The sequence below is a fragment of the Nocardia sp. JCM 38205 genome (assembly GCF_058222935.1).
Genome location: NZ_JBYHFL010000001.1, coordinates 1 through 227956, shown reverse-complemented (window position 1 = coordinate 227956; position 227956 = coordinate 1). Strand labels below are relative to the sequence as shown.

General features: G+C 66.9%; 215 protein-coding genes and 8 pseudogenes (1 of these 223 cut by a window edge). 127 read left to right on the top strand and 96 right to left on the bottom strand.

Annotation, left to right across the window (positions count from 1 at the left end; genetic code table 11):
• Together AC4HOU_RS01115 and AC4HOU_RS01110 are read right to left on the bottom strand one after the other, a co-directional pair.
• Nucleotides 1-826: the 5' portion of an APC family permease gene (locus AC4HOU_RS01115; RefSeq protein WP_195019384.1), read on the bottom strand. The gene continues 599 nt to the left of window position 1, outside the view; 826 of the gene's 1425 nt are visible here — the first part of the coding sequence; the start codon lies at nt 824-826; its stop codon lies beyond the left edge, outside the window.
• 37 nt (nt 827-863) lie between these two features.
• Nucleotides 864-1961, bottom strand: a complete 1098-nt coding sequence (locus AC4HOU_RS01110) for a zinc-binding dehydrogenase (protein WP_195019383.1) — start codon at nt 1959-1961, stop codon at nt 864-866.
• A gap of 333 nt (nt 1962-2294) precedes the next feature.
• On the opposite strand from AC4HOU_RS01110, the gene AC4HOU_RS01105 reads away from it, so the two are divergent.
• The 5 genes from AC4HOU_RS01105 to AC4HOU_RS01085 all read left to right on the top strand — a co-directional run bounded on the left by AC4HOU_RS01105 (nt 2295) and on the right by AC4HOU_RS01085 (nt 7835).
• Complete coding sequence (locus AC4HOU_RS01105; RefSeq protein ID WP_195019382.1) at nt 2295-3827, top strand: flavin-containing monooxygenase; 1533 nt, start codon at nt 2295-2297, stop codon at nt 3825-3827.
• Entirely contained in the window at nt 3824-4897 is a 1074-nt protein-coding gene (locus AC4HOU_RS01100) for an alpha/beta hydrolase fold domain-containing protein (protein ID WP_490723998.1), read from the top strand. Before AC4HOU_RS01105 ends, AC4HOU_RS01100 begins: the two co-directional genes overlap by 4 nt.
• A complete protein-coding gene (locus AC4HOU_RS01095) occupies nt 4897-5604 on the top strand; it encodes a hypothetical protein (RefSeq protein ID WP_194992580.1) in 708 nt (235 codons plus the stop codon). Before AC4HOU_RS01100 ends, AC4HOU_RS01095 begins: the two co-directional genes overlap by 1 nt.
• A gap of 56 nt (nt 5605-5660) precedes the next feature.
• On the top strand, nt 5661-6950 hold the full coding sequence (locus AC4HOU_RS01090; protein WP_195007121.1) for an aspartate aminotransferase family protein: 1290 nt from the start codon (nt 5661-5663) through the stop codon (nt 6948-6950).
• 501 nt (nt 6951-7451) lie between these two features.
• Nucleotides 7452-7835: a hypothetical protein gene (locus AC4HOU_RS01085; protein WP_195019380.1), complete on the top strand. Its 384-nt coding sequence runs from the start codon at nt 7452-7454 to the stop codon at nt 7833-7835.
• Nucleotides 7836-8300: 465 nt separating this feature from the next.
• On the opposite strand, the gene AC4HOU_RS01080 is transcribed toward AC4HOU_RS01085, so the two are convergent.
• Nucleotides 8301-8603: a DUF2510 domain-containing protein gene (locus AC4HOU_RS01080; RefSeq protein ID WP_228815080.1), complete on the bottom strand. Its 303-nt coding sequence runs from the start codon at nt 8601-8603 to the stop codon at nt 8301-8303.
• A 435-nt stretch (nt 8604-9038) separates the two neighbouring features.
• Between AC4HOU_RS01080 and AC4HOU_RS01075 the strand changes: the two genes are divergently transcribed.
• Nucleotides 9039-10067 carry a hypothetical protein gene (locus AC4HOU_RS01075; protein WP_194992310.1) on the top strand — a complete coding sequence of 343 codons (1029 nt, stop codon included), beginning with the start codon at nt 9039-9041 and terminating at the stop codon, nt 10065-10067.
• Nucleotides 10068-10233: 166 nt separating this feature from the next.
• On the opposite strand, the gene AC4HOU_RS01070 is transcribed toward AC4HOU_RS01075, so the two are convergent.
• From AC4HOU_RS01070 to AC4HOU_RS01060, 3 genes are all read right to left on the bottom strand, one after another.
• Nucleotides 10234-10896 carry a hypothetical protein gene (locus AC4HOU_RS01070; protein ID WP_194992311.1) on the bottom strand — a complete coding sequence of 221 codons (663 nt, stop codon included), beginning with the start codon at nt 10894-10896 and terminating at the stop codon, nt 10234-10236.
• Nucleotides 10872-11438 carry a hypothetical protein gene (locus AC4HOU_RS01065; RefSeq protein WP_194992312.1) on the bottom strand — a complete coding sequence of 189 codons (567 nt, stop codon included), beginning with the start codon at nt 11436-11438 and terminating at the stop codon, nt 10872-10874. Before AC4HOU_RS01065 ends, AC4HOU_RS01070 begins: the two co-directional genes overlap by 25 nt.
• Nucleotides 11439-11854: 416 nt before the next feature.
• Nucleotides 11855-12343: a DUF4190 domain-containing protein gene (locus AC4HOU_RS01060; protein ID WP_228807005.1), complete on the bottom strand. Its 489-nt coding sequence runs from the start codon at nt 12341-12343 to the stop codon at nt 11855-11857.
• Between the two features lie 399 nt (nt 12344-12742).
• Here AC4HOU_RS01060 and AC4HOU_RS01055 point away from each other — a divergent pair, with 399 nt between their 5' ends.
• Entirely contained in the window at nt 12743-14956 is a 2214-nt protein-coding gene (locus AC4HOU_RS01055) for a sensor histidine kinase (RefSeq protein ID WP_195007122.1), read from the top strand.
• A 10-nt stretch (nt 14957-14966) separates the two neighbouring features.
• Here the strand turns inward: AC4HOU_RS01055 and AC4HOU_RS01050 are convergent, their stop codons facing one another.
• A complete protein-coding gene (locus AC4HOU_RS01050; RefSeq protein ID WP_194991180.1) occupies nt 14967-15401 on the bottom strand; it encodes a hypothetical protein in 435 nt (144 codons plus the stop codon).
• A 209-nt stretch (nt 15402-15610) separates the two neighbouring features.
• Between AC4HOU_RS01050 and AC4HOU_RS01045 the strand changes: the two genes are divergently transcribed.
• Together AC4HOU_RS01045 and AC4HOU_RS01040 are read left to right on the top strand one after the other, a co-directional pair.
• A complete protein-coding gene (locus AC4HOU_RS01045) occupies nt 15611-16267 on the top strand; it encodes a response regulator transcription factor (RefSeq protein ID WP_194991179.1) in 657 nt (218 codons plus the stop codon).
• Nucleotides 16268-16537: 270 nt separating this feature from the next.
• Nucleotides 16538-16891 carry a histone-like nucleoid-structuring protein Lsr2 gene (locus tag AC4HOU_RS01040; RefSeq protein WP_194991178.1) on the top strand — a complete coding sequence of 118 codons (354 nt, stop codon included), beginning with the start codon at nt 16538-16540 and terminating at the stop codon, nt 16889-16891.
• A gap of 72 nt (nt 16892-16963) precedes the next feature.
• On the opposite strand, the gene AC4HOU_RS01035 is transcribed toward AC4HOU_RS01040, so the two are convergent.
• The 4 genes from AC4HOU_RS01035 to AC4HOU_RS01020 form a co-directional block, all read right to left on the bottom strand.
• Nucleotides 16964-17458, bottom strand: a complete 495-nt coding sequence (locus tag AC4HOU_RS01035; RefSeq protein WP_194991177.1) for a hypothetical protein — start codon at nt 17456-17458, stop codon at nt 16964-16966.
• Between the two features lie 909 nt (nt 17459-18367).
• On the bottom strand, nt 18368-19552 hold the full coding sequence (locus AC4HOU_RS01030; protein WP_228815079.1) for a WD40 repeat domain-containing protein: 1185 nt from the start codon (nt 19550-19552) through the stop codon (nt 18368-18370).
• A gap of 54 nt (nt 19553-19606) precedes the next feature.
• On the bottom strand, nt 19607-20263 hold the full coding sequence (locus AC4HOU_RS01025) for a hypothetical protein (RefSeq protein ID WP_195019377.1): 657 nt from the start codon (nt 20261-20263) through the stop codon (nt 19607-19609).
• On the bottom strand, nt 20247-21731 hold the full coding sequence (locus tag AC4HOU_RS01020; RefSeq protein ID WP_195019376.1) for an SDR family oxidoreductase: 1485 nt from the start codon (nt 21729-21731) through the stop codon (nt 20247-20249). The genes AC4HOU_RS01025 and AC4HOU_RS01020 overlap by 17 nt, the downstream gene beginning before the upstream one ends.
• Nucleotides 21732-22121: 390 nt before the next feature.
• Between AC4HOU_RS01020 and AC4HOU_RS01015 the strand changes: the two genes are divergently transcribed.
• The 7 genes and pseudogenes from AC4HOU_RS01015 to AC4HOU_RS00985 all read left to right on the top strand — a co-directional run bounded on the left by AC4HOU_RS01015 (nt 22122) and on the right by AC4HOU_RS00985 (nt 30374).
• Complete coding sequence (locus AC4HOU_RS01015; RefSeq protein WP_194992381.1) at nt 22122-22619, top strand: DUF6764 family protein; 498 nt, start codon at nt 22122-22124, stop codon at nt 22617-22619.
• Nucleotides 22620-22995: 376 nt separating this feature from the next.
• The gene (locus tag AC4HOU_RS01010) at nt 22996-24015 is read left to right on the top strand and encodes a polyprenyl synthetase family protein (protein ID WP_228807025.1); all 1020 of its coding nucleotides are present in this window, start codon (nt 22996-22998) and stop codon (nt 24013-24015) included.
• A gap of 46 nt (nt 24016-24061) precedes the next feature.
• Nucleotides 24062-25588, top strand: coding sequence for a phytoene desaturase family protein (gene crtI / locus AC4HOU_RS01005; protein ID WP_195019375.1), 1527 nt, complete (start codon nt 24062-24064; stop codon nt 25586-25588).
• The gene (locus AC4HOU_RS01000; RefSeq protein WP_194992379.1) at nt 25585-26541 is read left to right on the top strand and encodes a phytoene/squalene synthase family protein; all 957 of its coding nucleotides are present in this window, start codon (nt 25585-25587) and stop codon (nt 26539-26541) included. Before crtI ends, AC4HOU_RS01000 begins: the two co-directional genes overlap by 4 nt.
• Nucleotides 26542-26763: 222 nt before the next feature.
• The gene (locus tag AC4HOU_RS00995) at nt 26764-28266 is read left to right on the top strand and encodes an alpha/beta hydrolase (RefSeq protein ID WP_195007128.1); all 1503 of its coding nucleotides are present in this window, start codon (nt 26764-26766) and stop codon (nt 28264-28266) included.
• A gap of 43 nt (nt 28267-28309) precedes the next feature.
• Nucleotides 28310-29022, top strand: a pseudogene (locus AC4HOU_RS00990) (response regulator transcription factor).
• Nucleotides 29022-30374 carry a HAMP domain-containing sensor histidine kinase gene (locus AC4HOU_RS00985; protein ID WP_194992022.1) on the top strand — a complete coding sequence of 451 codons (1353 nt, stop codon included), beginning with the start codon at nt 29022-29024 and terminating at the stop codon, nt 30372-30374. Before AC4HOU_RS00990 ends, AC4HOU_RS00985 begins: the two are co-directional and overlap by 1 nt.
• A 329-nt stretch (nt 30375-30703) precedes the next feature.
• On the opposite strand, the gene AC4HOU_RS00980 is transcribed toward AC4HOU_RS00985, so the two are convergent.
• Both AC4HOU_RS00980 and AC4HOU_RS00975 read right to left on the bottom strand, forming a co-directional pair.
• Nucleotides 30704-31366: a fasciclin domain-containing protein gene (locus tag AC4HOU_RS00980; protein WP_194992023.1), complete on the bottom strand. Its 663-nt coding sequence runs from the start codon at nt 31364-31366 to the stop codon at nt 30704-30706.
• A gap of 55 nt (nt 31367-31421) precedes the next feature.
• The gene (locus tag AC4HOU_RS00975; RefSeq protein ID WP_280499306.1) at nt 31422-31907 is read right to left on the bottom strand and encodes an FAD-binding domain-containing protein; all 486 of its coding nucleotides are present in this window, start codon (nt 31905-31907) and stop codon (nt 31422-31424) included.
• Between AC4HOU_RS00975 and AC4HOU_RS00970 the strand changes: the two genes are divergently transcribed.
• Nucleotides 31821-32060: a hypothetical protein gene (locus AC4HOU_RS00970; RefSeq protein WP_228816006.1), complete on the top strand. Its 240-nt coding sequence runs from the start codon at nt 31821-31823 to the stop codon at nt 32058-32060. The two genes, AC4HOU_RS00975 and AC4HOU_RS00970, sit on opposite strands and share 87 nt — an antisense overlap.
• A 159-nt stretch (nt 32061-32219) precedes the next feature.
• Nucleotides 32220-33083 carry a MerR family transcriptional regulator gene (locus tag AC4HOU_RS00965; RefSeq protein WP_195007129.1) on the top strand — a complete coding sequence of 288 codons (864 nt, stop codon included), beginning with the start codon at nt 32220-32222 and terminating at the stop codon, nt 33081-33083.
• A 236-nt stretch (nt 33084-33319) separates the two neighbouring features.
• Here the strand turns inward: AC4HOU_RS00965 and AC4HOU_RS00960 are convergent, their stop codons facing one another.
• Both AC4HOU_RS00960 and AC4HOU_RS00955 read right to left on the bottom strand, forming a co-directional pair.
• The gene (locus AC4HOU_RS00960; RefSeq protein WP_194992502.1) at nt 33320-34759 is read right to left on the bottom strand and encodes a DUF1254 domain-containing protein; all 1440 of its coding nucleotides are present in this window, start codon (nt 34757-34759) and stop codon (nt 33320-33322) included.
• Between the two features lie 225 nt (nt 34760-34984).
• Nucleotides 34985-35398 (bottom strand): hypothetical protein, encoded by a 414-nt coding sequence (locus AC4HOU_RS00955; protein ID WP_194992503.1) that lies wholly within the window; start codon nt 35396-35398, stop codon nt 34985-34987.
• 348 nt (nt 35399-35746) lie between these two features.
• Here AC4HOU_RS00955 and AC4HOU_RS00950 point away from each other — a divergent pair, with 348 nt between their 5' ends.
• From AC4HOU_RS00950 to AC4HOU_RS00935, 4 genes are all read left to right on the top strand, one after another.
• A complete protein-coding gene (locus AC4HOU_RS00950) occupies nt 35747-37537 on the top strand; it encodes a sensor histidine kinase (RefSeq protein ID WP_324196712.1) in 1791 nt (596 codons plus the stop codon).
• 81 nt (nt 37538-37618) lie between these two features.
• A complete protein-coding gene (locus AC4HOU_RS00945) occupies nt 37619-39217 on the top strand; it encodes a protein kinase domain-containing protein (RefSeq protein WP_228815376.1) in 1599 nt (532 codons plus the stop codon).
• Between the two features lie 192 nt (nt 39218-39409).
• Entirely contained in the window at nt 39410-39820 is a 411-nt protein-coding gene (locus AC4HOU_RS00940; RefSeq protein WP_195007131.1) for a hypothetical protein, read from the top strand.
• Nucleotides 39727-40158 carry an aromatic-ring hydroxylase C-terminal domain-containing protein gene (locus AC4HOU_RS00935; RefSeq protein WP_416383059.1) on the top strand — a complete coding sequence of 144 codons (432 nt, stop codon included), beginning with the start codon at nt 39727-39729 and terminating at the stop codon, nt 40156-40158. The genes AC4HOU_RS00940 and AC4HOU_RS00935 overlap by 94 nt, the downstream gene beginning before the upstream one ends.
• Before the next feature lie 177 nt (nt 40159-40335).
• Here AC4HOU_RS00935 and AC4HOU_RS00930 read toward each other — a convergent pair whose 3' ends face one another.
• The 4 genes and pseudogenes from AC4HOU_RS00930 to AC4HOU_RS00915 all read right to left on the bottom strand — a co-directional run.
• Nucleotides 40336-41133: a VOC family protein gene (locus AC4HOU_RS00930; protein ID WP_194989612.1), complete on the bottom strand. Its 798-nt coding sequence runs from the start codon at nt 41131-41133 to the stop codon at nt 40336-40338.
• Nucleotides 41037-41270 carry a VOC family protein gene (locus tag AC4HOU_RS00925; RefSeq protein WP_194989613.1) on the bottom strand — a complete coding sequence of 78 codons (234 nt, stop codon included), beginning with the start codon at nt 41268-41270 and terminating at the stop codon, nt 41037-41039. Before AC4HOU_RS00925 ends, AC4HOU_RS00930 begins: the two co-directional genes overlap by 97 nt.
• Nucleotides 41271-41311: 41 nt before the next feature.
• Nucleotides 41312-41662: a WYL domain-containing protein gene (locus tag AC4HOU_RS00920; protein WP_490723997.1), complete on the bottom strand. Its 351-nt coding sequence runs from the start codon at nt 41660-41662 to the stop codon at nt 41312-41314.
• A 9-nt stretch (nt 41663-41671) separates the two neighbouring features.
• Nucleotides 41672-41815, bottom strand: a pseudogene (locus AC4HOU_RS00915) (WYL domain-containing protein); the annotation flags it as partial.
• Nucleotides 41816-42016: 201 nt separating this feature from the next.
• Here AC4HOU_RS00915 and AC4HOU_RS00910 point away from each other — a divergent pair.
• Complete coding sequence (locus AC4HOU_RS00910; protein WP_195007132.1) at nt 42017-42472, top strand: helix-turn-helix transcriptional regulator; 456 nt, start codon at nt 42017-42019, stop codon at nt 42470-42472.
• Between the two features lie 426 nt (nt 42473-42898).
• Complete coding sequence (locus AC4HOU_RS00905) at nt 42899-43063, top strand: hypothetical protein (protein WP_194989615.1); 165 nt, start codon at nt 42899-42901, stop codon at nt 43061-43063.
• Between the two features lie 18 nt (nt 43064-43081).
• Here the strand turns inward: AC4HOU_RS00905 and AC4HOU_RS00900 are convergent, their stop codons facing one another.
• Complete coding sequence (locus tag AC4HOU_RS00900) at nt 43082-43555, bottom strand: MarR family winged helix-turn-helix transcriptional regulator (protein WP_194989616.1); 474 nt, start codon at nt 43553-43555, stop codon at nt 43082-43084.
• Between the two features lie 112 nt (nt 43556-43667).
• Between AC4HOU_RS00900 and AC4HOU_RS00895 the strand changes: the two genes are divergently transcribed.
• The 4 genes from AC4HOU_RS00895 to AC4HOU_RS00880 all read left to right on the top strand — a co-directional run bounded on the left by AC4HOU_RS00895 (nt 43668) and on the right by AC4HOU_RS00880 (nt 47089).
• Entirely contained in the window at nt 43668-44801 is a 1134-nt protein-coding gene (locus AC4HOU_RS00895; RefSeq protein WP_194989617.1) for a GDSL-type esterase/lipase family protein, read from the top strand.
• On the top strand, nt 44734-45963 hold the full coding sequence (locus tag AC4HOU_RS00890) for an SDR family NAD(P)-dependent oxidoreductase (RefSeq protein ID WP_324197298.1): 1230 nt from the start codon (nt 44734-44736) through the stop codon (nt 45961-45963). Before AC4HOU_RS00895 ends, AC4HOU_RS00890 begins: the two co-directional genes overlap by 68 nt.
• A 19-nt stretch (nt 45964-45982) precedes the next feature.
• The gene (locus tag AC4HOU_RS00885) at nt 45983-46456 is read left to right on the top strand and encodes a MerR family transcriptional regulator (protein WP_490723996.1); all 474 of its coding nucleotides are present in this window, start codon (nt 45983-45985) and stop codon (nt 46454-46456) included.
• A gap of 201 nt (nt 46457-46657) precedes the next feature.
• Nucleotides 46658-47089 (top strand): hypothetical protein, encoded by a 432-nt coding sequence (locus tag AC4HOU_RS00880; protein WP_228789061.1) that lies wholly within the window; start codon nt 46658-46660, stop codon nt 47087-47089.
• A 253-nt stretch (nt 47090-47342) separates the two neighbouring features.
• Here the strand turns inward: AC4HOU_RS00880 and AC4HOU_RS00875 are convergent, their stop codons facing one another.
• Together AC4HOU_RS00875 and AC4HOU_RS00870 are read right to left on the bottom strand one after the other, a co-directional pair.
• Complete coding sequence (locus AC4HOU_RS00875; protein WP_228789063.1) at nt 47343-47453, bottom strand: creatininase family protein; 111 nt, start codon at nt 47451-47453, stop codon at nt 47343-47345.
• Between the two features lie 435 nt (nt 47454-47888).
• Nucleotides 47889-48587 carry a hypothetical protein gene (locus AC4HOU_RS00870; RefSeq protein ID WP_195026028.1) on the bottom strand — a complete coding sequence of 233 codons (699 nt, stop codon included), beginning with the start codon at nt 48585-48587 and terminating at the stop codon, nt 47889-47891.
• 805 nt (nt 48588-49392) lie between these two features.
• Here AC4HOU_RS00870 and AC4HOU_RS00865 point away from each other — a divergent pair.
• Complete coding sequence (locus AC4HOU_RS00865; protein ID WP_194982283.1) at nt 49393-50406, top strand: Acg family FMN-binding oxidoreductase; 1014 nt, start codon at nt 49393-49395, stop codon at nt 50404-50406.
• Nucleotides 50407-50483: 77 nt separating this feature from the next.
• Here the strand turns inward: AC4HOU_RS00865 and AC4HOU_RS00860 are convergent, their stop codons facing one another.
• Entirely contained in the window at nt 50484-51518 is a 1035-nt protein-coding gene (locus AC4HOU_RS00860; protein ID WP_490723995.1) for a hypothetical protein, read from the bottom strand.
• Nucleotides 51519-51816: 298 nt separating this feature from the next.
• Here AC4HOU_RS00860 and AC4HOU_RS00855 point away from each other — a divergent pair, with 298 nt between their 5' ends.
• Complete coding sequence (locus tag AC4HOU_RS00855) at nt 51817-52083, top strand: SHOCT domain-containing protein (protein ID WP_194982190.1); 267 nt, start codon at nt 51817-51819, stop codon at nt 52081-52083.
• A 68-nt stretch (nt 52084-52151) separates the two neighbouring features.
• On the opposite strand, the gene AC4HOU_RS00850 is transcribed toward AC4HOU_RS00855, so the two are convergent.
• From AC4HOU_RS00850 to AC4HOU_RS00835, 4 genes are all read right to left on the bottom strand, one after another.
• On the bottom strand, nt 52152-53591 hold the full coding sequence (locus AC4HOU_RS00850) for a bifunctional aminoglycoside phosphotransferase/ATP-binding protein (protein WP_490724240.1): 1440 nt from the start codon (nt 53589-53591) through the stop codon (nt 52152-52154).
• Nucleotides 53592-53644: 53 nt separating this feature from the next.
• Nucleotides 53645-54403 (bottom strand): SDR family NAD(P)-dependent oxidoreductase, encoded by a 759-nt coding sequence (locus AC4HOU_RS00845; RefSeq protein ID WP_195026031.1) that lies wholly within the window; start codon nt 54401-54403, stop codon nt 53645-53647.
• Nucleotides 54404-54586: 183 nt separating this feature from the next.
• A complete protein-coding gene (locus AC4HOU_RS00840) occupies nt 54587-55480 on the bottom strand; it encodes a DUF302 domain-containing protein (RefSeq protein WP_195026032.1) in 894 nt (297 codons plus the stop codon).
• A gap of 16 nt (nt 55481-55496) precedes the next feature.
• Entirely contained in the window at nt 55497-56024 is a 528-nt protein-coding gene (locus AC4HOU_RS00835; protein WP_194982193.1) for a flavodoxin family protein, read from the bottom strand.
• A 300-nt stretch (nt 56025-56324) separates the two neighbouring features.
• Here AC4HOU_RS00835 and AC4HOU_RS00830 point away from each other — a divergent pair, with 300 nt between their 5' ends.
• From AC4HOU_RS00830 to narI, 5 genes are read left to right on the top strand one after another with little or no spacing between them, the layout of a single operon-like run.
• Nucleotides 56325-57539, top strand: coding sequence for a nitrate/nitrite transporter (locus AC4HOU_RS00830; protein WP_195026033.1), 1215 nt, complete (start codon nt 56325-56327; stop codon nt 57537-57539).
• A 24-nt stretch (nt 57540-57563) separates the two neighbouring features.
• Nucleotides 57564-61256 carry a nitrate reductase subunit alpha gene (locus AC4HOU_RS00825; protein ID WP_195026034.1) on the top strand — a complete coding sequence of 1231 codons (3693 nt, stop codon included), beginning with the start codon at nt 57564-57566 and terminating at the stop codon, nt 61254-61256.
• A 52-nt stretch (nt 61257-61308) separates the two neighbouring features.
• Nucleotides 61309-62982, top strand: coding sequence for a nitrate reductase subunit beta (narH, locus tag AC4HOU_RS00820; protein WP_490723994.1), 1674 nt, complete (start codon nt 61309-61311; stop codon nt 62980-62982).
• On the top strand, nt 62979-63683 hold the full coding sequence (gene narJ, locus AC4HOU_RS00815; protein ID WP_195026036.1) for a nitrate reductase molybdenum cofactor assembly chaperone: 705 nt from the start codon (nt 62979-62981) through the stop codon (nt 63681-63683). The genes narH and narJ overlap by 4 nt, the downstream gene beginning before the upstream one ends.
• Nucleotides 63670-64401, top strand: coding sequence for a respiratory nitrate reductase subunit gamma (gene narI / locus AC4HOU_RS00810; RefSeq protein ID WP_195026037.1), 732 nt, complete (start codon nt 63670-63672; stop codon nt 64399-64401). The genes narJ and narI overlap by 14 nt, the downstream gene beginning before the upstream one ends.
• Here the strand turns inward: narI and AC4HOU_RS00805 are convergent.
• The 8 genes from AC4HOU_RS00805 to AC4HOU_RS00770 all read right to left on the bottom strand — a co-directional run bounded on the left by AC4HOU_RS00805 (nt 64292) and on the right by AC4HOU_RS00770 (nt 71385).
• Entirely contained in the window at nt 64292-64546 is a 255-nt protein-coding gene (locus AC4HOU_RS00805) for a DUF8730 family Cys-rich protein (RefSeq protein ID WP_490723993.1), read from the bottom strand. The two genes, narI and AC4HOU_RS00805, sit on opposite strands and share 110 nt — an antisense overlap.
• Complete coding sequence (locus AC4HOU_RS00800; RefSeq protein WP_195015122.1) at nt 64546-65157, bottom strand: mycothiol-dependent nitroreductase Rv2466c family protein; 612 nt, start codon at nt 65155-65157, stop codon at nt 64546-64548. The genes AC4HOU_RS00805 and AC4HOU_RS00800 overlap by 1 nt, the downstream gene beginning before the upstream one ends.
• A gap of 259 nt (nt 65158-65416) precedes the next feature.
• Nucleotides 65417-65833 (bottom strand): DUF302 domain-containing protein, encoded by a 417-nt coding sequence (locus AC4HOU_RS00795; RefSeq protein ID WP_195026038.1) that lies wholly within the window; start codon nt 65831-65833, stop codon nt 65417-65419.
• 44 nt (nt 65834-65877) lie between these two features.
• On the bottom strand, nt 65878-66123 hold the full coding sequence (locus AC4HOU_RS00790; RefSeq protein WP_195026039.1) for a YgaP family membrane protein: 246 nt from the start codon (nt 66121-66123) through the stop codon (nt 65878-65880).
• 38 nt (nt 66124-66161) lie between these two features.
• Nucleotides 66162-66431 carry a metal-sensitive transcriptional regulator gene (locus AC4HOU_RS00785; protein ID WP_036542548.1) on the bottom strand — a complete coding sequence of 90 codons (270 nt, stop codon included), beginning with the start codon at nt 66429-66431 and terminating at the stop codon, nt 66162-66164.
• Nucleotides 66432-66503: 72 nt separating this feature from the next.
• Nucleotides 66504-68663, bottom strand: coding sequence for an MMPL family transporter (locus AC4HOU_RS00780; protein WP_195026040.1), 2160 nt, complete (start codon nt 68661-68663; stop codon nt 66504-66506).
• A 230-nt stretch (nt 68664-68893) separates the two neighbouring features.
• A complete protein-coding gene (locus tag AC4HOU_RS00775) occupies nt 68894-70573 on the bottom strand; it encodes a GAF domain-containing sensor histidine kinase (RefSeq protein WP_490723992.1) in 1680 nt (559 codons plus the stop codon).
• Nucleotides 70574-70734: 161 nt separating this feature from the next.
• Nucleotides 70735-71385, bottom strand: a complete 651-nt coding sequence (locus AC4HOU_RS00770; protein WP_195026042.1) for a response regulator — start codon at nt 71383-71385, stop codon at nt 70735-70737.
• A gap of 176 nt (nt 71386-71561) precedes the next feature.
• Between AC4HOU_RS00770 and AC4HOU_RS00765 the strand changes: the two genes are divergently transcribed.
• A complete protein-coding gene (locus AC4HOU_RS00765) occupies nt 71562-74195 on the top strand; it encodes a cation-translocating P-type ATPase (RefSeq protein ID WP_324195552.1) in 2634 nt (877 codons plus the stop codon).
• A gap of 101 nt (nt 74196-74296) precedes the next feature.
• Here the strand turns inward: AC4HOU_RS00765 and AC4HOU_RS00760 are convergent, their stop codons facing one another.
• Entirely contained in the window at nt 74297-75292 is a 996-nt protein-coding gene (locus tag AC4HOU_RS00760) for a zinc-binding alcohol dehydrogenase family protein (protein ID WP_195026092.1), read from the bottom strand.
• Between the two features lie 302 nt (nt 75293-75594).
• Entirely contained in the window at nt 75595-75759 is a 165-nt protein-coding gene (locus AC4HOU_RS00755) for a hypothetical protein (RefSeq protein ID WP_194982204.1), read from the bottom strand.
• Between the two features lie 620 nt (nt 75760-76379).
• Between AC4HOU_RS00755 and AC4HOU_RS00750 the strand changes: the two genes are divergently transcribed.
• Nucleotides 76380-76679 carry a DUF1540 domain-containing protein gene (locus AC4HOU_RS00750; RefSeq protein ID WP_194987261.1) on the top strand — a complete coding sequence of 100 codons (300 nt, stop codon included), beginning with the start codon at nt 76380-76382 and terminating at the stop codon, nt 76677-76679.
• Between the two features lie 15 nt (nt 76680-76694).
• Here AC4HOU_RS00750 and AC4HOU_RS00745 read toward each other — a convergent pair.
• The 4 genes and pseudogenes from AC4HOU_RS00745 to AC4HOU_RS00730 all read right to left on the bottom strand — a co-directional run bounded on the left by AC4HOU_RS00745 (nt 76695) and on the right by AC4HOU_RS00730 (nt 81934).
• A pseudogene (locus AC4HOU_RS00745) lies at nt 76695-77637 on the bottom strand (1-phosphofructokinase family hexose kinase).
• 59 nt (nt 77638-77696) lie between these two features.
• Nucleotides 77697-79982, bottom strand: a complete 2286-nt coding sequence (gene ppsA / locus AC4HOU_RS00740; protein WP_195026045.1) for a phosphoenolpyruvate synthase — start codon at nt 79980-79982, stop codon at nt 77697-77699.
• Nucleotides 79983-80141: 159 nt separating this feature from the next.
• Entirely contained in the window at nt 80142-80798 is a 657-nt protein-coding gene (locus tag AC4HOU_RS00735) for a response regulator (protein WP_194986988.1), read from the bottom strand.
• Nucleotides 80795-81934 (bottom strand): sensor histidine kinase, encoded by a 1140-nt coding sequence (locus tag AC4HOU_RS00730; protein WP_195026046.1) that lies wholly within the window; start codon nt 81932-81934, stop codon nt 80795-80797. Before AC4HOU_RS00730 ends, AC4HOU_RS00735 begins: the two co-directional genes overlap by 4 nt.
• Nucleotides 81935-82057: 123 nt before the next feature.
• Here AC4HOU_RS00730 and AC4HOU_RS00725 point away from each other — a divergent pair, with 123 nt between their 5' ends.
• The gene (locus AC4HOU_RS00725; RefSeq protein ID WP_280469068.1) at nt 82058-82600 is read left to right on the top strand and encodes a DUF6326 family protein; all 543 of its coding nucleotides are present in this window, start codon (nt 82058-82060) and stop codon (nt 82598-82600) included.
• 193 nt (nt 82601-82793) lie between these two features.
• Here the strand turns inward: AC4HOU_RS00725 and AC4HOU_RS00720 are convergent, their stop codons facing one another.
• Entirely contained in the window at nt 82794-84143 is a 1350-nt protein-coding gene (locus AC4HOU_RS00720) for a TIGR01777 family oxidoreductase (protein ID WP_490723991.1), read from the bottom strand.
• Nucleotides 84144-84319: 176 nt separating this feature from the next.
• Between AC4HOU_RS00720 and AC4HOU_RS00715 the strand changes: the two genes are divergently transcribed.
• The 7 genes from AC4HOU_RS00715 (at nt 84320) to AC4HOU_RS00685 (ending at nt 91248) form a co-directional block, all read left to right on the top strand.
• Nucleotides 84320-85630, top strand: a complete 1311-nt coding sequence (locus AC4HOU_RS00715; RefSeq protein WP_490723990.1) for an NAD(P)/FAD-dependent oxidoreductase — start codon at nt 84320-84322, stop codon at nt 85628-85630.
• Nucleotides 85630-86379: a DUF1365 domain-containing protein gene (locus AC4HOU_RS00710; RefSeq protein ID WP_490723989.1), complete on the top strand. Its 750-nt coding sequence runs from the start codon at nt 85630-85632 to the stop codon at nt 86377-86379. Before AC4HOU_RS00715 ends, AC4HOU_RS00710 begins: the two co-directional genes overlap by 1 nt.
• Complete coding sequence (locus AC4HOU_RS00705) at nt 86376-87653, top strand: class I SAM-dependent methyltransferase (RefSeq protein ID WP_490723988.1); 1278 nt, start codon at nt 86376-86378, stop codon at nt 87651-87653. Before AC4HOU_RS00710 ends, AC4HOU_RS00705 begins: the two co-directional genes overlap by 4 nt.
• Nucleotides 87650-88933, top strand: coding sequence for a class I SAM-dependent methyltransferase (locus tag AC4HOU_RS00700; protein ID WP_490723987.1), 1284 nt, complete (start codon nt 87650-87652; stop codon nt 88931-88933). The genes AC4HOU_RS00705 and AC4HOU_RS00700 overlap by 4 nt, the downstream gene beginning before the upstream one ends.
• Entirely contained in the window at nt 88930-89745 is an 816-nt protein-coding gene (locus AC4HOU_RS00695) for a DUF1295 domain-containing protein (protein WP_490723986.1), read from the top strand. The genes AC4HOU_RS00700 and AC4HOU_RS00695 overlap by 4 nt, the downstream gene beginning before the upstream one ends.
• A gap of 194 nt (nt 89746-89939) precedes the next feature.
• Nucleotides 89940-90524 (top strand): ECF RNA polymerase sigma factor SigK, encoded by a 585-nt coding sequence (gene sigK / locus AC4HOU_RS00690; RefSeq protein WP_308646153.1) that lies wholly within the window; start codon nt 89940-89942, stop codon nt 90522-90524.
• The gene (locus AC4HOU_RS00685; protein WP_194993588.1) at nt 90472-91248 is read left to right on the top strand and encodes an anti-sigma factor; all 777 of its coding nucleotides are present in this window, start codon (nt 90472-90474) and stop codon (nt 91246-91248) included. Before sigK ends, AC4HOU_RS00685 begins: the two co-directional genes overlap by 53 nt.
• 62 nt (nt 91249-91310) lie before the next feature.
• Here the strand turns inward: AC4HOU_RS00685 and AC4HOU_RS00680 are convergent, their stop codons facing one another.
• On the bottom strand, nt 91311-91808 hold the full coding sequence (locus tag AC4HOU_RS00680) for a DUF6764 family protein (protein WP_490723985.1): 498 nt from the start codon (nt 91806-91808) through the stop codon (nt 91311-91313).
• Between the two features lie 238 nt (nt 91809-92046).
• Here AC4HOU_RS00680 and AC4HOU_RS00675 point away from each other — a divergent pair, with 238 nt between their 5' ends.
• The gene (locus AC4HOU_RS00675) at nt 92047-92961 is read left to right on the top strand and encodes an ABC transporter ATP-binding protein (protein ID WP_194982217.1); all 915 of its coding nucleotides are present in this window, start codon (nt 92047-92049) and stop codon (nt 92959-92961) included.
• A complete protein-coding gene (locus tag AC4HOU_RS00670) occupies nt 92958-94568 on the top strand; it encodes an ABC transporter permease (RefSeq protein ID WP_490723984.1) in 1611 nt (536 codons plus the stop codon). Before AC4HOU_RS00675 ends, AC4HOU_RS00670 begins: the two co-directional genes overlap by 4 nt.
• Nucleotides 94569-94961: 393 nt before the next feature.
• Here AC4HOU_RS00670 and AC4HOU_RS00665 read toward each other — a convergent pair whose 3' ends face one another.
• Nucleotides 94962-95414 carry a hypothetical protein gene (locus AC4HOU_RS00665; RefSeq protein WP_130916803.1) on the bottom strand — a complete coding sequence of 151 codons (453 nt, stop codon included), beginning with the start codon at nt 95412-95414 and terminating at the stop codon, nt 94962-94964.
• A 75-nt stretch (nt 95415-95489) separates the two neighbouring features.
• Entirely contained in the window at nt 95490-98699 is a 3210-nt protein-coding gene (locus tag AC4HOU_RS00660; protein ID WP_490724239.1) for a beta-phosphoglucomutase family hydrolase, read from the bottom strand.
• A 162-nt stretch (nt 98700-98861) separates the two neighbouring features.
• On the opposite strand from AC4HOU_RS00660, the pseudogene AC4HOU_RS00655 reads away from it, so the two are divergent.
• Nucleotides 98862-100541 (top strand): annotated as a pseudogene (locus tag AC4HOU_RS00655) (SulP family inorganic anion transporter); the annotation flags it as partial.
• Nucleotides 100542-101003: 462 nt separating this feature from the next.
• Here the strand turns inward: AC4HOU_RS00655 and AC4HOU_RS00650 are convergent.
• Nucleotides 101004-101873, bottom strand: coding sequence for a universal stress protein (locus tag AC4HOU_RS00650; RefSeq protein ID WP_194987000.1), 870 nt, complete (start codon nt 101871-101873; stop codon nt 101004-101006).
• A gap of 250 nt (nt 101874-102123) precedes the next feature.
• Between AC4HOU_RS00650 and AC4HOU_RS00645 the strand changes: the two genes are divergently transcribed.
• Nucleotides 102124-103104, top strand: a complete 981-nt coding sequence (locus tag AC4HOU_RS00645; RefSeq protein WP_194982222.1) for an Acg family FMN-binding oxidoreductase — start codon at nt 102124-102126, stop codon at nt 103102-103104.
• A 55-nt stretch (nt 103105-103159) separates the two neighbouring features.
• On the top strand, nt 103160-104137 hold the full coding sequence (locus AC4HOU_RS00640) for a magnesium transporter (protein ID WP_490723983.1): 978 nt from the start codon (nt 103160-103162) through the stop codon (nt 104135-104137).
• 21 nt (nt 104138-104158) lie between these two features.
• On the opposite strand, the gene AC4HOU_RS00635 is transcribed toward AC4HOU_RS00640, so the two are convergent.
• Entirely contained in the window at nt 104159-105061 is a 903-nt protein-coding gene (locus tag AC4HOU_RS00635) for a universal stress protein (protein ID WP_490723982.1), read from the bottom strand.
• Nucleotides 105062-105284: 223 nt separating this feature from the next.
• On the opposite strand from AC4HOU_RS00635, the gene AC4HOU_RS00630 reads away from it, so the two are divergent.
• Nucleotides 105285-105878 carry an Rv1733c family protein gene (locus AC4HOU_RS00630; protein ID WP_195048297.1) on the top strand — a complete coding sequence of 198 codons (594 nt, stop codon included), beginning with the start codon at nt 105285-105287 and terminating at the stop codon, nt 105876-105878.
• A gap of 42 nt (nt 105879-105920) precedes the next feature.
• Nucleotides 105921-106823, top strand: a complete 903-nt coding sequence (locus AC4HOU_RS00625; protein ID WP_195026050.1) for a universal stress protein — start codon at nt 105921-105923, stop codon at nt 106821-106823.
• 188 nt (nt 106824-107011) lie between these two features.
• Here AC4HOU_RS00625 and AC4HOU_RS00620 read toward each other — a convergent pair whose 3' ends face one another.
• From AC4HOU_RS00620 to AC4HOU_RS00610, 3 genes are all read right to left on the bottom strand, one after another.
• Nucleotides 107012-107608 carry a DUF2267 domain-containing protein gene (locus tag AC4HOU_RS00620; RefSeq protein ID WP_267468676.1) on the bottom strand — a complete coding sequence of 199 codons (597 nt, stop codon included), beginning with the start codon at nt 107606-107608 and terminating at the stop codon, nt 107012-107014.
• Nucleotides 107562-108116: a flavodoxin domain-containing protein gene (locus AC4HOU_RS00615; RefSeq protein WP_130916796.1), complete on the bottom strand. Its 555-nt coding sequence runs from the start codon at nt 108114-108116 to the stop codon at nt 107562-107564. The genes AC4HOU_RS00620 and AC4HOU_RS00615 overlap by 47 nt, the downstream gene beginning before the upstream one ends.
• Before the next feature lie 147 nt (nt 108117-108263).
• Nucleotides 108264-108707, bottom strand: a complete 444-nt coding sequence (locus tag AC4HOU_RS00610; RefSeq protein ID WP_195026052.1) for a CBS domain-containing protein — start codon at nt 108705-108707, stop codon at nt 108264-108266.
• 269 nt (nt 108708-108976) lie between these two features.
• Here AC4HOU_RS00610 and AC4HOU_RS00605 point away from each other — a divergent pair, with 269 nt between their 5' ends.
• Entirely contained in the window at nt 108977-109945 is a 969-nt protein-coding gene (locus AC4HOU_RS00605) for an Acg family FMN-binding oxidoreductase (protein ID WP_195026053.1), read from the top strand.
• A 24-nt stretch (nt 109946-109969) separates the two neighbouring features.
• Here the strand turns inward: AC4HOU_RS00605 and AC4HOU_RS00600 are convergent, their stop codons facing one another.
• Entirely contained in the window at nt 109970-110872 is a 903-nt protein-coding gene (locus tag AC4HOU_RS00600; protein ID WP_195026054.1) for a universal stress protein, read from the bottom strand.
• A gap of 337 nt (nt 110873-111209) precedes the next feature.
• Here AC4HOU_RS00600 and AC4HOU_RS00595 point away from each other — a divergent pair, with 337 nt between their 5' ends.
• Both AC4HOU_RS00595 and AC4HOU_RS00590 read left to right on the top strand, forming a co-directional pair.
• Complete coding sequence (locus tag AC4HOU_RS00595; protein WP_195008977.1) at nt 111210-111710, top strand: pyridoxamine 5'-phosphate oxidase family protein; 501 nt, start codon at nt 111210-111212, stop codon at nt 111708-111710.
• A 37-nt stretch (nt 111711-111747) separates the two neighbouring features.
• Nucleotides 111748-112668, top strand: a complete 921-nt coding sequence (locus tag AC4HOU_RS00590; protein ID WP_195026055.1) for a universal stress protein — start codon at nt 111748-111750, stop codon at nt 112666-112668.
• Between the two features lie 17 nt (nt 112669-112685).
• Here AC4HOU_RS00590 and AC4HOU_RS00585 read toward each other — a convergent pair whose 3' ends face one another.
• A complete protein-coding gene (locus AC4HOU_RS00585) occupies nt 112686-112910 on the bottom strand; it encodes a hypothetical protein (protein ID WP_195008978.1) in 225 nt (74 codons plus the stop codon).
• Nucleotides 112911-113117: 207 nt separating this feature from the next.
• Between AC4HOU_RS00585 and AC4HOU_RS00580 the strand changes: the two genes are divergently transcribed.
• Together AC4HOU_RS00580 and AC4HOU_RS00575 are read left to right on the top strand one after the other, a co-directional pair.
• Nucleotides 113118-114131, top strand: a complete 1014-nt coding sequence (locus AC4HOU_RS00580) for a ribose-phosphate diphosphokinase (RefSeq protein ID WP_490723981.1) — start codon at nt 113118-113120, stop codon at nt 114129-114131.
• Nucleotides 114132-114215: 84 nt separating this feature from the next.
• Nucleotides 114216-114680: a pyridoxamine 5'-phosphate oxidase family protein gene (locus tag AC4HOU_RS00575; RefSeq protein ID WP_195015136.1), complete on the top strand. Its 465-nt coding sequence runs from the start codon at nt 114216-114218 to the stop codon at nt 114678-114680.
• A gap of 37 nt (nt 114681-114717) precedes the next feature.
• On the opposite strand, the gene AC4HOU_RS00570 is transcribed toward AC4HOU_RS00575, so the two are convergent.
• Nucleotides 114718-116085, bottom strand: a complete 1368-nt coding sequence (locus tag AC4HOU_RS00570) for a wax ester/triacylglycerol synthase domain-containing protein (RefSeq protein WP_195026058.1) — start codon at nt 116083-116085, stop codon at nt 114718-114720.
• A gap of 334 nt (nt 116086-116419) precedes the next feature.
• Here AC4HOU_RS00570 and AC4HOU_RS00565 point away from each other — a divergent pair, with 334 nt between their 5' ends.
• A complete protein-coding gene (locus AC4HOU_RS00565; protein WP_195026059.1) occupies nt 116420-117763 on the top strand; it encodes a wax ester/triacylglycerol synthase family O-acyltransferase in 1344 nt (447 codons plus the stop codon).
• Nucleotides 117764-118167: 404 nt separating this feature from the next.
• Here AC4HOU_RS00565 and AC4HOU_RS00560 read toward each other — a convergent pair whose 3' ends face one another.
• The 3 genes from AC4HOU_RS00560 to AC4HOU_RS00550 are packed head-to-tail and all read right to left on the bottom strand — an operon-like array spanning nt 118168 to nt 119273.
• Entirely contained in the window at nt 118168-118689 is a 522-nt protein-coding gene (locus tag AC4HOU_RS00560) for a hypothetical protein (protein ID WP_195026060.1), read from the bottom strand.
• Nucleotides 118686-119135, bottom strand: coding sequence for a CBS domain-containing protein (locus AC4HOU_RS00555; RefSeq protein ID WP_324195555.1), 450 nt, complete (start codon nt 119133-119135; stop codon nt 118686-118688). Before AC4HOU_RS00555 ends, AC4HOU_RS00560 begins: the two co-directional genes overlap by 4 nt.
• 12 nt (nt 119136-119147) lie before the next feature.
• Complete coding sequence (locus AC4HOU_RS00550) at nt 119148-119273, bottom strand: CBS domain-containing protein (protein ID WP_228789065.1); 126 nt, start codon at nt 119271-119273, stop codon at nt 119148-119150.
• 195 nt (nt 119274-119468) lie between these two features.
• Between AC4HOU_RS00550 and AC4HOU_RS00545 the strand changes: the two genes are divergently transcribed.
• From AC4HOU_RS00545 to AC4HOU_RS00535, 3 genes are all read left to right on the top strand, one after another.
• On the top strand, nt 119469-120329 hold the full coding sequence (locus AC4HOU_RS00545) for a universal stress protein (RefSeq protein ID WP_195026061.1): 861 nt from the start codon (nt 119469-119471) through the stop codon (nt 120327-120329).
• Nucleotides 120330-120431: 102 nt separating this feature from the next.
• Nucleotides 120432-121472: a TerC family protein gene (locus AC4HOU_RS00540; protein WP_324195557.1), complete on the top strand. Its 1041-nt coding sequence runs from the start codon at nt 120432-120434 to the stop codon at nt 121470-121472.
• 127 nt (nt 121473-121599) lie between these two features.
• A complete protein-coding gene (locus tag AC4HOU_RS00535; protein ID WP_228789067.1) occupies nt 121600-121920 on the top strand; it encodes a helix-turn-helix transcriptional regulator in 321 nt (106 codons plus the stop codon).
• A 430-nt stretch (nt 121921-122350) separates the two neighbouring features.
• On the opposite strand, the gene AC4HOU_RS00530 is transcribed toward AC4HOU_RS00535, so the two are convergent.
• Entirely contained in the window at nt 122351-123139 is a 789-nt protein-coding gene (locus tag AC4HOU_RS00530; protein WP_228791074.1) for an ABC transporter ATP-binding protein, read from the bottom strand.
• Between the two features lie 17 nt (nt 123140-123156).
• The gene (locus AC4HOU_RS00525) at nt 123157-124212 is read right to left on the bottom strand and encodes an FtsX-like permease family protein (RefSeq protein ID WP_490723980.1); all 1056 of its coding nucleotides are present in this window, start codon (nt 124210-124212) and stop codon (nt 123157-123159) included.
• A gap of 131 nt (nt 124213-124343) precedes the next feature.
• Between AC4HOU_RS00525 and AC4HOU_RS00520 the strand changes: the two genes are divergently transcribed.
• Entirely contained in the window at nt 124344-125543 is a 1200-nt protein-coding gene (locus tag AC4HOU_RS00520) for a sensor histidine kinase (protein ID WP_195026799.1), read from the top strand.
• A complete protein-coding gene (locus AC4HOU_RS00515; protein ID WP_195026798.1) occupies nt 125540-126157 on the top strand; it encodes a LuxR C-terminal-related transcriptional regulator in 618 nt (205 codons plus the stop codon). The genes AC4HOU_RS00520 and AC4HOU_RS00515 overlap by 4 nt, the downstream gene beginning before the upstream one ends.
• A 219-nt stretch (nt 126158-126376) precedes the next feature.
• Here the strand turns inward: AC4HOU_RS00515 and AC4HOU_RS00510 are convergent, their stop codons facing one another.
• The gene (locus tag AC4HOU_RS00510) at nt 126377-126937 is read right to left on the bottom strand and encodes a DUF6968 family protein (RefSeq protein WP_195026797.1); all 561 of its coding nucleotides are present in this window, start codon (nt 126935-126937) and stop codon (nt 126377-126379) included.
• Between the two features lie 367 nt (nt 126938-127304).
• Complete coding sequence (locus AC4HOU_RS00505) at nt 127305-127709, bottom strand: ATP-binding protein (protein WP_195026796.1); 405 nt, start codon at nt 127707-127709, stop codon at nt 127305-127307.
• Between the two features lie 228 nt (nt 127710-127937).
• On the opposite strand from AC4HOU_RS00505, the gene AC4HOU_RS00500 reads away from it, so the two are divergent.
• The gene (locus tag AC4HOU_RS00500) at nt 127938-128261 is read left to right on the top strand and encodes an STAS domain-containing protein (protein ID WP_490723979.1); all 324 of its coding nucleotides are present in this window, start codon (nt 127938-127940) and stop codon (nt 128259-128261) included.
• Between the two features lie 46 nt (nt 128262-128307).
• Here AC4HOU_RS00500 and AC4HOU_RS00495 read toward each other — a convergent pair.
• Nucleotides 128308-128418: pseudogene (locus AC4HOU_RS00495) on the bottom strand (sigma factor-like helix-turn-helix DNA-binding protein); the annotation flags it as partial.
• A gap of 68 nt (nt 128419-128486) precedes the next feature.
• Between AC4HOU_RS00495 and AC4HOU_RS00490 the strand changes: the two are divergent.
• The 5 genes from AC4HOU_RS00490 to AC4HOU_RS00470 all read left to right on the top strand — a co-directional run bounded on the left by AC4HOU_RS00490 (nt 128487) and on the right by AC4HOU_RS00470 (nt 132218).
• Entirely contained in the window at nt 128487-128765 is a 279-nt protein-coding gene (locus AC4HOU_RS00490) for an anti-sigma factor (protein WP_195026794.1), read from the top strand.
• The gene (locus AC4HOU_RS00485) at nt 128755-129144 is read left to right on the top strand and encodes a sigma-70 family RNA polymerase sigma factor (protein ID WP_195026793.1); all 390 of its coding nucleotides are present in this window, start codon (nt 128755-128757) and stop codon (nt 129142-129144) included. Before AC4HOU_RS00490 ends, AC4HOU_RS00485 begins: the two co-directional genes overlap by 11 nt.
• 78 nt (nt 129145-129222) lie before the next feature.
• Entirely contained in the window at nt 129223-129525 is a 303-nt protein-coding gene (locus AC4HOU_RS00480; RefSeq protein ID WP_195026792.1) for a hypothetical protein, read from the top strand.
• Nucleotides 129526-130291: 766 nt separating this feature from the next.
• Entirely contained in the window at nt 130292-131809 is a 1518-nt protein-coding gene (locus tag AC4HOU_RS00475) for a SulP family inorganic anion transporter (protein ID WP_195026791.1), read from the top strand.
• A gap of 1 nt (nt 131810) precedes the next feature.
• The gene (locus AC4HOU_RS00470) at nt 131811-132218 is read left to right on the top strand and encodes a MerR family transcriptional regulator (RefSeq protein ID WP_195026790.1); all 408 of its coding nucleotides are present in this window, start codon (nt 131811-131813) and stop codon (nt 132216-132218) included.
• A 116-nt stretch (nt 132219-132334) separates the two neighbouring features.
• On the opposite strand, the gene AC4HOU_RS00465 is transcribed toward AC4HOU_RS00470, so the two are convergent.
• Nucleotides 132335-133729, bottom strand: coding sequence for an MFS transporter (locus AC4HOU_RS00465; RefSeq protein ID WP_324195829.1), 1395 nt, complete (start codon nt 133727-133729; stop codon nt 132335-132337).
• Nucleotides 133730-133800: 71 nt separating this feature from the next.
• Between AC4HOU_RS00465 and AC4HOU_RS00460 the strand changes: the two genes are divergently transcribed.
• On the top strand, nt 133801-134433 hold the full coding sequence (locus tag AC4HOU_RS00460; RefSeq protein ID WP_195026789.1) for a TetR/AcrR family transcriptional regulator: 633 nt from the start codon (nt 133801-133803) through the stop codon (nt 134431-134433).
• A gap of 344 nt (nt 134434-134777) precedes the next feature.
• Here the strand turns inward: AC4HOU_RS00460 and AC4HOU_RS00455 are convergent, their stop codons facing one another.
• Complete coding sequence (locus AC4HOU_RS00455; protein WP_194996905.1) at nt 134778-135641, bottom strand: sigma-70 family RNA polymerase sigma factor; 864 nt, start codon at nt 135639-135641, stop codon at nt 134778-134780.
• Nucleotides 135642-135718: 77 nt separating this feature from the next.
• On the opposite strand from AC4HOU_RS00455, the gene AC4HOU_RS00450 reads away from it, so the two are divergent.
• Nucleotides 135719-136099, top strand: a complete 381-nt coding sequence (locus AC4HOU_RS00450) for a DoxX family protein (protein WP_194996906.1) — start codon at nt 135719-135721, stop codon at nt 136097-136099.
• A gap of 67 nt (nt 136100-136166) precedes the next feature.
• On the opposite strand, the gene AC4HOU_RS00445 is transcribed toward AC4HOU_RS00450, so the two are convergent.
• On the bottom strand, nt 136167-136853 hold the full coding sequence (locus AC4HOU_RS00445) for an SgcJ/EcaC family oxidoreductase (protein WP_194996907.1): 687 nt from the start codon (nt 136851-136853) through the stop codon (nt 136167-136169).
• 19 nt (nt 136854-136872) lie between these two features.
• On the opposite strand from AC4HOU_RS00445, the gene AC4HOU_RS00440 reads away from it, so the two are divergent.
• Entirely contained in the window at nt 136873-137337 is a 465-nt protein-coding gene (locus AC4HOU_RS00440) for a MarR family winged helix-turn-helix transcriptional regulator (RefSeq protein WP_194996908.1), read from the top strand.
• A 53-nt stretch (nt 137338-137390) separates the two neighbouring features.
• Here the strand turns inward: AC4HOU_RS00440 and AC4HOU_RS00435 are convergent, their stop codons facing one another.
• From AC4HOU_RS00435 to AC4HOU_RS00425, 3 genes are all read right to left on the bottom strand, one after another.
• A complete protein-coding gene (locus tag AC4HOU_RS00435; protein WP_195026788.1) occupies nt 137391-137717 on the bottom strand; it encodes a VOC family protein in 327 nt (108 codons plus the stop codon).
• Nucleotides 137718-137904: 187 nt separating this feature from the next.
• The gene (locus AC4HOU_RS00430) at nt 137905-138939 is read right to left on the bottom strand and encodes a hypothetical protein (RefSeq protein ID WP_228791068.1); all 1035 of its coding nucleotides are present in this window, start codon (nt 138937-138939) and stop codon (nt 137905-137907) included.
• 67 nt (nt 138940-139006) lie between these two features.
• Nucleotides 139007-140197 carry an NAD(P)/FAD-dependent oxidoreductase gene (locus tag AC4HOU_RS00425; protein ID WP_194996910.1) on the bottom strand — a complete coding sequence of 397 codons (1191 nt, stop codon included), beginning with the start codon at nt 140195-140197 and terminating at the stop codon, nt 139007-139009.
• 278 nt (nt 140198-140475) lie between these two features.
• On the opposite strand from AC4HOU_RS00425, the gene qcrB reads away from it, so the two are divergent.
• Both qcrB and AC4HOU_RS00415 read left to right on the top strand, forming a co-directional pair.
• Nucleotides 140476-142092 (top strand): cytochrome bc1 complex cytochrome b subunit, encoded by a 1617-nt coding sequence (qcrB, locus tag AC4HOU_RS00420; protein WP_194996911.1) that lies wholly within the window; start codon nt 140476-140478, stop codon nt 142090-142092.
• A complete protein-coding gene (locus tag AC4HOU_RS00415) occupies nt 142089-142337 on the top strand; it encodes a hypothetical protein (protein ID WP_194996912.1) in 249 nt (82 codons plus the stop codon). The genes qcrB and AC4HOU_RS00415 overlap by 4 nt, the downstream gene beginning before the upstream one ends.
• A gap of 148 nt (nt 142338-142485) precedes the next feature.
• Here AC4HOU_RS00415 and AC4HOU_RS00410 read toward each other — a convergent pair whose 3' ends face one another.
• The 4 genes from AC4HOU_RS00410 to AC4HOU_RS00395 form a co-directional block, all read right to left on the bottom strand.
• Nucleotides 142486-143445: an RNA polymerase sigma-70 factor gene (locus AC4HOU_RS00410; RefSeq protein ID WP_194996913.1), complete on the bottom strand. Its 960-nt coding sequence runs from the start codon at nt 143443-143445 to the stop codon at nt 142486-142488.
• A gap of 249 nt (nt 143446-143694) precedes the next feature.
• A complete protein-coding gene (locus tag AC4HOU_RS00405; RefSeq protein ID WP_194996914.1) occupies nt 143695-144078 on the bottom strand; it encodes a DoxX family protein in 384 nt (127 codons plus the stop codon).
• A gap of 168 nt (nt 144079-144246) precedes the next feature.
• On the bottom strand, nt 144247-145548 hold the full coding sequence (gene nhaA / locus AC4HOU_RS00400; protein WP_195026787.1) for a Na+/H+ antiporter NhaA: 1302 nt from the start codon (nt 145546-145548) through the stop codon (nt 144247-144249).
• A gap of 454 nt (nt 145549-146002) precedes the next feature.
• On the bottom strand, nt 146003-147442 hold the full coding sequence (locus AC4HOU_RS00395; RefSeq protein ID WP_130915974.1) for a sodium/glutamate symporter: 1440 nt from the start codon (nt 147440-147442) through the stop codon (nt 146003-146005).
• Between the two features lie 224 nt (nt 147443-147666).
• On the opposite strand from AC4HOU_RS00395, the gene AC4HOU_RS00390 reads away from it, so the two are divergent.
• Nucleotides 147667-148014, top strand: coding sequence for a hypothetical protein (locus AC4HOU_RS00390; protein ID WP_195026786.1), 348 nt, complete (start codon nt 147667-147669; stop codon nt 148012-148014).
• Between the two features lie 22 nt (nt 148015-148036).
• On the opposite strand, the gene AC4HOU_RS00385 is transcribed toward AC4HOU_RS00390, so the two are convergent.
• Nucleotides 148037-148531, bottom strand: coding sequence for a GbsR/MarR family transcriptional regulator (locus tag AC4HOU_RS00385; RefSeq protein WP_195026785.1), 495 nt, complete (start codon nt 148529-148531; stop codon nt 148037-148039).
• Nucleotides 148528-149043: a GbsR/MarR family transcriptional regulator gene (locus AC4HOU_RS00380; protein WP_195026784.1), complete on the bottom strand. Its 516-nt coding sequence runs from the start codon at nt 149041-149043 to the stop codon at nt 148528-148530. Before AC4HOU_RS00380 ends, AC4HOU_RS00385 begins: the two co-directional genes overlap by 4 nt.
• Nucleotides 149044-149136: 93 nt before the next feature.
• On the opposite strand from AC4HOU_RS00380, the gene AC4HOU_RS00375 reads away from it, so the two are divergent.
• The 4 genes from AC4HOU_RS00375 (at nt 149137) to AC4HOU_RS00360 (ending at nt 153980) form a co-directional block, all read left to right on the top strand.
• Entirely contained in the window at nt 149137-150054 is a 918-nt protein-coding gene (locus AC4HOU_RS00375) for an ABC transporter ATP-binding protein (protein ID WP_195026783.1), read from the top strand.
• Complete coding sequence (locus AC4HOU_RS00370) at nt 150051-151715, top strand: ABC transporter permease (protein ID WP_228791065.1); 1665 nt, start codon at nt 150051-150053, stop codon at nt 151713-151715. Before AC4HOU_RS00375 ends, AC4HOU_RS00370 begins: the two co-directional genes overlap by 4 nt.
• Nucleotides 151716-151918: 203 nt before the next feature.
• The gene (locus tag AC4HOU_RS00365; protein ID WP_195026782.1) at nt 151919-153301 is read left to right on the top strand and encodes a TrkH family potassium uptake protein; all 1383 of its coding nucleotides are present in this window, start codon (nt 151919-151921) and stop codon (nt 153299-153301) included.
• Nucleotides 153294-153980, top strand: a complete 687-nt coding sequence (locus AC4HOU_RS00360; RefSeq protein WP_228791062.1) for a potassium channel family protein — start codon at nt 153294-153296, stop codon at nt 153978-153980. The genes AC4HOU_RS00365 and AC4HOU_RS00360 overlap by 8 nt, the downstream gene beginning before the upstream one ends.
• A 19-nt stretch (nt 153981-153999) precedes the next feature.
• Here AC4HOU_RS00360 and AC4HOU_RS00355 read toward each other — a convergent pair whose 3' ends face one another.
• Nucleotides 154000-154707 carry an NAD-binding protein gene (locus tag AC4HOU_RS00355; RefSeq protein ID WP_195026781.1) on the bottom strand — a complete coding sequence of 236 codons (708 nt, stop codon included), beginning with the start codon at nt 154705-154707 and terminating at the stop codon, nt 154000-154002.
• 103 nt (nt 154708-154810) lie between these two features.
• Complete coding sequence (locus tag AC4HOU_RS00350; RefSeq protein ID WP_228780985.1) at nt 154811-155359, bottom strand: TerD family protein; 549 nt, start codon at nt 155357-155359, stop codon at nt 154811-154813.
• Nucleotides 155360-155685: 326 nt separating this feature from the next.
• Here AC4HOU_RS00350 and AC4HOU_RS00345 point away from each other — a divergent pair, with 326 nt between their 5' ends.
• From AC4HOU_RS00345 to AC4HOU_RS00330, 4 genes are all read left to right on the top strand, one after another.
• Nucleotides 155686-156750, top strand: a complete 1065-nt coding sequence (locus AC4HOU_RS00345) for a potassium channel family protein (protein ID WP_195026780.1) — start codon at nt 155686-155688, stop codon at nt 156748-156750.
• A 135-nt stretch (nt 156751-156885) separates the two neighbouring features.
• Entirely contained in the window at nt 156886-157095 is a 210-nt protein-coding gene (locus tag AC4HOU_RS00340) for a hypothetical protein (RefSeq protein ID WP_324195827.1), read from the top strand.
• Nucleotides 157070-158440 carry a sodium-dependent transporter gene (locus tag AC4HOU_RS00335; protein ID WP_324195826.1) on the top strand — a complete coding sequence of 457 codons (1371 nt, stop codon included), beginning with the start codon at nt 157070-157072 and terminating at the stop codon, nt 158438-158440. Before AC4HOU_RS00340 ends, AC4HOU_RS00335 begins: the two co-directional genes overlap by 26 nt.
• Nucleotides 158440-158556: a methionine/alanine import family NSS transporter small subunit gene (locus AC4HOU_RS00330; protein ID WP_195026779.1), complete on the top strand. Its 117-nt coding sequence runs from the start codon at nt 158440-158442 to the stop codon at nt 158554-158556. Before AC4HOU_RS00335 ends, AC4HOU_RS00330 begins: the two co-directional genes overlap by 1 nt.
• Nucleotides 158557-158588: 32 nt before the next feature.
• On the opposite strand, the gene AC4HOU_RS00325 is transcribed toward AC4HOU_RS00330, so the two are convergent.
• The gene (locus tag AC4HOU_RS00325; protein WP_195026778.1) at nt 158589-158852 is read right to left on the bottom strand and encodes a hypothetical protein; all 264 of its coding nucleotides are present in this window, start codon (nt 158850-158852) and stop codon (nt 158589-158591) included.
• A gap of 55 nt (nt 158853-158907) precedes the next feature.
• Here AC4HOU_RS00325 and AC4HOU_RS00320 point away from each other — a divergent pair, with 55 nt between their 5' ends.
• From AC4HOU_RS00320 to AC4HOU_RS00305, 4 genes are all read left to right on the top strand, one after another.
• A complete protein-coding gene (locus AC4HOU_RS00320; protein WP_195026777.1) occupies nt 158908-159234 on the top strand; it encodes a type VII secretion target in 327 nt (108 codons plus the stop codon).
• Entirely contained in the window at nt 159231-159965 is a 735-nt protein-coding gene (locus AC4HOU_RS00315; RefSeq protein ID WP_490723978.1) for a hypothetical protein, read from the top strand. The genes AC4HOU_RS00320 and AC4HOU_RS00315 overlap by 4 nt, the downstream gene beginning before the upstream one ends.
• Nucleotides 159962-160477, top strand: a complete 516-nt coding sequence (locus tag AC4HOU_RS00310; RefSeq protein WP_195026775.1) for a hypothetical protein — start codon at nt 159962-159964, stop codon at nt 160475-160477. The genes AC4HOU_RS00315 and AC4HOU_RS00310 overlap by 4 nt, the downstream gene beginning before the upstream one ends.
• A 332-nt stretch (nt 160478-160809) precedes the next feature.
• Nucleotides 160810-161043 carry a hypothetical protein gene (locus tag AC4HOU_RS00305; protein WP_195026774.1) on the top strand — a complete coding sequence of 78 codons (234 nt, stop codon included), beginning with the start codon at nt 160810-160812 and terminating at the stop codon, nt 161041-161043.
• Between the two features lie 252 nt (nt 161044-161295).
• On the opposite strand, the gene AC4HOU_RS00300 is transcribed toward AC4HOU_RS00305, so the two are convergent.
• Nucleotides 161296-162291: an AraC family transcriptional regulator gene (locus AC4HOU_RS00300; RefSeq protein ID WP_195026773.1), complete on the bottom strand. Its 996-nt coding sequence runs from the start codon at nt 162289-162291 to the stop codon at nt 161296-161298.
• Nucleotides 162292-162650: 359 nt separating this feature from the next.
• Between AC4HOU_RS00300 and AC4HOU_RS00295 the strand changes: the two genes are divergently transcribed.
• Nucleotides 162651-163499 carry an SDR family NAD(P)-dependent oxidoreductase gene (locus AC4HOU_RS00295; protein WP_195026772.1) on the top strand — a complete coding sequence of 283 codons (849 nt, stop codon included), beginning with the start codon at nt 162651-162653 and terminating at the stop codon, nt 163497-163499.
• A gap of 61 nt (nt 163500-163560) precedes the next feature.
• Here the strand turns inward: AC4HOU_RS00295 and AC4HOU_RS00290 are convergent, their stop codons facing one another.
• The 4 genes from AC4HOU_RS00290 to AC4HOU_RS00275 form a co-directional block, all read right to left on the bottom strand.
• Nucleotides 163561-164427, bottom strand: coding sequence for an alpha/beta fold hydrolase (locus tag AC4HOU_RS00290; protein WP_195026771.1), 867 nt, complete (start codon nt 164425-164427; stop codon nt 163561-163563).
• Between the two features lie 112 nt (nt 164428-164539).
• Entirely contained in the window at nt 164540-165685 is a 1146-nt protein-coding gene (locus tag AC4HOU_RS00285) for an MFS transporter (RefSeq protein ID WP_195026770.1), read from the bottom strand.
• Nucleotides 165686-165763: 78 nt separating this feature from the next.
• Complete coding sequence (locus AC4HOU_RS00280) at nt 165764-166387, bottom strand: pyridoxamine 5'-phosphate oxidase family protein (RefSeq protein ID WP_195026769.1); 624 nt, start codon at nt 166385-166387, stop codon at nt 165764-165766.
• Nucleotides 166388-166661: 274 nt separating this feature from the next.
• On the bottom strand, nt 166662-167207 hold the full coding sequence (locus AC4HOU_RS00275) for a carboxymuconolactone decarboxylase family protein (RefSeq protein WP_195026768.1): 546 nt from the start codon (nt 167205-167207) through the stop codon (nt 166662-166664).
• Nucleotides 167208-167794: 587 nt separating this feature from the next.
• Here AC4HOU_RS00275 and AC4HOU_RS00270 point away from each other — a divergent pair.
• The 3 genes from AC4HOU_RS00270 to AC4HOU_RS00260 all read left to right on the top strand — a co-directional run bounded on the left by AC4HOU_RS00270 (nt 167795) and on the right by AC4HOU_RS00260 (nt 169149).
• The gene (locus AC4HOU_RS00270; protein WP_195026767.1) at nt 167795-168106 is read left to right on the top strand and encodes a hypothetical protein; all 312 of its coding nucleotides are present in this window, start codon (nt 167795-167797) and stop codon (nt 168104-168106) included.
• Between the two features lie 225 nt (nt 168107-168331).
• On the top strand, nt 168332-168703 hold the full coding sequence (locus AC4HOU_RS00265; RefSeq protein ID WP_228783944.1) for a hypothetical protein: 372 nt from the start codon (nt 168332-168334) through the stop codon (nt 168701-168703).
• On the top strand, nt 168700-169149 hold the full coding sequence (locus AC4HOU_RS00260) for a MerR family transcriptional regulator (protein ID WP_195026766.1): 450 nt from the start codon (nt 168700-168702) through the stop codon (nt 169147-169149). The genes AC4HOU_RS00265 and AC4HOU_RS00260 overlap by 4 nt, the downstream gene beginning before the upstream one ends.
• A gap of 72 nt (nt 169150-169221) precedes the next feature.
• On the opposite strand, the pseudogene AC4HOU_RS00255 reads toward AC4HOU_RS00260, so the two are convergent.
• Together AC4HOU_RS00255 and AC4HOU_RS00250 are read right to left on the bottom strand one after the other, a co-directional pair.
• Nucleotides 169222-169488 (bottom strand): annotated as a pseudogene (locus AC4HOU_RS00255) (arsenic resistance protein); the annotation flags it as partial.
• Between the two features lie 177 nt (nt 169489-169665).
• Nucleotides 169666-170139: a MarR family winged helix-turn-helix transcriptional regulator gene (locus tag AC4HOU_RS00250; RefSeq protein ID WP_324195825.1), complete on the bottom strand. Its 474-nt coding sequence runs from the start codon at nt 170137-170139 to the stop codon at nt 169666-169668.
• Nucleotides 170140-170208: 69 nt separating this feature from the next.
• On the opposite strand from AC4HOU_RS00250, the gene AC4HOU_RS00245 reads away from it, so the two are divergent.
• Nucleotides 170209-170868, top strand: coding sequence for a methyltransferase domain-containing protein (locus AC4HOU_RS00245; protein WP_195026765.1), 660 nt, complete (start codon nt 170209-170211; stop codon nt 170866-170868).
• Nucleotides 170868-171296, top strand: a complete 429-nt coding sequence (locus tag AC4HOU_RS00240) for a spore germination protein GerW family protein (protein WP_228780988.1) — start codon at nt 170868-170870, stop codon at nt 171294-171296. Before AC4HOU_RS00245 ends, AC4HOU_RS00240 begins: the two co-directional genes overlap by 1 nt.
• A 5-nt stretch (nt 171297-171301) precedes the next feature.
• On the opposite strand, the gene AC4HOU_RS00235 is transcribed toward AC4HOU_RS00240, so the two are convergent.
• Both AC4HOU_RS00235 and AC4HOU_RS00230 read right to left on the bottom strand, forming a co-directional pair.
• Entirely contained in the window at nt 171302-172567 is a 1266-nt protein-coding gene (locus AC4HOU_RS00235) for an MFS transporter (protein WP_194996928.1), read from the bottom strand.
• Nucleotides 172568-172639: 72 nt separating this feature from the next.
• Complete coding sequence (locus tag AC4HOU_RS00230) at nt 172640-173317, bottom strand: ArsR/SmtB family transcription factor (protein WP_374760460.1); 678 nt, start codon at nt 173315-173317, stop codon at nt 172640-172642.
• A 160-nt stretch (nt 173318-173477) separates the two neighbouring features.
• On the opposite strand from AC4HOU_RS00230, the gene AC4HOU_RS00225 reads away from it, so the two are divergent.
• From AC4HOU_RS00225 to AC4HOU_RS00215, 3 genes are all read left to right on the top strand, one after another.
• Nucleotides 173478-174848, top strand: a complete 1371-nt coding sequence (locus AC4HOU_RS00225; protein ID WP_195026764.1) for an MBL fold metallo-hydrolase — start codon at nt 173478-173480, stop codon at nt 174846-174848.
• Nucleotides 174845-176167 carry an MFS transporter gene (locus AC4HOU_RS00220; RefSeq protein ID WP_195026763.1) on the top strand — a complete coding sequence of 441 codons (1323 nt, stop codon included), beginning with the start codon at nt 174845-174847 and terminating at the stop codon, nt 176165-176167. Before AC4HOU_RS00225 ends, AC4HOU_RS00220 begins: the two co-directional genes overlap by 4 nt.
• Before the next feature lie 808 nt (nt 176168-176975).
• A complete protein-coding gene (locus AC4HOU_RS00215) occupies nt 176976-177197 on the top strand; it encodes a hypothetical protein (protein WP_195026762.1) in 222 nt (73 codons plus the stop codon).
• A 324-nt stretch (nt 177198-177521) separates the two neighbouring features.
• Here AC4HOU_RS00215 and AC4HOU_RS00210 read toward each other — a convergent pair whose 3' ends face one another.
• Nucleotides 177522-178514 (bottom strand): AraC family transcriptional regulator, encoded by a 993-nt coding sequence (locus AC4HOU_RS00210; RefSeq protein WP_490723977.1) that lies wholly within the window; start codon nt 178512-178514, stop codon nt 177522-177524.
• 492 nt (nt 178515-179006) lie between these two features.
• On the bottom strand, nt 179007-179849 hold the full coding sequence (locus tag AC4HOU_RS00205) for an MmyB family transcriptional regulator (RefSeq protein ID WP_195026760.1): 843 nt from the start codon (nt 179847-179849) through the stop codon (nt 179007-179009).
• A 1057-nt stretch (nt 179850-180906) separates the two neighbouring features.
• Between AC4HOU_RS00205 and AC4HOU_RS00200 the strand changes: the two genes are divergently transcribed.
• The 28 genes from AC4HOU_RS00200 to AC4HOU_RS00065 all read left to right on the top strand — a co-directional run bounded on the left by AC4HOU_RS00200 (nt 180907) and on the right by AC4HOU_RS00065 (nt 208540).
• Nucleotides 180907-181413: a hypothetical protein gene (locus AC4HOU_RS00200; protein ID WP_490723976.1), complete on the top strand. Its 507-nt coding sequence runs from the start codon at nt 180907-180909 to the stop codon at nt 181411-181413.
• Nucleotides 181410-182651, top strand: a complete 1242-nt coding sequence (locus AC4HOU_RS00195) for a cutinase family protein (protein WP_324195824.1) — start codon at nt 181410-181412, stop codon at nt 182649-182651. The genes AC4HOU_RS00200 and AC4HOU_RS00195 overlap by 4 nt, the downstream gene beginning before the upstream one ends.
• Entirely contained in the window at nt 182648-183793 is a 1146-nt protein-coding gene (locus tag AC4HOU_RS00190; RefSeq protein WP_195026758.1) for a lipase family protein, read from the top strand. The genes AC4HOU_RS00195 and AC4HOU_RS00190 overlap by 4 nt, the downstream gene beginning before the upstream one ends.
• Before the next feature lie 155 nt (nt 183794-183948).
• The gene (locus AC4HOU_RS00185; RefSeq protein ID WP_195026757.1) at nt 183949-185391 is read left to right on the top strand and encodes a cutinase family protein; all 1443 of its coding nucleotides are present in this window, start codon (nt 183949-183951) and stop codon (nt 185389-185391) included.
• Nucleotides 185392-185524: 133 nt separating this feature from the next.
• A complete protein-coding gene (locus AC4HOU_RS00180; protein ID WP_195026756.1) occupies nt 185525-186238 on the top strand; it encodes a DUF8176 domain-containing protein in 714 nt (237 codons plus the stop codon).
• 3 nt (nt 186239-186241) lie between these two features.
• Complete coding sequence (locus AC4HOU_RS00175) at nt 186242-186898, top strand: hypothetical protein (protein ID WP_228791054.1); 657 nt, start codon at nt 186242-186244, stop codon at nt 186896-186898.
• A complete protein-coding gene (locus tag AC4HOU_RS00170) occupies nt 186895-187194 on the top strand; it encodes a hypothetical protein (RefSeq protein WP_195026755.1) in 300 nt (99 codons plus the stop codon). Before AC4HOU_RS00175 ends, AC4HOU_RS00170 begins: the two co-directional genes overlap by 4 nt.
• A complete protein-coding gene (locus tag AC4HOU_RS00165; protein WP_138457040.1) occupies nt 187191-187412 on the top strand; it encodes a hypothetical protein in 222 nt (73 codons plus the stop codon). The genes AC4HOU_RS00170 and AC4HOU_RS00165 overlap by 4 nt, the downstream gene beginning before the upstream one ends.
• A gap of 25 nt (nt 187413-187437) precedes the next feature.
• On the top strand, nt 187438-188079 hold the full coding sequence (locus AC4HOU_RS00160; protein WP_490723975.1) for a DUF8175 domain-containg protein: 642 nt from the start codon (nt 187438-187440) through the stop codon (nt 188077-188079).
• Nucleotides 188080-188097: 18 nt separating this feature from the next.
• Nucleotides 188098-188904 (top strand): DUF8175 domain-containg protein, encoded by an 807-nt coding sequence (locus tag AC4HOU_RS00155; protein WP_195026753.1) that lies wholly within the window; start codon nt 188098-188100, stop codon nt 188902-188904.
• On the top strand, nt 188901-190376 hold the full coding sequence (locus AC4HOU_RS00150) for a hypothetical protein (RefSeq protein ID WP_195026752.1): 1476 nt from the start codon (nt 188901-188903) through the stop codon (nt 190374-190376). Before AC4HOU_RS00155 ends, AC4HOU_RS00150 begins: the two co-directional genes overlap by 4 nt.
• Nucleotides 190373-191845, top strand: coding sequence for an SCO6880 family protein (locus AC4HOU_RS00145; RefSeq protein ID WP_195026751.1), 1473 nt, complete (start codon nt 190373-190375; stop codon nt 191843-191845). Before AC4HOU_RS00150 ends, AC4HOU_RS00145 begins: the two co-directional genes overlap by 4 nt.
• Complete coding sequence (locus AC4HOU_RS00140; RefSeq protein ID WP_195026750.1) at nt 191842-193599, top strand: hypothetical protein; 1758 nt, start codon at nt 191842-191844, stop codon at nt 193597-193599. The genes AC4HOU_RS00145 and AC4HOU_RS00140 overlap by 4 nt, the downstream gene beginning before the upstream one ends.
• Nucleotides 193600-193646: 47 nt before the next feature.
• On the top strand, nt 193647-194288 hold the full coding sequence (locus AC4HOU_RS00135; protein ID WP_195026749.1) for a hypothetical protein: 642 nt from the start codon (nt 193647-193649) through the stop codon (nt 194286-194288).
• A gap of 189 nt (nt 194289-194477) precedes the next feature.
• On the top strand, nt 194478-195551 hold the full coding sequence (locus AC4HOU_RS00130; protein WP_490723974.1) for a C40 family peptidase: 1074 nt from the start codon (nt 194478-194480) through the stop codon (nt 195549-195551).
• 38 nt (nt 195552-195589) lie between these two features.
• Nucleotides 195590-196249, top strand: coding sequence for a hypothetical protein (locus tag AC4HOU_RS00125; RefSeq protein ID WP_195026747.1), 660 nt, complete (start codon nt 195590-195592; stop codon nt 196247-196249).
• Nucleotides 196246-196785 carry a hypothetical protein gene (locus AC4HOU_RS00120; protein ID WP_195026746.1) on the top strand — a complete coding sequence of 180 codons (540 nt, stop codon included), beginning with the start codon at nt 196246-196248 and terminating at the stop codon, nt 196783-196785. Before AC4HOU_RS00125 ends, AC4HOU_RS00120 begins: the two co-directional genes overlap by 4 nt.
• The gene (locus AC4HOU_RS00115; RefSeq protein ID WP_195026745.1) at nt 196782-197747 is read left to right on the top strand and encodes a hypothetical protein; all 966 of its coding nucleotides are present in this window, start codon (nt 196782-196784) and stop codon (nt 197745-197747) included. Before AC4HOU_RS00120 ends, AC4HOU_RS00115 begins: the two co-directional genes overlap by 4 nt.
• 55 nt (nt 197748-197802) lie before the next feature.
• Nucleotides 197803-198708 carry a hypothetical protein gene (locus tag AC4HOU_RS00110; RefSeq protein ID WP_195026744.1) on the top strand — a complete coding sequence of 302 codons (906 nt, stop codon included), beginning with the start codon at nt 197803-197805 and terminating at the stop codon, nt 198706-198708.
• Nucleotides 198709-198753: 45 nt separating this feature from the next.
• The gene (locus AC4HOU_RS00105) at nt 198754-199668 is read left to right on the top strand and encodes a hypothetical protein (protein WP_195026743.1); all 915 of its coding nucleotides are present in this window, start codon (nt 198754-198756) and stop codon (nt 199666-199668) included.
• 107 nt (nt 199669-199775) lie between these two features.
• Nucleotides 199776-200639 carry a hypothetical protein gene (locus AC4HOU_RS00100; RefSeq protein ID WP_490723973.1) on the top strand — a complete coding sequence of 288 codons (864 nt, stop codon included), beginning with the start codon at nt 199776-199778 and terminating at the stop codon, nt 200637-200639.
• A gap of 7 nt (nt 200640-200646) precedes the next feature.
• On the top strand, nt 200647-201567 hold the full coding sequence (locus tag AC4HOU_RS00095) for a hypothetical protein (RefSeq protein ID WP_195026741.1): 921 nt from the start codon (nt 200647-200649) through the stop codon (nt 201565-201567).
• Nucleotides 201568-201747: 180 nt separating this feature from the next.
• Nucleotides 201748-202806: a hypothetical protein gene (locus tag AC4HOU_RS00090; RefSeq protein WP_195026740.1), complete on the top strand. Its 1059-nt coding sequence runs from the start codon at nt 201748-201750 to the stop codon at nt 202804-202806.
• A gap of 49 nt (nt 202807-202855) precedes the next feature.
• A complete protein-coding gene (locus tag AC4HOU_RS00085; RefSeq protein WP_195026739.1) occupies nt 202856-204730 on the top strand; it encodes a type IV secretory system conjugative DNA transfer family protein in 1875 nt (624 codons plus the stop codon).
• Entirely contained in the window at nt 204727-205626 is a 900-nt protein-coding gene (locus tag AC4HOU_RS00080; protein ID WP_490723972.1) for a DUF4913 domain-containing protein, read from the top strand. The genes AC4HOU_RS00085 and AC4HOU_RS00080 overlap by 4 nt, the downstream gene beginning before the upstream one ends.
• Complete coding sequence (locus tag AC4HOU_RS00075) at nt 205623-206669, top strand: hypothetical protein (RefSeq protein WP_490723971.1); 1047 nt, start codon at nt 205623-205625, stop codon at nt 206667-206669. Before AC4HOU_RS00080 ends, AC4HOU_RS00075 begins: the two co-directional genes overlap by 4 nt.
• Nucleotides 206666-207571, top strand: coding sequence for a hypothetical protein (locus AC4HOU_RS00070; protein WP_195026172.1), 906 nt, complete (start codon nt 206666-206668; stop codon nt 207569-207571). Before AC4HOU_RS00075 ends, AC4HOU_RS00070 begins: the two co-directional genes overlap by 4 nt.
• 30 nt (nt 207572-207601) lie before the next feature.
• Nucleotides 207602-208540: an MBL fold metallo-hydrolase gene (locus AC4HOU_RS00065; RefSeq protein ID WP_490723970.1), complete on the top strand. Its 939-nt coding sequence runs from the start codon at nt 207602-207604 to the stop codon at nt 208538-208540.
• Here AC4HOU_RS00065 and AC4HOU_RS00060 read toward each other — a convergent pair.
• Nucleotides 208476-209183, bottom strand: a pseudogene (locus tag AC4HOU_RS00060) (IS256 family transposase); the annotation flags it as partial. The gene AC4HOU_RS00065 and the pseudogene AC4HOU_RS00060 overlap by 65 nt on opposite strands.
• Between AC4HOU_RS00060 and AC4HOU_RS00055 the strand changes: the two are divergent.
• Nucleotides 209128-209586, top strand: a pseudogene (locus tag AC4HOU_RS00055) (transposase); the annotation flags it as partial. The pseudogenes AC4HOU_RS00060 and AC4HOU_RS00055 sit on opposite strands and share 56 nt — an antisense overlap.
• A 1568-nt stretch (nt 209587-211154) precedes the next feature.
• On the opposite strand, the gene AC4HOU_RS00050 reads toward AC4HOU_RS00055, so the two are convergent.
• Genes AC4HOU_RS00050 through AC4HOU_RS00035 form a run of 4 tightly spaced genes read right to left on the bottom strand, consistent with a single transcriptional unit; the run spans nt 211155 to nt 220621 of the window.
• On the bottom strand, nt 211155-214103 hold the full coding sequence (locus tag AC4HOU_RS00050; RefSeq protein ID WP_195026174.1) for a pPIWI_RE module domain-containing protein: 2949 nt from the start codon (nt 214101-214103) through the stop codon (nt 211155-211157).
• Between the two features lie 14 nt (nt 214104-214117).
• Nucleotides 214118-217783: a pPIWI_RE_Z domain-containing protein gene (locus tag AC4HOU_RS00045; protein ID WP_195026175.1), complete on the bottom strand. Its 3666-nt coding sequence runs from the start codon at nt 217781-217783 to the stop codon at nt 214118-214120.
• The gene (locus AC4HOU_RS00040) at nt 217776-218951 is read right to left on the bottom strand and encodes a pPIWI_RE_Y domain-containing protein (protein ID WP_195026241.1); all 1176 of its coding nucleotides are present in this window, start codon (nt 218949-218951) and stop codon (nt 217776-217778) included. The genes AC4HOU_RS00045 and AC4HOU_RS00040 overlap by 8 nt, the downstream gene beginning before the upstream one ends.
• A complete protein-coding gene (locus tag AC4HOU_RS00035) occupies nt 218948-220621 on the bottom strand; it encodes a PD-(D/E)XK nuclease family protein (RefSeq protein ID WP_195026176.1) in 1674 nt (557 codons plus the stop codon). The genes AC4HOU_RS00040 and AC4HOU_RS00035 overlap by 4 nt, the downstream gene beginning before the upstream one ends.
• A 266-nt stretch (nt 220622-220887) precedes the next feature.
• Here AC4HOU_RS00035 and AC4HOU_RS00030 point away from each other — a divergent pair, with 266 nt between their 5' ends.
• Complete coding sequence (locus AC4HOU_RS00030; RefSeq protein ID WP_195026177.1) at nt 220888-222378, top strand: serine/threonine-protein kinase; 1491 nt, start codon at nt 220888-220890, stop codon at nt 222376-222378.
• Here AC4HOU_RS00030 and AC4HOU_RS00025 read toward each other — a convergent pair.
• The 4 genes from AC4HOU_RS00025 to AC4HOU_RS00010 all read right to left on the bottom strand — a co-directional run bounded on the left by AC4HOU_RS00025 (nt 222372) and on the right by AC4HOU_RS00010 (nt 227335).
• Nucleotides 222372-224384 carry an N-6 DNA methylase gene (locus tag AC4HOU_RS00025; protein ID WP_324195748.1) on the bottom strand — a complete coding sequence of 671 codons (2013 nt, stop codon included), beginning with the start codon at nt 224382-224384 and terminating at the stop codon, nt 222372-222374. The two genes, AC4HOU_RS00030 and AC4HOU_RS00025, sit on opposite strands and share 7 nt — an antisense overlap.
• A 200-nt stretch (nt 224385-224584) precedes the next feature.
• A complete protein-coding gene (locus AC4HOU_RS00020) occupies nt 224585-224764 on the bottom strand; it encodes a hypothetical protein (RefSeq protein ID WP_195026179.1) in 180 nt (59 codons plus the stop codon).
• Between the two features lie 601 nt (nt 224765-225365).
• The gene (locus AC4HOU_RS00015) at nt 225366-226076 is read right to left on the bottom strand and encodes a creatininase family protein (protein WP_490723969.1); all 711 of its coding nucleotides are present in this window, start codon (nt 226074-226076) and stop codon (nt 225366-225368) included.
• Nucleotides 226077-226096: 20 nt separating this feature from the next.
• Nucleotides 226097-227335, bottom strand: a complete 1239-nt coding sequence (locus AC4HOU_RS00010) for a helix-turn-helix domain-containing protein (protein ID WP_490724238.1) — start codon at nt 227333-227335, stop codon at nt 226097-226099.
• A gap of 407 nt (nt 227336-227742) precedes the next feature.
• Here AC4HOU_RS00010 and AC4HOU_RS00005 point away from each other — a divergent pair.
• A partial coding sequence (locus AC4HOU_RS00005; RefSeq protein ID WP_490723968.1) for an SAM-dependent methyltransferase occupies nt 227743-227956 on the top strand: 214 nt, incomplete at its 3' end.

Genomic DNA, 227956 nt, shown 5'->3' with positions numbered 1-227956 from the left:
TGGCGGCCGCGACGACCTGACTGTCCCCGATTCCGCTGATCACCGCCCACGAGGTGACCGCGTAGAAAAGGCCGACGACGGTCACGGAGACGACGGTCGCCCGGCGCACGGTGCGCACGGGGTCCTTCGCCTCGTCGCGGAACACGGCGGCGGCCTCGATGCCGATGAAGCTGAGGACGGCGAAGATCAGGGCCACGCCGGGCGCGCCGCTGAAGGCGTCCGAGAGGGAGACGACGCCGTCGGACAGTCCCTCCGGGCCGCCGCCGCGCAGGAGGATCGCGGCGTTCAGCACGACGACGAGGCCGACCTCCGCGGCCAGCAGGACGCCGAGCACCTTCCCCGACACCTCGACGTTGCGGTGCCCGAGGAAGGCGATGATCGCCAGCCCGGCCGCGGCCCACACCCACCACGGCATCGAGGGTCCGCCGTACGTGGTCACCATGGCGTCGGTGCCGATCCCGAGCAGCACGTACAGGCCGATGTAGATGCACGTGTAGGACAGCATGGCCAGGTAGCCGGTGCCGATCCCGGCCATCCGGCCGAGCCCCGCGTGCACGTAGGAGTAGAAGGCTCCCGCGGATCGGACGAAGGGCGTCATGGTGGTGAATCCGATGACGAAGAGCAGGAGCACGGCGAGCGTCGCGAGGTACGCGGTCGGCAGGCCTGCACCGTTGCCCAGCGCGAGCCCGAGCGCCATCGGCCCGCCGACGACGCAGAGCGGGGCCGCGCCCGCGATGATGATGAGCGAGATCGAGACAACGCCGAGCTTGCCGTGCAGGCGGGCCGGATGCTCGGACACAGCGCTCTCGTTGGTGCTGATGGTCATGTCTTCCTTCATGCGATGATTCGCCGCGCTGCCGGGGTCAGGGGATCAGCAGCTGGCGCAGCTGGGCACCGCTGGCGAGATCCGCCAGCGCCTGCGCCGCCTCGTCGAGCGGCCTGCGGGCGGTGATCAGCTCGTCGAGGAGCAGTTCGCCGGTCATGTACAGGTCGACGAGCTTCGGGATGTCGAACTGCGGCCGGATGCTGCCGTAGTTGGAACCGAGGATCCGCGCGTCCATCTCGGCGAGCGCGAGCGGTTCGAAGGAGGCCGTGGCGCCCGCGGCCGGCAGTCCGACGACGACGGCGGCACCGCCGAGGGCGAGTGCGCGGATGGCGGCCTCGGTGGTGGTCACATGCCCGATCGCGTCGAAGGCGAAGTCCACCCCGTCGGGCATCAGGTCGCGCAACGCGTCGACCGCGTCCGCACCGTCGAGGCCGATCGCGTCGGTGGCGCCGAAGGTCTTCGCGAGCGCGGCTCGTTCGGGGGAGCGATCGACGGCGATGATCCGCTCCGCACCCTGCAGGCGGGCGCCCTGAACGATGTTGAGTCCGACTCCGCCGCAGCCGATCACCGCGACGGTGGATCCGGCCGTCACCTTGGCCGTGTTGACGACAGCGCCGACGCCGGTGGCGGCGGCGCACCCCACCAGCGCGATGGATTCCAGCGGTGCGTCGTCGCGGACCTTGATCGCGCCGGTCGCGGGGACGACGACCTCCTCGGCCCACGAAGACACTCCGAGGTAATGGTTGACGCGCTGCCCACCGCGGCTGAGCCGGCTGGTGCCGTCGAGCAGGCTGCCGGTGGTGTTGATGACCGTCGCGACCTGATGGCACCGGGTCTCCCGCCCGGCGCGGCATTCGCGACATTCACCGCAGTACGGGTTCCACGACAGCACGACGTGGTCGCCCACTGCCAGATGCGTGACATCTGGGCCGACCTCGGTGATCACACCCGAGCCCTCGTGACCCGGCACCAGGGGCGCGGGGACCGGCCACTCACCTCGGACGAGGTGCAGTTCCGAGTGACACACGCCCGCCGCCGCGATCTCGACGCGGACCTCGTTGCGCAAGGGCGCTGCGAGGTCGATGTCGGTGATCTCGACGGGGGTGTCCTCGTCGGTGAACAATGCGGCGCGCATGACTCGACTCCTTTTGCGGGGCACGGTGATTGGTTGGAACGCGCACAATCCGTTCCGTCATGGGCCGGCGGCTCAACTGCTGAAGCGGTGTGGCGTGGATCTCACTGTGACGGCTCGGTACGCGGATCGGCCACAGCATGTCTCAACCACTTGTGCGGCGATGCGGTGCGAATTGCACTCCTCGCACCAGTCCTCGTCCGCCGCGGGCCGGGAGGGGTGAGATTTCCACCACCGGGCCCCACAAGACGCTGAGATTCGTTGTGGTGTGCGCCACACGGAGACCGGCAATCTGAATACCTCACGACGCGCTCGGCACAGGAAGGTAGCGAGGGGATGAGCAATACAGCACCCGGCCCGGAGTACTTCGACGTCGTCATCATCGGCGGAGGAATCTCGGGTATCGGCGCCGCGACGTACATCACTCGGGAGTTCCCGAACAAGAAGGTGGTGCTCCTCGAGGGGCGAGATTCCATCGGCGGCACGTGGGATCTGTTCAAGTACCCCGGCATTCGCTCCGATTCGGACCTGCACACCTTCGCGTACGAGTTCAAGAGCTGGAAGGACGAGAACGCGATAGCCGACGCCCCGCTGATCCTCGACTACCTCGCGGAAACCGTCGACGAGTACGGCCTCGCCGATCGCATCCGCTACCGGCACAAGGTGGTCTCGGCCGCATGGTCGAGCGATGACGCCGAGTGGCTGCTCAACGTCGACGTGACAGAGACCGACGGCACCGTGCGCCGGGATGTCGTCAAGGCTGGCTGGGTGTTCGGCGCCACCGGCTACTACGACTACGAGAAGGGCTTCACCCCGGAGTTCCCTGGCCGTGAAGACTTCACCGGCGACATCATCCACCCGCAGCACTGGCCCGAGGGCTACGACTACTCCGGTAAGAAGGTCGTGGTGATCGGCAGCGGCGCCACCGCGATCACGCTGATCCCGTCCATGCTCAAGGGCGACGGCGCGGCCGCGCACGTCACGATGCTGCAGCGCACGCCGACCTACATCCTGACGCTGCCGCGGGTGGACTCCCTGAGTCTGAAGCTCACCCGCCTGCTCGGCGAGCGCGGCGGCTACCTGGCGACCCGGTGGAAGAACATCCTCACCGACTGGACCGTTGTCCAGCTGCTGACTCGGTTCCCGAACGCCTCCCGCCGCTTCATCCGCAGCGTCAACGTCAAGGAGCTGCCCGCAGGCTTCGACGTCGACAAGCACTTCAACCCGCCGTACAACCCGTGGGAGCAGCGCCTCTGTCTCGCGCCCGACGGCGACTTCTTCCAGGCCATCCGCGACGGCGGCGCCTCGGTGGTGACCGACCGCATTCGCCGATTCACCGCCAACGGTATCGAACTCGAGTCCGGCGAGCACTTGGACGCCGACGTCATCATCACCGCGACCGGGCTGAACCTGCGCCTCTTCGGCGGCATCGACCTCACCGTGGACGGGCGCCCCGTCGACCTGCCCAACACCGTGGTGTACCGCGGCATGATGCTCTCCGGCGTGCCGAACTGGATGAACGCGATCGGCTACACCAAGTCGTCCTGGACGCTCAAGATCGGACTGCTCGGCAAGAGCATCATCGAGTTGCTGCGCCACATGGACACCCACGGCTACGACACCGCCGTCCCGCACGCACCCGCAGGCGTCGGCACCCGCTCCATGCTCGATCTCAACTCGGGCTACATGCAGCGCGCCAAGAACGATCTGCCGCGCCAGGGCGACGCCATGCCCTGGAAGACGGAGAACGTCTTTCTCGATGACCGGAAGATGTATCGCGGCTCCGTGATCGATCAGAACCTCCGGTTCAGCTCCCGCCTCGAGCGCGAGCTCAGCGGCCGAACCGTCGTGGAAGCAGCACGGTCATGACCGTGACCGCGCAGGCTGCCGCGCCCGCACAGGCGCCCGCCGCGCTGAGCGTCGCCGAGCGGCTGCAGCGCACCGCGTTCACCGCGCTCGGCAGCATCCCCGGCGGTCTGCTCCGCCGGATCGCGCCGCGGGTGGTCAACGCCGACGGCGACGTGATGGCGCCCGAGATCGCGCTACTGCTGAAGGCCACCGCAAGCGCACCGGACTTCAGCGACGGCACTCCGGAACAGGCGCGAGCGATGGTCGCGAACGACTCGCGGGTGTTCGCCGACAAGGCACCAGCGGGCGTGCGGGTCGAGCCCGAGATCGTGCTGCCGACCGGCCTGCGCGCGACCATGTATCGGCCGGCGGCGCCCTCGAATGCCCTGGTCCTGTTCCTGCACGGCGGAGGTTTCGTCCTGAGCAGCAGGCAGGACTACGACGTGCCCGTCCGCTTGATCGCCGACGGTGCGGGCGTCAACGTGCTCTCGGTCGAGTACGGCTTGGCGCCGGAATCGCCGTTCCCCGGGCCCGTCGACGACGCGGTCACCGCCTGGCGGTTCGCCGTCGAGCACTGCGCCCAGTGGGGGGTCAACCCCGCGCGGATCGTGCTGCTCGGCGACAGCGCAGGCGGCAACCTGTGCGCCGTGTTGGCCAACATCGTGGCGGGCGAACAGGTCCGGCCCTTCCTGCAGGTGCTCATGTACCCGGTCGTGGACGCGGTGGGAAACTACGCCTCGCGCAAGGAGTTCGCCGACAACGCGGCACTGTCGGCCAAGCAGATCGACTGGCTGACGGACCTGTACCTGCCGGACCGGACATACGCACTCGACCCGCGGGTTTCACCGATCCTCGCCGACGACCTGTCCGGCACGCCGCCGACGCTGATCACCGTGGCCGGTTTCGATCCCCTCCGGGACGAGGCGCTCGCCTACGCCGCGCGACTCGAGGAGGCAGGCATCCCGGTTCGTGTCTTCCGGGAGAGCGGCCTGGTGCACGGCTATGTCTCGATGACGCGCATCAGCCCCACGGCCCGCGCTGCGCTCGATCGGGTCACCGACGCTGTCCGTACCGCACTCGAGGAGTCCTGATGAGCACCACCCGCATGATTCTCGTCCTGCTCGCCGACCTCGCGATGGTCGGGGCCGGGTTCTACTACGGCATCAGGTTGCTCCGCGGCTTCCGCAACTTCCTCCTCGGTCTCGAATGGGTCGTGATGGCGGTGTCCGGCGTGAACGTGCTGTACCTCGCCGCGATCAACGTGGATCACGAGAGCCTCAGCTACCACGCCATGGTCTTCTTCGACGCCTTCTCCCGCTCGTTCGGTATGACGGTGATCCTCGTCGTCGGCCTGATGGCGGTGACGCACCGATACCGCCCGAGCTGGGTGGTGGAGGCCCTCGCCATCGTGGCCGGTATCGCGGTGGGCCTCAACCGTGCCCTCGAGCCCCGGCCGGTGGAACCGAGCTGGGCGATCTTCTACCTCGTGATGAACCTCGCCGCCGCGCTGTTCGTGTTCGTCTACCTGGTGCCGAAGCTGTGGCGCGGGGGCGATCGCGGTAACGCGACCTGGGTGGCGGTGGGCGCCGCGCTCGGCGCCTACGTGGCCATCATCTACGACTACTTCCCGATCCCCGGCGACGACGCGGAGCACACGCTGTTCTACATCATCTCACTGACGATCTGGGCACTGATGATCGTGACCTTCTCGCGCGGCTACCTCGCCCTCGAACGGCTCAACGCGCACGCGGACGCGCGCACGTCGGCTCTGGAAGCGGCATCGCCCTCCGCTCGGTGATCAAGAACTGAAATCCTCGAGCCTGCCCGGCTTTTGAAGAAAGGCGCTGGTCGTCCATGGCCCTGGAATCGTCACGGACCGCATTCGAACGAGCCCGCCGCAGCGTCGGCGGCGGCGTGGGGTCCGGCCTGCGCGCCGCGATGCGTCCCCATCCGCTCTTCGTGCGAGAAGCACGGGGCGCGCACCTGTGGGACCTGGACGGCGACCGCTACGTCGACTACGTGATGGCCTGGGGCCCGCTCGTGCTCGGACACAGCGATCCGCGCATCCTGTCCGCGGTGTCCGAGGCCGCGACGAAGATGCAGGTCGTCGGCACGGGTCACGCCCTCGAATATCTCGCCGCGGAAGCGGTTCTCGATGCCGTACCGCATGGCGAGCGGCTGCTGTGGAGCAATACCGGAACCGAAGCGGTGCAGGTCGCGCTGCGGCTCGCCCGAGCCGCGACCGGGCGGCGTCGCGTCCTCAAGTTCGCCAAGAGCTACCACGGCTGGCACGACACCGTCTACGCCGGGATGTCCGAGGACGACAGCGACCGACCCGCGCGCCCGGGCAGCAAAGGCCAATCGCCCAGCGTTCTGGACGATCTGGTCGTGGCGCGCTTCAACGACGTCCACCTGGCCGAGCGTCTCCTGCGCGAGTCCAGCGAACGGGACATCGCGGCGGTGCTCATCGACCCGGTGATGAGCAACGCCGGTGTCGAGGCGCCCGCGCCGGAGTTCCTGTCCACGCTGCGAGATCTCTGTGACCGCCACGGCGTCGTCCTCGTTTTCGACGAGGTGATCGCCGGGTTCCGGATCGCACGTGGCGGCGCCGCCGAGAAATACGGTGTGCTCCCCGACCTGTCGGTCTTCGGAAAGGCGATGGCCGGCGGATTCACCCAGAGCGCCGTCGTCGGCCGAGCGGACCTGGTCGACCAGGTGACCAACGGCGTCACCCACGCCGGCACCTTCAACGCCAACCCCATCGCACTCGCAGCCGTCGAGGCGACGATGCGCGTACTGGCCGACCCCGATGTCTACGAGGAACTCGAGACGATCTCCGCCGAGTTCCACTCCGTCGTCGGCACTGTTCTCGGTTCGGTTCCCGGCAGCGGCAGCTTCAACCGCGTCGGCTCGCTCCTCCAATACGTGCCCGCGGGCGGGACCACCGGACTCCACGGCACCGGCGGGCTCTGGACAACGATCATGGAAGGGATGCTGCGGCAGGGTTTCCTGTTCATGCCTTCCGGCAAAATATTCCTCAGCACAGCGCACACCACCGCCGACGTCGAGGCAACGGCCGCGGCACTCCTCCAAGTCATTTCGCCTTCTTCCAGCCGAGACGGAACCGACCTCACCGTCGACTGAAAGCGCTGATTCGGCTGCGGAGCAGCGAGGGTCGGCTCAGACGATTCGCCTCGCGTTGGAGTTCCAATATCCTTGTTGGATATGCGACCCGAATCCTGTTGTCGTAGTTGGTCGTGAAACGTCGGGGCAGAGCAGCTTTCGGTATTTCCGTTCCCGGTGTCGATCTCGACCGGCCGGTGCCCCCGTGGGGTGTGTCCGTGCTGGGTTACGCGGCGCACGGGTCGCCTCGATCTGCTAAGAGGCGTATGTTCTCGCAACCGCGGGTTTGGTGACTGGCTGTCCGGCGACGACATGCTGGGCTCTCGCCGACCACTTGGACGCCGAGTATCCGGCTGTCCGGGGGCGGATTGCCCACTCGTCGATCGACCTCAGGGGGAGTGCACGGCTGACGTCGACAACGGCGGGGTCGTACACGACAGGCGGCGGGGGGTATCCGGCGACGATGAGCGAGGACAGCAGGTTTTCGGAAGCACGTTGCTGATCTGCCGGTAAGGATCGTCGGTGACTTCGACACCGAGGAGAACGATGCGACGACATTGCTGGGGCCGGCTCCTGCTGGTGTGTGCCGCGGTTGTGAACCAATCGCCGGCCACGGCTGTCTTCTCGATCGATCGTGCATGCGCTATGGACGAGCGCGGACCCGTCGATGATGATGTCAGGCTCCTCCTGCGCCACCGCGGACTGCTGTTCGCGATCCTGAGTTATGAAAACCGGGCAGTCTACGGCGGTTTCGGACTGGCGATGGCGATGGCCCTGATCTGGTCGGCCGTCGGCGACGGGGCGATGCACGGCGGTGCGACATTGACAGTGGGTACGGTGCTGGCCGGAATGGCGATCGGCGCGTCCGTCGTGTGCACGGCGGCGGAAGCAGGGCCGCGATCGTGACCACCACAGCAGGCGATGCCATCACACCGACGACCGCGACGGCGCGGCGCCGCGTGGTGTGGCTGTGGCCGGGCCAGGCTGCCTACTTCGGCCCGTCCTTCCACCTCGACACACATTCCGCCGCTGTCCATACTCTGGCATTCGGGATCGATGCCGCCTTCACCATCACAACGAGCCGGAGGCCGGCTCGGCGGCTTCGCAGCGTGTTGATACCAGCGCGGATGCCGCACCGGATCGAAGGCAGCGGGCGAATGCTGTTCTTCTACCTGGATGCGGACAGCGGCTGCATCGAGTTAGGCCCGGTTCTGGCGGTACGGGGCCGTGTGGGAACCCTGGGCCGAACGAGCTCTGCTGCGGGTGATTCGGGGAAGGCCCGTGTTGGTGGGGCGGTGGGATCGGCTGCATCGGTTCCATCCGTCGGCTGGGTATGGGGAATGGGTGCGCGCAGCAGACGGCTTGGGCGCTTCAGGTCTCGCTCGGTCGCGGGGGCTGCGTGATATCTGTCCAGCGTTGGCCGTCGAACCACCGCGTGGAACCGGCGGCGTCGACATACCAGCCCGGCGGCGGCGCGGTGGGCGAGACAGGCGCAGGGGGCATGACGACGACGGTGGGCTCACGCTTTTCTCCCAGGCGAAACAAGGCACGCAACACCAAGAAGACGAACAGTAGTCCCACGCCGATCATCAGGACGATGAGAGTGCCGACGGTGTTCCAGTCATTCTGTGCGCCGTACCAGACGACGAACACGATCAAGAACAGCGCCGACAAGCCTTCGGCTTGTCCCTTGCTCCACTTCGGTTTGCTGCCAGGCAGCGGGGGAGTGCCAGCAGGTTCATATGCCGGTGGGCCTGGGAGCGGCGCGCTGGCCGGCGGTGGCGGCGAATTCATTGAATGTCCCTGTTCGGGTGAAGGTTTAACGACTGAGATTACCGCGTGAAGGGCGTTGCTGGAAGCCTTGCGCTGAGTTTGCCGTTCCGGCGCCGACAGGGCCGCAGCCGATCCGCTCAGCGGTTGGCTCGTGCCGTGCCGGAGCCGACTGGGACCGCGTTTACCGCATCATCGCTGAGACGCCATCTTGCCGGGGCCCTTCCGCCAACACTGAACAGGTGGTTGCTCGTGCCGGGGGAACGACCATTGGTGGCAGGGCGCGTGTCCGTCATTCACCGGACAGACGGGGCGATTTCACCGGCGGATACTTCCGGCATGTTCATCCGTGCATATACCGCGTCGCTGGTGGCGGTCGTCGCCGCGCTGCTTGTTTCGTGTTCTGGCCTCGACTCGATTCGCGATGGGCTGGGCATCGGCGGACCTGGATGCGTCGACGCCGCGGGCGATAATTCGTCGGTCGAGGACCTGGCGGACGCGTTGATGCGCGCTTCCTTCACCGATCCCCGGACCGGGGAGCGGACCAGCCTCGAGGAGCAGGCGCGCGAGATGGTCGCTGACGGCGGTGGCGTGCTTGGGTTGTCATTGCCGATCGACACGTCGCCGGGAGGTATCCGCGCGAAGGTCATCGACAGTTTGTATACCGCGGTTCCGGACGGAGGTGATGCGCGATTCGCGGCCGCGGTGTGCGGCTATGACGCTTCGGTGCTCCGGAATCTGGGGTTGATGTGGGAAGACGCCGAGCTCGTCGCCGGCACACCGCATCTCCTGCGGGCCAGCGGGCGAATGGTGTGCGGCTCGATCGAGGGAGTGACCGCTGACGATTACCTCGCGGAAACTGATGAGCAGGCTGATGCGGCTCGGGCAGATCCACAGAAGTTTGTCGATGGGGAGGTCCGAAAGATCGAGACCGCGCTGGCAGGGATGAACGACGACGCGACCCTGTCGGAGGCAGCGCGCCAGCTTCGTTCCGACTTCGAGAACTCGATCCGCATGCTGCGAGAGCAGGATCCCCAGGCGATCGCCGACGGACTGCATATGTATCGGGAGTTTCAATGGCTCGCCGTGGAGCATGTGTGCCCGCGGACGAGCGTGCTCGGCTTCGGCCAGGCGTGCGGGACGGTTCCTTCGCCGCTGGGACATGCTCCGTTGACGGTCAGGACTCATTCCGGCCCGGTGACCTGCACCGAAGCGCTCGATGTCGTGCGCCGGCAAAATGCCGGGGGATACGCGGCCACCGCACCGTGGACCTGCGAATACAACTCCGACGAAGACACCAGCGATCAGGTGATGATGCACTGCTTCAACGGGCACGCCCGCATCGTGGTACCCCGCCGACCGGCCTGACACCGGGGTCGGCCGAAGGCCCCAGTACAACCGACGGTCACGCCGTTGCCGGTCGCGGACCGGCCGCGCATCACCGAGACGAGTGTTATGTCGGCGCGGTCATGGCGCGAAAGGCGGGCCCGACCGATGTTTCGGTGGATCCGCCGGTTCAGCCGAGGACATGCGGTCAGTAACGCGGTCCGGGGAAAGACCCGTCGATGTCAGGTATCACCACGAATTCCGGGCACGTCGACAACCCGTAAACGTTGGGTTTGCCGGGATGGTGTGCGGTGCCGTCGAGTATCAGGGTGTCGAGCACGCAGTTGCTGGAGCCGACGGCGCTCGGAGCCTTGGCCACGACTGTTGCGTTGCCGATCCGCCCGACGGGCAGTACCTGCCAGCCTTTGCTGACCACGGCGCTGTCGGACACCCTGATCACCGGCGAGTCCGAGGAGTTGCGAACGTAGAGGTGTCCGTCGTAGAGGGCCACGCTGTCGGTGCGCAACCCGGACGTGCGCTCGGCATCGATCACGAGCTTCTCTTGCCAGGTTGTGCGATCGAGCACCTTGAACATGGGTTTCCCGGCTACCGAATACTTCACCACTATCAACGTGGACATGGGGTCCGGGAGCAGGCCGCGCGCGTCGTGTAGCGCGGCCGGGGCGGCATCGGGAACTGTGCCGGTGACCTCGTCGAACCACAGCATTCCCTCCGGGCGTTCGAACCCGTATCCGGAGTCGGTGACGGTCGCAAGCGTGGTGCCGACGGGGTTTCCGGTCGGCGGCGGTTGGTACCGGAGTGCACCGTCGGCCGTGGTGACGACAGCTAATTCGCCGGGCAGAGGGCGCAATTGCCCGCGCGTGTGACCAGATAGGTCGTGTTCGTCGATGCCGCGACGGTGCCGGGCATCGACAAGGCATCGTGTAGATCGGTGCCTTGATATGCCCGGATCTCAGGAGATTTCCGACCTCGGAGGTCGAAGGAGACCGCGACGCCGGCTGCCGTTCCGTGCAGGCTGATATCGACCGGGCGCTCCCGCCCCGACCACACGGTCACCCTTGCTTCGGGTTCGTCCTCACCGAGGCGGTAGGAGATCAGTGTGAGCTGGTGCGCCTCGGGTTCGAGTCCTGACGACGGTTTGAGCGATGCCACGGCGAACGCGACTCGAACATTTTGGCCGTCGCCGAAAGTCGCGCAGATACCGCTGTTTCCGGGCTCTACCTTGTCGCCAGACAAGGTGGGTAGGGCGAATTCATGCGCGCGGCTTGCATCCTGTGGCAGTCGGACGACTGCGGCAGCAGGGGAGGACGCGGAGGTGGTGAACTGGTGGTCGCAATGCCACGCCATCACGCCACGCCGCATCGTCACGGGCACGAAGTCCGGATTCCCCACAGTCACAGTTGTGGCAGTCGCACGCGTTGGTGTCGCTGTGGATGAATGAGCGGCCACGGTTGGCGTGACCCCAGACGTCCCGGGCGACTCGCCGGTGCATGCCGCGACCGTGAGCAGAGCGATTGCTGTCGAGCCGATTCGGAGGCGGGCCGAGCTTCGCATGCTGTCCTCATATTGTTGGTTCCAGTTCTTGCCGGCTGGACGGTGCGTGGCCGCTGCCTTCGCGGAACGATGGATCCCCCCAACCGCGGGTCTGTCTGCCGTTCGACCGACATCGTTGCGTGGCAGGGTCGCCGGGGGACCGCGTGCTGAGTGATTACAGATAGGCCTGCGCCGTCAGCGGTGGCCTGGGTGGCGGGGGTCTAATGAGCGCGGTCCGGCCGGTGGCTCAACGCAGGGCGGCCGGATGGGTCTTGCTATCCGCTGTTCGCTAGCGCGATCAGCGTGATGATCATCGCGACGAAAAGCAGCCACAGGTAGCCGAGTACGAGGCCGGTCAATGCCAGACCTGCGCCTTGTTCGCCGCTGGTGCGGATTTGGGCGCGTGCAATATGGCCGATCGGTATGGCCGCGAAGGGGAATACGAAACCCAAAACGAGCGCGACGATGGCGAGCGAGTTCGTGCGAGGGTCATACGGTCGGGCAGCAGTAGTAGTGGTGGGTCGCGCGCTGGTCGATCGAGTGATGACGACACCGATTGCTCCGACGATGATCAGGAGTAGCGCGATCAGAAAGTTCCACGCGCCCAAGTCGTCGGGGCTGTACCCGAACACGACTATTCCGGAGCCGAAGTAGGACGTAGCCATCCATGCTGTTCCGAGCACGAGCGGAATCAAGAAGCAGAGCCATGCCGGGCTCGTGCGGTGATCATCTTGTCTGTATTCCGCTGGCGTGGGTGCGTTCATAGGTTGTGCTCTTTCCTCGGGAAATCGTCGTTCATCGACACACCCGGCACTCGACGCGGCGGACGAGACATCCGGATCACGACATGACCTTCGCGCAGTCGACATATAGCCATGGTCGGCGGCCGATCACCTCGGCGGTATCGGCCGAGTGGCCGACACCGACGGCCTATCGGTGCCGGCCGGAAGTGCCGTCGAATTGACGACGGCAAACGGTCTCGGGTGTGTTCGTTGCGTGCTGCCGCGAGTGTCTGTCTGTGCGGGGTCAGCAATGACGGAGTTCGCGGATTCGCTGGACACCCGGCGGCTGGTCTTCGACGATGAGGCGTGAGTCAAAGCAGGCCGCTCGACGCGCGGACAAAGGCCGCGACCGGGACGTGGCCGGCCCCGACGTATGCCGAGGTGACGCGCCAGGCTGCGATGGCGGGGTTGTTGCTGCGGCATGGGGTGTTCGTTGTCGTTGCGGTGCTGTATTGGGTGGCTCCGGGTTCGCCGCCGCCGGGGCTGGCGCTGACATCGCTGCTGGGGGGTTGGTCGGTGTTTCGGCTGGTCGCGCGGGGGTCCGGGTCGGGGTGGTCGGTGTTGGATCTGGTTGTGGTGTCGGCCTATTTGGTGTCGACGCCGTGGTTGGTGGTGGATTCGTCGTTCGTCTCCGATACCAGTGCGATGCTGGCGGTGGCCGGCACCGCGGTCATCTCCTTTACTGTCGCGGTGCCGCCGCGGTGGTCGGCGGTGGCGACGGTGGTGGTCGTGGCGGCGTGGGTGGTGGGGTGCGGGCTGGCGGGGATCGCGAATCCGTTCACGATCTTCAGCCTGGACTTTCTGGTCGTGGAGTGGGCGATGGCGGCGGCGTTGCGGTGGTCGCTGATGCGGTCGGCCCGGTTGGTCGACACCGCGCTGGCGGCGGTGTCGCAGGTGCGGGTGGGGCGGGAGGTCACCGAGGCGCGCCGGCGGGCCGAGCGAGCGCAGTGGGCGTCGATGCACGACACGGCGGCGTCGACGTTGTTGATGGTCGGGCAGGGGGCGGTCGGGGACCCGGAAACGTTGCGGGGCCAGACGCGGCGGGATATGGACGCGATCGGGGCTCTCGCAGTGCCGCGGGAGGCAGGGGTGGTTGATGTGGCCGCCGCGGTGCGAGCTGTCGGCGCGGGGTTGTCGACCGATTGTGTTGTCACCGGGTGTGATTCGCTGGACCTTGCCGGTGAGCTCGGTGTGGCTGTGGTGGCGGCGGTGGGGGAGTCGTTGGTCAACGTGGACCGGCATGCGCGAGCCCAGGGCGTCGTGGTCACGCTGTCAGCGGGGTGTATCGAGATCGTCGATGACGGGGTGGGATTCGACCCCGATGCACCTCGGGTGCGGCGACGTCACGGGGTGCGGAACTCGATTCAGCGGCGGCTCGCCGATGTCGGGGCGAGTGTCGAGATCGACACCGCGCCGGGCGCGGGCACGCGGATCGTGATGCGCTGGGACGAGGCGCCGGTCGAAGCCGATCCGGTTGCGCTGGAGCCGTCGAGCTCGGTCGCCGGGGTGCTGCAGCTGGCCCGGGGCTACGGCTACGGGTTGTTGGTGATCGCCGCGGTTGTTGTCCTCATGCAGTCGCCTCGGGCGGTGTTCGGGCCGGGGAGTGTCGTGCCGGAGCACGCCGCGGTGGTTGCGGTGATGGTGGCGATGTGCGCGGTGGCCGGGGTCGGATTGCGCAGGAGGATGTCGAACCGGGCGCGGCAGCTCGCTGCGCTGGTGGTGGTCGCGGCGGTGCCGGTGCAGGGCCTGCTGTTGCCGCAGGCACAGGTGTTCACCGCCGCGTACTGGGCGCTGGGTGCCGCGGGTTGGCCGGTCGCGGCGTTGACGGCGCGACTGCCGCTGCGGCAGTCGTTGTGCTGGTTGGCGGCGGTGTGGGTCGTGGGGTCGGCGGTGGTGCTGGCGAGTTCGCCGAGCCGCACCGACCTCGTCGAGCTCGGCTACAACCTGGCCTGTATGGCCATGGTGCAGGCGACCGCGCTGGGGTTCACCGCGCCGATGCGGCGCAGTGTCCGCGCCGCCGAGCGATTGCAGACCGAGCATGGCCGGCTGCTGGCCGCCGACGAGATCAGCCGTGCCCTGCAGTCCGATTTCCGGCACCGCTACCAACGCCTCGCCGAGACGGTCGTGCCACTGCTGCAGCGCCTGCAGGCCAACCCCGACACCGCCCGTGACCCCGCCATCCGAGCAGCGTGCCTGGTCGAATCAGCAAGGCTGCGCAGGCTTTTCGCGCAGGTCGATGTTCACGAGCACCCGCTGATGGCCGAGCTGACACCCGCGATCGAACTCGCCGAGAAGCGTGGTGTCACCGTCACCGCCGACTTCGCACCAGAGCTACCCGCGCTCTCGGATGAGGTCGCCGCCGCCCTGCTCGACCTACCCGCGCGCATGCTGGCGACCGCTCGCACCAAGGCCCGTATCGTCATCTCCACCGACGAGACGGGCCTGGCGGTCAGCATCATCAGCGATTGCGTTCATCCCGGATCCCCACCCCGCGAGGGGATCGGCGTCCACACGATCACCGTGCTCGGTGACATCACCTGGCTTCAGATCGACTACCCGATCGACCGTCCGGGCCCGTCGCGGAAACCGAGCTGACCATGGCCGGTCACGACGAGCCGAACGATCCGGTCGGTAGCGGAGTCCGGGTGCCGGTGCTCGGGGCCGGCCCTTGGCGCGGGACGGCGCCGGGCAACGGTTCGCCACCCACCGACACCATCCGTTTGCCCTGGTCGAAACCGCGGCATGCCCAGTCGAGGACGTAGTTGCCGGCCGGGACGTCGACGAAACTCACCGTCGCGGTGCTGCGCGCCGGCACCCGGGTCGCCGGTGTGCGGAACGAGACCGGACCGGCGGCGTATGCCTCACACGTGGTCACGTCGGCCTCGTTGTTGACGAAGGTGAAGGTGATCGTGTTCGGTCCGGTCGCCGCCTCCAGCGGCACGACCGCCTGCGCGGCGGGCGCCGCGGCCAGGGCAATACAGATCGATCCGGCGACCACCGCGCCCGCCCGGGCCGATAGTGCGCGTCCATGTGTATCCATACCGCAATCATCGCCACCACCCAGCCGCAGGCGGTATCCGCCGAACATCGGACACGAACACCCGGAGTCGACTGTGTTTTCCGATCGGTGGGTGTCTCCCGTTCGGCGGACAGTGCAACCGGCAGCATCCATCTAGGATCGGCATCTGCGGACAACGCGACCGCGCACCGATCGCGGACACCAGCCGAACCAGTTCAGGGAGCAGCGCCATGGAAGCGGACACCCACGCCGTGCCGGTCGCGTTGATCGACGACCACGCGATCATCCACGACGGAATCGCCGGCTGGTGCGCCGACGCCGAACCGCCCGTCACGATCCACGGCTACTACCTGCGCCTGGAAGAATTCCTGCACGACCGACCCGAGGTCGACGTCGTCATCCTCGACCTGCAACTCGACACCCGAGCCCCCGACCTCACCGGCGTGCGACAGCTGTCCGAACTCGGCTACCGAGTCATCGTGTTCTCCCAGCACACCGGCAGCGACCTCATCCTGGAATGCCTCGACCTCGGCGCAGTCACCTACCTGTCCAAAGCCGAAGGCCGCGAACACCTCATCGCCGCCATCCACGCCGCCCGCACCGACCACCCCTACCTCGCACCCACCATGGCCAAAGCCATGAGCGGCGACCGCACCTCCCACCGCCCCGCCCTCTCACCCCGCGAACGCGAAGTCCTCATCGCCTGGTTCCAAACCGAATCCCAAGCCCTGGTAGCCAAACGGCTCTACCTCGCCCCCGGAACCGTCAAAACACACCTCGAACGCATCCGCACCAAATACGCCGCCGCCGGCCGCACCGCGCCCACCAAAGCCGCCCTCGTCGCCCGAGCCATCCAAGACGGTCTCATCACCGCCGACGAACTCTGAACAACGGGGCAGACGCTATTCGACGCGATCGTTCGCACTGCTGCGATGGAGGTGATTCCCGGCGCGGTTCCCCCGGCCCGCGCCGGTATACCCGGCCGAAATCGTCGCCCCGGCGATGATCGATGACAATAGGAGAATCGACATTGTCCATGCGACGGTGATTCGACTTCGCCCTCCCGGGGGACCCGAGGCACGGTCGCCGCGGCGCTCTTCTGGCTTGATGACCGCTCGCTACGGTGACCAGTTCAGTGCGGGTGCTAGCCTGTCGCGGTGGCGAAACGGGTGCAGGTGACTTTGACCGATGACCTTTCCGGTGACGATATCGATCTCGATATTGTTGCCGAGCCGACGGTGAGCTTCGTACTCGACGGTGTCGAGTACGAAATCGATCTGGGGCAGAAGAATCAAGACAAGTTGCGCAAGGCGCTGGAACCGTTCATCGCAAATGCCCGGCGCGTCGGGGGACGGAAGCAGCGAGCGCACAAACCCACACGAACCGGCCGTTCGGGGCGCGCGGACGCGGCGGCGGCCCGCGCCTGGGCGTTGGAGAACGGAATGGACGTCCCTGCCCGCGGCCGGGTCTCGCAGTCGTTGATCGAAAAGTGGAGGGCTGCAACGGCATAGCGCGTCCCGCGACGCAACCATGGGCCGCGCCGGTCTTCGCTGCTCGAGCCGCTGACCACGGTGTGGTTTGGCCTAATAGCCTGGACAGAACTCCAAAGCGGCCGCCTGAACAGCATATTCGGCGTGATAGCGGCGCGACGATGGTGACTCGTTGATATTGCCCGCGCTATCGCCCGCACCGAGCGGCCCTCCGTCGGTGCGCGCGATGAATTCCCGGATCGCTCGGTCGGTGATCTCGGCCGGCCACTGCTCGAAGATCTCCGCCTCGGCGAACGGCTCGGAGCGTGTCGATTTGTCCTCGGAGATGCCGGAGCAGATCTCAGGAATGGTGGCAACAACGTGCTGGCCCGCCGCGGTCAACTCGTCATCGCTGGTGTCGTTGCAGTAGGCCGGCTGGTACATCGACAACACGTACACGTAGGCCACCCGGTCGCTTGCTGCCACCAACGGGCCGCCAGCGCTCTCGACCGAGTAGTCACCTCGTCGCAGGATCCGCGATCCCGACGCACATGCGGGTGCAGACTCGCCAACCAACGTCGACGCCGGATCGTTCGTAAAGTAACGCATCGAGGCCGTCGAAGACGGACCGTTCGAGCATCCTGTACCGGCGACCGCTACGGCCCGTGCGCACGAGGCAGCGATAGCTGGTATATATCGTCTGGTCAAGAACTTGCTCCTTACACTCGGCCCGGCGGCCGCGCGCGCATTGTGCATCGAGTTGTATTTCGTATGGTCGGCTGCCCGGTGTGGGTCTGCTGATTTCTGGCCGTGCGAGCGACTCCGCCATATCTGATGCGCTGATGATGGCATCGCTTGGTGTGCCCGGCATATCGGTCGAACGGTCGACAGCGTGCAAGACGACTAGCTTGACAACCTGCCATTACGGCGCGGTTGCGGGGATGGAGCTGCCAGCAACCAGGGCGTCACCAGTGACGTCTTCATCTCAGTAACATCTTGGCCCAGCTCGAGGTCGGTACCCTCCAGCCGTGCTCGCTCAAAGATGTTGTCGGGCATCGCGCCCAGCGGTCTCGGCCTGCATGTCACGGCCGGCCGCGGAGCGCCGAAGAAAGCAATTCCGGGAAGGGTGAGCGGTTCCGGTCGGGGCGCTCGGTCAGATGCTCGGCCGGGCGCTGCGATGCGAGCTCACCGCGGACGACGCCATCACGACCACCACCTTCTTGCGACGCGGCTCGGCAGTGCACCGACCACGGTGCCTCCAACGGCTGAACCGCAGGCGTAGGCAGGAGAAGACTGGGCTCGCCGTGCCCGGAGGAACTGCTTCATCACGGTACGAGACGATCTTGCGACTTGGCCGAAGGCTTGGGGCGCATGCAGTCGAGGATCGGATTCGCTCGGAGTCCGGCGTCTACGCCCGGCATCTTTGGTGCTCTTGCCGCGTGTCGGCTGCCGTTAATCGAACGAGTATCAGTCGAGGGCCGATAGGCGAGGGCGTGCGGGTGTTGAACGTTGCCCGACCTACATCAGCGAGACGTCCCACAGCTGTACCGTGCGTCCGACAGGAACTGCGAGGAGGCGACCGTCGGGACTGAAGGCAACTGAGCCGTTCAACCCACGGGCTCCCTCTGGCGCGGCTGTGAGGTTCAGCGACTTATGAACGGTGCGATGTCGGACGTCCCAAATATCAAGCCCATATCCATCGAAGGTGCCAGTCGCGAGGAGGTTGCCCTGTCGGGTGAACTTAACCGCCCCCCCTTTACCTTGGAGGCTCGTTATCAGACTGCGATCTCTGACATCCCATACCTGTACTTCATCGAACAGTGGGTTTCCCATGGGGTTGCTGAGTGGATCACTGAGACTGATCGCAATCGTCGAGCCGTCCGCCGATATGTCGAAATCGTCGACGTTTCGTGCGTGTCTATTCGGATTGCCTGCCGCGATATCGGTAAACTCGGAACCCGCCGACTTCTGTGGTATATCGACGAGTCCGACGATAGGCCGGGTTCCGGCCTCTCCGTAATCGCCGAAGCGGCCGGCGTGGGCGAGAACTCGGTTACCGGCAGAAAATTTGAGCTTGTTCGGCTGATAGGGCAGGTATGTCGAGTGGAGTAATTCGGGCGGGTCGATTTCCCATATGTCCAGATAATTCCGGTAGGAGCCGATGGACACGGCGAGTAGAACTCCGTCGTCGCTGACCGCGACGGTGGTGGACCCTTCCTTTTGCCTGCATTGAACCGAGGGTGTTGTGGAGATCGGCTTCGCCGTCCGTGATATTCCTATGCAGCGGTCATCTCGGAATGCGACGCCAGCGGGACCGACGGCGAACGCCCCGAACCGGCCCAGTTCCAGCGTTCCTGACTTCACCCGGGTTTCCTGGTCCAGGCTCCACGTTTGCACGTCGATCCCGGTGCCATTGACCGGCAATCGTGCCATCGTTAGTGTCGATCCGTCGTTGGAGAACGCGAGGTGTGCAGGTCTGAAGCCGTCGTCGTAGGGAAAGAGAATTGCTCGCAGCGGTTTGTCGTCGCGAGGCGACAAGGTCAGCCAGGAGCCTGTCGTTCTACCAGTCGCAGCGGACGGCGCGGGCTGTGCGGACTCATCGACCGCGTCGGTGTCGGTGATGTTAAGGCCGAGGATTCCGGCTCCAGTGACCGCCAGAGCCAGGGCAGTGCCCCCGAGGATCGCCCTACGCCGGGTGAGCATTGGCTCAGGATTCATTTCACCCACTTACCGTCGTGCACGGTATGGATCGGAAGGTTACTCGTCAGGGTGGCCGTTTGAAATGGGGACCAGGCGACCGAGCACCCGGTTCCAGCGCTGATGTACCTGGTCGAAATCTCCCATCCAGGCGGTGGTTGCGGATCGCCGTGCTGGCAGGCCGGCAACACCGGTAGCCCCGAACAGGTCGCCGCGGCATTGACCGAAACCGCTACCCGAATCGAACGGGAGCTGCACCGAGCCGGACCTGGCGTAGATCGCCGCAGACGCTGGTATCGCCTCCACGTCCGCTGGCCAGATGCCATTGTGCTCGATGGTGTCGAAGGTATAGCCGCCGTCCATGGTTATCGGCGCCTGAACAGTCGATTGCTGCGGCGACACCGTCGCTGCTTCTTCGTCCCCGACGGACGCGCCGACCTGCACTTGGATGCGGTCATCTGAGGAGAACTTGCCGATCAATGGCTGCGGCGCCTCCTTCGGGTCGCTGCCGATCTCTCGCCAGGCAACCAGCAACTCTTTTCGACATGGCCGACCCGCCGCGCCGCGCCGAAGGCTGCCTCGACAAGACCGGGTGGTGATCACCGGCCGTGCGAAACCAGTGCATTCGTCGGGGCCGAGGTGGCTAAATAGGTCGAGCCTGGGGCTATTCCGAGTGGGAATATTCTGATGCGCATGTGCTTTACCGGCGGCGAGCACCCTCCGAGGCTGCCGCCCGTTGTTCGGCGGTGCCGATGATATTGCGGACCATCCCGCCGAACACGACGTCGTGAAACGGCGTGATCGCTTTCCAGTAGAGATGTCCGGCCAGTCCGCGTGGCTGAAATACGGCGCGCTGCCGGTAGCGAGCTCCACCATCGGGTTCGGGCTCCACGCCGAGTTCGAGCCAGGCCGATCCGGGGACCTGCATTTCGGCGCGCAGACGCAGCAAGCGGGGGCGCTCGATGTGCTCGACGCGCCACCAGTCCAGGGCCTCGCCAGGGTGTAGACGATGCGGGTGCTTCCGGCCTCGGCGCAGTCCGACCCCGCCGCTGAGGCGATCGATCCAGCCGCGCAGCGACCACGCCAGTGGAAAGGAGTACCAGCCGTTCTCGCCGCCGATTGATTCGATGACCGCCCACAGGGTCTCCGGATCAGCAGTCGTGTGCTGTTCACGAAGATCCTCATACAGCGATCCGCCGGACCAGTCGGGATCGGTGGGCAGCGGATCCGACGGCGCGCGGGCGGTATCGGCGTCCGACCACCGGGTCGGGACGTCGGCGTTCCGGATCCGGGCGAGCGCGAGTTCGACGGCCCGTTCATAGGTGGTCGGTCCACCTTCGGGGGCCGGTATGTAGTCGGCGATGTCGTGGTCGTGGCAAATCACTTCGTGCACTAGGGATTCGATCAGGGGGACGGCCAGGGCACGCGGAACCGGAGTGACGATGTTGACCCATTGGGCCGAAAGCCATGGGGTGAGTACCGGGACGGGGAGCATGATGCGGCGAGGCAGTCCGGCGACGGCTGCGTACTGCCGCATCATCGTCAGATACGTCATGACGTCCGGCCCACCGATATCGAAACTCCGGCTGACGTCGACGGGTAGGTCAGCCGAGCGCACCAGGTAATGGAGCACATCGCGGACGGCGATGGGCTGGATCCGGTTGTGCACCCAGCGCGGGGTGACCATGGCGGGCAGGCGTTCGGACAGGTAGCGCAGCATCTCGAAGCTGGCCGAGCCGGATCCGATGATCACTGCGGCGCGCAGTTCGGCGGTGGGCACCCCTGATTCCCGCAGGATCGCACCGACCTCGGCGCGGGATGCCAGATGCCGGGATAGCGAGGTCTGGTCCGGGACGATGCCACCGAGGTAGACGATGCGCCCGACCCCGGCTGATCGCGCGGCCGCCGCAACCGTGCGCGCTGCGCGCTGATCGACATCGGCGAAATCGCGCCGCGTCAATGAATGGACCAGATAGTAGACGATCTGCTGGCCGGCGACCGCGGCATGCACATTCGCCTCGGCGGTGACGTCGCCGCGCATCACCTCGACCCGGTCCTGCCATGGGGCCCCGTTCAGTTTCGCTGGTGTTCTGGCCACGACGCGGACCTGGTGACCCGCTCGTAGCAGTTCGGGCACCAACCGGCCGCCGATGTATCCGGTGGCTCCGAAAACTACGCACCTCATATCCTTACCGTCTTCCTGTTCTGAGACATCACCTGAGGCGGAGTTGTCGCCACCGACCGTGGTCACCGAGGCCCGGTGCGCTGCGGCCAATACCCGTCACGGATGGACGAGTGGGCCGATCGACAACTACCACGCGGCTGCCCTGGTGGCGGTGGCGATTTCTGTGGCCGTGAGGCCTGTTGCCGCGAGATGGCTCTTGATCGTTCTGTTGCTGTGGGTGCGCCCGCGCCGTCGGCTCGATCTCCGTGGACGCCCGCGCGCAAATCTACGCGATGCATCGATTCTGCATCGTTATCCGGGGTAGTGTGAAGACCACGGGCGGAAGTTCCGGCGCGTCCGTGCGCAGCCCGACGCGGGAGCGACCGGCAATCGAGAACGAGGGAGATCGTCATGTTCCATCTCACAACCACACGTACGCTCGGACTGCTGGTGAGCGTGGGCGCGGCCTCGGCGTGGTCACTGGCCGCAGGGCCTACTGTCGGAGCTGCGCCACCAGCGTCGTGCCAAGCACCCGGTCAGGCGGTCGTCGTCGCAGGCGAGGCCGGCGCGTCGTGCTCGGCTGAAAGCGACGCGGGTGGTGCCGCCGCGGCATACGGCCTCGGTGGCGACGCCGCCGCGGACGCCGCGGCCACGAGCCTGTCGCTGGCCATCGCCGCGAACGGCGGAATCGCCGCGTCCACCTCCCAATTCCTGTCCGGCCCCGCCGCGATCGCCGTGGGTCCGGGCGCGCAGGTCTCGACCATGGGCGTGCGGCCGGGGTTGTCCATCGGTATCGCCGGTCCGGGAGCCACGGTGACCGTCACCGGAACCTCGACACCGACCTGCACCGGCGGCCTCGGCTTCGCCGGGGACTTCCAGACTTTGCAGGGCTGCGTCTCGATGAGGTGAGAGACGCGCCGAATCGAGGAATAGTCGCCGGGTCCGGGTCCGGCGTCTGCTTCTGGCCGGACCCGTATGGGCCAGCGCAGCCATACCAGCCGGCGCATGCTCGGTCCACGCGCTCGAAGACGCCACCCATCGCATCGTGCGCGCGGCGGTCCACGGCCGGCACTGCCTCAGGCCGCGGCCACGGGCCGCTCCCGCACCCCGACGAGAGGACGGCCCAATGAGAATATCCGACTCGGAAACGATGCAGTTTGTCGCACGCCATGACATTCAGCGGACAGGACGTTCACAACATCGCCCGCAGCCGCCATCCTCTGGCGGACCAGACGGCGCCCAGCGGGACCCATTCCAGACGTGGCACGAACAGGTAGAGAATGAGTTGCGTACCCAGATCGAGCAGTTCGTAGACGCCCGGTGTGGCGAGGAACTCGTGACCGCCGGGTTCGATGAACCGGGCCGGATAGTGTGCGATTTCGTTTCCGGCGGCAAATATTTGCGCCCGACCTTCATGTACCTCGGCTGGCTCTGCGGTGCAACGGAATCCACGCCCGCCCTCCGCGCTTCGGCGAGCCTGGAGTTGCTCCACGCGTTCGCGTTGCTACAGGACGACGTCATGGATGCCGCCGACAACCGCCGCGGCCGCCCGTGCGCGCACCGGAGCCTGACCGCCTGGCACGCCGAGCAGGGGTTGTCGGGGTCGTCGTCGCGTTTCGGTGATTCCGCAGCGGTCCTGCTCGCCGATCTGTGCCTGGTGTGGGGCGAACGAATGCTCCGCGAAAGCGGCATCGAAGGAACGGATTTGGCGCGCGTGTGGCCACGTTACGATGCGATGCGTACCGAGCTGGCCATCGGGCAACTGGCCGACCTGCTCAACGATGCACGACGGATTCCGGCACTCGGCGACGTGCTCGACATCGCGCGCCGCAAATCCGGCAACTACACCGTACGCAGACCCCTGGAGTTGGGTGCGGCGATGGCCGGATGCCCGCCTGCGGTGATGCAGGCGCTCGGCGAATATGGAGCCGTCGTCGGCGAGGCCTTCCAGATCCGTGACGATGTGCTCGGCGTCTTCGGGGACCCCGCAGTCACCGGAAAACCCACTGGGGCAGACCTGTACGAACGCAAGGCCACCACTGTCGTCGCGTTGGCAGAACACCTGACCGGCCCCTCAGGCCGGGCGCGGCTGCATGAACTGTGGGCAGGTCGCGAGGTCGACGAGAAGGCGGTCCAGGCAGCCCTGACCGTGATCGTCGACAGCGGCGCTGCGCAGCGGGCCGAGCAGATGATCACCGAACGGTTCCAGCTCGCACAAGAGATCCTCGACAACGGCGTTCTCGATCCTTCGGCCGCCACGTCATTACGGCGAATGGCCTTGTTGTGCACAGAGCGCGAGCACTGAGACGCCAGCTCCGAATCAACCCCATTCACGATCAAAGGATGCCGAGATGCGTACCGTTGCCGGAAAAACCGACCATGTCGTGGTGGTCGGTGCAGGCCTGGCCGGACTATCCGCCGCGCTGCATCTCGCCGGGCGCGGACGGACGGTCACGGTGGTCGAGCGTGACCCGGTACCCGGGGGCCGTGCCGGGCGGCGCGACGTCGACGGGTATCGGCTCGACACCGGCCCGTCGGTGCTCACCATGCCCGACATCGTGGGCGACACCCTCGCCGCGGTCGGCGAACAACTCGGCGACCGACTCGAACTGCAGCCGCTGGTGCCGGCCTATCGTGCGTGTTTCGCCGATGGCAGCATGCTGGACGTCCACCACGACGCCGAGGCGATGGAACAGGCGATTGCCGAATTCGCCGGCCCGGTCGAGGTCGCCGGATATCGCAGACTGCGGGCCTGGCTGAGCGAGATCTATCGCGTCGAGCTCGAACGGTTCATCGCTGCGAACTTCGATTCACCACTATCGCTGGTGACCCCGGCCTTGGCCCGTCTCGTCGCCCTCGGCGGATTCCGTCGCCTCGATGCGGTGATCGGCCAGTTCCTCACCGACCCGCGGCTACGACGAGTCTTCACCTTCCAATCCCTGTATGCCGGAGTCTCGCCGCAACGTGCGCTGGCGCTGTATGCGGTGATCGCCTACATGGACACCGTCGGTGGTGTGTACTTCCCGCGAGGCGGAATGCGGGCTCTGCCCGACGCCTTGGCAGCAGCTGCCCGCGATGCGGGCGTGGACCTCCGCTACAGCCACACGGTCACCGAACTGGAACAGCGCCACGGCCGCATCACCGCCATACACACCACCTGCGGACAGCGCATCACCTGCGACGCTGTCGTAATCGCCACCGAACTCGACACCGCATACGAGCTGCTGGACCGCCGGCCCAGGCGCCCGCTTCGCCTACGGCCGGCACCATCGGCGGTTGTGCTGCACGCCGGCATGCCGACCGGCGCGGCGACCGCCCACCACAGCATCCTGTTCGGTGAGGCATGGGCCGGCACCTTCGACGAGATCATCGACCGCGGCGAACTGATGAGCGATCCCTCACTGCTGATCACCCGGCCCACCTCCACCGACCCGGCACTCGCGCCGGCAGGCCGCGACTTGTACTACGTGCTCGCCCCGGTACCCAACCTCGACCTCGGGCCGCATCTGGGCTGGGATCACAGCGGGTACGGCTACGGTCGGAAACTGGCCGGAGTCGTCGACTCGCGGCTGGTGCCCGGCTTCGCCGAGCACGCCGACATCGTGCACCTGGCAACACCCGCCGACTGGGCTCGTCAGGGAATGCTGGCGGGAACACCGTTTTCGCTGGCCCACACCTTCAGCCAGACAGGGCCGTTCCGGCCAGCCAACCTCCCGCGCGGGGTTTCGAACGCGGTTCTGGCCGGGTGCGGCACCGTTCCGGGCGTCGGTGTCCCCACCGCACTGTTATCGGGCCGGTTGGCCGCAGACCGCATCACCGGGGCAGTCGCCCCGGGCACCGGCACCACCATCGCCTGGACAGGGGGCACACGTTCATGATCAGCGCCGAACTCGACGCCGCGGCTATCACCGACCCACGGCTACGCCGCGCCTACCGGCGCTGCCGCGCGCTGAACGCCACACACGGCCGCACCTTCTTTCTCGCCACGCGCCTGCTCACACCGGCACAGCGCCCGGCGATCCACGCCCTGTACGGGTTCGCGCGCTGGGCCGACGACATCGTCGACGAGCCGGACCCCACCGGCGAAACCCCGGAGATCCGCCTGGAAACCCTGTCCCGGCAGCTGTTCGACAGCCTGCGCTCCGGCGACCGCAGCGACCCGATCCTCGCTGCGGTGAGCGATACCGCCACCCGCTATGGGCTCGACCACGCGCTGTTTCGAGCCTTCCTGGACTCGATGCGCGCGGACCTGACGGTCACCGCCTATCCCGATCGCGCCGCGCTGGACCGCTACGTCTACGGCTCGGCGGAGGTGATCGGCCTGCAAGTGCTGCCCGTCCTCGGCACGATCGTGCCCGCCGACGACGCCGCACCGCACGCGGCCGCGCTCGGTAAAGCGTTCCAGCTCACCAACTTCTTGCGCGATATCGCCGAAGATCTCGACCGCGGCCGGGTGTATCTGCCCGCAGACGAACTGGCCGCTTTCGACGTGGACCGGGACCGGTTGCACTGGTGCCGCGACCACCGGCGCACCGATTCCAGGGTCCGGGCGGCGCTGGCCGCCCAGCACGCCATCACCCGGGACTGGTACCGCATCGCCCGGCCCGGTATCGCGCTGCTGCACCCGGTATCGCGGCCCTGTGTGGCCACCGCCGCCGTGCTCTACGGCGAAATCCTCGATCGCATCGAGGCCGATGATTTCGCGGTCTTCGCCCGCCGGGCGACCGTGAGCCGGGCGCGCCGTGCCCGCGTCGCCGGTCCGGCATTGGCGCGCGCCCTGTGGGCGCGCCGCACTGGCCGCGCCTCCACCCGTACCCCGGCACTGCCATGATCGGGTACCACCGCGGTGGCGGCGGTCGGAGGTCTGCGCTGCCCTGAGCGCGGTGCCATCGGATCGAAGACGGGGCGGGGCGAGCCGTTCACCGCGGCGATGGGTGGCGAATCCTTACATTCCTTTGTCATCGGCTTGAGGGTGCTTTGCGATCGTTGCCGCAGGATCGCCAGGAGCGTTCCGGGCCGATTCCGGGGCGGTGGATCGGAAAGGTGCCCCGGTATGGGTGGATTCAGGCGTTCGGCAGTGGTGGCGATGATCGCCGCTGTCGTTGCGGGCTCGGTGACGGGCTGTGGCGAAACGAATTCGGTTGCGGGGGAGCAGGGTCTGCCCTGGTGTCCGACGGTGGCCGGGCACGCGGTCGACTGCGGTGTCGTCGAACGCCCCCTGGTCGCGGAACAACCCGGCCTCGGCACCGTGGACGTGGGCTACGCCCTGGTGCGACGTGCGAAGGCCGACGAACCGGCCGCCGGGACCGTGCTGCCGAATCCGGGTGGGCCGGGTGTGCCGATGATCGCCCACGCTGCCGAGGCCGCGGCGCTGGCACAGGGTTTGCTCGACGATCACGACCTGCTGCTGATCGATGCGCGGGGCACCGGGGTGTCGAGCCCGCTGGACTGCGGCCTCGACGACGACGCCTTCGCCTTCGGCACCCGTGCACAGCAGCAGGCCGCGGTGCAGACCTGCGGGACGACGCTCGGCGCGCGCGCCGCCGGCTACACCTCGGCGGCCACGGCCGACGATTTCGACGCGGTGCGCGCACACCTCGGCATCGACACAGTGGTGCTCTACGGCATCTCCTACGGCACCTACCTGATGCCGGTGTATGCGCAGCGTCATCCGGATCGGGTGCGGTCGATGGTCCTCAGCGGCGCCTATCCGGCCGATTTCGATCGGTTCCAGCGACCCAACGCGGAGGCGGTGTCGCTGGCGCTGCACCGGATCTGCGAACGCAGCCGCGTCTGTGACGGCAGCACGGCGGTGGCCGATCTGACCGCGGTGGCCGCGCGGCTGCGCGAGACACCGATTCAGGTGCACGATCCGCAGCCGATGCGGTTGGACGAAGGCAAACTGGCCAACCTCGTGTTCGAGGCCGCCACCACCAACGCCGGGGCGCGGCCCGCGGAGATCGGTGCCCTCGGGCTGCTGCCCTCGGCACTGCACGCCGCGGCGCGCGGCGACGACGGCGAGCTGCGTGAATTCGTCCGCGTCGCACTGAGCGGGGCTGGGTATGAGAACGTCGACTCCTACCTGGCGGTTGCCTGCAACGACTACCCGACCCTGTGGTCGATGGATGCCCCGCCGGCCCGACGGGAGCAGCAGTACCGCGATGCCCTGGCCACGGTGGGACCGACGCTGGGTGGATTCAGTACATCCGGCTGGCTCAGCGGGCAACGCGACGGCGGCGACGTCTGCCTGCGCTGGCCCGGCCTCGCGGACCATCAGCGGCCCGACCGGATCCGCGATCTCCGCCCGCCGGTGCCGGTGCTGGTGATCTCCGGTGATCTGGATGCCATCACCCCGGATGCGAACGGCAAGCTGGCGGCCGCGGCGTTCCCGGATGCCACCTTCGTCTCGGTGCCCAATACCGGTCATGTGCCCGAGGTCGAACCCAGCGGTTGTGTGGCGGGCGTGATCACCGAGTTCGTCCGCACGGGCGCGGTGGGTTCTACCGACTGCATCGGCGCGGTCCCGCCGATCGCGGTGCGGCCGGTCACCGACTGAGGTCGCGGTGGTTGTGGCGTCCGGCATGCCGCAAACTGGACAGATGACCATATCGACGCAGGCGCGTGAGCACCTCGCGACCGTCTTGATCGCCGAGGACGACCCGAACGTTCGCTCCACCCTCGATCAGCTGCTGCGTTTCGAGGGCTATAGCGTCCTGCTCGCCCGCGACGGGCGGGAGGCGCTCGAGCTGCTGGATCGGGAAGGCCCGGATCTGGCCGTGGTGGATGTGGTGATGCCGCAGCTGGACGGCCTGTCGCTGTGCCGGCTGCTGCGGCGGCGCGGTAACCGGCTGCCCATCCTGGTGCTGACCGCGCGGCATCAGGTGGGCGACCGGGTCGCCGGACTGGACGCCGGCGCCGATGACTATCTGCCCAAACCCTTCGACACCGAGGAACTGCTGGCCAGGCTGCGCGCCCTGCTGCGGCGCAGCACCTTCGATCTGCCGGAGCAGGCGGCGGCGCTGGCGGTGGCCGACCTGACCCTCGATCCGGTCACCCGGCAGGCCCGCCGCGGTGGGCGACCGCTCGACCTCACCCGCACCGAATTCGACGTGCTGGAACTGCTCATGCGCAACCAGCGGGCGGTGCTGTCGAGAAGTCAGATCTACCAGCACATCTGGGGCTACGACTTCGACACCGAATCGCGGTCGCTGGATGTCTACATCGGGTATTGCGACGGAAAACCGAAGAGGGTGGCGAGCCGCGGCTCATCCACACCGTGCGCGCCGTCGGTTACACCATCCGGGAGCAGTGATGCTGCGGGCTCGTTTGACGCTGGTGGCGGTGACTGCGGCGGTGGCGGCGATCCTGGTCACTGTCGCCACCGCGTACCACAATGTGGCGCCGCTGGTGGGCGCGCAGGTCGAACGCGGCCTGTCCGATCGGGCCGACACGGTGCTCGCTCTCCTGGCCGTCTCGGCGCCGCTGCCGGTCCGCCCGGACATGACCGAACAGCTGTTGTTGCCCGACGGCACGGTGCAGCCGCTGACGCCGGGGCGCGCCGCGTTGCCGGTCAGCATGGCCGACCGTGCCGTCGCCGCGGCCGGGCACGGTGTCAACGCCAACAGCATCGTCGTCGACGGCGTGGGCTACGACGTGCTGACCAAGGCTCGCGCGCACGGCCAGGGCGCGGTGATGGTCGGCCAGAACATCGCCGAGGTCGATCGCATCGACAGCGAATTCCTCTGGCGCACAGCATTGATCACCGCCGCCGCGGTTGTTCTGGTGGCGGTGTCGAGCTGGCTGCTCATCGGCCGGATCCTGCGACCGATCCGCCGGCTCGCCGCCGCCACCGCCCGCATCTCCACCACCAGGGAACTGTCGGCCGTGCTGCCGGATCCGGGCCGCGGCGAGGTCGCCGAGCTGACCCGCAACTTCCACAGTATGCTCGCGGCGCTGCGCGTTTCGCGCGCCCAACAGCAGCAGCTGGTACAGGACGCGAGCCATGAACTGCGGACCCCGCTGACCTCGATCCGCGGCAGCGCCGAACTCCTACAGCGCGCCCGCGGCCGGTTGGCGCCCGAGGACGAAACTCAAGTGCTGGCAACGCTCGTCCAGGAAGCCAAAGCCCTCGACGCGCTCGTCGGCGAACTCGTCGACCTGTCCGCCGACCGCTACGCGACCGAAACGCCGACGCCGGTGGCGCTCGCCGATCTGGTGCAAGACTGCGTATCCCGGATCCGGCGCCGCACCGGACGCACCGTCACCGTGACCGCCGAGGCGCCAGCCACCGTGACGGCACGACCGAGAGCCCTGACCCGCGCCATCGACAATCTCCTCGACAACGCCACCAAATTCAGCCCCGCCGACACCACCGTCAGCGTGACCGTGCACGGCAGCCGAGTGGCCGTCCGCGATCACGGCCCCGGCATCGACCCCCGCGAGCGCCGCGCGATCTTCGCGCGCTTTTACCGCGCCGATCACACCAGGTCCACACCGGGCTCCGGGCTCGGGCTGGCCATCGTCCATGACGTCGTCACCGCACACGGCGGCGACGTCTTGGCCGCGAACCACACCGCTGGAGGGGCGGAGGTCGGATTCGTCCTTCCCCAAGCAAGACCTGACGGGAGCGAACCGCCGGAAAAGCGCTCCGTGGTCGAGCTGTAGGGACACGGCAACATCGACGGCTCGCGTTCACCGCGTGGACGACGATCTCAAATGATCGGCGGTGACCGCAGAAGTCTCCTCGGTGGCTGCCATCGCAGCTTCGCGGCTTGTCAACTGTATGGTGCGATGCGGGACAGGCCGGTCCGCCCGACTGCCGGTGATGCGGCCTCAATCGAGCCAGGATGCACGGCTATCGCGAGCCTGATCGTCCAGCATGGATCGAACCACAGCGCGATCCTGCGATTCCTTTTCTCCCCAACGACCCAGTGAGCTGCCATCGAGTGAGAAGAGAACCCCAACGCCCGATCGGTGCCGCGCGGTAACCAGGGTCAGTTCGTGGGCGGCATGAGTACCGCGTCGATCAGGTAGACCGTCGCGTTCTCGGTCTGCACGCCGCCGCAGATCACCGCGGCATCACCGACCTGAATATCCTCACCGGACCGGGTGACGGTGACCTCGGCTCCCTGAACGGTCTTATGGGTGCCCGCGACCTCGTCCGGCGAGAGCCGGCCCGGCACCGCGTGGTAGGTGAGCACCGTGGTCAGCAGTTGGGCGTCGGTCTTCAACGTCTCGATGGTGGCGGGATCGACCGCCGCGAAGGCCTCGTCGACCGGGGCGAAGATGGTGAACTCGCCGGAGTTGAGCGTGTCGACCAGGTTGACCTGCGGATTCAGTTGCCCGGATACGGCCGCGGTGAGCTGGGTCAGCAACGGATTGTTCGCCGCGGCCACGCCCACCGGTTCGGCGGCCATGCCCTGGACCGAGCCCGGTCCGCTCGGCACCTGCTCGGCGTAGGACGCGCAGCCCGGCCCCACCAATCCGGCGGCGGGATCGCCGGCGGGCATCGAGGTGCCCGGCGTCATGGTGGTTTGCATCGCCTCCGTCGTCGTCGCCGGCGATGAGGAGTCCGATTCGTCATCGGTGCATCCCGCGGCGGCCGTGACGGCGAAGGCGAGCAGAGCGGTAGCCAAGGCGGCTCTGGTAGTTCTCATGTCGTTCACCAACTTTCCTCGGGCGGCGGGGGTCCGTCGCAACTGCCGATGTTCTTCACATGCCCGCGCACTCCGCGATCGGTGCGGGATAGCGGGCGAGGTCGACGCCGTGGCGCCAGGGACGGTGGATCGCGGCGCCGGGCAGCTCGGGTATCCAGCGCCGGACGTGATCGCCGTCGGGATCGAAGCGGGCGGCCTGCCGTAGCGGATCGAGGGTGCGAATGCAGATAGGGCGACAGGTGGGAGGTGGCGTCGGCGTCGAGCGCGTCGCTGAGCCGGTCGCAGTCGCGCACAGCGCCAGAGACCGACTGGTGCAGCAGCTTTCGTCCGGTGGTTGCGCCGCCGACGTGCACTTGCGGGGAGCTGGGTTCTCGACAGAGTTCGGCAACGGCCGGTAGCTGGTCGGTGGGCACGGTTGGTGTCGTGAGATGGGTGGGTGCGGGAATGCGCGGCGGTGGTCGTCGATCCAATGCCGGAAATACGGGGTGAAGACCGCGAAATGATCGCCGCCACCGGAGGGGCGCAAGGCGGCCGGATCCACCGCGGTCACCGATTCGCCGAAACGGGTGATGATGTCGCGAATCCCGCCAGCAGGATCGCCATCCGATTCCGTCCGGCCGTGGTGAACGTCTGCATCCGCAACTCCTCGGCTTCTGTTCGGTTTCCATCAACGCTAGCACAAAACGATGCATGAACGACGCATGGAGCACATTGGCTCGCCGGGCTTAGTGGGCTGATCTCACTCGCCTGCCCGGGTGCATGGCCGCGATGGCACCGCGCGGTGCGCTCCGGGCCTCGCGCGTGCGGCTCTCGGGCGGCGAGCCGCACGCGTCGTCGGGGCAGAATGATCTGCATGCTCGCCGGCCCGCCTCCCGCTCCCGACTCGCCCGGTTATCCGGTGCGGGTGGTCGCCGAACGCCTCGGCATCCCGACGGCGACACTGCGCAGCTGGAACCAGCGGTACGGCATCGGGCCCGCCCGCGAGCCAGGGCGTCATCGTCTCTACAGCGAATCCGATATCGCCCTGCTGGAGCAGATGCTCGCGCTGATCCGCGCGGGCGCGAGCCCGTCGAGTGCGGCGGCCTCCATCGCGGGCAAACGCACCGCGCCGGAGCGCGGCGGCTGGGCCGCGTTGCTAGACGCGGCCTTCGAACTCGACACCCATGCCATGGCCGATCTGCTGGCCACACACCTGGAAACCTTCGGCGTCATCGACACCTGGGAACTGCTGTGCCGCCCCGCATTCGCCGAGATCGTGGCACGTCAGCTGGGCGGCGAGGGCTGCGTCGACGTCGAGCATCTGCTGTCGTGGTCGATCACCGCCGCATTGCACACCTACCTGCCGCCCTCCGTCGGCGCGCGGCGCCCGCAGTCGGCGGTGCTGGCCTGTACCAGCGGCGAAACCCATGTGCTGCCGCTGGAAGCGCTGCGCGCCGCGCTCGCCGAACGTGGTGTGCGGGTGCGGATGCTCGGCGCGAACGTTCCGACGGCGGCGCTCACCGATACGCTCGCCCGCACCGATCGCCCGCCCGCCGTCGTGCTGTGGTCCCAGCAGGAGTCGACCGCTTTGATCTCGGCGATTCGCGCCGCGGGCGCGACCGGTGCGCGGGTATTCGTCGGCGGTCCGGGCTGGGAGTCGGCGATTCTGCCGGAATCGGCCCAGAGCCTGTCCGGACTCGCCGACGCCGTGGACCGGATCCTCGCCGCGGACGCCTGAGCCGACCGCCCCCGGCCGTATCCGGGGAGAGCCCCGTCACTCCGCCGATGGAACGACGCGTAATCGAGGCGTGGCTAGCATCCCACCGACCAGGACAGCGACTCCTCGAGTGGTCACGCATGGCCGCGAGGACGCCTGCCAGGACGCGACGCGTGGCCCGGAGGTTGCCGGCGGAGAGTTCGGCCGTGGCTACCCTGGCGCAGGAGCGGCCAACTCGGGCCGCGCCGTTATTCGAGCTAACGGTCAGTGCGGGTCACCGGGGGCGGGTTCCAGTTGCCGTCGATGACGGCCTGGTCGGGCCAGTACAGGCGCAGCATGAGATTGAACTCACCTGAGGCAGGCGCGGGAAGCCAGTTGGATTCTCTTGGAGTACCGGGGGTTTCGCGCTGAATATGGATGTCCAGTGAACCATCGGAGTTGGCGCGCAGATGTTCCCCGCGCACGGCGTAGCGATTGATCGGGTTGTCGACGAAGAAGCCGCTGTCGTTGTACATCGTCAGGGACCAGAAACCCGTGACCGGTGGTTTCTGGTCGGCGGGAAAGTGCAGCACGTAGTTGTTGTCCGCGCTCAGCTGGGCGCCGGTGTCGTCGAGGCGGGTCGAGGGGTAGATGGCGTCCTGTGGCAGGTTCGCGCCGAGCCCGGCGTAGGCCACCACCGCCCGGTCGGCGTAGGCGGTGCCGTAGTCGCCGACGCCGGTACGGGAAACGGTCCAGCCGTTGACCGTCGTGTTACCCATATCCCTCTCGATCTGCGACAGCGCCGTCGGCCACGCTAGTTCCCAGCGCGTGCGCTCGGACTCGGGGAGGGAAGCGAGGTTGAGCGCAGTGTCGGGGCGCCAGCCTATCGAGGCCAGTTCCGCCAGCAGAACTTCGTCACCGGGGCGCGTCTGGGCGTGTGAGAGCGCCGCGTAATAGAGGTCCCAGTACTGCTGCGGGGTCAGGTCGTGAATGTATTCGGCCACCTGCACCCGCTGCCAGTCGGTGTGGATCTCGGTATTGGTCGGCGGGGTGTACGGGCTGCCGTAGGAGCCGAGTGGGACCGCGCTCATGCGGTCCTGGAGCGCGATGACGCCGGGCAGGTCCTCGGGCCCGTCGACTTGGATGCGACCGATCATCCAACCGGTGTCGGTGGGCAGGCGGTATTCGTGCACACCGGCGGGGAGGGTACCGGCGAAGTCCGGGCCGACGATGGCGAACTGATAGCCATGCTGGTCATCGAGCGTGCGCGGACCAGCGGAGGCGTCGACGTTCGACCACATGTCCATGATCGGGAACAGGTGATAACGCCCGCTCATGTCCGGCACGCTCACCACCAGCGGCTGGGTCGAGACATCGAAGAACATCGACGTGTACACGGTGTCGACGTTCGGGCGCACAACGTCGGTGAAGCCGGCGCCGGGCAGGAAATGCAGATGAGCCAGCTGGTTCATCGGCGCCGCTCCGATGCTGGGATCCGGCACTGGGTAGTTCGTCGCCTGACGCCGGCTCACTTCCACCGACACCAGCGGATAGGTGTAGACATACGCCTGCACCTCGAGATCACCGGCTGCCGAATCGATTGCGCGCGAAGACGCCGAGGACTCGGCCGTACGCGTGACGGCGGCCATCGCGGTCGCGGTAACCGAACCGATCGCGGCTGCGGCCCTGCCGCGCCGAGACTTCGAGCTGCTGACCACCGCATCCTCCTTGGTAGGAATGTCGCCGAGCACAGCAGAGCCGACCGTCGGTCTGTCAGCTTCCTACCCAGAGTAGCCAGCACCTGCGTCCTGGGGCGGAATACGCGGGCATTGCGCGAGTCTTTTTCGTCGCTGGCTGTGTTGTGGGTGGTGGTGCTGGTCGGTCCGCGCTGAGCGTCGCCGCGGAGCACTGTCGGAGCCGATCGTGCCCCGCTGGGCAGACGGTCAACGCATCGCTGGATCGGTCACCAATGCCGAGCTACCGGCGCCGGCGAGGGCGGCGTCCACGGCGTCCAGCAGCGGGTTTGCCGGGAGGATTTCGACGTTCATCCCGTCAACGCGTCTGTCGCAGTAGACCTGGATCCACACCTGCCCGGTCTCGTGCACCGGGTACACCTGGGACCGTGAGGTGTTGGCGGGTACGTCGAACCTGGGGTGTTGGATCCCGCCGTCGCGGAGATAGAGTGCGCAGTCCTCGGCGCCGGCGCCGTCGGCGTGGACGGTGATCTTGACCTTCTCCCGCCCGCCGACGGCGTCGAATCCAATCGCTGCGGCCCCGGCCGATGGGCCGGTGAGCAGCATCGGCGCGGCTGCGATGGCGACTGCGGTGGCGAGGGTTCCGAGCATTCTGGCGTTCATGATTTCTCCTGGGGAGTCCGAAATGTGCTGCAACCCAGTGTGTGGATTGACGCGTCGCTGGTCCTCCGTGCTGGCACGGGTTCCTGGCCGGGGTGGCACGTAAATGCCTGCGTGCATGCGGCGGGCTGCGAGTGCCGCTCGTGCTTCGCAAGTCTCTCGCTGCGCGGGCGGATCGAGACCGTCGCCGAGGTGCTGGTCGCACGGAGCGGGATACCCGGGCTCGCACGGAAGATTTCGGTGCCTGCACGGTGGAGCGTGGCTGCCAGGTGGGCAAGACTGGATGTCGACCGGGTGATGGTAGGACGGGCGATGAGTCGTCGGGCGCTGGTAGTGACGGTGGTTGCCACTGTGGCGGTTGGGGTCGCCGTCATTGTGGCGGTGGACTGGTCCGATCGGGCAGTCCACGATCCGGCGCGGGCTTTGCTGCTGGGGCCGCGAGAAGCGTTCGTGGCGGCGCAGGGCCCGAATCCGCCGGTGTTCGGGGTGGTCGAGCTCGGGTTGTTCCTGTGCGCCGGGTTGTCGTTCGTGGTGTCCGGGACTCTGGCATGGCGCACCCGGCCGGAGATGCTCACCGGACCGCTGATCGCGGTGGCCGGTGTGTTGTGGCTGCTGGGCGGAATCCGTCGCGCGAGTGACCCGGTGCTGTTCACGGCCGGGGTTCTGCTCACCAATCTGTATCTGCCGGTATTGATCCAGATGGTCCTCGGTTTCCCGTCCGGGCGGCTGCGTCGCCGCTGGAAGCGCTGGTTCGTGGGTGCCGCCTGGCTGCTCGCGACGGTCGGCGTCGCGGCCGAATGGTTGTTCTTCGATCCTCGGCTCGCCCCGAGTACCTACCCATCCACCTCGATCAACCTGCTGCTCATCCGCGATGTGCCGGCCCTGGCCGAGCCGATCCAGCTGGGCGCGGGCGCGCTCGCCCTTTTCATGGGTGCGGCGCTGCTCGGGGTGATCGGGTATCGCTGGTGGGCCGGTTCGGCGGCGTTTCGCGCGGGGTATACGCCACTGGCGGTCGCCTGTCTGCTGTCGGCGGCGGTCACCATCTGGCTGTTGCTCGGCGCCGCGCGGTTCCCGGGCTGGCAGGCCGGATGGGCCAATGACCTGCGGTATCCGACCACGGCGCTGCTGCCGATCGCCGTCGTCTGGGGTCTGGTCCGGTATCGGCTGGCCAAGGCCGCCATCAGTGACGCGATGGTCGAGATCGGTAACGCCCCGATCGAGGAGAGCTTCGTCGGCGCGCTGCGACGCGCCTTGCGCGACCCCACACTGGTGCTGTGGACCTTTGACTCCGAGCGCGGCACCTATGTGGACGAGCACGGGTCACCGCGCGCGCTGCCGCGCGGGAGCGGTCCGCGGGCGGCGACTGTGCTTGAACGTGACGGAGTTCCGGTCGGTGCGCTCGTCTACGACGAGACGTTGCGAGCCCAGCCGGAGCTGCTGGCCGCGGTGCGCGGAGCCACCGTGCTCGCGTTGGAACATGCCCGGCTACAACAGGAATTACGCGCGCAACTGGTCGAGGTGCGCCGGTCCCGGGAACGCATCGTCACCGCGGGCGACGCCCAGCGCCGGCGCCTCGAACGCGATCTGCACGACGGCGCGCAGCAGCGCCTGGTCGCCGCCGAACTGTTGCTGCGGCGCGCCCAGCGCGCCCCGGATGGTGAACGGTTGCGCGCACTGCTCTCCGACGGCGCCACCGAACTTGCGACGGCGCTGACCGAACTACGTGAGCTCGCCCGCGGGGTGTATCCGCCGGTGCTGGCCGAAAGTGGCATCGCCGCGGCGCTGCATTCACTGGCCGAGCGTGCCCCGTTGCCGGTCGAGATCCACGACGGCCTGCGGTCGCGGCCACCGGCCGGCGTCGAGCTCGCGGCCTATTTCATCGCCGCCGAAGCGGTGGCCAACAGCTGTAAGCATGCCGCGGCGCGGCTGATCGCCATCGAGTTGCGCTGCGACGGTGCCGCCCTGTCGCTGGTCATCGCCGACGACGGCGTCGGCGGTGCCGTCATCGCCCCTGGCGGCGGGCTCAGCGGCCTGAGCGATCGCACCGCCGCACTCGGCGGCACGCTCACTGTCGACAGCCCGGCAGGCGGGGGCACCCGGATCACCGCCGTCCTGCCCGTGGACCCCGACCCGACGTCCTGACTCCGGCCCGGCAGGCGGTTTCCCGACCTGCGCGAACGTAGTTCAATGGAGATGGGCCGCCGTGAAGGATGGTGGTTGGCGATGGAGACCGGGCAGTTGACGACCGGCAGCCTCTTCGCGGGATACCGGATCGAAGGGCTGCTCGGTACCGGCGGCATGGGGACGGTGTATCTCGCGGCGCATCCGCACCTGCCGCGCCAGGTCGCGTTGAAGGTCCTGCACACCGGCCCCGCAGTCGATGAGTCCCTGCGCGCGCGCTTCGAACTGGAAGCCGACCACGCCGCCCGGCTCGAGCATCCGAATATCGTGGCCGTCTACGACCGTGGGCACGTCGCGGACCGGTTGTGGATCGCCATGCAGTACGTGCCGGGCACGACCGCCGCCGAGTTGGTGCGCACCGGGCCGGTACGGCCGGGGCGGGCGCTGCACATCGTCAGCGAGATCGGGCGGGCACTCGACTACGCGCACCACCGCGGTGTGCTGCACCGCGATGTGAAGCCGGCGAATATCCTGCTCGGTCCGCCGCCGGGCCCGAACGAACCCGAACGCGTCCTGCTCGCCGACTTCGGCATCGCCAAAGCGCTGGACGACGCCACCGGGCTGACCCGCACCGGCATGTTCGTCGCGAGCCTGGAATACGCCGCGCCGGAACAGTTCGGCGACAGCGCCATCGATGATCGATGCGATATCTACGCGCTCGGGTGCACCTTCTACGCGCTGCTCATCGGCCGCCCGCCGTATTCCGGCCGCAGCCTCGCGCAACTGTGGCAGGCCCACAGTCGTGGCCCGATCCCCAGGCCCAGCCGGGGCCGGGACGGCATTCCCGCGCGCCTGGACCCCGTGGTGGCCCGAGCGCTCGCGAAAACACCCGGGGAGCGGTATCGGACCTGCCGAGCATTCGTGGCCGCTGCCGCCGAGGCACTCGGGATCGAACCGGCCGTCGTGCCCGACGCCGTGTCGACGGACGCCGATCCGACGCGATTCGACTCGCTGCGCGCCTCGCCCGAGCGGCGCGATACTCCGCTGCGGGTCGTGCTCGCTGACGATTCGGCCCTGCTGCGGGGCGGGGTCGTGCGGCTGTTGCGGGATGAGGGCATCGATGTGGTCGGCGAAGCCGGTGACGCGCCGACGCTGCTGCGCATGGTCGACGAGCATCGGCCAACGGTGGCGGTGGTCGACATCCGGATGCCGCCGACCCACACCACCGAAGGCATCGATGCGGCGATGGCCATCCGCAGCGATTTTCCCGGCACCGCCGTGCTGCTGTTGTCCCAGTACGTCGAGACCGAGCACGTGTCGAGCCTGATCGCGGCCGGCACCGCGGGACTGGGATACCTGCTCAAGGATCGGGTCTCCGACATCGACGAATTCGTCGGTGATCTGCGTCGGGTCGCCGACGGCGGGTGCGCCATCGACCCGAGCGTCATCAGCCGTATGGTGGCTCGCCCGCATCGGGAGCAGCGCCCGATCGACGGACTGTCCGAACGCGAACGGGAAGTGCTCGCACTGATGGCCGAAGGCCGATCGAACAAGGCGATCGGCGCGGCCCTGTTCCTCGGCGAACGCACCGTCGAGGCGCATGTGCGGGCGATCTTCGTCAAACTCGGGCTGCATCCCGAACCCGACGACCACCGGCGCGTGCTCGCGGTCCTCGAGCACCTGCGCTCGGCGAACGCGTGAACACCCGGCACGGTATGCCGGTGCGATACCGGGTGTTCAACGATCGATCAGGCCACGCTGCCGGTCAGGGGTGCGATCAGCCCCGGTAGCCCGACACACCATCCCGACACTGCTCCCGGGGCTGCCGCGGGCGGTGCCGTCACCAGCGGTGCCGGGACGCTGGTCGCGACAGTCCATCCGAACCCGGGGGCGGTGACCAGGCACGACCAGACCTCTCCCGCGGGTGCGCTGACAGTGCCGTCGAACGGCGCTAGCGGCGGCCCCGGAGTCACCGACGGCGCGGCCGCCGCCAGCGCCATACCGGACATCATCAATGGCGCAGCCAAAACCGTTGCCACTGCGACACGTTTCATGGTGGTTTTCATCGTGATCTCCTTTGTTTCCGGCGCCGATGCCGCCGGGCGAATGATCCAGCGAATGCTGGTCACGAAGAATTCTTTCCGGCTGGCCGATCAGCGGATACCGTGCTGCCACGGAGCGCGGTCCGTGCGGCCTCGGGTCGAGTACCTATGGGTCACCGCCGTCGCGGCGGGTCTATCGACCGGCGAAGGTCGAGAGGAGCATCTCGACACCGCTTTCGAACCGAGACCGCTCATCGCCTGATCGTTTCCAGTGTCTCCGCCCTGCCCTGTGACGACGCTGGACTGCTGGCGGCCGGAGGCATGATAGGGGCAGCGACTTCGGGGCCGAGCTGGGCAAATTCCGCAACCGGGTGGGCCGATCGCGTCGACTACCTCGACGTCCGCCTCGACCCCGCGCTCACGATGAACACGTGGAAACTATCCGCATTCGGCGCGGTTCCCGTGTGCGACGCCACATTCGTCCGACCCGACGGCCACGTTGCCCGGGTCAACCCGGTCGGCATCCCCATCGACCCCGACGCACCGACCGCCGCCCTCGACTGGTGGCCGGGCGTACCCACCGACCCGGCTACCGCCTGAACCCGAAGCCCCGAATCACATAGGGGACTGCGGTACCGCGCCGGATCGTCCAGGGCCGACCCCGGTGACGCAGGTCCTTCGACCAAGCCGAGGGACAACACCACGTCGCAGTGGATTCGCACGCCCGCGATGTGACTGGGCCCCGCGCTCACACGCGGCACTCGGTCGGGGCGGCGGTCAGTCGTGGCTGGTGAAGAAGTCCTCAACGGTGGCTACGGCGGCCGGGCGTGAATCGAAGTGCTCGAAATGCCCGGCGTCGGGCGGGATTGCCCAGCGCACCTCCGGATGTACTGGTGGTAGGGGAGTACGGCTGGTGATTTCCTTGGCCGGCCTCCGGATTCGGCTGCGCGGCAGCGGGGTGACAGGGGTGCCGAGGCGGATACGGGAGGTGAGCATGCACGCGCAGGCCAGCAGGATCCAGCGATCCGCGCTGCGAGTGCTCCATCGCCGCTCGCCGACCAGTGCGTCCCAAACCAGAACGGCGTCCCACCCGGCTTGCACGGCAGTGTGAGCGCAGCGGGCGAGCAAGCGGGACTCGGCGAAATCTCCGAAGTTGGGGATCGTGAATGCGAACCGGATCTCGCTGCCCGGCCGGACACCGGTCGCCGTGGTGTGGTCGTTACGGCGATCACTGTGTGCTGCCATCGAACGCTCCCTTCCCTGCGATGACCGGCCCGCCGTATTGCCGGACGTCATGGAGCGGGCGTCAGCGGTGAGCCGGAGGGAGGGTTCTTGCGGGTTCGGGTTGAGGCAGATCGGCGTCCCTTCGGGATCGAGAACGATCTGCCAGGGCGGCTGGCCTTCCCAGTTGGGGGCGCGGCCGGGCTGGAAGTCGGGCACGGTGGCTCCGAGCTGGACGGCGCGCTCGATGGCGCTGGTCAGGTCGTCGACGGAGAGGTGGAGATGGACGCGTTTTGGGGTGCGCGGGTGGCGGGCCAGCGCGGAGGCGTGTGGCCGGTGACGGCGCCGAAGCACAGTGTGGTGTGCCCGTCGCCGACCATCGCGTACTCCTCGCTGCACTCCTGGATGCGCCGGCGCAACAGCTCGGAGTAGAACTCGGCCAGCACCGGCGGCCGAGCGGCGTCGATAGCGATGCAGGTGAGGTGAATCATGTGGGGTCCCTTCTCGTCGGCTGGGGTTGGTTCGCGGCGGATCAGTGGTCGTCGGGGAGTGCTGCCATGGCTCGTTCGGCGAGTCGGCGTAGTAGTGGGGCGAGTTCGGGTGGGTCGAGCAGGGTGTAGGGAATGGGGAGGACGGCGAGTTGGGCGGCGAGGTATTCGGGGGTGTCGGGGTAGGTGGTGAGGAGACAGGTGTTGTCGTCGGCGGGTTCGAGGATGCCTTGGTGGGCGCTGAGCCGGTGTTGGGCGTGGGTGAGGGGCTCGTGCAGCAGGACGCGGGCTTGACGGACACCGGCCGTACGGCGCGGTGATCGAGTCAGCCAGGCGGCCGCGTTCATGCCGTCGGGCAGTTCGCGGGCGGGCACGCGGACGCCAGTGCGGTGCACGGTGGTGATGCGGTCGAGCCGGAAGGTTCGCCAGTCACCGCGGTCGTTGTCGAAAGCGATGAGATACCAGCGGGTTCCGGCGGCGACTAGCCGGTGTGGTTCGGCCAGTCGTTTGGTGGGCTCGGCACCGGGTTTATCCCCACAGGCGGCCAGCGCAGCGAACGCCAGAACGGATCGTGAGAGCTGGCGTGAGCGGCGACGATTTCCGCCGAGGCCTCGGGGCGCCGAAGGTCCGGTCGAGGTAGGTGGCGAACACCAAGGGCCTGCCGTGCGAGACCGGCGAGCCTGCTGGACATTTGCTCAACACTCGCTACAGTTCGGGTCTGCATCTTCCGCCGCCGTACCGGGTAAGCGGTGATGAAGGTGGTGGTGTGGGTGTTGAGGAGGTCGGGGTTGGTCGAGGGGGCGAGCTTCAGTGACCGTTTCACTGCGTTGCTCACCGCTTGGGAGCATCAAACCGGCCAGCATCTGGGTAACCAAGATATTGTCGAGCTGCTCGACGATGTGGGTTGCAAGCTATCGGCAACGTATGTTTCGCAGCTCAGAAACGGGCATCGGCAACATCCCTCTTCTCGGGTGGTGCAGACACTGGCCACGGTATTCGGCGTCACTGCCGCCTACTTCTATCACCCGGACCGGCCCGACGAGACTCGCTCGGACACGGCCATTTGCGCAGAGCTCGCCGACCAGCGACTACGCCAACTCCTCAGGATTGCCGTCGACCTGTCGCTACGCAGCCAGCAACTGTTGGTCGACATGGCCGACCGGCTGCGCCGCGCCGAAGGCTGTCTCGACAACACTGAATGGTGACCGAGTTACCCTGTCGGGCAGGGGCACTGGACCCTTCTGTCGATCTGACTGCGGTAGGTCCGCAGCGACGAACCGCGCGGCACACTCGGTTCCGGTCGAGCCGCCGCCCATTGGGGCAACCGCCGTGGGATTGGTCGAGCCCGTACCGAGAGCCAGATGCTCTAGCAGGGCAGTACCCGCGCGGATTCGCATGCTATGCGAGCTAACGACATTCGGACACTGCGGCCTCTGTTTCAGCTCTTGGCATGCAACGCGCAAGTACGGTGCCACAGTTCGAGCGAGCCACAGCGCATTCCCGTCGAATACGAGCGCCGAGGCACCGTCTGGCAGGCACGCGGACAACAGCCCGCATCGAGATGAACGAACACCCTGCACATCTAACCGAAAACGGTTGTGAGCCCCTATGACCTGCCGTCATGAGGATGTTTGCATCTGCGCCCAGTTCTGCGCCCGGACCCGAACCATGAATTGCGGCTGCCGGCCATCGTCGTCAACCTCAACGACCAGCTCCGCGAAGCCACCGAACGCGGCTGGCTCGGCGAAGTCGACGGCCTCCGGATAAGTCTGAACACTGCCGTCCAAAACTGCTGAGGCGGGAACCGGTTTCGGCTATTCCGAGACCTGAGCCGCGCCCGGCGCGGTGGCGTCACGGATGATGCGAAGGCTCGCGGTGAGGTCGGCGAGCTGCTTCGGGGTGAGCAGTTTGGTGAACCATCTGTCCACACCCTCGAGGTAGGCGGGCAGCACCTGGGCCACACGGGCGGCGCCGGCGGCGGTGAGGACGGCGTAGGAGCTGCGGCGGTCGTGCGGGTCTGGCTCACGCCGGACGAATTTGTTGCGCTCCAACCTGTCCACCAGCCGGGTGACGCCGCTGGTGGACAGGTTGGTCTGGGTGGCCAGATCGGTCATGCGCAGCTTGCGGCCCGGTGAGCGGCTCAGGCGCATCAGGGCGTTGAGATCGAGGCCGGAGAGTCCGTTGCTCTTCCAGGTGGCCTCGAGGCGGGCGACTAGCCCGTCGTGCGCCTCGTAGAGCAGGCCGACGGCGGTCAGTCGCGGATCGTCGAAGAGCTTTTCGGTGTCCACGTGAGCAGCCTAAACCAAGAAGTTTCCGCGCGGATAGTTGACACGAGGAATACATGCGCTCTAGGTTCTTGCCTACGCAATATTCCGCGCAGCAACTAAATGGAGGTTCTCGATGTCGACGCAACACTGGGTGGCCGGATTCCGTGCGCCGCTGGTGAATCCGGCCGAGCAGATCCGGCTCGCCGAGCCGCGTGCATTCGCCGGGCAGACCCTGCGACAGGTGGTGCGCCTGGCCGGCGGCGGGCAGCAGCTGCGGGTGCGGCTGACCAATCGCTACTCGGATCGGGAATTGGTCATCGGCGCGGCTGCCGTGGCGGAACGCAAGGCCGGCAACGAGATCGTCGCCGAGACTGCTGCCGAGGTCCGGTTCGCCGGCTCCGCACGGGTGCGGGTGCCCGCCTTCGGCGACGTGGTCAGCGATCCGATCGACCTGCCGGTGGCCGCCGGGACGCACCTGGCGCTGAGCCTGTATCTGCCCGAGCCCACCGGGCCCGCCGCCTTCGCCCATATGCCGGTGGATACCGCGTGGATCGTGCCGGGTGATCAGGTCACCGCGCAGGCGCTGTCGGACGCCGAGGAAAGCACCTCGCGGTTCTTCCTCACCGGGGTGGACGTACTCGCCGAAGGTGCGCCCCCGGTGCTGGTCGCCTTCGGAGATTCCTGGTTCGAGGGCGTCGGCTCCTCGCACGGCGAAAACCGGCGCTCGGTCGACCAGTTCAACGAGCGGTTACATCGCGGCTGGGCGGTGAACCAGGGCATCGGCGGAAATCGCCTGCTCACCGATCAGATCGGTGAGCGTGGCCTGACCAGGTTCGCGCGCGATGTCCTGTCGGTGCCGGGTGTCGCGGCGGTGTGGGCCAACTTCGGCATCAACGACCTGATCTTGGACGAACACACCGCGACCGCCGCGGACATGATCGCCGGCTACACCGAACTGGCCGAGCTGGCGCACGAGGCCGGATTGCCGATCTACATCAACACCATCGGCCCGTTCGGCGGCGCGATCTACCCCGGACTCAATATCGCCGATGGCATTCCGGTGCGACGGGAACTGAACGACTGGCTGCGCGGCACCGATGTCTTCGACGCCGTGTTCGATGTGGCCGCGGCGGTAGAGGACCCGGCCCGGCCGAATTTCATCCGCCCCGAATTCGACAACGACGGTATGCATCTCAACGATGCGGGGCATCGCGCCATCGCGGCCGCCTTCGATCTGTCGGTGCTGCCCGCCGGGTTCGGCAAATGATGGGCACCCCGGCGCGCTCGGCGATGCCGCGAATGCGCTTGTCACGCCTCCCGAGTTCGTGTGCGCCACGACGATCACGGACGTCGGCCGCATCGTCGCGTTCCGCGAACTTGCCGACGACTGCCACCTGCGCCGGTATATCGCCGAACGCAGCGGCGCGCTTGCCCGGCGTGTATTGCGCCGAGACCGAGATAGTCGCCCAGTGGATCGAGCGGGCGGACCGCTCGTCGCCTCCCGAGCCCGAGCACGGCTTGCTTTCGAGCGCGCTCGAAGCCCTAGCGTCGGAGTCATGACCGAGATGAGCGAGACGAAGACATGGATAATCACCGGCGCGAGTTCGGGTCTCGGCCTGGCGCTCGCCGAAACGGCACTCGCCGCCGGCGAGCAGGTGGTCGGGACCGCGCGCCGGATCGACCGCTTCGACGGGCTGCAGGCGCGATATGGGGAACGGCTGCTCGCCATCGAGCACGATGTGCGCGACACATCGGGAGCGGACGCGGTCGTGCGGCGGGCGCTGGGGGTGTTCGGGCGCGTCGATGTGCTGGTCAACAATGCCGGTGCCGGACAGGTCGGCGCGGCCGAAGAGATCACTGATGCCGCGTTACGGGCCATGCTCGAGCAGCATCTGTTCGGTCCGGCCGCCTATGTTCGTGCCGTGCTGCCCCACCTGCGGGAGCGTGGTTCGGGTGCGATCGTGCAGATGAGCAGCCAGGGCGGGCGGATGTCGTTTCCTGCCGTTGGCAGCTACTCGGCCGGCAAGTTCGCGCTCGAGGGCTGGTCGGAGGCGCTCGCGGGGGAGATCGCGCCGTTCGGCATCCGCGTTCTCATCGTCGAGCCCAGTCGCTTCCGCACCGCCTTCAACGCAGCGGACGTGCTCAACACGGCCCAGCAGAGCTCGGTCTACGAGGATGCGATCGGTGCTGTGCGCGCGAACATGGCCGAGGCCGACGGCATTCAGGAGGGCGACCCGGTACGCGCGGCCCAGGTGATCCGCGACATGCTCGACACCCCGGAGGCGCCGCTCCGGCTCCCGCTCGGTGCCGAGGCGGTTCGCAATCTCACCCGCGTGTACCGCGGCGCACTCGACGACGTCGAGAAATGGGCGTCGGTGAGCGAGTCGGCAGACTTCCCGGGCCTGCCGCCCGCGGTGCGCGCGTTCTGATCGCCGTACGTTGTCGGCCATGGCCACTGAAGCGCTGATCGAACGCATCCTCGCTGCCAGCGACGGGCCATCCTCGTCGCCGATCGCTGCGCTGCACGGGCTGCTCGACGATGCCACGATCGAGGCCTCGGCGAGGCCGACGAGTGTCGCCGAGGCGGCCAGGCTCGTCGGCCTGTCGGCGCACACCCTCCGGTACTACGAGCAGGAGGGACTCGTGCGGCCGGCTCGTAATGCCTCTGGGTACCGCGAGTACTCCGCGTTCGACCTGCGCCGCCTCGTCTTCCTCACCCGGATGCGCGTGTCGGGCATGACCATGACCGACCTCAAGCGCTACATCCTGCTCGTCGAGCAGGGCCCGAGTACCATCCCGGAACGCCGCCGCATCATGCTCGACCAGCAACACCGAATCAAGCGGCAGATCCGTGAGCTCGGCCTGGCGCTCGAGGTCACCGAGTACAAGATCTGCGCCTACGACGGCCACCCCGAAGGCTGACACCCGCCGACGCTCACTGCGGCCAACAGGAGGCGCCCGCCGAACCTCCCGACGGCTTCGAGCGCGACTTCCCCTCATTGAAAGCATCGACTGGCGGTCGAGCCTGCGCCGGCGGCGAACAAAGCCGACTGCAGGATCGCCCGTTGATCTCTCCTTAATTGGATAGACGAACTATCCAATTCGCGACGTAAGAAAGCAGTCATGAATACCTCGCTGATCTCGCCGTTCATGAGCATCGTGCTCGGGGCGACCATCCTCTCGGTCGTCACCATCGCCTTCGGCGGCACATTCCTACTGCGCGTCTTCACCGGCGCTCACGACACCAACGACCTGCAAAAATCCTTCTTCCGCGCCGGTCACGCCCACGCCGGGGTACTGGTCGTGCTCGGCCTGCTGCTCGCCGTCCTCGGTCATGCGACGGGCGCGAGCACCGGCTGGGCCGCCGGCGGAGCGATTGCCGTCCTGGTCGCCGCCATCCTGATGCCGCTCGGCTTCTTCCTCTCGGTGCTCGGGCGCGACCCGCAGCGGCCGAACCGGATGATCATCAGTGTCTGGCTGGGTGCGACGCTGCTGGTGGCCGGGCTGCTGGTATCGGGAATCGCGACGCTCGTCGCCGGGGTCGACCGGATCTGAGAGCCTTCGGCCGGGGCCGGCCTGTGCGGCGATCCGAGGCCGCTGACAAACACGCCGGTCAGCATGCATCGAAATGAATTGTCATTCAATATGTTTCGTTCGCTTAGCGTACTGTCGTCCGGGCTGGTGCATTCGAAGCAGGCCGCTCGTACCAGTTCGTCATGATTCGGAAATCGAGGCAAGCGAATGAACCACAAGCTGTGGCTGCTCGGGCGATCGATCGCGGTGGGCGGACATATCTTGGGGGAGAAGATCATTCGGCCCAAGACGAGAGGAAGAGGGGATAGGCGACAGTGCTGGCGATGAGCCTGTCTGTGGCGAGTGGGAGGTGGTCACCCTGCGGTTCGAAGCTGCCGACCGGCATGACCGCAATCCTGGGCTCGGTGCGGGCGATGTCGGTCGAGGTGTTGTGGTGACCAGCTCCACTCGGAGGGTTCCTCTCGCGAGGGATTCGCACCCTGCTCGGCCGGGCACAGTGCGCCGGGCTCCCGAGTGATACCCGGCCGGTCGACGCCTATCTCGCTGTCGTGGGTCGATGGCCCCGCAGAGTTCGCGACCCACGCCGCATCGTTGATGACCAGGCTCGGCGCCCGCAACTGCGTCGAGATCGCGATGTGGGCATACGAGCGACTAGAGATTCGTGCACACAAAGCCCAGCGGCTTGCGCTCGAAGGTGGTGTCGAGTCCGCACTCATAGCCAGTAGTGGGTTTCGGTATCAATCCAGTCATCGACGACGTCCTTATGGGCGTGGAAGCTGCCCGGTGGTGGCCGAAGCCTCCACGGGCGTGCGCTCTCCGATCACCGCTTTCTGGGTGGCGCGATTGGCATGTCGTATTGAACCACATTGCGCCCGCTCGGTGTGACGACGATCGACGCCATGTTGTGAGTGTCGAGCCAGTGGAAACGGCTTGCGGTTACATGAAGGGCGTTGTCGGGATTCGCGGGTTCGCGCCAGGAGCACTCCTTGTAGGCCGCCAAGACGTGGCCCACGCTGATATCAGAAATCTCTGCTACGTACTCCAGCCAGTATACGGCGACGACGTTCTTCTGATCGATCGTCGTGGGCTGCTTCTCCGCAACGAAATCGCGGAACGACAATTGTCCATCCGGTCGAAAGTCGATATTCCTTATGGGTTCTCGGCGACGCCCAGGCTTGCGATGCCGTCGACCTCCGGCCTTTTCGGGTTCGTCCTTCCTTTCGAAGCTTCCCGAGTCTGTCGATTGCGCGCCGTCGCCCGTTCCGATACCGGACGAATCGTCGGCCGGATGGTCGGGGGCGCTGGTATCGACTTGCGGATACGTGGATACGGACCCACCTGCTTCGACGGTCGGCGCCGGAGGCCTACTGGGCGAAGCCAAGCGTTCCACCAGTAAATCGAATGCCCTTACTTGGAGAATCTCTGAGTCGAATTCGCTTACGATTTTTGCGATAAGACGCATCCTCTCTGGTAGGTCATCCGGGTCGTTAGGATCCATGGCCGGTGGCATGCTGTCCATGCCGATCGCCTCCCGCTGGAGTTTCTGTCGTGAATGAGTAGGGGTGAGACGGTTGCCTACGGGACCGGATGTACGGCGGTTCCACCCTAGTGGGCGCCTTTCCCTGACTTCGACCTTACCGCTGTCAGTGAAGACTGCGGAGCACAATTCTGGTGCAGATCATGTCTTCCGGGGTCACCACGTGTTCTAATCGTTACTATTCTAGCGCTGCCCTAACTGCATGGAACCCAATGGTTTTCGGTATGTCATAATCTCATGCAGCCCCTGTAGCGACTACGCGACTCTCATTACGAGACCTCATCCACGACGCAGAAGCGGCTGATCGGCTGCTGACTCTCGTCTTGACAGCGAGCCGCTGACGAATGCGGGGTGCTGACAAGGGCCCGACCGCCGCGCATTGCGGACTTTCAGCTAGGGCAGCAACGCGAAATCGCCCCGCTACTCAGCGAGCCGGCGGCGCGACGGCCGGGGGTGGCCACGGATTTTGCGTACGACAACAGCAAATATCCCGATGCGGGGACGATAGCGTGCTCGGCATCTGACTGGTGGCACTGATCGACCAGATTCGTGCTGGTGGTCTCAGCTCAACCGGCGGCGTAACGGTCCAGCACGACGGCCGCGACATGGTTCTCCACGCCCGCGCCCCAGGCGTTGCCCTTCGTTTCGGTCAGGACGAGCGTGCCACCCCGTTCCGGGCGACCGTCTCTGCGGGATCGGCCCGGCGCGGCCTACGGGTGACCATCGTCCCTCACCAAGGAACCAAAAGCCCGTACGCTGCGAGTTCGACGAGGTCGACACTGGAGCCATGACTGACACCAACGCCCACGTGGCTTCCTCCGCGCCCGATCCGGCGACGGTTCAGCGGGCGCTGGACAGAGCCGGCCGCGCACCGTCGATCCATAACACGCAACCCTGGCGTTGGGAGTTCGACGGCGCCGAATTGCGGCTCTATCGAGACAACGACCGATTGCTCACTTCGGCAGATCCGACCGGACGTCAGCTGGTGATCAGTTGCGGCACGATGTTGCACCACCTGCGCACCGTACTGGCGGCGGACGGATGGCACACCGACATCGAACGCATCCCCGATATCGCTCGCCCGGATTTGCTGGCCCGACTGACGTTTCGCCCGTGGCCGGATCCTCCTGACGGTGTTCTGGCTCGTGCTTCAGCAATCGAGAGCCGGCGAACCGATAGGCTACCGCTGACAGCGCCTACGGGATGGGCCCAGGTGATGCGGGCCGCGCGCATGCTGACCAGCCCGCATGAAGTCGCTCTGGATGTTCTCGACGACTCTGCTCGAGCGATCCTGGCGAACGCGTCTCGGGAGGCCACTGCGAAGCGGCGTTACGACATGGATTACCAGGCCGAACTGCACTGGTGGGCCGGGCACTCACCGAGCCGGGAAGGAATTCCGAGCAGCGCACTCCCTTCTGGCGCCGAAGCCTTCCGCGTGCCGATCGCTCGCAAGTTCCCCTCCTCCCCGCACTCCGATCGACGCCGCGATGTCGAGGATCATGCGGCCCTGGTTGTCCTCAGTACCGTTGGAAACGGCGTGGTCGACTGGCTACGTGTGGGTGAGGCGCTGTCGGCGGTCCTGCTGGAATGCACCCGTGCCGGCCTTGCCACCTGCGCTTTGACACACATCACCGAGTTGGTGACCGCACGCAAGGCGCTCGAGAACCTCACGGCCGGCAGCGGTGTGCCGCAAGTGCTGGTCCGTGTCGGCTGCGCTCCACTCGAGCCCGCGCCTGCACCGCCGACCCCTCGGCGTGGTGTGGACGAGTTTCTGACGCTTGTGAACACGTCGGCGAAATAGGTCCTCACACCGCGCGAGACGTGGCTGATTCCCTTCGCATACACCTGATGGACTGAACGCCTACCGAGCGGTGCGGATCAGCGGTTGCGGCTCGCGGCCCGGGGGCGTCGCGATCGGTCGAGGAGTGTCCGCGAGGCACGGTCACCAGACTGGGCTGCCCGGCAGGGGGTGTGCGGTTGCGCGCGAAGCAACCACACCAGGAACGAACCGGTCACGCCCGCCATGGCGGCGGCCATGAGGAAGCCGCCGGCCAACCCGATCGCGAGGACGAGCCAGGTGGGCTGACCCGGCTGCCACAGCGGCGAGGTGACTGCGGTGAACACGGACAGTCCGACGATCCACGCCAGCGCGGTGGCGCCGATCCAGCCGCCTGCACCCACCAAATGGTCGCGGAGTACGAACCATTGGGCAACCCCAAGGCAGCACACGATGACCACGACTCCTGCGGCGAGCGCGGGTATCGCCGCCGCTGTGGGCCACCGCTGGAAACCCTCCGACATGATCATCGTCAGTGCGACAGTCCAAGCGATAGCAGCGCCGAAGGCCGTGGCGAGAATCCACCGGCGCTTGTCGAGGCGCGGAAGTGCCTCATGGAGTACGGAGGCCTGGAACCACCCCAATACCCCGCCTTCGATCGTGCCCGCCGCCACGAGCGTCGCCGCGGCGAGCGGTTCGTCGATCGGTCCCGCGACGACGGCGGTGACGGAAGGGAACAGGAAACCCAGCACTTCGCCGATGGTGACTGCGAGCAGCCAGCGGCGCCACAGTCTCGCACCCCGTCGGATACCCGGAGCCGTTCCTTGATCGCTTTCGGGGTCCAGTTTGATCAACACCAGCGGATCGGTGGGTAGCTCGCTCGAAGGAGAACGCCGGTAGATCGCTGCCGCGTACGCATAGGCACGTGAACCGGGCATCAGTACCCGACCGACGCCGCTGCGCCACCGGTGATCGACCCATAACGATAGTGGTGAATGCGTGGTGAAGTTCCGCCACCATGTCTTGTCGTCCGATCGACCTACCCGGACTACGATCTCGTTTCCGCGGCGGGCGTACCGCACCGGCAGGGAGAAGGCGCGCCCGGTGCGGTTGCCCGTGTAGCGCAGTTCGGTCATCCGGTGGAACAGCGCGCCGGTGATCGGGCAATGCAGGGCGCTCAGGACCGCGGAGCCACCCCACCCCGACGTTCGATATCCGCTGCGGAGATCTGCCATGGGATGGATTGTTTCCCGCCCGCTGGGGTGCGTACTAGAACCGAAAGGCATCATCGCGCGGGACGTAATTACGACCGCTGCCTTCTGCGGTAGTGACCTAGGAATCCAGTCAGTCGGGCGGTATGCCCCTAGCGCGCTGGGCTTCTCCGCAGGATCGTCGGAACTATAAGCACATCGGCAAACGCAGGAAGGTGTGGCAATGATGTACTGGCCCGATCACGGAATGACAGGCTGGGGATACGCGCTGATGATCGTCGTCATGGTATTGGCCTGGGCACTGGTGGCGGTGGCGATTATCGCTGCCCTTCGCGTCATCGCCTCCACGTCGCAACGGCCTGTACCACCACGTAGCTCGCCTGATCTGCCGGAGCAGCTGCTGGCAGAGCGATTCGCCCGTGGCGAGATCGACGACGAGGAGTTCCGTCGACGTTTGACGGCGTTGCGTTCGGGAACCGGGCGACCGTGAAGGTCGAGCAGCGGTTGCGCATCTCGGTTGTTGCCGCAGTGTCGCAGCACTCGCAGACGAGATCGAGTTCACCCGGGTAGGTGCGCCGGAGTGCGCCCATCTGCGGTGGGCGCCTCGGCCGCGGACTGCCAAGCGCGGCGTGCTGCGCTCATCGTGCGTGTGAGCGGCTGGTCGGTGTTCGCTATATACGCCTGCGGCCACGGCTCGGCCGACGCCGCCATGGAAGTCGCGATATCCGTGGTGGCGTCCGATGTCGAGTCGCCGCGGCCACGGATGCGATGGGCAGCCACCCGCGGTGGACAGCAACAGCGGATTTCGACCAGCTCCGCGGCGCTGTCGGCGGCCAGAGCGGTTGCGCGCTGTCGCTGCACGGCGTCGATCCAGCTGGCATCGAGGATGACCGATTCGCCGTTGTCCAGCAGCGGCTTGGCTCTGGCCAACAGCTCGGAGTAGACCCTGGCCTTGTTGCCGGCCGAGTATCTTCCCTGCCCGAATACGCCGGTGGGCCCTGCGATCGCTCCCGCGTCGGCCAGTTCCTTCCTGATGTCGTCGCTCGAGAGCACCGTGGCGCCGAACTCCCGCGAAAGCTGCTGGGCGACTGTGGACTTTCCGGTCCCCGGCAGACCGCCGACCAGTGCCAGGCGGATCGCCGATCGCGCGGTGCGTCCATCGGCGATGACAAGGTGTCGATGTGCCCGATCCAGCGCGGCGTCGTCACCTTGAGCCCATCGGATCAGGTCGACCTTTGCTCGCACCAGGGCGCGGTAAGCGATGTAGTGAGCGCATAGCGAGTTTGGTGCTGTGTCTCCCGTGACACGCCTGTATTCGGCGATGAATCGGTCGGAGACGTCGAGATGGCCGAGAAACTCCAGGTCCATCGCCAGGAAGGCGATGTCGTCGATGCGATCGAGGTATCGGAGTGTGTCATCGAAATCCAGGCAGTCGAGGATGCGGTAGCCATCCGGCATCACGAAGATGTCCTGAGCGAGTAGGTCACCGTGGCCGTCGATGATCTTGCCCTCCGTGATGCGCCGCTGGAACAGCGCCCTGCGGCCGTGTAGATAGCGGAGGGCGCGGGCCTCCAGCTTGTCCGGTATGGCCGGGTCGATGAGATCGGTCTGTTCCCGCAGTGTTCGCAGGACTGGCTGCCATCGTTCCCACACCGCCTCCGCGGTGCCGAACCGGTCTACTTCGGGGCCCCGCTTCGCCGCGGCGTGAAACCGTGCGAGGGTCCCGGCGAGTTCTGCGATGTCGGGCTCTCGGTGGCTCTCTAGTAGCGTCGCCAGCCGCCGGTCGTCGGGCATCCGGCGCATGACCAGGACGGGTTCGGTCGCCCCGTTCACGGGGTCGGAGAAATGCCCGATACCGAGATAGACGTCGGGTGCGATCCGGCGGTTCAGTTCCAGCTCCCGAGCACACGCCAGCTCGCGCGAGCGGGCGGTCCTGAAGTCGAGGAAGTCGGTCGCGAGGGGCTTTTTGACCTTGTACGCGCGGTCGCCGACCAACACGACGAGCCCGGTGTGAGTCTCACGCAACTCCGCACCGGCGGGGACCGATTCGTTCACAGCTGCTCGATCAGTGCCATGCCCGCCGTGGCGCCGCCATCGATGACGAACTCCGATCCGGTCGAGAACGTTGCTTCGGTCACGACGAAAGCGATCATCGCGGCGACCTCTTCGGGCTCACCGAACCGCGGCAGCGGCTGGCCGGCCGCGATTCGTTCGTCCATACCGGCGGTCATCGGCGTGTGGATCGGGCCTGGATGCACCGAGCACACACGGACTCCGGCGTTACCGAGTTCGATGGCGGCGGCCTTGGTGAGGCCTCGCAATCCCCATTTGCTGGCTACGTACCCGGCAACGCCGGAGTACCCGATCAGTCCGGCCGTCGAAGAGACATTGACGATCACGCCGCCACCGGCTGCGCGCAATCGTGGCGCCCCCAGATGCATTCCGAGCCAGGCGCCGGTCAAATTGACGTCCAGCACATGGCGAAACATCGCCGGCGACTCGGTTTCGACGCCGCCGAAGTCGACGATGCCGGCGTTGTTGATCAGCACGGCCAAGGGGCCAAAGGTTGCCTCGGCGTCGGCGAGGGCGCGTTCCCATTGAGCTTCGTCGGTGACGTCGAGTCTGCGGTACATCACCGAGGGACCGAGCGAGGCCGCTGTGGCTTCGCCTTCGCTGTCGAGGATGTCGGCGACCACGACCCCGGCCCCTGTCTTGGCCAGAGCATGAGCCGTGGCGGCGCCGATGCCGCGCGCCCCACCGGTGATGAGGATGCTACGGCCCGCCAGATCGAATCTCGCGGTATCGACCATTGTGATCAACTCCTTCATGGCGATGAGCTGCTTGTCTCGAGCGTCGCCCACCGGCGCGGCCGCCACGACGGCTAAACGTCACCGGTCGTCAGGGCCTTCGCCCTTTCAGAGTCCGCACCGATGGCAGCGCGCGGCTCGCTCGTTCCGGTGGCTGTCGACATAGTCGTCCCACCGATTCGAGGTTCACCCCGATGAGGTGTGCGAATCCGTTGACGCGATGCGGCGAGCGAGGCTCGCGAGTGCGTCGGATAGCCCGGTCCGTGCCTGGCGGGTGAGTGTGTCCAATGTGGTCGACGGCGTCAGCTGCGTCATCGAGGTGTGCGGGTCGGCGGCTTCGACGACGCTGCCGTTGCCGGCCGCTCGGACGACGACACTGTACGGAATCATCACGCCGACAGTCCGATCCGCATCGAGTGCCTGCGCGATGAAGGTGGGATTGCAGGCTCCGAGAACGACATAGTCCTCGATGTGGTGGCCGATCGTCGCATCGAGCACCGCGCTGACATCGATCTCGGTCAGCACACCGAATCCTCGAGATGCCAAGGCCTCGCGCAGCAACGGAACAGTGTCAGCGACGGATGTGGGCACCTCGATGCTGAGGTCGGCCGGGGCGACTGGTATCCGGATTTCGGTCAGCAGGTCTTTCGAGGCGACCGCCTCGTCTGGACCGACCAGATATACCTCGGTCGGCGGGCCGATGGGGCGAAATGGTGCACTACGCAGCCACCTGTCGAGGGCGCCGTAAGCGGCCGCGATGGATTGGTAATCGCCCCGGTGGAATGTGCGCGCGTGCAGGCCTGGTCGCGTGGTGCGTACTGTCAATCCTTCGAACGCGCCGTTCCGGCTGTTCGACACAGGTACAGCAAAGTCGACATCGGTCGTGGCGCCGGGGACGAAATCACCGTGGTAGGTCGTGGACGGTGGCCCGGCGGGCGTCATCCCGGTACGAGCGGCCAGATCGAAGAGTGCCTGCATACCTTGACCGATGTCGTCCCCGGCATGATCGGCTCGGATCTCGCGATGCAGCTGCAGAACGGTCTGGGGAGCGGATTCGTCTACGATCACTGTGTAGGGCATCAGAGGCCCTCCTGGGTCAGGAGTGCCCGACGGTCTGCTCGGCCACGGCGGCCGCGAGCTCTTCGGCCCACGTGCGTGCGCGAACGAGTTCACCGTCGATCAGTGGCCCCATCATGCCGTCGACCACGAAGTCGGCGGGCTCGCCCACGAGTTGGTACCCGAGTCTGCGGAGTCGCTTGGCGGCGCCGCGTGCAGATGAACCCGGTAGCCATGGTGGTTTCGCCACTTTGGTGCCGAACGCCGCGGCGCGGCTACCGGCCGGCACGGGCGGGAGATCGTCGAGCCATTCGCGAATCCCGATGTCGACGGTGACCCGCTTCTCGGTGCGTGTCGCGGCGTCGGCACGGGTATTGGGTCTGCTCAACCCGAACGCGTGAGTCGGCCCGCCGACGACGACAAGGTCGACCGGAGGCAGGGGCGCGATGTCCGCGGTAGCGACATCGAGGACCTCGACCGAGGCATGTTCGGCCAATCCGTCAGCGATAGCTCGAGCGACAGCCGCGGTATTGCCGTACATGGATTCGTAGACGACGCGTGCTCGCATGACGACCTCCTTCATCGTGGGGTCAGCGTTTCACCTATGACGGTATGACCGGCGGTACTGTCCTCGTCAGTGCCGAAGGGCACAGGGGCGAGGACCTTTGTCGACAGCACAGCGTGCGGTGACCGATCGGTGCCAGGTCGACGAACCCTGTTGTGGTCTTGCCGCCCACCGACCATCCGTGCTGCGACGAGAGGCAGGTCGTCGAACTCGTCAACAGCCAGGTACGCCGGCGCAACACGCGGGGAGTCAGCCGATCATAGAAACGCTGCAGGACCGGATCCGGCGTGGTTTCCTGGGACGGTGACCGTTTCCGTTACCGACCTCGGTAAGCAACGGGGGTCGAACCTAGCGCTCGCGACCTGGGTGTCTGCGATCAACTTCTGGGCCTGGAACATGATCGGCCCGCTCTCCACAACGTATGCCGGTGACCTGTCACTGAGCAGCACCGAGACATCGATGCTGGTTGCCACGCCGATTCTGGTCGGCTCGCTGGGCCGTATCGCGGTGGGCGCGCTCACCGACCGGTTCGGCGGCCGGATCATGTTCATCGCCATCTCGCTGGCCTCGATCATGCCGGTTCTTGCCGTCGGCGCTGCCGGGGCCGCGGATTCCTATCCTCTGCTGCTGACGTTCGGATTCTTCCTCGGCATCGCCGGCACGATCTTCGCGGTCGGCATCCCGTTCGCCAACAACTGGTACGAGCCCGCTCGGCGCGGCTTCGCGACCGGTGTCTTCGGTGCCGGAATGGTCGGCACGGCACTGTCGGCGTTCTTCACTCCGCGGTTCACCAACTGGTTCGGCCTGTTTCCCACCCACGTGATCGTGGCCGGAGCACTCGCGGTCACCGCGGTGGTCTGCATGGTGGTAATGCGCAACTCGCCGGAGTTCCATCCGAACACCGACCCGGTTGTGCCGAAACTCAAAGCCGCGCTGAAACTACGAGTGACGTGGGAGATGGCATTCCTCTACGCGATCGTATTCGGCGGCTTCGTCGCGTTCAGCAACTATCTGCCCACCTACATCAAGACGATCTACGGGTTCTCCGCCGTCGATGCCGGCGCGCGCACCGCCGCCTTCGCGCTCGCGGCGGTGATCGCGCGCCCGATCGGCGGGGCGCTCGCCGATCGGATCGCACCCAAGTACGTGGTGCTGGCCTCGCTGGCAGGCACTGCGGTGATGGCATCGATAGCGGTGTTCCAGCCACCCCCGGACGTGTGGTCGGCGACAGACTTCATCCTGCTGGCGATATTCCTCGGTATCGGGACCGGCGGCGTGTTCGCGTGGGTTGCTCGCCGCGCGCCGGCGAAATCGGTCGGATCCGTGACCGGTGTCGTCGCGGCTGCCGGCGGCCTGGGCGGCTACTTCCCTCCGCTGGTCATGGGTGCGACCTACGACCCCGTCGATAACGACTACACCGTGGGCCTGCTGTTGCTAGTCGTGACGGCGCTCATCGCCCTGGCCTACACGGCAATGAAACTGCATGCCCGGGAGCCTGTTCCAGCCGACGCGCGATAGCGGCTCCCGCCCGAAGGAGGATCCGTGACCACACAGCACACCGGCGGCCCGGTCGAAGAGTTGCTGCGCCGCAGCGGCCGGTTCTTCACGTCGGGGCAGATCTCCGATGACGGGCGCACCGTCACTCGGGAGGGCGGCCGCGAAGGCGATATCTTCTATCGTGAGCGCTGGAGCCACGACAAGGTGGTGCGCTCCACCCACGGGGTCAACTGCACCGGCTCGTGCTCGTGGAAGATCTACGTCAAAGACGACATCATCACCTGGGAAACCCAGGAAACCGATTACCCGTCGGTGGGCCCGGATCGTCCCGAGTACGAACCACGCGGCTGCCCCCGTGGAGCTGCGTTCTCCTGGTACACCTATTCACCGACCCGGGTGCGCTATCCGTATGCGCGTGGGCTGCTGATCGAGATGTACCGGGAGGCGAAGACCCGTCTCGGTGATCCAGTACTGGCCTGGGCAGACATCCAGAGCGATTCGGAGCGTCGTCGCCGATACCAACGCGCCCGCGGCAAGGGCGGGCTGATCAGGATCAGCTGGGCGGAAGCCACCGAGATCATCGCGGCGGCCCACGTGCACACCATCAAGCAGTACGGGCCCGACCGCATCGCAGGCTTTTCTCCCATCCCCGCGATGTCGATGGTGTCGTTCGCCGCAGGATCGCGGTTCATCGAGCTGATCGGCGGGGTGATGACCTCGTTCTACGATTGGTACGCCGATCTGCCGGTCGCTTCCCCGCAGGTCTTCGGCGACCAGACCGATGTCCCGGAATCCGGGGACTGGTGGGATGCGGCGTATCTGATGATGTGGGGCTCCAATGTGCCCGTCACCCGCACCCCGGACGCGCATTGGATGGCGGAGGTGCGCTACCGCGGCACCAAGGTGGTCAGCGTCAGCCCCGATTACGCCGACAACACGAAGTTCGCCGATGAATGGATGCCATGCGCCGCAGGCACCGACGGCGCCCTGGCTATGGCCATGGGACATGTCGTGCTCACCGAGTGCTTCGTCCGCCGGCGGGTCCCGTTCTTCGTCGACTATGTCCGGCAGTACACCGACCTGCCGTTTCTGATCAAACTCGAAGATCGCGACGGCAAACTCGTTCCCGGCAAGAACCTGACGGCCGCGGACCTCGGGTACGAGGTGGAGAACGCAGCATTCAAACCCGCTGTCATCGACGGAGCGACGGACTCGGTTGCCGTACCCCAGGGCTCCCTGGGGTTCCGGTACGGCGACACCGGCATCGGTAAGTGGAACCTCGACCTGGGCGATCTCGTGCCCGCGCTGACCGTGCAACAGCCGGGCGCTGATCCGGGGGAAACCGCGCTGATCCATCTGCCGAGCTTCGACACCGTGGACGGACACGGCGACAGCATCGCTCGCGGCGTCCCCGTGCGCCGGGTAGGGCCGCACCGCGTGTGCACCGTGTTCGACCTGATGCTCGCCCAATACGGCGTGTCGCGCCCCGGCCTACCGGGGCAGTGGCCGAGCGGCTATGACGATCCGTCCCAGCCGTACACTCCGGGCTGGCAGGAACCGATCACGGGAGTCTCTGCCGGGCAGGCCATCCGCATCGCCAAGGAGTTCGCCGCCAACGCCGAGGAATCCGGCGGCAGATCCATGATCATCATGGGTGCCGGCATCTGCCAGTGGTTCCACGGCGACGCCACCTACCGTGCGGTGCTCGCACTGCTGATCCTCACCGGCTCGATGGGCCGCAACGGCGGCGGCTGGGCCCATTACGTCGGCCAAGAGAAGTGCCGGCCGGTCACCGGCTGGGCAGCGATGGCGATGGGTACCGACTGGTCACGTCCACCGCGGCAAATGGCCGGCACCTCGTACTGGTATGTGCACACCAACCAGTGGCGATACGACGGCTACCGCGCCGATGCTCTGGCAAGCCCACTCGGTCGCGGCAGATTCCGGGACAAACACACGATGGACGTCCTCGCATCCGCCGTCGCGATGGGGTGGACACCGTTCTATCCGCAGTTCGGCCGCTCGAGCCTCGACATAGCCGACGAAGCGCGCGCCGCGGGAAAGGAGATCCCGCGCTACGTTGCCGAAGGGTTGGCCGACGGCAGCATCGAATTCGCCGTCACCGACCCGGACAACCCGAACAACTGGCCGCGGGTGTTGAGCGTGTGGCGGGCGAACCTGCTGGGGTCATCGAGCAAGGGTAATGAGTACTTTCTGCAGCATCTGCTCGGGACTTCCTCGAATTTGCAGGCCGACCCAGCAGATTCCGGGATGGTTGCGCGCGAGGTGAACACCTCGGGCGACATCCCCGAGGGCAAACTCGACCTGCTGATGTCCATCGACTTCCGGATGACCTCGACCACCTTGCTCTCCGACGTGGTGTTGCCCGCCGCGACCTGGTACGAAAAGGCCGACCTGTCGAGTACGGACATGCACCCGTACGTGCATGCCTTCACGCCCGCCATCGATCCGCCGTGGGAGACGCGCTCGGATTACGAGGCGTTCGGTGCGATCGCAAGAACCTTCAGCGCGATGGCGCGGACTCACCTGGGCACCCGCACCGATGTCGTCATGACCACGCTGCAGCACGACACACCCGCTGCCATGGCCTATCCGAATGGCACGGAACATGATTGGCGGTCCGGCGGTGAGGTGCCGGAACCGGGCAAGACGATGGGCCCCCTCGCGGTCGTCGAACGCGACTTCACCGCGGTCGCCGACAAGTGGGCCGCGCTCGGGCCACTCGTCGACACAGTGGGATTGAACACCAAAGGCGTGGTCACCAAACCGGTCCAGGAAGTCGACGAACTTGCCCGCAAGTTCGGGGTGATGAACTCCGGGCCGGCTGCCGGCCGACCCGCCATCAACACCGCCGAGCGTATGGCCGACACGATCCTCGCATTATCCGGAACCTCCAACGGTCGCCTCTCCGTCGAAGGATTCCGCGAACTCGAGAAACGGACCGGCCGCCGCCTCGTTCACCTCGCCGAAGGCAGCGAGGAACGCCGCATCACCTACGCGGATGCCCAATCCCGGCCGGTGCCGGTGATCACGAGCCCGGAATGGTCGGGCAGCGAGACCGGCGGGCGCCGCTACGCACCGTTCACGGTGAACATCGAGGAACTCAAGCCTTTCCACACTCTTACCGGCAGGATGCACTTCTACCTCGATCACGACTGGATCGAAGAGCTGGGCGAACAGTTGCCGACCTACCGGCCCCCGCTGGACATGGCGCGGCTGTTCGACGAACCGGTGATCGGGGCGGCGGGGCGTGACGGCATCGGCTTGACCGTCCGCTATGTGACGCCGCATTCGAAGTGGTCGATTCATTCCGAATACCAAGACAACCTGTTCATGCTGTCGCTGTCGCGAGGCGGCCCGACGATGTGGATGAGCGCACTCGACGCTGCGAAGATCTCGGTGCGCGATAACGACTGGGTCGAGGCAGTCAACCGCAACGGTGTCCTGGTCTGCCGCGCCACCGTCTCGCACCGCATGCCAGAGGGTGTGGTCTTCGTGTATCACGCTCAGGAGCGTGTCGTCGACGTGCCGCTGACGGAGACGACCGGTCGCCGAGGCGGCATCCACAACTCGTTGACCAGACTGCTCGTCAAACCCAGCCATCTGGCCGGTGGTTATGCGCAGATGGCCTGGGCGTTCAACTATCTCGGGCCGACCGGGAACCAGCGCGACGAGGTGACCGTCGTCCGTCGTCGGTCCCAGGAGGTGACCTACTGATGGAACACACAAGCGACTGCAGCCGACGCGATGTGAACCAGGGGACACTGTCATGAAGGTGATGGCGCAGCTGGCGATGGTGATGAACCTCGACAAGTGCATCGGATGCCACACCTGCTCGGTGACCTGCAAACAGGCCTGGACCAATCGTTCCGGCACCGAATACGTGTGGTTCAACAATGTCGAGACCAGACCCGGGCAAGGCTACCCACGCACCTACGAGGATCAGCAACGCTGGCGCGGGGGATGGGTCCGGGACAAGAAGGGACGGCTTCGGCTGCGTGATGGCGGTCGGCTCAGCAAACTCGCCCGCATCTTCTCCAACCCGAAAATGCCGGCGCTGTCGGATTACTACGAGCCGTGGACATACGACTACGACAACCTCATCTCGGCCCCGCTCGGTGACCAGATGCCTGTCGCTGCGCCCCGCAGTCTGATCAGCGGTAAGCCGGTGAAGGTCGAATGGTCCGCGAACTGGGACGATGACCTGGGCGGTTCACCGGAAATCCTGCCCGATGACCCGATCTTGAAGAAGGTGGGCGAGCAGGTTCGGCTCGAGCTCGAGCAGACCTTCATGTTCTATTTGCCCCGGATCTGCGAGCATTGCCTCAATCCGTCGTGTGTGTCCTCGTGCCCGTCCGGGGCCATGTACAAACGCACCGAAGACGGCATCGTGCTGGTGGACCAGGACCGCTGTCGCGGTTGGCGCATGTGTGTGTCCGGATGTCCCTACAAGAAGGTGTATTTCAACCACAAGACCGGCAAAGCCGAGAAATGCACCTTCTGCTACCCCCGCGTCGAGGTCGGCCTGCCGACGGTGTGCTCGGAAACCTGCGTGGGACGCCTGCGCTACATCGGCCTCGTGCTCTACGACGTCGACCGCGTCACCGCGGCAGCCTCGGTGGACGAGGACACCGATCTGTATGAGGCACAACGTGAAATCCTGCTCGATCCCCGTGATCCCGAGGTAATCGCCGGCGCGCGAACCGCAGGTATCTCCGACGAATGGATCGAAGCGGCCCAGCGATCGCCGGTCTACGCGCTCATCCACACCTACAAGGTGGCTCTGCCGCTACACCCGGAGTATCGGACCATGCCCATGGTCTGGTACGTCCCGCCCTTGTCTCCGGTCGTCGACGCGGTCAGCCGTGACGGTCACGACGGCGAAGACCTCGGAAACCTGTTCGGGGCTCTCGAAGCACTGCGTATACCGATTCGATACCTGGCCGAATTGTTCACCGCGGGTGATGTCAATGCCGTAGGGGATGTCCTGCGCCGGCTGGCCGCCATGCGGTCATATATGCGTGACATCAACCTCGGCCGCGAGACTCAGCCTCATATTCCGCAGTCGGTCGGCCTCACCGAGGAACAGATGTATGAGATGTACCGGCTGCTCGCACTCGCCAAGTACGAGCAGCGGTACGTGATACCGACGGTCTATGCGGCCGAAGCGCACCGGCTCGAAGAGACCGCCACCGAGTGCTCACTGTCGTATGAAGGAGGGCCCGGGATGTATGACTCCGGCCCGTTCGGAGAGGCCAGCGGCGGTCCGGTGCCTGTCGCGGTCGAAACCTTCCATGCACTGAAACAGCGACAGACCACGGAAGGTCTGGCTGCGAATCGAACGCGCCCATCGCGGGTGAACCTCCTCAACTGGGACGGCAAAGGCGTTCCGGAAGGGATGTTCCCAGGCCCGAGCGCGGTGGATGACGGAGGCGACCGATGAAGCCGCTGTTCGGTGGTCGCGCACGGACCCACCGCGCGCAGATGCAGCACCGACTGATCCGACAGGCGGCCTCCCTGCTGATTTCTTACCCCGACGAGCACCTCAGCGACCGTCTCGAGGTCGTTCAAGCGTTGCTTGATCACGTGATCGCAGAGCCGCGTCATCTGCTCGGGCAGACCTTGGATGCGTTGCGAGCCACCGACCTGCTGACGCTGCAGACCGAATACGTCGAAACCTTCGACCTGCGCCGACGAGCGACAATGTATTTGACCTACTGGACAGACGGCGACACGCGAAACCGCGGTGCGGCCATGCACGCGTTCCTGCAAACATACCGGGACGCCGGCGTACAGAGGCTGGGAAACGAAGCACCCGATCATTTGCCCGTTGTGCTCGAATTCGCAGCTACCGTCGACCCCGTGGCCGGTGAGCGTTTACTCACCGAGCACAGGATCCCGCTCGATGTCCTGCGGGCTGCCTTGACCGAACGTGGGTCACGCTATGCCCCTGCGATCGACGCGGTCTGCGCGACCCTGCCGCCGGTCACCGATCAGGAAGAACGCCGCGCGCAACGACTTGCCGCAGCCGGCCCGCCCGCAGAGGCGATCGGGCTGCAACCATTCACTCTGACAGTGCCACCACGTCGCACCGCGCCGGAACCGACCAGACATGAAGGAGCCGGATGGTATGGCCGCAGGTGAGATCTTCTGGGACGTCGTCCCCTATGTGACGCTCGCGATCGTGGCGGTGGGCACCTGGTGGCGCTACCGCTACGACAAGTTCGGCTGGACCACCCGCTCATCCCAGCTCTACGAGAACCGGCTGCTGCGCATCGCCAGCCCGATGTTCCACTTCGGTATCCTCGTCGTGATCATCGGGCACGTCATCGGCCTGATCATTCCGCAATCATGGACAGACGCCGTCGGTTTGAGTCAGCATGCCTACCATGTGCAGGCGATCGCTCTGGGTACGATCGCCGGAGTCGCCACGCTGGTCGGCATAGCGCTGCTGATCTATCGCAGGCGAACCCGCGGCCCGGTCTTCATGTCAACCACCGCCAACGACAAACTCATGTATGTGGTTCTGGTCGCGGCGCTCGTCGCGGGATTGGCCACCACGTTGATCGGGTCGGGTGTGGTGGGGGAGGAGCACAACTACCGAGAAACGGTCTCGCCATGGTTCCGGTCCATCTGGATCCTGCGGCCTCGCGGTGACCTGATGGTTCAGGCACCGCTGTCCTTTCAGCTCCACGCGGTGATCGCGCTGGTGTTGTTCGCGTTGTGGCCGTTCACTCGGCTCGTCCATGCGTTCAGCGCCCCGATCGGATACCTCTTCCGCCCGTACGTCGTCTACCGGAGTCGGGAGAAGGCAGCTCCCGGCCAGCTGGTGGGTTCTCAGCCGCGACGGCGTGGCTGGTGACCGTCGGGTCGGTTGTTCCGCTGGGACCGGTGTGACCGCCGCACCATCGCTGAGCGGGAGTGGCGGCGCGAACGGCATCTACGTGGGCACCACAGCCGGCCCAAGTTGTTTTGCCACAGGTGCGGCAGGTGACGGGGTAGCACATCAGCGATCGTCCTCGGTTGTGGTGAAGCTGGGAGGACCCTGATAGGGGCGGTGCAGTGACGCGAAGCCCGGGGTGGTCGCAGCAGCGACAACTGCGTCGAGCAGTTGGTGCGCTCGGTCGGCCGGAGGCCGCGCGGTGAGTACCGGGCCGGAGAAACCGTGACCGTCGACCGAGATGATCGGGCTACCGCCTCGTGCCCCGAGAGCGTCTTGGCTGGCCTGGTGAGCTTCGGCGACATCGGGGTCGTAGCGCGGATCGTCGAGAGCAGCAGCCAAGGCCGGATCGAGGCCGGCCGCGTCGAGCGCCGCGACAACGACCGCGTCGTCGTCGGTGCCGGCGCCACGGGGATGGAGCCGGGAGCCCAATGCCCGGTACAGCGGCGTGAACGCAGCCGAAGCCGCCGTAGCCGCGGCGAAAACCCGGCCCACACGACGTGACCGGGCGATCATCGGTGCGTGCCCGGCATCGACGGTGTGCCCTTCGTTCAGCACGGCCAAGCTCATCTGCGCCAGAGCGACGGCGTGCTGGTCACCGGCGGTATCGAGCAACCAGTTCGCGCTGACCCACGCAAATGGGCACACCGGATCGACGAACAGCGTGATATCGGACATCAGGGCTCCTTCGCATCGGCTTCGACACCGCGCTCGGTCCTTGCCTGCGCGCCGTGCACAGCCAACGATACCCCAGGGGGTATGCAGCGGGTGGTGCGAGGTGGAACCTGATCGGGCGGACGCTGATGTCAGCTGCGATGCCCAACGCGCCCCATCGGCGTAACGAGGGTCCGGGTGTGGCGATTGTCCCGCCGACAGGACGATCGGCCAGAACGCCGCGATCGGAGGTATCGGATCCAGGCGCGGCGATCGCATGCGGTCAGCGGGTCTGTTGCAGTGAGTCGATAGCGGCGCGCAGTCGGGTGGCGGCGTCGGCGGCGACGGGTGACAGCGCGGGTTCGTCGGTGACCTGCACCATCAGTTGTGGGTTCATTGCCTCGACGATGACCTCGTCGTCGTTGTCGCGAGAGCGGCGCACGACGACATTGCACGGGAGCAGCAGCCCGATCTGCCGGTCGATCTCGACCGCGCGGTGGGCCAGTGGCGGGTTGCAGGCTCCGAGGATGAGGTAGTCCTCCATATCGTGGCCGAGTTTGGCTTTCAGGGTTGCGCGCATGTCTATTTCGGTGAGGATCCCGAAGCCCTGTTCGGCGAGCGCGGTGCGCGTACGCGCCACGGCGTCGTCGAAGCTGGTGGTGACAGTCGCGGACAAACCGAGGCCGGTTTCGGTGGTCATGAGCAGACTTCCTTTCTTGGATATCGGATCTCGGGTGAGTGGATTCAGTCGACTCGGGCCGCGCAGGTCGCGGTGCCGGCCGGTAGGCCGAGCCGGGCCATGAGCAGGGTGGCCGGGCACCAGCCGACCGCACTGTAGAGAACCAGATTCGCCCCGACCATGACGGTGACCAACAGCCACCACGGCGACAGCGCTGCCGCGAGCGCGGTGCTGATCAAGATCAGGTTTCCGGCCAGTAACGGCACCATTCGCTCGATGGTCCATAGTTGTGTGCGCAGGGGGAGTGCCATTGCGTCGAGCTCCTTGTCGGTGATCGGTCCGGCCGGGGTCAAGCCAGTGCGAGGAAGAGTTTTTCCAGCTCTTCGACGGTCATCGGCTCACTGCCTTCGGCTGCTTTGCCGTCCAGGCATTCGCGCAGTCCGGTGGCGACGATCTTGAATCCGGCCCGGTCGAGGGCGCGTGAGACCGCTGCGAGCTGTGTGACCACGTCTTTGCAGTCGCGACCCTGCTCGATCATGGCGATGACGCCCGCGAGCTGGCCGTGGGCCCGGCGTAGCCGGTTGAGTACTGGTGCGATGCTGGTCTCGTCGCCGACCATCGTGTTTCTCCATTCTCTCGAATCTCTTCCACGATACCCCGCGGGGTATATCCAAGAGGTTCGCCGTCGGCGTCAGTGGTGGGCGAAGCTGATGTTCGGCAGCACGCGGGTCAGCCACGCCGGGCTCCACCACGCTGCTCTGCCGGTCAGCCGCAAGATGACCGGCAGCAATATCAGCCGCACCAGCAGCGCGTCGAGCAGTACCGCGACTCCGAGGATGATGCCCATCTCCTTCGGTGGCAGCGGGTCGGCCAGGGCGAAGGTGAAGAACACTGCCACCATCACCGCCGCGGCGGCGAAGATGACCCGCCCCGAATGGGCCAGCCCGTCCACATGCGCGGAGTGCGGCTCACCGGTGCGCTCGTAGTGTTCCTTCGCGGTGGCCAGGAGGAACACCGTGTAGTCCATGGCGATGGCGAAGATCATCGCGAAGAAGAACACCGGGCCCCAGCCGTCGAGGAAGCCTTGCGGGGAGAAACCGAGCAATCCTGCGCCGTGACCGTCTTGGAAGATCAGCTTGGCTACGCCGAAGGCCGCTGCGGTCGACAACAGGCTCACGATAGTGCCGATGGCTGCGATCGCCGGGGCTTGCAGCGCGATCAGTAGCAGCGCGAACCCCAGCACAAGGATGATCGACACCACGAGAGGCAGATAGTCGTCGAGTGTTTGTTGCAGGTCGAGGTTTTCCGCGGCTGCCCCTCCTACGAGAGCGCCGCCGGGAAGATCCGTGCGCAGCTGGTTCAGTATCGCCGCCATCTGTGGTGACGACGGATCGACTGACGGCATCGCCTGCATCATCACCAGGTCGCTGCCGTCGGCGGCGGGCAGGGGCGGGGTGATCATGGCAATGCCATCGGTGGCGCGTGCGGCATCCGCGGTGGCAGGTGCCTGCGCGGCGGGTGTGATGATCGACAGCATGCCCGGCGCGCCGTGGCCCATCTGCTGCTGGATGAGCTCATATCCTTGGCGCACAGGCGCTTCGGCGGGCACGACCTGAATCGAGGGCATCGCGGTCTTCAGCCCGAACACCGGAACGGCCAGGCCGATCAGAACGGCCAAGGCCGCGATTGCGAAGGGCCACGGGTGGTCGTGCAGGATCTGGCCCCAGCGTGCGAACAGCGGTGACCGGTGCTGCTGGCGGCGCGCAAACGGCACTGCCGCGGCATCGACCCTGCCGCCCAGTGCGCCCAAAACCGCCGGCAGCAGGGTCAGCGTCGCAGCCAGCACAAACAGCACGGCCAGCATGATGCCCACTGCCATGGTGCGAACCGCCGGCGCGGGAACGATCAGCACCGCTGAGAGACTCACCAGCACAGTCAGCCCGGACAGCAGCACCGCCTTGCCCGCGGTGTCCATGGTCTCGGCGACCGCGGCGCGGGAATTGCCCGCGCGGGTCAACGCGTCGCGAAAACGAGCCACCAGAAACAGCGCGTAGTCGATACCGAGTGCGAGAGCGAACATCATCGCGAAGTTCATCGCCCACACCGAAATCGGGGTGATCTGGTTCAACAGCACCAGTCCACCGGCCGAGGCCACCAGCCCGGCCAGGGTCAACAGCAACGGCAGCCCGGCCGCGACCAGCGAGCCGAACGCCAACACCATGATCGCCAACGTGACCGGCCAGGAGAACATCTCGGCCTTGATCATCGCGTCGTGATTGGCGGCATTGAAATCGCTCCACAGCGCGGAGGCGCCGGTCGGATACACCTCGATTCCGTCTCTGGACAGCGCGGTCAACGCATCCTTGTGCTCGTCCACGGCCTTCACCATGTCATCGGTGGAGGCGTTCGCGCCCGCGATCACGATGCCGGTGTGCTGGTCGGGACTGACCGTGAACCCCGGCTGCGGCGTGATCACCTGCCCGATCCGTTCATCGCCGGCGAATACCGCGCCGACCTCGTCGATCACCCGCGCCATCGCCGGATCGGTGACAGTCGAGGTGTCGGAGTGGACCACCACCTGTACTGCGGCAGAGGAGTTTCCGCCGAAGTGCTGCTGGGCGAGCTCGCGCACCTGCACCGATTCCGAGCCGTTGGCCTGCCACCCCGCCCCTGCCAGTGAGGTGAATACGCTCGGCGCGGCGGCACCCAGCGTGATCAGCGCCAGAAGCCACACCCCGACCACTGCCTTGGTGTGCGCGGCCATGAACGCGCCCCACCGGCCGAGCAATCCTGGACCTGTGTGCGGGCGCTGGGCAACGGCGGCCGTCCCAGCGGTTGTCGTCTCGACCATCTGACCCTCCTTCAATACCCCTGGGGGTATGTATCACTCTTGCCGACTATACCCCACGGGGTATTCGGGAGCGTGAACGTTTGCCGGGAGAGGGGTGCTTGCGATCATGAGGCAGCACCGATGTCGTCGAAGATGCCGCCGGTCGGGCGGCCCGCAATCCCTGAGAATCACGCCGGACCAGATCGCGCCGTCGGCTCGGCGAGCCCGCCGGAATCAGCTGGGAATGTTCGCTACCGCGGAGTACGAGTGGACGGGACCTGAGGCATCGGCACAGACCAGCGAAGGATCGTGCCGCCGGTCGGATTGGGCGCCACGCTGAAGGATCCGCCGGCCTGCTGGGTTCGCGCGGCCATATTCGCCAGACCGCTGCGCCGCTCGGGGTCTTCCGGGATACCGACGCCGTTGTCAGTGACCTCGAGCACGACGTCGTCACCTATCGTGAGTCTGATCGAGACCGCGCTGGCATGCGCATGCCGCACCACATTGCTGACAGCTTCCCGCAAAACGGCCTCGACATCATCGAACATCGCAGGACTCAGCACCGACACCGGGCCGGACAGCCTGATCGTCGTCCGGAGGTCTGCTTCGGCGGTCATCTCGGCAACGACGGCATGCAGCCGTTTACGCAGGACCGGTGTCTCGGCGGTCGAGCTCGAGTGCAGGTCGAAGATCGAGTGCCGGATATCTTGCACGATCGCCTGCACGTCGTTGATGGTGTCGACGAGGCGGGCCTTGACCTCAGGCGTACGCGCGCGTTGAACTGTCCCCTGCAAGGACAGGCCGACGGCGAACAGACGCTGGATGACATGGTCGTGGAGATCGCGTGCGATCCGATCGCGCTCGGATACCACATCGAGCTCGCGCATCCTGCGTTGGCTCTCTGCCAGCTGCAGCGCCAGCGCCGCCTGATCGGCGAAGGCGGTCATCATCTTCCGCCCGGTCGAATCGAGGACCACCGTGCCGGCTGGACGTACCGTGCTCAACACTCCGATGACGGACTGGCCTGCCCGCAACTGTGACGTTTCGGTCGAGCCCTCGGCGGTGAGCGACTCGATCGCCGAGGGGTCATCGACTGTTGGTGCCGGCCCCCCCGTCACGGGCCGAAACGCCAGCCCGGTCGGCGACCAGCGAACAGGGATCTTCCGGCCGACAAGGGCATCGGCGTCGGCACCGGCCGCCGCCGCGATCGTCAGCTCGGTGACCTCCTCGCTGGGCAGGTCGGGGTCCTCTGGCAAAGCCAGGTAGGCCGAGGCGGACTTGGTCAGCGCTAGAGCGCGCTCGGTGATCAGCTGGCGAACATCCGGCGGCGCTCCACCGGCGAGCACCGCGGTAGCGACATCTTGGGTAGCCTCCAGCCACTGCTGCCGCACCTGCGACTCCTCGTAGAGCCGCGCGTTGGCGATGGCGGTGCCCGCTGCGGCGGCGAGAGCCTGGACCACGACCTCGTCGTCCTCGGTGAACTCTTGGCCGTTGGCCTTCTCGGTCAGATAGAGGTTGCCGAAGATCTCGTCGCGGACCTGGACAGGAACGCCGAGGAAGGTCCGCATCGGCGGATGGTGCGGGGGAAAGCCCACCGACGACGGATGTTCGGACAGATTGGTGAGCCGGATCGGCTTGGGCTGCTCGAAGAGCAGGCCGAGCACCCCATGGCCCTCGGGTAGGTCACCGATGAGGACTCGGGTCCGGTCGTCGATGCCTTCATAGACGAATTCGGCGAGCTTCGTGGAGCTCTTGTCGGCCTCGCGGACGCCCAGAGCGCCGTAGTGAGCGTCCACGAGTTCGATTGCGGTATGAACGATCGCCCGCAACGTATTATCCAGATCCAGCCCGGTGGTAATGACCAGCATGGCCTCGATCAGGCGATCCATCTGGTCGCGGACGCCGATGAACTCGGAGATGCGGTCCTGCACCTGATCGAGCAGTTCCCGAAGGCGCGACTGAGCCAGCGTCTCGACTACCGGCGGTCTGCTGTCGCGGCCGCCGCCCGATGACGGTATGTGCACACCAGCATTCTGGCATTCGGAATTCGCCCGCGCCGGGTCATGCTCGGGGTGGGCACCGCTGTGGCCACTCAGGACAAATCCTTACGCGTCGGATCCAGTTTGGACGCCAACACCGCGGCCTGCGTACGGCGCTCGACACCGAGTTTGGTCAATAGCCGGGATACGTAGTTCTTCACTGTTTTCTCGGCCAGGAACATCCGTGCGGCGATCTGCCGGTTGGTCAGACCTTCTCCCAGCAAGGCCAAAAGCTTCCTTTCCTGCTCGGTCAGTCCGGCGAGCGGGCCTTTCTGCTCTTCGGCTTCGGTACGGATCTTCGCCATCAGAGCCGCGGCCGCACGGTTGTCGAGCAGCGACTTACCCGCGCCCACAGCGCGGACCGCATCGACGAGATCGGTGGTACCGATGTCTTTGACGACATACCCACTTGCTCCGGCGAGAATCGCGTCGAGCATGGCCTGCTCGTCGGTGAACGAGGTCAGGATGAGGCAACGCAGGCTGTCGTCGCGAGTCAGCAGCTCGCGGCACAACTCGATGCCGTTGCCGTCAGGCAATCTGACGTCGAGTACGACCACCTCCGGCCTGGTCGCGGGGATCCGGGCGAGGGCATGGGCGACCGTTCCTGCCTCGCCCACCACCTCGAGGTCCGGCTCTGCGCTGATCAGATCACCCACCCCGCGCCGCACGATCTCATGGTCATCGACAAGGAACACTCGAACCATCGGCCGACTCCTTTCACCGGTGGTTCCAGCATACGAACAGGCCGCAGGTGTCAGGCGGCCGATCGCCTTCCAGCTGCCGGTGGTCTCCATGGATGAGGACTTTGGTCCCTGTCCACCGAGGCGCGCGAGCTGCTGGACTCGACCACAACGGCTCGGGCGGGATCGGAGGTGCACGGGTGGATGTGCCGGAAACCCGGTCGCGCGCGTTGCCGGGCAGCGGAAAGTGCACGGCGCAGCGGCCTCCGGCGCTGTCGTTCGACAGCGGTCTGACCTCATCGCAAGCCGCGGCGCGGCTCGCACGCCACGGCCCCAACGCCGTTCCGCAGCCGCCGCCAACCCGGTTGTGGCAGCGCGTCGCGCGACAGCTGCGTGACCCGTTGATCGTGGTGTTGCTGGCGGCGACGGCACTGACCGCGGTCATCGGCGACTGGACCGACATGTCGGTCATATTGCTGGTCATCGTGGCGAACACGGTGGTGGGCGTCGGCCAAGAACTCCGCGCGGATCGTGCCATCACCGCACTCTCCGAGTTGACTGCCCCGTGTGCCCGTGTCATTCGCGATGGTGACCAGCGCGAAATCCCGGCTGCCGACGTTGTGCTCGGCGATCTGCTGGTACTGGCGGAGGGCGACATCGTGCCGGCGGACGCGAACGTGGTGGAAGCGGCGGCTATGACGGTCGACGAGTCCGCTTTGACCGGGGAATCGATCCCGGTCGACAAGAGAACGGGCGATCGGGTATCGGCGGGGACGATTGTGGTTCGCGGTCGGGGCCGGGCGGTGGTGACGTCGGTCGGGGCGCAGAGCGCGACCGGACGCATCGCCCACCTGATGGGCAAGGGCTCCGGACCGACGCCCTTGCAGAAGCGGCTGCTGGACGTCGGGCGGCTGCTCGCAGTGGTGACGATCGTCCTGTGCGTGATCGTCCTGATGCTGGGCCTGGTGCGGGGCGAGCCGGTGGAGCTGATGGTCGTGACAGCGATCAGCCTCGCCGTTGCTGCTGTCCCGGAATCACTACCGGCGGTGGTGACGCTGGCATTGGCCATGGGTGCCCGCCATATGGCGGCGCGACGTGCACTCATCCGCAGATTGCCCGCTGTGGAGACGTTGGGGTCGGTCACCGTCCTGGCTACCGACAAGACGGGGACGCTGACGGAGGGCCGCATGGTCGCTCGGAAGCTGTGGACCCCGCGCAGCGAAGCCGACATCAGCGGATCCGGATATGCGCCGGACGGCGCGATCACCGCAGGTGGAGAAGCGCTCGGCCGTTCCGGCCCCGATGATGTGACGGAACTGCTGTCGGCGGCCGCGCTGTGCAACGACGCCCGCCTACGGGCTCCAGACGCCGAGGGCCGCGGATGGACTGCCCTCGGCGATCCGACCGAGGCGGCGCTCCTGGCCGCGGCGGCCCGGCTGGGCCTCGACCGGACGGGCCTGGATGAGCAGTTCCCGCGCATCGCCGAGCGGCCATTCGACAGCGACCGCATGCGGATGTCGACGGTGCACCAGACCCCTGACGGCCACCACAAGGTGATATGCAAGGGCGCTCCGGAAGTCGTGCTGAGCCGTTCGGTTCTACTCGATGATCCGCAGGTACTGGACCGCGCCGCCGCCTGGGCGAATTGTTTGGCGGCGGACGGCTATCGAGTGCTTGCCGTGGCCGCGGCAGAGCGCAGCGAAGTCCCGGTGACGGATGACGACTTCGAAAGCGGACTGCGGTTACTGGGGCTGGTGGCGATAGTCGATCCGCCCCGCAGCGCCGCGGCCGCGACGATCCGCGCATGCCGGCGCGCCGGAATCCGCCCGATCGTGATCACCGGCGATCACCCCGGCACCGCCCACGCGATCGCGGCGGACCTCGGCATCATCGGAGCATCCGAACGCATCATCGATTGCCGGCAGATGTCGCACAACGATCTGACGACCGGGACGGTTTTCGCCCGGGCGACGCCCGGCCAGAAACTCGACATCATCGCAGCGCTGCGCGGCAATGGCGAGGTTGTGGCGATGAACGGCGATGGGGTCAACGACGGCCCTGCCTTGCGGCGTGCCGATATCGGCGTGGCCATGGGTGGGCGCGGCACCGAAGTTGCCAGGCAGGCCGCCGATGTCGTCCTCGCCGACGACGATCTGAACACAGTGGTGGTCGCGGTCGAAGAAGGCAGGCGGGTTTATGCGAACATCCGCCGCTTCCTCGTCTACGGACTCTCGGGCGGTGCCGCCGAGATCGCCGTCATGCTGGCAGGCCCGTTCTTCGGATTGGCTCTGCCGCTTCTACCGGCGCAGATCCTGTGGATCAACCTGCTCACTCACGGTCTTCCCGGTGTTGCCCTCGGGGGCGAGCCCGCCGACCCGAAAGCCATGGACCGCCCACCACGTCCACCCACCCAGAGCATTCTCGGCGCGGGTCTGTGGCAGCGGGTACCCAGGATCGCTTGTGTGCTGACCGCGGTCACCCTCGGCGTGGCGCTCTGGGGTTATCACACCGACCGCCCGTGGCAGAGCATGGCGTTCTTCGCTCTGGGCGCAGCGCAACTGGGTGCGGCCCTAGGTTCCCGGACCCGCCCAGGCTCCATGGCGAACCCGATGCTGCTGGTCGCGGTCGGCGCGGCCCTCACCCTGCAACTGGCCGGGCTGTATCTGCCGCCGTTGGGTGAACTGCTCGGTACCGAGCCGCTCGGCGCTTTCGAATTGCTGATCGTCAGCGCAGTGTCGACCCTCGGCTATGCCGCAGTACGGCTCGATCGCATCATCCACCCGAGCCGAGCGGCTCGAGCCGCTGTAGTGCCGTCGCCGCCGCTCGGCCGATGACCGACGTAAACGCCGGACTGGCTGTCCGGGAGGTCGGCGCGCGGGAATCGCGAAGGCGAAGGGGTCCGGTCCAGGTGCCGCGCCGGAGAAGCTTTCCGAACTCAGGCAACCAGCACCGCGGCACCGTCGAAGCGGCCGTGGGCGAGATCGGAGAGCGCTCGGTCGGCGTGGTCGAGTGGGTAGTGATGGGTCGACACCTGCAGGCGGTGCCGGCCGGCGAAGGCGAGGAACTCCCTGGCCTGGGCCCGGGTGTTCGAAGTGACACTGCGCAACTGGCGCTCGCGGAAAAGGTGGCGTTGGTAGTTCAAAGGCGGGACGTCGGACATGTGGATTCCGGCGAGGGCGAGGGTACCTCCGCTGTCCAACGCCTCGAGTGCGGGCGGCACCAGCTCGCCGGCGGGGGCGAACAGGATCGCCGAGTCCAGGGGTTCTGGAGGTGCGTCGGCCTGGCCCTGTACCGATGCGGCTCCGAGCGTCGTGGCGAGCTCACGAGCGGCCTCGCCCCGTGTCATCACATGTACGCGTGCGCCACTCGCGATCGCGACCTGGGCGGTCAGGTGGGCGCTTCCGCCGAAACCGTAGATGCCCAGAACACCGCCCGCCGGCAATTGCGCACGCAGCAGGGCGTGGTAGCCGATGATGCCCGCGCACAACAGTGGTGCCAGCTCCGCATCCGGGTAGCCAGCGGGTAGTGCGAGGGCGAAATCCGTGGGGACAGTAGCGTATTCGGCGTATCCGCCGTCGTCGTCCCACCCGGTGTAACGGGAATGGGGACACAGGTTCTCTGCGCCGCGCAGGCAGTACCGGCACGCGCCGCAGGTGTGTCGCAACCAGGGGATACCGACTCGGTCACCAACGGCGAAGCGGGAAGCACCGGAGGTCCGCACCACTTCGCCGACCACTTCGTGCCCAGGGATGACGCTGCGCCGGTGTACGTCGAGATCGCCTTCGACGACGTGCAGATCCGTGCGGCACACCCCGCACGCCAGTACCCGAACCAGGAGGTCCCCCGTGTGGGGAGCCGGGACGGGCGATTCGTGTCTGCGCAGCGGGCCGGAGTCGATCGGCGCCGGTTCGTCGACCCGCCACGTGTGCATGGTCTTCTGCGCCACCATGTCTGCCTCCTGGTATCGCGTGATAGCGCGGGCCCTACTGCCCTGACGAGTAGCTTCCGGGAGTGCACGCGGCGCTCCCACGGCTTGTCGGCTCGCGCGTGGTGTTTCGGTCACCTCCAGGTCGATCGGCTGCAATCCGGCTGCGGTCCGTGGCCGTCAACGGGCCGATGGCTCGGCCTCGCGAATCGACGACGGCGATGTCATCCAGATCGGCCCGGAATACGACGCGGGCACCGAGCCGGATATCGGAGACAGTTCCGACTGGGATCGTTGCGCGGAGCACGTCAGCGCTCATCGGCCCGGGCGAGGCGTGCGCCGAGCAGGACCTTGTGGGCTCGCTGCGCAGCCGACGCCATTCGCAAACCGTCGTCCGGTTCTATCGGCAGTTGCTCGAGTCCGGAATGAGCTTTGTGGACGGCCGGCGCGAAGGGATCGACAGGATAGGGCATCGGGTCCTCCTCGGGTGTCCATCGGGTGTCGAGCGAGGTGCTCTACCAAGAGTGAGTTGTTCTCAGGGCAGTCTCAAGGGTCCTAAGTGGGCGAGAGGCGGGTCGATGGTCCTTCGGCTGGAGTGCGACTTCCTCGACGACTCACACCGGGGTCCGAAGTCCTCAACGTAGTGGGAGGTTCCCCACCGGGAACGGCAGCATCTCGGGGTCCGGTGGCCATGCTGCTGGTCTGCTCGCAGTCATGGGCTCCGACGATCAGTCGTGTCGACCAATTGCGAGCTGGGCGAGCGCTGGAGGGCGACAATAACGTGGCAGAAGCATAGGACTTTCATCCTTGATTCCCGGCCCGAGGTCCGAAGGGTGGCGACGCCAAAGGCATCCTGTCCGTATCGGTGCCGATGGGTGAACCGAAGGAAAAGCCCAAGGTCGTCAAAGTGAAAGTGACCGATTAGATCGTCCAGTTGCGGCGGGCAGGGATATTGCGGCTGGCGGGCGTTGAAACGATGTGACAATGCGCGCCATGGCCGTGAGGATAGCCTGAGCTGCCTTTTCTTCCGGAGTGCGCAGTCATAGAGTGAGGTCGGCCGAAGTGTTCCCACCGAGATGGCGGAGGGTTGAACATGACGACGATGGAAATGCCGCACGTCACCGAATGCACGGTCAGCAACTGCTCCTATAACCACGACGGGTGCCACGCCTACGCGATCAATGTCGCCGGCCATAACGGCAGCGCCGACTGCGAGACCTTCATCCCGTTGACGATGAAAGGTGGACTGGACACGGTTACCAGCATGGTCGGGGCGTGTCAGCGCGCGGATTGCGTACACAATCGCGACCTCGAGTGCACCGCATCCGAGATCCGCGTCGGTCCGGGTGCCGGTGAGCATGCCGCGCGCTGCCTGACGTACCGTTCCCGCTGACTGTCAGGCCGATGGCTACTCAGCCGATGCCGGCTCACCGGGGGCGGCCGCGAACGAGGCGTTTCGGCTGATGCGCCGACTGCGGACCCGCCGGACCAGGGCTGCCATGCCGGCACGATCGAAAACGTCCGTTCCCGGTAACTGCACGGTGGCGGCTGCCGCAGCCACCCCGAATTCGCATGCGCGTAGTGGTTCCCTGCCCGAGGTAAGGTGATACGTGATGGCGGCCACCAAGCAGTCGCCCGCGCAGGCATCACTTCGGAAGGGATGCGGCAGGGGCGGCGCCGAGATCTCGTAGTGTGCACGGTGATCGGAGTGGACGGCGCCGAGCGCGCCCACTGTGGTCACGGCATGGTCGCAGGATCGGCCAGCGAGGAGCAGGTCGTTCACCGCGCGCGTCCGCGTGGCTCGTGATCTGCCGGCCCAGGAGCGCGGCACCCTGCTGGCGATCGAGGCGGATGAGGAAGCTGTGCTCGGTGAGGGCCGCCCGCAGTTGGTCGCCGGCGATATCGAGAATCACCTCGGTGCTCGAAGGGGCTTCCCGGACGAGTTGTGCGCTGAAGTCGTCGCGCAACTCCGATGTGGCACTGCCGGATACGACAAGGAAGCCGGCTTCTGCGGACGCTGTCCTTATCGAGTTGATGAGAAGTGACTCCTCGCTCGTAGTCAGCCGAGGTCCCGGCGGCACAACGTGATAGCTGCTGCCCGACGAGACATCGGCAATGACGAACGCTTCTCGTGTGTCGGAGTCGATTCCTATCCCCACGTGCCGAAGACCTTCGGCGTCGAGGAGCCGATCGAGGCGGCGACCGGTCTCTCGACCGGTGGTGTGGATCGCGGTCGCGCAGCCGCCGAGCCGGGCGATACATCGGGCGACGTTGATCCCGCCACCTCCTGCGCGCACAGAGTTCATGCGGGCGCGGTTCTTACCCTCGGCGGTGAGCGCGTCCACCTCCATCGACAGATCCACGGTCGGGTTGAGGGTGACAGTGACGATGTCGTTGCGCACCATGGATCTCAACCGGCTGTCTGGCGCAGCATGTGGTCGAGGACGAGGCGTTGTTCGGCGGCCGCGACTGTGCGACGGGCAGCGGGCGCGGCATCGGGCGTCACCGATATCGAGGTGATGCCGAGACGCACGAGATGCTCGGCGAACTCGGGACGGTTCGACGGTGCCTGACCGCACAGCGACGAGGTGATGCCCAGCCGCCGTGCCGTACCGACGATTGTCGAGATCGCTTCCAGCACAGCGGGGTCGGATTCGTCGAACAGTTCCGCGCACTGCTCGGAATCGCGATCGACGCCCAGCATCAATTGCGTGAGGTCGTTGCTTCCGATGGATACCCCGTCGATGCCGAGCCCTACGTATTCGGGCAGCCAGTGCACCACGGACGGCACTTCCGCCATCACCCACCGGTGCAGGCCGCGATGCTTGCCGAGTGGGCTCGCGTCGACCAGTTCCAGGCAGGCTTCCAGCTCCCATCGGGTGCGGACGAACGGAATCATCAGGTGCAGGTTGGTTGTGGCTTCGCGGACCCGGGCGATCGCGGCCAGCTCGAGGGCGAAGACCTCGGGGTCACGGATGTAGCGATAGCAGCCGCGGTAGCCGATCATCGGGTTCTGCTCGACCGGCTCGTACCGTGCGCCACCGTCGAGGGCGCGGAATTCGTTGCTACGTAGATCGGTGGCTCGGTAGATGACCGGTCGTGGATGGAACGCCGCGGTGATGCGATGCAGGGAATGCGACATCTGCTCGATGAACGTGGCTTGTTCACCGCGGGCGATGAGTTCGCGTGGGTGTCGCCCTCCGAGTGCCTGAGACAGCAGTGTTTCCGCTCGTAGCAGGCCGACGCCGTCCACATCGGTGCCGGCGACTCGCTCGGCGGCGTCGGGAAGCGCGAGGTTCACATAGATCTTGGTCGCGGTCGGGCTGCCTGCGGGGACCGCCTGGGCCGGGGCCGCAACAGCAGTCGCGGTCACGGGGGTCGCGGCGTGTCCGGCGCGGACTTCGCCCGCGGATCCGTCGACGGTGACCAGAGTGCCGTCGGCGAGGGTCTTGGTGGCGGTGCGGGTACCTACGACACAAGGCACGCCGAGTTCGCGGGCCACAATGGCGGCGTGGCAGGTCATGCCACCGCTGTCGGTGACGACCGCAGCGCTGCGTGCGATGGTGGGCAGCCAATCCGGGCTGGTCATCGGTGCGACGAGGACTTCACCGGCTTTCAGCGCATCACCTTGCTCGGGCGAGCTGAGGATTCGCACGGTGCCTTCGGCGGCACCCGGCGCCGCGGCGAGCCCGCGGACGATGACGGCAGAGTCGCTGCGCGGGGCGGGTGTGGCCGGGCTCGGGTCATCGGGAAGCATCGTGATCGGTCGAGCCTGCACGAGCCAGAGCGCCTCACCGTCGATGGCCCATTCGATGTCTTGCGGCGTGCCGCGGTAGTGGTCTTGCACGGCGGTGGCGAGCCGAGCGATGGCCACCGCCTGCTGCTCGGTGAGGACCGGTACAGCTGCTTGGGCGGCGTCGATGGCTACGTGCCTGTCGCCGTCGGGTCCGGCGACGATGGCGTAATCCTGTTTGCCGGTGCGGGTTTCGAGAAGGATCGGGCCGTGTGCGTCGAGGATGTAGGTGTCGGGCTCGACAGCTCCGGAAACGACTACCTCACCCTGGCCCCGTGCGGCGTCGATGACGATCCGGTCCCGGCGTCCGGTGGACGGGTCGGCGGTGAACGCCACACCGGCTCGGTCGGCCGCGACCATCCGCTGCACGACCACGGCCATCGCTGGTGTCTGGCGCATGCCGCGCCGGGCACGGTAGGTGACAACGCGCGGGGTGAACAGCGATGCCCAGCATTCGGTGACGGCGGCGATGAGTTCGTCGTCGCCGCGGATATTGGTGCGCGAGAGGTTCATTCCGGCGAACGACGATGTCGCGCTGTCCTCACCGACCGCGGAGGACCGTACGGCGACGGAGACTCGGTCGCCGAGGCTGTGATACGCGGCGAGGATGGCTTGGCGGGCGGCATCGTCGACGTCGGCGTGCTGTACGAGCTCGCGCATCCGGGTGCACAGCTGCTGCACGGTCTTACCGGTGGTATCGAGGGCCTGAGCGTGCAGCCGCTCCAGTTCCGTGCCGGTGTCGCCGGCCAGCACGAGGTGCTCGTAGCAGCTGCGCAGGATGACGAATCCCGGCGGTACGGGTAGTCGCGCCGCGACCAGCTCGCCCAGGTTGGCGCCCTTGCCCCCGGCCTGGTCGGCGTCGGTGAGGCGTAGCTCGGCGAAGGTGGCTACATAGTCGCCCATCTTCGGCTCCGATCATCGTTGATCCTGAAAGTGTGCAATGCGTCTACCGCTCTCAGCCTGTCTCGAGGCGGGAGCTACGGTCAGGGTCGTGATGCCTATGGGCAGGGGACCTTTGGCCTCTGTGCCGGACCAGCGCCTGGCCGACGCCGGTACCCCCAACTAGTCGGCTCTGACGCGTCTGGTGTCGTATGCCCACATCGCGACCTCGACGCGGTTACGGGCGCCGAGTTTGGTCATCAATGCGGCGACATGGGTCTTGACCGTGCTCAGGCCGACGAAGAGCTCGGTGGCGATCTCGGCGTTGGTCCGGCCCCGGGCCACCAGCGCGAGCACCTCCTCCTCGCGGCTGGTGAGCGGGTCGATGGGCTGGACCGGCGCCACCGGCGCCTGGCCGGCGAAGGTCGCCAGCAGCCGGCGGGTGATGTTGGGGGCGATCAGCGCGTCTCCGTTGGCCGCAGCGTGGATGGCCTGTACGAGCAGCTCCGGCCCGGCGTCTTTGAGCAGGAAGCCGCGGGCGCCGGCGCGTAGCGCGCCGAGGACGTACTCATCGAGGTCGAAGGTGGTGATCACGACGACCGCCATCGGGCTTCTTACATCGGGCCCGGCCAGGCGCCGCGTCACCTCGATGCCGTCGAGCCCGGGCATCCGGATGTCGACGAGGAGCACATCGGGAAGCAGTCGGGCCGCCAGGTCCAGCGCTGAGAACCCGTCTGCCGCTTCCCCCACGACCTCGAGGCCGGGTTGCGCGCCGAGGATCATCACCAGCCCGGTCCGGACCAGGTCCTGGTCGTCGGCTACGACGACACGGATGCTCATGCCAGCGCCTCCGCCGGCAGCACCGCCTCGACCACCCAGCCGCCCTCGGGCCCCGGCCCCGCGGACAGCGATCCGCCGAGGAGTTGGGCGCGTTCGGCCATGCCCAATAGGCCGAAACCGGGACCCGGGACCGGCCCCGGGTCAGTCCGCCCATCGTCGCTGACACGCAGCCTCACGGCGTCGCCCTCACGGCGTACCTCGATCCCGACGCGGGTCGCGCTCCGGGCATGCCGTAGGGCATTGGTCAGTGACTCCTGCGCGAGCCGGTAAAGCGCGATGTCCACGGGTCCCGGCAGCCGGGTCAATGAAGCGTCCAGCGAGATCTCGACAGTGGGCGTCGCGTCGGCACGTGCCAGGGCGGGCAGGTCCGCGACACCCGGCTGTACTGAGTAGGAGACGGGTCCCTGTTCACGCAGCACTCGAACCATTGATCTCATCTCTGCCAGGGTGTGCGACGCTTCGGCCTCTATCGCGGCCAGGACCTCGGCGGCCTTCTCGGGCTGAATGGCGGCGAGCACGCCACCGGCCTGCGCCTGTACCGCGATGGCCGATACGTGGTGGGCCACGATGTCGTGCAGTTCGCGCGCCAGTGCCGCTCTCTCCTGATTGCGGATCTCGCGCTGTTGGCGATACCAGAGGTCCGCGCGGTATCGGAACACGGTCGCGAGGGCGACGATCAACAGCACCAGGACGGTGCCGCCGAAAACGTCGGCCCAGCCCGCGGAGGAGGCGTACATCCCCAGCGCGACCACGACTGTCACGAACGCCGTCCCCAAGACCATCTCCCGTCCCGAGCCCCACCGCACGAGGGAGTAGAGCAGGATCAGGACGGCCAACAAGGAGTGAAGGCCGAGTTCCTCGGCGTGCGTTGCCAGCTGGAGGATCGAGAGCAGCCCGGCGACGCCCCACCCGGCGAGGGTGGCCATCAGGGGGCGGCTCCGTCGCCAGAGCAGCGCTGGAATCAGCGCGAGGGCGAACACCGCCACCAAGGGGCGCCAGGCCGTTCCCGGCGCAACGATGCTTTCGACCAGGGCCGCGGTCGCGAACACGCCCACCAGCAGCCAGTCGAGACGACCGATCGGCGGGGTGTCAGCAGGCCGCGGCTCATGCCAGATCGAGCGCCGGACAGTGACCACGGCTTCATCCTAGGGATCGACGCGCCGTGGCGTACCCGCCGAAAGTACGAGAGTGAGATCATGTCATCGGCCGGGTGAACTCCGGCCTGCGGGCCGACGCGCCCGCCGTGGGGATCAGCGATCGTGGACCTACCGATCCGCACCACAACGGAGCCCATGATGAGAACACCTCAACGCGCCACCACACTGGAAGACCCGCCGATCCCGGTGCGAGTCAAGCTCGCCGCAGCGTGGACGAGCTTCATGTTCCTGTACGCCTATGTGGACATTCTCAACTTCTTCACGCCCGGCGTCGTCGAGGACATCCTCGACGGCAGGGTCTTCGAGTTCGCTCTCTCCCAGGCCTTTTCGACCACGGCGCTGACCCTCATGGCCGTCCCGATCTTCATGGTCGTGCTGTCGATGACGCTGCCGGCCAGGGCGAACCGCATCGCGAACCTCATCGTGGCTGCGCTCTACCTTCCCGTCACGGCGTTCAACGCAGTGGGTGCGTCCTGGCTCTACTTCTACGGCCTCGGCATCGTCCTGGAAATGATCCTTCTCGCGCTCATCCTGCGGTACGCCTGGACCTGGCCCCGCACCGCACCTTCGGCGACCATGGCAGACCGTGAAACCGGTCGCAGCCAGCAGCACTGTGAACCCAGAAGCGGCCTTGGCCCGTCCTGAGCCGTGCGCCTCGGCGCCGCGGTGCGAAGCGTCCGGAGGGGCCGGACGCCGACCGCCACAGAGATCTCGCGCAGCGCGTCCTATGGCCACTACGTGTCATCGGCGTGCCGAGCCGGCTGATCGCGCACACCACAGCATTTCGCCGCCGAACCGAGGTGGCGAGGAACCGGCGGATTCCCCGCAGGCTCACCGGTCAGTGCGCTCGGCCGAGCACGTGCCCCAAGGCGGCCGCGAGTTCGGGATGACGGAAAGCATGCCCGGCACGACGCAGGCGTTGCGGTGTCACCCGTTGGCTCGCGAGCGCGAGTTCGTGCGCGCCGTCGCGGCCGAGCAGCAACTCGGGCCCGAACGCCGGAACCGGCAGCATGGTCGGTCGACGCATTGTTCGGCCCAAGATGCGTGCGAACTCGGCGTTGCGGACGGGCTCGGGTGCGACCGCGTTCACCGGTCCGCGAAGATCGCTGTCCCAGAGCGTGCGATGGTAGATATCGACGAGATCATCGATGCCGATCCAGGACAGCCACTGGTGCCCGTCGCCGATCCGTCCACCGAGCCCCGCGGCGAACAGCGGTCGCATCAGCCGCAGGGTGCCCCCTCGTGGGGACTGCACTATGCCGGTTCGGACCGACACGACGCGGGTCGCCGCGGTGGCGGCCGTCGCGGCCGCGTCCTCCCATGCACCGACCACATCGGCCAGAAAGCCCGTGCCCTGCGGAGCGTCTTCTGAGAGCAGGTCGTCCCCGCCGTCGCTGCCGTAGAAGCCGATCGCCGAGGCGCAGATGAACGCGGATACACCACTGCGGGCGCTGAGTTCGGCGAGTCTGCGGGTCGGGTCGACCCGGCTGTCGCGGATCCTGCGTTTGTGGTCCTCGGTGAAACGTCCGGCGATCGACTCGCCTGCCAGGTGGATCACCGCGTCCACCCCGGCCAGGAGCCCGTCGTCCGGTTGGTCAGGGTTCCACCGTCGCTGGTCCGGTCGTCTGGGTTCGCCGCGCACCAGGCGGATGACCTGGTGGCCGCCTGCGCTGAGAAACGCGGTCAGGGCCGAGCCGATCAGCCCGGACGAGCCGGTGACCGCGACCGTGGCAGCAGTGAAGCCGTGCGCCGCGGCTCGCTCGTGCGCGGCCAGATCATCGGCCAGCTGGCGGTAGCGATAGGCGAACATGGGGCGGAGCGCAGCGGCCGGAAGCCAAGTCTGCACCCGGTCCACCACTCGGGTGTGGGTGGGATCGATGTCGACGAATTCGTGGACGTGATGCCACGACAAGGCCGTAGCCAGCGGTGCTGACGCCGGTCCATCCCTGACGATATGGTCTGCGAACCGAAACGGTGGATCGTAGGCGTCGGCGTCGTGCTGGGCAATCCAGCGAAGACCTCCGGGCAGGCCGAGCACCGCGCGTCCATTCGCGAGCGATTCGGCCTCCTCGATCAACGACACCGGCTGCCAGGGGGGACTCAGGCGGGTGAACGCGCCCGGCCGCGAGAACCATGCGAAGACTTCGGATCGAGGGACTGCGACGACTGTCGAACTCTCGATGCTCATATGTCGAATCTACGCAGCCGTTCGTGGGCGGACGGGCATGTCGTCCCGGCGTGTGCTCAGCGGCCGAGGATGACGCGACGCGATCGGTCGAACTCGATCTCACACCAAACCGAGCGTCCGCGCGTATCGAAGTCCTCGCATGTCCAGAACTGACAACCCCGCGGGGGACAGCACGCATGCCTGAACGCACCGGCGTGCGCGAGATCGCGGTCGTCGGCAGCGGGATCGCCGGACTCACCGCTGCTTACGCTCTGAGCGATGTCGACCGGGTGACCCTGTACGAGAAGGACACCCGGCTCGGTGGCCACGCCCACACCCATGAGGTGGAGTACGCGCCGGGCCGGTTCGTTCACGTCGACTCCGGCTTCATCGTGCACAACGACCGCACCTACCCGACTCTCCTGCGGCTGTTCGACGAACTCGGCGTCGCGACCCGCAACACGGACATGTCCATGTCCGTACGGGCAGATCGCATCGGGCTCGAATACGCCGGGGCGAAGGGGATCGCGGGTTTGTTCCCGTCAATTCGGAATCTGGGTAAGCCCCGCTACCTGGCATTGCTGGCGGAGGTGCCGAGGTTCCACCGCGCCGCGTCCCGGTTGCTGCGGTCGGCCGACGACACGATGACGCTCGCCGACTTCGTGCGCGCGCATCGATTCAGCGACTACTTCCTCGACTACTTCCTCACCCCGCTGGTTGCGGCCGTCTGGTCCTGTGATCCCCGGGTAGCGGGTGAGTATCCGGCGCACTATCTGTTCCGGTTCCTCGACCACCACGGCATGCTCACCATCTACGGTTCGCCGACCTGGCGGACGGTGGTCGGCGGTTCGGCCTGCTACGTGCAGAAGATCGCCGCCCGGATCGCCGAGGTGCGGACCGGTGCCCCGGTGCACGCCATCGGCGAGGACGAGACCGGCGTGCTGGTCATCGATGACGCCGGCCCGCGTCGCTTCGACGCCGTGGTGATCGCGACGCATTCGGATCAGGCCCTGGCCATGCTCGCCGAACCGTCGGCGCACGCGCGCGCTGTGCTGACCGCGATGCCCTATTCGGTGAATCCGGCGCAGTTGCATACCGACGAGTCGATCCTGCCCACGGCGAAACGGGCGTGGGCGTCGTGGAACTACCGTGTGCCGGCACCTGATCGGGATGCCGACGGCGTGGTCGTCACCTACGACCTCACCCGGTTGATGGGTCTGGAACACGTCACCGATCGTCGCTTCCTGGTCACCCTCGGCGGACGGGAGCTGATCGATCCGGGCCGGGTGATCGCGGAGATGACCTACGAGCACCCCGTGTACACCCCGGAGTCGGTGGCCGCTCAGCTGCGCCTGCCGGACCTCGATACCGACCGAATCGCCTTCGCCGGCGCGTATCACGGCTGGGGATTCCACGAGGACGGGGCGAGCTCCGGCTTGCGTGCCGCTCGTCGCATCAGCCGCGGTCGGCTACCCGCCGATCCCGCCGCGATCGGGGTAGGCGCGTGATGACCCCATCGACCACCCCCGCGCTCTACCTCACCCGCATCCGGCACGCCCGTGCCGAGCCGGTGCGTCACGGGTTCGACTATCGCGGCTACAGCTGGTTCTTCGACATCGACGCCGCGCCGCAGCTGCCCTGGTGGTTACGGCCGCTCGGCGCTGTTCGCGCGCGCGATCACCTCGACGGCCCGGGCGCGACGCTGCGCGAACGCGTCGCCGATCTGCTGACCGCACATCACCTCGACGCGCCGGCCGGACCCATCACAGCACTGATGAGCGCACGGGTGCTCGGCTACGTGTTCGATCCGCTCACCGTGTTCTGGTGCCATGATGCCGACGGACGGCTGGATTGCGTGGTGGCCGAGGTGCACAACACCTACGGACAACGCCATGCCTACGTCGTGCATCCCGACTGCTACGGGTACGCCGAGGTGACCAAGCAGTTCTACGTCTCACCGTTCAACGCCGTCGACGGCCGATACCACCTGCGGATGCCCGAGCCGGATGGCACGCTCGCGATCGAGATCGCGCTGCGCCGACCCGGCCGGGCACCGTTCCACGCGTCGATGACCGGTCACCGGGTCCCGCTGACCTCCCACACCCTGCTGCGAGCCCAGTTGCGCGCACCGTTCGCATCGTGGCTCACCGCTGCCCGCATCCGCAGGCAGGGGATAGCGCTGTGGGCCAGGGGAGTTCCGGTGATTCCGCGACCCCGTGCCGAATCCGCCGATCACACAGCAAGGACGACATCGTGATCAACACCTGCCACGACGAGACGACCGGCCGTGGGCTCGTGCCCGCCCCGCCCGCCGGGTTGCGGGCGCGGATGCTGGCCAATGGCGCCGCCGTGCTGTTCGAGCGCGCACTCGCGCGTCTGCCGGTCCGGGTGGAGTTCCCGGACGGCACCCTTGGCGGTGTCGGATCGGCGACCGATCCCTTGCCGCGCATGATCATTCGGAACCGCGCGGCGTTCTTCTCCCGGCTCGGCAGCACCGGGCTGATCGGCTTCGGCGAGTCCTATACGGCAGGGGAGTGGACATCACCGGACCCCGCGGGTGTGCTGACGGTGTTCGCCGCCGAGCTACCACGGTTGATCCCGCCGTCGTTGCAGCGATTCCGGTCGATCCTGCTGCCGGCACCACCGCGGGCCGAGGACGGCACCGTCGACAACGCCAGATCGAATATCGAACGCCACTACGACCTGTCGAACGAGCTGTTCCGGATCTTTCTCGATGAGACGATGAGCTACTCGGCCGCGCTGTTCGATCCGGCCGAACTCGACTCCGGCCCGGTCCGCTGGGAGCGGCTGGCGGCCGCTCAGCATCGCAAGATCGACGCGATACTGGACGCGGCCGGCGTCGGCCCGGGAACCCGGCTGCTGGAAATCGGCACCGGCTGGGGCGAGCTGTGCGTGCGCGCCGCGGCGCGGGGTGCGACGGTGCATTCGGTCACCCTGTCCACCGAGCAACTGGAGTTCGCGCGCCGCCGCGTGACCGACGCCGGCTACGCGTCCGCGGTCACCATCGAGCTCTGCGATTACCGCGCGATCGGCGGAACCTATGACGCGATCGTGTCGGTGGAGATGATCGAAGCGGTCGGACACCGGTACTGGCAGACGTATTTCGACTGCCTGAATCGGCTGGTCGAACCCGGTGGGCGCATCGCACTCCAGGTGATCACGATGCCGCACGAGCGAATGCTCGCCAGTCGCCGCACCTACACCTGGATCCAGAAGTACATCTTTCCCGGCGGCTTCCTGCCGTCCACCGACGCCATCGAATCCACCGTCGCGGGCTGCCCGTCGCTGCGGGTGCTGTCGCGCACCGCGTTCGGAGCGCACTACGCCGAGACGCTGCGGCTGTGGCGCGAGCGATTCGACGAGCACGCCGGTGCGATCGAGGCGCTGGGATTCGATGCCACGTTCCGCCGGCTGTGGCAGTTCTACCTCGTCTATTCCGAGGCCGGATTCCGGTCCGGATATCTCGATGTCCAGCACTATGTGCTGGAACGGAACCAGGAGTCGCCGTGAGTGTCGCCGCCCGTCTGGAATCGGTCCTTCGGCCCGTGCTGCGCGGCCCGCTGCCGGTTCGTTTGATCGCGTGGGACGGCAGTTCCGCTGGGCCGAGTGACGCGCCGACCGTCATCCTGCGTAGCCCGCGCGCCCTGCGCCGGGTGCTGTGGCATCCAGGGGAGCTGGGCGCGGCACAGGGCTACGTCACCGGTGAGCTCGACATCGACGGCGAGCTCGGCGCCGCGCTGACCGCGGTATGGCACGCCGTCACACCGCGGGACCTGCCCGGCGTGCGGCCGCGCGATGTGGCACGGCTGGTCGCCGCGGCGGCTCGGCTCGGGGCGATCGGGTCACCGCTGCCGCCTCCGGACACGCAGGTGAGCTTGCGCGGCCGGCGCAACACCCGCCTGCGCGACCGTGCCGCGATCAGCCACCACTACGATGCCTCCAACGATTTCTACGCATTGCTGCTCGGCCCCGTCATGGCCTATTCCTGCGCCTACTACAGCGGCGGTGCGCCGGAGGGTCCCGCGCAGGCCGAGTCGGGCTTGGCCGAAGCCCAGCTGGACAAGCTCGACATGGTCTGCCGCAAACTCGACCTCGCACCGGGTATGCGGCTGCTCGACATCGGATGCGGCTGGGGTGCGCTGGCCCTGCACGCGGCCGAGCACTACGACGTGGACGTGGTCGGCCTGACCATCTCCCGGGAGCAACAGCGTCATCTCGAACGCGAGGTCGCCGCACGAGATCTCACCGGCCGGGTCGAGGTCCGCCTGCTGGACTATCGCGACCTGACCGACGGCGGATTCGACGCGGTCGCCTCGCTCGAGATGGGCGAGCACGTCGGGCGCCGCAACTACCCGCGCTACGCGCAGACCTTGCGCGACGCCGCCGCACCGGGGGCGCCGGTGCTGATCCAACAGATGTCACGGCACGGCCGCCATCCCGGTGGTGGCCCGTTCATCGAATCGTTCATCGCCCCGGACATGGCGATGCGGCCGATCGGCGACACCCTCGGCATGCTGGAAACAGCGGGCCTGGAGGTGCGCGATGTGCAGGCCATGCGTGAACACTACGTGTGGACCGCGTGGGCGTGGCTGCACCGGCTGGACCGGCATTGGCACGAGGTGGCGGCGTTGCTCGGCGAGCAAGGAGCACGCACCTGGCGGCTGTACCTCGCCGGCGGCGCGCTCGCCTTCGAGCACGGCCGGATGGGCGTCGACCAGATCGTCCTGCGGCGAACGTCGTCGGCCCGACCGCGTTCCCGCTCGGCGTCGAGGACGGTGTGGGTCCGATGAATCTGGTTGTCGTCGCAGTCTCGTCGCTGATCGTCCTCGCCGCGGCGCAGGCTGTCACGTATGTCATCGCACGGCGGCTCGGCCGCTACAACGTGGTCGATGTGACCTGGGGGCTCGGGTTCGTCCTGGTCGCGCTGGTCGCCGCCCTCGCCGGGGACGGTTCTGCGATTCGCGAGCTGGTGATGCTCGCGCTGGTCGGCGTCTGGGGCCTGCGATTGAGCTTGCACCTGTATCGCCGTACCGCGGGCAAGGGCGAAGACCCGCGCTACGCCGCCCTGCTCGACCGGCACGGACATCGGCCGGTTGTCGCCGTCCGGCGGATCTTCCTGCCGCAGGGGCTGGCGCAGTGGGTGATATCGCTGCCCATCCAGGTCTCCGCTACTTCGGACGCTACCGCCGGTGCGGGATGGCTGGTGTTCGGCCTCGGCGTGCTCGTGTGGACGGTGGGCCTCGCCTTCGAGGCCGTCGGCGACCATCAACTCGAAGCGTTCCGGGCCGATCCACGCAACCGCGGCACCGTGATGGATCGCGGACTGTGGGCATGGAGCAGGCATCCGAACTATTTCGGCGATTGCTGCGTCTGGTGGGGTATCTGGCTGGTGGCGGCGAGTTCCTGGCCCGGCGTGCTCACTGTGATCGCACCGATGGCGATGACCTACGTGCTGGTCTACGGCACCGGCGCCCGTCTGCTCGAACGGACCATGAGCCAACGACCCGGCTACCGCGACTACCAGTGCCGCACCGCCTATTTCTTCCCGATGCCGCCACGACGGCGCGGGACCGCTCGTTCCGACCAGGCCCGGTCGTCATGAAGTACCTGCTGACTTCGGACGGGCGTCGAGTAGCATCCTCACCGATCGACCAGGGAACCGGACATCCGAGTGGTTCCCCGGCCACGGAACGGCCCTCGGGCACCCACAACGTACGGAAACGGACATCGATGGCGGACGGACCTCGTTTCGGTCAGGACCCGGGCCCTGAGCCCGACCGATCCGCGACGTGTCCGGTGACCAGGCCCTCGGCCGAAAAGCAACTCATGCGTCGGCTGGAGGAGTATCTGCGCGGGATCGCCGCCGGGGACCGCGCGGCCTTCACCGAGCTCTACCGGTCAACCCACGATCGGGTGTTCGGGCTGGCGCTGCGCATCATTCGCCGCCCGGCCGCGGCCGAAGAGATCACCCAAGAGGTCTACCTCTATGTGTGGAACGCCGCCGACAAATACGACGAGCGGCTGGCCAGCCCGATCGGCTGGCTGATGATGATCACCCACCGCCGCGCCGTCGACCGTGTCCGGATCGAATCATCTTCGGCGACAAGGGATCTGACCTTCGGCCAGCGAAACCTCGGGCGTGAACACGATACGGTGGCCGAGGCCGTCGGCCAGCGTTACGAAGAGCGGGCGGTGATCGAATGCCTCGGAACGCTGACCGACCGGCAACGCGAGACGGTCGCACTGGCCTACTACGGCGGCCGGACGTACGCCGAAGTCGCGGACTACCTCGGCATTCCGTTGTCGACGGTGAAAACCCGTATCCGTGATGGGCTCAAACGGCTGCAGAGCTGCCTCGCAGGAGCGGTGGGCGATGTCTGACGATTCCCGGCGCAGCGAACTGCTCGACCTCGCCTACCCCTATGCGCTCGACGCTCTGTCCGACGCCGACCGGCGTGAAGCCGAGCGTCTGCTCGATGAGGCGGACGAGTCCACCGCAGGCGAATTCTGTGACACCGTGCGGGCTGTGCGCGAGACATTGGCGAGCATGACGGTAATCCACGCGGTACCGGCGCCGCCGAACGTCGAGGAGGCGTTGCTCCGCGCAATCGACGATCACTCCGCCGTGGTCGATGGGTTGTCCGAACGACGCGATCGGGCGCGGCGACTGCGGTGGCTGGTTGCGGCTGCGGCATTGGTTGTCGCGATCGCAGTCGGGGCTGGCATTGTTTCCTATCTAGGACGGCCGGACGATACGGGCCAGGTGACCGCACAACAAGTGATCGCCGAACCCGATACCCGCAATCGGGTTGTCCAGTCGGCCAACGGTGGAGCAATGTCGGTGTTCTCATCGCCGGGATTGGCTGCTGCCGCAGTATTGTTCGACGATATGCCGCCGCCTCCGCCGGGCAAGGTCTATCAGATGTGGTTGATACCCGCTGGGGGACAACCGTATTCGGTGGGCGTCATGGATAGTTTGCCGACTCCGGACGCGCCGCGGGTCGTCCGAACAGGTGATGCGGCTCAATTGGCGGTGTCGGTCGAACCGGAGGGCGGTTCTGTGCAGCCCACCACCGAACCGGTTGTCGCGGTGCCGCTGGGTTGATCGCTTCGAAGCTCCACGCCGTACGAGTTCCACCGAACGGCCATACATCGGCGTCGACGATCTCAACCGAGCGATAGACAGCCCTGCAGCGTCTGGAAATCTCCAGCGAAAGCGAGACCGCCGGTGCAAGTGGGTGTGCTGGTACCGGTCACGTTCACCGTGGCTCCCGGCCCTGCGATACCGATTGACAGTCCAGGTCGCATGCCGACAGTGTCCACCTGCGCGCCGGGGCCTACCGCGATGGCAGCGGGTCCCGACAGGAACTGCGACGACGATGTCGCGGTGCCGCCGTTCATGGCGATCGCCAGCGACAGGCTCGTCGTGGCCGCGTCCGCATCGGCGCTGCCCCCGAAGCCGTAAGCGGCGGCCGCACCGCCGGCCTCGCTTCGGGCCGTGCAGGACGCCCCATCTCCAGCGCTTTGAACGGCCGCTGCGCCTGGCGCCGGGCACGAGGCCACGGGCGCCGCATTCGCGGTCGCCGTACCGGCGAGGGCGCATAGCGACGCTGCGCCCGCGCTGACCAGCAGCCCGATCGAGCGGGTAGCCGAGAAACAGAACATGGCAAGCTCCTTGTTGTCGATGGGCGACAGTCGCGGCCGCTGTCTGTGGTGCGGTCGATCGGCCTGAACCTCGAACCTGTGACGTATCACACTACGCGAAAAACGATGCAAAAGCGATGCAGATTGGGCGACGCATCCGCCGCCAACCTGGTTCCGAGATCCGGTCAGGGCACAAAGCAGCAGGTGCAGGGACCTTCGGCTCTCGCTGAGCGACCGCGCCGGTGGCAACGATGGACCGATGATCCCCGACGCGGCGATTTCGGTATCCGGTCTGACCAAGTCGTTCGGCCGCACTAGAGCGCTCGACGACCTCGACCTGACAGTCCGCGTTGGAGAGGTCCATGGATTCCTCGGGCCGAATGGGTCGGGAAAGACGACGACCATCCGGATCCTGCTCGGCCTGGTGCGTGCTGATGCCGGGTGCGTTCGCCTGCTCGGCGGTGACCCGTGGAAGGACGCGGTCGCTCTGCACGCTCGACTCGCCTATGTTCCCGGCGAGGTGACCCTGTGGCCTGGGATCACCGGGGGCGAGATCATCGATCTGATGGGCAGATTGCGTGGTGGCCTCGACCGGCACCGTCGCGCAGAGCTGCTCGAGCGCTTCGATCTGGACCCGACCAAGAAGGCACGTGCCTACTCGAAAGGCAACCGGCAGAAAGTGGCGCTGGTCGCGGCGCTGGCCTCGGATGCCGAGCTGCTGCTGCTCGATGAGCCGACCGTCGGACTCGATCCATTGATGGAAGCGGAATTCCAGAGGTGCGTCCGCGAGCTCGTCGCGTACGGACGCACCGTCTTGTTGTCGAGTCACATTCTGGCCGAGGTCGAGGCGCTGTGCGATCGAGTGACCATTATCCGCAGCGGGCATGCCGTGGAAAGCGGAGCACTCGATGAGCTCCGCCATCTCACCCGCACCACAGTGACGGTCAGAACCGATCGTCCCGCCGTCGAGTTGGAAACGACGGCCGGGGTGCACAGCCTGGTGATGGACGGCTGCCATGCGCGCTTCGAGGCCGAGGCGGTGCATCTGGACACCGTGTTGCGGGTGCTGTCGGAGATCGGTGTGCGCAGCCTCACCAGTACCGCCCCGACGCTCGAAGACATCTTCTTGCGCTACTACGCGGAGGCCGACAGGCCCGCCGAGGTGACGTCGTGATCGTCGCGGCCGGCGCCCGACCCAGCAGCTTCGCGGGCACCGGCGCACTGCTGGCTTTCGCACTACGTCGAGAGCGTTTCGCCCTGCCGCTATGGTTGCTCGGACTGGGGGCGTTGATGACCATGCAGTCGGTGGGCAGCCAGCGCTTCTACGGCACTCCCGAAGAGCTGGCCCAACTGCGGGCCACCCTCGGAGCGAGTGCGGCCGCGCTCGCCACCGGTGGTCCTGCGCGGCTGCTCCACAGCGTCGGCGGCGAGGTGCTGTTCGAGATCTTTGCCTACCTGGCCATCGTCGCGGCCTTGATGAACATGTTCTTGATCGGCCGGCATACCCGTTCCGACGAAGAGACCGGGCGGGCGGAGCTGGTTCGATCGACCCGGGTCGGACGACGGGCGCCGATGGTGGCGGCCCTCGCGGCGGCTGCCACAGCCGACGTCGCGGCCGGGCTGGTTGTCTTCGCCGCCGCGGCGGCCAGCGGGCTGCCCATCCACGGGTCCATTCTGGCCGGGGTCGCTGTCGGCGGCATCGGTTTCACCTTCGCGGCGGCAACGTGCGTCGCGGCACAGATTTTCGAGAACCCCCGCAGTGTCTATGGGTCGATCACAACGGCCATTGCCGGAGCGTACGTACTGCGCGCCGTCGGTGATGCCGGCGACAGCGCGGTGGCCTGGGCGTCGCCCATCGGATGGGGGCAGCGCACCTACCCGTACGTCGACGACCGATGGTGGCCGGTGCTGTTGTTCGTCGTAGCATCCGCTGCACTGGTGGGCATCGCGTCGTTCCTGCTGGAACGCAGGGATTTCGGCGCGGGACTGCTCGGCTACGGCACCGGCCGCGCAGGCGCGTCGGTGTTGCTCGGTTCGCCGCTCGGCTTGGCATGGAGGTTGCAGCGGGCTGTGCTCGCAGCCTGGTGTGGCGGAGTCTTCGCGCTGGGCGTTGCGTACGGATCGTTCGCCGACAGCATCGAGCAGTACCTGGCAGATAATCCTGCCATCGCCGCGTACTTGCCGGGCGGCGTCGAGGATGCCGTCGACTCCTACCTCACGTTGACGATATCGATCACCTCATTGCTCGCCGCCGCCTACGGAGTCGCCGCCGTTCTGCGAGCTCGGACCGAGGAGGTCGCCGGCCGAGCCGACACCGTCTTGTCTGCCCCGATCGGGCGAGGTCGATGGTTGGCGAGCCATCTTGCCGTTGTGCTGCCCGGGACTGCCCTGGTGACGGTCGCCGGCGGATTCGGTGCGGGAGTGTCTTACGGAATAACCACCGGCGATCCGGCGCAACCGGGCAGGCTCGCTGTGACAGCACTGGTGTATCTACCCGCGGTGTGGGTGATCATCGCTGTCGCGGTGGCCGGCTTCGGATGGATTCCGAAAGGGGCGGCGGTGCTGGCATGGGCAGTGTTTGCCTACTGCGTCGTGGTGCTGCTCTTCAGCGCCGCCTTCGACTTGCCCGGCTGGTTCGGCGACGGCTCACCGTTCCGGCACACACCGCAGGCTCCGCTCGAAGAAGCCGCCATGGGTCCGTCAGCGGCGTTGCTATCGGTTGCGGGTCTCCTGCTCGCAGCGGGTTTCGCCGGCTTTCGGCGCCGTGACGTCACCGTCTGACGAACAACGATGCCGTCGGCACGGCACGCATCGACACACCAGGCGTCCACGTGTTTGTTCCTCGTGGGTCTGTTGGTACGCCCGGAGCGCGGCCGCCGCTGATCATCGTCGACGGCTTCGCGGTGATGGCTGCGTGCAGGGTGTTGCAGTACGCGCGGCAAGCGTGACCAACGCACCGGTGAGCACCGTTTCCAGGTGCTCACCGATACCGCACGATCAGAGCTTCTTGGATCAGGGCTTCTTGGTGGACAGATACGTCGAGACGATCACCATCGCCGCGAAGATCACGGCAATGAGGACAGCCGCTACCGACCAGCTCATGACAGGCTCCTTTCGTGAGTAAGGACAGTGGACGATCTTCTGCGAACGCTCGGTTCAGAACGAGGCGTGGTTTCACCGGCCGGGTGAGGTTCCCGGCCGAGCCGACTGCGCGACAAACCGGAAGCGGCGTCCGCGCATTGCGGCTCCAAGAAGCGCGACGGCCGACCCCAGCAACCCGAATGCCGGTTGGAGCCAGTGGACCTGGCCGATGATGATCGGCTGGACACACACCCAAGCGAGGAGCATTATCCCGCTGAGCATCGCCATGGCGGGAACTGTGGCGGGTCTGGCCACCGCCATCGCGCAGGTCGACGTCATCGGGATGCCGACGACGATCAACAGCAGTGTTCCAGCGAGGGCAGGGCTCTGGAGAGGTACCCGCTCGGTGACGTCTCGGCTGAGATCAGCACCGCCCCCGACGAGGCCGACGAATCCCGCGATGGCCCAGAAGGCGATGAACCCGGACACTGCGACCAGGGACCATCGCGCGATCTCGGAGGGCGGAGCTTCGATGTGATGGGTCATCAGTCCACGATCGCGCGCCGCGGCGATGGTCCACAGTGCCGGAAGTCGTCGCCACCAGGGTCGAAGGTGACCGGGTTACGTTTCCAGTGCCACTTCCCATACCTGGCCTGGCCCCATGTCGCGTTCGATGCCTTCGACATGGACGCGAATAGGGGCCGCAGCACTCGGATGGAGTCGGAGAGTTACTCGCGTGTGCGTGACGGTGATGGTGATCGGCTGCCCACGGTAGGACACGGTGAACTCTGCTTCGCTGAGCTCAGCAGGCAGCACTGGGTGCAATCGCAACATGTCGTGACGCGTCTCGATGCCGCTGTAGCAGCGCAGGATCATGTCGGCGGTCCCCGCCATGGCGCCGATATGAACGCCTTCGCGGGTGGTCCCGCGCTGGGTATCGGCGAGATCGGCCTCGAGCGCCTGGGTGAACAACCACCAGGACATGGCGCGGTCGGTGCGTGCGAGGACCCATGCGTGTGCCAGCCGGCTCAGTGTGGATCCGTGGCTGGTTCGGCTGATGTAGTAGTTGACGGTGCGGGGGATGAGATCGGGCGGGAGTGCGTACCCGAGGTGCTCGAACATCTCCCGTAGCTCTTCGGCGGAGAACAGGTAGAACAGCATCAGGACGTCGGCCTGTTTGGAGACCTTGTAGCGGTTGGTCGTGTCGCCCTCGGCCTGCAGGATGAGATCGAGGCGTTCGATGTGTCCGTATCTCGATCTGTATGCTTCCCAATCGAATTCGTCGAGGCCTTCGTAGCCGTCGAACTGGCTGATGATGCCGTCGTGGTGGAACGGCACGCGAATCCGGCGGCTGATCCGGTCCCACTGTGACGGCTCGTCGGGGCGCAGCCGGAGCCGATCCCACAGGGGGCCGCAATCGTGGCCCTCCAGGAGAATGATGATCTCGCGGGCTCGGCGTAGTGCCCACGATGCGAGCACATTGGTGTAGGCGTTGTTGCGGATGCCTTCACCAGGGCGGCCGGGGTATCCGTCGTGATACTCGTCGGGTCCCATGATGGCGCAGATGTCGAAACGGTCGTCTTCGGAGTTGTGGACAGCAAGATCGGCGAACAACCGCGCCACCTCGATGATGATCTCTGCACCACAGTCGACGAGGAATCGGCGATCGGCAGTCGTCTGGTAGTACTGCCAGACGCTGTAGGCGATGGCGAGACCGACATGGTACTGGCGCCGTGAGTTGTCGGGGATCCACTGCCCGTTTCGCACGTTGAGCAGCATGCTGGGGGTTTCCTCACGCCCGTCGCTGCCGCTCTGCCAGGGAAATAGGGCGCCTGCCAGCCCTGCCGCGCGAGCGTTGGCCCGGGCTCGGTCCAGTCGGCGATACCGGTATTGGAGGAATGAGCGGGTGACCTCTGGGCGGCGCAGAGTCAGCATCGGATAGACGAACAGCTCGTCCCAGAAGATGTGGCCTCGGTAGGCCTCACCGTGCAATCCGCGAGCAGGAAGGCCTGCGTCGATATCGGGGCAGGCCCGGATCGTGCTCTGCAGGACGTGGAAGACATGCAGGTTGAGTGCCAGCCGATGGTGCCGGCCGTCGACCAGCTGGATACCGAACCGATCCCATAGTTGTGCCCATGCCGCTACATGAGCTGCCAGTAACTTTGCCGGGCTCGGTGCCTGCTGAATTCGGAATGCTGCCTCCGATCCGGCCGCCGACAATGCCCGATCCCGGGAGGTCACCGCCGCCGCCGTCTTCTCGACGACAACGGGGACGCCCGCGCGCACGCCGATCGTGAATGAGTGACCTGGGCACCCATCATCCTCATGAACAACGGCCTCGATCTGATCGACGCCTACCACTCGTGTCCGGGTCGCGGTCGCGATCGTGACGGCAGATTGCGTGGTGGTCGCCTCATACACCAGGGTGTGAGCGTCGATCGCTCGGTAGCCACCGGGCCGCAGATGATCAGCGCTCAGTGCCCGGTCGGCGGCTACGTTGCGATTGGATACCCGTCCGTTGATCGCGGAAGTGATTGTGATTGTGCCGGACCAGTTCTCGGCCTCGATCGTCAGTTCGACAACGGCCAGATGCGGATCGGACATCGAATGAAACCGGCGCGTGGTCACCCGGGTCAACCTGCCGTCGTCGTCTCGGTATCGGTCGATGCAGGTCAAGACCCCCGCCCGCAGGTCCAGGTTCTGGTGGTGGGCGACCATGGCGGGTGTGCCGGGCAACAGCTCGGCTCCGTCGCTGCGTCGGATGGTGAGGTACGCCCAGTCGGGTGCGTTGACCAGATGCTCGGTTTCGACAAGGCGTCCGGCGATCTCAGATGTGCGGCGGTTGTATACGCCGGCGAAGTAGGTACCGGGGTAGTGGATGCTGTCGGCTCTGGTGCCGGGAAACGCGCCGCGTGAGGCCCAGTAGCCATTACCTGTGGTGCACAGGGCTTCTCGCGTTCCTTGTTCGGCGGGATCGAAGTCGTCGTAGATGAGGTTCCAGCCCCCGGGGCCGGCTCCGGCCGCGCCGGCGCCCCACCGATGTCGTGGCCGGTGCGGATAGCCGGCTTGCGGCACCAGCGGCAGGTCGGTGAGATCGGTGACGACGATGTCGGCGCCTGCGGCGTCCAGCTGCGCGCCGGTGCCGGTGTGGTCGACGCCCACGACCAGTCCGAATCCGCCGCTGGCCGCGGCCTGGACACCGGCCGTGGCATCTTCGAGGACGACCACCTCGGCAGGCAGGCAGTCGAGACGTCGCGCGGCCTCGAGGAACATCGCCGGATTCGGCTTTCCGGGCAAGGACAGACACAGGGCATCGGTTCCGTCGACGCGCACGGTGAACAAGCCGGTGATCCCCGCGGCGTCGAGGACGGCGGCGCTGTTGCGGCTGGCGGTCACCAGCGCCGTAGGTACGCCCGCGTCGCGCAGGCCTTCGAGCAGCCGCGCGGCATCGGGAAAGACCCGAACGCCCGAGCGGGCGAGTTCGTCGGCGAACAGCTGCTGTTTGCGTGCTGCCAGCCCGGCGACGGTGAGCTGATCCGGCCCGTCGTCCGGGCTGCCGGCGGGAAGGCTGATACCACGCGACGCCAGGAACGCGCGGACACCATCTTCGCGGCTTCGTCCGTCGACGAGCTCGCGGTAGTCCTTGATGGGGTCGAACTGCGGTCGGCCGTCGCCGCCGCTCAGTGCGGGTAGTACGTCGTTGAAGAGCACGGTCCACGCTGCGGCATGAACGGCGGCGGTGTCTGTGACGACTCCGTCCATGTCGAAAACAACCGCGGCATACCCGTTGGCGGTGCGAACGCGGGCAGTCGGTTGCTCGTCCAGGCGCATCATGAGCTGAACCCGCCTACCTTCGGTGGATCGGGGAATGATCCGGGCTGTGCACACCATCGATCGTGCCTGCGACCGACGAGCAAGAGAAGTGGCTTTGGTCCGTGAATAACACACAGATCGGCAGATGCGCCGACGACGGCGCGGTCGGACAATGCTGAAATGAGGGCGACGCGTCTGCTTCCCGGTCTGGAACAGCTCCAGCATTATCAGCGTGGCTGGCTGCGCACCGACGTCCTGGCCGGAATCACCGTCGCCGCCTATCTCGTGCCGCAAGTGATGGCCTATGCGACGGTGGCGGGACTGTCGCCGGTCGTGGGGCTGTGGGCTGTGATCGGGCCGCTGGCGGTCTATGCGCTGCTGGGCACCTCGCGGCAGCTGTCGGTGGGCCCAGAATCGACCACCGCGCTGATGACCGCTGTCGCGCTGGCACCGCTGGCCGCCGGGGACCCGAGCCGATACGCAGCGTTGGCGGCAGCTCTCGCGGTCGTGGTCGGCATCCTGTGCCTGGTGGGTGCGACCGCCAGGTTGGGCGTGCTCGCGGATTTGTTGTCCAAACCGGTGCTGGTCGGCTACCTGGCGGGGACCGCGGGCATCATGATCGTCGGCCAACTCGGCTCGGTGACCGGAGTACCGGTCGACGGCGAGACCATCCCCGCGCAGCTGCGGTCCTTCGGCGCGAATCTATCCGCACTGCAGTGGCCGACAACTGTGCTGGCAGCAGCTGTGCTGGTCGGCCTGCTGCTGATCGCACGATGGGCGCCGCGCGTGCCCGGCCCGCTACTCGCGGTTCTGCTGGCCTCGATGGTGGTCGTGGTGTTCTCGTTGTCGGACCACGGCATCGCGACGGTCGGATCGGTGCCGGCGGGTATCCCCGTTCCCGGCTTCGCGGGAGTCGCTGCCTCGGACCTGGCGCAGCTGATCCTTCCGGCAGTCGGCATCGCCGTCGTGGGGTTCTCCGACAATGCGCTCACTGCCCGCGCCTTCGCCGCTCGGCACGGCTGGCATATCCAGGCCAACACCGAGCTGGCGGCCTTGGGAGTCACCAACCTGGCCGCTGGCGCTCTGCACGGTTTCCCCGTGAGCTGCAGTGGTAGCCGCACAACGATCGCCGATTCGATGAATGCCAAGACCCAGGTGTATTCGATCACCACGCTGACGGCTGTGGTGGTGGTTCTGATCGGCGCCAGGGGAGTGTTGTCGGCATTTCCGACCGCTGCGCTCGGAGCGTTGGTGGTGTACGCCGCGATCCGACTGGTGGACGTTCCCGAGTTTCGGCGCATCGGCCGCTTCCGCCGCAGTGAACTGCTGTTGGCGCTGGCCACGCTGATCGCGGTCCTCGTCCTCGGTGTGCTCTATGGCGTCCTGATTGCCATCGGGTTGTCGATCTTCGACCTGCTCCGCAGGGTGGCGCGCGCCCATGACGCCATACTCGGATTCGTACCCGGCGTGCCGGGGATGCACGATATCGACGACTATCCGCAGGCCGAGCCCGTGCCAGGCCTGCTGATCTACCGCTACGACGCTCCGCTGTGCTTTGCGAACGCCGAGGATTTCCGGCGCCGCGCGCTCGAGGCCATCGACCAGCAGGCCACCCGTGCGGGGGCACCGGTGCGCTGGTTCGTGCTCAATGCCGAGGCCAACGTCGAGGTCGACCTGACGGCTATGGATGCCGTCGATGCGCTTTGTCGTGAATTGCGTTCGCGTGGAGTGTGTTTTGCGATGGCCCGGGTGAAGCAGGACCTACGAGACGACCTCGATGCAGCCGGGCTCACCGACTTGATCGGTGCGGAGCGGCTGTACCCCACTCTCCCGACCGCAGTGGCTGCGTACCGTGCCGAGCTGGGCAAAGACCCGCGGGAACCACTCATCAACGACGGGCAGCGTCGTGCGGCCGCACAGTCCGGCCGGACGGCCGGACAAAGCTCAGCGGGGCGAGGCGCCAGGGCCGGCGCTCGAGCGACCGGACCCGGACCCGGTATGGCCGGGCCTGCGGACGCCGGCGCCCCACCACAGCAGCCGCAGCGCGATGGCGAGGTATAGCGCGACCGCCAGGTAGACGAGTGGTCGGCCGTAATCGGTAGCCCACCCACGGATCTCGCCAGACGCACCGACCGCCGCCGCGAGCATGAGCACAGCGATGACCATCGTCGGCGCACCGAGTGGAGCCGCGGGATCCGGCGGTGTGCCGGCATCGGCGGCGGCCGCCGGTCTACCGCGGCGGTGGTGCGGAAGAGGAACAGTCACTTGTTGTCTCCGTGGTCTTGCTGCGTAGGGGGCGCGTGCGTTGCCGGCGCACACGGCTCACTGGTTCCCGAGGTCGCGGGCGATGATCAGCGGGCATTCGGCCGTGTGCAGCACTGCTTGGCTGACCGATCCGAGCGTCATCCCGGCGAACCCGCCGCGTCCGTGACTACCGAGGACGATCAGCTGGGCCGATTCCGCCGCGCGGAGTAGTGCGCGGGCGGGGCGGTCTTCCACCACCACCTGTTTGACACGCACGTCGGGGTACTTCTCCCGGTATCCGGCGATGCTCTCCGAGAGCAGCGCTTCGCCCTGGGTCTGCATATCGGGGCGAGGGTCGTATCGGTTGAATTCCGACCAGGCGTGCACGGCGATGACGCCGGCGCCGCGAGATGACGCCTCTTCGAACGCGATCGCAATAGCGCGGGCGCTGCACTCGGACCCGTCGACGCCGACGACGACCGGGCCGCGCCACTCGCGGGAATCGTCGGGGATGACGGCGACCGGACAGGTAGCGTGCCTGGCCAGCGCCGTGCTGACCGAGCCGAGCAGGGTGCGCCGGAAGGCACCAAGCCCTCGGCTCCCGACGACCAAGAGCCGGGCCGAACTGCCTCGGTCTCGTAACACCGGGATCGGATCCGCACCGACGACCACGGTGGTGACGTCGATCGAAGCGGTCGCCGCGGCGGCTTCGGTGGCGATGTCGGCCGCAGCGGCGAGTACCGTCTCACCATGCTTGCGGAGGCCGTCGTAGTCCAGCGGTGGCCCGGACAGGCCGGGCACGAAATCGACGGGCGTACCGATCGCGTAGATCAACTCCAGCCGCGCGTGGTGGCGCGCCGCGTACTCGGCCGCCCAGCGGACGGCGACGAGCGACTGCTCGGAACCGTCGGCGCCGACAACTACCGGTGGATTCGTGAGTACGGACATGCGCTGGCCTTTCTGTCCCGTGCGGCCCTTCCGCCGGATACTCGAAGGCTAGGCAGGAAATCCGGTGATCGCGCCGGTCCTTGGTCACCGCGATCGAGGACCAATGGCGACGCGTGCACCACCTCTCCGGGTTTCGGGTCTTTCCGTCCACAGCTGTCCGAAGTCACCGCAGGATGGGCCCTCATGCCCTTACCGGGTGAATCCCGCAGTGCCACGGTGGAGACAACACATCGGATGAAGGACGGACATCATGGACCGCGGATTGCCTGACGACAACACCGTTGAGGCGGTACTCGCGCTCGCCGGCCGCGCGCCGTCGGTGCACAACGTCCAGCCTTGGCGCTGGCGCATCGCCGATCGAAGTGTCCACCTGTATCTGGACGAGGCGCGGGCGCTTCCGACGACAGACCCCGACCAGCGCGATCTGATTCTCAGCTGCGGAGCTGCCCTGCACCATCTGTCGGTCGCTTTCGCAGCGATGGGCTGGGCAACGGTCGTCCACCGACTGCCGAACCCGGACGATCCGAACCACCTCGCAGCCGTGAGCTTGGTCGCTCACCGGGCGACCAGCCTCGAAATCGAGATGAGCGCAGCGATACATCGCCGGCGGACCGATCGTCGCCACTACACCTCCTGGCCGATCCCGCCCGGATACCACGGGTTGCTGTCCGAGCGGGCGTCGGCGTTGGGAGCGATCATGCGGCCCGTGCGGGACCGCGACCGTGACTTGCTGGTGGCGGCCGCGCGCACCGCGGCGCGCGTCCACGCCGCCGACCCCGAGTACCGGTTCGAGCTGGCCCTCTGGTCGGGCAGGCACGGCAGCCTGGATGGTGTACCGGCACGCAATGCCCCGATAGCGCGGTCGGGCGATGAGCTTCCTGCTCGCGCGTTCGCGGCGCCTGGACTTGCCGACCCCGCCGAAGAGCGCGATTACGCCGAGCTGCTGATGTTGGGTACCTCTGCCGACGACCGGGTGTCGCGTTTGCGCGCCGGCGAGGCCTTGAGCGCCGTGCTCCTCACCGCAACGAACATCGGGTTGGCCTCATGCGCGCTCACCGAACCGCTCGAGATCCCCGCCCAGCGTGCGAAGATTCGGTCGGACATGCTCGGCGGAACGTGCTATCCACAGGCGTTCATCCGAGTCGGCTGGGCGCCGACCAGCAATGAGCCGATTCCCGCGACGCCGCGCCGACCGGTCGCGGAACTGCTGTACCCGCGCGACGTCGATTGAACCGCCGATGAACAAAGCCCGCCGGCCGGAGGCGGGTGCCCCTGGCCTCGACCGGGTGAATGATCCTCGCTCCTCGCCCGCGTTTCTGACCTCGGCGGCCGCGCACGCACACCGGGATGTCCCGGTCGCCCACCCCGAACAGACTGTCGGGCGGGTGCTGAGCGGCCTACAAGGCAAACGGTTCGCGAGTGCGTCGGTGATCGCGGTCTGCGTTGGTACCCGGCTCGCCGGATTGATCACCATCGAAGAGCTGCTGGCCTCCGATCCGGATACTCGGGTGGATGCGGTGATGGACCCGGACCCACCCGTCGTCGCCGGCCACGAAGATCAAGAGCGTGCGGTCTGGAAAGCGTTGCACCACAACGAGGCGGGACTGGGAGTCGTCGATTCCGAAGGCCGATGGCTGGGCCTCATCCCGCCACAGCGGCTGCTCTCGGTACTGCTGCAAGAACACGACGAAGATGTGGCCCGCTTGTCGGGGTATTCGGCCTCGACCGCGGGCGCTCGGTCCGCGTCAACCGAGCGGGTCGGCCGCCGGCTGTGGCACCGGTTGCCGTGGCTGTTGTTCGGCCTGGTCGGCGCGATGCTGGCAGCCGGGGTCGTCGACGCTTTCCAGAATCAGCTACAGCGTGAAGTGCTGGTGGCCTTCTTCATACCGGGCGTGGTCTACCTGGCAGATGCTGTCGGTACCCAGACCGAGGCCTTGGTCATTCGCGGAATGTCGGTCGGTGTCGGTGTGCGCAGCATCGTGTGGCGCGAGACCGTCACCGGCGTGCTCATCGGCGCCCTGATCGCGGCCGCGGCCTACCCAGCAACCCTACTGTTCTGGGGCGAGCCTGCAGTGTCTCTCGCCGTCGCCCTGTCGTTGTTGGCCGCCTGCTCGGTAGCGGCGGCCGTGGCGATAGTGCTGCCCTGGCTGTTGTCGAAATTCGGAGTCGATCCGGCGTTCGGTTCCGGTCCTGTGGCCACAGTGGTGCAAGATGTCCTCTCGATTCTGGTCTATTTGTCGTTCAGCACGGCCATCGTGGGTTGACCACGTCCGCACCGGTCCCGGTTACCGGCGATGGACGACCATCACCGGGCAGTGCGCGCTCTGGACCAGGGCGTTGCTGGTCGAACCGAGAAGCAGTCCGGCGAAACCGCCACGACCACGACTGCCGGTGATCACGAGCTGGGCCGATTTCGACCATTCGACCAAGTGATGGCACGGTCCCGACATATAGAGCCTGCATCTCACGGTCACGTCCGGATATTTGTCTGCCCATCCGGCCAGCTGCTGGGCCACCAGGTCCTGTGCCGCGGATTCCGCCCGTCGATCGGAGATGCGGTCGGGCAGGCCGGCGAACCACCCGAATCGCAGATCACTCCAGCAATGGACGACGACGAGTTCGCAGCGACGTTCATTGGCCTCGAAGAAGGCCGCGGCCACCGCGGCGCGGCTGGATTCGCTGCCGTCGACACCGACGACCACCGGCCCCGTATGACGGGTCTGCTGTTCGGAGCCGGTGTCTCGGACGACCACGACTGCGCCGTGCGCATGCGCGCATACGGATAGCACCGTCGAGCCGAGGAGACCTCCGCCGCTGATTCCCCACGCGCCGATGGCGGTCAAGTGCGCAGTGGCGGACTGCTCGATGAGCACACGCGCGGGCGTACCGTCCACGGAAGCGGTGTCGATTCTCAGCCCTGAGTCGACGGACTCGGCCAAGCGCTGCGCGGCCGCCAGGCAATCGACGCTGTGCTCGCGCATGGCTTCGCGGACGGGCGAAACGATCAGGTCATACGGCTCGAGTACAGCCGTCGCCGCGGCCAGATCGACTGCGTGCACGATCCGCAGTCGACGGTCTCGCGCGGCCGCTGTTTCCGCCGCCCAGCGCACAGCGAGGTCGCCGGCTCCGGAACCGTCGACGCCGACCACGATCGGCCATCGCTCATCATCGAAATCCCGCGTGGGCATGGGAGGGTCCTTCCACGATTGCTTCGAACCATCAGGCTATGCAGCGCAGAGGCCGGTCCGCGCCGGGCGGAGGTCCTCTCCGGGCGGGTCATAAGCCCTCCTGATCTTCAGGTGGTGCCGGTAAGTCCCTACCTGAGGTGACTTCCTTCCCTGTCGCGCGACCGGCCCGCGGCGCGAAGCTCGATGCAGCACAACGGTTGACTGTCTCGAGGGAGGTCTGTCCATGGTCGACAAAGAAGGTGGCCAGACGCGCGCTCGGGTCCCGATGTGGTGGTGCGGACGACCGTGGAATCCCAACCCTCTGCTGCGCACATCGGATCGAGCCTTGTTTTCTCTTCGTGCTGTCGCGCTCGCCGCCATGTTGCTCGCCGTGCCGATAGCGTTGACGATCGGGACCCAGGTATATACCGATGATGTCGCTCGGATCCGGTCAGAGCATGCTGCCGCCACGTCGGTCGACGCCACTGTGCTCACCGAGCCGGAGTGGACCGAGGCGCACGACTTCGAAGCCCAGGTGCGCTGGGACAGAGGAGACCGGACCCTGACAGCAACCGTTCCGGTTCCGCGCGCCACCGACGTCGGTGACCGGGTCGCTGTCTGGATCGATGACGACGGCGCGCCGACCGATGCCCCGCGTAGCCCCGTTACCGCAGTATTCGCCGGCATAGGCTCAGCGGTACTCGTCATGACAGCGGCCTGCCTACTCGGATTGGGATTCATCCGCGTCGGGTCGACCGTGTCGGATCGCCGGCACGCTCGGCAATGGGACAGCGAGTGGGCGCTATTCGACAAACCCGTCACCGGCGACATGTCATAGCGCGTCGGTCCGGTCGGCGAACGATCTGAAGAAAGGGACCACATGTCTGTTCGAAATCCCGGCCCGTCCGGCGATCGACCGGTGCTCGCCGCAGTCGATGGATCGGATAGTTCCTACCAAGCCGCGGCGTGGGCGGCGACAGAAGCGCTGCTGCACGGCGTGCGCTTGCACCTGTTCACGTCAACAGGCCTGGCAATGGCGTCGGCGTTGCGGGAAGGCTACGAGCCCTCCGAGAGTGAGCAGCAATGGGTGCGCATCGACGGTGAGCGAATCGTGACCGAAGCGGCACGCGTGGCTCGTCGAGCAGTCGACGATCAACGATTGTCGGTGACGACGGAGGTGACCAACGATTTCGTCGTGCCGACTCTGTTGGAGCTTTCGAAGACCGCCCGGATTCTGGTCGTCGGTAGTCGTGGTCTGGGGGCGTTTCGCCGTGGATTGCTCGGCTCGGTCAGCACTGCCGTGACCAGGCACGCCCACTGCCCGGTCGCTGTGATCCACGATTTCGCCGCTATCGATGCCGTGTCGGCCGGCAAACCGATCCTCGTCGGAGTCGATGGCACCGAGAACAGTGTGCCCGCAGTCGAGTACGCGTTCGACGCAGCGGCTCGCCGCAACGTCGGGCTGGTCGCGCTGCACGCATGGAGCGACATCAGCTCGCTGGATCTACCCGTGCGAGACTGGGACTCGCTGCGCGAGTCCGAACGGGCGGTGCTGGCGGAACGACTCGCGGGTTTCGCCGAGAAGTACCCAGAGGTCGACGTGCGCAGGCTCGTCGTTCCGAACCGACCGACACACGCGCTGCATGACCAATCCGATTATGCCCAAATGGTGGTCGTCGGAAGTCATGGTCGCGGCGGGTTCGCCAGCATGGTGCTCGGTTCGACGAGCAGCGCACTGCTGCACACCGTCGCATGCCCCGTGGTCGTGGTTCGATCGCGCTGATGATCTGAGGGTCGCGATCGCCGGCGCTCGGCTATCGCGGCCACTCATCAGGCTGGGGGCTGAAAGGGACGGGAGGTACCGCGGTAGCGTTGGCGCGCGCAGGCCGTCGACGGCAGGCAGCGGTCCGCGCGAGGTGAGCCCGGTCCGGCGCGAGGTGAACCGACCGGGCACCGCCGCACCGGTTGTCGTCACGGCGTGGTAGTTGGATCGCTCACGGTCCGCGCAGTTCGGCCAGTACCGAGCTCGGCCGCGTGATCGCGCATCGTCCCGCTGAGCAGGTCGCCACGCAGCAGTTCACACAACTCGCGGGGAAGCTCGGCGAACATCCTGTCCAGCTGCCCTTCGGAGAACAGGCCGGAAAAGGCCTCGGTCGCCATGGCCGCCAGCGCGGCCGCTTCGTCGGTGGTGACCCCGGCCTCCTCGGCGAACTGGCCGAGGAACTCGTCGATGTCATGCGGCGCGCGGACGTGCGCTGGCCTCCAGCCCTCATACAGGATTCCGCGGAACACCTCCGGCAGTTGCGCTCCGAGCTGGGCGATGGTCGCCACGCCGAGGCGGTCGCGCACGCTGTGCAGCCACGCGCGGATCACCCGATGCGCGAACGCGCTGTCGAAGGTGCCCAAATCCTCCGTGACTGTCCGGAGCCATTCGTGGGCGGTGTGTATCGCGGGGGCGAGAGGATCGGCGTGGTCGTGCACGTGAAGGGTCCTATCGTCATGTAGCCGTTGGTGATCCGGGCTAGGGGTGCACAGTGTTGGTCGCCGTTCGTGCCAGTCCGAGGGCATGCGCGATCTGGTCGGACCATGTGCGGATCGCTCCCCAGTCGCGGAGGTCCCCGTACCGGGCGCCGCCCATCAACCGGTAGATGGTGCGCGCTTTCCATCCGACGCCGGCGCGCTCGTATCGTCCTGCGAAAGCCTGGTACTCCTGGGGACCGATCATGTCGCGGAGCTCGGCGATCTTCTTCGGCACGATTCGACCGAGCCGCCGTCCGACGGGTCCGCGCAACGCCGGGCCGAGCCCGACGCTGAACAGCCATACCCGGGCTGCCGACAGCTCCTCGCGGTGCGCGCGAATATAGCCGGAGGCTGCCGGCAGTAGATCCATATCGTGGATGGCGCTGCCGATGACGACCGCTTCGAAGCGCGACAGATCCGGCGCGTGCTCGATATCGTGCAGCGCTACCCGGGCGCCGCGGCCGGTCAGGTCGTCTGCGATGAACTCGGCGATGTCGCGGGTCGATCCCTGGTCCGTCGCGTAGAGGATGGCGATCTGGGGCGTGGTGTTGTCCATATCCCCAGACTTCTCCTCAGTGACTCCCGGTGGGAGAGCCATGATGCCCGAGCCGCCGGGACCAATGACCTTGTTCGGGAAGACCGGCCGGTGCCGTCGGCCGCCGATCTGATGCTTTGCGGGGGCTTTGATCCGACGGCGTGGTGGTCAGGTCTCGGTCGCCGTCGGCAGATGCTGGGCACACACCGCCTCGACGAACTCCCCGACGGTCTGTTCCGGCAGTTGGCGGGCAATGTCGGCTTCGGTGATGATGCCGACGAGTTTCCCTTGTTCTGTTACCGGTAGCCGGCGAATCTGGTGTTGCTCCATCAATGTCAGTGCCGCGCCGATGTCGATGGCGGCGTCGACGGTCAGGAGGTCGTCTCCCTGGGCGAGCTCGCCCGCTGTGGTGGTTTTCGGGTTCTCCCCGAGCGCAATGACCTTGATGATGATGTCGCGGTCTGTCACGATCCCGACGGGATGTCCCTCACCATCACAGATCGGCAGCGCACCGACATCGAGTTGACGCATCCGCTGCGCCGCGAGTTCCATCGTGTCGCGAACGGTAATGCAGGCCACGTCAGGATGCATGACAGCCTCGGTAGTGGTCATGGTAAGGCCTCCTGGGTCGGATCGGTGTGTTCGTCTCATACCATCTTTTGGTGATGTGCGGCGTCGCCACCAGGGCAAATGGTCCTCGAGTCCGGGGCACTTCCGATCGAATCGACGGACTGACCCGGCACGGCCCTCGTTGCACACACCTCGGTGAGTTCCTCGGCGACGCCGACGCCGGCCGTTCGCATGAGGGTGTTCTGCCGCCGTCGTGACACCCTGTACGGTGGGCCACGTGGCGTTATCGCTGTGCCGGAAGAGGTGAGGTGATGAGCAGCCCCGATCTGCCGACGGTCCGTTCGGTGGTGGCGCGTGCCGCGCGGGCACCGTCTCTGCACAACAGTCAGCCATGGCGTTGGCGCTGGGACGGGACCGATGCCGAGCTCTTCCTGGCTGCCGACCGTCTTCTTCCTGCAACCGATGCGTTCAATCGTCAAGGCATGCTCGCCTGCGGCGTCATGCTCGACCACGCCACCGTGGCATGGGCGGCGGCCGGCTGGGAGGTCCGGGTCTCCAAATTCCCAGAACCGATCGACAGGTCACATGTCGCGTCGCTGCGCCCGGTTCGCCGCCGTGTGGCGCTGGAGCCGGACCAATTGCTCGCGGCCGCGATAGACGCTCGGTACACCGACAGAATGGTGATGGCCGCCCCGGAAGGTTGGCCCGCGGTCGAAGTCGTCTTGGACCACCTCTGTCGGCGCCACTGCACCTCCCTGCTGGTCCTCGATGAAGGCCGAAGCCGCGAGTTGGCCGAGATCTCGCAGGTCGCAACCGGCCTTCGTCGCTACGACCCGCGATATCAGTCGGAGCTTGCCTGGTGGACCGCCGGATCCGAAGGAGAACCCGGCATACCGGTATCGACGCTGCCGACCGCGCAGCAGCGGCCGCGCGTGGCCAGCGGTCGGACGTTTCCTGCCGGGACTGCCGATTCGGGCAGCGACGTCGATGATCGGGCAACGGTGCTCATGTTGTCGAGCGTCGACGATTCTCCGGACGCGCTGGTCGACTGCGGGGCGGCGCTGTCGGCGGTATTACTCGAATGCACTGTGCAGGAGCTGTCCACCTGCACCCTGACGCACATGACGGAGCTCCCGGCCGCCCGGAGCATGCTCGTCGACCTCACCGGCGAAACTCATCCCCAGGTCTTGATCAGGGTCGGCCGGCCATTGGCGACCCCGCCACCTCGGACCTCACGACGGAGTATCGACGAGATCCTCGAGGTCGTCGGTCGGCCCTAGCCGTCCTCCCCGGACCGGCACCGGTCACGGCCTTGCCAGGCCCACTGCGGCAGTCCGCGACTTCGTCGCCTCCTGCGCCGCACCTTCGGGGACGATCAGCACCGCGCACCGGGTGTGCCGCAGCGCGGTGCGAAGTGAGTCCGTCAGGTGCGGCCAGTGCTGTCGTCGGCTGCGGCCTACGACAACCAGTTGTGCTGTGACACTGAACTTCTCGATCGCGGTTCGCGGATGACCGAGGTAGGTCACAGCCCGAACCGGAACGGCGGGGTGACGGTGACGTTGCTCCTCGATCACGCTATCGACACGGCGATTGGACCGTGCTGACGACGCCGGCGTGGCCGGCCGGGCGATGGCGACAGCCAACACCTCGCTGTGTCGATCGGCCGCCGCCTGGAATGCCGCCGTGATCGTGGACGGCGACCCGGCCAGCGCCGGATCTGTAACGACAAGAACCGGTCCCACCGCTGACGCTCCACTGTGGAGCGGTCTGATCACCGCAACCGGGCACTGCGACCCAGCGGCCGCATCGGTGGCTACCGACCCGAGCAATGCCCGCGTCGCCGCGCCTCGGCCGCGACTGCCGATCACCAGCTGGGCGGCCGTCTTCGACAGCTCGATCAGTTTCGCGGCGGGATCCCCCCGTAGCGTCAGCGCCGTGATCGCAGGTGCGGGCGTGCGCGAAGTCTGTGCCCATCGATCGATGATGGCTTGCCGAGCCGCTTCGACCAATTCAACGCCTTCGGGCGCGCAGGAATGCCGGCGTGCCACGTGCACCAGTAGTAACGGGACCTGCCGCGCTTCGGCCTCGACGGCGGCCCAGTGCGCCGCGCGGATCGCTGTCGAAGATCCATCGACTCCGACCACCACCGGTGAGTTCGTCACCGTGGCGGAGCCGTGGAGGAGTGCTGCGAGGGTGGTGTCGCTCATACCTACGAGCGTCGTCATGGAGAACAACAGCCGACAGAGCAGGCGGACCCGACCGGCAGGGACCTTCGGCACTCGCGCAATCAACACGGTGCGGTGCTGCCGCCATGGTGCACCGCAAGCACCTCGACCGGAGTAATTCGTCCTCGCCCGCTACGACTTCCGGCCCTACCCGCGTCAGTGATCCGCTGGTCATATGGAGCGGTTGAGGCGGCAGAGACCAGAAGCGGGCACGCGGGACATCGGCGATAAACCTGTCGGCCCGCACGACGGCTCGAATCACGCATCGCCGACCGGTCGGTCTTCGGACCGACCGCACCGGGCCTGGAAGGACAACAGAATGAGCGATTCGATCATCGCCGACGACGCGTCCCGTAGAGTCGTCGAGCTGGAGCGCGAGCACGCGTTGTCCCTGCTTGCGACGGCCCCGTTCGGCCGGGTGGTGTACACGCGCGACGCGCTGCCCGCGATCCGGCCGGTCAACCACATCGTCGACAGCGGCGTGGTCGTCGTTCGCACCCGGCTGACGTCTGAATTCTCGGCGGCAGTGCACAGTTTCCCGATCATGGTTGTCGCCTACCAAGCCGATGACATCGATGTGGTCGACCGCACCGGATGGTCGGTGGTGGTCACCGGAACCGCCCGGCCCGTGACCGACCGAGATCGCCTCGCCCGGTATCACGAGCTGCTTCAACCGTGGGTCGGTTTGTCCATGGACGATGTGATCGAAATCGAACCGACTCTGGTCAATGGGATCCAGCTCATCGGCCCAGAGGGCATCCGGTCCTCCCAAGTAGGGCCCGAAGTCCCTGGGGAAGATCGCGAACTCGATCGACACTGAACGTGGATGACCGCAACCGATCGGAAGGCACCCCACCATGGCCCCGCAACCAGCTCATGATCTGCATTCTCTGGCCTCCGCCGCAGTGGTGGTGGGAGTCGATGGCTCGGCCGCCAGTACTCGTGCGGTCGAATGGGCCGCTCGCACGGCCTCAGCGCGTGGGCGGCGTCTGGTTATCGCCCACGGGTACGACTTTCAGGCGACGAGCGCCATGCTCACCGCCTACGACGTCGTCGTGCCTCCGATCGCCGAGAACGTTCGCAGGAACGGCGAACAGGTCTTGGCTTCGGCGGGCCGGGTGGCTGCCGACATCGACCCGGACCTCGACATCGTCACCGAGCTGTCGGAAAGCAAGCCCGCGCGTCTGCTCATCGAGCTGTCGCAGGAGGCGCACCTGACCGTGCTCGGAGCCGGTACCAACGTCGGCACTCTCGCGCACCTGGGTTCGACCCTGCTGGCCGTGGCCAGCCACGGTCGGGGCCGGGTCGTTGTCGTCCGGGAGGCACACCCGCAGCACGGCGTGCGCGACAGCGGACCCGTCGTCGTCGGTGTGGACGGCAGCTCGGTGGGCGAGCCCGCCATCGAAGCGGCCTTCAGCGAGGCATCCGAACGCGGAACCGGGCTCGTCGCCATCCACGCCTGGAGCGACCTGTCCCTCGGGGTGTTCGCCGGAGCCTCGTATTTGGATCTCCCGACGTCCGACCTCGAAACCGGCGAACGGGCGTTGCTGGCCGAGCGACTGGCGGGCTGGCAGGAGAAGTATCCGAACGTGGATGTCGGTCGTGAGGTCCATCTTTCCGATCCGCGCAGCCATTTGATGGAGTGGTCGAAGTCGGCGCAACTGGTCGTCGTAGGCAGTCGCGGGCGCGGCGGATTCCGTGGTCTGCTTCTCGGTTCCACGAGTAACTACCTCGTGCAGCACGCGCACTGCCCGGTCATGGTCGTTCACCCGGACTGAGGCCACCGACCGGGCACCTACAGGTAGTCGCCCGGCTCGCCTTCGGGCGCTGCCCGGATGTGCCACCACACTGTGGGAATGGTGGTCGCAAGAACGGCGATTGTCGTCCCGGCGGCAACAGCTTCGACCGTCAGCTGCCCGTCGGTCAGCACGAGAGCGGCTCCCACCGTGACGACGAACACGGTTGCGGCCGCCATGAGGAACACAGCGAGGACAGCGAGCATCTTGATGGCTTTCGGCACCGACACCACCGCCTTCCGGGTTATCGGAACCGAGCATATCGCGCGACGGCCGACGAACGCCTTCTCACGGTCCCGTTATCGGCTTTCAGACGTGTTCGCGGCGGCTGCTTTCGCGAGATCATGCGGGCCGGCGACCGGTCGGCCCGTCGAGCGGGCGTGCCGCCGGCATTGGACGATCACACCCGAGAGTGAAGGGAGCCCGCGACCATGACGTCGATATGTGTCCTGCCGGGTAGTGCGGGCGAAGCACTGGCATCGGGGATAAGCGAGTTGCTCGGCGTCCCGGTCACCGAGTGTGTGGTCGGCCGCTATCCCGATGGCGAGTTGCGACCCAGAGTCGAGCAGGTGCGTGGTCGCGATGTGTTCGTTGTGCAATCGACGTCGCCACCCGTGGGGGAGCGCCTGATGGAGCTGTTACTGCTGCTCGATGCCTGCCGGCGTGCCGGTGCGGGCAGGCTGACGGCGGTTGTGCCGTATTTCGGCTACGCGCGCCACGATCGCCTGGAGCTGCCCGGTCAATCAGTGGGGGTCAAGGTGGCCGCCGACGCGATCGCCCAGGCCGGTGCCGACAGGATCGTGGTCGTGGACCCGCACACACCCGCCTTGGCTGCGGTATGCCCGGTACCGGTGGAGGTGGTGTCGGCGGTGCCGCTATTGGCCGAGCAGATCGCGCCGGCGTGGACCGAAGCCGTCGTGGTGGCGCCGGACCTCGCGGCGGCGGCGCTGGCCGAACGCTATGCCCAGACCATGCGGGAATCGGTTGCTCTGGTGCGCAAGTTCCGCGTGGACCAACACCGGGTCAGCGCCCGGGAGATACTCGGCGAGATCGCGGGGCATCGTGTGGTCGTCGTCGACGACATGATCTGCTCTGGCGCCACGATCGAAGCGACTGTCGCCCTGCTGCGGAACCACGCCACCGACATCGCCGTGGCGGCCACACACGGCCACTGGCCCCCGGTGCGAGCGATCGGCTACGACGGCTCGGCCTGCGACGCATCGTCGTCACCGACTCGGTTGTCCCCGCCGCGGCGGGAAGCCCGTTCGAAGTATGTCCGCTCGCGCCGGTGCTGGCGGAAACGATCGCGGCGTTGCACTGCGGTGAGCCGCTCCACAACCCGCGATTCGCGCGGTGAATCAGGGTCTACCGACCACTCGAGCGCGAGCTCGTCACTCTCGCTTGCCGGGCGGTCGGGGTCGGGGTTCTTTCCTGGACCAGGCTGATCAGGAAGTGTCGCCGGCGCGCATGCATAGGCGTCGGGGGAGGATGAGCGGACAGGCCGATGTGCACGACAGGAAGGTGAAGTGATGGGAACCGGCACCCCGGAGGTCAAGGAACTCGCTGTCAACGAATGCTGGGCGCTACTCCGCACCGAGCAGGTCGGCCGCCTCGCCGTATTGGTGGATGACCATCCGGATATTTTTCCCCTCAACTACGCGGTCGATCACGGCACTATCGTGTTCCGATCCGCGAGAGGGACGAAGCTGTCCGCCGCGTTGTCGGATGCGTGCGTCGCTCTGGAGGTCGACGGCTCCATCGCCGAGTCACACGAAGCCTGGAGCGTGGTGATCAAAGGGCGAGCCGAGGGAATCAAGGAGATCAGTGACCTGATGGACACGGTGGATCTGCCCCTGTTTCCGTGGCAGGGCGGGGAGAAGAACTTCTTCATCCGGGTCGTGCCCACCGTGGTGACCGGTCGCCGGTTTCCTGTTGCCGACCCCGAGGTCTGGCGAACTCCCTTCTCCGGTGTGCGACGGTCTCCGATGGAGTAGACGACTTTCGTGGTGAGGCTCGTTGGACAGTATTGCTTCAGCGCTGCGCCGCGCGGTCTTCGTTCAGATCGAGCACCGCACGGAAACCACTCACGAGGCACTCTGTCAGCGCGTCGGTATCCGGGACCGCGGCCGTGTCGACATTCACCCCGACGAAGCATGTGCCGGCATACGAGGTCATGGTCACATTGAGGGCGGTTCCGAGGGTCGGGCTGAAAGCGAACATCCGCTCGATCCGCGCCCCGGCGAGGTAAAGAGGTATCCGTGAGCCGGGTACATCGGAGGCGACGAAGTCGACATGCTCGAGCATCGCAGCGATCAATGCAATCGGCACCCGATTGAGGACCGCCGCCACAGCCGCGGAGTGCGGGACCGACCGCTCGGCCATCTGGTCGCGCACAACCGCGCCGACGTAGCGCATCAGACTCGACGCATCGTTTCCGTCTGCAGGCACTACGAAGCGCGACAGACTGATTCGGTTGCCGCCCAATGGGTCGTCGGCGCCGCGGAGGCTGATCGGCATCGTGACCCGCAGGCGCTGGATCGGCCGATCATGTTGTAGGTGATAGCGGCGCAAGCCGCAGAGAACAGCGGTCAGGAACGCGTCGTTCATGGTGCAGCCGTTGGCATGTGCGGCCCGGGCCAACGCGTCGACGGGGACTTGGAATGCGGCCAGCGTACGGGCGGGCCCTCGGTTGATCATCACCGGTGACAACGTGGACGTGATCGGTCGGACCAGACGGGCCAGCGACGTAGCGAGTTCCGCACTGGCGCGTGCGGACTCGAGTGGATGGGCGAGGGCCCGGAGAGCTGTGGCCACTGACCAGGAAGCGCCGCCTTGGATCGCCCCGAAGCCCGGCCATCGTGGAGCCGCAGATCCTCGGAACCCGGAATGTTCTTGCGCGGGAGGTGGGTAAGTCGAGCGGGGTCTGCCGGATGGTTCTATGTCGCAGAGCCCGGCCAGAATGCGCACACCGCCGACTCCATCGGTGAGGCAGTGATGGATCTTAAGGACCAGGGCGCAACCGTCGCTGTCGTCGGGGCCGGTCAGCAGGGTCGAACGCCATAGCGGGCGATCCGGGTCGAAGGGCTCCGTCGCGTAACGACGAGCGAACTCGAGAACACTGTTGAGATCAACCCGGGGAACCAGAGACGCCCGCTGCACATGCCGCGACAGATCAAACGCTGCGTCGGGCTCCCACCGGGGTGCTGTCAGCGGCAATATCGAGGGAACAAGCCGCGCACGCAGCTCCGGCACGGAACGGGTGCAGCAATCGATCGCCTCGACGAGCGCGTCCCAATCAGGTTCGGCGTCCAGCATCATGATCGACACGATGGTCGGCTTCAGAACCGGATTCCGCTGCAACCGCCATGTGAGGTAATCGGTCTGAGACAGTCGGGTCATTCGCGTGGGTATCCTTTCCTGCGGTACGGGACACCGAGGGCTGCACCGGTTGGTCCCGCCGGTCCGCCCACTACGCGGCGCGCTCCATCTCGACCGGGAGGAGCAGTCCGGACGGATCATCTGTACTGCACCGTATGCGCGTATGGGCGCCGATCCACAGTGCCGATCAGACGTGATGTCCGGGACCTTCGACTCCACCCGCACCGCTCCGGATGGGACCACCGGCCCCGCAGCCGATGACAATCGGCGCCTTGTGCGTTCGGCTCGTACTGGTGGACGCTCGATGCACGCGATCGAACCGAGTCGATCGCTGCGATCAACGGGACGGCACGCCATGACCGACCTACGGCCACTCGATACCGGCTTCATCGAGCTCGAAGACGCCGACTGGCATGTCAGCCTCGGTATCGGCGTGGTCGCAATCATGGACGGATCACCCCCACCGCGTGAGCACATCCTCGACGCGCTGCAGCGGCAACTGCGTGAGGTGCCGCGGCTTCGTCAGCGGGTGCACCGTGCGCCACTGGACGTCACCACGCCGACCTGGGAGCCCGACCCCGACTTCGACCTCGGACATCACATCCGCTGGGCAGCGCTACCCGCCCCGCGCGACGAGTCGGCGCTGTGGGAGTTGGTGGCCCTCGAACTGGAAGAGCGGCTCGACCGCGACCGCCCGCTGTGGCAATGCGTAGTCGTCGAAGAACTCCGCAGCAATCGATGGGCGTTGATCGTCAAAGCCCACCACAGCCTGCTCGATGGTGTCTCCGGCGTGGCTATGTTCGAACGTCTGTGTGAACCGGTCGCCGAGGATGGTTGCCCCGCCATGCACGAGAGGCCGCCGCGGCAACGCCCGGGGCTGGCTCTGTCCGGTCTGCTCCGGCTGCCGGTTGCGGTACCGTCAGCGATGTTGACGACCGTGCGGAGACTGGTGCCGGTGGGTGTCGCCGTGGTGAAGCCGGGGCCGGCCTCGTCGCTGAACGGTCCGATCGGGCATCAACGCCGATACACGGCGATTCGCCTGCCACTGCCGACCGTGGCTCGTATCGGTGCGAAGTACGAGGTCACCGTCAACGACGTCGTGCTGTCCGCGATCGCCGGCGGTTACCGCGATCTACTACTGGCACGCGGCGAGGAACCCACGGCAGACTTGCTGCGCATCCTGGTCCCGGTGTCCATGCGTAGCGAGCACGCCAAGTACGTCCTCGACAACCGGGTATCAGCGTTGTTGCCCTACCTTCCGATTCACGTCGGCGACCCTGTCGAGCGGTTGCGTCTGGTCCACGCGACGATGCGGGAACACAAGTCCAGCGGCGCCTCGAGCGCTGAACACGATGTGCTGGCGGTGGCGCGGTGGCTGCCGTTTGCTCCCGTGGCGTGGACCCTGCGCATTCTCGGCAAGCTGCCGCAGCGAAGCGTCGGCGCGGTCGCGACCAACGTTCCCGGGCCGCGGCACCCACTCAACCTGCTCGGGCGCCGGGTGCTCGAACTTCTTCCAGCTGTTCCGATCGCTCTGCGATTGCGCACGGCGGTAGCGATTCTCAGCTATCACGATCAGCTGGCCATCGGCATCACCGGAGACTACGACACCACCAGCGACATCGACGTTCTCGCACTCGGTATTCAACGTGCGATCGACCAGCTCGCTTCTCGCGTCGGTGACGACCGATCAGGTGACTGATTCGGCCTGCGATGGATGGACTTCGGGTCGCGGAGAACAGCATCGAACTCCTTGGTATCGCTGAAGTGCATGCGCCCACCGCAGGCTATGCTCGCGCGCTCGGTCACGTTGTCCGGCAGCAGAATCGATCGGAACCGATCGTGGGCGTCTCGAACCTGTGCAGGCGGCTTCCTCGCTGTCGCGCGCCGGGGTATCGGCTCGGACGGCTGACCCATATCGACCGCCGCCGTGCCGATAACATTCGCGCACAGCAGATGCCGACATCGACGGACCGCCCCGGCATCGGCTTCTTCATGATGCCGAGCTCACCGCGCTTGGGGTCGCGGATGCCGGCCGCTACGGATACGGATACGGATACGGATACGGAAGATCCTGTTCTCACCCAGGATGGCACCGAATCGGGATCAGCGGGCCGGTGTGGTTGCCACATGGTGGATGCGGAGGTCGGCGGGGGCTCGCCCGGTGAGGTGGTGGCGGGTGGCGCTGGTGAGCAGCCCGGCGTCGGGGCTGTGGGCTAACACGAGCTGGTCGGCGTGATGGATTCGGCACAGTCGCAGCAGCGTGGTGGCGATGCGGTGATGCCGTGGCCGCCAGCCGCGTCGGTAGGTGCAGCACAGGGTGTGGTCCTCGACGCCTCGGGTGAGCACGCCGTGGTGGTCGATTCGGGTCAGCAGTGGCGCGAGGGCGGCGGTATGGGCGCGGGCGCGTTGGGTGTTCTGCCAGGCCACCAGGCGGGCGTTGAGGGTGAGCCGGGCCGGTGGGTGCAGGACCGCCACGACCAGCCGGTCGCCCGGGCGAAGTCGCGCGGCCGCGGCTGGCAGGGTGCGTACCGGCGCCGGGTCGGTGGCATCGATCACGAGTAGGAGTGTGGCGGGTGCCTGTGCGGGTGCCCGGGTCGGGCGGGGGCGGTAGGGGGTGGTGGTCATCGTGTACTCCCGGTGGCGTTGACCAGCGGCGCGCTGGTGAGGGCGACCTCGCGGACCCCGGGCACGGTGCGGGCCAGGGCGGTGGCGATGCGGCGTTCGGAAGCATCAGCGAAGTCCCCGGCGACGGTCACGGTGCCCTCGGCCGCGGTCGCGCGCCAGCGACGGCGGCCGGTGTAGTCGTCGAGCAGCGATTGGGCGTCGGCGGCGATCGTTTCGTCGGGGCGCAGCATCAACCGCAGCGCGTCACCACGGCTGAACATGCCTTGGACCCGGCCGTGCTCGTCGAGCACCGGCAGCGAGCGGACCCCGTGGGCCAGCAGCATCGCGATCACCTCCGACAGCTCCTGGTCGACGGTCGCGGCCAGCGCCGGGGTGCTCATCACCGCTGCGACCGTGGCCCCGCCCTCGGGTTCGCCGGCGCGCAGGATGTCGCCGCTGGCCAGCACCCCGGCCAGGCGCTAGTCGCGGTGCAGCACCGGCAGCGCCGCGAACCCGCGCTGGGCCAGCGTCACCGCCGCCACCCGTACCGGGGTGTCGGCATAGACCGTCACCACCGGACGGCACATCACCTCGTGGACACGCATCTGGGAGACCTCCTTGCGACGACGATCGCCGGCGAAACCACCGACACAAGAACCATAACTAGCGAAAAGTATTTCGGCAATCTTGGCAGGCGAATTGCTTTTAGCGTAGTCTGAATCAGGAATCTTGCTGCATCTTCGGTGGTGGGCAGGAGATCGAAGTGACCGGGAATCAGGACCGAAAGGGTGTGTGTCGCCATGGCGGTGAGCGCAGTAGTGGCCTATGACGGCTCGCCGGAGGCGAGTGCCGCGATCGAGGCCGGGGCGCTGTTGTTCCCGGCGGCGCACGGGTGGATCACCCACCTGTGGGCGCCGCCGTTCGCCGGCGGCGCGCTGCATCGCCGGCTGCGCGACCGCGCCGACAATGTCGAGCAGCTCATCGCATTGTTGGAAGCCGAGGGCCGCCGCGAGGCGCAGCGGCTGGTGGATACCGGCGTCACGCTGGCGCGGGCGGCCGGATGGCACGCCGAGGCGCTGCTGAAACAGTGCTGGGGTGGCGAGGGCCTGCGTATCGCCCAGATCGCCGAGCAGCAGCAGGCGGATGTGGTGCTGGTCGGCTCGCGCGGGCTCGGTGGGGCCCGGGCGGTGCTGGGCAGTGTGTCCGACACCGTGGTGCACTACTGCTCGCGCCCGGTCGTGGTGATCTCCTTCCCGCTGCTGGCGGCCGAACACGCCGCGTTGCGCGACGGTCCGGTGCTCGTGGGCTGGGACGGCTCGGCCGGCGCCCGCACCGCCCTGGAGGCGGCCGCGGGCCTGTTCCCGCAGCGGAAGATCCTGGCGCCCTGCGTCGACGACGGCACCCCCTCCCAGGCCCCGGACGGCTTCGAGCTCGTGCGCCTGGAGGGCCCTGCCGGTCCGGGCGGGCATGCCCGCGGGATCGCCGAGGCGCTGATTGCCGCCGCCAGCGACCACGACGCCGCGGTGGTGGTCGTGGGATCCCGGGGCCGCTCCGCGGCCCTGCAGATCCTGCTCGGCAGCGTCGCCATGGCCACCGCCCACCACTGCCCCCGACCGGTGATGGTGGCGCCCAGCCCCCGCCAGCCCCCACCCCGGCGCTGACCCGCGGGGGCGGGCGGCGGGCTCACCCGCCCGCCTTCGGCGCCGGAACGTCACCACCGTTCACCACGCATAACACGCGTCTTCGAAGAGAAAGGACCGATCGTGTCGGTTCCGTTGTGGATGTGGCCGGCCGTGCTGGCCGTCATTCTGGTCATGCTGGCGGTGGACCTGTTCGCCCACCGCAACGCTCACGTGGTCGAAGTGCGCGAGGCTGCGATCTGGTCGGGGATCTGGGTTGCGCTGGCGCTGTCGTTCGGTGGCGTGATCTGGTGGGGCTGGGGCGGAGAGTTCGCCGCCCAGTACTACGCCGGCTACCTCATCGAGAAGTCCCTGGCCGTGGACAACGTGTTCGTCTTCGCCGTCATCTTCGCCTACTTCGCCGTGCCCCGGGAATACCAGCACCGGGTGCTGTTCTACGGTGTGCTCGGCGCCTTGGTCTTCCGCGGCGCCTTCATCGCCGCCGGCTCCATCCTCATCGCCAGCTTCGCCTGGATCCTCTACGTCTTCGGCGCGTTCCTCGTGGTCACCGGTATCAAGATGGCGCGGCACCGCGACGAGACCATCGACCCCGACAAATCTCTGGTGCTGCGCGGATTCCGGCGCCTGGTCCCGATGACCGACGGCTACCGCGGCCAGAAGTTCTGGGTCAAGGAAGGCGGCCGCTGGGTCGCGACCCCGCTGCTGGCGGTGCTGGTGCTGGTCGAGACCACCGACATCGTCTTCGCCGTGGACTCCATCCCCGCCATCTTCGCCGTCACCAGCGAACCGTTCCTGGTGTTCACCTCCAACGCCTTCGCCATCCTCGGCCTGCGCGCGATGTACTTCATGCTCGCCGACCTGATGCACCGCTTCATCTACCTCAAACTCGGTCTCGCCGTCGTTCTGGTCTGGGTCGGCATCAAGATGCTGCTGCTCGAGCTCTACAAGGTCCCCACCACCATCTCCCTGGCCGTGGTCATCGCCATCCTCGCCATCGCAGTCACCGCTAGCTGGATGCGCACCCGCACCAGCCCGGCCGGCCCGGTCCAGGCCCAGACGGTCGGCGAGACCGCGCAGACCGGCAACCCTGCCCACGGCAAGACCCTCATCGACCCCGCCCTGCTCGCTGCGGCCGGCCCCGAGCGCGGGGAGAGCAAACCCTGAACCTGCCCGCACAGACCGGTCAGCTGCCCGGCCCCGGGCCGCGCAGCTGACGGCATGCCTACGCCCCGGCCCAGCTCACGACACCAGAAGGTGGATACCGGAAATGACGATGGCCTATCCTTCGGGTATGCCCTCCCGCGACACCACCGAACCCGCCTCCGCAACACCGGCCTCGGCGTCGCGGGGCTGGACCTTCCTGACCAACCATGCCCACGTGCTGCTGTGCCTGTCCCGCAACGGCGACCTGACCATGCGCGAACTCGCCCAGGCCATCGGCATCACCGAACGCGCCGTGCAAGCCACCATCGCCGACCTCGTCACCGACGGCTACCTCACCGCCGTCAAGAACGGCCGCCGCAACACCTACACCATCCACGGCCACGGCCGCCTGCGTCACCCGCTGGAATCCCACCACACCATCGACGAACTCATCACCGCCCTGCGCTGAACCGGCTGCCGTTCGGACACGCCCAACCGCTCGTCGCTCGCCATTCTCGGGCCGCGCCCGCCTCTGACCGGAGAGTCGCGCGATCGAGGTGAGGCCATGACTATCGGGAACCGAACCGGCCCGGCCGGTGCGCATCCGTCGTGACGGCGGATGACGCTGTCCAGCGCGCTTGGCTTCATGGCCGTGGGCGGGAGTTCTTCCATCTCGCTGGTGCGCGTGCTGCGATACGCTCCCGCAGTACACGCCGCGGCCTGTGAACCGTGGCGGCATAGCTGGTCGGTTACCGATAAACAACGGCATGGCGTGAACAACGCGCTGTCTGAGGCACGTTCCTGTGCCAGCGGTGCTTCGGCAGCCGGATGGATCGGACCAACTTGCCCTGTGCATCGCACCCTCCGCTGCCGCCGAAGCATCCCAATGGGCTTGATAGTCATGACGATCCGAGAATCGCGGCAGTTGGTGAGTAGCTTGGACCAGTCCGGGGCGCTCTCGCCGCATACCCGCTATTCCTGGACAGAAGGTCGAGCTGCCCGTCGATCATGCGGTACACGGCGTCCATTCGGGACAGGTGGGTGCGGTCGTGCGTGACCAGGACGGTGGGGGCCCGGTGCGTACGCACCATCTTCAGGATGAGATCGATGACGGCCGCGCCGCGTTCGGAATCGAGCGCGCTGGTCGGTTCATCGATCACCAGCAGCGCGGGTTCGTTCATCAACGCGCGGGCGATGTTCACCCGTTGACGCTGCCCGCCGGACAGCTGCGCGGGCCGTTTACCGGCGTGGGCGGCCAGCCCCACCGCGTCGAGCAATTCCATTGCCCTGGTGTGGGTTCGGCGGCGGCGGGCAGCGGAGGTGTACCAGCGCTGCCCGAGGTGCCCCATTGCCTCGAGCTGTTCGACGGCGGTGAGCGCCGGAATCAGGTTGGCCTGCTGGAACACGATGCCGATGGACGAACGGCGCATCGCGGCAGCGTCGCGGCGCGACAACGCCGCCAGGTCCACCCGTCCCGAGCCGGTGTCGAGCCGAACCTGCCCGGAATCGGGGCGGATCAGAGTGGAGACGACGGCGAGCAGGCTCGACTTCCCGGACCCCGACGGACCGGTGACGGCCGCGATCGTCCCGGCGGGCACGTCCAGGCTCACCCGGTCGAGCGCCGTGATCCGGTCCGCGCCATCGGGGTAGGTGAGGGTGACGTCGTCGACGGACAAACCCGTGGTCATGGCAGTTCCTCCAAACATCAGCGGGCCGCGCCGAGCGCGGTGAGCGGGTCGGTGGTGAACAGGAAACGCAGTGCGAACGCGGCGCCGCCGAGTCCGAGCAGGATCAACGCGCCCGCGGGCAGCAGCGTGGTCGCGGGCGCGATGACGAACGGCACCGCATCGCCCATCAGGCTCGCCGACGCTATTGTGATGCCAAGCCCCGCGGTGACACCTGCCACCAGCACCATCGCCGCCTGCGCCAAGGCGTCGCGCACCAGCGCGGCCGAGGTGGCGCCGAGGGCCTTCAGCGTCGCGATATCCGGGAGCCGCTGGATCGTCCACACGGTGAAGAACGCGCCGATCACCAGGGCGGAAATGGTCAGCAGCAGCAGCGTCATCAAGGTCAGCGAACCGTTTTCGGCCTGGTAGGAACCGATCGCCTGGAGCGCATCGGCGGGCGTGGTCGAGACGGTGGCGGCGGCGTCGTCCACGGCGTCGCGATCCGGCACCCCGGAGACCGCCAACACCGTTGCCGCGCCCGACCGCGGACTCACCGACTGCCAATCGGACAACGTCATCCAGATCACGGGCGTGTGGCTGTACCACTCGTCGCCGCGGACCGCCGCCACGGTGAAATCGCGGCCGGCGAGGTCGACCTCGGCGCCGGGGGACGCGCCCAGCGCCGCGGCTGCTCCGGCACTGAGGATCACGGCACCCGGATCGGTTGCGGTGCGATTGCCGAACGCGGTTCCGTCCGCCCCGAACAGCGCCACCTGGCTAGGGGCGGCCGACCCGGTCGCCGCCGTGGCGCGGGCCCGGCTGATGCCGATCGGTTCGACCGTTGCACCCGACTGCTGCCAGGTGGCGATCTGTTGTCCGGTCAGGGCGGAGGTGTCGAAGGACGCGGCCGCGCCGGTGTCGGCGAAGACGACCGCGTCGGCGTCGATCCGATCGATGGCCGAAATGTTCTGGTGCGCGAGGCCCGCGGTGAGCCCGCTCAGAAAACTCACCAGCAGCGCGACCAGTGTGACGACCGAGGTGATGAGCGCGAAGCGGCCACGGGCGGCGCGAAGATCTCGGAGTGCGACGAACATGAGCCCCACGATGCCGGGATCGGGTGCGCGAACCATCGCGCGCGCGAACCAACCGCCGCCGATCGAAGGTCGGTGCCGCCTTTACACCTTTCGATGGATGCCGCCCAGGTAGCCGGGCATAAGCTGGCACGGTGCACCAGTCGCCGCTCACCCCTGTCGTCACCGCCCTGCGGCTGGGGCTGCATGTGCTGGTGACGGCGCTGGTCGCGGTAGTGGTGATCCGGGCGTTGCTCCCCGGCGCCGACTACTCGATCGCGGTGGTGGTGCTGAGCGCGGGATTCCTCGCCGTCTATTTCACCGGTGCGGCGATCGGTGGCCGGCGTGGCGGGATGCTGCTGTGGCTCGGTGCCCTGACGGTGCTGTGGCTGCTGCTCGTCGCGTTCTCCGCCGACGCGATCTATCTCGCTTTCGGTCTGTTCTTCCTGTTCCTGCACCTGCTGCCGCGGCCGGTGGACTACCTGGCCGTCGCCGCTGCCACCGGCGTGGCCGTCGCCGGATTCGGCCTGCATCGCGGCTGGTCGGTGGCCGGTGTGATCGGCCCGGTGCTCGGCGCGGCCGTCGCCGTCGGAATCGCGGCCGGCTACCGGATGCTGTTTCGGGAATCGGCCGAACGCGAACGCCTCATCACCGAATTGCTCAGCACCCGTGCGTCACTCGCCGAACAGGAACGCACCGCGGGCAAGCTTGCCGAACGCGAACGCCTGGCCCAGGAAATCCACGACACCGTCGCGCAGGGGCTGAGCAGCATCCAGCTGCTGTTGCATGCCGCCGAACAGGCCGCACCGGATCATCCCGCCTTGCCGCAGATCCAGCTCGCCCGTGCGACTGCCGCCGAAGACCTGGCCGAAACACGAAGGCTCATCGCCGAATTGACTCCCGCCGCGCTGGTCGGCACGTCGCTGGCCGAGGCCTTGGCGCGGGTCTGCCGTCGAGCCGAGAGTCCAGCCCTGGCCGCGCAGGTGGTGGTCGAAGGAACACCCGAACGGCTGCCGATGCCGATCGAAGCCGCGCTGGTCCGCATCGCGCAGGGCGCGGTGTCCAACGTCGTCCAGCACGCGCACGCCGCCCGCATGCGGCTCACCCTCACCTACGCCGAATCCGAGGTCCTGCTCGACGTGGTCGACGACGGGGTCGGCATCGCCCCGGGCGTTCTCGACCAGCCGCCACCAGGGTCGTTCGGTCTGGCCGCCACCCGCCGCCGGGTCGAGCAGCACGGTGGCACGATGACCGTCGAATCCGAGCCCGGCCATACCGCCGTGACGGTGTCGTTCCCGTTGCCGCCGCGGCGCGCGGGCGCGGTGGACTCCGATAACGCCGGGGAGGTCCCGTGATCCGACTGCTGCTCGCCGACGATCACGCCATCGTCCGGGCCGGCTTGCGCGCCCTGCTCGAGGGGGCAGAGGACATCGGCGTCGTCGGCGATGTACCGACCGCCGAGGCTTCGGTCGCCTTCTGCGCGACCGAAGCCGTCGACGTCGTCTTGATGGACCTCAGCTTCGGCCCCGGCCGCTCCGGTGCGGACGCGACAGCCGAACTGCGTGCCCTGCCCGATCCGCCCAACGTCCTCGTGGTCACCAACTACGACACCGACGCCGATATCCTCGGCGCCATCGAAGCCGGGGCCTGCGGATACATCCTCAAAGACACCCCGCCTGCCGAACTCCTCGCCGCCGTCCGCTCGGCCGCGGCCGGTGAGAGCGTTCTCTCACCCACCGTCGCCTCCCGCCTGATGACCCGCGTCCGCCGCCCCGACACCACCCTCAGCCCCCGCGAGATCGAAGTCCTGCGCCTGGTCGCCGACGGCCGCTCCAATCGCGACATCGCGCGCGAGCTGTTCCTCAGCGAAACCACCGTCAAATCCCACCTCGTGCACATCTACGCGAAACTCGGCGTCCGCTCCCGCACCTCGGCGGTAGCCCGAGCCCGCGAACAAGGCGCGATCTGACCGGATGCCCGGCCCGGCAGTCGGACGATACCGGCCTCGGCCCGAACTCTGGCTCCGCTCTACAACTCCCGCCGCACCGACGCGGCGATCCAGCCGCACGCACGCTCGGATCTCTGGCATGCATGCCACCGCAGCATTCTCGCGATCTCCGTCCGGTGAAGTCACACGGTCGTAACGCTATTGGGGCGCCTCGTTCCCGGACGGGCCCGGTCAGACGCCTCAGCCGGGGGTGGTAGCCGCCCAATCGCGAGGCAATCCGAGCCAGGCACCGATCATGCCGAGCGCGGTCAGCAACGCTTGCATCCCGTCCCAGCCTCCGGCGACTGCTCGCGGCCGGTCGTCGACCTGGAACGGGCACAACGTGAGCCCGGAATCCGGGGCATGGAAAGGACGACCGACCGTGATGCTGTGGCGGCGTCCGTCGTGGTCGAACACACGCCGGGCGATGATCTCTCCCACACCGGAATCCGGTCCATCGGTGGGGTCAGCTTCGGCGCCGGTAGGTGTTGGGTCGGGGAAGCCGAGTTCGGCGGCAACCGCGAATCGGGCCCTCCCGGCCTTGCGGTTGGCCCGGGCCAGGATGGCCCCGATCTCGGTGACCGCGGCATACAAGGCCGCGAGCTCATCGGTGCCGTGGCTGTGGAAACCTTGCTCGTCGACGCGGAAGACGCATTCCGCGCCCGCCTCGGCCGGCGTCGGTTTGCCGACCTCGATCACCACCGCCTGGCCGTCGTCGTCGACCAGGCGCGACAGGATCACCGCACCGGAGAGACCGCTCACAATATCCTCCTGACATGGACCCGCTGATCGCTACCTGAACAGCGAGGTTCTCGCTTCCGCCACCACGCCCCGGCTATCTTTCCAGCCTGACATGCGTGACGAGGGGTGTCAGGTCAACAGGCGCGTCGACCACAGCACGGGTGCAGTCAGTGTCTGGGACGTGGCGCCGCTGCGTCACCCGCGAGATCGAGACGGCGGTGCTGTCGTTCCTGACCGTGTCGCTGTGGCCACGTAGACCGGGTGATGTGACGTCCCCTCGCGCGGCATAGCGTGCGATCCGCCGACCGAGAGTGCCTCGCATCCGGGTGCTCGACCAGGTCGCCGGAACGATCCCCTTGTCGGAGTAGAACCGGATCGCCCGGCGCAATCAGACCGGCAGCCGTAATTCGACCGAGGTCCCCGCGCTGCCGGTCTCGAGTTCGACTTCAGGGATCAGTGCCCGTACGAGCGAGAGTCCGCGGCCGCGGAGTCCGCTCGGTTGCGGTGGTTGCCAGCAGCCGTGGTCGATCACGACGATGCGAATCGAGGATCCGGACTGCCACGCCTCGACCGACACTGTGCCGACGTGGTCGCGGTAGCCGTGCTCGATGGCGTTGGTGCAGACTTCGGTGACCGCGAGCACCACATCGTCGATCTTGTCCGGCGACAAGCCCGCAGTGGGCAGCCAGTCGCGCAGGACCTGCCGTACCGTGCGCAGACTTTCGGGGACGGCGGGCAGCTCGATCCGCACCGGCGCCGAGAGCTGTTCGGATCGCGTTCGCGGGCGCGTCATCGCACGTCGCCTCCAATTCCGCCGCACGCGGCATGTGTATCACCTGTTCTCAGCACAGCAATACCCCCGCAACAGCCGTCTACTCGGCTCAGGCGATCGGTTTGATCGCACCATCGCGGGGTACGTTCGCGTGGCGAGCGTCTGGTGCGCTCGCGACGCTGCATGTGGGCAGCCTCGAGGAAAGGACCGACGGTGACCGAGAGCGGGACGTCGCGAACACTGACCGTTGTGGTGCACGAGCGGGAAAACAGCATTGTTGTTGCCGCGACGGGTGAGATCGATATCGCTTCCGTGCCGGAGTTGCAGGCCGCGCTCGACGCCCTGGCTCCCGGCTGCGTCCCGGTACTGGACCTGACCGGGGTGAGCTTCATGGGTTCGGTGGGTCTGAGCGCGCTGGTGGCGGCGGCAGAGGCAGCCGACCCGCATCGTGTGCGGGTGGTGGCCAGCCCTCAGGTGCGTCGACCGATCGACGTGACCGGACTCGATCAGGTGGTGGCGCTGTACGAGACGTTGGACGATGCGCTCGCCGACGAGCTCAGCCCGTCACTCTAGATCGCATCTCCGCTGCTGGGTTCGCGACCGCCCACGCGGTCGCGAATCAGTCGCGCAGCGCCTGCTCGCGCAGGGATTTCAGAGTTCTGGTCAATATCCGCGACACCTGCATCTGCGAGCATCCCAACTGCGAGGCGATCTCTTGTTGGGACAGGCTCGCCGCCACGATCGAGGAATCCGGCGCCCGCAGGCGATTACGCGGTAGACCAGGCCACCGATATCCGGTTGGCCGTCGACGAAGTAGTCACGGCCCTGGTCCTGGACGCGGTCGGCGATTCCATGATCGACTGCGCCTTCTATCCGCACGGACCTGGAATGGATGTGCGAGTGTCGGCCGTGCTGACAGTGGCCGACGCCCCGGACGAGAACAGCTTCGGCTGGCACGTGCTGACCACCCTGACCGACCAGGTCACCGTCATGCGCGACGGCTATGACGAGGCCGTCGGTGGATATCCGGTCGTGGTCGAGTTCCGTTGCGCCACTGGTAGCGTCGATGTCGACTGAAACTCTGTCCGCTCACCCCGGCACACACAGCTACGAGGGCCTCGAGCCCCTGTTCACCGAACTCGCGGCACTCGACGCCGGTGACGCACGCCGCCGTCTACTGCGCGAGGAGTTGATCCAGCGGAGTCTGCCGCTGGCCGAGAACATCGCCCGCAAATTCAGCGGACGCGGCGAGAATTTCGACGATCTGCTCCAGATCGCCCGCGTCGGCTTGCTCGCTGCCATCGATCGCTTCGATCCCGGTCAGGGCTCCCCCTTTATCGCCTACGCCGTCCCCACGATCATGAAGGCATCGAGGTGGTCGGTGAAGCGGGTGATGCGCCGTCGCTGCTGCGCCTGGTCGCCCGCGAGCGGACGAACCGCTCTACGAGCCGATTGATGACAACGTCTGGGTCGGGGTGGCGAGCGGTGCCGCCGTGGCCATCTTCACCGCCACGCTCTGGTACGTGGTGCCGTCGTGCTCACCGGCCTCGCCGACGAGCGGGCCGGGCTCGCGGCCGTCGCCGCGGGGGCGCAGGACTATCTGGAAGAAGCGCAGCACGAGCACCTGTTGTTCCCGTGCGGGCAGCGCGGCGATGAGCGGCTTGACCGCGAGATAATTGTCGATGCTCTCGAAGGATGCGTCCTCGGCGCCGCCTGGTCACTGCGCCCGGCTTCGGGTGGGCCGTCGCGACCAGCGTTCCGGTCCCGCTCGTCACGGCGCCGCCCGCGGCAGCCGCTGGCGGTGTGGCCGGGTGGTGTGTGGGTCTGCCCGGATTGATCGCGCCACTGACCGGTAGCGTGGCCTGATCAATCGGTGAATGCCGGCACCGCAACGTGTTGTGGTGCAAGGACTAACCGGCTCCTCACCGAATACGTCGGCACTCCCCAGCCACCGTAGGAAACCGTAGCGTTTCTCCAGCAGCTGGGTGAACGAGGCTACTTTCCGCAGACAGCCCGGCCGACAAGGGCACCCGGATCATCGCCATCCGGCATTCAGGCGTTGGATGAGCGCAGGTGTTCGAGGACGGCGAGTACGCGGCCGCGGCCTGGCCTCGCTGGTCGAGCGTTTGCTCGGGGAATCGGTCGCTTTCCCGGTTGATTCACACGGGACCCGGCCGGTGCTGTTGGTGCCCGAACGTAGCCCGTCTCGGCGCGGCTCTCCCCGTGACCGGGTTCAGCGTCTTCTACACGCAGGTCGTGATATCCGGGTGGTGTTGGCGTGCGAGGACTGCTCTGGTTCTGCGCCGCTCGCGGCTATTACACGCACGCGTCTCGATGCACAGGGTGTCATGGCCGGTGCGGTGATGATGAGATGTCAGACACGATCGAACCTTCTGAATGCAACTCTACCCTCCTGTAAGGGTAAGGTTTAGCTCGCTGGTTGGTAGCTGACGCCGATGTGTTCGACCGCGTGGCCGACTGCGACGGGCACGTCGCTCGTGCTGAGTCTCTAGTCGCGTTCTCCCAAGACTTTCTCCCTGGCAACCGATTCGGGTGCGCCAGGTGTGCCCGCGTGCACGTGATCTCATGGATTGGAGTTTCTGATGGTGCCGACGCCGCAGCGGCCGACCGATGAGGGTTCGGTGCTGGCCGCGTTTCGCAGTGCAGCTCGGTTACGTACCGAGGTGTTGGCGGGCTTGGTGGTTGCGCTCGCGTTGGTCCCGGAGGCGATCTCGTTCTCGATCATCGCCGGAGTAGACCCGCGTGTCGGGTTGTTCGCGTCTTTCACGATGGCGGTGACCATTGCGATCGTCGGTGGTCGCCGGGCGATGATCTCCGCCGCGACCGGCGCGATCGCGTTGGTGATCGCACCGGTGGCCGAGGAGCACGGCCTGGACTACCTGATCGCCACGGTCATTCTGGCCGGGGTGTTGCAGATCGTGCTCAGCATGGTCGGTATCGCGCGGTTGATGCGGTTCATCCCGCGCAGCGTGATGGTCGGCTTCGTCAACGCGTTGGCCATTCTGATCTTCACCGCGCAGATCCCGCATCTGCTGGGAGTGCCGTGGCTGGTCTATCCGATGGTTGCGATCGGCATCGCTACCATGGTGCTGCTGCCCAAGCTGTCGAACGTGGTTCCGGCTCCGCTGGTAGCAATCGTGCTACTCACCGCTGCGACCATCGTGTTCTCGCTGAACGTGCCGAACGTCGGCGACGAAGGCGAGTTGCCGTCGAGTCTGCCGACCTGGCTTATCCCGAACGTCCCGTTCACCCTGGAGACCCTGGGCATCATCGCCCCGTATGCCTTGGCGATGGCGCTGGTGGGTCTGCTCGAGTCGTTGATGACGGCCAAGCTCGTCGACGACATCACCGATACCCATTCTGACAAAACCCGCGAGGGCTGGGGCCAAGGCGTGGCCAACGTTGTGACCGGATTCTTGGGTGGCATGGGTGGTTGCGCGATGATCGGCCAGACCATGATCAACGTGAAGTCCTCCGGTGCCCGCACCCGCATCTCGACCTTCCTGGCTGGTGTTTTCCTGCTGATCCTGGTCGTCGGACTGGGTGACATCGTCGCCTTGATCCCGATGGCGGCGCTGGTCGCGGTGATGATCATGGTCTCGGTCGGCACCATGGACTGGCACTCGATCGCCCCGAAGACCCTGCGGCGCATGCCGATCGCCGAAACCGCCGTCATGCTCGTCACCGTCGCGGTCACCGTGGCCACACACAACCTCGCCTACGGCGTCATCACCGGTGTGCTTACCGCGATGGTCGCCTTCGCGCATCGCGTCGCGCATTTCACCGAGGTGGACAAGGTCTCGGAGTCCGATTCCGACCATGACGGTGCGATCGACACCCGTGTGTACAAGGTGCGCGGTGAGTTGTTCTTCGCCTCGAGCAACGATCTGGTCTATCAGTTCGACTACGTGGACGATCCGGCCAATATCGTGATCGACATGTCGGATGCACACATCTGGGACGCCTCGACCGTGGCGAGCCTGGACGCGATCACCACCAAGTACGCAGCCAAGGGCAAGAATGTGGAGATCATCGGGCTCAACGCCGCCTCGGAAGCTCGCCACCACCGGCTGTCTGGGCATCTGGTCGGCGGGCACTGAGATGGTTGCCGACTCCAGCGGCTACCTGCAGATCGGGCAGGTAGCCGAGCGGACCGAGTTGTCGCTGAAGTCGATTCGCCACTGGGATGAGGTCGGGCTGGTCCAGCCATCGGCCCGCTCGGCGGGCGGGTTTCGGCTCTATACCGAGGCCGATGTGGAGCGGATGCTGGTCATTCGACGGATGAAGCCCCTCGGCTTCACGCTGGCGGAAATGAAGCAACTACTCAGCGCGATCGATGTCCTCGACGACGTGTCGGCCGACCCCGCCGCGCGTGCGGCGGCGCGGGCGGATCTGCTCGCGTTCCGTGAAAAGGCCGCCGACAGTGCAGAACGGCTACGGCGACACCTGGCCTACGCAGAAGAGTTCACCGACTTACTCACCCGGCGCTCCTCTGACTCGCCGGCATGATCTGACTGCTCATATTGCGCATGTTTTTCTGCGGGATCGTCGATCCGCAGAGGTCGACCGGCCCCGGTCGCTCCGGATCCAGTCCGCCGGCGGTTCGCGACGACCGAGCTGGTCGTTCATCGCCGGTCGCGGTGTGCAGGCAGCCCGCCCGAGATCCCGGCTACGACGATCATGGCCGCGGCGATCAGGCAGAAGGCTCGGTCGTAGCCGGCGGCCGAATCTGTCGCGGTGATCAGTGCCGCGAGACCGAGGGTCGCACCAACTTGTTTGGTGGTGTTCATCAACCCGGAGGCCGCGCCCGCGTCCGCTATGGGGACTCCCGCGGTGGTGGCGGCGGTGAGCGGCGTGCTGAGCAGTCCGGCGCCGATGCTGAAAACGACGGCGGGACCGAGGATCCCGGTCAGGTAGGTGCTGTCGGGGCAGAGCTGGGCTTGCCACCCGAAACCGGCCGCGGCCAGCAGTGCCCCGCCGGCGATGAGGATTCGGGCGTCGACCCGGCGCATCAGCCAGGGGGTCACCTGGGTGCCGATCGCGATCGTGACGAGTGTGTGCGGCAGGAACGCGAGTCCGGTCTGCATAGGGGTGTAGCCCAGACCGTCCTGCATCGACACCGTCAGGAAGAACCACATCGGATTCAGGCACGCTCCCGCCAGCAGCATCGCGACATTGCCGACAGCCACCGACCGAATCCCCAGCAACCGAAACGTAATCAGCGGAAACCGCGCCCACCTTGTCTCGGCGATGACGAACGCGATCGCCAGCGCCGCCCCGGCCGTGAGCGCCGACACCGTCACCGGTGCCGACCATCCTCGCGCTGGGGCCTCGCCGAGCCCATACGCGATCGTAGCGAGCCCGCAGGTCACCAGCACGGCTCCCAGCACATCGAGGCGGACCCGGGGACGTGGCGCCGAGTCCGGAGAGATGGCACCGGCAGCGACCACCAGCGCGAGGACGCCGATCGGCAGGTTGATCAGCAGCGTGGCCCGCCAGGAGGCGAATTCGGTGAGGACGCCACCGAGTAGATTGCCCGCGGTCCCGCCGGCCGAGCCGAGCGCGGTCCACAGCGCCAGCGCCTTCGTCCGCCGCGTCCCCTCGGGGAAGCTCGTGGTGAGAATCGTCAGCGTCGCAGGCGCAAGCACTGCCGCGCCGACTCCTTGGGCGGCGCGGGCGCCGATCAACAAACCCGGCGTCGAGGCCAGCCCGCCGACCGCGCTCGCGATGGTGAATACCAGCAGGCCGGCAAGGAAGACACGCTTGCGCCCATACAGGTCGGCCAGGCGACCACCGACCAACAGCAGACCCGCGAACATCAGCGCATAGGCATTGACCACCCACGCGAGCCCGGCCTCGGTGAAGCCCAGCGACATTCGCATCGACGGCAAGGCGACGTTCACCACCGAGATGTCGAGCACCACCATGAACTGCGCCGCGCATACCACTGTCAGCAGCGTCGCCGCGCGGGCCGGTGCGGCCGCCGTCTTCTCGTCTGTACTGGGCCGTGGCACACCCACCTCCAAATTGATACACCTGTATCCAATACATGTGTATCATCGAATTTTGTCTGATGCCGAGAGAGGTGACCGTGCCCCGAACTGTGGACCACGCCCAACGACGTGCCCAGCTCGCCGACGCCGTGGTGGCAGTCGCCGCCCGCGAGGGCCTGCACGCGGTCACGATCCGCGCCGTGGCCGCCGAGGCCGGGGTTTCGCTGCGATTCGTGCAGTACTATTTCCCGACCAAAGCCGAGCTGCTCGTCGGCACGCTGAACCATTTGGAAGCCCTGAGCCATCGCCGCTGGGAAACGCGCCTGGCCGGTCTGCCCGATCCGCCGCCGGCTCGCGCTCTGATCGAGGCCTTCTGCGCCGAAGCCCTGCCCACCGACACCGCCAGCCGGGCCTTCCACCTCGTCGGTACCTCCTACGCGGTGCTTGCCATGACCGACCCCGACCTCGCCCACCACCCCTTCGTCGCCGGCATCGAACGACTCGAACATCAACTCGCCGAGGCGCTCTCACGCGCACAGGCAGACCGGAAGATCCCCGACGACCTCGACGTCCGAGCGGAAGCGATCCGGCTGGTCATGCTCACTCACGGACTGGGAACCAGCGTGCTGATCGGTCAACACAGTCCAGACACCGCCCTCGCGGTGCTGACCGACTACCTCGACCGGCTCTTCGGCATCACCGCCGAACCGAATTCGCCGAGCCCCGAGTAACCGGCCGTCACGCATGGCCGTGTGTGAAATGTTGGCGGCCGCTCCACGCGGTGCGCGAAGCGGCCGCCGTGGCGCTCAGCGAGATCGCGCGTCACTGCCAGGGGGTAAGTACTGCGAACGGCCTACGACGCTGCACGACTGCGCACCGACCGCGTCAGCCGGAGTGGTCCGGGCATGTCGAATGGCGGCGACCCTGAGCTGCCTTGCTCCTTCAGTTGCGCGGGGGCCGGCCCGAGCCCGCCGCGAATGGCGGTCTCGAGACTAACGGGGGGGTTCTCAGGATGGTCGGCGGTGCGGGGTGGATCGGCCGCGCGGGGTTGCGTCCCTGTATTCTGAGCCGCTGGTCAGGGCAGCGTGAGGCACATTCGCGACAATCTGTTCTTGTCCGCGACCGCGTCGATGCCGGTGATGCGCTCGCCCGCGAAACGCACGATCATGACCAGCATCAGTGTGCCGTGCGGCGCGAGCACGAAGCCCGGTTCACCATTGAGCATGATCGCGCGGGCAGGTTGTGCCTTGCCGCTGAACGCTTCGGCGATGGCTCGGCCACCGTCGAGGTCCATCCCGGCGCCCAACAGGCGCGCGGCCTCGTCGGTGCGGTAGGTCGCATCGGGGTCGAGCATGGCAAGCAGCGCCTCGAACTCGCCGTTCTGCGCCGCCGCCAGGAACACTTCGACGGCGCGGTATCGCCGCATCCGATCATCGCTGCCTGACTCGGCATTGCCTCGTACCCGCGTGCGCGCCCGGCTGGCTATCCGTTGTGTGGTAGCGGGGCTGCGGTCGACGATCGGAGCGATGTCGACGAACGGCACCGAGAACAGATCGTGCAAGACGAAAGTGATTCGTTCCGTCGGTGACAACCGGTCCAGCACCACCAGCAGCGCGGTGCCGACGGAGTCCGCCAGCACAGCCTCCTCCTCGGGATCGACCCCAGGCCGCGTCCCGGATTCCGCGCCGAGTTCGTCGAGTGGGTCTTCGCGGCGTGCCTCGCGCGATCTGAGCATGTCCAGGCATACCCGGCCGACCACGGTCGTCAGCCAGCCGGCCAGGTTCGCGACGCCGCTTGTGTCGGCCCCGGCGGCTTTGAGCCAAGTCGTTTGGACGGCGTCGTCGGCTTCGCTCACCGAGCCGAGCATCCGGTAGGCCACCGACCGCAGGTGGGTTCGATGCTGTTCGAAACGCTGCGTGAGCACGTCGTTTCCGTTCATGTGTCTGGTTTCCTCGCCGTCATCCGTCAGAGAAGCAGCAACCCCATTCCGACACAAAACAGTGGAGGCAGTAAATCATGAACGTTGCTCTGTGGATCGTCGCCGGTGTGCTGGCGGCTGTGCTCTTGGTCAGCAGTGCCAAGTTGGTGGTCCCCAAAGACAAGATCGTGGCCGCCGGAGATTACGCGGCGTGGGCCAAGGATTTCAGCCCGGCCGCATTGAAAGCGCTTGGGTTCGTGGATCTTCTGGGCGCTGCGGGGCTGATCCTGCCCGCCGCACTCGACATCGCACCGATCCTGGTGCCGGTGGCGGCCACCGGCACGGCCTTTCTTTTCCTCGGGGCGATTGTGGTGCGGGTCCGGCGGGGCTTGTGGGCAACGGCCGTCGCCGAAGTGTTCTACCTGGCCATGGCCGTCTTCGTGGCCGTTGGCCGCTTCAGCCTCGAACCCTTCGCCTGACTGGGCTGCGATCCGGCCCTGCCGGACGTCTCGCGCGTGCCTGTGCCGGAAACCGGAACAAGGGGGTTCACTCGGCAGCTGGGCGGGTGCCGGGGTACCACAGGAACTGGATCCGTTCCATCACCTTGCCGCGCTGGGTGTTGTGGAAGGCGGCAACGCGCCAGGTGTCGCCCTCGCGAACCATGGTGTAGGACTGCACTTTCGACGGAGATTCGGGAGGTTCGTCGTCGTAGGTGTCGCCACGGGTGAGCAGTACGGCGACGTCATCTGTGAGCACACGCAGGCTCAAGTAGCGGTCTTCGAGGCGAGTGCCGGCCAAGGGGCCGTCGAACAATGCTCGGTGGCTGTTGACGATGTCGGCGCGGCCGGCGTAGACGGTGCCGACCCATGTCGTATAGGTGGCGTCGGCGGTGAAGAGCGCGCCGTAGGCTTCGGCGTCGTTGGCGTCCCAGGCCCTGGTCAGCGCGGACATGGTGGCGCAGATTCCTGCCAGCGTCTCGCTGGCGGATGCGCCGCCCGGTGCGCTGGCGGGGACATCCGTGCATGAGGTGACACCGGTATCGGCCACCGTCGAGGTGACGTTCAGCCATGTGTAGGTGCTCGCGCCTGCGATGGCGACGAGGGCGACGCCCGCGGCGGTGTAGTAAGGCCAGCGTCGTCGTGGCTTTGTAGTCGACGTCGGACCTCGCTCTGTGTAGGCGCTGTCGGTGTCGGTACGGCAGGTGGATTCGGTGCGGCCAGGTTTTGGTTGCATGTGTGCAATAATTGCATCCATGCACAAGAGGGTCAAGCGTCCGGCTGCGGAGATCACAGCCGTCAGCTACCGCCGCTACCTGGCCGCCGTCGTTCAGTTCCATCTCGCCGCGGCCGAGGCATGCGGTCTCGGGCCGACCGACTATCAGGCGGTTAGCTTGCTGGATGCGGACGGGCCGATGACGACCGGACGGCTCGCCGATCGACTCGGGTTGTCGGCAAGCGCGACGACCCGCGTCGTCGACCGCTTGATCGCTGCCGGACTGGCGGATCGGATCGCGGACGAGGCGGATCGGCGCCGTGTCCTGGTCAGGCACACCGGTCGGCAACCGGAAGGGCTCGCCGACTTACTGGCGGCAGTGCAAGCTCCGATCGCGGCCGTCATTTCCGGTTTGGATGCGACCCAGCGCGCAGGCTTGGCAACGTATTTCGACGGTGCTGCCGATGCCTATCGCCAGGCCGCGATCGACATCAACAGTGCTTGATCAGTGCTGCGCGGGGTCGGGCATATTGCAGCGCAATGGCCTGACCTCGGTTGTCACGACTGGTGTCCCTGCATCTGCGCCATACGCTGCATCATCTCCGCCGGTTCCGCATCTTTCACGTGCGAGGCGATCGTCCATCCGTGGCCGAATGGGTCGATGATGTAGCCGTCGCGGTCGCCGTAGAACTGGTCCTGTGCGGGCCGCTGGAGCTTCGCGCCGAGCTCGACGACACGGGCGATGACGTCGTCGACGTCATCGACGTAGACGAAGCGAACACTGGTGAGCCGGGAAGCCCGTCCGGCGGTGGTGCCTGGGTTCCAAGTTGCGCCGACCGCTGCGAAGTTTCTCAGCGTCGATGACGGCCTGTTGTCGAACGTCAAGGCGTACCCGGACTTCTGCGCGGCGTTGCGCGCAACGCCTGGGCGGGGCGGGACGCCGTACACGGCCGGAGGCGAATTGGACTCGTAGAGCAGCCTTTGGCCGAAGCACTGGGTGACAGGTGGGCGACTGTGGTTGCCCGCCCCTGTCGGTGCGGTTCCCGTGCAGATGGGAACCGCACTGCGACCGTCAGCGATCGGTCACCGGTTGTCGAGTGGCCAGGACATTCGAGCCGGGTGCCCGGCGGGTGGCCTGCAGATGACCGGCTACACATAGCGCCGCGCCGAGCGTCACCCAGGCGGTGAGCACGATGACGGCGTGGGTCGCGCCTCGTCCGTCGAAGAAGGCCGTCGATCGCAGTAGCCAGCCGCCCGCGCCGGGTGGCAATAGTTGGCCGAGCGTGCCGGACCATCCGGGCAGCATCTCGGGCGCGGTCGCGGTTCCGGAGAGGGGGTTGCCGACGAGCATCATGATGACCGCCCCGATTCCCATCCCGGCATATCCGAGCAATGATTCCAGCCCGAGAATCATCAACGAGGTCGCCGCGATGGCCAGGCCGATGGCGCCGGCGTTGGCCTGGTAGGACCCGCTGAGGGAACCGAGCCAGAATTGCAGGATCGCCGCGACCGTGAGGCCGCCGGTGACGGAGAAGGCGAGCGCGCCGGCGGCCCTTCGGCCGGTGCCGTGCACGAGCCTGGTCAACAACGCCGCGGCGAGCAGGCCGCCCATCACCAGCGGCAGCGCACCCGCGGCCAGCCCGGCGCCGCGCGGGTCGTCGGCGGGCAGGGCGGCGAGTTCGCGGACAACGACGGGGGTGCCGGGCCCGCCGGCCTGGCCGAGGCCCGCTGCCATTGCTTGCAGCGTTTGGGCAACGGCTGTGCTTGCGGCCGAGGCGATGAGGACCTGCGGTACGCCGGAGCTGAGGTCGATTGCGCCGTACACTTCCCGGTCGCCGATGAGTTGTTCGGCTGCCGCGGTGTCCTGGGCGGTTGTGATGTCGAATCCTCCCGGCATTCGCTGCTCCAGCGCGGTGCGGATCTGGGCGACGGCGTTGGGCGGTCCGGCGACGACGATCGGCACGTCATGCACCGACGAGCGGGCCGACGGCCACGCGAACGCGACGAGCAGGACGCCGATGATCGCGGTGAGCGCGACGACGATTCCCGCCACTGTCGGCCATCGGGAGGTCGAGACATCGGTAGCTGGTGACGCCGGGAGATTCATGTCTACTCCTCGAAGTTGGGGCGACCGCCGATGCCCAGCGCACCGGCGGTCGGTGTCTGCGATGTCTTCAGGCGACCGTGGCTGCTCGGTTGTCACGTGGGGTTTGCAGCAGCATGGGCCGGTGCTTACCGTCCTTGAACCAGTGATGCGAGCCGGGCTTGTGCGCTTCGGTGGCCAGGTGTTTGATGCCGGCCGAGCAGGCGAATTCCTTGAGTTTCTTGCCCGCGAAGCCGCTGAAGTACAGCCGCATCGGGGTGTCGTCCTTGTGGCCGAGCTGGTAGATCCCGGCGCCGCGGCCGAAGCTGAGGCACATCGCGGGGAACGACAGATCGATCGGGGCGGGCTGCTCGCCGGCGATTCGGTACAGGAGGGTGTCGGCGGCGTGTGCGCCCAGGCAGTAGGCGGTGTAGGCGCTCATTCGGAAGGGGAGGTCCGACGGTGCCGAGCAGTCGCCCGCGGCGACGATGCGTTCGTCGTCGACGCTTGTCAGGGTTTCGTCGGTGAGCAGTCGCCCGGCCGTGTCGGTGCTCAATCCGCTGCGCGCGGCCAGGTCGGGGACGTCGAAGCCGGCTGTCCAGATCGTGACCGCACTGGCCATCGTCTGCCCGTCGGCGAGTTCCACGGTCTCCCGGGTCACCGCGGTGACCATGGCTTCGGAACCCTCGATGACGTTCACCCCCAGCTTGGTGAAGTACTTGCGGGCCGTGCGCCGTGCCTTCGGGTGCAGGTAGGGGCCGAGGACCTTGCCACAGACCAAGGTGACGTCGCGGCCTTGTTCGGCCAGCTCCGCGGCGGTTTCGATGCCCGTCGGACCGCCGCCGATCACCGTCACCGGTGCGGTCATGGGGGTGTCGAAGAGTGTCGACCGTAACCGCTGGGCTGCTTCCAGAGTCGCGATGGGGTAGGCGAATTCGGCCGCTCCCGGGACCCGCGGGGTGGCATCGCCGCTGCCGACCGCGTAGATCAGGTAGTCGTAGCCGATGGTGGTGCCCTCGGCCAGCGACACACTGCGCGCGGTGGCGTCGATGCGGGTTGCGCTGTCGGTGACCAATCGGACGCTGCCGGCCAGGATTTCGGTGTAATCGACGACCGCGTCGTGCGTGCCGCCGACCAGCTGGTGCAGCCGCAGCCGTGGGACGAAGACCGGACGGGGGTTGATCACGGTCACCCGGAGGTCGTCGCGTTGGGTGAGGCGATTTGCTGCCATCACTCCGGCGTATCCGCCGCCGATCACGACAACATCGATGGTGTTGCTCACGGTGTCTCCTTCGCTTCGAGGGGTCGAGCACAAGACACCGGACAACCGCATTTTCTGACAGATCGCGCGAGTGATCTAGATCACCGCGTGATCTGTCAGGGATTCAGCGGCCGTCCCGTTCAGGGAGCGCTGGAACTAGAGGAGGCGCGAATGATGAAGCGCCGCAGGACGTTGCCGCCACAGCTGTCGAATATGAGCTACGTCACAGTCTGTCACATTACGCTGTGCTGCTCGGTCTGGTGTGCAGCTGTCATCGATGATCGGGAGGCTTCGTAGTCATGAGCACCATTGCCCGCGGTGCGGATGCCGCGGACGAGCGCTACCGCAGCGCTGCTTTCGTGCGGCGTTCGATCAACAAGGTATTTCCTACGCATTGGTCTTTTCTGCTCGGCGAGATCGCCCTGTACAGCTTCATCATCTTGTTGATCACCGGCGTGTATTTGACGTTGTTCTTCGATCCGTCGATGAGTGAGGTCGTCTATGACGGTGCGTATCAGCCGTTGCGCGGGAGGACGATGTCGCGTGCCTACGAGTCGACGCTGAATATCAGTTTCGAGGTGCGTGGCGGGTTGTTCGTGCGGCAGGTGCACCATTGGACCGCTCTGTTGTTCGTGGCATCGATGATCGTGCACATGGGCCGGATTTTCTTCACCGGCGCATTCCGCCGCCCGCGCGAAATCACCTGGGTCATCGGCTGCCTGCTGCTGATACTCGCGTTGTTCGAGGGTTTCTTCGGATACTCGTTGCCCGACGATCTGTTGTCGGGGACGGGTTTGCGGGCGGCATTCTCCGGTATCACCATCTCGATACCGGTGGTGGGCACCTGGTTGCACTGGATGCTCTTCGGCGGTGACTTCCCCGGCGAGATCATCATTCCGCGCTTGTACATCACCCATGTCCTGCTGTTCCCGGCGCTCATGTTGGCGTTGGTCATAGCCCACATCGGCATCGTCTGGTACCAGAAGCACACGCAGTTCCCCGGGCCCGCGCGCACGGAGAACAATGTGGTCGGCACGCGCATCGTTCCGGTCTTCTCGCTCGATCAGAGCGCGTTCTTCATGTTCACCCTCGCGACAGCGGCGCTGATGGGAGGCTTGCTGCAGATCAACCCGGTGTGGAATCTGGGTCCCTACAACCCGGCTCATGTCTCAGCGGGCTCGCAACCGGACTTCTACATGATGTGGACCGATGGCATCGCCCGCCTGATGCCGCCGTGGGAGCTGTATGTGGGCGGCTATACGGTTCCGGCGGCGTTCTGGGTTGCGGTCGTCATGGGTCTCGTCCTGGCGATCCTGGTGGTATATCCATGGATCGAGAAGCGCCTGTCGAAGGACCGAGCACACCACAATCTGCTGCAGCGCCCGCGGGATGTGCCGGTGCGCACCGCTATCGGCGCGATGGCGCTCACCTTCTACCTCGTGTTGACGCTGGCATGCGTCAACGACATCCTCGCCTTGACCTTCAACCTCTCGCTGAACGCGACGACCTGGTTCTTCCGCATCGCGGTCTTGCTCGGCCCGCCCGCTGCCTACTACCTGACCTACCGAATGTGTCTGGGTCTGCAGCGCAGCGATCGCGCCGTGCTCGCCCACGGCATCGAAACCGGTGTGATCAAACGACTCCCGCACGGTGAATACATCGAAATGCACCAGCATCTGGGGCCGGTCGACGATCACGGCCGACCGATACCGCTCGAATACCAGGGCGCCCGGGTGCCGAAGAAGATGAACACATTGGGTGCCGCGGGCGCTCCCGGATCCGGATCGTTTCTGCGCCCGGATCCGGAGTCCGAAGCCGAGCGTCTCACGGCGATCGAGCGAGCCGAAGAACATCGTCAATTGGCTGTGCTGCGCGACTATCAACACCGTGTCACGGGCCGGGGAGGCGAGGAGTGATCGTGCGGCGGTTCACGCGCACCGAGCTGACCAACGAGGATTACGGCCTGCTGTTTCCCATAGCCACCGTCGGCACTGAACAGGCGGCGCATTGTGTGCGAGAACTGTTGCGAGCCCGGGGTATTCGGTCCACTCTGACGGCGCCTCGGGTTGTGGGCGGCACCGTTCGCCTCCGGGTGCTCGTCTTCCCCGAAGACGCCGCCCGCGCCTTCAGCGTGATCTGCGCCCATACAACCCAGGACTGACCGACCAGATCGAGGCGGCGGTCGGCGCCGCCGCCTACGGGGCGCAGATCGCCGGCACACACCCGTGGCCACCTGGACGGGCGACATGCTCACCGTCAGTCGTCGGCAGGTGTCGGTGTGGTGGTTGTCGAGGCCGCGTTCACGTATTTCAACCGAGGGGTGCGACCTGCCGGGTCAGCGAAATCTCGGATTCGATGCGGGTCAGCTTCTCCGGGTTCCGGACATAGTAGAGGCCGGTGATCCGGGCGTCCTCGACGTGGAAGGCCATGACGCCGTTTATCTCCTCGTCCATGCAGATGACGAGTGCCTGGTTGCCGTTGACGACGATGGGGTGCGTGGTGATGCGGGCATCGAGCTTCCCTGTGCCGCGGATGAGGTAGCGGGCCACCTGCTCGGCGCCGACGACCGGTTGCAGGGCGGCTCTCTTGATCCCGCCGCCGTCGGCGATCAGGACGACTTCTGGGGCGAGTACGTCGAGCAGACCCTGCGGGTCCCCGGTTTCGAGCGCGCGCTGGAACGATTCGAAAGCCGCACGCGTCTGGCTCGGGAAGACCACCCTGCGTGGGTGGCGGGCTTCGACGCGGCGGCGGGCGCGATGTGCGATCAGGCGGGTTGCCGCGGGAGTCTTGCCGACGGCGGCCGCGATCTCGTCGTAGCGGATATCGAAGACCTCACGCAGCACGAAAACGGCGCGCTCGGTCGGCGAGAGCGTCTCGAGAACGAGCATCAGCGCCATCGACACACTCTCGGCGAGCACGACATCCTCGGCCACGTCCGGCGCGGTGAGCATCGGCTCTGGCAGCCAGGGACCTACATAGGACTCCTTGCGGCGCTGCATGGTGCGCAGCCGGTTGAGCGCTTGCCGGGAAGTGATCCGGACCAGGTAGGCGCGCTGGTCGAGCACCTGCCGCAGGTCGACCTCGGCCCACCGAAGCCAGGTTTCCTGCAGAACGTCTTCGGCGTCGGCTGCGGATCCGAGCATTTCGTAGGCGACGGTGAACAGCAGGTTGCGGTGCATGAGAAACATTTCGGTCGCCGCGATCGCGGCGGGGCCGCCGCCGTCTCGATCCGATGCCTGCCGCCCGCCGGGCTCGGGTGTGGTCTTCATTGAATCCTCTTCGGTCGTCGGCTCCGGCGTCCGACTCGTCTGATGACACGGGTGCGGTGGCACCCGCGAGTACAGGCACCACCGGGCACAGTGGTCGAGTCACCGCCGCCGGGCGCGACGACCGCCTGTCGCACCACACGACCAAGACGGCCAGTGTCGCACTGAGTGCGCGGCACGGCCGTATCGGTGCATGCTGTCCTCGAACCAGTCATGTGAGCCGGGCTCGCGCCTCGGCCGCCACAGGTATTGTCAGGCAGTGAAGGGCTCCAGGACGAAACGCCCCCACGCGACGAATGCCGCGAGCGCGAGATAGCCCGAGGTCAGCGCCACGAGCTTGTACTGCTTGAACCGGACGCGGGTGGCGATGGCTCCGACCATGAGCAAGACCCAGCAGACAGCGGTGACCGGCACCATGACCGGTGCGATATCGAGCACGGCAGGCAGGATCAGTCCGACTGCGGCCAGAAGTTCGAGGACCCCGAGGGTCTTGACGAAGCCGACACTGGCATGTCGACCCCATTCCCCGCCCGGGGCCTCGACCAGTTTCGCCTTGGGGACGAATACCTTGCTGACTCCGCCGGCCAGGGCGACAAAGGCCAGTAGCCCGGTGGCAATCCACAGTACGAGGTTCATGGTGTCCTTACCTTCGTTCCGACGCATTCGGGCACAAGACACCGCATGAGGAGTAACTGTTTCATTCAGGTGGTGCAGCTCACTCGGCCATAGAGTCGCTGCTGAGCCTGCCGGTGGGCGTAGGCAAACCGCTCCACGACCGTCACCAGCCGTCGGATCACTGTGCCGTCAGGAGGTCTGTTGATAGATGTCGGGGATGCCGTCGTTGTCGTCGTCGCGTTGTTCCTGTTCGGCGATGCGACGGTAGGTGCGGTTGCGCAGGGTGAGCAGGGCGGTGGCGAGTACCGCGGCGGTCAGGGTGCCGACCAGTACGCCGATTCGGGCGGCGTCGATGCTGCCGGGGTCTTCGGCGAAGGCGAGTTCGCCGATCAGCAGCGAGACGGTGAATCCGATCCCGCCCAAGAGCGCGACGCCGATGACGTCGATCCAGCTGAGGTCGGAGTCGAGTTCCGCACGGGTGAGTTTGGCGGTGAGGAATGTGGTGGCGGTGATGCCGATGGCTTTACCGCAGACGAGTCCGACGATGATGCCGAGGGTGAGACGGTCGGTGAGGGAATCGGTGAGCCCGGTGATTCCGCCGATGGTGACGCCTGCGGCGAAGAAGGCGAAGACCGGGACGGCGAAGCCGGCGGAGATCGGGCGCAGCAGGTGTTCGAAGCGTTCGGCGAGACCCGGGTCGTCGGGGTGGTTGGCGGTGGACGGCTTGGTGAGGACTGGAACGGTGAATCCCAGCAGGACGCCGGCGACGGTGGCGTGGACGCCGGACTGGTGCACGAGCCACCAGGTGAGGGCGGCCAGCGGTACAAGGATCCAGACCGAGTGCACCTTCCGCTGCACGGCGAGGCCGAACGCGGCCAGTGGGAGCGCGGCCAGTGCCAGGTATCCGAGGTGGAGTTCGTCGGTGTAGAAGACGGCGATGACGGTGACGGCGAGGAGGTCGTCGACGACGGCGAGGGTGAGCAGGAAGGTGCGCAGGGCGGTCGGCAGGTGTGAGCTGACGACGGCGAGGACGGCGAGGGCGAAGGCGATGTCGGTGGCGGTGGGTATGGCCCAGCCGTTGAGGGCGTCGCCGCCGAGGTTGAAGGCGACGAAGATCAGGGCCGGGCCGATCATGCCGCCGACGGCGGCGACGACCGGCAGCGCGGCTCGGCGCGGATCGCGCAGGTCGCCGGCGACGAACTCGCGTTTGAGTTCGAGTCCGACGACGAAGAAGAAGATCGCCAGCAGTCCATCGGCCGCCCAGGTTTCCAGGGGCAGGTGCAGGTGCAGGGCGTGTGGGCCGAGCTCGAAGTGGCGCACGTTCTCGTAGACGTCCGACCAGGGGGTGTTGGCCCAGATCAAGCCGATGGCCGCGGCGATGATCAGCAAGATGCCGCCCGCGGTTTCGGTCCGCAGGATCGAGGCGATGCGTCTGGCTTCGGGCCAGGATCCGGGGGCGAACAGGCGTTGGCGGGTTTGCGGTGTGTTCATCGGAGGCGTCTTTCCGATCGTCGGCTGGTTCAGGCAAGAGCGCTACGCCGGTGAGTCCGCACTGGGGGAGGCGGTCTGGAGGTCTCGGCGCGACGCAGCTCGGAATTTCCGGCCGCCGGATCGGGAGGGCGTCGACGCACCCGGTGGCGGCGTCGACGCGCGCAGGTGAACGGGGTGTTGTGGACCGCAGTGACGACGCCGGACGAGGATGTGCGCTTCGAATCTGTGGAAGCGGGGCTGGTGGCGGCTCGAATCTGCACTGCGCACCCACCCATCACTGGTCCCGGCCCGACCCCACTCGGGTCGGGTTGCCGACCAGACTTCCCGGCGCACCTATCTGTAAAGATGCCGTAAAGGGCCGCCGGGCGCAAACGCGGCGGCCGGGCCGGCCCCGTCCGCGCTGCGCAGGCGCACCAACACGACTGTGAGCGTCCGGTGATGCGCCTGCGGACGGCTATGCCGAGGTATGCGCTGGTCGCTGTGGCTCGGGTGCTTTCTGACGGCCGAAGTAGAACAGCCCGGCCGACAGCGCGCCGAGGAACAGTGCGAGCATCCCGGCCAGCAGCCATCCGGCGCCGAAGCTCGCGATGATCGGGATGGCACCCGCGGTGACGAGGCCACCGCCGAAGAAGGGCTCGAGGATCAGCTGCTTGTAGCCGAAGGCCTGATAGGCGGGTGTCTTCAGGTCCGGGTCGACGACGCGGAGCAGGATCAGGCCGGTGGAGGTGACACCCATGGCCTGGCCGACGTCGGCGATGCCACGTTCGAACCAGAAGTCGGGCAGCATCCGGCGGGCCAGGAAGATGAAGGCGCCGAGTGTCCAGATCAGGCCGGTGCCGGCCAGCAGCAGGAAGGGGCCGATGTTGGCGGCGATGGCCTGCAGCGACAGGGTGCCGAGGGCGGCGATGACGAGGACGTCGAGGCTGAATCCCTGGATGCGTTCGATCAGCTGGACGTCGACGATCTCATCACGGTCGAACGCTTGGATCGCGATCTGGACGAGGATGCCGCCGACCATCGCGATCGGGAACAGCGGTACATGGGCGAAGAGTTCGAAGCTGTCGGCCCACAGCTTCGACTCGATCCATTGCAGCGCCTCTAGGATCAGCCAACCGATCAACACCGCCACCGCCAGCAGCCCGAAGTGCAGGGTCAGCGGTTCGATGGAGGAGGGATTCACGGTGAGGGTTCCGGCTGAACGGCGGCGCTCCTTCTCGACCAGACCTGCTTGCTCGGACACCGAAGGTGAAGCATCGGACCGCAATTCGGCGGTCTTGCCGGTGCGCACACCCCAGTTGATGAGGGCGATGCCGCAGATGACGCCGGACAGGATGCCGACGGTGGCCAATCCGAGCGCCAGGTCCTGTCCTTCGGGGAAGCCGAACTCTTCGAAGGTGCCGCTCATGCCTGCGGCGGTGCCGTGACCGCCCTCGAAGCCGATCTCGATCAGCGTGCCCGCCATCGCGGGCAGCCCGAACAGCGGCCCGAGGACCAGGATCGCCAGCAGCAGTCCGAAGACGTATTGGCCGCTGGCGACGGTGATCCCGAACGCGATCTGCGGGCCGGCGATGCGGAAGGCCGCGCGCGGCGACGGCAGCTTGTGCCCCATCAGCAGGCCGGCGAACACGAGCGAAATCAGCAGCCCTGGCAGTGTTTTCCACACCTCGAGGACCTCTGGCGTGAACAACCCTGCCTCGGCGAACCGGTCGGTGCCCAGTGCTGAGGCGATCCGTCCGAAGACATCCGGGCCGATGAGCAAGGCCAGCCCGCCGCCGAGGATGGAGCTGGGGATGAACAGTTTCTGTGCCAGTCGCCAGCGCACTCGGATGATTTTCGAGATCAGCATCATGACGCCGATCAGCAGTAGCGCGAATCCGATCACGTTCGGAGACACCGGGATACCTACTTTCGTCGTTCGCGTGGATAGCCACGACCGGTCGGGTGTGACGACGACAACATGCCGTTGGGTAACGGTACGATATGTGACGGCAAGTTCGTTGCCGGGCTTCCCCGTAGTGGAAATGCATACGGGATAGACGGTTTGGGTTGGTCGGTATCGCGGGTGCTGCGCATAGACTGAAGCCAAGACGCCACCACCAGGGTCCGGGGGAGGTCGGAGTGCGTGAATTCGTTGTCGCGCTGATTTTTTCCGCAATCTGTGCGGTCTCCGTCTACATGGCGGTGCGGGGGTGGCGCGGCACTGCCACCAACCTGACCGATGGATGGGGTGAGCGTATGCCGGAGCGATCGCTGACCGATCCCGTCGGCCGAGCGCGGGCGAACCGCATCTTCGCCTACTGTGGCTCGGCCGCTGCCCTGCTGTGCCTTCCCGCGATCGGCTACGCGCTGGCGGCGGCGATGGATACAGAACGGGCGCTGGGGCTTCCGGCGCTGGTGGCGCTCGCCGTCTACGGCATTGCGGTCTGTGCCGTGGCCGGTTACCCGCTGGAGAAGATCAAAGAGTGAGGCCGGTCGCTGATCGGTAGAGTCAGTGCTTATTCCTGGAGGTGCGCTGTGCGTGCCACCGGTCGAACAGCACGGGTAGTTCGGCGGCGAAGAACTCGAAGAAGTCGCGCATTTCGGCCAGTCGCCGCCCGGCCGGGGTGTCGGCGCCCAGGAGGTCGATGCCTTCGCCGGCGGTCTCCGCCCACATTTTCATCATTCTGTCGCGTTTGAGGAAGCTCGCGTACCAGAGATCGTCGTAGAGGCGATAGGTATCGCGGCGGTGACCGGGCAGCCGTTCCTTGGCGACCATTCCCACCTGGTCGAGGTACTTCACCGCTCCCGACACCGCGGCCGGGCTGATCGAGAGCGTCTCGGCCAGCTCACCGGCCGTCATCCGGCCCGCATCGCAGGTCTGTAACGTCGCGAAGACGCGAGCGGGCATTCGGGGCCAGCCCATCTCGACTAATCCGAGCGCGAGCTTCTCGGCGAACCGGGCCCTGTCGATGGCAGTAGCGGAATCCCCGGAGTCGGCGGTCATCGAGTTCCTCGGCCACTGGTTTCGGCGTCTGGGAACAACGCGTTGCGGTGTTCTTGCCACCGTCTCATCGTTTCGGGTAGTTCGGCCCGCATGAATCGGTAGTACTCGAGGGTTTCGCGGACTCGCTGTCCACCCGGACGTGCATGGTCGAGCAACTCGACGCCGTCGGTGAGGAACTTGATCGAACGATCGAGCGCGTCCTTGCGTTGCATGGTGATCGCGTACCAGACATCGTCGTCGTAGACCCGGTAGGTGTCGTGGCGCGCACCGGGCTCGCGTTCACGGCCGAGCAGTCCGATCCGGACCAGATGGCGAACCGCGCCCGAGATGGCGGCCGAGCTGACCCGCAGCCCCTGTGCGAGTTCTTGGGCGGTGTAGCGGTCGGCGTCGTCGGCCAGGACGAAGGCGAACACTCGCGCCGACATCCGCGGCATGCCCGACTCGGTGAGCATCAGCGCGAACTGTTCGGCGAACCGCAGGACCGCTTCCTCCTGGGGGTCCGGATCGGCCAACCCTCACCTCCTCTGCGGCATGACCTGATGTACAGCTACATATTAGCGTTCACAACATTCACAAAAGTGTGAAAAATGTGTACGCTGGGCGGTATGGACAACGCCATCGCAATCTCGGGTCTGCGCAAAACATTTGGGCCCACCACAGCGCTCGATGGCCTCGACCTCGATGTCGCTCGAGGTGAGGTGCACGGCTTCCTCGGCCCCAACGGTGCGGGGAAAACGACCACCATCCGGGTGCTACTCGGGCTACTTCGCGCCGATGACGGAGATGTGCGGCTACTGGGGGGAGATCCGTGGCTGGATGCGGTGGCTTTGCATCGGCGCCTGGCCTATGTGCCCGGCGACGTCGAGCTGTGGCCGAACCTCACCGGCGGTGAGGCGATCGACCTGTTCGCGCGCCTGCGCGGCGGGCTGAACAAACGGCGACGGGACGAGCTGATCGAGCGGTTCGACCTCGACCCGACGAAGAAGGGGCGCACCTATTCCAAAGGCAACCGCCAGAAGGTCGCCTTGATCTCGGCGTTCGCCTCCGATGTCGAGGTCTTCCTGCTCGACGAACCCACCGCAGGTCTGGATCCGTTGATGGAGGTCGTTTTCCAGGAGGTGGTCGCCGAGGTGAAGGCAGCCGGTGCCACCGTCCTGTTGTCGAGTCACATCCTGGCCCAGGTGGAGAAGCTCGCCGACCGGGTCAGCATCATCCGGCTCGGCCGGATCGTGCAGTCGGGAACGCTGACCGAGCTGCGCCACCTGACCCGCACCAGCATCGAGGCGGTCACCACCGAACCAGTGACCGAACTCGGTGACATGCAGGGGGTGCACCACGTCGTCACCGACGACGGACGGGTGCGATTCGACGTCGACACCGACGCTCTCGGTGCGGCGGTGGAGCGGCTCAACCGTGCCGGATTGCGCTCATTGACCAGCCACCCACCGACACTCGAAGAGCTGATGCTGCGTCATTACGGTGACGAGCTCGCGGCCAGCGCCAACGGGGCAGATCGGACATGACCACGACAACCGAGCCCCGCCCGATGGGGGACAGGACGCAGCAGCCCGGGGCGAGTCGCGCCGACGCATTGACCGGCACCGGCACCTTGATCCGATTCATCCTGCGCCGCGACCGGATCAAATTACCCGCCTGGATTCTCGGCATCACCGTGATGGGGCTCTATTACGCGAGTGCGTTGCCGCAGGTGTACAAGACGCCCGAGGATCTGCGAGCGGTCAGCCAGTTCTCCGAAGGCACGGTCGGCGCCCTCATCTCCGGCCCCGGCTACGGGCTCGCCGAGCCCACAGTGGAGTCGGTGATCGTCGCCGTCTACGGCCTGTACTTCCTGCTGCTGGCCGCGCTGATGAACATCCTGCTGATCTCACGCCACACCAGAGTCGAAGAACAAACCGGGCGTGCCGAACTCGTGCGCGCCAACGTCGTCGGCAGGCACGCCCAGCTCACCGCCGCGCTGCTGGTCGCCGTAGCCGCCAACGTGATCCTATCGCTGCTGATCGCCGCGTCTTTCGCGATCGCGGGCCTGGACACCAGCGACGCCCTACTGTTCGGCTGCAGCGTCGGCGCGGCCGGGCTGGTTTTCGCCGCCATCGCCACCATCACCGCGCAGATCAGCACCTACTCGCGGGCAGCATCCGGGATGGCCGGCGCGGCGCTCGGTATCGCCTACGTGATCCGCGCTGCGGGCGACAGCTTGCGTGAAGGCGGAAGCGCGCTGTCCTGGTTGTCGCCGCTGGCCTGGTCGCAGCAGACTCGCGCTTACGCCGATGGCCGGTGGTGGCCGCTGGCGTTGTCGATCGCGGCAGTGCTCGCGGCAAGTGCGATCGGCTACGCCTTGTCGGTGCGCCGCGATGTCGGTGCCGGACTGGTGGCCGCCCGCCGCGGCAGCCCGGTCGCGGCGGAGTGGCTGCGGACGCCGCTGGCATTGGCGTTGCGGCTCCAACGCGGCGGCCTGATCGGCTGGGCCTGCGCGCTGGCCGCGGCCGGGGCACTGTACGGCGGGATCGGCAAGCAGATCGTCGAGTCGTTCGACGACCTGCCCGACCAGGTCATCGACGTGATGGGCGGTGATCCCACCCGCATGCTGGACGGCTACGCCGGCACGATGGCGTTGTTCAACGCCTTGCTGGTGGCCGTCTTCGGCGTCCTCGGCGTGCAGACGCTGCGCGGTGAAGAGACCGGCGGCCGCACCGAACCAGTCCTGGCGACCGCCACCGGCCGCACGGCGTGGCTGGGCAGCTATACGCTGGTGCTCGCGGGCGGCGCGGTGGGGTTGCTGGCGTTGTCCGGGACCGTGCTCGGCGCGGCGATGGCGCTGTCGGTGGGGCAGACGCACTACCTCGGCGACGTATTGGCCGGTCATCTGGCGTTCGCGCCCGCCGTCCTGATGGTGATCGCCGTCGCGGTGCTGCTGTACGGTCTCGCGCCCCGTGTCATCGGACTCACCTGGGCGTTGCTCGGGTTCTCCATGGTCATCGGGTTCTTCGGCCCGATCATGGACCTGCCGCGCTGGGTGCACAACCTCTCACCGTTCGAACACGTGGCGCGGCTGCCGATGGATGACATCCGCTGGGTTCCGCTGGCGGCGATGTCCGTGCTGGCGATCGTCCTCGCGGCAGCGGGTTCGGAGGCGTTTCGCCGCCGCGACCTCGACACGAAGTAGCCGCCGACGCGTGAGTTGGGCGCCACCGGCAGGCGGATGTGGCGCCGCGCTCCCGGTGGCGGCCGAGCGCGCATGCAGAGCGGTGGTGCCGCGCCGGGTTACGATCGCGGACGCCAGAGGGCGGATTCAGGTGAGGAGACGTAGGTGGACGCGACATCGGCCGAGGCCGTCCCCGGTCTATCCGCACGGGGGCGCTGACGGGGATGGGGCGGACAGCTGTGTCTCCGGTTGTGCGTCGCCTGGGTCCGCTCGGGCACCCGGCCAGGCTCACGGTCGTCGGTTTCGCTGTGGTCAACGTGCTCGGGGCGTTGCTGCTCATGCTTCCGGTGGCGTCGGAATCGGGGCAGTGGACCGCTCCGGTGACGGCGTTGTTCACCTCGACGTCTGCGGTGTGTGTCACCGGGCTGGTAGTGGTGGACACCGCAACCTACTGGTCGCCGTTCGGGGAAGCGGTGGTGCTGGCGTTGATCCAGATCGGCGGGTTGGGCATCATGACCGCCGCATCGCTGCTGGGCCTGCTCGTAGCTCGGCGGATGGGGCTGCGGATGCAGTTGATCGCGCAGGCCGAGACGAAGACACTGCGGCTGGGGGAGACCCGTCGCGTCGTTGTCGGCGTCGTGGTGATGAGCCTGTCGATCGAGGTGCTGGTCGCCGCTGCGATCACCGCCAGGCAGCTGGTGGCAACCTCCGATTCGTTCGGCTCCGCGCTCTACTACGGCGTGTTCCATGCGATCTCGGCCTACAACAACGCCGGGTTCGGCTTGCGCACGGACAACCTGGTCGCACACGCGACCGACCCGTTCATCATCGCCCCGATCGCCGTTGCGCTGGTTCTGGGCGGTATCGGGTTTCCGGTGGTCTTCGAGTTGTCGCGTGCCGCCCGTGCCAGGATGCGGGGGCGCCGGCTGCGGGGCTGGTCGCTGCACACCAAGATCACCCTCATCACCTATTTTGGGCTGATGGCCGTCGGCATCGTGCTGGTGACCGCGCTCGAATGGTCGAACCCGGGAACACTGGGCCCGCTGTCATACCCGGGCAGGCTGCTGGCGGGAGCCTTCCACGGGATCACTCCGCGCACGGCGGGGTTCAACTCGGTGGATGTGGGTGCGATGAGCCCGACCACGCTGCTGGTCAATGACGTGCTGATGTTCGTCGGCGGCGGCAGTGCCGGCACGGCCGGCGGCATCAAGGTGACCACCTTCGCATTGCTGGCGTTCGTGGTGGTCGCCGAGGTCCGTGGCCAGCCGACCGTGCACGTGATGGGGCGTCGGCTCGCCGCGACTGTGCAACGGCAAGCCATCACGGTGGCGCTGCTCGGTGTGGCGGTGGTGATGGTCGCGACGATGATCCTGGTGCGTATCTCGCATTTTCCCCTGGATGCGGTGCTGTTCGAAGCTGTGTCGGCGTTCGGCACTGTGGGGTTGTCGACCGGCATCACCGCCGATCTGTCACCGGCCGCGCACCTGATCCTGGTACTGCTGATGTTCATCGGGCGTGTCGGCCCGATCACCCTTGCCTCGGCGCTGGCGCTTCGCGAGCACGAGCGGCGCTACGAACTACCGGAGGAGCGACCCATCGTTGGCTAGGACACCGTCGAACAAAGCGCCCAAACACACAGCCACCAGGGTGGTGGTCATCGGCCTCGGCCGCTTCGGCGGGTCGCTGGCGCGTGAACTGGTCTCTCTCGGTTCCGAAGTACTGGCCATCGACTCCGATCCCAGGCTGGTGCAACAGTTCTCCGACGAGCTGACCCACGTCGCGGTCGCCGACACCACCGACCGCGACGCTCTCGAACAACTCGGGGTGCGTGGTTTTCCACATGCGGTCGTCGGCATCGGCAGCGACCTCGAGGCCAGCATCCTCACCACCTCACTGCTGGTCGATTTCGAGATCCCCAGGATCTGGGCCAAGGCCACCAGCCGCCAGCACGGCACGATCCTCGAACGCATCGGCGCCCATCGGGTGGTGCTACCGGAGTTCGACATGGGGGAGCGCATCGCGCACCTGGTCACCGGGCGAATGCTCGACTACATCGAATTCGACGACAACTACGCCATGGTCCGCACCAGCGCACCCACCGCTGTCGTCGGGATGACGCTCACCGAGAGCGGGCTGCGTCAGCACTACAACGTCACCGTCGTCGCGATCAAACGTCCCGGCCGCGAGTTCACCTACGCCACCCCTGACACCGTGATCGGAGCCGGCGATCAGCTCATCGTTTCCGGCACCGTCCGATGCGTAGAGCGGTTCGCCGATCTGGAATAGCCGCCACGGCGGCGATCGATCATCGGCGGCGGTCGGTTGAGCGCAGCGAACGTACGAGCTCGACAATATCGCCGACGCGCAGGGCTGCGACTTCGCTGTCGCCTGGCAGAAATCGAGCACCATCACGCACCACTGACACAACAGCCGGACCACACACACTCGGGGCGCGCCCCACCTCCACGGCGGTGACCGTCCGCTGCAGAAACACCAGTTCCGGGTCCGCGTCCAGCTGATCCTGAACACTGCCGGGCAACGCCGGATCGCGGACCGCAAGCCCGAGAATCCGGCCCGTGAGGCGACTTGCCGCGATGACCTTGTCGGCCCCCAGGCGCGCTACCACCGGCTCCCAGCGAGGATCACGCACGGCAGCGCAGAGGTAAGCCGAGCCGTTGACCTCCCGGATGTCGGCGATGATGCGCGCGGTGCCCACGTCGTCGGATACCGCGATGATCACTGTTGTGGCCTGTTCGATCGCCGCCGCTGCAAGGCAGGCGCGGCCCCCGTCACCATGGAGTGATCGCCAGCCGTCGTGTTCGGCGAGCGCGACGCGTTCGTAGTCGGAGTCGATCACAGTGATGGTCGAGTCTCGTTCGTCGAACCCGAGCGAGTGCGCGGCGCTGCGGCCGACCGCGCCGTAACCGATGACGATTGCGTGCTCTGCCATATCCGGTGCCCCAGTCGTTGTGGAAGAACTGTTGTCCCTCGCCGACCAGGCTTCCCGGCACACCGAGGCCACAGTATCAACGCGCGACGGGCGATCCTGGTGAAAAACCTGCCGAGACTGTCAAGAATCTGTCAACGCCAGAGGAAGCGACCGAAGCGTTAGCATTTCACTCCATCAAACGCACTAGATGAGGTACCGCTTCACTCGGGTGTCTGGCGGGAATGGTCTTGCCGATCGGGTGCAGCCGCCAGATCCCGTCATGCCGAGCGACGGCGCCTACCACGAACCCGGTATGGGCGTGGTGGCCGAGGTCGATATGCACGATCTCGGCTCCGGTGACCCCATCGACCACACGGCAAAAGGGGTTGGCTATGTGGTCGAATGATTGGCCGGTATAGGAGGTCACGACATACACGATCGAGGTGACGTCGCCGGGTAGACGGCCGAGATCGGCGACGATCACTTCATTGTCACCGTCACCTTGACCGGTGGTGCTGTCACCGAGATGACGCACCGCTCCGTCCTTGGATGTCAGCTGTTCGTGGAAGACGACATCGACCAGGACCTGGTCTGAGAACAGAAACGCGGAGGCGTTGAGGTCGATGTCGGCGACCGCGCGGCCGGGGTCGAAACGACCGGGTGCGGGATCCCAACCCAGCGCCATCGTGACGAACTCCAGTGCCGGACCGCGTGGCGCATCGGCCGAGTCGAACAAGGGATCTCCCTCCAGTGTTGTTGCGGGACAACCACCAGCGAGATCACGGGTGCCCTCCCCGCTCCCACAGTACTGCCCGAACCTGCGGCGGTGCACGCGGCTCCGCGCCGACGGCGACCGGCCATCACGTGCCTGCAATCAGTGAAGGCACCGAGAGTCGCGTGTGCCGCCAGGCCTGCTCGGCTGCTACCGTAGCCGTCGGTGTGCCGGGAAGCCTGGTCGGCGAGGTGACCGAGTCCTGCGACCAGGGAGATTTCCGTGAGCCATCCTGCCTCGCGACACCGCTGCTCGGCGGTATCCGATCGGGGAATGCTCGGAGCGCGAGGTTGAGCCCCGTGTTCCGGCGACGGCCGAGTACCCGGCTTGCGGACGTGCCGTACCGGGTAGCCGGAATCGTGCGCATACCCCGACACGCGCGCAGCCCCGCCAGGGCGATCGGGGTGCGCATCGGCAGCGCGATCGCTGCGCTCGGGTTGGCCGTGGTGGTGGTCTACTTGGATCGCGAGGGCTACACCGACGCCGTCGACGGCCAGGTCTCGCTGCTGGACAGCGCGTACTACGCGACGGTGTCGCTGTCGACCACCGGCTACGGCGACATCGTCCCGCTCACCGACCGCGCCCGAGTGGCCAACACCTTCGTGGTCACCCCGCTGCGGGTGTTCTTCCTCATCGTCTTGGTCGGTACCACCCTCGCGGCTCTGACCGAGGACTCGCGTCAAGCGTTCCGAATCCAACGCTGGCGCCGCCGCATCCGTGACCACACCGTTGTCATCGGCTATGGGACGAAGGGACGTGCTGCCGTCCGAGCAATGCTCGGCGAAGGAGCCAGACGGCCCCTCCTCGTCGTCGATACCGATGCCGCCGCGCTCGAGATCGCGTCCGGCGAAGGGCTTGTGACGTTACGTGGCTCCGCGACGACAGCAGATGTCTTGCGGTTGGCCGGGGTTCAGCGTTGCCGCTCGGTTGTCGTAGCCACCAACCGTGACGACACGGCCATGTTGATCACCCTGGCCGCACGGCGCTTATCACCGACCGCTGAGATCATCGTCGCAGTCCGGGAGACCGACAATATCGAGCTGCTGCGCCGGTCGGGCGCAGATACCGTCGTGGCGTCGTCGGCGACGGCAGGACGGTTGCTGGGCCTTGCGACCACCAAGCCGAAGGCCGTGGAACTCATGGAGGATCTGCTGATCCCCGAATCGGGTATCGCGCTCGCCCAACGCCCCGTGCGGCCTCAGGAGGTGGGCCGTGACCCCCGCACTCTCGCCGACGTCGTGCTGAGCCTCGTTCGCGATGGCCGACCGCGCCGCCTCGACTCACCGGAGGCCCCAGAGATCCAGCCCGGCGACCACCTCATCTACTTACGCGGCACCAACGACCGCGGGACCTGAACACCCGGTCGCTGACAGGCCACCGGCCATGGTTTGCGCTTCGATGACAGTGCCCGGTGAAGCAGACACACGCACACCGGTTTCGCGTTACATTCACGCAGCGGTGGTTCGGTGACCGGACGGACGGAGGGCCCGATGCGAGAGGTGCAGGCGAGGGAGCAGTGGGGTTCGCGGGCCGGCTTCCTATTGGCGGCGATCGGGTCGGCGGTCGGCCTCGGCAATATCTGGCGGTTTCCGTATGTCGCCTACGACAACGGAGGTGGCGCTTTTCTCCTCCCGTACCTGATCGCGCTGTTGACGGCCGGCATTCCGGGTACTGGTGTTCGAATACGCCATCGGCCATAAGTTCCGCGGCTCGCCGCCGCGGGCATTCCTGCGGTTGTCCCGGCCGGCGGCGGCCATCGGGTGGTGGCAGGTCGCCATCTGTTTCGTCATCGCCACCTATTACGCGGTGATCATCGCCTGGGCAGTACGGTACGTCGGATTCTCGGTCGGCCAGCAGTGGGGTGATGACCCCGACGCCTTCTTCTCGGGCTTCGTCCAGCAGGCCGACGAGCCCGGATTCAGTACAACCTACGTGGCCGGCGTGGCGATCCCGCTCATTATCGTGTGGGCGGTCACGCTAGGCGTGCTCGCTTTCGGCGTGCGGCGCGGGATCGAGACCGCCAGCAAGATCTTCATCCCGCTGCTGGCGGTGCTGTTCGTGATCCTGGTCGTACGGGCTTTGTTCCTGCCCGGGGCGGACAAGGGGCTGGACGCGTTCTTCTCGCCCGACTGGTCGGCGATCACCGACGGCAGTGTCTGGGTGGCAGCCTACGGGCAGATCTTCTTCTCGCTGTCGGTCGGCTTCGGCATCATGATCACCTACTCCTCATATCTGCGCCGGCGCGCGGACCTGACCGGTTCTGCGCTCGTTGCCGGGTTCGCCAACAGCTCGTTCGAGATCCTGGCCGGCATCGGCGTCTTCGCAGCGCTCGGGTTCATGGCCACCCAGTCCGGTGTCGGCGTCAACGAGGTAGCGACCAGTGGCATCGGGTTGGCGTTCGTTGCCTTCCCCGAGATCATCTCGCAACTGACTTTCGGTGCGGGCTGGTTCGGACTGCTGTTCTTCGGCTCGCTGGTTATCGCCGGTCTGACGTCATTGATCAGTATCGTGCAGGTCATCATCGCCGCTGTCCAGGACCGCACCGGAATGGCGCGAGTGCCTGCGGTTCTCATCGTCGGCGGCGCCACCGCCGCGGTCTCGATCGCGCTGTTCCCGACCGAAGGTGGGCTGTTCCTGCTCGACGTGGCCGATCACTTCATCAACTCCTATGGCATCGCGCTCGCCGGATTGATCGCGTTGATCGTCGTGGTGTGGTTGCTGCGTAAACTGCCATTGCTGCAAGAGCATGTAGACGAGATCTCGGCGATCAGGCTCGGCCGGGTGTGGACCCTGACCCTCGGAGTGATCACTCCTATCGTGCTCGGCTGGATGATGATCGACACGCTGCGCGCCGAATTCACCGAGAACTACGGCGGATACTCGACGGGGTTCCTGATCATCGCGGGTTGGGGGGTTGCGATCGGGGCGGTGGTCGTGGGCGTCGTGCTCGCGATGATCCCGTGGCGCGACGTCGACTCGGCCGAACCGGCGATGGCCACCGAAACTGGTGGCGACCTGCCACAGATACGGAAGGCGGAGGACTGATGTCGACGGGTGCGATCATCATGATGATTATCGCGGTTACGGTGGTGTGGGGTGGCCTGGCGGCGTCCATTCTGCTGTTGCGGCGTTTCCCGGAAGCGCCGGAGAACGAGGGTTGAGCGGATTCACTGAGCGGCGCTCGAACGTGTGGCTACCGCGCAAGCAGGTGCGCTGCCACCGCCTCTGCCAGCCAGTCGCGGTATTTCCCTGCGGGCCAGCCACTCTCGCGGCGCAGTAACCGGAACACGTGTGGTGAGCCGAGGGCGAACAAGCTGTCGGCGGCGGTCTCGGCATCGACGTCCGGCCGCAAGGTGCCGTGTTCGGCGAGGCTGCGCACGAAGGTCGCCCAGAAGGAGCGGGTGGCGACGGCTCCGGCTTCGGACCAGCCTTCCAGACGCCGAGCATCCAGGCCCACGCGCGTAAAGCACCTGGGTTATGGTCGAACGAGGAAACGAACTGACGGGGGAGTGGTGAACGACAAGCTCGAAGTCGAGCCCGATCATTTGGACGGGGCATCTGCCAAGCTGGTCGAGCTGGCCGACGGCAACACGCAGACCGAGACATACTTGAAGGAATGGCTGGACCTTCCGAGTTCGGAAGGTGGCTTGGTGCTGCGCGGCGTGATCGATGTCATCCAGGACGCGCTGACCAGCCTGCAATCGAACTATGCGCGCCTTGGGCGTGTGACCAGCGAATCTGCTGCCGAGCTGTCCAGCGCGGCACAGATGAACCGGACGACGGACCGCGGTATAGCCGAGGCGCTGGACCGAACATATGCCAAGGACGGCGAGAAATGAGCCAGTCGCCGACCGATAGTCTGATCGCCCCGGAGCCCGACGATCCCGTCCCGGACATGGTCGAACTGGCCACCAACGCGAACGCTGTGTCCCCGGCGTATTGGTTGAACGGCATCATCAAGACCATCACCGGGTTCGACGCCTTGACGATCATCACCGATTACGTGGCCGGCGATTGGGCGGCTATGCAGAAGGCGGGAACCGCGATCGAGAACCTCGCGAAATACAACGCCGCCTACGCCGTCGGCATAGATTCGGCGGTCAAAGAGTTCGAGGCATCGTGGCGCGGAAACGCCGCGGAGAACTCCCGCACCTATTTCGTCTCGCTCACCGATGGATTGAACAAGCAGGTTGATCCCCTGCAACAGATTGCCGATGAGATCAAGGCCTTCGCGCTCTCGTCCTACGGGTTGGCGCAGACAGTGTCCGGCCTTGTGCAGACTCTGTTCGATCTCGCTGCGATGTATGCGATCAAGCAGACGGCGGTAGCCGCGTTGAGTGCCACGGTAGCCGGTGCCCCGGCGGCGGCAGCGATGCAAGCAGCGGCAGCGTTCGACGCGGCGCGAATGATCAAGACCTGGATTGATATCTGGGGAAAGCTCGGTCTGATGTTCGCCGGGTCGGAAGGCGCGATCGGCCTGATCTCGGCCGGAATCAACGGCGTCGTCGAATCCGCCGAACTGCCCGCCATCAACGCCAGCGGCTACGACCACCCCGGAGCCTACGTATGAGCGCTCAGGAACCCATTCTGGACGTCGCCGGTGGTGACCCCGCGGTCTCGCGCCAGCTGTCGGATGCCCTTCGTGCAATCGCCGCGAACACGACCGATCCAGCTGTGAAAGATCAGATCAGTGCGGTCCTGGAAGGGAAGCTTGCAGTTCGTGACTTCGTTCGGGCTGAGGCGTTCAATCAGACACTCGACCGTGTCATGCCCGCCGCCCTGGAGGAGTTCGAGTCGATGCCGGAGGACCAGCGCCAACGGCTGGCCGAGCAAGGCGAGGCCGAACTGGAGCGGTACCGGGCCGAACTGCGCGAGCCGACGCCACCGGCCGAACCGATGAACCACAGCCAGCGCCCGCAATCCCCCGGACCGCCGGAAGCGGCGTCTACCACCACCACCGGCGCCGGCCAGCTGATCCCCGGCACACGCAAACCCAACCGCGACGTCATTGTCACACCCGACGAGCCAGACGAGGACGACCTGTACTTCCAAGAACGTCGGCAGCGCGGATGGTTGGAATAGCTCGAGAGGTGACGGTGGCTGTTCGGGCCGACGTCGAAGCGACACATGTGTCGATGCATGTAGTCAGTCCGATCCCGCCACTGTGTAGCCGGCATGGCGAGGCGGAAGTCGAGCGTCGACACGCGACCATACAGTTCCACCGGCACAACGAGGTTCGCGTCCAGACCACCATCTGTTCGGTCCTGTGGCAGGGTTGGTGCCGCCTTCGTAGGGTGCCGTCATCGACGGCGACAGAACTCTATGGTGAGTGGCCCCTGTGTCAGCGATGCGTGCGCCAACGGCGATGGTTGCGCACGATCAGCGCCGCCCTGGTAGCAGTTGGCCTGGTACCGATGATCGGGTTGCTGCTGGGTGGATACCTGGGGTTGGTGAGTGGGCCGCTGTCGCCGGCGGTGGCGCTGGCGTTCATGCCCGGCTGGTTCCCGGTCCTTCTGATCGCCGCATACGCGGCACATGAGCGGGCGACCCGATACGTCCGAATCCGTCCGATCCGAAGCGACGCGCAGATTGTGCTCCTAGCCCACCCCGCGTTCGCGGCCGCATTCGACAAGCTGTCCGCGATGTGACATCGCAGCGGGCGCCTTCTGTGTCAGTCCTTGATGTCAAGGGCGAGCAGGAGCTCGTGGCCCACCAGAGTCCCTGGGCGGAGGAACTATTGGCCGCCTAGATGATGACCGCGCTGCGCCGGAAGGTGGTCCAGTACAACGGCTCGGTGACCATGTTTGGTGCAGGGCCGCGACCGTAAACAGGGGTTGTCGGCGAGCAAACTGCTTGCCGAGGGGCGTGGGTTTCCCATCGGGATCCAGCGGCCTGGAGCCTCAGTCGGGTTCCTCAACGGGACGGTAACGCAAAGTCGCGGGCGTCGCATCCAGCCAGCGGTTGACGGACCGGCGCAGGGTTCGAGTGTCGCTGTAGCCGAGGCGAGCGGCGACGGTTCCGAGCGGGAGATCGGTGTCGCGCAGCAGTTTGATGGCGCGGTCTCGGCGGGCAGCCTGAACCTCGGCACGCCAGGTGGTGCCCTGCTCGGCCAGGCGCCGTTGCAGGGATCGCGGGCTCATCACGAGACGTTGAGCGACCGAGGTCAGGGTGGGAGCGTCGTCCAGGACAAAAGCGTCGTCGAGTGCGGAGCGGAAGACCCCGAACCAATCCAGGACCGGCTTGGAGGCGGCGTAGACCAGCTCGGCGTGATCGAGAAGGATGTGCTCGAGTCCGGGTGGGGACATCGGCAACGGTGCGCGGGCGTCGTCGTCCAGGAAGGTCATGGAGCCGCATGGGGCGTTGTAGACGATGTTCGTGGTGCCGAATGCTGCGACAAGGCGCGGGTGTGCCTGGCTGGGCGGCTGCCGAAGGGTGACCCGGACAGGGGTGATCGGCCGCCGTGTGGCTTCCCGCGCTCGCCTGAGGATCAGCGCTTGCGCATAGAACTCGATGGCTTCGACGACGTCGGGTGCGTAAGGCGCGGTGCGATGCTGGATGGTGAACAGCGCGCCGTCCTCGATCGCCTCGACTTGGTCGGCGCCTGGACCGCTGACGAGGTGCGCGTGATCGAGGGCCCGGCCACAGCTGCCGATGAGATTCTCGCCGGCGAGGAAGAGGTAATCCCAGACGCCGAAGTGGCCCACCGGCACCAAAGCTGCCGCATCGAGGCCGACAGTGGTTCCACGGTCGCTGGTGATGAGCTGTTCCCACATCGAGTAGATCGTTGACGAGCAGACCCGGCACCGATCGTCGGCGAGCACTTCCGGCCGCATATCTGGCCGGTGCGCGAAAACGGAGGCGTCCATTCCGGCATAGGACAGTGCTTTGATCAGCATCCGCGCCATGCTCACGGAGTTCGACCCTTCGTTCACCGCTGAATCCTGATCTCATACCGCCGAGCCCGGGCGAAAAGTTGCCCTCGGACCAGGTGATGGCCGCCCGACCGTCGCCGACACTCTGTGGCCACTGCTGCGAAACTCGGTCGCGATGCTTGCGTCGCGGCGATGACGCGATCGCCCTCGGCGACCGCGGTGAACCATCAGGGGCGGTTCGGAGCTTCACGCGGCAGAGACGAGCGTATAGCGCTCACCTGATCGTGGTGCACATCACGCAGCCGCGGTGTCACGGGGACTACATCACCGGCGTCTTATCTCGGACCGATGGCATGTGCATGGATCGAGAAGGGAAGCAATTGATGGCTATCACCGAGAATGGAGCGGTTTCGCTGGCAGGGAAGGTCGCGGTCGTTACCGGCGCGGGGTCGGGGATCGGCGCGGCGACGGCGGTAACGCTGGCGGCCCGGGGAGCGCGGGTGTGCTGCGCCGGACGCACTCTCGACAGCGTCGAGCGGACGGCCGAGCAGATCGTGGCCGCGGGTGGTGAGGCGTTCGGCTTGCGGGTCGACGTGGCGTCGCCGGAGGACAACGAAGCGATGGTCCGCGAGACGGTCGCACGGTACGGCGCCCTGCATTTCGCCCATCTCAATGCCGCGACAGGGCACTGGGCCGGTGTTCTGGACTACCCGTTGGAGGAGTGGGACCGCACGATGGCGGTGAACCTGCGCGGTGTGCTGCTCGGTCTGCAGTCGGCAGGCCGGGCCATGCGTGATGCGGGTGGTGGCTCGATTGTGGTCACCTCATCGGCGGCTGGGCTTACCGGGGTGCGGATGTCCTCGGCGTATTCGGCCTCGAAGCACGGTGTGATCGGTCTTGGGAAATCGGCTGCCCTCGAGCTGGGGCCCGTCGGTATTCGGGTCAACACCATCTGCCCCGGATATATCGCCAGCAACGAACTCACCCGAAAGATGGGCGAAGAGCTCCACGTCGGCAGCCGTTTTCCACTGCGTAGGCCGGGGCGTAGCGAGGAAGTTGCCGACTTGGTCGCGTTTCTCGCCAGTGACAGTGCCTCGTTCATCACCGGCAGTGTGTTCACCATCGACGGCGGGTGGCTGGCCGGCGGCATCGACCTCCAGGATGATTCGGCGGATCGAGCAACCGGCCCCGACCAGGTGGCGGCCTTTGCCAACACCTACTCCCAGAGCTGATAGATCCTCGGTTGGGCGGACACGCGAGTACGGGAGTCCGCCCAACCGCGACCCGAGGGATTCAGCGCAGGGCCCGGCCGAGGAAGTCGCGGATCAGCGCGGTGATCTCCGGTGCATGCGTTTCGAGCGCGAAGTGGCCCGCGTCCAGCAGATGTAGTTCGGCGTCGGGCAGGTCGCGCAGATAGGCGCGGGCACCGTCGGCGCCGAAGATCTCGTCGTGCTCACCCCAGGTGATCAGGGTCGGGGGCTGGTGCTCGGCGAAGTACTTCTGGAATTCGGGATAGCGGTCGAGGTTGTTCTTGTAGTCGAAGAACAGTTGCAGCTGGATCTCCTTGTTTCCGGGTCGGTCTAGGTACGCCTGGTCGAGAGCCCATGTGTCGGGGCTGACGAATGCGAGCCGATCGGCCGGAACGCCGTGCGTGTACTGCCATTTCGTGGCGTCCGGCGCGAGCAGCTTGCGCACCTCTGGTTCATGGGTGGTGCGGTCGTTGGCGTGCGCGAACAACACCTCCCAGAACGGGGTGAATCCCTCGAGGTAGGCGTTGCCGCTCTGGGTGATTATCGCGGTGACCCGCTCGGGGTGGCGCTTGGCGATGCGCAGCCCGATGGGCGCACCGTAGTCCTGGATGTAGAGCGCAAACCGGTCGACGCCGAGGGTGTCGAGCAGCTCCAGCGTGATCTCGGTGAGTTTGTCGAAGCTGTAGTCGAATTCGTCGACCTGCGGCATGGCCGACTGACCGAAGCCGATGTGATCGGGCGCGAACACGTGGTAGTCCTCGGCGAGGGCCGGGATCAGGTTACGGAACATGGACGAGCTGGATGGGAAGCCGTGCAGCAGCACTACCGTCGGTGCACTCGCATCGCCTGCCTCCCGGTAGAAGACGGACTGTCCCTGGATCTCGACAGTGTTGTGGCGGATCTGGCTCATGGTGGGTTCGCTTTCTCGGAGATGTCTACTCGGACGAGGGAAGTTCTGGTTGATCGCGACGAAGTCGCCGCTACGGAAGACGGGTACGAAATGGGCCAGCAGAGTGCTCCTTTCAAGCGGTGACCGGTTCGCGGCGGCGAACCGGGGTGATCAGCAGGGTGGCGGCGACGGTGAACACCAGGCCGAGGGCGAAGTAGCCGCGATAGCTGTCGGTGAGCAGATGCACGACGGTGGCCACGCCGAGGCCGGTAGCGGCGGACAGCTGATGGATCACCCATGCCGGCGCCAGCGTGCGTCCCATCCGGGCAGGATCGAGACCACGCGACAGGATCGCCATGGTCAGCGGAATGGCCGGGAACGAGGCGATGCCGAACAGCACGGCCACCACGACCAGCACCTCAGGCCCCGGCACGAACACAGCGGGCAGCAGCGCCGCTACACGCACCGAATACAACACTCGCAGCAGTGTTTCCGGCGGATAGCGACGTAACAGCCGCACCATGGCCGCCGACGACAATCCGGCCGCCAGGGCAGCCAGCGCGACCAACCTACCCGCTCCAGCGACCGACCAGCCCTGTTCCACAGCATGTTTCGGCAGCATGAGCACGAAGACATACAGAATCGCCGCATGTAATCCGAAGGACACCAGTACCTTCCAGCGGTGCGTCAGCGGCTCGCCGGGCCCTGCGTTGGACTTGCTCCGGGGATCGGCGGGCAACAACTGCCACAGCACCGCGGTCGCGGCCACGCCGATCGCGCCGAGCAGCGCGAAGGTTCCGCGAACGCCGACCGGACCGAACAGTGCCGTGGCGGCCCAGGGTGTGATCAGCTGGCCCAGGTTGATGCCGATCGCGGCCCTGGCCATCGCCGGGCCCGCATGCGGGCCGTACGCCTGCCCCAGCAGGGTGGTTACGGTGAGCGTCGACGATGCCGCGAAGCCGAGGCCGCCGAGCAACATATAGGCCGCGACGAACTGCCAGGTCTCGGTCACCGTGGCCAGCGCCAGATAGCTGCCCGAGATAAGGGCGAGCCCGCCGATCAGCACGATCTTGGCGCCGAGCAGATCCAGCAGCCTGCCGATACCCGGCTGAGCCAGGCCGGTGACCGACGTGCCCAACGCGGCGGCCACGGTCAGCGCGGTCGCCGAGACCCCGTACGAAGCGGCGGTCGGGGCGAAGAACACGCCCATGGTGAAGTTGAGGCCGAACGACACGGTCATCGCCGCCAGTCCGGCCCAAGCGAGGTTGTCGGGGCGCATTCCCTTCACGTCCTAACTGGCTGGGTCTAGTGAATAGTTGGAGCAGGATGCTCGCGGGCCGCGTTGCGGCAACCGGAATCAGTCGTGCGCGGAATCTCCGCGCAGCCGGGCGATCTCGCCCTCGAGGTCAGCGATCCGGTCACGCAAGCTCTGCATTGCCTCGGCGACCTCGGCCTGCGGATACAGCACCGGAATATGCTGACGGCAGTTCCAATCGAATGCCTCGACCTCGATCAGCACCGCGCGCTCGACCTGCGCGCGATATCCTTCGATCGCGAGCGAGGCGATCAGTGCCGGATCGTCGGTGGCCTCGACTGTCCGGGCCCGGCCGAAGATCTTCATTCGCGACCGGGTGGCATAGTCCATCAGGAACAGTGCGACTCGGTTGTCGTGGTCGAGGTTGCCGCGGCTGATGTATTGCTTGTTGCCTCGGAAGTCGGCGAATCCCAGCGTGTTCGGGTCGAGCACCCGCAGGAATCCCGGTGCCCCGCCGCGATGCTGGATGTAGGGCCAGCCGGTCTCGCCGACCGTCGCGAGGTAGAAGCTGTCGCGTTCGCCGATGAACCAGGCTTCGTCGGGACCGATCCGATCGGCGACTTCGGGCACTTGGGTCATCCGCTCGTAGCCGCGCAGGCTGCCGTGTTCGCGTTGATGCTCACGCACCAGCGGGGTGAATGCGATCTGACCGTAGCGCCCGGTCACGATCGGCCCCGGGGGCGTGCGGATGCCGAGTAGGTGAGCGCGGGTACCGCGATGAGCACACCGCCCGCCGTGTCCGACCACAGCGTGGGCGCGTCCATGCTCAGATCGTGCGGCAGGATATTGCCTGGTCCCACACAGGATTCGATGTCGAGAACGGGACTGGACCCTCGGGCGGTGCGCGACCACATGGTGGTATGCGAACCGCTCCGTGAACTGACGGGCAGGGTAAGGGCGGTGTGCTTCATCGCTGTGTCTCCGTTGTGGTGATGGAGCGTTAGTGGGTGTGGTGGCGCACGACCGGCCAGTCGATCTCGGTGTCCACGGCCTTGTTCAGGTAGTTGGTGAACACATTGAGCGCGACATTGGCGATCACCTCGGTGATCTCGGCCGCGTTCAGGCCCGCGGCTCGAGCTGACTCGAGGTCGGCTTCCTCGACTCCGCCCTTGGTGCGCACGAGTGCGGTGGCGAAGGCCAAGGCCGCAGCGGCTTTCGGGTCGGCGGACTGCCCGTGGCGGGCGCCGGCGATCTCGTCGGCGTCGAGCTTGGCGATGTTGGCGCCGATGTAGCTGTGCGCCGACAGGCAATAGTCGCAACCGTTTTCCTCGGCGACGAGCAGCGCGATCCGATCGCGGGTTGGCGCGGAGAGCGCGCCGCCGGCCAATGCTGCGGAGAACCCGAGGTACGCCTCGAGGACGGCGGGACTGTTGACCATCGCTTTGGTCATGTTCGGGGTGACACCGAGGGCTTGCTGCACGCCGGCGAGCAGGTCGGCGGCCTTGCCGGTGGCGGTATCGGGCTGAATCAGGGGCAGACGAGACATGGGGGAGGCCTTTCATGTTCGATGATCTAACCGCTTTCAGTCGTATGAACGGTTAGTAGAAAGTGTTGATTCCCGATTCCGAGAACCAATTTCGGAACCTGGCGAGGCGCCTTATGGGCGCAGCTAAAACGTATGGTGCGCAGCGGGCTCCGGATGCGGACCGTAAACGCCGTGTAGCGGACATTTCACGCTAGGCCGTCCGGTCCGGATGTCGGGCTGCTACACCCGAGACATCGCCTCATCCTCGCGGGTTGCCGTCGCTGCCGGGCTCGCGCCGTGCCGTCTCCGGAACATCGTGACCGTGGGGTTCCTGATCTGGCACTGCCGCTTTCACCGGATCTTTCGCATCACCTTTGCTGCGAATCGATCTGAGCGAGCGCGGCTCAGATCGAGCGGCGAACTACCCTGGTCGCAACCGGCGCCGAGCCGTGTTGCCACCGATCAGCGGTTGTGCCGACGCCGGATACCTGGCCTCGGCCACCGCGATGGAACTCGAGCGCTGCCGGAATCGCTGATCGTGGTAAGCGGCAATGCTGCGGCCTCGAAGGGGGCCAGCTGTTCGCGCGACTCGGCGCCAGGGGGTCACCGTGATCGAGGCCCAGGATCGGGTCGTACCATTCGAGGCACCCGAGATCCCGGCCGCCAACGAGTCGGTGTTCGCCGACGAAGCGATCACCGTACGTTCCGGCACCACCTTCGACACGATGCATCCCGCAGACGGAGCGAAGGGCGTGAGTGTCCGTACCGGATGGTACGAAAGCGCGACTGAGTCCTCGCCGCGCTACGGCCGAAAGCGCGCGGTTGAGCCCGAACGCGACTTCGACTCGAGCATGGCGTTCCCAACCCGCTGGGATCCGTTCTTAGCCGACACGATGACCGTCGAACTGGTATGCCACTAACCGACCGAGCTTTTCGACTGCCACGCCTGCCAGCTCGCCCTCGCCGCGCAACAGGGTAGTCGCCGACAATCGAGCGGATATGGCGCACTACATGCCGACCTGGCCGGGTGGAGTCGGCGGGCATGATTCGGCGGGAATTGGGGTTGCATTCGGTACCTGGGTACAGGCTTAGCCTCGAGTGACGGAGTGGCTGGGTGGGCTCTCGCGAGGCAGGAGGTGCAGATCATGGCTGGGGAAGCGGCACAACCGAACATGGCGGGAAAGCTGGTCGAGCAGGCGTGGGTGGCTGTGGATGCGTGCACGCTGCCAACGCCGCAGCAGCCGCTGCGGTTGGCCGAGTTCGACGCGCTGTTTCGTGACGCGGTTCGCGGCGTGGATCGGGTGTCGCCGACCCGGTTGCGGCTGGTTCTGGACACCGGCGCCGAGGCCCGCGCCCGGGAGTTGGCTGCTCGGGAATCGGAGTGCTGTTCGTTCTTCACCTTCGAGTTCACGGCTGCGGTGGCGGGGGTCGTGCACTTGGTCGTCGGTGTACCGGCGGCGCGGGTGGCGGTGCTCGATGGTCTGGCCGCGCGTGCGAATGCGGGGAGGTCAGTATGAGTGGATTGCGTACCGGGCAGCTCGCGCGAGCCGCGGGGGTGAACATCCAGACGCTGCGGTATTACGAGCGCCGGGGTCTGCTGGCCGAACCGGACCGCTCCCTGGGTGGGCATCGGGTGTACCCGGAGCAGTCGGTGAGGGTGTTGCGGATGATCAAGGCCGCCAAGCGGCTCGGTTTCACCCTCGACGAGGTTGCGGACCTTTTGAAGGTCACCGGGATAGGAGCCCGGCGCCGTCCGGGTGCGGGATTGCGGGCACGGACCGAAGCCAAGTTGGTCGAGATCGACGCGAAACTAGCTGATCTGACTGCTGTGCGCGACACCCTGCGCGCCGCCCTCGAGGCCGGGTGCGACGACCTGCTGGCATGCGGTGAATCGCCCTCATGCCCTGTGCCTTTCGGTGCTGACGGGGTCCTCGAGTCGGGCGCAGGAAACGGGGTGTTGTGACGGCTGGAACCGGTTCGCCGGTGGTGCGCCCGCGGCGGGAATCGATCTTGCGAGCTGTCTGAGTCCGATCGGTCAGCGAGCCGGGACAACCCGTGGGATCACGCGGATGTCGATCACCATGCCGATCACTTCGACGAGGGCCTGGGTGACCACGACGACCGCGGCGATAGCCAAGTTGTCGGGCAGGGCCAACGCCAGAGGTAGCACGACCAGGGAGTTGCGCGTCGCGCCAGTGAACACGATGGCGCGGTTGTCTGGCACATCCAGGGCGAACAACCTCGCCACTTAGAGCCCGGCGAAGGCCATCACCACCAGGAACAGCACGTAGAGCGGCACGACCTGCCGGCCCCAGCTCAGGCCGATGTCGAAGACAACTCGAGGGTCGATCACATCCCTTGTACATCACGGGTCCGATCCCGGCATTACCGGCAATGCTCACGATGGCCAGGCGTGCGAGGCATCAGTCCACCATCGGATCTCTCGGTTGGGTGGGCCGCAATCGATGGAGTTCCGAGATCAGGTGGTGCTCTCGGGGCTGGCTCGGCGGAGGGTTGCGACGACCGCATCCAGGGTGGTGAGGAAGTTGTGTAGTTCGTCGGCCGGGGTTTCGGCGAAGAGTGCCTGTGCCATGGTGTCGCGTCCTTCCTGCAAGGTCGCGGTGAAGTCGCGGCCGCGGTCGGTGAGGGTCACCAATTGGGCGCGGCGGTCTTCGGGGTGGGGTTGTCGCTGGACGTAGCCGTCGGCGCCGAGCCCGTCGAGCAGGCCGGTGATGGTGCGGGGAGTGACCCGGAGTAGGTCGGCGAGGGTGCGTTGGGTGACGGGGCCGCTGTGGTGCAAGGCCCAGAGCAGGCGAGCACGTGCGGGTGTGAGTCCGCGTTCGGCCATGCCGCGCTGCATCATCGCGCCGAGGACTTCGGCGAGTTCGAACACCCGGTCGGTGGCAGCTCTGGCGGTATCGCCACTGTCCGCGATATCGTGTAGTGACCTCACTATGTGGTTACCTCCTTTCTGGAAGGGTAGCGCGTTAGCTCGGGCGTGGAGGACCAGGTGGAGCGAGTAATGGCGATGTCGCAGCGAATGAGGAGGCGCCCGGTGTTCGCGCGGGCGTATGCGGGGCTGGCGGGTCCCGCGCTGGAAAGAGCTGGAGCGGATCAGTATCGGCGGCAGCTGTGGGCGGGATTGTCGGGCCGAGTACTGGAGATCGGGGCGGGCTACGGTGCGAACTTCGCGTTCATCCCGCCGGAAGTCGAGCGGGTGATCGCTGTCGAGCCCGAACCGCGGCTGCGGGCGCAGGCCGCGGAAGCGGTGGCCGGACTTGGCGTTCCGGTGGAGGTGATGGACGGTGTCGCGGAAGCTCTTCCGGTATCCGATGGCAGTGTCGACGCAGTCGTGTGGTGTCTGACGTTGTGTTCGGTGGCCGATCCGACTGCGGCGCTCGCGGAGACCCGGCGTGTGCTGGCTCCGGGTGGTGTTGTGCGGTTCTTCGAGCATGGTCGGTCGGAGTCGTCGGGGATGCGGCGGGTTCAGCGTCTGCTGGATGCCACTGTGTGGCCGGTGTTCAACGGCGGCTGTCACACAGGCCGCGATCACCTGGGTGCACTGGCAGCGGCAGGGTTCGAGGTCATCGAGCTCGAGCGATTTGTGTTCCCGCCGATGCGGGTTCCGTTTCCGGCGGGGGAGCACATGCTGGGGACCGCGGTGCCGAAGGGAGACAAATGATGACCGACGAGTCGCGCAGCCCGGAGGCTGTGGAAGGTATCGGCGGGCATGCGGATTCGGCGGCGCGGCTGCTGGAGCGATTAGCCGAGCAGCTGGGTGGGAAGGCGTCGGTGCGGCGGGCTTTCGGGGAACCGATTTCCGCCGAGGGCGTGACGATTGTGCCGGTGGCGCGGACCGGGTTCGGTTTCGGTGGCGGAACGGGCGGTGAGTCGAGTGCGGAGAAGGTCGGCGCCGGAGGCGGTGGTGGCGGCGGTGCGGAGGTGCGGCCGCTGGGCTACATCGAGTTGCGTGACGGTACGGCGGTGTATCGGCCGATCCGTGACCCCTGGGTGGATGTCGCGCTTCCGGTCGCTGCGCTGCTGATCGGAGCCAGCGCGCCTCGGTTCGTGCGCGCGTGGGTTCGGTTACGCCGCAGGCGTTCCGGCTGATCGTGTCAACGGGGCAGGGCGTGGCGGCGTGCGGCGATGGCCAACGCGGGGACGATGGCCAGGGAGAGGGCTGCACCGAGGAGCGCTAGTCCCGGGTAGTCGGTGGCGGCGACGATCATTCCGGAGCCGAGTCCGCCGCCCGCGCCGGCGATGGCGATGCACAGGTCGACGGTGCCTTGGGTGCGGGCGCGGGTGGCCAGCGGAACGGCGTCGGTGAGCATGGTGGTGCCGGAGATCAGCCCGAGATTCCAGCCGAGCCCGAGCAGACCGAGGGCCAGCGCCAAGGCCACCACCGACGATGGCGGTGCCAATGCGGCAGCGACGCCTGCGGCGACCAGCGTGACGGCCGCGGCGACGCCGACCACTCCGGCACCGAACCGGTCCACGAGCACGCCGGACAGCAGCGACGGCAGGTACATGCCCGCGACGTGGACGGCGATGACGAAGCCCGCTGCGCCGACGCTGTGACCGTGGTGCTGCATGTGGATCGGTGTCATAGTCATGATCGCGACCATTACCAGCTGCGTCAGCACCATCACGGTGGCGGCCAGCACCACCGGTGCCGTCCATGTCCGGGTAGCCGACGCCGCAGCCGTGTCTGTACCGGTCATGTCGTCTGTATTGGATTCGAGGCGGACGCGGGCCAGATGCAGCGGGTCGGGCCGCAGCAGGATCCACAGCACGAGTCCGGCCAGGGCGTAGGCGAGGCCGGAGAGCACGAACGGGCCCGACAGCGGCGGGATTCCCCAGGACTCGGCCAGATTCGACATCAATGTCACGAGGTTCGGTCCTGCCACGGCGCCGACGGTGGTGGCGACCAGCACGGTGCTGATCGCGCGGGCTCGGTGTGCGGGCTGGGCGCAGTCGGCGCCGGCGTAGCGGGCTTGCAGGCTTGTGGCGGTGCCGGCCCCGTAGACCAGGAACGATGCGAACAGCAATGCCACGTTGTCGGCGATCGCTGCGGCAACGACGCCCAGGCTTCCTACGGCGCCGGTGGCGTAGCCGAGGGCGAGTCCGGTGCGGCGGCCGGCTCGGTCGGAGATCCGGCCCACGGCGGCCGCGGCTGCGGCCGAGCCGATGGTGAACAGTGCACTGGGCAGCCCGGCCAGGCCCGTGGAGCCGAGCATGTCCTGGGCCAGCAGGGCGCCGACGGTGATGCCGGCGGCAAGCCCGGCTCCGGACAGAATTTGCGCGGCCACGAGTACCGCGAGGATTCGGCGTTGCGCGCGAACGAGATCCGGTAGCCGCCCGGAGGTGGTTGTGGTGGTCATGCTGCTCGATTCCTCGCGGCCCGGGGACCGGCGCGATCATGCGAAGGCCCGGATCGGGTACAGATGGGCGGTTTACACGAGATCCAGGTTCGCGGTGTCGACGGGCAGGTCGGCCAGCCGCCATTCGAGCATGCCGTCGTGCAGGCGTATGCCGCGGCGGCCGTGTTCGTTCAGTAGCCGCACCGCGTCGTAGGCCAGCGCGCAGTACTCTCCCCGGCAGTAGACCACGATGTCGGTGTCGACCGGCAGCTCTGCGACCCGCTGGGGCAATTCCGCGACGGGGATACTCACGGCGCCGGGAATGTGACCGGCCGCGTACTCCTCGGCCGGGCGTACATCGAGTACCAGCACCGTGCCGGCGTCGCTGCGCGCGATCAGTTCGTCCCGGGACAGCTCGCTATCGGCCGCTGGTCCGAGGTAGGCGTCGCGGGCGGGTGCCACTGTGGCCTGATGGGTTTCGGCGACCTTGCGCAGCAACACCAGCAGCTGGGCGACGTCGGCGCCGGCGAGCCGGTAATGGATCCGGACCCCGTCGCGGCGGGTGGCCACGAATCCGGCCTGTTTGAGGGTCTGCAAATGCGCCGACGCGGTGGTCAGGTTGAGTCCCGCGGCCCTCGCCAGGGCTTCAACGGTCCGTTCGCCCTGAGCGAGTAGGTCCAGCAGCTCGAGCCTTTTTCCGCTGGCCAGGGCCTTGCCGCTGGCGGCGAACGCGTCGTAGAGCGCCGTCTTCGTGGCCCGTTTCCCCTCCACCATGAGACCTCCGATCGTCTGTGGAATCGCGTACCAGCGACTCGGTCGTCGTGCTATCGCTCCGCCAGGTTGCTCATCCATGATTCCATGGAATACTATCAAACGATATTCCACGGAGTATTGGAATATCTGCCGCGGACCGGATGAAGGAGCACCTCGCATGCCGACCGAACTCACCCTCGTTCCCGTAATCGACGAAGGACTGGGCAACTCGACGTATCTGCTGGACCTGGGTGACGGGCGGGCGATGGTGCTCGACCCCGAACGCGACCTGCGTCAAGTCCGCGCCGAAGCAGCCCGCCTCGGCGTGCGGATTGCCTACGCGGTGGAGACCCACCTGCATGCCGACTTCATCTCCGGTGCACGGGAACTCGCCGAAACCGAGGGCGCCACCGTGCTGGCACCCGAGTTCGGCCCTCGCGGCTTCGAAGTGACAGCGCTCGGTGACACCGACCGGGTCGAGCTCGGCTCCTTCACCCTGGAAGCGCTGTTCACCCCGGGGCATTCACCCGAGCACCTGTCATATCTGCTCTACGAAGGCGATCGACTGCTGGGAGTCTTCACTGGTGGCTCGCTGATGGTGGGGACCGCCGGACGCACCGACCTGGTCTCCCAGGAGCAGACCGTGCCACTGGCCCGCGCCCAGTACCACTCGCTGCAACGATTGATGACCCTGCCCGACGACACCCCGGTCTGGCCCACCCATGGCGCCGGATCGTTCTGCTCCTCCTCGCTGAACGCCGAGCGGGTCAGCACGATCGGCCACGAACGCGCCACCAACCCGTTGCTCCAGGTCGACGGCGAAGACGCGTTCGTCGACGCCCTGCTCGCCTCCCTCGGCACCTTCCCCGACTACTTCCTCCGGCTGGGCGAAATCAACCACAAAGGCCCCGCAGTCCTCGGCGAAACCCTCGACATCCCGCCGCTCACCAGCACCCAGGTCCAGGAGTTGATCGCCGACGGAGCACAGCTCGTCGATGTGCGCGCAGCCGCCGACTTCGCCGCCTGCCATATCCCCGGCGCGCTGTCGATCACGCTGCGGCCCGTGTTCGCCACCTGGCTCGGCTGGCTCGTCGACCCGAACCGGCCGGTCGTCATCATCCGAGACCCAGGGCAGAGCGCCGACGACATCGCCTGGGACGCAGCGAAAGTCGGGTTCGATGCACTCGCTGGAGAACTCGCCGGCGGAATGAATGCCTGGACCGGGGCCACCGAGGCTCACGAAGTGCGCCTAACCGATGCCGACCTGCTTGCCGCCGATCCGCCCGCGGTTGTCCTGGATGTCCGTCAACGCAATGAATTCGCCAACGGCCATGTGCCTGCCGCCCGCAATGTCGAGCTCGCAGCGCTGGGCGGCCTGCTACCGCAGCTGCCTGCCGGGCCGGTGCTGGTGATGTGCGGGCACGGGGAACGCGCCATGACCGCAGCCGCCATCCTCGCCGCTGCTGGGCGGACCGATATCCACGTGTTGGACGGTGGGCCCGGCGACTATGCCCGCGCCACCGGAGACGACTTGGTCATCGAATCATGAAAACCGGCACCGTTTCCCGAGGCCCGGTATTGGGATTGCGGGAAAACGCCGCCCAATTCACGCTCCTCGTCGCTGTCAATGCGTTGGTCGGCGGGATGGTCGGGCAACAGCAAACCGTGCTACCGCTGCTCGCCGAATCCGACTTCGGACTCACCGGCTACACCTACATCTTCACCTACGTCGCCGCCTTCGGAATCACCAAGGCGATCGCGAACTACTTCGCCGGCACCTTCTCCGACCGGTACGGCCGCAAACCCGTCCTGCTCATCGGCTGGCTATTCGCCCTACCGGTGCCACTGATGCTGATCGCCGCCCCCAACTGGGGCTGGGTCATCGGCGCCAACGTCCTACTCGGCATCAATCAGGGACTGACCTGGTCGACCACCGTGGTCATGAAAATCGACCTCGTCGGCCCAGCCCGCCGCGGCCTGGCCATGAGCCTCAACGAGGCCGCCGGCTACGGTGCCGTCGCGGTCAGCTCCCTACTCGCCGGATACCTCGCCGAACACTACGGCCTACGCCCCGCCCCGTTCCTGCTCGGACTCGCCTACGTCGCACTGGCCCTGCTGCTTTCCGGGCTTTTCGTCCACGAAACCCGCGACCACGCCCGCCTCGAAGCCGACAGTCACACACCACGAGCCGACGGCCTCCACGACCACCTACACGGTGAGCTCACCGACCGGGAGATCGCCGTACAAACCAGCCTCAAAGAACCCGCCCTGTCCTCGGCCAGCCACGCCGGACTGGTCAACAACCTCAACTTCGGCCTGTCCTGGGGCCTGTTCCCACTCCTATTCGCCACCGCCGACCTCACCATCGCCCGAATCGGGATCCTGTTCGCCCTCTACCCAGGCGTCTGGGGCGCCGGCCAACTCGTCACCGGCGCCCTCTCGGACCGCATCGGGCGAAAACACCTCATCACCAGCGGCATGGCACTACAAGCGGCCGCACTCGCAGTCATCGCCTACTCCAACGACTTCACCGGCTGGGCCACCGGAACCGTGCTGCTCGGACTCGGCACCGCCATGGTCTACCCGACCCTGCTCGCCGTCATCGGCGACGTCGCCCACCCTGCCTGGCGGGGCAGAGCCGTCGGCATCTACCGAGTATGGCGCGACCTCGGCTACGCCGTCGGCGCCGTCCTCGGCGGAATCGCCGCAGACCTCATGGGACTCCACGCCGCCGTCTGGGCCGCTGCCGTCATCAGCACCGCCGCAGCCGTCGCAGTCGGTGCACGCATGTACGAAACCCATCCCCGTTCACCAGGTGTCCACCCACGGCAGACCAGCCTCTCGACCCCATCTGTGACCGGTGAATAAGGACCTGGTAGGTCGGATTCGTTCAGGTCCAGGGGTCACTTGGTGGACGAAGATCGCGCCACGGCCGATTGGACCTGTGCTCTCCAGTGGAGTTTCGCGCGCGTACTCAACGCCGGTGCAGCGGCCGCTCCGGGTGGCCGACGTCGTCCACGGACACGAGGTCTATCGTGCCGATCTGATGGCACCACCGTGGCAATTTGCCGAACAGCTCGAATCCCGCACCGGTGGCAGCCGACCAGGTGAAAGCTGAGATTCAGAGATTGCGCCACCCCGGCCCGAGGGACGCACGATTCCACGGCCGGGCGTACAGTCCGTGGGGCTGATGAGCATCGACTGCCGCTCGTTGAGCCGTCGTCCGGGTTCCTTGCCTGCCGGACTCACATGCAGCCCCTGAAATCGCTGACTTCCATGGGATGATACGCCGAGGAGGCCGGTGGTTGCGTCTGCTGGGTGCCTGCGACTCTGCCGATTTCCGCATGGGTGGTTTGGTACGGGCGCGGGTAGAAGAAACTCCCGGTGTCTCCTACCCGAGCGCCCGTCTGTGCAGCACCGGGATTGCAGCCGTTATGCAGCATACCTCTGCGAGGCATGGCGGTTTGTCTATGCCCTCTATTAATTGCGGGTTGGGATGACCACATGTTGAAGCTCGCTGCCACGCATGGCGACGTAGTCGCGCTCACTGGCGCCGCGATCGGGCCCGGTGGGGTGCCCCGGTTTGCTGGTGCAAAGGAAATTGTCAGTCGCATTGAGTACGTCCGAAGCCTGCTGGGGGAGCGGGCACCCAGTGTTGAGTTGAATATGCCCGTGCATGCGGTCTCCTGCGACGTCCGAGCGCAACGCCGTTCTTGACGCCTTCGGCGCGATGCTGCCGAGCGGAGCGCCCGACGACCTGCCAATGTTGTTGTTCGGCGCTCCCTTTGAGATGGCGCAGCGACTACGCGAACGGCAGGATCGTTTCGGCAATTCGTATGTCACAGAGCTGGAGCCGTACCTGGACGCCTTCGCTCCGGTCATCGAACAGCTGCGCTGATAGCGCGGTATCGGTGACCGACGTCGCAGTTGGGGGAGTCTGTGCGGTGAAGAGCGCACCGACTCAGCGATCCTGGTGTTCTCCGAGGTCGGTGATCGTCCGGCGTCCGTCATCGGATTGCTTCGGTGGACACGTGTGCTCAAATTCCCTGTCTTCGACGGCGATGGTGTGGATAGGAGGCGTGCTGACCTAACGGTTCGATCTGTACTGTTCCGCGAGATGGGTGTTGACCGCCATCGACGTTCAATGCTGGGTAGAAGCGCACACCGAGTCAGCATGGGTGAGTAATCCAACGGCAATATGATCTTCCACCCAGAGTGTCGCTCAGTCCTGTTGTGGGAGATGTCTGGCATGTGTTCTACCGGCGCTCGCGACGGCAGCCCGGATGCGGCTGGGCGGAGCCTGGTACTTATGGCGGAATGCCTTGTTGAATGCGGCGATGGAGGGGAAGCCACTGGTGGTGGCGATTTCGTGAATCGATTGCCGGTTGCGGTGGTCGGTCAGGAGCCGGTATGCGTGGGCGAGGCGAGTGTCGCGAATCAGCTTGGCGGGTGTAGTGCCCGTGTCGTGTAGTGCTCGTTCGAGTGTGCGCTTCGAGCAGCCTAGGTGGTCGGCGACGCCGTCGGGTGTGAGCCACTGGTGGCCGGAGTTGTTGGTTATGTAGGTGCGGGCGTCGTGCGCGAGGCGGTCTAGGCGCCCGGCAAGTGGGGCGTGTTGTTCGTGGAGGGTTTCGGCGAGGAGGTCGGTAAGGCGGGTGGTGATGGCAAGGAATTCGGTGCCGGTGACCGACTCTCGATGGGTCGCCAGCGTCGATGTCAGGGCGGAGACGGCGGCGTGGGCGGTGCGGCCATGGTGGCCGGCGAGGGGTGCTGTCCGCCGGAGGATGTTGTTGATTTCGGTGTGGGGGAAGGTGAGCATCCGGATTCGGGCATGGTTGGCGTGTGTCAGCGTGAGTGGTCGGGCCATCGAGATGACGCCCAGTTTTCCTGGTGTGAGGATGATCTGGGTGTCAGATTGGTCGAGCACGGCCGTGCCGGTGACCGGGATGATGAGGGATACGCGGTTGCCGAAGTCGGTGTCGCGGAGGTGGCGTGAGGTGCGCCGGTAGCTGGCGGCGTGGGAGGTGAACTCGACCAGCTTGTGGTCGTCGGCATGTGCCGTTCTGCTGTTTCCGATGAAGTCGTTGCTGTCTCGGGAGAACGAGTATGACAGCGCACCGTGGTGTCCGGTGACGTAGGCCATCCAGCTGTCGAGCCGGTCGGCTTGCGGGTGCTCGGTGGTACTGAGTTGGTCGAGATGATAAGTCGGATCGCTCATTCGAGCCCCCCTCCGTAATGACGCAAATCGAGCATTGGTGTCGCACATTGAGCAGCCGGTCGCTGGCTTGACCACAGCATATGACACCGGCAGGCTCGCGGCAGACGTCGTTCGTCGGCACAACAGAACCGGATGATCCCTTAATCGCCATTGCGAAAGGACATATTCGACGGCAAGACGCCGTTCGAGGTGAATCCATACCTCCTCTTCGACGATGTTGCGGGCGCGGCATTTAGCTTCTGCTGGTCAAATTCATTGCCGCATTCTCTGATCAGCGACCGAATCTGAAAGGGTGTGCTTGCCCCTTTGTGAAGATTCGCAGTAATTCTGGCAACCGGATCTAGCCGGGAGTCGTGATCAGGTTCGGCGTTTCGGAGTCAAGAGCAAATGGATGCTCGATACTTGCTGACCTGGGTTTCTCGCGGCCGACTCCAGTAGCTTGTCGCGAATCGTCATCGGATCAGTTTGTCTGAAGTGGTGGCGGTCGTTCTGCTAGTCATCGGCGTGTCGCGTCGGCGTGTCGAGGGCTCGTTTGTGCTCTGTGGGGCCGGAATATGGCTGTGGGGTGGCGATGAGCAGTTGGATGTTGTAGGGCTGGCCGGGTTCGGCAATGACGAGGTGCAGGGAGGTGAGTTCGTCGGTGTCGGGGTCGCGGATGTGGAGGAGGTCGGTGACGGGGCGGCCGTAGATGACCTCGACGATGGGTGTCCAGAGGCGTTGGAAGTCTTTGTTGGGGCCTAGGCGGCGCATGATGTCGCGGACTTGGATCGAGTCGCGGTAGCGGGCCAGGACGGGTTTGGTGGTGGCGATGGCGCGGGCGGTTTCGGCTTCCCATTCGACGAGGACATCGCGAGCTTCGGGTGTGAACAGCCAGGTGGGGATGCAGTCGGTGGACTCGATGCCGGGCAGGGCCGCGCGGAAGCCGTTGTTGCAGGCCAGGATGTTCCACAGCGGGTCGACGTAGGCGGCGAGGATGCCGCGATTGGTGAGGTCGGTCAGCTGGGCCATCAGGGCTGTATCGCCGGCGACGAGCTGCCGCAGTTTGTCGGGAGCGTCCAGGTCGACTGCTGGCGCCCGGAGTTCACGCAGGTAGCGCGCCTGGTGGGGTCCGCAACGGTAGCCAGCGATGAGTTGCTCGAGCACCTCCAGTGAGGGCATGGTTCGGTCGCTTTCGATCTTGGCGAGGTAGGTCGTGCTGACGCCGTGGCGGAGGTATGCGGTGGCCCGGGAGATGCCGAGCGCGTTGCGGATCTGCAGGCAGGCGCTGCCGAGGGTGGGGATGTGCGGGCGCTCGTGGTCGGCGGGGTGGGGTCGGCGTGTGGGGTTCCGGGTCATGGCCGGAAGTCCCCCTTTCTTGGGGTCTTCCATCGACGGGTGGGGCACAGATAAACTGAAAAGTTCCCCCGAGCAGATGTTTCCGGTTGTACCAGAGTGGGTATCGACCGGCAAGGCATGTCGCGAATCGCCCGCTCGTTTGGGTTGCTGAATCTGTGCTCAAGTCCCGGATATGCCGTTGTTGGCGGCGCGCCTGACGCCAAAGGGTCTTCTACCCTGGCGGCAGCAAACTGGATGGAATCGCCTGGTCAGCGGCCTATCACGATTGACCACTCCGGTGTTTACAACAATCGTGTCCAGTCGAAACCCTAGCGCAGGAGCTCTTTTCACGGTTTGGATGGAAATGCCAGTCCACTTCCAGCGAAAGGAAACCCTCCGTGGATCCCATCGTGATTCTCGACTACCTCAACCTCGGCCTGTCGGTTCTGAACAACGGGCTGTCGGTGATCATCAACGGCCTGACCCTGATCCTGCCGCTGCTCTGACACTGCGGTAGCTGAAAGCCGCCTCCCAGAACAGGTTCGGTGCCTGGGAGGCGAGCAATCTTCCGCGCACCGTCGCGCGATTCTCTTCTTTCCATTCTTCCTTTGTGACGAAGGGTCTATTTGTCATGCCCAAATCCTGTGCATCTCACAGCAACTCGACGCGTCATCTGAGCGCTCGGCAGGGTGCCGATGCGGTTCGGTGGCGCGGTTCGGGCGTGGGGCGTGGTGCGCGTCTGCTGTTGATGGGCGCGGTGCCGGTGGTGATTGTGGCCGGCGCCGGCGATGCTGCGGCGTTGACCGATGCCGCGGCAGTGATCGCCGATCAGCCCGGCGTAACCGTCCCCGCCCAACCCGGCACGACGCCGCCCCCGGCGCCACCACCACCGCCGCCGCCGCCTCCGGAACCGCCGGTGCAGGAAGCGCCGCCACAAGAGCCGGCTCCGCCTCCGGTGTATTACGTGCAGCCACCGGAGGTCCGCAATGACGCTCCGTCGCGTCCGGCCCCGCCGCCGGAGGCTCCAGTGGAGCCGGTGCGGATCGAAGAACTGCATCTGCCCGAGCCGGTGCCGCCGGTGGCGCCGATCGAGGCGCCGGAAAACACGATCCGCATCGGGCAGTGGCAGGCCCCGCGCCCAGAATGGCTCCCACCACACGTCGCCGACAACATCAACGATGCAGCTGCCGGCGCTGAAGCGCAGGGGGCGACGGCACTGGACTCGGTCGGCATCCCGGCGGGGCGGTCGGACCGGGTCAGTGGAGCGACGTTGGCCGGCGCCGGGATCGGAGGAGCAGCCGGAGCGGTCGGTGTCGGGGGACCGGTGGCGGCCGTGGGTGCTGCGGTGGGCGGGGCAATCGGCGGCACGATCGGCGGGATCGCCGGCGCCGCGCTCGGCACCGTGGTCCCCGTCCCGGTCATTGGCACCGTCACCTCGGGTGTGGCGGGGACGGCGATCGGTGCGGCAGCGGGCGCGGCCGCCGGCGCCGCGGTCATCGGAATCCCGGTCGCCGTCGTGGCAGCGGTCGCCGCCGGAACCATCGGCGCTGGTTTCGGCGCCGGCGTGGGGGTGGGACAGCCGTGACAACCACCACCCGAACACGTGTCGCTGCCGCCTTCGCGGTGACAACGGCCGCGGCTTCGGTCGCTGTCTGTTCCGGTATCGGGCAGGCAGGTGCGGTGCCGATCGGGCCGAGTTGCCCGGCGTTGTTCGTGCTGGGTATCCAGGGCACCGGTCAATCCTCACCTGCAGCGGATCCACTGGCGGACACCGGTGTTATCGGGGCGTTGCTCGGCCCGGTGGTGGCGACGGTGCCGCAGCTGGTGCAGCGCGCCTACATCAGCTATGGCGCTGGTTTCGGTGGCGCGGTGCCTGGCGGCAGCGCGGACCCGTATGCGGCGTCGGTGGCCGATGCCCGCCAACGCCTGGACGCCGCCGCCACGAAGGTCGCGACAGCGTGCCCGGCCACGATGATCGCTGGCGTCGGCTATTCCCAAGGCGCGCAAGCATTGTCGACGTTCGCCCGCGATGTCGGCGCTGGCGCGGGCCCGGTGAGTGCGGACCGGATCGCTGCGATCGCCTTGTATTCCAACCCGGACCGAGCCCCCGGTGCCCCGGTCTTTCCGGGACGCCCGGGCCAATCGGTCCCGGACCCGGCGCCCGGCACGAGCGGGGGCGCGGTGGCGGGCGTGCAGCTGCCGCATCCACCGGCTGCCGGTAGTGGCATCGCTGGTGGTGAGGCGAGCTATGGCGCGTTGACCGGTCGCGTGGCCGATATCTGCACTGATGGCGACCTCGCCTGCTCGGCACCCGACCGGGCGGCGCTGTTGCGGGTCGGTGCCGAACTTGCCGCCCAGGCCGATCTGCGTGACCCGATCGCCGCTTTCGCCTCGATGCACAGCCTGTTCACCGCAGCGCTGGGGCAGGCGTGGACCACGGTTGTTCTCAACGATTTCCAGGTCGGTGCCGGCAATGTCGACTACCTGCCGCAGCAGGGATTGGCGGCCCGGCTGATCGAGGCCGCTGACCCCCGGACGCCGGCACCGTCGCCGGAGCAGGTGGGTGCGGCGGCGGGCCGCTGGGCCGAGATCACCACCGCTGTCGCGGCGAACCCGCTGGTGTTGGTGCCGAAGCTGGCCGGACAGTTGAGCGCGGCGTGGGGACAGCTGGTCGCCGACAACGCCGACCTGATCAACCCCGCCGTCTGGGCCCGCTACGGCGACACCGTCGCCCGCCACAACGGCTACGCCACCACCGGGCAACTGACCTCGGGCACCGCGTGGCTGATCGCCGCCGCCCACGACATCGCAGGAAGCCGATGACGATGACCACAAACCTGCTCACGACGGCCAACGCCGACGACACCTTCTACGCGAGCCCGGTGATGGGGTTCGACACCGCGCCGGGCCAGATCGTTCGCCGCCGACCCGTCGACACCCCGCAGCTGCCGAACGCCGCCCGGGCCTGGCAAATCCTCTACGCCTCCCGCACCGGGTTCGGCGCACCCGTCGCGGCGTCGGGCATCGTGCTCACCCCCGACATCGACGATCCCGCCGACCCACGACCCGTCGTCATCTACGCGCCCGTGTTCCACGGACTCGGCGGGCGGTGCGCGCCCTCACAGCTGCTGGCCGGGGCGGGGTTCGAAGCCGAAGCCCACCACATCGCCGCCCTGCTGGAACGCGGCTGGACCGTCGCGGTCCCCGACGGGCACGGGCTCGGGGTGACCGGGATCGGCCCACACCGTTTCCTCGCCGGCGGCGACGCAGCCCGGGCTGTGCTCGACATGGCGCGCGTGGTGCGAGCCTTGCCGGAGCTGGACGCACCGGACCCGGCGGTCGCGGTCTGGGGATACGGCGACGGCGGCCGCGCCGCGGTATGGGCGGCCGAACAGCAGCCACGCTATGCCCCGGAGGTCGATCTGCGTGGGGTGGTGGCCGGCGCGGTCGCCGCGGACCCGGGCGCGCTGATCGCCGCGGCCGATGGGGGTGTGTGGGCGGGGTTGGCGGTCGCGGCGGTGATCGGGCTGGCCCGCGCCTACCGGCACCTGCCGGTCGCGCACATCCTCACCGAGGACGGCTATCAGATGGCCGAGACCGCCGCCCTCATGGACACCGCCGCCCTACTCACCACCTACCGTAACCAGCCGCTGGGGCACTGGTGCGAACGTTCGGATCCGTGGGATGACCCGATGTGGCGGTATCTGCTGGCCAACGAAACCACCGGCCGCGACATCCCGCAGGCGCGGGTGCATCTGTATCACGGCGCCGATGACGCCATCGTCCCGATCGACATGGGCCGCACTCTCTATCACACCTACCGCGACCGCGGGGTGCAGGTGAGCTGGCGCGAATTCCTCACCGGCCACGCCGGCACCGCGAGCAAAGGCAGCGAAGACGCCCTGCTTCGGCTGACCGCGCTGCTGCCGCATCGCCGGATCCCACCACCACCGAAAACCACCTGAATCGGCCTGCCCCGCCCCGGCGTCACCTCTCGTCGACGAGGCGGGGCAGGCCACCACCAAACACCTTCGACCAGAACGCGATATTCGCCATGGACCCTCAACCGCACACCCCCCGGAATTCCCGCCGCCGTACTGTCGCCGTGCTCCTGACAACCGTGGCAGCGACGACCGCACTCGCTGCCGGCGCGGCGGACGCGGAGACGACCGCGCCGCCAGGTGATTCGTGCCCTATCCTGTATGCGATCGGCGTGCAGGGTGGCGAGGAAACCTCCATCGACACCCCGGCCAACGTCGATACCGGCGCACTCGGACAGGTCTTCGCCCCGGTCACCGCCGCGGCCGGTGATCTGGTGCAGCGCGTGTTTCTGCGATTCGGGCACACGCCTGACGGTGCGCCGCTGGCCTTCGACGACGCCGTGAGCGCCGCAGCCGCAGACCTGGATGCCACCGCAGCGGAGGTTGTGGAGCGCTGCCCGCACACGCAGGTCGCGGCGGTCGGCTACACCCAGGGCGCCGCGGCGGCGGCACGATTCGCCGAACACGTCGGGACCGGCCGATCGCGGGCGCCCGCCGACAAGATCGCCGCAATCGCCTTACTGGCCAACCCGAACCGTCCCGCACACACACCGGCCTTACCGGGCCGGCCCGATGCCAGCACGCCGGCGCCGCCACCGGGAACCACCGGCACACACACCTCGGCCATCACGCTGAGCAACCCAGAGCTGTCAGGCGCAGGTATCAGTACTGCCGCCGGGGTCCCCGCGTCGTCAGGGTATGGGGCGTTGGCGGGGCGGGTCGCGGATCTGTGTGTGCCCGGGGACGCCACCTGTGATACCCCAGCGGGCAGCGGCCTGGCGAGAGCGGTCGCCAACGTCACCGCCCGCAGCGATCTGCGTGACCCCGTCGCCGCGATATCCACAGTGGCCCAGGCACTATCGACCACGATCTACACCACCGCCGTCGAGGTCGTGAACGACGACCTCACCGGCACCAGCCTCGACCAACTGTCCTACAACCCCGCCAAACCCCTCGCGCAACGCCTCGCCGAAACCTCCGCCCCCAACTTGGTCCCGCCGGGCCCGCAGCAGGCGCTCGCGGCGTTGTTCAAAGTCGGCACGATCGGGCTCAACGCGGTGATCACGGTGGTGCAGAAGGTCTTCACCCCGGCGACCATCGCCGAACTGGCCACCGTCGGACTGATCAACCCCTGGGGCGCCGTCGCGTCCCTCGGAGCAAAACTTGCCGGCGCGGTGGTCGAGCTTGTGCCGCCGCAGACCGCCGTCCGATGGATCAACGACGCCTTCGACGCCGTGACCGGTCTGATCACCGATCCGGGCGAGCTCTATCAGGTGTCGGCTTCCGCGCACTACAGCGACACCAGCGGCCGCCACGGCGCCTACCAAACCATCCCCACCACCACCGGCGGCCGCTCCACCCTGGCCACCGTCGCCGACTGGCTCACCGCCGCCGCCCGCGACCTCGCCACCACGAACCCACCCCACGCACCAACGCCGACCCCAACCATCCCGACCACGATCCCGCCGTCGCCAGCCACCGAGACCGCGCCACCGTCCCGGCCGACCACCGGCGGTCCCTAGACCCCTTCGCAGGGGCGAGAACAACAAGTCCGCAGACGTACCCGAGACCTGTCTGCTGATTCTCCCCGGCACTCGCCCCTCGAAGGGCCCACCCCACCACCACAGCGACCCGAGCAGGGAGGTGACCACCACAATGACCAACCCCGACGACCACAGCCACGCCGGACCCGGTTGGCAATGGCTCGAACACTCCGAACCCACTGCACTGCAACCGATCCCGAAATCTCCAGGTGCACACAACGCACCACATGACACCGCCAGGGGCGGCGGTGCGGAATGGGCATGGCTCGACCGCACGCCCGACCACCGTACGGCCCGCGCGCCGGGAAGGCGTGCGTCTGGCCGGATATGGGCGGGGCTGGCCGCTGCCCTCGGCGTGTCCGGAGTGGTCATCGGCCTCGGCGTCGCCTCCCTCGCCGGCCAGGATGAGGTGCCTGTCGCTGCCCCGGCGATCACCGCGGCGCCACCGACCTCAACGAGTATCCCGGCGGCGTGTGAGGGCCTGACGGGGACAACGGTCACCGACAAGGCGGGCGACAACCACAGCCTGGCAGGGGTGATCGCGGGCTTCCAGCACGCCTACTACGTGCAGCGCAGCGCGGATGCTGCGATGCGGTTCCTCGGTCCGGAGTCCGGAATCGTGGCTGCGGCACTGGCGGCGGGGATCGCGTCGATCCCGCTCGGCACCACCCATTGCGTTGCGATAACCCCGATTGCCGACGCCGCCGCCGAGGTGCACCTGGCCGAGGTCCGGCCCGACGGGTCTCGCATCGACTACCTGCAACTGGTCAACGTCGGCCCCAGCGAACCCGACACCGTGATCACCAACATCCAGAGGCGAAGCTGAGCCATGTCCGCCCCCGTCCTTCGACTGACCCGCCGCAACAGCGCGGTGGGTGCGCGGCTGGATCCGGCGACGGTCGCGGCCCCGGCTCGTCGGGCGCCGGTGCGGGACGCGCCGCTGCCGATCACCGGCCGCTACCCGCCGCTGTTCGCGGTGATGGGCGCCCACGGCGGGGCGGGTGCGTCGACGCTGGCGCGGTGGTGGGCCCCGGCCGCCGACACCGGGCTCGCGTGGCCGGCGTCACCGGCCACGACCCGATACGTGCTGGTGGCAGCGAGGGTGTGTATGCCCGGGCTGACCGCCGCTGCAGACCGGCTGCGGGAATGGCACGCCGGGCTGGCCCCGGACGGGGTCACGGTGATCGGGCTGGTGCTGACCCCCACCCGCCCCGGACGGATCCCGGCCGTGGTGCGCCGCTACCAGGGTGTCGTCGCGGACCTGGTCGAGCACGTCTACGAGATCGGCTGGCACGACGAACTCCTCGCATGTGAGCTCGACGAACTCGCCCAATACCAGCCGGCTGACCCGCCACCACCCCGACGCGCCCGGCTGCGTGACGCCGTCCCCGCCGACGTCCACCACACCGGCACCCAGATCCTTGACCACCTCGCCGCCACCCGTGAACACGCTGCGGCACTGTCTGATTCGGAGCCCACCTCATGACCACCATTTACGCGGCCGGCGAGGCGGTGATCGTTCTCGCCCAAACCATCACGGTCAACCCGAAGCCGCCACCGGGGTCGGAGAAGTTGATCAACCTGGTCAACTATCTGTCCTGGTTGGTCATGCTCGCCGGTGTCGCCGCCCTGATCTATGCGGGCGGGAAATTTGGGTGGGAACGCTTCCATGGCGGCGCGGTCGAGTCGCCGAAGATCATCCTGGCCGCGCTCGTCGGCGGAATCATCGCCACCACCGCCGGAATGATCATGAACGCCGTTGTCACCGGAGGCGTGGCATGAATCTGCCGCCGCAAGTGATCGCGCCGCTGGGGCAACTGCTCGGCTATCTGGCCTGGTTCGTGCTGATTCTGTGTGTCGGTCGCGCCATCTTCGTCGCCGGGCTCCTCGGCATCCGCATCTACCGCGAGGAAAGCATCGAAGGCCTCATCGGCGCACTGTCGGGGGCCGCGCTACTCGGATCCGCCAGCGGCATCGCCGCCGCCGTCCTGTCCACCTGAACCTCCACATCCGGTAGGCCATCACATGAATCCATCTGCGAGACAACGCATTCACTGGCTAGCCATCACGTTCTGTGTTGGCGTCATTTCCGTGGTGTGCCTCAGCTGCGGTGTGCCCGACACATCGGACACGGTGCCGGGCACAACGGTGAGCGCGGTGGCGGTCGCCCCCACGGGCCTGAGATGGACCAGTTATCAGGGAGTCGACCTGCCGAGCGCCGACCAGGGACCAGCCCGAATGGACGGACCGGTCGCAGGTGGGTTCGACCGGTCACCGGCGGGTGCGGCGTTGGCAGCGATCCATGCCACGGTCCGGATCTCGATCGCGCCCGACAGCGACTGGGCGGTGATCGGGCACCGGATGCTCGCCCCCGGACCCGGTCGTGACGCCTGGGCGCTGGCCCGGGCGCAGATCTCGATCACCGCCCCGGTCACCGATGGCGCGCCGAAGATCCTCGGCTACACCCTCGCGGGCTACAGCCCCGACAACGCGGAGATCGACATCTACAGCCTGCACCCGGACAATTCGCTGACCCGCAACCACACCCAGCTCACCTGGCACCACGACGACTGGCGCCTCCGGCTACCCGCCACCCCGGACTCCAACCGCGTCGCCGCCGTCGCGGTCCCGCCGGCGGACTTGATCGCGTTCACGCCGCCTCGCTGAAGAAGGACACCGAATTCGATGAAAACCCATCGCTTGCTGATCATTCTGCTCGTCAGCATCGCCGTCGTCGTGGCCGCGGTATTCGTCGTGACGATCACCGGCATCGACCGATCCGCCGCACCGGCCCCTTCCCGCGGTTCGGAGCGCGGTGCGGCCGTCCCGATCGCGCCGAGCGTACCCTCCGGCGAACAGCAGCGGCCCCCGACCGTTGACGCGTTCGGCAACCGCCTCGAAACCCCCGCCGACGACGCCGGAGCGGTGTTGCCGCAGGACCCCGGTGCGCGACCCGACCCCGCCAGCCCGGACCATCTGCGCTCGGCACCTGCTCGGCTGCAATGGCAACGCGGCTGGGGCGGGGCCGCCTTGCCGGTCTCGGCAAGTGACGGGCCCACCCAGATCCGCGACGGCCTGGCATCGGGGTTCGCGCGGACCCCGCAGGGTGCGGCACTGGCCGCACACGACGCGCTTGCCCGGGCGCTCGCAGCACCGGAGGGCATCTGGCAATACGCGGTCCGCACCCGTTTCTACGGCGGCGGTGACGCGTTGGTCGCCCGGTTCGCTCTGGCGCGCGCCCGCACCCCGGATGCTGCCCGTTACGTCGTCGTGCCGGATGGGGTGCGGATTCAGCCCGGCTACCGCGATGACCTCGCTGTCGTCGAGTTTGCCGTGCGCTCCGACAGCGGTTACGGCGTATCGGTGTGGCCGATGGTCTGGATCGACGGCGACTGGCGCGTCCGCGTCCCCGACAACATCGAAACCCTCTGGCAGCGCGGCACATCCACGCCGACTTTGGCTGGGTTCGGGACCTGGAAGGCAACGTCATGAGCACCGTGGCCGTAACCGGGAATGTCGTCGCGCTGCCTGCGCGCAGACAACAGGTGCCGCTGCCTTCGCTGCCCAGCTTGTGTGATGTCCCCGGTGGTCCGATGGAGGCCTGCAAGACCCTTGCCGACAGCGCCGGAGGCGCGGCCGGATCGGCGATCGATCAGCTCGTAGACATCCTGGTCAACGGCTTCAGTAACGGCCTGCGATTCGCAATGTCGTGGTGGACGAAGCTCCCGTCGCCGGAGCTCACCGGTGCCGGGGGTGCGCCTGGTTCGGCGTTGAGCGCGGTTCGCGACTACACGAGCGGGTTGCAGGTGATCATGCTGACCTGTGGGCTGATGTTCGCGGCCGCGCGACTGGCAATGGCCAAACGGGGCGGCGTCGCGGGCGAGGCGCAAGAGAGCTTTCTCATGCTCGCCCGAGCGGTGTTCGGAGCCATGACATTCGCCGCCGTCGTCACCGCAGGCACCCAATCTGGAGACGCGTTCGCGAACTGGGTCCTCGATGACGCAGCAGGCCCGGACCGGACCGGGACGGTCGAACGGATCCTCGCCTTCGGCGAACAAACCCGCGTGGCACTAGGGCCCGGTGCCTTGTTGACCATCGGGTTGCTCGGTCTCATCAGCATGCTGGTGCAGCTGGTCATGCTGGTGGTGCGGCAGGCGTTGCTGATTCTCGTGGTGGCGGTGCTCCCGATAGCTGCGGCGGCGTCAGGGACGGGGCCGGGTTCGCAGTCGTACAAGAAGTTGCTGGCGTGGACTTTGGCGTTCGTGTTGTGGAAGCCGGTCGGCAGTTTGGTGTATGCGGTCGCGTTCACGGTGATCGGCAACGACGCCTCCCAGGACCCGCACATGGTGCTGCTCGGGCTGATCCTGCTGGTGATGAGCGTGGTCGTGCTACCGGCGCTGATCCGGCTGGTCGCGCCGGCGGTGTCGACGCTGGGTGGCGGCGGGGGAGCGGCCTCGGTGCTGGCGGGCGGGCTGGCCGGTGTCGCGATGGGCGCCGCGGGCGGTTCGAAGGGCGGCTCTGGTGGTGGCCGCAAGCTCAGCGAGGGCGACAACGCTGCCGGTGGGGGAGGCGGTGGCGGTGCTGGTGGCGGCGGAGGGGGTGGCCTGTCGGGGCCCGCTGCCGGTGGGGGCGGGCGCGCGATGCCCGCCAGTGGTTCCGGTGGTGGGGGTTCGGGCGCGGTCATCACCGCCGGGTCGACCGGCGAAGCTGCCGGTGGTGGCGCCGCCGGTGCTGGTGGCGGTGCGGCGAAGTCGACGGCGGCGAAGGCCGGTGCCGGTTCTGGTGGCGGCGAGGCCGCCACGGCCGGCAGCGCGGGTGCGGCGGGCCCTGTCGGGGCTGCGGTGGCGGCCGGGGAGGCGGTGAAGGCCAAAGTGCAGCAGGGGGCGGAGGCGCTGGAGTCGGCGGTCGATTCCGGGGGTGCGGGGGCGCCGGATGCGTTGGGTCCGGGGGAGGTGCGGCGATGACCTCGCGGATGTATGGGCGGTGGGAGAAACCGCGCAGCGCCGGGTTCTTCGGCCTCTCCTGGGGCGTGTCCATGCTCGGGCTCGGGCTGGTGATCGCGGTGATGGTGTCGTTCATGATCACCCGATCCATCCACATCAGCGGCGCCCTGCTGATGGTGTCGGCTCTGGTGTTCATCCCGCTGGCGGTCACCGTGGACGGCCGCACCGGCTGGGAGCTGGTGTTGCTGCGTGCTCAGTTCGCGGTGGCGCGGGCGCGGGGCGAGCATGTGCTGCAGCAGGGCCGGTTCTCCCGCATTCCCGGGATCGCGAAACTTCCTGGGCTATTGGCGGATTCGCGGTTGTCGGAGTACGAGACACCGGGCGGGCGGCGGTTCGCGCTGATCCACATCCCGCGCACCGATCACTACACGGTGGTGATGCGGGTCATCCCGCGCGGCAAGGAACTCGTCGACCAAGCCCAAATCGATTCCTGGGTCGACGAATACGGCCGGTTCCTGGCAACCCAGAGCCGCGGCGGGGAAGTCGTCGCAGTCACCGCGGTCCTGGACAACGTGGTCGAGACCCGCCTCAAACAAACCCGCGAGGTGACACGCCTGGTGCGCCCAGACGCCCCTGGGTTCGCCAAGCAGGTGATGGCCGAGGCAGGTGCGGATGTGGGTGGGGTGGCGGTGCGGATCGAGGCACGGATCGCGATCACATACCGCGCCATCGGCAGGACCCGGTTGCGCCGCGACACCGCCGAGCAGGCCCGCGAGATCGGGCGCCGCCTGCAAGGCGTGCTGTCCCAACTCGCCCGCGCCGGGCTCCCGGCCACACCGTTGCAGGCGTGGGAGGTCATGGGGCTGGTGCGCTCGCGCTACGACCTGGCCGCCCAGCGCGACATAGAAGCCGCCGGCCCCGACCTGCTGGCCACCCAGTCCTGGGACAGTGTCGGACCGTTGGCGCACCGTGACCGCTGGGACCACTACCTGCACGACGGCGGCCGCTCGATCACCTGGGAGATGAACCTCGCCCCGCAAGGCGCGGTGCCAGAAACGGTGCTGGAGGAGTTGTTGCGGCCGCGTGCGGATGTGCCGCGCAAGCGGGTGGCGATCGTGTACCGGCTGCATTCGGCGGCCGAGGCCACCAGCCTGGTCGATTCCGATTACAAGGACGCCCTGGCCGCCGAGCAAACCCAGCGTGGTGTGGCGACGGCCGGGGCGCGGATCCGAGTCGGCAACACCGAAGCCACCCGCATCGAGCAAGCCCGCGGCGCCGGCTTGACCCGGTTCGGGCTGCTGGTCACAGTCACCGACCACCTCGACGCCGACATCCCCGGCATCGAAGCCTCCGTCCAGGGCATGAGCGCTGCCTCCCGGCTCGGGGTGCGCCGCTGCTACGGCACCCAAGCCGCCGCCTTCGCTGCCTCCCTCGGCATCGGATTGATCCTGCCCGAACACACCTCCATCTCGAAACGAGTCTCCGCATGACCACACCACCCACCACGAGAAAGCAACGCCGACGCCGGTCGGTGCGCACCGAGCAGGTCGCCGGGGTGCGAGTGCTCACCGCCGACGCACGCGCAGCCCTCGAGGTGCAGGCGCAGGGTGCGGGATGGCGGGGGTGGCGGGCCAGGGTGGCGATATCGAGCGATGACCATCGACGTGCCACCGCCGCCCGCCGCACCGGCAGGGGTGGGGCGGGTGCCGATGGCTTCGACCGATCGCCGGCCCTGACCGACCGCGGCTACCGCGGTCCTGGTGGCGGCCGCGCCGCTGTGGTGGCCGCGACCCCGGAATGGCGCGCGACCACCGTCCAAGTCGCCGGTCTGTGGCCCTTCGCTGTCGGGGCCAGCGCTCCCGTCGTCGGCACACCCCTGGGCACCCACTACATCACCGGCGCCCCGGTGCATTTCGACCCCATGTCGTGGTTCCTGAAGGGGTTCATCACCGCGCCGATCGCGTTCGTGTTGGCACTCAACGGTTTCGGGAAGTCGTCGTTGATTCGCCGGATGGTGACCGGGGCGGTCGCGGCCGGAGAGACCGTGCTGTGCATGGGCGACACCAAACCCGACTACCGCGACCTGGTCACCGCCCTCGGCGGCCAGGTCGTCGACGTCGGCTACGGACACGGCACCCTCAACCCCCTCGACCTCGGCGCCCTCGGGCAGGTCGTGGACCAGCTCACCGACCCCGACCAACGCCGCCAAGTCACCGCCCGCGTGGAAGCCGGGCAGGTCAACATCGTCGCCGGACTCATCGAACTCGTCCGCGGTGCCCGCGTCGCCGACTACGAAGAAGTCCTGATCGCTGCCGGGCTGCGCGAACTGTATTCGCCGACCGGTGGTTTCGACCACACCAGGCCGCCGCTGTTGTCGGATCTGCTGGCGGTCATTTCCGGCGGTGGTGACCGGCTGCGGGAGTTCGCCGAAGAAGACGACGAACCCTCCTACCGGGCCGCCACCAAAGCGCTGCGCCGGTCGCTGCGTGCGCTGGTGGAGGGCCCATTCGGGGCGATCTTCAACGGACACACCAGCACTGCCATCGATATCGACAGCCCCGCGGTCTGTGTGGATGTGTCCCGCATCCCCGAAGGCGACACCAAACTCTTGGCTGCGGTGTTGATGGTGTGCTGGTCGAACGGGTTCGGCGCGGTCGCTGCCGCCCACGCTCTGGCCGACGCCGGCCTGGCGCCGAAGCGGACCTTCGAGGTTGTGATGGATGAGATCTGGCGGGTGCTCGGTGCCGGCGATTTCATGGTCGATCGCGTCGACGCCCTGACCCGCCTCAACCGCGGCCTCGGTACCGGGTTGATCATGTGCAGCCACACCATCAAAGACCTCTCGGCGTTCGACTCACCCGCCGCCCAAGCCAAAGCGTTGGGATTCTTCGAACGCGCCCGCGCCAAACTCATCGGCCCCGTCGGCCCGGAGGAGATCGAACGCATCCGCGCCGCCGCCGGCGTCACCGAAACCGAAAAATTGCTCGTCACCTCCTGGGCCGCACCACGGCCACCCAGCGACGACGACCTCGACCCCGGTAGGCGCGAAACCCCGCCCGGCACCGGCTGTTTCCTACTCAAAACTGGCGAAGCCCATGAACCCGGCATCCCGTTCCGCATGGTTTTCACCCCCACCGAACTGCGCAGCGACATTCACAACACCAATCGCCGCTTCATCAACCTGCCCCGCACCCACCCACCGTTGACCTCTCAGCCGGCCACGGCAGCCGGAGGAACGCCATGACCGAACCGAAGCCACCCCGCCACCCTCACCAGGGTCCAGGAGCGTCTTTGCGTGCGGGTGCCAGCGGGGAGACGGATCCGTTCTACTACGCCAACACCGGCGCCTCCTGGGGCGAGCAGTTGCTGCGCGCTGATTTCGCGCGCGCTCACCAGCTGCGCGAGGCCGCCTACCGCGCCGACAACGACCAGATGACTGTGATGCTGGCCGACGCCGGTCGGCTCGCCGAGCGCTGGCGCACCCGTGACGACGACCTCGCCGCCGTGTGGGAGGGCCTCGACGACGCGGTGTTGGGGTGGCGGCATGCGCCAGCCACCATGGCCCGGCTGCTGAACAACCTCGAAGACGACCTACAACACGGACGCGAAAGCGTGCTGCCGGAGTCCGAGATTCGCAGCATGTATCAGGCGGGGGAGCTGACCGGCCACCGTACCTGGCTCACTCCCCCCACGATGACCCGCGACGCTTCCCATCACGCCCCACGCATCTTCGGAAAGGCCGTCGGCGGCCCGCTGCCACCCGCCAGTAGTCCTGACCCCGGCCTTGGCGCTGCGGCGATGCCGTTAGCCGGCATCGAGTCCGCAGTGGAGCACGCCGTAGCTGACGAGAGACCGACATGGGTGCCGGAACCCGAAGTCGATGCAACCGCGCCGTCGGCGTCGACGCAATCGCAGATGGAGTGCGGGCCATGACCGCGCCAACTGCCATCGTGTGCGCGCCGTCCGACGGTCTTCAGCGGCCGCGCCGCGAGCTTCCGCGCCCCACCGTGTTCGACACATCCGAGCACCGCCGCCGAATCCACTCCGACCCGGAACCATGCCATGAACTCGTCACCGAAAACCGTTGCCGCGACAGCATTGCTGTCGCCGGTGGTGCTATTGGTGACGTTGCTTCTGCTGGTCCTGGGTGGCGCGCACCAGCCGGTGTCGTGCGCGGACCCCGTGACCGGGCATACGCCGGGAGTTGCGGGCCCGACCGGGCAGACGGTAGCCGGGCTCTCCGAGCGCCAATTACAGCTCGCCCGCCAAGGCGTGGCGATCGGGTTGCAGCGTGGCATGCCGGAGGCGGTGATCATCGCCGAGCTGGCCGCCCAGATCACGGAATCCTCGCTGCGCAACCTGGCCAACCCGAACGTGCCGGAATCACTGGACTATCCCAACGACGGGATCGGCACCGACCACGATTCGGTCGGCCCGCATCAGCTGCGGTTCAGCCTGCACGGCCAGCCCGGCATCGCCGTCCTGATGGATGCCGGTTATCAGATCAACTGGTTCTACGACAAAGCCGAAGCCCTCGGCGCCGCGGCGGGGGCGTTGACCCCGGCCGAACTGGCGCAGGAGATCGAACGCTCAGCACCCAACGCGTACGGCCGCCACATCGACCTGGCTCGCCAGTTGTATGCGATGTTCGCCGACCTGGACCCGGCTTCGATGCCGCGCACCCCACCGGGTGCCCCGGCGGCAGGGTGCGGGGCCGGGAGCCCACCGTCGGGGCCGTTGTCGCCGGCGAGCTCGTTCGGTACGGCGGTGATCGAGGCCGCGTCGCGGTGGATCGGCACCCCGTATGTGTGGGGCGGTGGCGACGTGCACGGCCCGACCGGTGGCGGTTTCGACTGCTCCGGGCTGACCTTGTATGCGATCTACCACGCCTCCCAGGGGCGGATCCGGCTGCCGCACTACACCCAGGCCCAACAAGACCATCCCACCGCCGAAGTGGTTCCGTTTGCGGCGCGCTCGCCGGGCGATCTGATCTTCTTCACCAGCCCGGGTGCGGCCGATTCCCATCATGTCGGCATTTATGTCGGTCGCGACGAGCAGGGACGCGACCTGCTGCTGCACGCCCCGACCAGCGGCCAAACCGTCACGATCGGCCTGCTGGCGGATTTCGACGGCGACCGCATGGACGTGCGCCGCTACCCCAAACCCACCCCCGACGGCGGCGACCCACGCACCTGACCCCTGCGCCGCCGATCGCGCTGTTGCTGGAGGACCTGATGAACCCACCACCCGCTGTCGAGAACGAAGACCGGGGTGAGGTCACCCCGGAGATGGTGGTGCGTGTGCGGGCGGTCGAGCTGTGCCGCTGCACCACCACCCGGCAGCTGGACCGCATCGCTGCCCAGCACGGGTTCACCGACCCCCGCACCGTCGAGCGGTTCCTGACCGCGCTGCTCGACATCGCCGGTATCGACTACGAAGGCATGCGCCAGGCCGAAGCCCTCGACCGCACCCACCGCAGCCTCGGCCAGCTCGCCGATCGCGGACCCCGGATGCTGCTGTATTCGGCCGCCACAAGCAACCAGTTCACCCTCTGCGCCGGCAACGGCCACGTCATCTGGCGCGACCACCACCCACCCGACACCGGCCCAGATATCCCAGCAGCGGAAGTCGCGGCGCGGCAGGCGATCTGGCTCGCCGGGCTCGCGCGCACCCACTGGGGTGCCGACGCCGCAACATTGCGCCTGGTGCTCGCTGACGCCGACGGGGTGAACCGGCTCCTGCTGAATGCGGCGGCGCTGACGGCGGCGCTGGTGCTGGAGCTGACGGCGCAACCGGTCGATCATCCCGCCACCGACGTCGCTACTGGTGGGCCGGTGTTCTGGTCGACCGCCGACCTCGCTGCCCTCATCGACCCCACTGGAGAACCACGATGAGAACGCCCGCACTCCTTGTGCCCGCCTTACTCCTGGCCGCCGCGCTCACCACCAGCGCCTGCACCGCCGACCCCACGATCGGAGCGGGCGAAACCACTTGTGCCGCTAGGGCCTTGGATTCGCCATTCCAGAAGGTAGAGCCGTGCTCGGCGCAGGCGGTGCTGGTCGCGGCGACGACGGCGATATTCGACTACCGGCCGTTCGAGCAGCGCGATCAGCGCGCGGCGTTCCGCAGCGCCCGCCCGCTGATGACCCGCGAGTTCGCCACCCGCGCAGAACAGGCTGCCCTGGCGTGGGCACCGATCACCACCAGCCAATGGCAGCACTGGGCCATAGACGCCACCCCGATCACCACCACAGTCAAAGTGGTCGCCGATGACCATCCGCCCGACACCGCCTCCCGCGTCCAGCGGGTGCTGGCCGTCGAACTTCACCCGGCCGGGCAGGCACGGATCGCGTTCGCGGTGTACGCCCACGCCACCCGCCCGGGGTTCGGGCAGGGATGGTTGCTGGCGGATCTGGTGGTCCGGTCATGAGCGGCGATCCGGTCGAGGAATCCAGCGTCGCCGTCCGCCAAGGTTTTGTGCAGGCCCTGCAGACCGCGCACACCACCGCGGCGCTGATGCAGCGGCGAGGCGGGGAATCGCGCAGCCTCGCCGAACACAACCTGCGGATGAGTAACGACGCCGCCCGTGAACAGCGGTCACAGACCGAGTACCAGATGCGGGTCTTTGATGCGATCGAAAAGGCGTACCAGGGTCGTGAACTGCACGCTGTGAGGGTCGAGGAGGTCCGGGAGCGGATCAAGCGGGGCGGGGAACTTCACGAGAAGGAGCTGGATTACAAGAAGGACCAGATCGAGCGAGGCAAGCAGGATCTCGATCGCCGCAACACCGACTCGGTCCTCGAACGGGGTCGCCTCGACGCGGTGCAGGAGGAAAAGATCAAGGGTTACACCGCTCGTGAGGAACGGGCGGCGGAGCTGCACAAGCTCGATGTCGACTACAAGAACCTATTGATCGAAATCCGGCGCCGCGCCGCCGGATTCAGTGACGCCCTCACCTCCAAAGGACCAGCGGGCGAGGCGATGGCGTCGGCGGCGGCGTTCGCCACCGCCCAAGCCACCAGCGACCGGTCCGACACCCACCGCGCCGCAGCCGCTGCCTTCACCGAACGCTTCGCCGAAGACACCGGCCTCGATCCCGGTGCCCTCATCGACGACACTGCCAGCCACCCGCCTCAATGGGAGCCCAACCCCGCCGACGCCGAGTTCCTCGACAATCTGAACGGACTCACCGAGAAATTGTCGATGGCCGCCAACCTCGACCAGGGTGCATCCGCCACCTGCCCAGACCCCACCGCGCCCGGGCAGGTCATCGACGCCGTCATCGCCGCCGCCAGCGCCGACCCCGACCCGGCCGCAGACCCCGACCCTACACCGGAACCAGCGGCGGAGACGGCCGCCACCGTGGCCTCGACCCTGGAGCCGGAACCATGACCCCGCCCGCCGCCGCCCACCCGCGAACGCGGCGCGCATCGAGAGGTGGTCGGCGATGGTGAACACTCCGACCCGGATCCAGGCGCATCTGCTGCGCGCGATCCAAAACATCAGCTACGACAACCACACTCGCCTCGAAGCCGCCCGCCGTGACGGCCACACCACCCCACCGCCGGCGGTAGCCGAACATCTCGCGATCGGGGAACGCTCCCGCGAGGAGATCGAGCGGACCGCGCTGGCGGTAGGTGTGCCGAAAGCCTGGATCGATTACGTCCAAGCCGCCGGCAACCGGGGCGCGGCCTGGGATCCGGGCACGGTGATGCTGGCCCCGAACACGATCGAGCGGTCCACCCTGATCAGCGCGCTAACCAATGACGTGCGCTCGTTGCAGGACATGGCCGCAGTCGCGGCCGCCTACACCCGCACCGCCGACGTCGACACCGACCGCACCGCCCGCCATCGCCGGATCATGGGCATGACCTGGCAACGCCTCGGCGCCATCGGACACACGCTCGACCTGACCGTCGATGAACGCCACCAACTGTGGCAGCGGGGTCCTCGACATTGGGCCACCGAAGCCGCCGCCGAGGCCGCCGAAATGACCGTGCCGCAGCTGCACGCGCGCTTCGACCACATCTGCGGCGCCGACTTCACCGCCGTCGCGATGCCCACCATCGTCCTGCAGGCCGCGGGAATCACTGCCGACGACATCGGCGCTCAGATGCCGGTCTCCCCGGACCGAATGGTCGAACTCGCCGCCACCGCCCTCGACCAACAGGAGAGGACGGAACCGGCATTGATCACCGACCCCACCCGCGCAACCCACCCCGGGCACGCCATCACCGCCACCCTCGCCGCTGCCGGTCTGACCGGTGACCCGCCGAATCCGTTGCCGCGGCCGGAGCAGCCGCCCGAACCCGCAAGCACGGCAGTCGATTACGGCATCAACCATGCGCCGTGACCATTCCCGATAAGGACCTTGTCCCGCACGGAAGTGAGAGAAACGATGACGAGCCCGACACCCTACGACGGGTTATCGACGTGGAAGCTGCGGCTGCTGGCGCGCATCCAGAAGACCTCGGCCGACCATGCCCGGGTGCTGCGCAGCGGATACCCGGAATACCAGCGTCACTACGGCGCCGGTGACATCCCGATCCAGACCTGGCGCACCCATCTGCGCGCTATCGCTGCGGACCTCGGCGATATGACGGCGCACGCTGCCGCGGTGGATATCCCGAGCCGGGTCATCGGTGACGCCGTCGCGGCCGGTGCGCGGGGCGAGTTGTGGGGCGATTCGGTGCATACGCCCCCGGCGTTGGCGCACGGGGAGACCGAGGTCTCAGCGCATATGGTCGACGGTGTCGCCTCCGACATCTGGCAGCTCGAACACATGGCAGTCCTCCGCGTGGAGCACACCGCGCGCGGACTCGACGCCCGCGTGAGCGCCGGGGAGATCGCAGACTTCGACGTCAACATGGAGTCCCTGTGGGCCCGGGCGAGGATGACCGCCGACGCCATCGAGCTGCCCGAGCGTGACCGCGCCGAGATCTGGAACCGTACCCGGGACGGTTGGCAGCGCCTGGTCGAAGCCACCGTGTTCGTCTATAGCGACACCGAATTGCATGAGCGGTGGCGCACGATGGCCTGGCCCGGCCTCGCCTTCGAAGCCCGCCGTGACCTCGACACCCTCACCGCTACCAACCTCGGGCATCCGCCGCCGACCCGCGAGCAACTGATCATCCACGCCAGCCAAGTGATCGCCGACGCCAACGCCAACTACGCACCACCACCGCTCGGCGAAACCATCGCCGCCTCCGTCGGGGAAAACCTGGCCGCCCATTGGGCCGACCCCGACCCAGGTTTCGCCGGCGAACCCATCGATCCCACGCCGCGGGCAGACCCGCCGGGGCACGAGCTGTGACCGCGCCTCTATTCGAGATCGCAAGTACCAGAAAGGAGTCTGCGATGACTGGTCCGATGGCCGGTGTAGATCGGCTGCCTGGGTGGCAGCGGCGGCTGCTGAAGGGTGTGCAAGATCTGTCCTATGAGCATGTACGGGTACTGAATTACGAGTTCCCGACCTATTTCCCTGGCTCGGAGGGCGGGGACCTGCCGATGCAGATTTGGCGGGACCAGCTCAGCGACGCTCACTCTCAACGCATGCAGGCACGGCTGCGGGCTATCGACGCAGGTATCCCGCGCGAGATGGTGGACGCAGCAGCCGAAGCAGGGGCCTACGGCATCCGCTGGGCCGACAGCCCGCACGCCCCACCACCGTCGGAACATCCAGAACTCGACCACATCATCGATCACCTGGCCTTCGACGCCTACCGGCTCGAGCAGATGGCGGCCATGCACGCCCGCCGCGCGACGATGCACGGCCCGCTGCGTCCCCACCCGGGCGAGACCGGGCTGCCGGAACAAACGCGGCGCAACATGATCGCGACCGCCCACCGTGCAGCGGTGTTCGCCCAGGTCGCTGATCTGAGTGAGGGCGAGGCCGCCGCGTTCTGGGACCGCGATGAGTCCGCGTGGGATCGCGTGATCGGCACGTTGATGGAGAACGTCGACGACCTCGCCGTCGTCGAAGGATGGCGCGCGGCGTCCTGGGGACACATCGAAACCGCCCTGACCGGCGATATCCACGCCTTGACCGACATGTATGGGCTGGCGAGCCCACCGCAATGGTGGCCGCCCGATCCCGACACGCTCCTCGCACGCGCCGGCGCCGCCGTCGCCCGCTACCACGACCGGACCGCGACCGCGGCAGCGGTCGAGCATGGCAGCGCACCCGAAACGGCAACGGTCATCGACGTGGAGCCGGGGATCGAGGCAGAGTCCGACTCTGCGACGCCGCCGGAGCAGCAGATCGACCCTGACCTGGGGTGGTGAGGCGCAAATGTCGGAATCATCGCCGTCGGTCGAGGATTGGCAGGGGCAGCTGCTGCGGAGCATCCACATGCTGTCGGCCCACCGCACGCAGCTTGTGGCCACACCCGTGGTGCCGGTCGGTGATCAGGAATTGGATGAGGAGCAGCAGAGGGCACACGCCGCGGCTGTGGATGCGGTGGAGGGTTTGCTCGAGCAGACCGAGCAGACTGCGTTGTCGGCGGGAGTCCCGGTGGGGTGGATCGCGGACATGCGGGAACTCGGCGCCCGCGGTGCGCGGCCCGCACCCGCACCGGAGCCGGGCTCGCCGGTGAGCGCGGTGCCGGTGCGTGACGGGGTGAGCCAACAGTTTTATGTCGAGATGCTGAGTGTGGATCTGTGGCACCTGGAGCGGATGGCCGGCTTGGCTGCCGCCAGCGCCGACCGCATCGCCACCGGCCGATGGAGTATCAGTACTGATCCCGGCGCCGAAGGCCGCCGGTTCGCCGAGGCGATGGCCCGTCGCTGGGAACGGGTCAACGCCCTGGCCCGCGCCGCTGAACTCACTGACAGCGAGGCCCAAACGTTGTGGGGCGCGGGCGCAGACGGTATCCGCCACTTCCACGCCGGGGCGGTGAGCACCTGGACCGAGGCCACCCTGGTTCAGGCTTGGAGCGACTACGCCCACAGCACGCCGGATCTGGCGATCCCGCCGTATGTCCCCGCCGGCGCCGGTGCGGGCGCGCAGGAAAGCGCTCCGACCGTCCCGACACCGCAGCAGATGATCGCCGCAGCATCGGCAGCGCTGCGATCGTCCTTCATCGCCAACGCCATCACCGCCGCCACACACGACCATGCCGAGATCACACCCGAACCGGAGGTCGAGAACTGGGACACCCGCACCGACGTCGAACCCGATCCGGTCAACCACGACAACGGGCCCGGACCGTGATGCCATCGCGACAGGAACCGAAAGCAACTCTGCACCAATAGTTTCCGTTCGCTTGTCGGTGCGGCGGTCACGGGTACTGACCGGATGCGCCGAACCTGATCTGCCGGGGACATCCACCGGCCGCCACCGCCTTTGCACGGTCGCGGCAGCCGCCCTCCCACACCCTTTTTGGAGGCGACGATGTCCACCACATCGACTTCTGCGGGCGATCTCGCCGCGACCGAGGCCGCCCTGCGACACGATTTCACACGCGCGCACAACCTGCGGATGATCGCCCCGCACGCGGAAAGCCCTGAACAGACCCGCGCGTTCCTCGACCAGGCCACTGCCCTGGCCGCGAACTGGACAAGCGACCCCGACTCCCGCGGGCTGTGGCACGAGCTCGAAGCCGCGGTCGGCGCATGGGAAGCGCGCCCGGAAACGACCGCCGCCACATTCCGGCGCCTGTCGCAAACCCACGCCGCCGGCGACCTCCCGATCGACGACCGCCAGTGGCGAACCCTGACCCAAGCCGCCGAACTCACCGGCCACCACGAGCCCACGACCACCGGCTCCGGCCAGGACAGCGCTCGCTGGCGGCCACAGCCGAACACCGAGCTCGCCAGCAGTGCGAGTGTGCTCGATCGCGCCCTCGGAGGACGCGCGACCGAACCGGTGAGCCTGGACGAGGTCGATGCGGTGATCGCCGCGACCAATCGACTGCTGGAACTCGAACACGACCTCGGCGACCGCGACACCGGCGCCGACGAGCACGCCTCGCTCCTACCGTCCGAGATGCGTCCCACCCCGGGCATCGACGCCGCGGGCCGCCGCACCGCCGCACTGGGGCGGCTGCAGAATCTCACCGCCGAACATCAGCGGCTGGCAGGGGAGTGGGACGGGCCGGGTGAGGCGGTCGACACCCTCGTCACCCGCCTGGACTCGCTGTTGGAGGCGACCCGCGCGGCCCGGCGTGACGCCGCCGACGCCGGAGGCAGTGCCACCGACATCGAATCCGCCTATCGAGCCGGTCGCGACGGCCACTACTGGCTACCGCACCCCGACCACCAACCCGCCGCCGACGGTGCCCAACCCGGACCGGCGGCCGCCCTCGCAGGCGCCGACGGCGCCGACATACACGCCCTCGTCGACGCCGCCATAGGAGGCGACACCGAACCGCAAGCATGGCCCAGCGAGGACGGCCCCGACACCGCGCCCGACCCGGCCCAGGTCGTGCGCGAGGTGGGAGCGACGCTATGAACCAGCCACCCCTGGAACTGGTTTCCTTGCGGTTGGGGGTGTGGTCGTGATGGCCGGGCGCGAGTCGCGGCGGCGCAGCCGACGCGGGCCCGGCGAGGAGACCACGCTCCTGGCGGCCGCGTTGGCGCTGGTGCTGATCGCCGGGGCGGCGTGGCTGGCGCTGGCGGCGGGGAATTGGATCAGCGGGCAACCGGTCATCGGCCATCCGGTGCGGGCGCTGCTCGCGGTGTCCGCCGGGAGGCATCCGTGGCCGGTGGCGGCGACCGCCATCTTCACCGGTCTGCTCGCGGGCGGGTTCGGCGCGGGTGTGGCGGTGTGGCAGCGGTATCGGGCCGGCAGCGAGATCGACGCGGCAGCGCGCACCATGCAGCCCCCGCACCTGATCACCATAGCGCGCGCCCGCGACAACCTCGCCGCCAACCAGCGACTGCTGCGCGATGCCCCCGCACCCGTACGCGCTATGCCGGGCCCACCGCTGGGGCGCACGGTCATTGGGGGGATCGAGTTGTTCGTGCCCGCCGAGCTGGGGGTCACGATCGCGGCCGGCACCCGCACCGGCAAGACGATGGCGTGGGCGGTTGCGGCGGTGCTGGGCGCGTGGGGTGCGTGCCTGGCGACCTCGAACAAACCCGACCTCTACCGCCACACTCTCGTCGGCCGCGAACGCCGCGGCCGGGTGTGGTTGTGTGACCTGCAAGCGGTGACCGGGCAACCGGTGTGCGGGTTCTGGGTCAACCTCCTGACCCAGGTGACCGGATTGCCGGCCGCACGCAAGCTGGCCGGATTCTTCGTGTCCGGGTCGACGAGTTCGGCGTCGCAAGCAGCGAATGCGAAGGTCGACTCGTATTTCGATGGCGGCGCTCAAGAGCTGTTGGCGTTGTACGTGTTTGCTGCCGCGTGTGCGGGTGGGGATTTGCTGCATGTGGCCGAATGGCTCGGCCGCGACCAGGACGAAACCCCGGCGCTGATCCTGCGCGCCCACGGCCACACCCGCCCGGCCGAGCGGATCCTGGAATGCCAGGGCCTGTATGCCCGCCAACGCGACGGCCTCTACGACATGGCCCGCCGATTCCTCAACGTCCTCTCCGACCCCGGATACGCACAGATGATCACCCCACCGCGCCGGCTGCAGATCAAGGTCCGCGAAGCGAGCCCGGCCGAACGCGCACTGGGGGCGAAGAAAATCGTCGTCGACACCGCTGAACTGGAATCGACGCACCAGTTGCCGGAATTCGTGCCCGGCGAGTTCGTCACCTCGTCGGACACCCTGTATGCGCTGTCGATGGCCGGCCCGGACGGCGCCACTCCACTGACGTCCGCTCTCGTGGGTCAGATTCTGGAGGCGGGGTTGGCGGTGGCGCGGGCGCGTCCGGATGGCCGGTTGGCGTTGCCGTTGCTGGGGGTGCTCGATGAGGCCGCCAACTGTGCCCGCATCGGGGAGCTGCCCTCCTACTACACCTACGCCGGAGGCTGCGGCATCGTGCTGATGACGATCCTGCAGGTCCTCGAGCAAGGCGAAGACCTGTGGGGCGCCAACGGTTTGGCGACCATGCGCGCGCAGTCGATCGAGGTCTACGGCGGCGGCATCGCCGCCACCGGCTACCTCGAGCATTGGGTCGCGATGGCCGGCGCCCATGAGGTCGCCGACCGCTCCCGCGGCCGCGGCGCCGGCGGCACCAACCGCACCCTCACGTGGCGCACCGAACCCATCCTCGACGTCGCCATCCTCGCAGCGCTACCGAAAAACCGGGCACTAGTACGGCTTCCGAACCACGGCCCCGTCGTCGTCGAAAAGCAGTGGTGGTCTGACACCGAACACGCGCCCCTGGTGCGCGCCTCGTTGGCCCGCTTCGACAAAGCCACCCAACCACTGTCCGGCCTCGACAACGCCGACCCGGCCGACGGGCAGGGGGAGCCGTCATGACTGCCGCAGTGGGTTCGGGTTCGGCTGGGTCGAAGGGGAAGGCGGCGCCGAAGCCGCCGCAGTACCGGCATTTCGCCGACTTCGTCACGTCCTGGTTGTTGCCGACGATCAACGTGCGTCTCGCCGAGGCCAATCGCGAGAACACCTACACCTGGTGTGAGCGGTGGTGGGCCCACCGCGCGGTCGCGGTGCGGTTCGCGCACCTGCACAACGCGTTCGAGGCCCAACGCCGCTCCAACACCGGCAGCGGCCTGAGTACGTTCCTGCTCTCCCACGTCGACGGGCATATGAAGGTGATCCTCGACGCCGCCAACGGCCCCCTGCACCGCTGCACCCGCCGAGAACACGTCAGCACCGAATCCCTACCGTTCGACCCGGTCCCACCCGGATGGTTCGGCCCACCCAAACCCCCACCACCTGATCAGACCGAGAGCGGCGGCGGTGACAGCGCGACGAAGAAGGCGCCGCCGCGGTTCGCGCACTATTCGCAGTTCGTGCAGAAGTGGCTACTGCCCGTCACCTCAGTACGGATCGCAGCCAACCAGCGCGAAGGCCAGTACACGTGGTGTCGGCAGTGGTGGCGCCACCAAGCGGTAGTGGTCCGGCTCGCCGCCGTGCACCGCGTGTTCGAGGCCGCGCTGCGCGCCGACGACAAATCCGCGATGAGCACGCTGTTCGTCCGCCACATCGACCCGCACATGCGCTACATCCTCGACGCCGCCAACGGCCCGCTCTACCGCTGCACCCCCGACGACCACCTCGACACCCCCGGCCTACCCGCGGCGGGAGTGCCGGACAACTGGTTCGGCGTCCCCGGCGCCACCACACCGATCAAACGCCTGGGATTCGGCCCCGACTACCGCAAACTGCGCCAACCCGACGAGGGGGAGTCGTGACGATCGCACCCACCCGTCTCCAAGCGCGACTGTTGCAGATGCTGCAAAACGAAACCGCCGCCGCCACCGAGGCGCTCCGCACCGCCGACGAGCACTACCACCGCACCGGCGCCCGCCCCGACCAGACATGGTTTGACGGCCACGAGCAGCGGATGCTGTTGCGGCAGGCGCTCGAAGGCGCCGCGCACGCGGCCGGCATCCCGCAAGCATGGCTCGACCACGTGCGCGAACGCGGCGACCGCGGCGTGCGCTGGCGCGCCGATCTGTCGCTGCGCGAGCCCGAACAACCCGACTGGGACACCGTCCTCGGTGACCTCGTCGCCGATGTCGCACGCCTCCGGGACTGGTCGGCCCTGGCGGCCCTGCACCCCCACACACCCGACCTGCTCGAGACCGACCCGCGTACGCGCCTGGCCCGCAACCTCAACGCTTTGTTCACCAGGACCGCCGGCGTGGTCAACCTCCTCGGCGTCGACGACACCATCGCCGCGGACCTCTGGGGCACCCACGCCGACCTCGTCGAATCCGGCGCCCGGCAGCTCGCCGGAATCGACACCACCGAACTCCACCGCCGCCTCCACGCAGCTGCCAACACGGACACTGGCGCCTACCTGCTCCAAGCCCAAGTCCTCGAAATCACCCGCATCCCCACCAACACAGCCCCCGGCCTGCCACCACCACGCGCCCTCGGCACCGACATCATCACCGCCCTCGGCACCGACGCACCCCAACCCGCACCCCACAGCACCCCGACCGTCACTCTCGACAACGCGACCGGCCCTGCAGAACGCACGGCGGAGTCGACGATCTTCCGTGCCGCCACACACGGCGACACCGCCGGTGCCGCGCCGGTGAGTTTCTTAGGCCCGGTGGGTGCTCCGGCGTTCAGTGACCGTCCTCGGGCCGATCAGGGCGCGGCGATCGACGCGGCGGTCACCGCCGCCGCTCCGGATGCCGATGCAGCGCTGTGGTTCAGCCACGCCGACGATCCGACACACCTGCCGCAACCGCACCCGGATACCGGCCAGGAGATGGCGCCATGAGCACGCCCAAGCGCGGACCGCGCCTGCGGGAACTGCCCGCCGCCCAGGCAGATGCCCTGCGCGCGCTCTACGACCACACCGTCACCGTAACCCGGCTTCGCGCCACCACACCCACATTTCCCGCCGGTGTCCATCCGCATCTGGATGTCGCCGAACGCGAACGAGCCCTGGCCGAGATCGCAGCCCGCAGCACCGGCCTGCCCGAGATCTGGGTCCAACACACCCGCCACCTCGCCGGCACCGGCCAGCCCTGGCACCTCGACCACCACCTACCACCAGCACCAGCACGACGGCCGCAACGGCGCACCCGCACACGCGTGAACGATGACCTCGAGCGACTCCGCGAGATGGCCATCCTGATCGCGATGCGCGAGCACGGCATACCCTCCGCCCAGGCCGCCGCCGGGGCGTCGCAAGTCGATGGGCAACAACTGCGCCGCAACATGAACGCGCTGCGGACTCGCGCACTGGCCACCGCCGCCGCAATCGGCCTCGACCTCGAACACCACGCCATCTCCGACGGCCAGCTCGCCCACACCGGCACCCAGCTGCTCGCGGCCGCCGACACCGACCTCGACGCCCTCTGGCACACCCACACCCGAGACACCATCGCCGCCGACGTCCGCAACTCCCTGCGCAACCTGCGCCGCCACCACCCCAACCTGCACCTCGACGACGCAGCCATCGCTCGCCCCTCACAGCTGATCGCACGCGCCCACACGCTCATCGCGACATCCGGGGCCGACCCTGACGGCCGGGCCATGGAGAACGCGATCACCGCCGCGGTCGGCGCCGTCGAAGCCCCATTGACCGCACCGGACCCCGATCTGGTTACCGCACTTGCCGAGGAAACTCCCGCCGCGGTCGCGTCGGCCGACCACGACCACGGCCCATCCCCGTGACCAGTCACCTCCACGCAGACCGGCCACCCCATGCCCAATCCTTTTACGCGACTTGGAGAGTCGACCATGACCCTTGCATTAGACCGCTACGCCCGTCCCGCCGCCCTGCATCAGCATCGCTTCGGGGAACACCGCCTCACCTACCTGCCCGACGGCGTCGCCTACCTCGACCCCCACGCCTGGCTACCCGACGCCACCGACGAGATATGGGACGCGCACGCACATCTAATCAACCCCGATGGCTGGCTCGTCGCCAGCGTCGGCGCCCTCCTGATCGAATACCGCGACCACACCCTGCTCATCGACGCCGGATTCGGCCCCATGGCCCTCCCCACCCCCTTCGGGCTGATTCGCGGCGGCGAACTGGTCCGCAGCCTCGACACAGCCGGCAAACAGCCCGACGACATCGACGCGATCGCCCTGACCCATCTGCACCTCGACCACATCGGCTGGCTCTGGCAACCCGGCAGCCCGTTCACAAACACCCCGGTCCTGGTCGGCGACATTGAATGGCACCACCGCCACCTCGCCGCCACCGACGGCGTCACTTCCGAAATCCTCGACACCTTCGCCGACCGCGTCCGCACCATCACCGACCACCAACAGGTCGCCCCCGGCATCCACGCCACCACCACACCCGGCCACAGCCTCGGCCACCTCACCTACACCCTCACCACCGCCCGACACCGCGTCATCGCCTTCGGCGACGCACTACAAACACCGGTGCAAATCCGCCGCCCCGAACTCACCTCCGCCCTCGACGACGACCCCGACGCCTCCCGCACCACCGCCCGCCGACTCGTCGACGACCTCAGCACCCCCGGCACCCTCGGCTTCGGAACCCACTTCGCCGACACCCAACTCGGCCGCGTCACCACCACACCCACCGGAACCAGAACCTGGCAACCACACACGTCTGGACAACAGCCGCCGGCCAGACCTGACCGATGGCGTCGGGGAGTCCTTTGAGGCCGTCGCAGACGAGCATGCACACGTCTTCGGCACCCCGGTTACGCAGCTCGGTGAGGATCTGCAGCCAGAATTTCGCGCCCTCACCGCCGTCACCGGCCCACAAACCGAGGATGTCGCGGGTGCCGTCCACCGTCACCGCCAACGCGACATAGATCGGCCGGTTGGCGACCTTGCCGTCGCGGATCTTCACGTGGATGGCATCGAGGAAGAGCACCGGATACACCGAGTCCAGCGGCCTGTTCTGCCATTCGGCCATCCCGTCGATCACCTTGTCGGTGATGGTGGAAATCGTCTGCTTGGACACCTCGGCGCCATAAACCTCCCGCAGATGCGCCGAGATCTCCCCATGCGTCAAACCCTTCGCCGACAGCGACAGCACCATGTTCTCGACCCCATTGAGCCGGCGCTGCCGCTTACGCACGACCTGCGGCTCGAAACTCCCCGCCCGATCCCGCGGCACGTCGATATCGACCGGGCCGACGTCGGTGACCACGGTCTTGGTGCGGGTCCCGTTGCGGGAGTTGCCGGTTCCACGCCCTGCCGGATCCCCGTGGTCATAGCCGAGATGGTCGGTGATCTCGCCCTTGCATCTGCTGCGGGCCTCGTTCCGATACGCAGCCCGCCAGCACTGGGACGCGATCGCCAAAGCCCTCAAACCGGTATACACCGCATCCACAGAGTCGGCCGCGCTGGAACGGTTCTGCGAGTTCACCGAGGCATGGGGCGGTAAATACCCGGCGATCGTGAAGCTCTGGGAGAACTCCTGGTCGGAGTTCGTGCCGTTCCTGGCCTTCGACACCGAGATCCGGCGGGTGGTGTGCTCGACCAACGCGATCGAATCGGTCAATGCCCGCATCCGCCGCGCCGTCCGCGCCCGCGGGCACTTCCCCAACGAGCAAGCAGCCCTGAAATGCGTCTACATGGCCATCATGAGCCTCGACCCCACCGGCGCCGGACAGAAACGCTGGGTCACCCGATGGAAAGCGGCGTTGAACGCCTTCGACATCACCTTCGACGGCCGACTCACCGCCGGACGAAAGTAACCGAATCACACCGAGTTACACCGTTATCTGGACAGACCCGGATGATGATTGTGCCGGCCGCCCATCCGACAACTTCGGTCCCAGCGCCTTGTCTCGTCCGTTGCTGCTGCGGCACGGTTCTCGGCGGACGGCAACGGCGATGTTGGACAGCGCGGCACCGAGTGACGGGATGTTGGACCAAGATTGTCACGATTTTCCACGACGACGTCATGGAGGAAATCTTCGTCGGCGAGGGACAATTCGGTGACTATGACCTGGCATTGTTCCGAAACGTTGACCTTGCCGGCAAAGTCCGCTAGTGTTCTAGCCGCGCACTACAGGTGCGTCTTCATGGCTTCGGTGAAACTGACTGAAGCCATTTTTCATGTCATCAGAAGGTCCTCGGCGTACGTGCCGGGGGCCTTCTTTCGTTTTTCGGAGGTGATCGATGATTACAGAGGCGGCTGAGTTGACGAGCCTGCCCAATCCAGGAGGTTGGTGGCTGATGTTCTGGCTGCAACTCCCGGCATTGGTGCTAGGCGTGGCCGTGCTTGTGGTGGCCACGGTTGCGGTGATCCGCGCTCGGCGAGAGGACATCCCTGAGATCTTTGTCGCCTTCGCGGCAGGTGCGTTCAGGCGTAGTCGCTGGATAACAGGCTCGGCGTCCTGTCGCTCGAATCTGACGGAGAACAAGACTACTTCCAACCAACTGCCAGATGCTCACCAGGAGGCTCGATGAAGAGCAGCCGTCGAGGCTCGAGGTCGGTCGCCGATCGCGTCGCAGACGGATACCTGCGCGATGACGTCCAGCGGGCGCTGGATGGAATGGGAGAAACGGGGACGGATGTGCCGGGCTGGTCGAAAGCGATGATCGAACGCCACTACCTCTTGCACCAGTCCCTGGACGATATCGGTCATGAGATGGGGTTTCCGCCCAAGTGGGTTGCGTACTATATCGAGATCGGATTGAGACAGCTGCGGACAGTTTCGGTGCGCAACGCCCTTGCTGACTACCATTTCAGCGCGCCGCCATCGGAGTACCGTTTGTGCGCTGGATGTTTCAAGGAGCTCGAACCGCGCCCGAAAGGAAGGCGAGGACCTCGAACGAAGCACTGCGGTGCCACATGCCGACAGAGGGCTCACCGCAGGATGAAGAAGGCAAGCCGGGCGTAGCCTCGGCCAAGGGGTCAGTTCGGATCTGGTTCCGAACTGACCCCTCTTGTGCCTGGACCCACCGGTACCGCACCCCTGGCTGCGCTGCGCAGTTGGACGACGGCGATGGCGCTGCCCGCCGCATCCAGTTGTTTGTCGCCGTGTTCGATCCGACGGGTTTCGGAGACGTCTTACTCTCGCGCCTGCGGACGCATATCGTGGTCAGAATTTGGAGAAGTTCCTGGCCTCGAACGTCTCGCCCGCTGCTTACGGCTGGACAACACTCTGCGAACGGTGGTTGTTGACGCCCTCACCAATCCCGACGTGATCGCTCATCACGGATTCGTTGGCTGGGTGTCGGTCCGTTTGATTCGACGACGGTATGTCGTGGGACGGCCTGTCTTCGGAACCCGCAGCGCGGTTGCGCGACCAGCTGTTCAGACCGGCGCGAGACCTGCTTCGTCTTCTTCGGTGAAGAGTGTCATCTGTTCACCGGTCGAGGGCTCCTCCGCCAGCCCTGCAGCGTCGGCCTGGTCGGGATCTGTGCCGTCGTCCTCGGATTCCGTCGGGAGCACGTACTCCTGAGCCAGCCCGGCCAGGTGCAGGGGCAGAGGCAGTGACAGTGCGTCAAGGTAGTCAGGAGCCTGGCGCAACTGATGCATGGCGAGGGCGAAGGCTTCGGGATCGTCGTCCGCATGGCAACCGGCAATGGCGATTTCGACGAGCGTGGGATTCCAGGCGGGTTTGCCGACATCGTTTACCGTATTGCCGGCGCCGGACCCTCGGGAAACCGTCCGTGGTGCGAGCCGGTCCGCCGCGACTGCCGACCCTTTGGCCGTGCTGGCCTTCTCCGTAGTGCTGTAGAAGACGCGTGGTGTAGGCGAGGTGGTGCCCTCCTGCGGCACCCATAGGCCTGATGGCAGACCGTTGGAGTGCTTCTCATCAGCGTCACCCCACCACTGGGCGGCCTCTCGGCCCGCGCCGCCGCGAATACGCACGAGGCGCAAGTTGTGCTGGAGCCCGGACGGCTGTGCCGTGCCGGTGCGGATCAGATCGGGGACGAGCGCGCCGTCCTGCAGCCAAGTCCAGTGCTGCCTGCTGTTCTGGGAATGGGTGATCAGTACGGTCGGTGCACCGTATAAGTTCGCTGTCAGCCGCTGGATGAATTCCTCTGTCTCACGGCGTTGTTGATGCATCGTACGGTGCCAGGCGCGAGACGTGATGTACTGCCTCGCGTCCTCGCGCTCAGGCTCGGGATCGTAGGTGATGGTGGCCTGGTCGACCAGCCCGAGGAGGAAGTGCGGGTACGGCTGCCACGTGTAGGTCGTGTCGTCCCAGCCTTCGACCTTTGCATGACCTGGGGCGCCGGGGATGGGCGTGACGAGCACAGCCACCGGTACGTGAAGCGGCAGCCGGGTTGGACCATCCTTGCGCCGCTTGACCATCCAGAAAGCGGCATAGCGCAACCCGGTCGGCAGGCCATCGCCGAGGGTGTGCTCGGGCAGCACTCGCACCCCGAGCTGGCGCATCCCATCCAGCCAGGCCGACTGCACCCGGTGATCGACATTGCCGATATTTCTGATACCCGGCTTCGCTGACGGTACGGCGACGAATTGGGTGAGGACACCTGCGTCGGCACAGCCGAGCCGGAGAGAGAATTTGGGGTCGGTGTCGGCCGGTCGGAAGTGCGCGCGGTGGTCGATTTCCACGAGCGCGAGTGTCGGCTGGGCCCGGTGTGCCCCATCCCGTGTAAGGAACTCCGCCACCGCCTGCCTGCGGTGTGTGATGGCTGCACCGAGTGCTGCGGAACGCGGACGCTCGCCACGGTTCACGGGGAGTGCGGCTCCGAGCCCGCCTGCGAGCGGAAGACATCGAAGCTGTACATCGAGTTCGGGTGTGTGCCACTCGACGATGATCGGGGAACCCGCTTTAGCATCGTTGAATTCGGCGTCGCTGGGCAGGGAAGTGACCGGCTCGAGTCCCAGGATATTGGCCAGCGCGGCGATCGCCTCATCGCGCACAGTGTTTGTCTGCCATAACAGGCGGCAGTGTAGAACGGGTGTTTCCGTGTCGGTCGCCGGTTCCGACAATGCGCGGGTGGAGGCGGCCACTGCGACTCTCCGCTCTTGCGCGGCGCACTGCTGGGTGAGTTCCCGCTCCACACCGGTTGCTGTGGAGTGGGGATTGCTCGGTTTGTTGCTTCCCGCTGTACTGCGCTGCAGCGGGGCCGTGCGGGTGAGAGCTGGAGGCATGGCCTGTTCGATCCAGGCCATAATTTGGGAGCGCTGGTCGGACATCAGACCGGCACCGATTTCGTGCTCACCCATGTGGGTGCTGTGCACCACCGCGGCCCGGAGCCCGGGTCCTTCGCCGATCCAGTCCTCCGGCGCCCTCAGCAGGTCGGCGGGCTCGAGAAGCGACTGCCGAAGCGTGAGCCGGCGAAGCAACCCGGCCGGACCGTTCTCGACCCACCCGATCTTCTGTGTGCGGCGATCGTAGGCCAGCCTCGCGATCGCAAAACGGTCACTGGCGGGCGCGCCGGGCAACCAGGGGATCGGAGGACGCAGATAGACCGAGGTCGCCCGGCCGTGCGGCAGATAGACCGTACCGGTTGCCTTGCTGGGATGCGTCGCCCAGCGCCGGACGCCGGTGTGGATGTGGAGCCGGGGCAGTGGATCGAACGGGGTTGTGTGCAGCGTTATGTTGATGGTGATCGAGAACCACCAGCGGTTTCCCTTGATTTCCCGGGGGATGGGTTGTGACATCAGCTCGGCGCCACGCTGTCTGGGGCCGCGCGGGACGGCGCGGAAACGTAGCTTTCCGGCGCCGAAGTCGTATGGCTCCAGTGCGGTGATGCGTCTTGCCAAGGCGTCGGTTGTCAGCTGGAACAGGCGCCCGTCCGGGTTTGCCGTACCGCCTTCCGTGATCGGGCAGTCGAGGAGGTGGACGTCGACCTCGTCCCAGTCGATCGGTGCGGTCTCCAGCTCGGCCTGTGTCTCCTGGAGCGCGGCAAGATAGTCCGCATTCGCTGCCCTGTCGGCGGGGCCGATATCTCGCAGCCAGCCGCCGAGCAGCTGGGGCAATGTGCGGCCGGGTAGCGGATCAGCAAGAGCTGCGGGCACGTACAGCCAGTAGTCGGGATCGCTTTGGCGTCGTGGCCGGACGACGAGATCCGGTGCCAAACATTGCAGGACGCTGTCGAGTCGGCCCGTGGGTATGGTGGTGAGTGGATCGAAATCGGGGGAGCGGCCATAGTTCCGCAAGCGGAGCAGGCTCTCGCGAGCCTGATCGGGAAACGGCAGTGCCCGGAATCGGATGCTCCAGGGTTCGGCATCGGGTGCGGGGATGTAGGCGGCCCGGCTGATGGATCTGTAGGTGAATCCCACGGTCTTCTTTCGGTTCAGAGGAGCGGGACGTGCTGGGAATCGAGGCGTATGTTCTGCAGGGCGTTGTAGAGCGGGCCGTACAGGGTCTGCACCAGCGCAGGTTCGGCAGGGTCGGCGTAAGTCCCGGATTCGGCGTCCGCGGTGAAGTACGGTGCCAGCACGTCGCGGAGACGCACGAGCAGTCCGGCGTCAGGTGCACGGCCGGGCCCTGTAGCCGGGTCGGCCGGCATGGTGTTCCATGCCGTTGCCGGGGCGAACGCGGCGTCGACGAACACGACCCGGGCGTGCACACCGCCGCGCACCAGCCGTCCGATGACCTGCCAGATGCTGACGAGCTGATCCCAGGCGAACGATGTCTGTTCGGTCGTGTTCAAGCGGGAGTAGATGTAGCGGCGGGTCAGCAGGCGGCGCCATTCCCCGCGGGCGATTCGCCGGAACGTGCGGCCGGCTTGTCCGAGATCCGTTGCCTGCGCAACGAGTTGGGAGAAAGTGCCGTGGTCCGGATGTGCAACGAGGTCGCGGGTGTACCGGGATACCCAGTCGTTGACGGCGAACACCGCAAGCGACAGGTCGTCGGGCTGTGGGTGCGGTCGGACGAGGAAGAAGACTGTGCCGAAGGCCGCAACCCGATCACCGCCGGCCGTGCGTGCGGGACTGAGGATATTGTGACCGCGCTCTATCGCCATCAAGGGAGCGATCAGGATCTCGGCGGAATCGTCGTCGGCGAAGGACGCGAGATCACCACGCCGCACCGCTGAGCCGCGGCGGCCGATAGCGCCGTCACTGCCATCGGTGTCAGCGTCGTCGCGAGTGAGAACACGGACTTGGCCCCGCCAGCGGGGGAACTGCTCGAGTACCTCGAAGGCGATCCGCGCGTCGGTGTAGCTGCCTACCAACAGCAGCGCGCGGCGCCGGCGCTCATCGCCGATCATGGCCAGCTCCTCCTCGATCGGGCTGACGTCACCGTTGCGGGGTGACCGACCGAGTTGGCTGACTAGCTGACGCAGCACATCGGTCCGCACCTCTTGATCCTGACCGGACAGCGTGATCGGCCGATTGTCCTTGTCGTAGAGGAATTTCGTACGAAAGGTGGTGGACTGCACGGCCTCGACGGCCTCGCGGTGCGGCTTGAGCACTGCCTGTACCGGCGCGAGGACATGGGCGCGCGTGGAAGTGCCCGCCCAGCTGGTCGCTGACATGAGCAGTACGTGCGGGCCCGGCCGACCGGCGCCGGGGTCGGCGCCCAGGTCGGGCAGCGCGTGGAGCAGCTCCCGGCCTACACCTGCGCAGCGGAAGAAGCGGAGTGTGCCGGTGCAGTGTCCGGCGCGGCGGTAGGTGAGATCCGGGTCGTCGGGCAGGTACTGGAATCCGAGGACATTGCCCATCGGGGCCTCGGGCACGATCGGGGCATAGTCCAGGGGTGGGCGCCGCGCGAGTTCGTTGTCGGTGTGGTCCAGGTGCAGGGCGGCTTCGACATGTGGCCACAGGTAGGTGATCCGGCTCAGTCGTTGATGCAGCACCGCGAGCTGCAGGGTGAACTCCAGGCGGCGCGCGGTTCGTGCAAACCAGTCTTCGCTCCCGCGGATATCGGCCGGATCGGGCTTCTTGCGCGTGCGTGCCGACGAGCTCGGCTGTTTCTCGGTGGTGGGTTCGAGTTCGGGTGCCCCGCGTAGCAACTGGGCGAGCAGGGAGCGCACGCGAGTCCGGGTCCGGGTTTCGTCCTGGGTGTGCAGCAGGTCGTGAGTGGTGCGGATGAGAAGGTCCGTGACCCTGTTGTGCGAACCCCGGTCGCCGAGGGGGTCGTCGCGGAAGGCGTCCATGCAGGCGGTGACGTCCGAACGTCGCTGCGCCCAGGGAGTGACTGGCCCGTGCGGACGGTGGGCGCCCGATGTCGGAGCGCTGCCATTGGTGTCGAAGACAGCTTCCTCGTGTTCCACCAGGTCATCGGATTGTCTCTTGCTGGTGCTCGGAAACCAGTCCTCGAGCAGCTTCTCCTGCAGGGTCCAGGCGCTGAAGTAGTCGATCTCCACCCACGAGCGCAGCTCGTGATCGTCTATCAGTAGCGCGTAGAGCCGGTTGGTGGTGGCGCTGACGACATCGAGCGCCGCGGTCCAACGCTCGACATCGCGCTCGGCGAGCTGGACCCGGCCCTTGCGGGCAAGCTCGGCGATCTTGTGCGTGCCCAGGCGATCCAGCCAGGACTCGGGGCCCCGAGTGACCAGCGTCGATGCCGGAGCGAAGGTGTCGTCGAGGTGCATCTGGACCCGGTCGGCTTCGTCGACGATGACGATATCGCTGCGCGAGCACGCTAGTTCCAGGTGCCGCAACCTTTCCGCGTTGAGATGGGGTGGGACGGCGGTCTGCACGAGGCTGGCCGGATTGGCGACCCAGATGTCTGCATCGACGAGATCGTGCGCGGCTCGGTGCCGCGGACACCGGCTCCACACCGGACATCCGTGCGCAGTGCCGAGCCGATCGTCGCCCTCGGTGGAGGTGGTCTCGGCCGCCCTGTATCCGGCCGGCAGCGAGGATGGGTCCGACGTCGGCGCGGGCGTCGGCGGGTACAGAGCCGTGCACGGCGCGTCGGAGTAGCGCAGCGGCTCCACTGCTTCGAGGCCGCGTTGTGCGTCCAGGGCGCACGCCGTACTCAGGTAGGTGAAACCGGGATCCTCGTGCAGCAGTATGGGCTGCCCCGTCCGGGACGCGATGCGCCGATGCAATCGCTGCGCGTGGCGTTCCCTGGTCGAGTTGCCCAGCACGGGTGCTGCCGGGAGGTCTAGCACCGCAAAGGTTTCAGTGAGGGCGAGCTGCTCGGCCACGTCACTGACCACCAGCGTCGTGCGCAGTCCGTTGCGTGCACCCCAGGCGGCGATCACGGTCATCAGGGTGCTCTTGCCCGCGCCGACCATGCCGACGAGATGGGTCAGCCGGTCGAGCCGCAGTTCGGTGGCCGGCTCGAATCCCGTGCCCTCTCTCGTCCTTGTCTCGAGTTCGAGCTCACCGAAGCGCCGGGCCCAGCTACCCGGCTTGGCGTCGGCTGCTGTCTCTTTCTCGTCCATCCAGGAGGCGGTCGCGGCGAGTTCTGTCAGCGGGATCCGGAGCGGACCGGGCGCCCGGGTTGCGGTGAGATCGTGACCTGGTTTCGGGGAGAACAGCAGCTCCTCGGGTATGGTGACCGACGTGCGGAACCGGCGCTCGACGACGAATCGGGCGGCCCCGGCCGGGGCGAGCGGCAGCGCGGACCGGTCGTATGGAGGGAGCGCCTCGAGCGCCAGGTCGTAGGCGGCGAAACGGTCATCTGCGACGAACAGGGTGCTACGGGTTGCCGGTTCGTCGTTGTCGCACAGCCGATATCCGCGCAGTCGCTCGGGCAGAGAACGATAGACGTCGAGGCTCTGCTGCCACATTCGATTACGACGCATCGTCCACAGCAGATGCCGGGCGTTGGTGATCAGCCGCTGTTCGGCGTCGCCGGGGACCAAGCCTGCGGCGGCGCCGAACGGATAGCCACCGAGCAGGGGCCACACACCCGACGCGGGCGCGGTGGGATCGAGACGTTCCAGCAGCCGCAGGCCGAGTTCTACCTGGCACATCAGGGCCGGACGAACCTCTCCGAACTCCTCGGCGTGCGGCCGTAGTGCCTCGGTGACGGAGCGGTGCCAGCTCGTGCGGTCACGCATCGGGTTCTCTTTCGGTCTCATGGTTGCTATCGGTCACAGAATCGCTCCGGGTACTCTGACGCAGCCGGGCGGCCGCGGCAGCGACGAGGGCCCGGTCCGTCAGCAGGGGAAGGTTTCCTGCTCGTGCTGCACGATGGCGCGCGAAGATGCCGAGATAGTCGCGCCTGGTGTCGACCCGGAACTGCGGGACCACCCAAAACGCCTCGTCGTAGGGTGGTTCCGGTGGGACGGGTCGGGCTGCCTGCCCGAGCAACCCGGGGTGGGCCCAGTCCTTGACATCGACGGCCCAAACATGGTTGTCCGGGAATGTGATCCGGATGTCGTAGGCGTCGTAGCCAGGCCACATCTCCACCCGAAGGCCATGCATCGCCCTCAATCGCCGTTCCAGCTCGATCTCGGCCAGGCCCGGCCCGGTGACGAAATGACGCAGCGGTCGCACCAGATACAGCAGCGCACCGGTCCCTGTGGCAGGATGTTCCCTGCCCAGCGGCGCCGGTCCACGGCTTCGGCACTGGTCGCGCTCGCACCACCAGCCTTCATCGAGCGTGGGCGTGAGCAGTGTTCCGCACCGACCACATGTCACGAACTTCCCACGTCGGCAGTAGCCGAGGGGTGCCGGCGCATAGGCCAGTGCCAATAGCTCGCGTACCGGCTCGAGGTAGAGGTCGGTGGCGATCTCGAGCTCTTTGTCGCTGGTGAGGAGTGGTGCGGTGACCAGCAGGCGGCGAAATGCGCTGTAAGACTCCGGCGAGGATGCCTCCTGGCATCGCTTCATCGCGGAATGGATGACAGCTCGGTCGAATTCGGCGGCGGCGCTGTCGCGTCCTCCAACCCACCATTCGTGACACAACTGGGTCGGTTCACCCGACTGTTCGTCGATGAGGCGGTCGTCGGGACCAAAAGCATCCTCGGGCAAATCCAGCGGCCAGTCCTCGAGGGGTCGCGTCCGGCACCACAGCAGCAGATCGGGCAGACTTGCCGGAGGTTCGGCGCCCAGCTTCAGGCATGCCAGCACGGTGCCATTGAGTGCCCGCACGGCTTCGCTATCGTAGGGCACCGACAGTGCCTGTGGTCCGGTCGCGTCCGCCAGGCGGATAACGGCGGTAGCGATGGTCCGCAACAGTCCGAGATCGCCGCCGTCACGGTGTTCGGTCAGCACGCCGCTCATCGGCATCCGTTTATGGTCGTGTCGTCGTTCGGCGCGTTTGTGAAATCGCGTCCCTCAGCACACCAGCGGCGGACCTCGCAGCCGTTGCAATGTCGTCCGGTCCGGGGCGCGAATGTGCTGTCAGCCAGGAGCGGGCCGGCCAAGTCGGCGATGATGGTGCGAGCCTCGTCGACGACCGCAGGTCGCGATGGATCTAGGGTTTCGAGATTGCAGCGATCCGGGGTGAGCAGTTCGAGCTCCACACGTGAACGCTGCGGCGCGCCGGGTAGTGCGCCGGCGGACAGGAGCAGCGTGGCCATCGCGAGCTGCGGGTAGGTGCGCATCAGCGGCTTGCGGTCCCACAGGGGCGACTTGGAGGTCTTGGTTTCGCGCCACACCCAGCCGCCGCCATCGGTGTAGAGAAGGTCCGGAGTCGCGATCACGACGACATCCAGAGCCTCGTCATAGGCAGTGACTTGGCGCTGAACCTGGAAATCTCCGAACGATTCCCCGCGACCAACCGGGCACAACACCCGATGCCGGAGGAGCATCGCGGCACCGTCGAGCGCGTCCTGTCCGGTCAGCCGGTGGTTCTCTGCGGACCAGTCGGCGGGGTCCTCGGGCAAGGTCTCGCCGCGGCAGCCGCCCGAAGCCGGCTTCCGGTGACGTTCGTTCAGCCAGCCGTCTACCGCGCGCCCGCGACGCGCCGCCGGTGGCTCCTCGTCGTCGCCTCGCAGCTTGAGCTGTCGAGTCAGGTGATAGCGGGCCGGGCACTGGGCGTGAACGCGCAGGTCCCAGACCGACACACTCCTTCTGGGCCGCGCCACGTCCGGGTCGCCGGCGCCCCACAGCCGCGGCGTGCGTGGCAGGGTGTCACAGCGGGCGATCGCTTTGCACTTGACACAGGAGGCCCCGGGCACAGGATCACCGCCGGCGACCGCACGTGCGAAAACAGCCGCGGTGTGCGTCCGGAAAGCCTTGCGGATCATGTCCGGATCCCCTTCAAAAAGGATCTCCGTCCGACCATCGAGACTACTGAATCCCACGATCCGAATTACTTCTGGTGTGCGGAGCTGGCTGTCGAGTTCGCGATAGGGCTCCCACCACCTCGACGGCGCGCAGGCAGCGCCCTGTGCCACGACGGCTGCCGCCGCGGCGATCTCGGCGTCCGGCCGGTCTTCACGGACTTTGCCGATGGATGGCAGCCACAATTCGCGTATCCGGCCGTCGGGCGAGGTGTACCGGCGCCCCCACGCGGTGCGCTCGATCCGCTGGATTCCCCGTGCATCTGGCGGGCCGTCGACCGCGCCGAAACAGGCAACCCACTCGGCGCTGGCCGGCAGGAGGTCACCGCCGCGGCCGTCGACTGCGCCGTGGCGGTCCTGGCGAGCCGCGACATAGCGGGCCAGCGCCTCTTCGGTCCAGGTGATTAGACCGGGATGAGCAGGTGGCCCACTATTACCGAATCGTCCTGCGGTACGCCGCAATCCGACGAGGGTATCGTCGAGTGTGTTCGGTCCCCCTTCGAGGTGGTCCAGCGCCTTCATGAAGGGATCGAAGACGAAGTCGATGACTGGTGGTTCGCCGCGACGGCGGCGTGCACTGGCACGCACCTGCGGCCGAATGCGGACCGCGACGTGTACCGGGCAGTCCTGGGGTGCTTCCCGGGCGACCACGCTGCTGACGCGCACGAGCCCGATATTTCCTTCGGTTCCTGGTGGTCGAATCCATGTGCCCACAGTGCCTCCCGTGCTGAGTGGTGGTGAACCCCTGCCCGTGCTATCACGCTGCGGACCGACACCACCATGGCACTGGCTGTGAACATAGTCAATAGCCAGTTTTCTGTTAGGGTGCTTCACGTCGACGGTGCCGTGCCGTCCTGGATCGAAAGGAGTTCGGTGCCGAAACTGCTTCTGGTGGCGCTGATCTCGGTCGGTTGTCGCGAAAGGTGCCGACGATGAGCGAGCGGGAGATCCGGGCCGGCGCACTGGTCGATTTTCGTTTCCGGCTGGAATTGCCGATCGGCAAGGGTGGCGTCGCCGAAGTATGGCGGGCGCACGACGCGGAGTCAGATCGCACTGTCGCGGTAAAATTCCTGCGCCCGTCCGAGGAGATCGCCGATTCGGTCGACACGCGGTGGCGAGATGACGAACTACAGGTTGTCTATGCGCGATTCGAGCGCGAAGCCAAGTTGCTGGGGGCGATGAACCACCGGGCGATTCCGGCGCTGGTTCATCATGGCAACCATCGCGGCACCCCATATCTGGTTATGCAGTTCATCGACGGCGTGTCACTGCGCGAGTATCTCGATCGGTGGCGTCCCCTACCAAGGGGATACGCCGTAGTGATCGCAGTGGAGGTGGCGGGCGCGCTCCAGGCCGCGCACCAGAAGCCTGTTGTGCATCGAGATCTCAAGCCCCAGAACATCGTCATCGGCGAAGACGGCCGCGTCTTTTTGCTGGACTTCGGTATCGCGCTGCCACTGACCTCCGGAACCACTCGCTACACCATGCAGGGTGGGACATTGGGTAGCCCAGGTTATCAAGCTCCTGAACAGATCCGCGAAGATCCGGTCGAGCCCCGCACGGACACCTACCCGCTCGGCTGCATTCTGTTCGAAATGATCACCGGGCGTACCCCATTCCTTACCGGCGACCGCCGCGGCCTGGCAGGGCAACACCTCGACTGCGCACCCCCGTCACTGGCCGAATACGTGCCACATGTGCCACCGGCGATCGACGATCTGGTCAATCGGATGCTTGCGAAGCAGCCCTTTGAGCGGCCAGATATGGCCGAGATTGTCGAGGTGCTGACCCCATTCCTGCCCGCGCCGGGATCAGCCCCGGTCCCTGCGCCACGCCCCACCCCGGACCCCACGCAGTGGTACCGGTCGCCGAGCGGTGAGGGGGCGCCGCCGGGCCCGGCGCCGGCACCCCGTCCGCGAGTGTCGAGCACCTGGCTAAAACGCAGCGAAGTGCGCAAGTTGTGCGTTGCCGCGGAGCGGGAGCTCGTTACTGGGAGCCCCGGAACCTCGCTGGCCGCGCTGGCCGAGTCGGCCGACGCGATCCGCAAGGAGTGGGGTCCGCGCCGGGAGGAGGCCCGGCGGGCCCGGTTCCTGGCGGCCGAAGGACTTCGCATCCAGGGCGAGTGCGGCCGGGCGGAGGACCTGTACCGGCAGATCGCAGATGATCTGGAAGGCGGCACGACCGTTGATGACCAAGTCACTGTGGCGATCTGCAGGTTGCGTGCCGCAGAATGCGGGCTCGCGTTCGGCAACAGCGAACCAGCGTTGACTACGTTGGGCGAATTAGACTCGACAATCGCCGCACTGTCGCCCGAGAGCGCGGGGGAGGTCCGGGCGGTGTGGGCGGAGCTCGTGACCTATCTGCGAGAGCTGAAGTATGTGGAGCAGGTAGAGGACGTCCTGCGGCACCTGGGAGATCACTGACCCAGGAGGCCGATGGCCAAGCGGTCGCTCAGCTCGGCGATCAGCGAGGCGCCCAGCCCGGCAAGACTTTCCAGGTCCCTTTCGAAGTCGGCGATGCGGCGGGAGATCGCGCCGTATCGTCGCTGCACGTCGATGGGCAGCTGCAGCACCCTCAGCTTCCGCACATCGATGCGAGCCGCGCTGGAGGTGTGCGTACCCGCTTGCCTCCCGTTCGACGGCGCACGCAAACACCCGGCAAGGAACCACGGATCAAGTCGCTCGGGGTCGGTGCGCAATACATAGAGCTGCGGCCCGAGTACGGTCGGCGCATCGTCCTCGACCCAGGCGGTGAAGGCCCGTGTCACGCCGGCTACGACCACGTCGTTCGGCTCGGTCACCAGCAGACGCGCCGCCCGGGCCGCGCGCCCGGCCATCCACCGCCGGGGAACACCGCGAGCCATGAGATCAGGAACCGTCAGTGCAGGAAGGTCACCCTTCTCGCGCGGCCCGATCCGCACAGCATCCGGGTCGAATGCCTGCCCCGCGTGCAGATCGAGCACACCGGCCCGAATCAGCTCACCGATCGTCGTCGTCCCTATCGAGGGCGACTGATGCCAGTCCAGCGACGACAGGATACGTCGCGAGTCTTCGAGAGAGGACAGGGTCTGGGCGACTTCCGACCACGAGGTCGCCATCGCCTGCGGCGGAACACTGCTGGACGGGGAAGGGATATGGCGGGCCGGTGTCAGATCGGCATCACCCGACATGAGTTCGGCGGCGGAGACGATTCGGCTCGCAATATCGTCCTCAACAGGGTGCAGCGGGCGTGGCCGGTCGGCGATTGCGGCGACGACGGCGGTGGTCAGCTTTGCCCAGTCCGCCGCGTTGGCCGGACGTGCCGCCGACGTCGCATCGACCAGGTGAACCTGATGTCGGCCCGGCGCCGCAGAATTGGGCTGCCGCAACACCCAGAGGTGCAGTGCGACACTGTGTGGTGGGGCGACCCCGACCGGCATCGCGATCACTGCGTGCAGCCCCCCCGACCGTATGAGCGAACTGCGGATGTGACGGCCCGCCTTCCGTGAAGCGGCGGCCGGCGGCATGACCACCACCGCTGCGCCGCCGGGTGAGAGACGCGACAGAATGTGCTGCACCCACGCCAGCTCGACTTCACCGCGTGGCGGCAAACCGAATCGCCATCGCGGATCAGTCGCGAGGACTTCATGACCCCAATCCCGGCTACCGAACGGTGGATAGCACAGTACGAGATCCGCGAGCACTTGTTTTCGAGGGTCCGCCAGCAGGCTGTCGCCGGAGGCGATATCGATGACGGTTCGGCTGTCGGCGGTTGCCTCAGTGGTGAGCCGGGCTGCCGTGACAGCCGCCAGCACGGGATCGAGGTCGATACCGATCAGGCGCCGATCCGTTGTTCCCAGCGCCGCGCCGGCCGCGGCGAGCAGAGTGCCGGAGCCGCAGGCCGGGTCCAGCACGGTCCAGCCCATGGGAGCCGGTCCGGTCCGGCTCTCGACGGCGACGGCGGCGATCAACTCGGCGAACAGGCGCGGCGTCGTGGTGATCTGTCGGACGTGGACGTCGAGCCAGCGGCCGAGTAGGTATTCGAAAGTTTCCCCGGGGGAGCGCTCGTGCTCGGCTGCCGACATTGCTTGCCGGACCAGCGATGCGGACTCGTGCCCGAGCGTGATCTCGGGGACTGACTCCACACGAACACCTGGTGCCGGACGCCGTAACGCCATCGCCGCGATAACGAGACCGGACTGATTCCGGTCACCGAGATTGTCCAAGCGGGGCCATAACCGTTCGACTGTGCCGATATCGCCCAGCTTGCCCTGCTCACGCAGCCAACTCTCGATTTCCACCAGAGAGAAATGCGGACTGACATCCGTTCCCCCGATCGGGGCCGGGAAAGATCCGTGGCGCCGCCGCCAGTTACTGACAGCGGCTCGACCGACGCCGGCCAGCCGGGCGATCTCCGCCAGGGTGACTGGTACCGCGTCCTGCTGTGGCACTACATCCTCCGGATCGGGTGGGGGCCTGCGGCCCGGTTCGGCGGAGAAGAGACCATGTGGCCAAGAATCCCCACATGTCGCGCAGCCTAGTCGTTGACTTTGTTCACAGTCCACTTGGTCCGAGTTGGCCTCGCCTCGCGCTCGCCGCCCTCGACGAGCAAACGCCATAGGCTTCGGTGGCTACGCGACTTCTCGTTTGTTCAGGGTCTGGACGTGGAGGTGGGCGGCGGCAGGGCGATGACGGCAACGGAGTGCACCTTGGCCCTAGCCACATCGTCGGCGAACAGCAGAGTCGCGACGGCGAAGTGGACCATGCGGTCGTCGGGACGATGTTCACGGTGCAGGTCGCGGGTGAGGTCGAGTAGGTGGACTTGGCACATGTGTTCAGCGAGGCGGCCGTCTGCCTGGACGTAGGCCTGTGATACGTGATCCCTGACCTAGAGATGGATGGCGGTTTCGTGAGGGGGCCGGTGTGGGGGAGCTCTGGCTGGCGCATGGGCCTGACTGACCTCTGGCAATGGCGATTGCCGAGTGTCGTTAGGCGACCCTCTTGATCGTGTGTGTCGCCTGCGGGTCGGGCCGTCTGGGCTGAGGCAATGATGGGCCACCGACACCAGGAACGAGCACCCGCTCCCCCGGTCACGGCCGGACTCCGGCGCCGGTGCGGGCGGCCAGCATCGGCGCCCACATGTGGCACTGGCGCAGTACCAGGCGATGGTCTCGGCCAACCCGTCTTCAATGCTGCGCTGAGGTCGATATCCCAGTTGGGCGGATTTGTCCTAGGTCATCGCGTACCGACGGTCATTGCAGCGTCGATCGGGCACCCGGAGGACCCGGTCCCAGTCGGTGCCCATCGCCGCCAGGATCAGCGGTGCCGCGTTGCTGGTCGCAGGCATCGGCTTACGAGTCAGTGGGTGCTGGGTCGAACCGACGTCGTCAATGTCTCCGACTCGTCTGATAAGGGCGGTGTGGGCTGTCGATCTATAGATGCGACAACAGAGTCATGTAGTCAGAGAATACCCGGGTAAGCGCATCAAGTGCCGCTTTCCCTTTGGTTTCGGTTGCTGCTGAGGGACGTCCGATGATGCCATTGCTGGTGTACGCGTTCATGCCGAGGAGATGCAGATGCTGCCGGTCCGGTGCGTGGTGGTCGGAGTCCCGGAAGGAGGAGTGCACCAGCTCGGGTGCCGCATGGAGCAGTATCGAGGTTTCGAGTTCGCCGCCGTGCATGTCGTCGTGGGAGTTGGTGTCCATCCCGGCGGCGTGCCGGGCGTTGTTCCAGTCGTCGCGGCCCGGGTAGATGAGGATGTTGCGGCCGGTGACGTTCGCTTCTTGGGCGATGTTGTTGAGGACGTAGTTGCCTCCGTGTGCATTGACCAGCACCAGGGTGGGGATGCCGGAGCGTGCGAGGGATGCGCGGATGTCGGTGATCACAGCGGTGAGGGTGGTGTGGCTGAGGCTGAGGGTGCCGGGGAACTGTTCGTGCTCATGGGAGCAGGAGATGGTCACTGGTGGCAGGAGGAAGAGGGGATAGGCGTCGGCAAGGGCGCGGGCGATCAGGCAGGCGATGATCGTGTCCGTGGAGAGCGGGAGGTGGTCACCGTGCTGTTCGAAGCTGCCGACCGGCAAGACCGCAATCGTCGGCATGGCGCGGGCGATGTCGGTCGAGGTTGCGGTGGTGATCAGCTCCACTCGGAGGTCTCCTACTCTCGCTAGGGATGCGCACGATGCACGGCACGGACGCAGTGCGCCAGCTCCCGGGCAATATCCGGCTGGCCCGCCGCGACCAGTACGTTTTCGGTGGCGCGTAGCTGTGCCAGTGTCCGGTGCGACCGGGTGTCGGCGACGATGGTAGCCGCGTAACTCGCCGCTTCCAGGGTCTCCTCCCACGAACCTACTCCGGCATAGGCGGTGGACAGTCGCGCAAGGCCCATGCCGAGGTCGCGGCGACTTTCGGTGCTCCACGCGCCCAGACGGGGCTGGAGGATCGCGAGAGCTCGCTCAGGTTGCCCGAGTTCGATCCAGCAGTGCGCGGCCTCCATCGTGACGTACTCCGGTGAGCAGTAGCCGGCGAGTTCATCCGGATCTGTAGTGGGTTCTGCTGCGGCTTCAGTGGCGCGGGCCAGCGCGTCGACACATTCCCGCATGTCCTCGCGGTCCTTCGAGTGGGTCGCGCGCAGGGCTGAAACATGGGCCCGTTGGCGAAGGAGTGCGGCTTGTTGGCGTGGGGTGAGCGCAGCGGAATGGGCCAGCGCGGCGTCGATGAATTGTTTCGCCTTGCTCGGGTCGCCGGCGTCGGTGGCGATGTTCGAGCTGCGCATCAGCGTGTACGCCCGGAACTGGGCATCCTCGGCGTGTTGCGCGTGGTTCAGCGCGATGCGGGACCAGTGGCCAGCGGTGTCGAGGTCTCCGCAGTCCTGATAGAGCCAGCTCAGGAATTCGGCGTAGCGGCCTGCGGTGTATTGCAGCCGGTTGGGTCCGCGATTTCGGGCGGAGGTCAGCCGATCATTGATGAAGGCGAAGTCATGGCGGACGACTTCGATCACGTCGTGTGGTCCGGCCAATTGGTCACGGGCGGAGTACCCGCCCAGATTGGTGAGCAGGGTGTCGGCCAACTGGTCCTCGGTAGGGGCGGAGACCAGCGCCGCGAGTCGCTGGGGGAGGAGAGTGGATTTCCTCGGTGAACGGACCGCCGAGACGTTCTCGTCCCGTGGAGTGGGCAGGTCGAACCAGAGCAGCGCTGGCGGTATTCGAAGCGTGCGGGCGTAACTGATGAGTGTGTTGAGGTTGGACACCGGCACGCGGCCTGTCTCGATGCGAGAGAGGTATCCCTGGGTGATCGACAGCCACCGCGCCATGTCCTGCTGGGAGACCGTTCGCGCGTGGTACGGGTGGTATCGGAACGCGCGGATCACCGCACCGATATCGCGAGCATCCAGTGCCCGGCGCATGTCGCCCGACCACCACGCATGGTCAGGCAGCTTCGGCACCTGGTCAGCGTTTCCTCGGCACCTCACGCACAGCATCGTCGACCCGGGACGGCCACCGCACCATGGGCATCGGTCATTCGGGACGTGAGGATCAGTGATCATTCGGGCCTTCCCCTTGCCGGGACCATATTCCTCGGATGAATAAGACCTATTCATTTTCGGCGCTTCTACGCCCGTTCTCGCATCCACAGAATCGTAGCCAAGAACCAGCAGCTCAACAGGTCTCAACCCAGCGGTGCCAACGGATCGAGGAGCCGGCGAGTCACACCGCTCCGGGCCGAGGCGCGGACGAACGCCTCAGCTCGGAGCGCCTCGGGTCGCTGTCACCGCCGTTCACCCACGAGTTGAGTTGATCGAGTGAGGAATACATGTCTTCTCCTGTATCGCTGACCGGAGTGCGAGCGCCCGTCGGTGTGGATACCAGCCGGGCGAGTATCGCCCGCGTCTACGACTATTCGTTGGGCGGCAAGGACAACTACGACGTCGATCGCGCTGCGTTCGAACAAATCCTCCGGGTAGCGCCACGGCAGCGTGATGTGTCGAAGATGAACCGTCGTTGGCTGCATCGAGTAGCCAGGTACC

Bases quoted from the DNA above. Each gene is read 5' to 3' on its own strand.
- AC4HOU_RS01110 (WP_195019383.1), bottom strand. From the start codon at position 1,961: ATGCGCGCCGCATTGTTCACCGACGAGGACACCCCCGTCGAGATCACC.
- AC4HOU_RS01105 (WP_195019382.1), top strand. From the start codon at position 2,295: ATGAGCAATACAGCACCCGGCCCGGAGTACTTCGACGTCGTCATCATC.
- AC4HOU_RS01100 (WP_490723998.1), top strand. From the start codon at position 3,824: ATGACCGTGACCGCGCAGGCTGCCGCGCCCGCACAGGCGCCCGCCGCG.
- AC4HOU_RS01095 (WP_194992580.1), top strand. From the start codon at position 4,897: ATGAGCACCACCCGCATGATTCTCGTCCTGCTCGCCGACCTCGCGATG.
- AC4HOU_RS01090 (WP_195007121.1), top strand. From the start codon at position 5,661: ATGGCCCTGGAATCGTCACGGACCGCATTCGAACGAGCCCGCCGCAGC.
- AC4HOU_RS01075 (WP_194992310.1), top strand. From the start codon at position 9,039: ATGTTCATCCGTGCATATACCGCGTCGCTGGTGGCGGTCGTCGCCGCG.
- AC4HOU_RS01060 (WP_228807005.1), bottom strand. From the start codon at position 12,343: ATGAACGCACCCACGCCAGCGGAATACAGACAAGATGATCACCGCACG.
- AC4HOU_RS01050 (WP_194991180.1), bottom strand. From the start codon at position 15,401: ATGGATACACATGGACGCGCACTATCGGCCCGGGCGGGCGCGGTGGTC.
- AC4HOU_RS01045 (WP_194991179.1), top strand. From the start codon at position 15,611: ATGGAAGCGGACACCCACGCCGTGCCGGTCGCGTTGATCGACGACCAC.
- AC4HOU_RS01035 (WP_194991177.1), bottom strand. From the start codon at position 17,458: ATGCGTTACTTTACGAACGATCCGGCGTCGACGTTGGTTGGCGAGTCT.
- AC4HOU_RS01030 (WP_228815079.1), bottom strand. From the start codon at position 19,552: ATGCTCACCCGGCGTAGGGCGATCCTCGGGGGCACTGCCCTGGCTCTG.
- AC4HOU_RS01020 (WP_195019376.1), bottom strand. From the start codon at position 21,731: ATGAGGTGCGTAGTTTTCGGAGCCACCGGATACATCGGCGGCCGGTTG.
- AC4HOU_RS01015 (WP_194992381.1), top strand. From the start codon at position 22,122: ATGTTCCATCTCACAACCACACGTACGCTCGGACTGCTGGTGAGCGTG.
- crtI (WP_195019375.1), top strand. From the start codon at position 24,062: ATGCGTACCGTTGCCGGAAAAACCGACCATGTCGTGGTGGTCGGTGCA.
- AC4HOU_RS01000 (WP_194992379.1), top strand. From the start codon at position 25,585: ATGATCAGCGCCGAACTCGACGCCGCGGCTATCACCGACCCACGGCTA.
- AC4HOU_RS00995 (WP_195007128.1), top strand. From the start codon at position 26,764: ATGGGTGGATTCAGGCGTTCGGCAGTGGTGGCGATGATCGCCGCTGTC.
- AC4HOU_RS00985 (WP_194992022.1), top strand. From the start codon at position 29,022: ATGCTGCGGGCTCGTTTGACGCTGGTGGCGGTGACTGCGGCGGTGGCG.
- AC4HOU_RS00980 (WP_194992023.1), bottom strand. From the start codon at position 31,366: ATGAGAACTACCAGAGCCGCCTTGGCTACCGCTCTGCTCGCCTTCGCC.
- AC4HOU_RS00965 (WP_195007129.1), top strand. From the start codon at position 32,220: ATGCTCGCCGGCCCGCCTCCCGCTCCCGACTCGCCCGGTTATCCGGTG.
- AC4HOU_RS00955 (WP_194992503.1), bottom strand. From the start codon at position 35,398: ATGAACGCCAGAATGCTCGGAACCCTCGCCACCGCAGTCGCCATCGCA.
- AC4HOU_RS00945 (WP_228815376.1), top strand. From the start codon at position 37,619: ATGGAGACCGGGCAGTTGACGACCGGCAGCCTCTTCGCGGGATACCGG.
- AC4HOU_RS00935 (WP_416383059.1), top strand. From the start codon at position 39,727: ATGGGTCACCGCCGTCGCGGCGGGTCTATCGACCGGCGAAGGTCGAGA.
- AC4HOU_RS00925 (WP_194989613.1), bottom strand. From the start codon at position 41,270: ATGATTCACCTCACCTGCATCGCTATCGACGCCGCTCGGCCGCCGGTG.
- AC4HOU_RS00895 (WP_194989617.1), top strand. From the start codon at position 43,668: ATGTCGACGCAACACTGGGTGGCCGGATTCCGTGCGCCGCTGGTGAAT.
- AC4HOU_RS00890 (WP_324197298.1), top strand. From the start codon at position 44,734: ATGCGGGGCATCGCGCCATCGCGGCCGCCTTCGATCTGTCGGTGCTGC.
- AC4HOU_RS00885 (WP_490723996.1), top strand. From the start codon at position 45,983: ATGGCCACTGAAGCGCTGATCGAACGCATCCTCGCTGCCAGCGACGGG.
- AC4HOU_RS00880 (WP_228789061.1), top strand. From the start codon at position 46,658: ATGAATACCTCGCTGATCTCGCCGTTCATGAGCATCGTGCTCGGGGCG.
- AC4HOU_RS00875 (WP_228789063.1), bottom strand. From the start codon at position 47,453: ATGCCGGTCGGCAGCTTCGAACCGCAGGGTGACCACCTCCCACTCGCC.
- AC4HOU_RS00870 (WP_195026028.1), bottom strand. From the start codon at position 48,587: ATGGACAGCATGCCACCGGCCATGGATCCTAACGACCCGGATGACCTA.
- AC4HOU_RS00865 (WP_194982283.1), top strand. From the start codon at position 49,393: ATGACTGACACCAACGCCCACGTGGCTTCCTCCGCGCCCGATCCGGCG.
- AC4HOU_RS00860 (WP_490723995.1), bottom strand. From the start codon at position 51,518: ATGACCGAACTGCGCTACACGGGCAACCGCACCGGGCGCGCCTTCTCC.
- AC4HOU_RS00855 (WP_194982190.1), top strand. From the start codon at position 51,817: ATGATGTACTGGCCCGATCACGGAATGACAGGCTGGGGATACGCGCTG.
- AC4HOU_RS00845 (WP_195026031.1), bottom strand. From the start codon at position 54,403: ATGGTCGATACCGCGAGATTCGATCTGGCGGGCCGTAGCATCCTCATC.
- AC4HOU_RS00840 (WP_195026032.1), bottom strand. From the start codon at position 55,480: ATGCCCTACACAGTGATCGTAGACGAATCCGCTCCCCAGACCGTTCTG.
- AC4HOU_RS00835 (WP_194982193.1), bottom strand. From the start codon at position 56,024: ATGCGAGCACGCGTCGTCTACGAATCCATGTACGGCAATACCGCGGCT.
- narH (WP_490723994.1), top strand. From the start codon at position 61,309: ATGAAGGTGATGGCGCAGCTGGCGATGGTGATGAACCTCGACAAGTGC.
- narJ (WP_195026036.1), top strand. From the start codon at position 62,979: ATGAAGCCGCTGTTCGGTGGTCGCGCACGGACCCACCGCGCGCAGATG.
- narI (WP_195026037.1), top strand. From the start codon at position 63,670: ATGGCCGCAGGTGAGATCTTCTGGGACGTCGTCCCCTATGTGACGCTC.
- AC4HOU_RS00805 (WP_490723993.1), bottom strand. From the start codon at position 64,546: ATGTGCTACCCCGTCACCTGCCGCACCTGTGGCAAAACAACTTGGGCC.
- AC4HOU_RS00800 (WP_195015122.1), bottom strand. From the start codon at position 65,157: ATGTCCGATATCACGCTGTTCGTCGATCCGGTGTGCCCATTTGCGTGG.
- AC4HOU_RS00795 (WP_195026038.1), bottom strand. From the start codon at position 65,833: ATGACCACCGAAACCGGCCTCGGTTTGTCCGCGACTGTCACCACCAGC.
- AC4HOU_RS00790 (WP_195026039.1), bottom strand. From the start codon at position 66,123: ATGGCACTCCCCCTGCGCACACAACTATGGACCATCGAGCGAATGGTG.
- AC4HOU_RS00785 (WP_036542548.1), bottom strand. From the start codon at position 66,431: ATGGTCGGCGACGAGACCAGCATCGCACCAGTACTCAACCGGCTACGC.
- AC4HOU_RS00780 (WP_195026040.1), bottom strand. From the start codon at position 68,663: ATGGTCGAGACGACAACCGCTGGGACGGCCGCCGTTGCCCAGCGCCCG.
- AC4HOU_RS00770 (WP_195026042.1), bottom strand. From the start codon at position 71,385: ATGGTTCGAGTGTTCCTTGTCGATGACCATGAGATCGTGCGGCGCGGG.
- AC4HOU_RS00760 (WP_195026092.1), bottom strand. From the start codon at position 75,292: ATGCACACGTGGCGGGTCGACGAACCGGCGCCGATCGACTCCGGCCCG.
- AC4HOU_RS00755 (WP_194982204.1), bottom strand. From the start codon at position 75,759: ATGCCCTATCCTGTCGATCCCTTCGCGCCGGCCGTCCACAAAGCTCAT.
- AC4HOU_RS00750 (WP_194987261.1), top strand. From the start codon at position 76,380: ATGACGACGATGGAAATGCCGCACGTCACCGAATGCACGGTCAGCAAC.
- ppsA (WP_195026045.1), bottom strand. From the start codon at position 79,982: ATGGGCGACTATGTAGCCACCTTCGCCGAGCTACGCCTCACCGACGCC.
- AC4HOU_RS00735 (WP_194986988.1), bottom strand. From the start codon at position 80,798: ATGAGCATCCGTGTCGTCGTAGCCGACGACCAGGACCTGGTCCGGACC.
- AC4HOU_RS00720 (WP_490723991.1), bottom strand. From the start codon at position 84,143: ATGAGCATCGAGAGTTCGACAGTCGTCGCAGTCCCTCGATCCGAAGTC.
- AC4HOU_RS00715 (WP_490723990.1), top strand. From the start codon at position 84,320: ATGCCTGAACGCACCGGCGTGCGCGAGATCGCGGTCGTCGGCAGCGGG.
- AC4HOU_RS00710 (WP_490723989.1), top strand. From the start codon at position 85,630: ATGACCCCATCGACCACCCCCGCGCTCTACCTCACCCGCATCCGGCAC.
- AC4HOU_RS00695 (WP_490723986.1), top strand. From the start codon at position 88,930: ATGAATCTGGTTGTCGTCGCAGTCTCGTCGCTGATCGTCCTCGCCGCG.
- AC4HOU_RS00685 (WP_194993588.1), top strand. From the start codon at position 90,472: ATGGGCTCAAACGGCTGCAGAGCTGCCTCGCAGGAGCGGTGGGCGATG.
- AC4HOU_RS00680 (WP_490723985.1), bottom strand. From the start codon at position 91,808: ATGTTCTGTTTCTCGGCTACCCGCTCGATCGGGCTGCTGGTCAGCGCG.
- AC4HOU_RS00675 (WP_194982217.1), top strand. From the start codon at position 92,047: ATGATCCCCGACGCGGCGATTTCGGTATCCGGTCTGACCAAGTCGTTC.
- AC4HOU_RS00665 (WP_130916803.1), bottom strand. From the start codon at position 95,414: ATGACCCATCACATCGAAGCTCCGCCCTCCGAGATCGCGCGATGGTCC.
- AC4HOU_RS00660 (WP_490724239.1), bottom strand. From the start codon at position 98,699: ATGCGCCTGGACGAGCAACCGACTGCCCGCGTTCGCACCGCCAACGGG.
- AC4HOU_RS00650 (WP_194987000.1), bottom strand. From the start codon at position 101,873: ATGTCCGTACTCACGAATCCACCGGTAGTTGTCGGCGCCGACGGTTCC.
- AC4HOU_RS00645 (WP_194982222.1), top strand. From the start codon at position 102,124: ATGGACCGCGGATTGCCTGACGACAACACCGTTGAGGCGGTACTCGCG.
- AC4HOU_RS00635 (WP_490723982.1), bottom strand. From the start codon at position 105,061: ATGCCCACGCGGGATTTCGATGATGAGCGATGGCCGATCGTGGTCGGC.
- AC4HOU_RS00630 (WP_195048297.1), top strand. From the start codon at position 105,285: ATGGTCGACAAAGAAGGTGGCCAGACGCGCGCTCGGGTCCCGATGTGG.
- AC4HOU_RS00625 (WP_195026050.1), top strand. From the start codon at position 105,921: ATGTCTGTTCGAAATCCCGGCCCGTCCGGCGATCGACCGGTGCTCGCC.
- AC4HOU_RS00620 (WP_267468676.1), bottom strand. From the start codon at position 107,608: ATGCCCTCGGACTGGCACGAACGGCGACCAACACTGTGCACCCCTAGC.
- AC4HOU_RS00615 (WP_130916796.1), bottom strand. From the start codon at position 108,116: ATGGACAACACCACGCCCCAGATCGCCATCCTCTACGCGACGGACCAG.
- AC4HOU_RS00610 (WP_195026052.1), bottom strand. From the start codon at position 108,707: ATGACCACTACCGAGGCTGTCATGCATCCTGACGTGGCCTGCATTACC.
- AC4HOU_RS00605 (WP_195026053.1), top strand. From the start codon at position 108,977: ATGAGCAGCCCCGATCTGCCGACGGTCCGTTCGGTGGTGGCGCGTGCC.
- AC4HOU_RS00600 (WP_195026054.1), bottom strand. From the start codon at position 110,872: ATGAGCGACACCACCCTCGCAGCACTCCTCCACGGCTCCGCCACGGTG.
- AC4HOU_RS00595 (WP_195008977.1), top strand. From the start codon at position 111,210: ATGAGCGATTCGATCATCGCCGACGACGCGTCCCGTAGAGTCGTCGAG.
- AC4HOU_RS00590 (WP_195026055.1), top strand. From the start codon at position 111,748: ATGGCCCCGCAACCAGCTCATGATCTGCATTCTCTGGCCTCCGCCGCA.
- AC4HOU_RS00580 (WP_490723981.1), top strand. From the start codon at position 113,118: ATGACGTCGATATGTGTCCTGCCGGGTAGTGCGGGCGAAGCACTGGCA.
- AC4HOU_RS00575 (WP_195015136.1), top strand. From the start codon at position 114,216: ATGGGAACCGGCACCCCGGAGGTCAAGGAACTCGCTGTCAACGAATGC.
- AC4HOU_RS00570 (WP_195026058.1), bottom strand. From the start codon at position 116,085: ATGACCCGACTGTCTCAGACCGATTACCTCACATGGCGGTTGCAGCGG.
- AC4HOU_RS00565 (WP_195026059.1), top strand. From the start codon at position 116,420: ATGACCGACCTACGGCCACTCGATACCGGCTTCATCGAGCTCGAAGAC.
- AC4HOU_RS00560 (WP_195026060.1), bottom strand. From the start codon at position 118,689: ATGACCACCACCCCCTACCGCCCCCGCCCGACCCGGGCACCCGCACAG.
- AC4HOU_RS00550 (WP_228789065.1), bottom strand. From the start codon at position 119,273: ATGCGTGTCCACGAGGTGATGTGCCGTCCGGTGGTGACGGTCTATGCC.
- AC4HOU_RS00545 (WP_195026061.1), top strand. From the start codon at position 119,469: ATGGCGGTGAGCGCAGTAGTGGCCTATGACGGCTCGCCGGAGGCGAGT.
- AC4HOU_RS00535 (WP_228789067.1), top strand. From the start codon at position 121,600: ATGCCCTCCCGCGACACCACCGAACCCGCCTCCGCAACACCGGCCTCG.
- AC4HOU_RS00530 (WP_228791074.1), bottom strand. From the start codon at position 123,139: ATGACCACGGGTTTGTCCGTCGACGACGTCACCCTCACCTACCCCGAT.
- AC4HOU_RS00525 (WP_490723980.1), bottom strand. From the start codon at position 124,212: ATGTTCGTCGCACTCCGAGATCTTCGCGCCGCCCGTGGCCGCTTCGCG.
- AC4HOU_RS00505 (WP_195026796.1), bottom strand. From the start codon at position 127,709: ATGACGCGCCCGCGAACGCGATCCGAACAGCTCTCGGCGCCGGTGCGG.
- AC4HOU_RS00485 (WP_195026793.1), top strand. From the start codon at position 128,755: ATGTCGACTGAAACTCTGTCCGCTCACCCCGGCACACACAGCTACGAG.
- AC4HOU_RS00475 (WP_195026791.1), top strand. From the start codon at position 130,292: ATGGTGCCGACGCCGCAGCGGCCGACCGATGAGGGTTCGGTGCTGGCC.
- AC4HOU_RS00470 (WP_195026790.1), top strand. From the start codon at position 131,811: ATGGTTGCCGACTCCAGCGGCTACCTGCAGATCGGGCAGGTAGCCGAG.
- AC4HOU_RS00455 (WP_194996905.1), bottom strand. From the start codon at position 135,641: ATGAACGGAAACGACGTGCTCACGCAGCGTTTCGAACAGCATCGAACC.
- AC4HOU_RS00450 (WP_194996906.1), top strand. From the start codon at position 135,719: ATGAACGTTGCTCTGTGGATCGTCGCCGGTGTGCTGGCGGCTGTGCTC.
- AC4HOU_RS00445 (WP_194996907.1), bottom strand. From the start codon at position 136,853: ATGCAACCAAAACCTGGCCGCACCGAATCCACCTGCCGTACCGACACC.
- AC4HOU_RS00440 (WP_194996908.1), top strand. From the start codon at position 136,873: ATGCACAAGAGGGTCAAGCGTCCGGCTGCGGAGATCACAGCCGTCAGC.
- AC4HOU_RS00430 (WP_228791068.1), bottom strand. From the start codon at position 138,939: ATGAATCTCCCGGCGTCACCAGCTACCGATGTCTCGACCTCCCGATGG.
- qcrB (WP_194996911.1), top strand. From the start codon at position 140,476: ATGAGCACCATTGCCCGCGGTGCGGATGCCGCGGACGAGCGCTACCGC.
- AC4HOU_RS00410 (WP_194996913.1), bottom strand. From the start codon at position 143,445: ATGAAGACCACACCCGAGCCCGGCGGGCGGCAGGCATCGGATCGAGAC.
- AC4HOU_RS00405 (WP_194996914.1), bottom strand. From the start codon at position 144,078: ATGAACCTCGTACTGTGGATTGCCACCGGGCTACTGGCCTTTGTCGCC.
- nhaA (WP_195026787.1), bottom strand. From the start codon at position 145,548: ATGAACACACCGCAAACCCGCCAACGCCTGTTCGCCCCCGGATCCTGG.
- AC4HOU_RS00385 (WP_195026785.1), bottom strand. From the start codon at position 148,531: ATGACCGCCGACTCCGGGGATTCCGCTACTGCCATCGACAGGGCCCGG.
- AC4HOU_RS00375 (WP_195026783.1), top strand. From the start codon at position 149,137: ATGGACAACGCCATCGCAATCTCGGGTCTGCGCAAAACATTTGGGCCC.
- AC4HOU_RS00370 (WP_228791065.1), top strand. From the start codon at position 150,051: ATGACCACGACAACCGAGCCCCGCCCGATGGGGGACAGGACGCAGCAG.
- AC4HOU_RS00365 (WP_195026782.1), top strand. From the start codon at position 151,919: ATGGGGCGGACAGCTGTGTCTCCGGTTGTGCGTCGCCTGGGTCCGCTC.
- AC4HOU_RS00340 (WP_324195827.1), top strand. From the start codon at position 156,886: ATGCGAGAGGTGCAGGCGAGGGAGCAGTGGGGTTCGCGGGCCGGCTTC.
- AC4HOU_RS00330 (WP_195026779.1), top strand. From the start codon at position 158,440: ATGTCGACGGGTGCGATCATCATGATGATTATCGCGGTTACGGTGGTG.
- AC4HOU_RS00315 (WP_490723978.1), top strand. From the start codon at position 159,231: ATGAGCCAGTCGCCGACCGATAGTCTGATCGCCCCGGAGCCCGACGAT.
- AC4HOU_RS00310 (WP_195026775.1), top strand. From the start codon at position 159,962: ATGAGCGCTCAGGAACCCATTCTGGACGTCGCCGGTGGTGACCCCGCG.
- AC4HOU_RS00305 (WP_195026774.1), top strand. From the start codon at position 160,810: ATGATCGGGTTGCTGCTGGGTGGATACCTGGGGTTGGTGAGTGGGCCG.
- AC4HOU_RS00300 (WP_195026773.1), bottom strand. From the start codon at position 162,291: ATGCTGATCAAAGCACTGTCCTATGCCGGAATGGACGCCTCCGTTTTC.
- AC4HOU_RS00295 (WP_195026772.1), top strand. From the start codon at position 162,651: ATGGCTATCACCGAGAATGGAGCGGTTTCGCTGGCAGGGAAGGTCGCG.
- AC4HOU_RS00290 (WP_195026771.1), bottom strand. From the start codon at position 164,427: ATGAGCCAGATCCGCCACAACACTGTCGAGATCCAGGGACAGTCCGTC.
- AC4HOU_RS00285 (WP_195026770.1), bottom strand. From the start codon at position 165,685: ATGCGCCCCGACAACCTCGCTTGGGCCGGACTGGCGGCGATGACCGTG.
- AC4HOU_RS00275 (WP_195026768.1), bottom strand. From the start codon at position 167,207: ATGTCTCGTCTGCCCCTGATTCAGCCCGATACCGCCACCGGCAAGGCC.
- AC4HOU_RS00265 (WP_228783944.1), top strand. From the start codon at position 168,332: ATGGCTGGGGAAGCGGCACAACCGAACATGGCGGGAAAGCTGGTCGAG.
- AC4HOU_RS00260 (WP_195026766.1), top strand. From the start codon at position 168,700: ATGAGTGGATTGCGTACCGGGCAGCTCGCGCGAGCCGCGGGGGTGAAC.
- AC4HOU_RS00245 (WP_195026765.1), top strand. From the start codon at position 170,209: ATGGCGATGTCGCAGCGAATGAGGAGGCGCCCGGTGTTCGCGCGGGCG.
- AC4HOU_RS00240 (WP_228780988.1), top strand. From the start codon at position 170,868: ATGACCGACGAGTCGCGCAGCCCGGAGGCTGTGGAAGGTATCGGCGGG.
- AC4HOU_RS00235 (WP_194996928.1), bottom strand. From the start codon at position 172,567: ATGACCACCACAACCACCTCCGGGCGGCTACCGGATCTCGTTCGCGCG.
- AC4HOU_RS00225 (WP_195026764.1), top strand. From the start codon at position 173,478: ATGCCGACCGAACTCACCCTCGTTCCCGTAATCGACGAAGGACTGGGC.
- AC4HOU_RS00220 (WP_195026763.1), top strand. From the start codon at position 174,845: ATGAAAACCGGCACCGTTTCCCGAGGCCCGGTATTGGGATTGCGGGAA.
- AC4HOU_RS00215 (WP_195026762.1), top strand. From the start codon at position 176,976: ATGCGGTCTCCTGCGACGTCCGAGCGCAACGCCGTTCTTGACGCCTTC.
- AC4HOU_RS00210 (WP_490723977.1), bottom strand. From the start codon at position 178,514: ATGAGCGATCCGACTTATCATCTCGACCAACTCAGTACCACCGAGCAC.
- AC4HOU_RS00205 (WP_195026760.1), bottom strand. From the start codon at position 179,849: ATGACCCGGAACCCCACACGCCGACCCCACCCCGCCGACCACGAGCGC.
- AC4HOU_RS00190 (WP_195026758.1), top strand. From the start codon at position 182,648: ATGACGATGACCACAAACCTGCTCACGACGGCCAACGCCGACGACACC.
- AC4HOU_RS00180 (WP_195026756.1), top strand. From the start codon at position 185,525: ATGACCAACCCCGACGACCACAGCCACGCCGGACCCGGTTGGCAATGG.
- AC4HOU_RS00175 (WP_228791054.1), top strand. From the start codon at position 186,242: ATGTCCGCCCCCGTCCTTCGACTGACCCGCCGCAACAGCGCGGTGGGT.
- AC4HOU_RS00170 (WP_195026755.1), top strand. From the start codon at position 186,895: ATGACCACCATTTACGCGGCCGGCGAGGCGGTGATCGTTCTCGCCCAA.
- AC4HOU_RS00165 (WP_138457040.1), top strand. From the start codon at position 187,191: ATGAATCTGCCGCCGCAAGTGATCGCGCCGCTGGGGCAACTGCTCGGC.
- AC4HOU_RS00160 (WP_490723975.1), top strand. From the start codon at position 187,438: ATGAATCCATCTGCGAGACAACGCATTCACTGGCTAGCCATCACGTTC.
- AC4HOU_RS00155 (WP_195026753.1), top strand. From the start codon at position 188,098: ATGAAAACCCATCGCTTGCTGATCATTCTGCTCGTCAGCATCGCCGTC.
- AC4HOU_RS00150 (WP_195026752.1), top strand. From the start codon at position 188,901: ATGAGCACCGTGGCCGTAACCGGGAATGTCGTCGCGCTGCCTGCGCGC.
- AC4HOU_RS00145 (WP_195026751.1), top strand. From the start codon at position 190,373: ATGACCTCGCGGATGTATGGGCGGTGGGAGAAACCGCGCAGCGCCGGG.
- AC4HOU_RS00140 (WP_195026750.1), top strand. From the start codon at position 191,842: ATGACCACACCACCCACCACGAGAAAGCAACGCCGACGCCGGTCGGTG.
- AC4HOU_RS00125 (WP_195026747.1), top strand. From the start codon at position 195,590: ATGAACCCACCACCCGCTGTCGAGAACGAAGACCGGGGTGAGGTCACC.
- AC4HOU_RS00120 (WP_195026746.1), top strand. From the start codon at position 196,246: ATGAGAACGCCCGCACTCCTTGTGCCCGCCTTACTCCTGGCCGCCGCG.
- AC4HOU_RS00115 (WP_195026745.1), top strand. From the start codon at position 196,782: ATGAGCGGCGATCCGGTCGAGGAATCCAGCGTCGCCGTCCGCCAAGGT.
- AC4HOU_RS00110 (WP_195026744.1), top strand. From the start codon at position 197,803: ATGGTGAACACTCCGACCCGGATCCAGGCGCATCTGCTGCGCGCGATC.
- AC4HOU_RS00105 (WP_195026743.1), top strand. From the start codon at position 198,754: ATGACGAGCCCGACACCCTACGACGGGTTATCGACGTGGAAGCTGCGG.
- AC4HOU_RS00095 (WP_195026741.1), top strand. From the start codon at position 200,647: ATGTCGGAATCATCGCCGTCGGTCGAGGATTGGCAGGGGCAGCTGCTG.
- AC4HOU_RS00090 (WP_195026740.1), top strand. From the start codon at position 201,748: ATGTCCACCACATCGACTTCTGCGGGCGATCTCGCCGCGACCGAGGCC.
- AC4HOU_RS00085 (WP_195026739.1), top strand. From the start codon at position 202,856: ATGGCCGGGCGCGAGTCGCGGCGGCGCAGCCGACGCGGGCCCGGCGAG.
- AC4HOU_RS00080 (WP_490723972.1), top strand. From the start codon at position 204,727: ATGACTGCCGCAGTGGGTTCGGGTTCGGCTGGGTCGAAGGGGAAGGCG.
- AC4HOU_RS00070 (WP_195026172.1), top strand. From the start codon at position 206,666: ATGAGCACGCCCAAGCGCGGACCGCGCCTGCGGGAACTGCCCGCCGCC.
- AC4HOU_RS00065 (WP_490723970.1), top strand. From the start codon at position 207,602: ATGCCCAATCCTTTTACGCGACTTGGAGAGTCGACCATGACCCTTGCA.
- AC4HOU_RS00045 (WP_195026175.1), bottom strand. From the start codon at position 217,783: ATGCGTGACCGCACGAGCTGGCACCGCTCCGTCACCGAGGCACTACGG.
- AC4HOU_RS00040 (WP_195026241.1), bottom strand. From the start codon at position 218,951: ATGAGCGGCGTGCTGACCGAACACCGTGACGGCGGCGATCTCGGACTG.
- AC4HOU_RS00030 (WP_195026177.1), top strand. From the start codon at position 220,888: ATGAGCGAGCGGGAGATCCGGGCCGGCGCACTGGTCGATTTTCGTTTC.
- AC4HOU_RS00020 (WP_195026179.1), bottom strand. From the start codon at position 224,764: ATGTGCCAAGTCCACCTACTCGACCTCACCCGCGACCTGCACCGTGAA.
- AC4HOU_RS00010 (WP_490724238.1), bottom strand. From the start codon at position 227,335: ATGCGCCGGGCACTGGATGCTCGCGATATCGGTGCGGTGATCCGCGCG.